The sequence below is a fragment of the Methanosarcina subterranea genome, from assembly GCF_055385895.1.
The window spans coordinates 4,152,156-4,382,841 of the sequence record NZ_AP042426.1; the positions used below are offsets into that span (position 1 = coordinate 4,152,156).

Sequence of the window (230,686 nt, forward strand, 5' to 3'; positions counted from 1 at the left end):
CAATTGTGAGAATTAAAGTAAATCATTCCATAAAAATTATGAGTATAAATTAAAAATCGCTACTAAGAAGGGGAAAAGTTTAGTAATATAAATTAATGGACCGCCTCAAACTCTTATAAAATAGAAAGAGAACTTAAGTAGGGAAGCCTGAACTAATAAAACTGAGCTAAGAACCAACCGGATTTCTCCACCTCAACCATTATTACATAAGAAAAATGAATTCATGGTCAATCTTCATCGCTTACTTAATCGGCATGCCAATACAAAACCACTGTACAATACTTAAGCCGCTGAATATTGCGGCAACATGCGATACCCTGTAAAAAACTGACATCTCTTTTGCACATCTCGCAGGGCAGGCAGATTCAATAAATTTGCGAATATATGTTTTTATTTATTTTTGAAGTTATTGAAGAGCCCTGTGTGAAACTAATCAAACCAGGGGATTTCACGCACAATCCCTGGGAAAGTAAAAACATTCATTATTTATTCAGGATAAGCTAAAAAATCCAAAATCATACTTCGATGGATTCAGAGAAAATTTACAGTGATCTCCTGAAACATAACGAAAAAAAATATTGACGTCTCTGCAGCTTTATCCCGAGGCTCTATATTAATAAATTATTTATGTTAGAACTAATACCTCCGGAAAATTTCAGCTGGCTCAATAATTCTCGTGTATTTTCAATTTTTATCCGATTACTTTATTTCTCACCGGATTTGTGACGGAAAATCAGGAGAAACGCTATGGCCGGAAATTTTAGAGAAAACCTCATTTCAGGTTTTACAGGACTATAAGCTGATTATAGTCGATATTTCAAAAATAGAAATGTGTAGCCTGAAAAGGCTACGCATATTGCTAGTTAGAATACACTGCTTATACAGTTTCTTCTTCTTCTTCTTCTTCGACTACTTCTTCAGTTTCGTTGTCGACTACTTCTTCTTCTTCGTCTTCGACTACTTCTTCAGTTTCGTTGTCGACAGCTTCTTCTTCATCTTCGACAACTTCCTCTTCTTCCAAGTCTATTTCTTCAAGAGCTGCGTCGTCGTCAGCTTCTACATCAGCGACTTCTTCGACGTTCTCAGTTTCTTCGTCAGCTATTGGGGTTTCTTCGATCGCTTCTTCAGTAGCTCCTTCATCTGCATCTTCTGCACAGCCGGCTGCAAAGACGACAGTAGTAATTACGAGGAGCATTGCAATAATCTTTAACATTTTTTTCATTAATTTTACCTCTAAAAGTTCTCTTCCTTTTTTACACCCATCTCATATAGAATCATGAGACTTTATATGAGATATTTATGCATGACCAGCCAATTAGATTAAAACCTTTCGATTTGGTAAAAAAATAAGAGGACGAAGGGCTCCGAATTTCCCCAACATATAGCCATTTTTATCATTATGTAATTATAGACTTGTATTTGCATTCTAGTGAGTATATTTTGTGGAATCTTGGTCTTTAAATGACCGGAATAGGAAATACAGACGCAAGGCTTGAGAAGCGGCGAGTCAGAGGGCAGCATAAAATTGCTCAAAGATATTATAGTGTTCTCCTGGCGCGCGACTGTAAAACTTTAAAGCCTCAAGTATAAAAATAATTAACAAAGAAATGATGAGGGTAAAACACTGAATAATTATAAAACCCTGAAAAGCTCTGGCATAGCTCAAAAAGAATTCAAAAATTCCATATTTATAGGATATGCCAGGCATGTAAAAAATGAAGCCGAAACAAAAGCTTTCATCAAAGAAATAAAAGAGCTGCACAAAGACGCAGATCATAATGTCTCAGCCTATTTTGTAAAAGAAGGGAGTTCATTTGCCCTCAGATACGACGATGACGGAGAACCTGCGGGCAGTTCCGGAAAACCAGTTTTTAAGGTTCTCGAATCAAAGGGGCTCTATAACTCGGCTGTGGTTGTAACCCGATACTTTGGGGGAATAAAGCTAGGTTTTGGAGGGTTGTCCAGGGCTTACAGGGAAACAGCAATTTCAGCCGTCGAAAATGCAGGCATTATCGAAGTCTTTGAAGAGGTAAGGTTCACGGTACGCTTCGGATACTCAGAGATTCAGAAGATAAAGAGTCTCATAGAGAAATACGGAAAAGTCGAGCAGGAAAGGTACTCGGATGCCGTTGAATTTGCTTTCTTCATAAAAAAGGAATTTGAAGAGGAGTTTCGTGAAAAACTGGCAAAACTGACAGGGAATAAAGTTGAGCTTGAAAATGCTTAATTTAGAGCAGTTTGGCCTGGTCTTGCATTAACTTCCGCGAAAGTTTTCCCTCAAAAAAGAAAACGCTAAAATTGTAGGAAACCGCTAAAAACTATGGAAGATATACATTATTTAGAGGTTACCTAGCTATTGGAAATATTCTATGCTGCAAATACTTTAACGGAAAAAAATCGGTAGGTTAAACCGAAATTTAATCTGAAGTTGAAAGAATCTATACTCAAAAAATCTACACTAAAGCTCCAGAGGGAATATTGGAAGTGTAATATTGAGGCACAACAAATTTTCAATTATACTTATTTCAGTTGTTTTACTCATTGTACTGGGCGCATGTGCAGGTTCGGCTGCCAGCGAAGCTTTGAAAGGAACTGAGCAGGAGATTAATTCTGCTTTTAGTAACCAGATCAGCCCTGTAATTTCAGGGGACTACATTGTCTGGCAGGACGAACGGGACGGAAATTGGGATATTTATATGTACGATATGTCTGTCGGAAGGACCGAATCTGCCCTGTTCAAGGACTCAAAAGATGAAGTGGAGCCCGCAATCTCAGGCAGCCGTGTGGTTGTCGCAGACAACAGAAGAGGCAACTATGATATTTATATGCACGATATTGCCTCTGGGGCAAAAACTCAGATCACTTCGGATAGGGCAGACCAGAAAGAGCCCGCAATCTCAGGAGACATAATTGTCTGGACGGACCGCAGAAACCAGAACACGGACATTTACATGTATGACATTACCTCGAAACAGGAAATACGAATAACAACCGATAAAGCCGATCAGAGCCAACCTGCGATCTGGGGGAATATCATAGTCTGGAAAGATATGCGCAACGGGAATGAAGATGTTTACATGTATAACATCAACACAGGGAAAGAAAGTCCCGTAGTTACGGACTCTGCAGGGCAGACAAACCCTGTTGTGGAAGGCGACTATATTGTCTGGGAAGACAGGCGCGCCGGAAACCTTGATATTTATATGTACGAAATTTCCAGCGGGAAAGAAATACCTGTTTGCATTGACCCATCCCCACAAAAAACCCCTGCAATCTCGGACGGAAGAATAGTCTGGGCTGACGGGAGAATTAAAGGAACAAATATATTTATATACGACATCACCACAGGGCAGGAAAAGACCGTTTCTACATCATCTGAATATGAAAGCAACCCTGCAATCGAAGGTAATCGGATAGTATGGCAGGACAAACGCAAAGGCACAATGGACGTTTTTGTGTTCACGGAAGACATTTCCGAGACCGGTGTAGCTGCCGGGGAAGAGATGGGAGCTGAAGCCGGAGACGGGGCAAAAGAATCACCCTTTGGAGTGTATCCTGTATTAGCAGCGGTTATAGCGGCTTATCTTATAATAACTTCAGGGAAAAACGGAAGAAGGAAAATTTAATTCTGTGCCTCTGACATCAGGCAAAAAACAGGTCAAACAAATATACTTAAGAAATAAATAGAAAGTTAGAATATTTACTGTCATGGATAAGGACTCGGAACAAATTAAAAACCTGAAAATCCGAAGAATGAAACGGGAAGAAGTCGAATTTGCAATTGAGATGGCAGCTGCCGAAGGCTGGAATCCCGGTATCCATGACGGAGAACTTTTTTACGAAGCTGACCAAGAAGGCTTTTTTATTGCAGAACTTGAAGGAGAGCCTGTAGGCTGTGCCTCTGCTGTTGCATATGATAGTGATTTCGGTTTTCTCGGGCTCTTTGTGGTCAAACCCGAACTCCAGAAAAAAGGCATAGGAATGAAACTGACCGAAAAATGCCTGGAACACCTGAGGAACAGAAATATCGGGCTTGATGGCGTTGTGGAAAACGAAAAGAAATACCAGAAAGTTATGAAATTCAGATCCTCTTATAGTAACCTGCGTTTTGAAGGTAAGGGCGGAGGAGAAATTCCGGATGGACTAGTAAAAATCTCGAAAGTTCCTTTTGAAAAACTGCTTGAGTATGACAGGAGGATGTTTCCTGCCCCAAGACCTGGTTTTTTGAAGAAATGGGTTGATCAGCCTGACTCTTATTCTTTTGCAACCCTTGAAGACGGGAATCTCAAAGGATATGGAGTGATAAGGAAGTGCAGGATAGGTTATAAGATAGGCCCTCTTTTTGCGGATAACCAGGATACTGCAGAGAAAATTTTCAGAGCTCTTAGGGCTTCAGTTCCTGAGGAAACCATTTATTTTGATGTCCCCGAACCCAATGAAAAAGCAATGGAAATAGTAAAAAAATATCACATGAATGTGATGTTCAGGACTATACGCATGTACAACCGAAAAGAACCTGATATAGAGCTTGATAAGGTTTATGGGGTTACGAGTTTCGAACTTGGATAAGCAAAGAAGACAAACAGGCGGGAAAAAACAGCGCAGGACAAGGGTCACAGTTCAATGTCCCGTATATGCCGCTCATATTTTTCTTCCCAGGCAGGAGCTGTTATGCAAATCTGTTTGAGGTTTCCGCGGAACCAGAATCTCTTTCCCGCAGGCACCACTACCACATCCCCTGCCCTGACTTCAAATTCTCTGTCCTCAACTATCCATATGCCGGATCCTTCAAGAATATAATAAAAAAAGTCACTTTTTTCGTGGACAAACTCTTCTGCATGACCTGCTTCTGTTTCCTGGTACAGGACAGCGGCACTCTTGCATTCGTCTTTCGTGGTATAGATCCTCATCCAGACTCTGTGTTTCTCAATTAATTCTGCATTTTCACGCCTGAAAACTATACGAGGAAGCTCTTCAGAATCAGCAGGAAACTCAGGAGAAAGGCATTTTTCATCATGTGCGTTAAGCAGGAGCATGTTCTTTTCAAACCCTCCTTTTTCCAGTTTTTTCTGCAGTCTCAACACCTCAAGACTCTCTTTTGAAGCCCCCCGAAGTTCGGCGATCCTGTAAATTACTTCAAGGAGGTCGGCAAGTTCCTCAAGCTCTTTACTCTGAAGGTACTCAGCCAGTTCTTCTCCAAGTTTGTTTTCCAGCTCAAAGAGAAATCCGGGATCTGAAAGTTCTTTAGTTGCACATCCTCTGCCTGAATTCCGGATAATTTCCGGAATTTTATCCCTGACCGCTTTGCGACCGTTTTCTGTGGAAGATTTCATGAATTTGCCACCCTTGCCCGGTATTAGCTGCTGCCGAATTTCTTTAAACAGGTATGTCCAATAAATATATAAGTGCTATTAGTATATCCATGCAGAATGTTTCTAGAGAGCAAAAAGGCACATCTGGCAGTTATTATCGGCTGCGTATTTTACAGCATGAACGGGCTTTTTATTTCCCGTATCCATGATATGGCTGTTTCTCCAGTAGTCTTTTACAGGTTGTTTTTCGGAATTCTGTTTCTTTTTATATATATAGCTGCAAGAGGAAAAACCTCAGATCTCAGGTTAAAGAAAAAAAAAGGAAGCCTGCTCCTGCAGGGAGTGCTCGTGGTGGCGTGCATGCTGCTCTATTTTACCTGCCTGAAGATTACCTGCGTATCCATAGCAATTTTACTTCAGTATACAGCCCCGATTTATGTAATGCTGGCTTCCCCTTTTCTCCTGAAAGAGAGGATAGGAAAGGAAAGTATAGCTGCCCTTTTCATTGCGATTACAGGAGTATTTCTCATAGTCAGACCAGAGGGTGGGCTTTCTGGAATTGAGTTTACCGGCACTTATATGCTGGGCATGGTAGCAGGACTGCTTTCTGGAGTTGTCTTTGCGGCTTTGATCCTGAACGTAAAAGTTTTAAAAGGAGAGTATCCGGAACTCGCAATTGTCTTCTGGCCCATGGGGATAGCTCTTTCGCTGCTGAGTCCCTTTGCATTTGAAGTATCTCGAACTGTCCTGTACAGTAACCTGAAAGTGCTCGCTGCTTTCGGGATAGTATCTATAGGCTTTGGGGAAATTTTTACAATTATCGGGTTTGCCAACCTTAAAGCCCAGACAGGAAGCCTCCTTGCCCTGATAGAACCTGTCAGCGGAGTTTTTTTTGATATAGCTGTGCTCGGGATTGCGCTGTCTTTAGAGACTCTTGCAGGTTGCGCCTTAATTATGGGCTCTGCACTGATTATAAGTCTTAAAGATTCCGAAAAGCTTCCAGAAAAAATAGGCGAAGGAGGTTCCGGGCATTTTCTAAAAAAATTCCCCCCTCAGGTTCCTCCTCCAACCCCTCCGAGAGATTCACGGTGAGCAGTACTCATCCCTTGCCCTGAAAAGTGCTTTTATGTTCTCGAGCGAGGTATGGGGAGCTAGCCCGCAGCCCGGAGCAAGGATATCAATCCCATCTTCAAGGCATGCCCTGGCTTCAATGATAACCTCTTCAGGTCCTTTTGCCAGCAGGGTATCGGAGGGAGATACATTTCCTATCAGACGTACCCGATTGCCCACAATTCCTTTTGCAAAACTGACACCTACCTTTTCTTCAATGCTGATCCCTTCAAATCCGACGTCTGCCAGGGAGTCAAGCACAGCTGTGGCGTCTCCACACATATGGAGGATTTTTAGTCCTTTAACCTCCCTGCAGAATTTCCTGTGGAATGGAAGAACAGATGTTTCAAACATCTGGGGGGCAATAATATCAGGCCCGGCTTCGGAGTCTATAAGGGTTACGACATCTGCTCCTCTTTCCAGTAAACCATTCGCGTATTCTATACAGGCTTCTGTAAGAACTCCCATCAGTTCCTCAACAACTTCAGGATTTGTTACAAACCACATAAGATAATTTTTCATACCCACAAGCATGGAGGCAAGTCCAGCAGGACCCACAAGCCCTGCAACAACAGGCACATCTTCCCCTACGTGTCCTTTGAGAATTTCAACTGCGTCCAGAACTACTGATGTCCGCCTGCTTTCAAGCAGAGAATCCGGGACTGTGATATCCTTAACATCTTTCTTTTTCTTGCAGGGGAAATCGATAACATAAGGCTGTATATCAACACTGCCTTCTGCTACCGTACAGCCCAGAGTTTCGGCAAGTACTGTAGTGCAGAAAGGACAGCGCACGTTCTCAAATCCTGCGATCTCGTATCCTCCCAGGGCAAGTGCCGCCATTTTGCTGGCATCATAATTAGCCTGAGGCCAGTAAGCTCCTGTCATTTCCATAAGTTCTACAATGCCTGTCTGGGTTACGGAACAAACAGGAACCATATCAAGGGATTCGCCTTTCAGCGCTTTTTCAAATCTCTTATTCAGGGTAAATCCACTCATTTTTTCACCAGATATAATTAGAGATGATAAGTAGAGATATTATGGTTGTTGAGAATCAACCGTCAACTCAAAGCCTCTAAGGAATTTGTTATTTATCATATACTAAGAAGCGCATATAAAAAAATATAAATTAAAAAACCTCACAGAAGTTAGGTAGAAATTGACGGGTGAGAAAAAATGGGAAAACCGGATGAACACAAACAAGAGAAACAGTGGATGGCACTTGCCTTTGCAATAGGTGCCGCCCTTGGAAGCCTTTATGGAGCTTTCATTCTCGGGCCTGCACTGGATAGTATTATGGAAGGGACAGCTATAGGCCTTGCAATAGGAATTGGAGCTGGAGTAAGTTTAGGAGCTTTCCTTGAAGTTAGGGCAAGACCCGAAAAAATGAACAGAAAGGAAAGTAAGCTGCTAATCGCTGTTGTGGCTACAACTTTGATTCTGGTCCTGTCAACTGTATTTATGGCCTATTCAGGTACTGCTTAAGTTTGCGACATTTATCCTTCTAAATATTTACATTTGAAGCAAAACTTTTTTTGATTTAGGCTCAGGCTGAAAAGCTCTTATATAAGGTTTATAACGTTATTGAGAAGAGGCTTTGCGCCAGTTTCCCGGTGGTACGCTAATTTCAAACCTTGCACCTTCCCCTTCGATTCCCGTTTCAGTAATTTCCATGCCTGTAATGGAAAGTATGCCTCTGACCAGGAAAAGACCAAGCCCGGTATTTCGACCTACGGATTTTTCAAAAATAAGTGCTTTCATAAAAGAAGAGACTCCTATACCGTTGTCCTTTACTTTGATTACAACGCTTTCCCCGGCTATATGAGAGCTCACATCAATTTCGCTAACGTGATCTCCGTGAGCTCTTGCATTGTCAAACAGGTTGTAGAAAGCTTTTTTGAGCAGAGGATCTGCATATACTTCAAGTCCGTTATCCTCTATGGAGAACTTCAATCCCTGCCCAGAAAAGGCAAAAGCGACCTCTTTTGCAATGCTGCTTATAGACTGCCAGGTAGGAGAAACAACCCCGAGTTCCTGGTAATCCTTTGTGAAAATAATCTGGCTATGGATTGTTTCAATTCCTTTGTTAAGATTTCGGAGATATTTTGAGATTCTGAGATCTCCTTTTACGTCAGGAGGAAGCATTTCTGAGATCAGCTCGGTATACCCTGAAAGTACATTCACCTGATTGAGAATATCGTGCCGGGTAATATTGCTCATTAGGTTTATTTTTTTGTTTGCCTGTTTTAAAGCTTCCTGATACCGATATATCTCAGTGATATCGTGGAGCATTACCAGCCTGCCCTCTGTATCATCCCTTGTCATCAGGGGACTGACACTGACAGTGAAGAATTTTGTTTCCAGGCCGCTCTTGAGTGAAATTTCCCTGGCGAAATCACCCCCCGACGGATCACCCAAAACTTCCACGTCTTCTCCGAAAAGATCATTTATGTTTTTCCCTATGACCTCTTTTCTTCCTTTTCCGGCGAGTTCAAGTGCTGCTTTATTAATGTCCACTACAGAGTTTGTAATATCCACAACAATATATCCGTCATTCATGGATTCTATCACATTCTCTCTGGCAACTGGAATAATGTTAAGGAACTCATGCTCGATTGTGCCCCAGAAGAGAATCAGGCCGGTTATTGCAAAGGAAAAGGGGGTCGGATCAAAAAATTCAAAGGGCCCTATATTTGCGATATGAAGTAAATTTCCAAGTACTGGAACACAGGCTGCAGTAAGTGCGATGGCTGCCTGTGTTCCGTAAGGTGCTGTAAGGCGGACAAACTGCTTGAAAAAGAAAAAGATCCCTAAGAAGATCAAAACAAAAGAATAGGTATAAAAACTCCAAAAAAATGGACCATGTTTAAGTACAAGGAGAGGAAAACCTCCAGAGACATCAAGATAGAAACCTTCAAAATACAGTCCATGGATTCGGTTTGTGAGCATTAACAAAATTGTAAGGCAGGGAAAAAGAAAAAGTAGTTTTTCATACTTTCGTGCAAACTGCCTGCATACTCCGGAGTATTCGGCTGCAAATAAAAACCACGCTACAGGGGCAAAGGCAATCCCCAGGTACTGGAGATGGGCAAATACATACTTATACTCAATATCTATGAACCCTATTTCAAAAGCGTAATTCACTGACCAGAGAGCCATGCAGAGCATGATTAATATAAAATTCTTTGCAAAAGGCAAACTGCGGTAATTAAAGGCTTTGTATGCTCTAATTGCAAGCAAAGTGGATATAAGCCCTGAAAAAATTAATGCCCCCATATAGGGAAACGCAGCGGTGTGGATTTGCAGGCTGATAAGATGACCTTCCTTTTTTCAATTACTTTAGACGAATTGGGAGAGTCAGGAAATAGAAGTAAAAAGACACCAGACGTTTTAATAGTTACACAAAGACTATCTATATAAATTTATGTATCAAGCACGAGAAGCAGATGATCTTCCGATATAGTATTCAAGGAATATGCCCGGAGAATGAGTGATAAAGACCTGTAAGATACTCTCTGTAAAAAGCAAATAATATTTTTGCTCAGCTGGTATTCGCATAAAATGGTGAGTTTTCAGACCATTTATTCGGATTAGTCAGTCAGCTCATCCGGATGCATTCAAACTATTTGTTAGCGGAAAGGTCAATTGAATATTGAAGACCCTTTGAGTTTTCCAGAATTGCCTTACTTTCTATTACCCTCGGGCATTGATTATAATTAATTCTTCATTTCTTAAATATTATATGATTCATTCTCTATACTTTATAACCTTTATTCTTATTATATTATGCGTCTTCAAGGGAATTGACCTGATAATTATTGATGTAAAAGCAGAGAAAAATGGGACAAATAGTGACAGGGATGTTTCTGCTGAAAGTGAATTTAAAAAAATAGGGCAGGAATTGCCCAATTTATATTATGTGGAATTCCAAAAGCCATCTGCAAAGCAGGAAGCTCGCCAAATCTGAAGATTTAACGGCAATTGGTGTGCTTACCAGACACCATTATTTTTAAGGGTTGCAAGGATATTGGTAAATTCACTGTTGAACCTGCACTTTCCAAAGTCTGGCGTATCCAGAATTTTCTGCTTTACAACCTGCAGCTCATTCATAAAACATCCTGAACTTTCAAAACCGGAAAATGAAGAGCTTTCATGCCCATATTCTCCGAAAGGCACAACATTTTCCTCCAGAATCTCCAGGAACCTGGGGTCAAGATCTTTCGTGAAATAAGTGTCCAGCACAAGGAGATTTACAATTCTCTCATAAAACTTTAGAAGCTCATAGTTTTCGCTTCCGGAAATATCAGAAGAAACACTGCAGTAAATCTGGCCGTGAATATAAGTCAAATAGCTGGAGAGGGTATTTATCAGAGATTCAAGGTTTTTTTCTTCGGGAAAGACAATAGGAAAACGCTTTAAAATTCCTGGAGTCAGGCTTCCATTGTAAAGCCCGCTACTCTGGCAGATCTGGGAAAAGACTCTTGAAATAGAACTGTTAAGTGCGGCAAGTACATAAAAAGATCTGGAGGAATCTTGAAGTACAACTCCACAGCCTTTTTCAAAAACATGGTTTCCTGCTGTATCAAAAGAAGCCTGAAAGCTGTAATGATCGGAAACGACAATTTTCGGGGTACTGATATACTGCAGCAGCTTGCATCCCCCAATACTGTAATCCGCAGAAGAAAGAGGCGTTGAGTCATGCTTAAAATTACTTTTGAACTGCGTAATCCTGGAATATGCCAGGGGGTACCTTACCTTCAATTCTTCAGGTTCAAGGAGGCGATATCCTTTTCTCAGGCCATCTGTTTTAATCTCGTAAGGCAGCATGAAACAGTAAGGAGAGGGGTGGACTGAATATTCGTTAGAAAAGGTACTGTCTATAAACGGATATACAAGTTCTTTTTCAAGGTTTATCTCTTTATTCATGCCCATGCATTTATAAGAAGTTTCAGGGGATCCGTCTTTCGGGAGGATCAACTTGTGCAGGTATTCGCTGTCATTATTAATCCCACAAAAAATATCTGCTGAAATATCATCCAGCGTATTCGAAATCTTACTTATTTTTTCGATAATACTGTTTTTGCTCCAGAACATGATTGGTTTCACTTCTTTATAAGCTTGAAATTATTGTAGACTTGACTTTAATTCTATAAGCTGATCTATTCATTACAGCCAGTTTAACTCATTCAGAGCTGATTCCAGAAACCAAAAGGAAAAAGGAAATTCAGTTTCCGTAGAAAAAATCTGGAAAGATTTGGACCTTACGTGCTAACTTCTAGTAAGCAAATCCTTTAATCCGACCCTGTGAAGGCTAAAAATTCTCTCAGGGCTGTCGTTTTTAGTTAAGACTTTAGAGATTAAGGAGGTGAATAATCTGCAGGATTGATCCATGCTCCAGCAGCATAGGAGCCAGGGGATTAATCTTTCTGCACAGCAAAAATCTGAACCTTTAAAGGTCTCAGTAATTTCGACTGGAAAACTTGGCACTCTGCCCTGAGAGCACTTTTACCCCGTGCGTTAGAAAAGGTCAATATATATAAATGTTTCATAAAAATCTAAATTTGATGGGTCCAGAGATGATTTCGTAGATTAAAAATCAGAGAGCTAAATCCAGTACAGTAGCATGCGATGTAAAAAGTTAAGCGTTAAGGTAATTGCGATTCTTTCATGATACTACGAAATGATCTATTAAACGAAGAAAATTCGAAGTTGAAGTAAAATAAAGGGTTATCTGTCTGCGAGATACAACCATATGCGACATACAACCGTGTAAGATAAACAAATGTAACAAAAAAATTAAAAAAAGTAAATGAGTTTGGAATAAAACATAATAGTACGTTTTAAAAAACAAACACCCATTGGTATTTCTTTTTAGTGAAAGTGATCACTATTCCGTGCCCTCCGGATAGATGTTGTAAGTGTGGTTATTTTCAACCTGGAATGTGATTGATCCGTCCTCTTCGACCCTGTAACCTAGAGATTCACCCGAGGTATTGTCGTAAACCTGCGTATTGTTCCCGGCAATTAAATTTACATTTATGAGTGCACTGGCACCATTTGTGTTTGCCTTGAACGTGAAATAATCTTCCCCATACTCCAGGGAATCGAAAAATGCATCATATGTGTTGCTATTCACCATATAATATTCGTAAAACGACACTATGGATACATCATTTGAATCGTAGTTGTCAGCCCATGTCTGGAATTTGGAGTAACTTATAGAGTACTTTATAGAGGGATCTTTATCGGTCTGGTGGGTAAAAACCGGATATGTCATCCCGGCCGATGATGCTGTTTCCCACCATCCCCAGGTATCATCATCCAGGTTTCCGACACTTTGTTCCGCATGAACCCCCGAGTTTCCATTTCTCCAGACCATTCCCAAGTTCTCGTATGCATAAATTGCATGTGTGATATTATCGCTATTTCTCAAAGAGCACCAGTTTGTCGGCTTTTCCCCTATTGTCTCATAAACGTACGAATACTCCTCATCCATCAATCCGTATGCTTCTTCAAGGGAAAGGAGGGTCAATTCTTTCGAATAATGTATGCCTGTATCCCAGGAATCATTTTCCACCAGGCTACGCAGGTACTCAAGTTCCGTTTCATTGCATTTCTTGAGAAGTCCTACATCGAACCATATCGTGCCTTTATCCCCTTTATTTATAAGATAATTAATACCCTGTTCCGTTGTATTCATGGGATGCGGCCCGTCAAGTCCGAAGGCAAGCATTCTGTTGTTTCCAATTGCTGTTATAAACTTTCTGTCCGCGTACTGGTCTATACTATATATGTTCACATCAATGTACGTTCCTCTTCTGATGACAAAACTCGTGAACTTGATATACCCGTTTGAAAAATCCACATAAGGCAGTTGCTGCCTTTCAAGGTCATAAAACGGAGTTACTATGCATGTGCCATCATTTACGACAATAGTATTTGTTTTGTTATATCCATCAAACATTATTTCGAAATCATATTTTTCACCGGCATTTCCCAGGTATATAGTTTCACATTTAAGTTCACCGGAAGGACTTTTGTAATAGCTGTTCAGGACAGATTTGTTATCTATTTCTGAAATTATCAACCTTGAACCCGGACTATTGAGTTCAACGAAACTTTCAGGGTCGTCCGCGTTTATATCCATTGAAATTTGATATGTACATTTGGCCATCGGCGTAAAACCGCATATATAAAGTGGCCCCACCTGTTTCGATTGTTCAAGATAATGTAGCAGTGGAATGGAAGCGCATTTACAGAAACTGTATGTCTTTGAAGACCCCCTGAAATATCCTACATATTTATCTATTCCAAAATTCGTGATGGGATCCACAACCGGAAGTATGAAGTAAGAAACTGGAGAGCAGTCTCTTGTAGTTGTATATTTTAACCCTGCCGAAGAATTATCAAAAATAACTTTTGATTCATGGATCCCGTAAATTGTGGAGTATAGTATATCGGAAGTCCCATTATTCTGGAGCTTTGCGACAAAGGCATTTCCCGGAACACCGTTATCTTCTGAAAAATTACCCGCGAAAAGCAGAATATTACCCTGATTAATATTGTCAATCGTTTTTGAACTGCTTGTGTCCAGGGGAACTCCGAGTTCTCCGGCACATGAGTAGTTTAACGTCAACAATATGAAAAGAAATACTTTTATATGGTATGACCTCTTCATTTGCCCCCCTCTTCTGGATGATGTTTGAGATTTGTTTATGGGGTGTAAATATACACAGACTATTATTTCATAATATATATTGTCGTTATTATTTATTTTTAATAATTTCCATATTTGTCAAACCCCGATTTAATATAGCAAATGGCATCTATAAAAACTTTTGTTTTACGGAAAAAGAAATAATTGAAAAAGAGTTGCAAATATAACAATAGTTCTCCTGTTTCCTTTTGCAGTTACTACACAGCCGCTGTCATGGATCAGTTTAAACCAGGATCTGAAAACAGAATATGAACAGAATATGAAAACAGAGTTTTAAAATAGTCGTCTTCGAAGTTTCTTCTGGATTAAATAATTAAAAAAATATCTTCAGTTGGAAGCAAATCCGTTAGAGCTCATCCCAAAATCAATTTTATCCTCAAATTGATAAGAGTTTCAGAACTATTTTCTCCATGATCAGAAAATCGATTGAATATTCCGAATTCGAGGTTCTGGAACGCAGTTTTGAGTTCTGGGATAGGTTCTTAGAAAGCTTTATGCCATTCTTTACTCTTTTCTACTTTTTAGTGGTAATCCATTTGATCTCCTCAGCATTAAGTTTATAATTAAGTTTAATAAAAGAGAATGATTCCAGCTAACATGATTAATACGAAATACTTTTGAGATTGAATAACAAAAGTCTAAATCAAACATATGGAGAATCAAATATGCGAAGAATCAAATATGCGAAGAATCAAATATGCGAAGAATCCAACATGTGAAGAACTGTAATTAAACTCAAAATATTAAACTAAAAGATGAAAACTTAAAAAATAACAGTCAAATCTTAAAAATGAGCAGGTAAAATATTATAAATACTTATAGAAGAAAAATTAAAAATTCTGAATAAACTCAGATAAAGAGTTATTCGGATCTTCTTGCTTTTTAAAGGAAACTGAGAATTCCAGAGAATTCTGTTTCAAAAGCATACTTTTTAAAGTTAGAGCTTTCCAGAATCCTCTGCTTGATATAATAGAGCACACTCAAAAGGCTCTCATCACTTTCAGATTCCATATCTCCTGCATAAGGGTGAATGTTTTCCTCAAGGGCATCCAGAAGCTTGGGATCAATACCAGTAGCAAAGTAAGCATCCATAATCAGAAGGTCTGAAATCTGCTCATAAAAGCCTGCAAGCTCATCAAGCCAGCCCGAAACACTATTCCCAGATGCATATTTTTGCTTATTGAGGAACATTAGGTAGCCGGAAATATTGGTGACCAGGTCTTCAGTCAGCCGTTCTTCAGGAAACACAATTGGGAATCGCTTCATTACTGAAGGGGTTATAGAGCTTGAGTACATCATCTCAGACTCGCAAACTGATGGAAAAAGCCTGGCAATCTGGCTGTTAAGGACTGCAGTTACATAAGGATATTTATCCGGTTCCTTGAGGACAATACCGCAGCCGTTTTCAAAGACATGATTCCCGATAGCGTCATAGGCTGCCTGCAAGCGGTAACCTTCGGTAGCAATGATTTTTGGAGTGTTAAGGTACTCCATCAATTTCTTGCCCCTCACACTATAATAGTCCGCAGAGTCAAGAGGAGAATTATCGTGGCTGAACTGATTTTTGAATTCCAGGATTCTCCCGTATGCCATAGGGAACCTGACTTTAAGTTCTTCGGGAGGGATTATTCTGAACTCCTTTCTGTTACCTTTGTCTGACAGATCATACGCCAGCATAAAACGGTAAGGTGAAGAGTTGAATGCGAATTTTTCGGAAAATGAGCCTGAGACATAGGGATAAATAAGTTCAGACTCTAAAATCACGGGTTTACAGAGGCCCTCACAAAGATAAATCGAATCAGAATCACTTCCTTCGGGAACAGCAAGCCTGTGCAGTAAACCATTTTTTGTACTAATGCCTCCGAAAATGCTTTCAGAGATATCTCCAAGTGTAGTCGGAAGTTCACACATCTTTTCTATAATTCTGTTTTCATTCAGGAACATCTATTTTTCACTTCTGTAGAAGTATATTGAGAAAATTTCTTTTCTTCTGTTTTCACTCTCAGGGATGGATCTTACCTGGGTTGTTAAAAAATAATTTTACTTCGGCATTCCGGATTCTGGTGCCCCATTAAAATCATCAGAATTCGGCCTGAAATACAGGATAGGGTTTGAATAATTACCTGTAGGAAATAGTAGAATAACATAAGTATATAAATATATTCTCACTGAAAATTAATTATAAATATAAATCATGATAAATAGGCAAAGTAAATAGAGACTGATACAAAAAACGTGAAGCATCGATCCGTATAATTTAAAGGAATACTATTAAGAGTAGATATAACTATAATAAAAAGTAAAGAAGTGAAGAAATAGATCTCTGTTTGTTGTAAAGTTTCAGGCATATAAATTTTAAAAGTTCAGTACCACAGTTTCACTGAGCAGCCTATCTTCCAGGTCTTGCTTCTAAGATTTAAATACTCTATATTCAAAGACTCGGTTCTCAGATCCAGTCCTCAAATCCAGTTCTTAGATCCAGTTCTCAGATCCAGTCCTCAAATCCAGTTCTTAGATCCAGTTCTTAAATTCAGTTCTTAGATTCAATTCTTAGATTTAATTCTCAAAGACTTAACTCTCAAATGCTCAATTTTCAAATCTCAGCTCTGATTCTGATACTTAAGAAAAAGAGAGACTGATTAAAAAAATTTAAATATTAATTTCCAGACTAATTATATATGCAAGGAAGCAAAAATTCTGAAAATTATATAATAAGAGAAGCCAAAAATCAAGACATCTTCGGAATGCTTGGGGTCTTTAACTATTACATTGAGAGCAGTTTTGCGGCCTATATCGAAACTCCGGTAGGACCCGAGTTTTTTCAAGCTATTCCGAGCGGAAAAGAGCAGAGTGAAAATGAACATTTTCCTTTTTACGTGATCGAAGAAAAAGGTAAAATAATAGGAATCGGAGCCCTCAGGCCATATTTCCCTTTCCCGAATTTCCGGCATACAGGTGTGGTTTCTTACTTTATCCTGCCAGGACACACAAGAAAGGGTCTTGGCTCCAGGATGCTGGAAAAACTCTGTACGGAAGCCAGGGAAAAAAAGATGAAAAGTCTCCTATCAAATTTATCCTCAAAAAATGAAGCCAGCCTGAACTTTCATATTAAACACGGTTTTATTGAATGCGGGAGGTTCAGAGAAGTAGGAACAAAGTTTGAAAACTATTTTGATATTATATGGCTGCAAAAGTTCCTTGAGCAGGACTATAAGTAAAAAAGAGATTTCTTGGATAGGATCAGAAATAAAAAAAGAGAATTGGATAAAGTGCATTAGAAAGGACCTGCAAGAGGCAGGTAGTCAATGTTTCCTTTACCCATATCATAAGCTGTCTCGCATATGCCATCATCATCGATGTCTGAATGTGTCTGGCTGAAACCGTTCCCTTTAGGTGAAGCCCAGAAATTCCCACCCAGGAAGAAACCCCCGATAATGTTGGTGCCCGGGCTTTTGTCCACACTCCAGACATTACCTGAACTTTTGCCTTCGGAATACATATTTTTCGCGTTATTCAGATAGTTATTATAGATTGTATTATTATTTGAGTTCAGAATGTAAATGCCGTATCCGGAGTTTGAATCCACTATATTGCCGTTAAACATGTTATTGCTGGAAGAATTGAGACAGATACCGTGCACTGTATTCAAATTTGCACTGTTACCTTCCAGAACATTTTTGCTGGAGGCTTTCAGGTATATGCCAATTCTATTGTTTGGTGCCCTGCTGTCACTCAGTATATTGTCATTGCTGAAAGAATCGAGAAATAAACCATAACTGCTGTTAGATGCCGTATTGCTGGCAAGCGTATTCATGCTGGCATTATGCAGAAGGATAGAGACATCACTGTAAGAAGCTGCGTTGCTGTCCAGTTCGTTTGCAGTAGAGTTCCACAGACTGATACCATACTTACTGTTGTTTAGTGCTGTATTGTTGTCCAGTACGTTTTCGTTTGAAGCTTTCAGGTAAATGCCCACTTTGTTATATAATGCACTGTTCTCACTCAGATTATTGCTATTGCTTGAAGAGTCCAGCCAGATTCCATAGTTGCTGTAGGATACCGTATTATTGCTGAGATTGTTTCCGCTGGAACTATGCAGAATAATACAGACATTACTGCTGTTTGAGGCCATATTACTGTATAACATGTTTTCGTTGGAATTCCAGAGATTGATGCAGGACCAGGAATTATTGAACGCCTTACTGCCAGTAACTGTATTTCCGCTTGAAGTTTTTAGATATACTCCGATCTTATCATCTGATGCAGCATTGTTGTCCAGTACATTGTCAATGGAAGAATCCACCCAGATGCCATAATTGCTGTTAGAAACACTGTTATTAAAAAGCATATTTTCGTTTGAGTTACGCAGAAGGATGCAGACATTGCTAAATGATACTATGTTGTTGCTAAGAGTATTGTTACCTGAGAAATCAAGACGGATGCCGAATCCAGGGTTTAAGTTAGGCACGTTTTCGGCAGTCGGAGTATAATCATCCGAAGAATTTTGGACAGTATCATGAGAGTTAAATAGTTCATTGTTTTCAATGCGGCAGTCTTCAACCCCGTAAAGGTGAATTCCGGAATTTGAGGAGCTTATACTTCCTGTAATACAGAAGCCGTTAATACCCACTCCATCTGCTGTGACCGAGAAAATATCCTCCGAGCCGCTGGCTGCCTGAACCGTGGTATCTGAAGGGCTGTCGGATGCCGAAACAATAACCAGGTCTTCCACATCTATTACTATGTTTTCCACATAAACACCCGGATAAACAAGAATTGTATCTCCCGGGTATGCATTATTTACCGCAGCCTGGATGGAGGTGAAATCTGCAGCTTTGTCCGCATCATTGCTTACGGTAATCGTCATAGACTTCGATTCTTTGAGTGGCAGATAATCAATGAAGCCGCTGCCTTCAATATTATACATAGAATCAAAGATGCCATCAAGGTCAGTATCCCTGACACCCCTCGGATAGACAGTCCCATCAGGTTTTCCCCAGAAATTGCCGCCAAGGTAAGAGCCCCCTATAATATTAGTGCTTTCGGATTTTGTTGTGTTCCAGACATTATTCCCTGCAACCAGCTCGGATTCCACGTTTGCAGTGTTATTGAAATAGTTATTATAAATCAGGTTGCCGGAAGTTTCGTAAATGTGCAGGCCCACTTTTTTATTGGATTTTATGATATTACTGACCAGGAGGTTGCCATTTGACTCACCTGTGAGAGAAATACCCCCATTATTTTCCAAAATGGTATTATTTTCCAGTGTATTGTTAGGAGAATCAAAAAATGAAACTCCACTGTTACAGTAAGAAATCGAATTGTTTCTCAGGGTATTGTTCAGGCTGTCACCAAGGCTGATTCCGGTCAAGCTGTCTGACACATCATTATCAGCCAGTGTGTTACCTGAGCTGAACATATAAAGATCGACACCACAGCTATTATTCGAGAGCATATTGTGCTCAATGCGGCAGCCGGTAACTCCAAAAAAGTGAATTCCGGCAGCTGAATCCGAGCCTCTTATGCTAAAACCCCTAATGTTTACTTCATTTGCCCATATGCCGAAAACGTCTTTAGAACTGTCAGCTGCCTGAATTATGGTATCTGAAGAGTTGCCGGATTCGGAAAAAATGGTCAGAGGTTTGGTAATCTCAACATTTTCCTCATAAATACCTGGTTTGACAAGTATTTCGTCGCCCGGATTTGCAGCATTTACCGCAGCCTGAACGGACGTAAAATCCGCAGCCTGGCCTGTACTGTTATTTACTGTAATTGCAATAGCTGCTGCATTTCCTGCAATCGCGAAAATGAACGCGAGAACCGCTATGAAAGCGATTATGCCTTTTCTTTTTGTTTGATGCATGGTAAACTCCGTAACAAAATTTATAAATTCTGTAACGAGACCTGTTTTTATGATAATTATTTGATTAACGACCGGATACACAGAAATTCTGGTGAGAAAATTTATCTGAAGCGTACAGAAGATGTCGAAACTGCTGGAAAAACAGTCCAGTCAGGATTGTGAAGTTGATCCACCTGTGAACTTCAGACTTTGAAAGAGTCTTGTGATAAGGATCTGAAAGAAAACCAAATACTCACTGAAAATTCCCCGATTATACTGTTATCCGATTAATTAATAAGGCTGCCTCGCTGCTCTCAAGAATATAAGAACAACGTCTTAAGCTTGGACACCTAAGGTTTGAAATTTAATTAATATGTAAAAAAATGTAACAGTTATATAAAATTAACTCAGATGTGGGAAAGTTGCTCTTTGAATACACCTTTTTCTCATCAATGAGAAATGGTTTTGTGTTAATTTTGCACATTAGTTCCTTCTTTTAAATGGTCTAATTTAACTAAAAAATGTGATAAGTATAAAGTTTTTTTTACGCTCTTTTAGAAAAATAGGGAAAATTAAAATAGAATAATCCAAATATAAATGAATGGTGGGGAGTTGATTTGAAGGGGAGAGCTTTGCTGCCATTGGTATTCATTGTATTTATTGCGCTTCCATCTGCAAACACAGATTGGATAAAGTATGCAGGAAATTCCGATTCTACAGCTGGAGATTTATTAACTAACCCGATAGAAGGAGAGATAAACAGAAATTATGACGGGAAATACAGGGATGGGGTAGTTGATAATTTTGATTATTTCACAAACCCGGGATATCCAGTAGATTGCACCCGCGCTGCTGTAAATACAGGGAGTGGATAAATATGCTCTGCGAAATGACCTTGAGAAGATGCATCAAAAATAAAATAAAGCAGTTGTGCTGCGAGGACGAGTTCCAAGGTTACGGAAAAATTGAGATACCGAAACCCCGTGCTTCGACGCAGGTACTCGCAGTAAAGCAGATGAAGAGAGATGCAGACAACTGGATAGAATGAAAAGATACAACGAATACAGTACACAGGAGAAAAATTTGATATTCAGGTGAAAATATGAAAGCAGTAAGGATTCATGAGTTTGGCAGACCGGAAGTTCTGAAGTACGAAGATGTCCCCGAGCCCCAGCCAGGTCCAGGTGAAATTCGGATCCGGATCATTGCAGCTGGAGTCAATCCAATGGATTGGAAGATACGTAAAGGCCTGGTGGGGGAACTACCTTTGCCAATGATTATGGGACTGGATGTTGCAGGCGTTGTGGACGCTCTGGGACAGGGAGGAGTCTTCTTCCAGCCCGAAGAAGAAGTCTTTGCTAAAGTCTCGATAGGTGAAGGCGGCTATGCCGAGTACACAGTTGTCAACTCTACACAGGCGGCAAGAAAACCTAGAAGTATAGGGTTCGTTGAAAGTGCAGCCATCCCAACAGCCGGACTGGCTGCCTGGCAGTGTCTTTTTGATATTGCCGGACTCGAAAAGGGACAGTCAGTACTCATTCACGGCGCTGCAGGCGGAGTCGGGACTTTTGCAGTCCAGTTCGCCAAATGGAAAGGAGCGTTTGTTGTAGCCACAGCTTCAGGTACCAATATAGAGTTCTTAAAAAGCATAGGCGCAGATGTAGTAATAAACTATACAAACCAGAACTTTGAGGATATTGCCTGTAATATGGACGTCGTATTGGATACAGTCGGAGGAGATACTTTCGATAAATCCTGGGGAGTTCTAAAGCCCGGCGGGTTTCTGGTAAGCACCGTAGCCAGCATTCCCGAAGGAGCCGCAGAAGAACACGGTGTGCGTGCACAAACCCTCATGACAAAATCTGATGGAAAAGAGCTTGCCCAGATAGCAGAGGTCATTGATGAGATGCGAGTCAAACCAATTGTAACGACCATACTTCCTCTTTCAGATGCACAAAAAGCACATGAGATGAGCGAAAGCCGCCATACGCGCGGGAAGATTGTTTTGCTCGTAGGAGAAGACCCTATGTAAATCTGGGTTCGTCTGATAGAAGGAAAAACGGCAAATTCAGATCGATAAAATTCTAAAGCGGAGCAACCTCATTAGCCGTGCTTTGACCGGTTATTTTCCTGTGCTTCAGCATAGTTTTCCCGATGAAAAGCTGGAAGGAGAGATAGGAAGACCTGCTATTTGCCGACCTTCCGTAAAACTGTCCAGAAAAATAAATATCCCACATCAGTAAATAACGATAAACATGAGAAACCCGGATAGATCGCATACTTATCGGGAAAGAAATTGATAGAAAGAAGATATAAAAAATAAAAAAGAGAGAAGCTAACGACCATTGAAAATTAAAAAGGATTTAGAACTTCTGGATAAAAAATGGCAAATAAAAAATAACCATTTTCATATATTCCCCATCAAATCCGGAAAAATTAAGGATAAAAAGGAAACCTGAATGGTTAAAAAATTAAAAAGACCGTTTTTCAACGAATTCTGAACACCGCTGGATTTATGCCATCGTCCTACGGATACTTTTACTGCGGTTGAGCGGGAACAAAAGGCTCAGGCTCAACAGGCATCCCTGCTACGTATTCCAGAAATCCGTCTGCGGTATATGAAATGGGTTTTCCGTCTATTACCCCGTTGACCTGATAGGTCCCGATCATTTCCCAGATTATCCTGTATTTAGTTCCACTTCCAGATTCACTTCCAGATTCATTTCCAGATTCATTTCCAGATTCATTTCCAGATTCATTTCTATCCGGAATAATTATTGGAAGTGGGACAGGGCGCTGAGTGGTGAACTCTATATTAAGAGAATCAGAACCCGAGGAGGCGTTCAGAAGGGTACTTTGAGGGAAGGGGAAAGAACCCTGGGGTAGAATATATTCCGGAAACATTTCTGCCGGGGGGATTCCAATATCTGTTGTACTCAGATTAGAATGTTCAATTTGTATTTCTTCCCTGCTAAAATTGGCAATGATTTCTCCATCCTTCCAAACATTAAGAACTGAATTTACTGATTGTGAATGGTTGGCATTGGTGATATTTCCAAAACTGAGTGAATATTCCCCAGTTGTCTCGTTTGAGTAATTTCCTGCCTGGGAGACCTGGCCCCAGTCCCACCCAAGATCATCTCCCCATGACCAGTACCCCCAATTGTGGTCGTGGTAAGCTCTTGAGTTATTCAGGGAATAAGTTTCTCCAGCAACAGAGAGGTTTCCGAAAACCTCCATTCTTGGTGAAGCTACCAGCCAGTTGATAGTCGTCCCCGGAATAGATAAATTAGATGCATTAAAGACAGGAGCAGGTTTGGTTTGCGGTTTGAACAGGGCATCAAAAACTCCTGAACCATCCCCGGATTCGATATACACACGATACCCTTCGTCGGTTAAGGTTACCGTATTGTTGGCTATCCTGACATCAGGAGATTGAGAAGAATAATTTACAACCTCCGGAGTGAGAGGATATGCCTCATAAAAAGAAGCCGAAGTATCATTTACGTAATAGCCCAGAAGAACCTCCGAGGAATTAGTATCCCCGTTTAATTTGAAAGTGCATATCACTGACAGGTTCTGTTCTTCATCGATCATATTAAAGTAGTGCCATTCGTTGTACAGATTTCCGGGATCCCCTTCCCCAGGCGGATGGAAAGCATCACTTACCAGTAGTTCGTCAATATAATTGCTGCTCTCATTTGCAAGAGCTGCATTCGATGTTGCTAAAAGCACGAAGATTACTGCAAGTATCGGTTTAATTACCAGTTTAATTTGCATTCATTACCCCCCTAATTAGGAACAAAATTAGTTTTTATTTCAATATATTGCGTGAGAATTGAAAATCTCCTGTTCCCCGGTTAAATAGTATGGATTGAAGATTATAAAAGCATGTTTATAATTAAAATGCTCTGTAATTTTCTTCTAAAGGTATTGATTCCCTGAATAGTACGTTTCTTCTCCGCTTCAACAGCTTCCCCTGCTCTCCTGAAAATCAAGACTGCACGTTTGCCTCTAAACTCAAAGCAACTGTATTATCTGTCTTTACGGATTTTTTCCCGCGCAGCGGCTCGACTTTTCCATAATGGGTTTGAAGAAAAAAGAAGATATTATTTAGCTCTCGATATGAAAAACATAACTTTAGTATTATATTTCCGTCCTGCCCCCTCAAATCTTCTGATTACGCCAATCGCTTTAAATATTCATTAAATTTTGAAAAGTATGGCACTGAAATTCTCATTATCAGCACAGTTGCAGTCCTCACATAAGTTGTTTGCACTTATAGGCTCACATCTATATCTCACATCTATATCTCACATCTATATTCATGAAAGGCGTGAGAAACATCTTATTGAAAAAAGGATTCGCTTGTCTACCTTGAGATTATATATATTCAGTTGCTTCCGGGAATGCTCTTATCTATCATTTTCCAGTAAGTCCCTATCCCGTTGGAAGTTAAGTAAGCACCTGCAGGCACCTGGATCATTATAAGGATCAAGCCTAGCATGTCAACGCCAGAACTCATAGCGTTTAATAATATCAGGATCTTTGCTAACGGATTTAATAGATCCAGAGCCCCCAGAATTCCAGGCAGTATTATTGAGAGCAAGATAAAAGGTGCCAGTGTAATAAGAGTATACCTTGATTTAGAGATTACTTCTTCCGAATAAACAAATCCGCCAAAATAAGTAATTCCTAAAAATGTTTTATCCGACATTAAAAAACCTGGAATAAAGACAAGGTGAATAAGTTCATGGATAAAAACCAGCCCGATCAGGTATGCAAGGTCTTGTAAGTGTATAGTTAGCGTTATTGTTTGTGAAGGATTAATGCCGACATCTGCTAAAGAGAAAGGCGAAAATATACCAAGAACCGTTATAGAAAGCAGAGTGTTCAGGATCATTAATGGGATTGCTGCAAGTATAGCGGACACGAAATTGTTAGGCTCACGTAGCTGTATCCAGGTTCTTATGATCAGTTCTGAGTGCCTTTCAGAATTTACTTGAGGAAATTTACATCTAAGACGGATAATACCTTCCCCTTTTTACAGTAATGAAAGTCCATTTTACTTTTAAATCTTATTAAGAGTACGTAAAAGTTGCCAGATATAGAGATTATCCTGTTTACCTCGAAAGTGGGCAAGTAGAGCGTGTCACAGGACTAATGCTTATTTGTCAAGGTGTTTTTTCATCAAAAAATTAGTTAAAGTTTGACCTTTACGCTTAATGCTTTGCATCTCTATTACTCGATAACCTCGCTTTTCAAAAAACGGTCTTGCTGTGATTGACGCTTCAGCAGTAACAACCGTAATACCGTTTTGTTTCGCGTATTTTTCTAATTCATTTGCGATTATGGTTGCTACTCCCTGTCCTTGAAAATCTTTATGCACAAAAAGCCGGTTAAAATATCCGGTATCATCCAGATCACCAAAGCCAATAATAAGACCATTAGTTTCAACTACAACCGTATAGTTATTAGAAATTGATTTATCCCACATATCCATGTCGATTTCTTCTGGTGCCCAAACGTCAAGTTGTGCTGAATTATAATCCTTCAAATTAACCGCATGGATAGTATCATAAAACAACTTAACTATCACTTTGCAGTCTTCGGATTTGTATAGTCTTACTGTTTTCTCCATTATAGTAACCTCCTGACAGTCAATGGAAAAGAGATTATTGAGACAGAAATTCTTGATACAACCCTTTTAGAATAGTAGAGTCGGATATCTCGCCAAGGCCTGCAATCATTTTTTACTTATCCTATTAATTATTCGACAATATTCAGTAATCCCGCAGTAGTCTGTTCCAGGAATCCCTCAAACAAGACCTGAAAAAATATTAATTTTAAGTATAATTCCTTTTTGATGATTACTAAAGTGGAGGTCCCGTAAAGGTTCAGTCAGGTTAAACTGAGTAACCTTCAAACCAACTTCAATAAACTTAATATACCTATTACCACAATTTTTATTTGCAATAGATTATTTTAGTGGTCCTTTAATATTCACGAAAACAGGAAGAAACGCTTAATTTAAAATTTATTTTACAATAATTAGTGAAGTAGTATTTGTAAGAGCCAAAATAATATTGAATATTTGAGAAAGCCATTAATTGCCTCAATTGATCCGAAGAAGAGGAAGAAATATTCAATTTATAGTTAGTTTAAGAGACCCTGCATACAATCCAATTTAAGATTGGAGGATTATTATGGATAAAATCAATAATTTCAGAAGGAAAAAAGTTGGATCAAATATTGACCAATTTGATGTCAATTCAAATCAAACTTCTGATACCAGCACGTTTTCTCCTGAAGAAGCAACAGGCGCTCACCAACGCCGAACAGATCTTAGAAAAATTTGGGATTATTTAGGGTTATTGTTTTCTATGCTGGCAGATTCCTTCAATAAGAGATACCCGGTTCCGAAGAAAACGGTATTAGTGATAACAGTTGCTCTCCTGTATCTCATAAGTCCGGTTGACTTCCTCCCAGACATTATTCCTTTACTCGGATTTGCAGATGATGTTGCTGTGCTTGCTTTTGCATCTAGCCTTATTAAAGATGACCTGGAAAACTATAGAGCCTGGAAAATGAGTAATTGATAGCGATTTGTTCGCCTGTGGTCTTAATTTGCCCAATTATCCATATTTGATTGTCCTATCCGGAATAAAGTTACTGGATAGAAAATCATCATTCTCCATACTCATCTTTCTCTATACTTTCGGCATAGTCAATAACAAATAAAAAAATGGTAATAATGTATAAACAAAGGGCTAGAGCCCTATAAATAAATCATTTTGCTCTGCCATTCTGACAGAAGTACTGAGATGGTGTTGCTTCTTCAAGAACGTACTCATTCCAGACATCACAGGTGTTACAGATACACTGCTGATCAGGATTAAGGTCCTGGCAGGCCGCTTTGCCTGTCGAGCAATATATTCCCGGAACGTCTTCGGAACTGGGAACTTCTCCTTCAGGCATTTCCTCCATTGCCTTTTTCGAATTATCAAGTTTGTCTTTTACACATTTACTATCAGCCTGAACCGGACATTGTGGGCATCTGCACCTATTGATATTTTCTCGTGAATAAGGAACTACAAAATTTGTTTCTCTTTGAAAAGATACATTTCTGTCTCTAGGTGTTGTTTGGTTTTCCTTTTCAGCTGATGTATTTTTACCATTGCTCATATTTTCCCCCCAATTTGGTATTCCATTAGTATTCGATACCAAGCTTTGGTTTTAGGAGATAAAAGTCTTTTCAGTTATAGAATAAATATATAATAGTACCTTTAGAAAATACATACTAAAATCAAGCAATTTTAGCCAGTGTATTATAAAAAAATTAGGAAGATCGCAAAAATGATATCTTTAAAAATTAATGCATGATCAGGAAAAAGAGAGAGTTTGACAGGACTTGCAGTGTCTAGATAAATTAGCGCTGGAAGTAGAGGATACATTTGATAGAGGGAAGAATTCTCAGTGTGTATTTTCTACGCAGAAGTGAGGCTTTTACAGGTTACACGGAAAAAAAGGTTCTGTAACCTCATAACCCATGCAAGGAACGAAAGAAAACATAGATATCAGAGAAAGATATCTGCAAATAAGATTCGTATTAACCATTTTTATTATTGCAGAAGATGACATAAGAGAGCATATGGTAGACATAGACTGCATACTTACTGATGAAGAGAGAAAGCTCGTAGATGAAAGTCATGAGAGCCAGAAAAAAGGAACTTTGATATCCCTTTCAGAGATAAAGAAAGAAATGGGACTCTAATATTAAAAGTACTTTTCACGTTATTCAGCCTCGAGACAGACCTGTATCGCTTCTCTTATGCGCCCCATAGCTTGCTCAACTGTTTTTCCCTGAGTATAACAACCCGGCGTCAGGAACTTTTGCAATGATGTCCCGTCTTCGTCCTGATCGATCAGGACAGTATAATTAAAGCTCTTACCTTCCATCTTTGCCAGAATAACATTTAATCTGTGAATGTTTAAAGTTGTTACCGCCAAATTTAAGGTAAAAGTTAACTTAAAACCGTAAAAATCCGGAGCAATATCACTTTTGTATTATATTTCCACCCCAGCCCCCCTCAAATCCTTCAAGGGGGAATTTTCCGATTGCGTCACCTATGAGAGGAATAATTATTAAATATCACGGCGATTGATGTTTATTTTTAGTTATAATCATTGAAAGGCAGACTTATTTTTCCGATTTGTACGAATTCGTGAGAATATATAAGAAACATGTTAATTCGTATTTTAAAAATATTAACGACTCTTAGACAGCTCTCGTTATCAGAAACAAATTGAAAAAGCTCACATAAAAAATTAAAACTTATTACAAAAAATCGGCAGATATATATAAAGTAATATAAGTTTTTAAAAATGTCGCATTTTCCACAGATACTTGAATGGACTATAATTAAAATCTTGTTTAGATGATAATCATAGACTATGTTCTTTGGATGTTATTTCAAAAAAATTCACTCTAAAACTGTTTGAATAATATTTACGCATATGTAAGAAGCACATAATTACTTTCTGGAGAAAAAAATCGTGGTTTCACCAACAGTCTCGCCAATAGATAGTAGAGATTTGTCAGATCCAGGAGATGAGGTGCTGCGGAAGTTCCGTTATCAACATGCCTATGGAGTTGTCCTTTCAGCTGGCATGGTAACAGGTAAATTTGACTACATTGCGATCTGGTGTGAACAACACGAGGACTTCTTAGCAGAAACTGCAGGAGGACTTTATGACGCTTACCAGATCAAAACTAAAAAGTCAGAACTTGGTGAGTGGAAATTAAACGATGAAGCTTTTTGGAAGAGTATCGCTCGTTTCGTTAAACTGGATCTTAAATATCCTGGAAAAATTCGTTCTTTTCTGTTTGTTTCCAATACACATTTCTCTGAATCTGCCAAGAAAGGTTACGAATACCTAAGCCCACGTAAGCTCCTCACTGGAATTAAATCGGCAACCCGAAGTGAGGACTTAATTGATGAAATAAAAAAAGGCTTCAACTGGCTCAAGAACAAACTTAAGGTTGAGGCAGTAAGCCTCTTCTCAGTGCTTCATCGCTTGGATATTATCCTTAGTCTGACAGATCGCGCATTCGAGGAAGAGCTTGCTCTACGGCACATCGCTAATTTAGATGAATGTAAATCTATAAGCGCGTCATCTTTGTCACGAGTATGCGACGCGCTGATCGTAATGATTGCTAAAGCTTCTTCGCTTGTATCAAATGACCCCAGTCGTGATTGGATAGGACTTACCTGCAAATTAGACAAAGACCCATATCTCTTGGCAAAGCGAATTACCTGTGAAGATATCGTACTTACAATTCGTAATGCTCGTGACCCTACATTCTGTTTTTTGCCTGATCTTGCCTCACTCCAATTAGGGAACACTGGAAGCGAGTTAGATAATAAATTGAGGAAAAAGATGTCTCGTGGAGGCTTGGCTACTCACTACGAAACGATGCGCCGCAGATCCTTAACAGCCGAGCAAAAATTACTCGATCTGGCAACGCGCCCAAGCGAGGGAAAACAGATAATCTCACAAATCGAGAACGTAGTGCTTGTGGAATGTGATGACGCAAACCTCCGGGCAAGCCAAAAAGGAGAACTTTATGGACCAACGATGCTGATTGATGTTCAAGATAGGCTGAAGCGTATCTCTGAGACGGAATCTATACGGGTGCATCGGCAACCTTATGATCTTCTTGTAGGGGTCGCAGGTTTGCTCACATCTGAGTGTAAGGTCTGGTGGAGTGAAACATTTGATGTAGAGGAGGATCCATGAGCCTGAAAATTGTTCATCTTGCTGCAGAGATTGAGAGTTCTGATGATTTTCACATTGCTCGCTTAATTTTACTGCTTAATGCTGCAGCGGGACGCAGTGATAAACCCGTGAAAGGTATCATGAAACTGGCTAAAATGGATTTCCTGCTTCGCTATCCAAACTGTCTCTGTCGGGTACTTAAAGCGATTGGCAAAGAAGATATTGCACAAAATATCCCGGAAGACGAGCTGAACACTATTGAAGCAAGAATGATACGTTTCCGCTATGGACCTTGGGATAAACGCTATCGTCGCTGGATAGGGTTGCTTATGGCTAAAGGGCTGGCTTGCACCTATTTAGAGGGCCGGACTGTAAACGTTAAGCTAACTCCTGCAGGCAAAAAGGTGGCTGAGCAATTGTCTGCTTTAGGAGAATTCCATCCAATTGCAAATAGAAGCAAGATTGTAGTGTCTGCTGTCGGTAGTTACCCTCCAACGAAACTAAAGGATTTTATCTATGAAGTGTTCCCCGAAATAGTAGATATGCAGTGGGGAAGGTGTATTGAATTATGAATATTCAACTCATTGATCTAGTAATCGTTTTCAAAAAAGCTCACGAAAAAATAGATTTCAAGGATTTCAACTATTTCTACGGTCAGATGGGAGCAGGAAAGTCCACCATTGCCCGACTCATTGATTTCTGCTTGGGTGGTGACTTGGGTGAGACCGAAATGACACCTGCACTTCAGACTGAGTTCATATCCGCAAGTCTTTCACTAAAAGTTGCAGAATTACCGCTTGTATTAGAACGTGATACGCATTCCACTAAGGTCAAAGCTCGATGGTCTGTTGCCGAGCAACAATTCGAAATTTTAATTCCTGCTCGTACCGCCGCTGGAGAAGTTCTACCCGATACCGGAGTAGAAGTACTATCTGACCTGATTTTTTATCTGTCAGGAAGAATACCTCCTAAAGTCCGGCGAAGCAAAATCAAGGAAGACTCAGAGTTGGAGCGGTTAAGTATCCGGGATCTGTTGTGGTATTGCTACCTAGATCAAGATTCAATGGATAGTAGCTTTTTTCACTTAGAGAGCGAAGCCAATTTGTGGAAACGACTAAAAAGCAGGGATGTTCTCAGGTTTTTAGTCGGATTTCATCAAGAGTATGTGGCAGACTTGGAAGCTCAACTTGAACTCGTCAGAGCGGAACGACTGAAATGTGAAGCCGGAGAGACTGCAATTTATACTGCACTTAGTTCCGCTGAGATAGCAACAGAAGGAGAACTTGCTACAATAAGACGCGAAATTGAGTTAAACATCCAGAAAGCTGAGGCTGATATTGCAAATGCCCGAGATAATACCCGAACTTTGCGTTCACATGCGATAGAGGGTCTTCAAGATCGAGCAAGAGGTTTTGCACAACAAATAGAGGAGTTAAAGAACGCATTCAGCGAGATCCGAGACATCATTGTAAGAGACAAAACCCACAAGAATGAGCTTCTTTCGCTCGCTACGCGTTTTCGACGTTCTAAATCTGCACGAGAAGTTTTAAATGGAGTCGATTTTGAGAATTGCCCACGCTGTGGCAATTCGCTACAGCCCCGAGAACCGGGGATTTGTTTAGTTTGCAGTCAGCCATACTCTGACATACCAAGTGAAGCATTGGACGAGCAGGCTGCGGAGCAGGACTTAGACTCAAGGGTACACGAATTAACAGAACTAATCTCCTTTCACGAAGCTCAACTCCATAAAAATGAAAGACAATTGAGAGAAATGATCGACGAAAAGGCTATAGTCGATAGTGAACTGACCCGTATCTCAAAAGACTACGATTCTGCGTATCTCTCTACAGTGCTTGAAACTGAGAAACGCCTTTCTGCGCTTCAGCAGCAACTGCTCGACCTTAACAAGCTTGAAGTGCTCGTACGACGAATAGCTATATTGTCTCAGAGGGTTCAAACTCTTACCAGCGAAGAGCAACAAATTAGACTCAAACTCAAAGATGCTAGGGTACATGCTGAGAGAGACACTCAGAACCTTGATCGATTGAAAAAGTTATTTCTCGGTTGCCTTTTACGTGCAAAGATTCCTGGCTTCTTTCCAAACGACTTTGTTGAGATGAGATCTCCTAACTTTCTTCCAGAGGTTGCCTCTGCAGACAGTGGTGACCTAGCCGTTACATCCTTTACAAATCTTGGCAGCGGAGGCAAGAAGACATTGTTCAAGTGCTGTTTTGCTATAGCTGTGCATCGTCTAGCTGCAGAGATTGGCGCAATGCTACCAACGCTTCTGATAATTGATTCCCCTATGAAAAATATCAGCGAAAGGGAGAATAGAGCACAATTTGAAGGCTTTTTTGAGATGCTTTATGATCTATGTAATTCCGAGCTAAATGGAACTCAGTTTATTCTAATTGACAAGGAGCTTTGCCCTCCACCAAAGGACTTTCAACCGAGTTTCTATGAACGCCATATGACTCCTGATGACGACAATAATCCGCCTCTTATTCGCTATTATAGAGGAAAATAAATGATTTAGGACAGAATTATGGAAAGGATATGTCAAAAAAACAAAAAATTCCATATATATTAAACTTCAAAAAATTTATTATATCCAACTTTCATTCCCAGAACTTCTTCGTCTTCACATAATTCCTTTCCGCAATCAGAATATCCCTGTAAAAAGCCTCTTCGTCCACCCTCATCTTTTCAATCACCCTTGACGCTGTCTCAGGCCCTATCCCTCTGCTGGCAAGCGCAATAACTGCCTTCTTCCCCTGCGAGCGGACTATGCTTGCATTTCTGTAAACCCTCTGTATCCGCTTCTTTTCTTCGGGAGAAACTTTGACATTTCTACCCTGCTTTTTGACAAGGTTGATTTCCTCTTCTTCCCAGGGCTTGAGAGCTGCGATCATCTGGGACTCACATACAGGGCAGACGATTTCTTCGGGGACACTTTTGACCTGGCGGTGGGAAGTCCATTTCTTGCAGTTCGTACAGAACAGGATGATTTTGTCGTTCATTATGCGTTCCTTAAGGGCAAGGACAATTGAACGGTCGGCTTTTTCCGGGGCTATAAGGTCTCTTTTCATGGCAAAGCCGGCTGAGCCGATCGGGGTCGGGCCTGAGACCTCGACTGTAATTTCGCCGGCTGCGAGTTTTGTCAGGACTTCTTTTGCCCTCGGGACATCCAGCATGTCGTGGAAGATCTCGCGGACCACCTCATCGTACATGGAAGAGCCCTCATAGATTTCAAGGAGCTTTTTCATGCTGATCCTGTCGTAGTCGATATCCCGGGAGAGGGCTCCGAACTTGCGGGCTACGTGGACCATTTTCCATTTCATGAGAGTTGTATTTTTCAGGGTCATTTCGATGATTGGCTCAACGTGTTCCGGGCGGAGAGAGAGGAGCATGTCCCGGATCTGGACAGGTCCTACCCTGCGCGGGAGAGTCAGCCTGATCCTGTACGGGTCCACTTCCTGGGCTACGCTGCCTCCAAAACGGGCTGAAAGGAGGGAGGTAAGGACTCTGGCAAGGGTTCCGTTGGTGTTGTGGCCAAAACAGGCGTTCAGGGTTACAGCGTCTCCCTCGTCTTCGATTACGATTGTGTCTGCGTCCGGAAGCGGGAAATTTCCTTCTACATGGTCCCGGAGGAGGCGGATGACTTCAAGTACGGCTGCCCTTGTCACAGGATATTTGCGCTGCAGCTTTTCCGCAACTGCCTCATCATCAAGCCCTTCGCGGATTAGGGCTGCGGTTTCATATCTGAGCTTTCCCACAGCCTGGGCTACCTCAAAGGGTACGGGGATTTCTTCTCCGGACCAGCTCGGGACTTCGCCCATGCCTTCGACCGGCTCGACCTTGATCCTGTCCCGGCCAGGTTCCCGTTCGCGGTCAGGCATCTCAATAACGCGCCACATGTCCCCTTTTGTTATAAAAACGGCTCCAGGCTCGGCAAAGTTTACTACAAAGGCTTCGTCCAGAACTCCGATAGATTTTCCGCTCACGATGTCATAGATCTCGTACTTCTTTTCGTCCGGGATCATGGAGAGGTTGTCGTAATAGTATTCCCGGCTTTTCTTGCGCCTCTTCAGCAGGTTTGAGTCTTTATCGCGCCAGACCAGTTTGTAGTCCCCTATCTGGTCAACGACCCTCTGCAACTCTTCAATCCGCAGTTCCTTGAAGGTATAGGTCCTTCTGAGAATCCTGAAAATCCTGTCTATCCCGATCTCCCCGAAGTCCATGACCATGCCTGCAATCTGGTTTGCCACAACGTCAAGGGAATTCCTGTGCGGGGAAATCTCTTCGACCCTGCCTTCGAGTGCAGCTTTTGTAATTGCCATGCTCTCTGCGGTATCATCCGCTTCCATGGAAATGATTGTACCTCGTGAGACCTCGTGCAACCTGTGCCCTGCTCTTCCTACCCTCTGAAGCAGCCTTGAGACCTGGCGAGGAGAGCCATACTGGACTACCCGATCAACATTTCCGATATCGATCCCTAGCTCCATTGATGAGGTGCATATAAGGCCCCTGAGCGCTCCGGACTTAAACTCTTCTTCGGCTTCAACACGGGCTTCGAAGGATAGGGAACCGTGATGCACTCCAATGGAGGCTCCAAGCTTACGGAAACCTGCTGCAAGAGCCTCTGCACTCTGCCGCGTGTTCACAAAAATAAGGGTGGACTGGCTTTCTTCAACTATTTTCCTGATGCAGAGAAGGTGAGAGGCGAACTCAGGATCACAACCGACTGTTCTTGCAATTTCCAGGATTTCCTTTTCTCTGGCTGCATATCCGGTTGTATCTCCAATAATATCCCCTACGTTATCCTCTACGTTATCCTCTACGTTATCTCCAACTTTATTCCCTACTTTATTCCCTACTTTATTCTCTACTTTATTCCCTAATCTATCTCTGGATTCATCTTCGGCTGCACCTCCGACTGTATTTCCACTGTGGCTCTCTCCAGAGAGGTGAGGGCTGACCACATCGAACTCCAGCAATTTCAGCAGTGCAACTTCAATAACCGTAAAATCCCGGTTTGTTCCTGCCAGAAACTTTGCAATCTCCCAGGGGTTCCCGACTGTTGCAGAAAGCCCTATTCTCTGGAACTCCCCTGAGATTTCCACAAGCCGCTCAAGCCCGACAGTTAACTGAGCTCCGCGTTTTGAGCCTGCAAGCTCATGGATTTCATCGACCACGACATGGGTTACGGTTTCAAGGTTCTGCCGCAGACGGGAGCCCGTAAACATTGCCTGCAGGGTCTCAGGGGTCGTGATCAGCACGTCAGGCGGGTTTCTCGACTGGCGCTGCCTTTCACTCTGAGGAGTGTCCCCATGCCTGACCTGAACTTTAACGTCAAGCATTTGCCCGAGGACTTCAATTCGGGAAAGCATGTCCCGGTTAAGCGCGCGCAGGGGAGTAATATAAAGGGCGGAAATGCCTCTTCGCGCTTCAGGTTTCTTTTTCAGGATGCTGTGAAAAACGGGAAGCACTGCAGATTCGGTCTTTCCCGACCCTGTCGGAGCTATCAGAAGGGTGTGCTTTCCGTCCATTATATGAGGAAATGCCCTTTCCTGTGGTTCTGTAGGTCTTTTAAACCCCAGAGTGTCCAGGGCTCCCTGAATTTTCGGGTGGAAAGAGTTAAAGATATTATTGAATGTCATTTTCCCTGTAATTAATTTCAATAATGGATAACCTAATATTTTGTTAATACGCACGAGTATAAATATCAGTATGTAAAATCCGAGCCACCCCGCGCAGTTAATGTTAATATTTTTTTCCGGTACTGATGAAGGCGGACACGGGCGGCGTGCGGTGCTGCAAATAAAGAACAAGCGGAAGGTTCCTTTCAGGCTTGTCTGGAATAAAAAAGAAGGGGATTTTCTCCCCGGCTGGCCTGTCCGCTTAGCAGTATAAACTCGGACCTGCGGAACAGAATTAGTCTGAATTGATCAATCAATCAATCAATCAATCAATCAATCAATCAACCAATCAATCAGTCTTCCCTTTTCATCTGCGGGAAAAGGATTACTTCTTTGATGGATTCGAGGCCTGCAAGGATCATGGTAAGGCGGTCAATTCCGAGCCCCATGCCTCCGGTTGGGGGCAGTCCGTACCCGAGAGCGTTTATGAAATCGTAATCGACTGTTTGGGCTTCAAGGTCTCCAAGCTTTCTTTTCTTATCCTGGTCTTCGAACCTCTTTTCCTGTTCAAGCGGGTCGTTTAATTCGGAATACCCGTTTGCCAGTTCCCAGCCATTAAGGAAAAGCTCGAAGCGCTCGACAAAACCTGCTTTTTCCCTGTGGTTTTTAGCGAGGGGGGAGTTTTCTACAGGGAAATCGTATATGAAAGTCGGGTTTATGAGTTTGTCCTCTACCAGACCCTCAAAAAGCAAGGCAAGAAACTCACCGTGGCTTTTTGCCTTTTCGTAGTCTTCAATCCTGTTCTCGATGGCGATTTTCTTCAGCTCTTCAATAGAATGAGCAAAGACATCAAGCTCAGCATATTCTTTTAAGGCATCTTCCATGGAAATCCTCTTCCACGGAGAGCGGAGGTTGATAGTTTTTTCTCCCATCTGCACTTCATAGCCGCCTGTCAACTTGAATACGAGTTCAGAGATCAGACTTTCGGTTAAGTCCATCATATCATTATAGTCTCTGTAAGCCTCGTAGACCTCAATCATTGTGAATTCAGGGTTGTGGGTTGTGTCAATGTCTTCATTCCTGAAGTTTTTGGCAATCTCAAAGACCTTCTCGTATCCGCCAACAACAAGCCTTTTGAGGTAAAGTTCGGGGGCAATCCTGAGGAACAGGTTCTGGCCGAGGCAGTTGTGGAAAGTTGTAAAGGGTCTTGCATTTGCGCCTCCGTATACGGTCTGGAGCACAGGGGTCTCAAACTCGAGAAATTCCCTTTCAGCAAGGAATCTTCTGATTTCGGAGATCATTTTGCTCCTCATAACGAAAATTTCTCTCTTTTCGGCATTGACTATAAGGTCAAGGTACCTTTTTCTGTACCTGGTCTCGACGTCTTTTAAGCCGTGGAATTTTTCGGGGAGGGCACACAGGGACTTGGAAAGCAGGACAAATTCAGACACACTAATGGAATCTTCTCCTCTCTTTGTTCTGAAAATCTCGCCCTGAACCCCTATGATATCTCCGGAGTCCACAAGGTTCTTTACAGTCTCGAACTCTTCATCCGGGAGGTTTCCTTTCCTTACAAGCACCTGAATCCTGCCGGTCTGGTCACCAAGGTCGGCAAATATCATTTTACCGTGCTTTCTGATATTATAGAGCCTTCCTGCGGTCCTGACAGATAAGCCATCATTTTTTTCAAAGTCTTCGAATTTTTTAAGGATATCGCAGATATCCCCGTTCTTTTCGAACTTATAGGGATATGGGTTGAGTCCCTGGCTTATTATACCGTTTAATTTTGCAAGTTTTGAGTCGTCAAAAGCTCCGGAACCCGATAAACTGGTATAATCAGGCAGGGGCATTTTTTCAGAGATGTCCGTGTTGTTAATTTCCATGGTCATTTAATCAGTACATCCTCTTCAGGTTAATGTGAATAAATTAGTAAATTGGTTAATAGTCAATTAGCAGACCGATCAACAATCAATCAGTAACCTGCTTAAAGAAACTATAAATGTATCAATAATCAATAAATCAGCCCAACTCAACGCAGAAGAGGGTTTTAAAGGATCTGCCAGGAGCCTGTGAATTACTGGGAATTATACATCCACTTCGTGGCTGAATACTGAAGGTCTGAATTATAAGAATAACAACTGTCTATTATAATAACTGTCTATTAGCCTGATTCCTGACATTTATTTTTTTCCATACATCCATGCATTTTATATAAAAATATTGAGAAAAGAATCTACAGATTAATGAAAAATACTATTTTTCTCTGAGAAGCTTCTTCACACAGACTTTGCTGCAGAAATTCACACTGCATATTATTCTGTGAATTAATTCACAGGATTTATAATCTTTCCTCGGCCTTAAATGAAATTATGAACTCTGTCCCTGGTCCCTTTTTAAGCTCAATATTACCGGCCAGCTGGTCAATAAGTATATTTACTAACTGCAATCCAAGCGATTCAATACTCCCCAGTTCTATATTTTTAGGGATTCCTTTTCCGTTATCTGAAATTGTCAGGCTGAAAAGAGATTCGTGTATTTTATCATTGTTTTCTTCCCTGCAAAGCTGGATGCGAATTTCCCCTTCTTCACCTTCAGTAAATGCATGTTTAAGAGAATTCGAAACGAGTTCATTGACGATTATTCCTAGCGGAATAGCAGTATCCATATTAAAGAACGCGTTTTCTTCCAGATCCATTAATAGATGCAGATTTTTACTTCTAAGGCTATAAGTCTGGAAGAGATTTTTAGCTAGTTTTCGAAGATACTCTGAGAAGTTCAGAGTATCGGTTCCTTCCCCTTGATATAATTCTTCATGAATAAGGGACATTGAAAGTACCCTATTCTGGCTTTCCCTGAAAGCTTTAAGTACATCTTTATCCCGGAACTTTTCAGCCTGCAGATCGAGAAGGGAAGAGATAACCTGCAGGTTATTTTTGATCCTGTGATGAATTTCTTTTTTGCGGGCAGTCTCAAGATTTGCCAGAGCTTTTTCAGCCTTTTTACGTTCAGTGATATCCTGAACTATTCCTTTTATTCGAACAGGGACAGTTACATTATACGAAACAAATTCCGATTTCAGGTGGACTATACGCTCTTCCCCGTTAGCCAGGACAATCCTGTAATCAATACCAGATGATTTTCCTTTTACAGCTTTTTTAATGGCATTACAATAGTGGTCTCGATCATCTGGATGGATGTAACATAAATATTCATTGTAAGATGGTGCTGCTTTTTTGGGATCTCGTCCGAAAATACGATACATTTCCTCAGACCAGTACGCTTTATCCGATGCAATATCCCATTCCCAGTTCCCGATATGAGCCATTTTTTGAGCTTCAGCAAGGCCTTTCTCGTTCTCTTTCAATGATTTATAAGCGCCTTCAAGCTGGGCTGTTCGTTCTTCAATTATTCCTTCTAAATCGTCGTATGCCTTTTTTAGAGCTACTTCTGCTTTTTTGCGTTCGGTAATATCCTTGGCGATCTCGAACCGTACATCCCGGCCGTCCGGCCACTTGATGATCCGGTCCATGATCATGAAATGCCGGTCCACTGTGGGGTTGTAATACTCCCAATGGTAGAGCTTGTCCCTCTCCTTTAAAATAATAGGACTGCTGCAGAAATCACAGGGAGAGTCTCTCTGCTGGAACTCCCGATAGCAAATCCCTCCCACTAGTTCACCGCCGAACTTCTCCTTCATCGCCTTATTCGCGTACAGCACCTCATAGGTATGCGGATCAGTCACATACACCACATCGTCGATACCATCGAAAATGGACAGGAGCTGGGATCGCTCGAAAGCCAATGTCTCCTCGACCCGTTTGCGCTCGGTGATATCTATGAATGCAGAAATTGATCCATGTGGGTTGCCCTGTTCATCGCGCAAGGGTTTAGCGTTACCCAGTAAGTGTCGCATCGTGCCGTCAGGATAGACAAAGTTAAATTCGTAGTCGAGTAGCTCTGTGCCTGCAGCCGAAATATGAAGCGGCATCTCTGCAGGCAACAGCTCTACTCCATCCTTGAATACCCTGAAGGTTTCCGGTATCTCTCCTTCAGTAGCGGATTTGGAAGCATTTGAGCCTTCAGGAATCCGGAGCCATTCATAATAGAGCCGGTTGCCAGTTATATGAAGTGCCTGGGGGTCGTGGGCTACCCATACTGCAGTGGGCACTGCATCCAGTAATACTGCGAGTTCATCCGAGCGAGCTCTCTCACGCTTCTCACTCTCCCGCAATGCATTAACAACGGCATCACGTTCCGCCAGCGCCTGGAACATCGTGATATTGCTGTAGCTTAACTGTGAGAGCATGTGAGCAAGTTTCGTTAAGAAGGTCATGCCTGTATCTACAGTCTCCCTGCTCAACCGCGGAACTTTTTCAAGCGCTGCCATGTATTCTTCTTCATTGAAACCGTATTTTCTGGCATGGGATCGGAAGATCTCATAGTCCGGAAACTCATCCTCAAAAAAGAACTGACCTGAGAAAATATTGCCGACGTGTTGACCGCCCACAATAATCGGGGTCACTATATCCCACATATTGTTCCTGCACCTGTACAGCTTAAACTCTCCAGGGAGAACGCCCGCGGATAGCTTTGTATCACTTTCTATACAGTGCTTGCAGGTTTCAGGGTGAGCCCTGTGGAATCCGGTGCAGATATCCTGCCATCCGATACTTACCAAAACGTTGCCTTTGAGGTCTACCAGGGCCATGGTTATGTGAGCAAACGTATAGAAATCATCCATGAGGGACTGGATTGCCTGGGCATCAATAATATCAGCAAGCTCCATATTCTCCATCCCCAGAACAGGCGAAAGAATGCTTTCCAATTTAGGCCTGATGCGTTCCTCAATCTGGCACTGTCTGCCTGTCAGTTTAGCTTCTTCCGCCCTCATGCCCCTGGTAATATCCTAAGTAATATAGAAACCATCAGGTAGTGTGCCATTGTTATCAAGTTCCAGATCCGCCTCTTCGCGCACCCGCCTGATATCACTATCTGCGGTGATGCGGGATTCAGGATCTTCCCGGTTATCCTGCTGCACTTCTTCAACCTTCTATTGTCTGTAAGTAAGCCTGACAAATTTAGTATTATATGAAAGTAATAAGGGAATATAAGTTACATGCTATTATTTCTGATACATTTGAATTGTTTTCTGTCTTTGGTTTTTCTCTCGAAATAATCTGAAAATTCATGTCGGTAATTATTTGAGTCAGTAATATATCTTTAATTTCATAAAGAAATTTGGAGATGTTGATAAATGTTTTGTTGAACGGGTTTTAAAAGAAAAATTAGACTAAAAAAATAAGAGGAGGTATTTTAGATAAGGAACTTAAAAGTCAGAAAAAGAACAGGGCTATTTTCGCCAGAAACTTGAAATCTTTTTCAAAAGATACAGCCGAAAGCTATTTTTATGTAACAAACCTGCTCCGACGCTTAAAGTTAAATCCTCTGGCTGTCTGACCATTGGCTCATACTGATTTTTCCGGGTTTTTGCGCCTCATACTCCCGATATTGCTTCTAACCTTTGTATGCTGCAGCTTGCGGATGTTTCGGATCTGCCCGAGCCTTGTCCCGTCAAGCAGGTACACCTCGGCATTTTCAAGTTCTATCCCGCCGGACGAGAAAACCGGACCCAGAAGATCTTCCTGCGTTGACTCGTTAAAGGGAACACCTCCGCAAAGTTCGTTAAAGGCAGGCATGATAAAAACTTCAGGGTCAGCCCAGTCGTACCCGTTTTCAAAATCAAGGTTTCCAAAGCGTTCTTTAAAAGCTTCGGCTTTGAACTTCGTCCTGATCCAGGCAGATTCAACTATAGAATACCCGAATGTATCGGTAAAACGGATTGTAGGGTGGTTATGGGCAACGATCACGTGGGACGCAGTCAACAGTTCAGGAGCAGGCCAGGTATGCCCATGGAAGTACCCTATCCCATCAAGGACAGCACCCCTTGCCGAATGGACTTTTATATCCTTTTGCCCGCTGAAGAGAAATTCGATTCCTCCATCATGGTTTCCCGGTAGAATATCCACATGCGCGTATTCTGCAAGCGTTTCAAGAAAGTGCGGAATCTCATCTTTTTCCTGCCAGGACACCTGAGGAACGTTGTGTTTTATATCTCCAAGGAGCACCACCCGGTCAGGAGAAACTGTCTGTATATACCCCAGAATCCGGTCCAGCCGATCCTTCATGCGGCTGGGCAGATTAATTCCGCTCCTGTAGAGATCCCATTCGATCCCCAGGTGGATATCGGCGATAACCAGGGCAGTTTCCGTGTTCGTGGCTGTAAGTGCGGGTTCTTCAAGAATAGGTATGATTTCAGGCGGCATAAAGAATCAGTAGAGAGGGTTTTTAAATGTGATAGTATGCTAGGATAAAAATTTCAGTAGAGAAGTTTTTGGTGGTTCTCAGGCAGGTCAGCGTTCAGGTACAGAATATGTACGTCATGATATATAAATAAAATAGATGTTATAAAATCGGATGAGATTAAAAACGCTCGATCAAGGCAAGAAAGAAACATCTAAAAAATTTAAATTGATGTGAAATAATCAAAAGGTATTTTTGTTAAATAAAATACCCGGGAAGGAAATAGGGCATCTAGAGAAATAATAGCCAGATAAGTAGAAACAATAGCGAAAGAAGTAGAAATAATATCCAAAGAAATAAAAATGGAAACAGCAAAACCTGAAGATATTAAGACGTTGAAACGGCTAATATATGAGACAATTGATGCGTGCTATTCCGACATTTATCCCTGCGAAGCTGTTGACTATTTTAAAGAGTACCATAATACAGAGAATATCCTTAATGACATACTCAAAGGATACTGCCTGATTCTTACCTGCGGGAAGGAAATAATAGGGACAGGCACCCTCCTGGACTCTAATGCCAGAAAGGTCTTCATAAAGACCTTATATCAGAAAGTGGGGTTCGGAAAGAGAATTATGCACGGATTTGAAGACAAAGCTGTAGAAGAGGGAGTCAGGATGCTGGATCTGGATGCTTCGCTTGTAGCTTATCCATTTTACAGGGCTCTTGGGTATCAAACAAAGTCTAAAGAGATAATTCCGGTAAGAAACGGGCAAAACTTAAGATACTACAAAATGGTGAAAAATCTGGAGATTAGTTAAAACCGATCCGGAAACAATGGTCTGGAATTCCCTTTTTTTATCCTTTATTACCTATTATTATCTTCTTTTACCTATTAGTATCTTTTTTTACCTATTATTATCTTCTTTTACCTATTATCTTCTTTTATCTGTTTTTATCTTATTTTACCTATTTTTACCTCTCTTTGCTTGCTTTTCCCTTTTTTCCGGTTTTCCGGTTTTCCCTTCTTTTCCCCTTCATTCCTTTTTTCCCTTTTTCCTTTTTGCCCTGCTTTAGAATTAGTCTTACTCCCAAATTTTAAGAGCCATCGTTAAGAACCTTTTGTTTTTTGCTCTGCAAGCTTTTCTATCTTCACCGATAGCTCCTCCATCATTTTCCGCATCTCTGCAAGCTCAGCCTGTACCTGAAGAATTTTATCATATGTCGGACTCCGGTTGTCCTTAACCGCCTGTTCCTCAGCGAAACGCTGCTTGCTCGGCAGGATATATACGTAAATGATCCACATGGCGGTTATTCCAACGAGTCCCATAGCTCCGAGAAAAAGCAGATAATGCGGGAAAACAGCCCGGATATATGAATCTCCGGAACTGTAATACTGCAAGCGGCTGATCATGAGGAAGTTCAAAATTGAAAAAAGGAACATGGTTTCACTCATGAGGACGAGGAAACCGCCCAGCCTTGTGGTCATCTTGCGCTGGCGAGGGATGAGTTGATCAAACATATCGATAACCTGTTTTTAATTAGGATGATGTTTCGCAAACATAATAAATTTTGGGCACAGTTAGTAAAAATTAAAAAGTCGATCTCAGGACCGAAGCAAAACTCAAATAAACTCAAGTCCCGATCTCAGTTTCATCACTCAGAGATAACACTTTGCCTTACATCCACCTCAGCACATCCTCAATCGTGTCTACATACTGGATATCAATGTCTACTTCTTCCTCAATGTATTCTTCAGCGTCTACAACTTCCGGAACCCTCTCAACAACAGTAAAACCGCCAACCTTTCTTTCCACGATGTTGTAAATAACAAGCTCACTGTTTTCTCTGGGCAGAAGGAAGAGAGTTTTCCCCCCTGCTTCTGCTGCAGTGGCTTTTTCGAAAACCCCGCCTATAGCGCCGATATTGCCTTCATCGTCAATGGTACCGGTAAGGGTTACACTGTCATTAAGTTCGGTTCCATTGATTGCGGAAATCGTAAGAAGAGTCATGAGAGCACCTGCACTCGAACCATCGACACCAGGGATTTCCTGGTCTGCAGTAATGCTGAAGATAACATCACTGCCTGAAAGAGAAATTCCGGTTTCCTGCTGTGCAACGAAAACTGCAGTATTTGCAGCATCCTGAAAGATCACGCCCATAAGAGGAGTAGTCTGGACAAGCACCCGACCCTTTCCGGCTCTGGTTTCAACCGAGATATTCAGTAGAGCTCCCTCTTCAGAGACTACCTCCCGGACAAAAGGACCTGATTTTTCCAATTCAACATTCTGAAAGACAGCAGGAGCCTGTAAAGTGGCAAAACCCTGCATGCCTGCAGGACAGGCTTGAAGGTTATTTTCGAGTTCGAAAACTCTTTCCCTGTAGAAATCCAGCTGAGAAGCATAAGACTGGAGAGACTGGTTATTTTGAGTTACTTGCGTTTCGAGTCTTTTATTTTCCCTTTCGAGGGAATTTATCTGTGCCTGCATTTCCTGGATCTGCTCTCCCTCAACCGGAGCCTGCTCGAACAGAAGAAGGTAAGCATTCGCAACAAGCGAAAGGACAAGAATAAAGGCAAGAAGCTTGGATTTCATATAACGAATCAATTTGTCCCGGCTGGTACTTATTTCTTCCTTCGGATAAAGGGAGACACTACAGAAAAGAGCAGAGTCGGAGCAGACAGCATAATGTATGGGACTGACTATCTTTTCAGCGAGTAAATTGAAATGTATCTCCCTTCAAGAAACCCGTATTTTTGAGCAGGTATATTCGCTGAACAAAGACTTATCAGCAAGATTATCCATAACCAGTTGTTGTCCATAACCTGTTTTTGGCTCTTATGGCTGGTCTTTCAGGAGTATAGCCCTCTTTTTACACTACTTTCATCTATATGTTGCTCTTTGGCTTGCTCTATAAGTTCTTCGCTGTCTTTTCCGTCGTGTCTCCACATCAATGTTACTTTCAGGTTTGTTTCTTTATCTGATTTGGTAATGACTGCCCTACCATCTGTAGTCAGGCGAAGGTTAAAGCTTAGCTGTACCTGAGAAGGCCTGCGTTCAAGAGGTATTTCCTCCACAGTATCTCCAACCTTTCTTGAAAGCTCCTTGATAAGAAGCATTGCATTATTAATCGAATCTACGGATTTCTCTTCCACAGCTTTCGGAGATACGAGCGTCATTTTTATTGTACCTGGAGCATGCCCCAGTTCGGCTAAAAGCGGCCCTATTTTTACAGGTTCCTTATTGGGCTTTTTATTTTCATTTTTATCTTCATCTTTATCTTCATTATTGGTCGAGCCTTTATTGATAATACCTTTAAAGTTCACGCATTGTTACCCCCATAGGCAATAAAGGGACGTATGATAGAAAGAAAGGATACGGCCCGGAAAGAGTGAATAAGATATATAAAATAGTATATAATTGAATAAATAATTGTTGACATATCAGATTTCGGATTTTAGATTTCAGCTACTATGGCTAAGAAAGTAGCACTAAAGTTGAAACTCGTAAAGAAATTAATTAAAGTTCAAGGAAAAAATAAGGTAAAAATAGCCAAAATACAAGGAAAGTAGGATAAATTGCAGGGAAAATAAATTTGAGGAAAAAAGATTGAAAGCATGGGAATTTTTTATACTCCCCAGACTTGGAACTTTTTACATTTTCTGGACATTATATTCTTGAATCTATATTTTCTGGAAAGAGCAGTGATTACCCTGCCTTTGCAGAGTTTTTACTGATGTAAACTTCGCCTGTCAGAGTGAGGAATAGTTGACACGATTTTCCTCATGCTTTTATTCCATTTCCTCGGATTCTCCTTCTGCAAGTTTTACTTTCTTATTGCAGATATTACAGGTCCCCTGTTCAGTAATGCAAGGCTGCCTCGGGGCCTCACCTCCACATATTCCGCACTTTACCATACCATTTCACCTCCTCTTACCCGGTATGGGCATCTGTTGCCCATTAGTAATCAATCTACTATTGATATATACATGATCGGAAGCAAAATATGCAAAATGCCTGCTGTGCTTTAAAAGGACTGATATATCAGAATGGCCTGATCAGTGGCTTTAGAGACAGGAACAGAGGTATTTTTGAGTAAAGCTAAAAAATGTAAAGAAAGGATTCGATAGAATTCTACAGGATTTCTTGAGTGAACTACACCTACCTAAAATCTTCGTAAACTCAGATTTTTGAGGAAGGTGCTTCCTGCTTCATACTAGGCGGTTGCCGTTTTTTCCTGGTCCACAGGCTCAAACCGTAGTCCCTACGGCGAATTTCTTTATATTGATAGCTGCATTAATGTCCCTATCATGCAAAACATTACAGGAAGGACAAAGCCACTCTCTAATATCTTCTGTCAAATTTGGATGCTTATAACCACAAACGTTACAAGTTTTTGAAGATGATTCCCATTGACCTATCTTCAAAACTGTTTTACCAGACCATTCAGCTTTGTATGTTAATTTTTGCACGAAAGAATACCATGCTGAATCACTAATAGCCTGTGCTAATTTGTGGTTCTTTTTCATTCCTTTAATATTTAAAGTTTCAACTGCTACTGCTTGGTTTTCGCTGATTAGCTTTTTTGAAACTTTATGTTGAAAGTCATGTCTCTGATTAGCAATTTTCTCATGCAACTTAGCAAGTTTGTATGCTGCCTTTCTACGGTTTTTTGAACCTATGACTTTCCTGGAAACTCTTCTTTGCAAGAATTTCAATCTTTCAAGAGAAGTTTTCAGGAATTTAGGATTATCTATTTTTTCTCCTGTAGAAAGAGTAGCAAAAGTCAAAAGTCCAACATCAACTCCAATCATTGTAGCATGGGAAAATGATTCAGGTTCAGGACATTTCTCTCCATCATCAGTTAAGATACTGATATAGTATTTTTCTGTAGGGGTTCTCGATACCGTTATTGTTTTTAGAAATTCAGAATTAGAATTACTTTTAATAATATTTCCTTCTAATTCCATTTCCTTAAAAAGTTGCTTATGTATCTTAACTTTTATCCAACCGATTTTTGGTAAATTAATTTTAGAGGTAGCAAAATTAATAATATAATGTTGTGGAATTTGGAAAGAGAAATAATTATCTCTTTTTCTTTTCTTTTGTGGATATTTAAACCCATCCTTAAAGAAATGGTTGAATGCAGAATTAAGATTTTTGCTAGTTTGTTGCAGAGATTGAGAATTTACTTCTTTCAAGAAAGGATAAGCTTCTTTAAGAACTTGAATATGGTTATTAAGTTCAAATTCAGATATACTTATTCTGAATTTTTTATACATCAATGATTTTATTTCAAGAAGTTTATTGTAGACAAATCGAGTACTGCCGAAGTGTTTTTCCATAAGGGCTTTTTGTTCCTTATTAGGGTAAATTCTGTATCGGATTCCTCTCTTCATCGGCATTATATACGTTTGGAAACTATATCAATATTAACAGGATAACTACCGGTATGATGTTGGGAAGTTGACGGCTCTCATCCCCTCCCTGTACCATTCGGGCGAAAGTCCGATGTGCTGAGGAAGGGGGCTTCCCGCCTTATGAGATAAAATCCTGCAATATTACAGGAATTACGAGAAGATGTTGTGATTTCCAGGGAAAAAAAGGTTAAAAGTCCTGGTGAGACTGAATGAAGAGACTGAATGAGTATACTCTTCATCTTACTTTTTCTATCCATGCTGCATAGAAAGAGCTGGGATAGAGAAAGAAAAGTGGATCTAACTCTTTAACCCGAGCTTACTCGAAGAATACTTTACCTTTTAACTTTCTTCGGCTTTTTTGACTTTCGGTCCCTCTTTTGTGTCCTGAACGATATAACCAAGAGATTTTATATTCTCCCGGATCACATCGGAATTTGCCCAGTCTTTCTTTTTCCGGGCTGCCTCACGTTCTTCCACCAGGCTGGCAACTTCCTCCGGGATTTCCTCTTTGCCTACCTGTGCGAAGATGCCAAAAGCATCTGAAAATTGCTTATAAAGGGAGTGGATTTGCTCCAGAACCTGCCTGTTTCTTCCGGCTTCAAGGTATACGTTAGATGTGCGCGAAAGCTCCCTGAAAACTGTTATGGCTTTAGGAGTATTAAAATCGTCTTCTAATGCTTCTCTGAATTGAGTTTCAAGTTCAGGAAGGGATTTAAGGGTTTCCAGGTCTCCGGGATTTGATTCATCTTCTACATTCTTCAGAGCAAATTCAAGGTTATCAAGGGTCTCTTTGAGCTTCAGATAATTATTTTTTGCATTTTCTGCAAAGGCTCCGGAATAATCCAGCTTTTTTCGATAGTGTACTGAAAGGAACATGAAGCGTACAACCTCCCCCCCGTATTTCTCAACAATTTCGGGCAGGGTGAAAACGTTTCCTCTGGACTTGCTCATCTTCTCCCCTTCAACTATAAGGTGCTCTCCATGAACCCAGTTACATACGAAGGGTTCTCCTGTTGCGCCTTCTGACTGGGCAATCTCATTTTCATGGTGAGGAAAAATAAGGTCTACGCCTCCGATGTGCATATCCAGAGTCGGACCAAAACTGTTCATTGCCATTACCGAACATTCGATGTGCCATCCAGGGCGGATTTTCCCCCAGGGACTTTCATAATAGATCCCCCTTTCAATCTCTTCAGGAGTTGAGGCTTTCAGAAGAGCAAAGTCCCTCGGATTGTCTTTATCGTATTCATCCACATCTACGGATGCGCCAATTATGATATTATCAAAATCGAGCTTTGAAAGCTTGCCGTAATCCGGAAACCCTGAAATCCTGTAATAGACAGACCCGCCTTTTTCGTAGGCCAGCCCTTTTTCGATCAGCTTCCGTGCAAGTTCGATCATCCCGTCAACATTTTCCGTAGCTCTTGGATATGCTGAAGCCCGCTTTATGTTCAGCATATCAAGGCCTTTAAAGAATTCTGCAGTGTATTTATCCGTAAAGTCCTTAAGAGACATTCCGGCTTCTTTTGAGTCCCTGATAGTTTTGTCATCGATATCCGTAATATTCATCACGAGTTTTACCTTATACCCCAGATACTCAAGGGTTCTAACGATATTGTCAGTCATTAGAAAAGTTCGGTAGTTTCCTATATGGGGCATATTGTAGACCGTGGGCCCACACGCATAAATCGAAACCTCGCCTTCCTTTACAGGTTTGAATATTTCCTTTGTTCTTGTCAGGGTATTGTAGACTTGCAGCATTCGGAACGCCTCTGATTATTGGAAAATGCCTGAAAGCATATAGAAGAAAGCAAAAAATACAGTTCAACGCATTTGTTCTCTGTTAATTAGCCAGATTAATTGTTTCAATTTCTGGCCTGTTAATCAGCTAAACTGCTCTATATTTCAGCTAATTAAGCATAGCTGCCCTGTTACTTTTAATTTAGTCACAACTGCTTTATTACTCCCAATTGCTTTATTACTTTTGTAGCTCCTGTAAACTCCTTAATAAAAGAGCCTGAAACCGGGAACCTGGGGTAAAGGTCAGGAGAAATCTTCTTCAAATACTGATACTCCAAGCCTTTCCAGGATTTTTCCAAGCCGAAAAAGAGGGAGCCCAACTGCATTAAAGAAATCTCCTTCTATCCTTTCTACCATGACTGCGCCTTTTCCCTGAGCTGCAAAAGCCCCGGCTTTGTCAAGAGGTTCCCCTGTCCTGACATATGCTGAGATCTGTTCTTTGCTCATTTTAGCTATCCAGACATTTGTTGATTCGTATTCGCTAATTTCCTGCTCACTGTCAAGGTCCAGAACCGTGAGTCCGGTTATAACCTGAATCTCTCTCCCACTTAATTTTTCGAGCATCTTCTCAGCTTTATCAGGCAGGTGCGGCTTTCCCAGAATTTCCCCCTCGAAGATGACCGACGTATCAGCAGAAATGAGAATTCCTGAGTTAAAGTGTTTTGCCACATCCCTGGCTTTCTCTACGGAATGCCTAATAAGGAGCTCCTCAGGGTCCAGTCCTGGTTGAGGCGGTTCTTCATAAGAACTCGGATAAACAAGAAAATGATCTCCAATCAGCTGTCTAAGCAGTTCTTTTCTCCTTGGGGAGGCAGACGCGAGAATTATCCTGCGCATGGGAAAAAGTCCGGATGGATAGGATATATTTGTATGCATAAAAAGTAAATAAGTGGTAAATTTTTGCTTATGCGCGGGCGCTTTCGAAGAACTTTCTGACATTGTACAGGTCCTCAGGTTTTCCCAGCAGGATACAGGCATCATTAGCCTGAAGAAGGAAATCCCCGGCTGGAGTGGAGAAAAAATTCGAGCGCCTGCGGACTGACAGTACGGTTACCCCATGCTCTTTCCTGAACTCCAGGTCTGCAAGGGTTTTTCCGTCAAAATCAGAGCCTCTGCCCACTTTGAGGATCTGAATATCGATTCCCGGAAGCCCGTCTTTTATGCTGAAACCACTGTCAATACCTGTATCAACGGTCAGTTTCCGCAGTCTCCTGTAACCGTGAGCTCGCACATCATTTACCATTTTTTCAATGTCTTCCCTCGGGACGAGATACTTTTCAAGCAGTCGGACAAAAATCTCTACTGAGGTTTCGTATTCTTCAGGGATTATTTCATCCGCGCCCAGGGCATTAAGCCGTTTCATTTCCTGCAGGTCATGTACCTTTGCAATAATGCAGATATTAGGGTTCAGTTCCTTTGCGGCCTTGACTATTTTCCTTGTGGCGGCAGCGTCGGACATCCCGGTTATAAGGACTCTTGCACTCTTAACTCCTGCATGTTCCAGAACAGCACCAAAGGTTGCGTCTCCATACTGTATTTTTTCCCCATTTGATTTCTCCTGTTGCACAATTTCAGGGTTCATTTCAATGATAGTATAGGGAATACCTGCGGCTTTTGCAGCCTTCGAGACTGTCTTTCCGGAAAAGCCAAATCCTACCAATATAAGGTGGTCTTTCATCTGAGGCTCGGTTTTTTCTTCATAATCAAGGGGCTCCGAATAAATGCCCTGTACCAGTTTCATACCAAAAGCCGTGCTTGAAACCTTCCTAACAATGAAATCAGCAGGCCTGTAAGAAGCATTGATCACAAAAGGCGTAACCCCCATAGTTATGATAGAGACTGCCAGAAAAGCCTGATAGGTTTCCTCTGTGAGGAGAGAATATTCCAGCCCCAGCCTGGAAAGGACAAAAGAAAATTCCCCTACCTGAGATAGAGCAAGCCCTGTCAGTATAGTTGTACGGAGAGGAGACCCGAGAAGGAAAGTTACACCCACTCCGGCTATTAATTTTATGACAATGAGAATCACCGTTGCAAGAATAAGAAGAGGAAGGTTATCAAGCAGATAACTGACATCCAGAAGCATGCCTACGGACACGAAAAAAAAGCTCATAAACATGTCTTTCAAAGGCAGGATATTACTCATTGCCTGATGGCTGTATTGAGATCCCGATATAACAATCCCCGCTAAAAAGGCTCCAAGAGCTAGAGATAGCCCTATGCTGGAGGTAAAAATAGCTGCTGAGAGACAGATGAAAACAACACTGACGAAGAACAGTTGTTTGCTGCCTGTCTTACCTACGTGATAAAATATCCAGGGAAAAAGAAATTTGGCACTCAGGATAAAAACCAGAATGATCAGCGAGCCTTTGAAGAAAATATTAGGAAGTGCCCCCTCAAAACTCACAGAACTTCCTGCAAGCATAGGAGTGATCAAAATAAGGGGTACGATTGCGAGGTCTTGAAATATCAGAATTGCAAGCGAGGTTTTTCCATGTGGAGTATAGACTTCATTTCTGTCCTGAAGGACTTTGAGAACTATTGCAGTACTGCTAAGTGATATCAGGAACCCTATAAAAACAGATGTTGCAGGGCTAAAACCAATCCATGAACAGACAATAAGGGTAAGAGTTGTTGTAAAGAGGATCTGGAGAATTCCTCCTGCCATCACAGCCTTTTTCATCTTCCAAAGTTCTTTTAAAGAAAGGTCTACTCCGATCGTAAAGAGAAGGAAAACGATGCCGAGTTCGGCATTCAGCTCCATATTCTGCCCGCTATCCAGGATCCCAAGCCCATGAGGCCCTATCAGCATTCCGGTAACAAGAAAACCAAGTACCGGAGGGACTTCAAATTTATAGAATATTGTAAGGATAAGAATAGCAAAGCCGAGAATTACATCAACATGTGCCAGTACAGAGAATTCCATTTCGTTTTACGCCTCTGGGAATCAGAACAAAGTATTTAAAATTTCCAGTAAGTGAAGTTTCTTGAATTTCTAGGAGATATAGTAAATCTGAGTACAGGAAACACAATAGGACGGAGTGTATATCGAACATTTATGCTCTCCCGCCCATCAAAAATTATCTACTGTAAGTGAACAAATATTTATTAAGAGATATAGTATTTTCGGTAGGAAAAAATGTGGAGAGGAAAAAACATGGAGTAAAGCGGGGGTATGTACAGTTATCAGGTTTATTTCCGTGTTCTCCGTGATTTACGCCTTTGACTTAGATTGTGAAAGAACTCTGGTGCCCGGATACTGATTACCATACCTTTGGGATCAGTCTGTCTGTTCTCTTTGTATACTCCCTGTACCCTTTCACTTCCCTGATTAAGGTCTCTTCTTCCAGTTTCAACCTGTATAAGAACAGGAAAATCAGCACTACCGAAATGCTGAGGGAATAAAACGCATTGAGTATAAGCGGAATGCCGACAGCTTGTAATAGATTTCCTGCATAGGCCGGATGCCTTATGAACCTGTAAGGACCATTTTCGACCAGCTCGTGGTTATCCTTGATCTCTATATGGACAGAGAAATATTCTCCCAGTGTCCATATGCCCCAGGCCCTGAGGACTGTTCCAGACACTACCAGCACTGCTCCTATGGCTGTAACGGCAAAAGAATACCTTGAAAAAAGACTGTATTCAAGTGCCGGAACAATTAAAAGCAGCCACCAGAAGAATAAAAGCAGATGGCGAGTCCATTTATTTGATTGTATTCCTGTAATGTCCGAGCCTTTACATGCGAATTTTTCTGCCCGCAGGTAGAATACGAGGACTCCTGTATAAACATAAACTGGCAGATGGTTTAAAGAGCTCCATGTATCACCCATAATCATCCAGGCTGCAGCTGCCAGCAAAAGCATGAAGATACCTATACTCCAGCTGATCCAATCTTCGGTTCTATTTTCGAATTTAACCATTTACTATTTTAATTAAAGTAATTGTTTTTCTACTTTTCCGGCCTCAATAAACTCATATGAAACACAAAAGGTAAGTCAAGCTTTAAAGTTTAGACACATTTCCGGAAGTCGTGAAAAAACCGTCAAAAATATCATTGTTGACAGCTTCATTCAGCGGTATGAAAGAAGCCCTTCTTCTTATTGATATCCAGAGCGATTATTTTCCAGGCGGCAGGATGGAACTTGCAGGCATGGAAGATGCGGCAAAAAAGGTAGTTTCCCTCATTAAAGCATTCCGTATTACGGGCAAGCCTATTTTCTTTATTAAGCACCTGTCTGTCAGACCTGGAGCCACTTTTTTCATACCCGGGACTCTCGGGGCAGACATCCATGCCAGCATCCAGCCCCTTCCTGAGGAGACGGTCATTGAAAAACATTTCCCGAATAGCTTTTTCCAGACCGAACTCCTCTCGCGGCTGAAAGAAGCGGATGTGACAAATCTGGTAGTTTGCGGGGCGATGAGCCACATGTGTATAGACACAACCGTCAGAGCTGCAAAAGAACTTGGTTTTACTTCTACCCTGATTGCCGATGCCTGTGTCACCCGTGATCTTAAATTAGAAAATAAGCTTCTGCCTGCCTGTACTGTTCATGCTGTCTTCATGGCTGCACTGGACGGCATGTTTGCAACTGTTATGACTGCAGAGGAGTACCTTTCCTGAAAGTTCCCTTTTTAAAATTTCTTGCCGAAATTTTTTATATACAAATATTCCTTTTTCTGAGGCTCAAGTTTGTGATTTTCTGATTTTTCGTGATTTTGTTCTGATTTTTCAGGGGAAAGCTTCCTATAGAGTTTTGCGAAGGGAGTTTCAGTTATTCCGTGAAGTACAATTGACATGCAAACTATGAGGCTGACAACAGGCCATATTTCCATTATTCCGGTTTGTCTCATTGAGACCTGGGAATAGTAGAAAGCTCCTATCCCGACAGGGCCGAACCAGCCAGCAATAAGCCCTCCCACCCGAGTTTTGCCCACTCCTGCCAGGGTAAAACAAGGCCCAGAAGGGTAAATATAGGGACCATAAAAAAGCGGTCTACACCTTCAACAACATGCTCCTCTTCATGCCTTTCTTTTTCGGTTGAGACCATACTGAAAATAGTCCCTGCAACAAAAACAGCAAGTATTCCCTCACCCTCAAGGAGTTTTACTCCCCCGAGTACCAGGAGCGTAAGAGCCAGGCAATATGAGTAATAAGAGGATGCGTCAATGGTGCCCTTACTTTCGGCGATTCTCAGCATGCGGCCGGATATATAGCCTGCTACAGATCCAAGGACTATGGAAAAGCCCATTTCCCAGAGGAGGGTGTGTACTGTCCAGCGGTTTAAAGCCTCAGCAGGCCTGAGAGCCATCAATAGAATAAGGAAGAACTACAAAAAGGTAAGCCAGACCTTCGTTGGAACCTGCTTCTGTCAAAAGAAAGTGCCTTAATCTTCCAGGGAGGTTTTTTTCTGCCAGCTTCCCGCTTACTACGGATAAAGTAAGTATGGGGTCGCTTGGAGTTACAATAGCTCCTATAAGCAGGGATATGGTAAACCCAAAGCCTGTAATCCAGTACGTGAGCAAACTGCTGGCAATCCATCTGAAAGGCATTGTAACTACATGCATCATTACTACGGACCGCCAGTGTTCTTTAGTATACGAGGAAGGGACTCGAAGCGCCACTCCCATTACACCAACAGCAACCGCTAGCCTGGCAACCTCTTCGAGCAACCTGTGGTTCCAGATATCCAGATCAAAAATCCCAGAGACCGCCGGACTCAATAAAACCCCCAGGACCAGGGCTGCAATAGGCTCTGAGAAATTTAACCTTTTAATGACTTCGGAAATAAGCCCCAGAAAGAAGACCAGCCCGCCTATGATAACAAGGACTATGTTAATCGTCTCTTCCATTCCCCATTAACCCCAAAAAGCTATTATTTCCAAAAAGCTACTGTCCTCGCAAAAACCGGTATTACCAAAAAACTACTATTCTTCAAATTCATTCTTTTAAGATATATGGTTAGAAAGGTATTTAGAATTATAATCAAATTTCTATTTTCTAAATTGCAAGTCAGAGATGCATTTTTGAATCATATTTACAGACTGTGCGTAAGATTAAACTATTTAAATATATAAATGAACTCAATTCAAAAAAGATCTAAATCATAAATGGTTTACGATATAAGCAGTTTCAATTTAAGAACGTAAATCCAATAAAACAAAAAGGCTGAATAAAGAGACTAAAGCCAACAGGAAACAGTTTGATCTTTAAAAAATAGACAGCAGAAAGAGATGATAGGAAATATTGACGAGATGGCAGTCCTTACATGAAAAACAGAGGTACCGCCACCCTGCAGAAAGTAGTAAGAAATCAGGTTGCTTTGCCGTTCTGGCAGAAGTATTGAGACGGGCTACTTCCTCCGAGATCGTACTCTTTCCAGACATCACAGGTATTACAGATGCATTGCTGGTCAGGGTTAAGGTCCTGACAGGTGGCTTTGCCGGTCGAGCAGTATATTCCCGGAACATCCTCGGGGTTCGGGACTTTTTCTCCAGACATGTTCTCCATTGCTTTTTTTGAACTTCCAAGTTTATCCTGTGCACATTTGCTGTCGGCCTGGACCGGACACTGTGGGCATCTGCATTTGTTAATGTTTTCCCGTGCATAAGGGACTTCAAAGTCCGTGCCCCTTTCCCCGGGTGTTATAGAGCTTGTACCTTCAGATGAAGAATTTCTGCTTTTATTCATATTTATCCCCCGGATTAGAACTCAACTTAGTATTCCATTTCTGGTTTTAGTTTAAGGGCATAAAAGTCTTTTCAGCTACATAATAAATATACAATAGTCATTATGGAAGACTTTATGAACATGAAATTAAGCAGTTTTATCGAGGAAAAATCAAAGAAATACCTGGAAAAAAGCTGCGAAATAGAAGTTTTATATTTATAAAAATTGACATTACATTATGAGAAGAGAGGATAAGGTACGAGTGGGGATATACCTGTCATATTTTGTTTTTATAGTCGTTATAGGAACAGCCTCGTATTTTGTGAGCAATGTGCTGGATTTTGCATTATCTTTACTGGCTCTACTTCTGATGTTCTCTCCAGCACTCATACGGAAAGATTTCAGGGCAGATTTTCCAAGCCTCATTGACACTCTTATACTGGTTTACCTTTTCCTTGGGACTTACCTTGGGAGCTTTAAATCGTTCTTTGAGGAAATCTGGTGGTGGGACATATTACTGCACTTATTGATGGGAATCAACATAGCTTTAATCAGTTTTTCGATTATTTTCCGCTTGAAGGAAGCAAAAGCCCATGTTCAACTAAGCCCATTCATGATTGCATCTTTCTCATTTGCCATTTCAATGGCTGCCGGGGGAATCTGGGAAATTATTGAATATATCCTTGATACATTTTTCGGATTTGAATTGCAACAACCACACCCGGATACAATGATAGATTTGATTTTCGTATTTATAGGGGGACTTGTCGTTTCCGCAGGAGGCTACCTTTACGTAAAATATCCGAGAGCAAATATGATCGAATTAATGTTCTCAAAAGAGGAAATAGAAATCCTGAAAGAGGATCATCCAGAATTTAAAAAAGAAAAGGGACGGATGGAGCTGTGAGAATAGAACCTAAAGCTCGAAAGGATGAAGAAAAGGTATGATCAGCTATGGTTAGGTATGGTTAGGAAGGATTAGGAAGGATTAGGTATATTCCCGTACCATAGGCTTCCGACATTATAGGCTCTAAACTTCCTGATCTTCCGAACTTAGAACCGGATACCCTGCACCTATCCAGGCATTAATGCCCCCTTCCATATTATATACCTGCGAATATCCGGAGTTTACAAGGATTGTACTTGCTGAAGTGCTTCTGTGCCCTGACCTACAGTAGACAAGCACTTTTTTATTTTTGGGAACTTCATTTATCCGCGCTTCAAGCAGACTTTCCGGACTCAAATTCGATCCTGAAGCATTAGCCACTGGAATCAGGGTTGCACCTTCGATATGCGATGAATTAAACTCGGAAGGCGTACGGACATCGAGCACAAATACATCTCCTCTTTCTACCATTCTCTTTGCTTCTTCAACACTTATGTTTTCAACCTCTGCAGGGACGTTTTCAGTCCGCGGCATAAAGTTCAGTATTACTATAAAAAATACGAGAAAAAAAGCAACATATACTAATTTTTGTTTGTTCACTCGGGCACCTCCGGACTGAATTAATATAGAGCTAAGAGATCCTGGGGAAGGCTAGGAACTCTTAAACTGTCGCCAGAGAATACAAGCTTATTTGAATATAAAACAATTCCGAGTATCACAAAGTTTCCTGAAGTATTCTAAAATCTTAGCCCTGTTCTATCATCTTTAACTTTAACAACATACTTATTTGCGGGTATTTGTAAACCCGTTTTAATATATCCTTAGTAAATACTTTTTCACATGAACTAAAACACTCAAAATAGATCTGAAGCTTTCAGCAAGCCCACACGAAAAGTGAGCCTTATAATGTAAAAAAGAACATAAGAGACTCGCTTCCATTTTGGGGGTATAAAAGGCAGATTAAAACATTACTGAGGATGCAGCAAGTGAATAAATTGAGCCTGGACGAAAAAGTAGACTCTCTGATAGGGAGTGGAATCCGAATCCTGAATAAAGCGTATGCACTGGAGAAAAAACCTGTGGATATAGGACACGGTGTACTTCTCTACCCCTCGGAATTCCATGTAATTGAAATTGTTGGAAAGAACCCGACAGAAAACCTGACTTCTATAGCTTTCCACCTTGGAGTGACAAAAGGGGCAATCTCCCAGATGGTCAAAAAACTCGAGAAAAAGGGACTTGTAAAAAAGGTCCACACTCCTGCAAATAAAAAAGACATTATGCTTGAACTGACAGATTTCGGCAGGGAAGCTTTCGATTGGCATAGATCCCTTCATGAGTCAATGGAGAAAGGAATCAGGAAAGAGCTTGAGCGGATGAACGATGCTGAGATAGAGGCATTTCTTAGAGTCTACGGGCATATTGAGGGGATGTTTGACCGGTGTATGGAGAGATACGAATAAGTGGAGTTCAGGGCCAAAAACAGGAAAAAAGAACAAATTCAGCCTCATAGATGAAATTTGAAACTTCAGCCTGAAAGAAAATGTTTTGTTTAGCAGCTAAATTAAAATAGTAAGTCTATGGATAAATAGTATACATGCTATACCATATGGAATTAATAAAAGAACTTAAAAAAGTATAGTAAGGAAACAAAAAGAACTTCTAAAAAGGCAAATAAGGCCTTTGAAGCAGGGAAAACAGGTGAGTAAAATGGAATTTGAATTTGCTCCTATCTCTCCCGAAGACCGGGAGGGTGTAATTGATACTTTTAATTACTATATTGAGCATAGTTTTGCCGCTTATCCCGAAAATAAAGTGCCGTATGAATTCTTCGGCTTCTTCCTCCAGGCTATTTCAGGGTATCCAAATGCTGTTGTAAAAGACGAAAATAAAACATTACTGGGTTTTTGTATGCTCCGTCCCCATTCGCCAATGCCCACTTTTTCCGGAACAGCAGAAATCTCGTACTTTATCAGTCCCGAGTATACGGGAAAAGGAATAGGCTCCATGATGATGGAATATCTCCTTTCAGGCGCCAGGGAAAAAGGACTGCACTGTATCCTGGCAAACATTTCTTCCCTCAATGAAGGAAGCATCCGTTTCCATAGCCAGCACGGGTTCTCAGAATGCGGTAGATTCAGGGAAGCAGGGAAAAAGAATGGGAAATTCTTTGATACTGTCTGGATGCAAAAATTGCTGTAATTACCAAACTAATACTCATAAAAAATATAAAAAAAGGATAATTCGTAGATCAACTTTAACGGTTGGCGGTCAGCATCATATAGGACTTATACAGTTGAACCGAAAAACCAGCAGTATGGAATTCCAAACTGTCTACTTATAATACTCATAACAGATTGCCCCTACTCGATTTCGCTCATCAAATGTGTAAGTCCTACCAGGAGAAGGCTCAGTTTATTTACTGGAGATTAGATCCTTACTGCTCCTGTAATGATGCAGGTTCATACGAACGGGTCGTCGTTAGCTTTGTATCCAGTTATTTTGGACTTTTCATTTAATTTTTACATTCGGTTAGTATTTAGAAAAGCATTTTCCATCATCAAAGATATCCCCGAAAAGCATCCACAGGATATCAAAGGAAAAACAGTCATCAAACTTGTAACCTTTAAAGTCATATTTGTCTTTAAAGTCGCACTTGTCCTTATAGTCGCACTTGTCTTTGAAGTCGTACTTGTCCTTATAGTCACATTTGTCTTTGAAGTCGTACTGGTCCTTATAGTCGCACTTGTCCTTATAGTCGCACTTGTCCTTATAGTCACATTTATCTTTGCTATCACACGCACTTACTGACGCAGCTGTCGATGCCATTACAAAAAAGACTGCCAGCAAAATGGTCAGTGTCTTTTTTATTCTTAGCTTTACCATTTGTTTACACTCCCAGAATTTTATTCTCTTGTACAATTTAGGGTCGCTGGTTTTTCGGCCTACTTCCAGTCGGTAAATGCACTGTGTATAATACGATTTTACCAATTAGTCTTTGAAGAGTAAATCTGGTGATTAATTGGTAAATCCTGTCCTCGCCTTATGTACCAATGAAAGTAATTCCAAATTACGCCAACGAATTGTACCAACAAGAGATTATTACCAGGAAGATATAATATATGTAGAAATATAAATTAGGAATCTATATTATTTTAAGATATATAATATGTGATATACTTTTTATAAACAGGCTCTCAAAAAGTTATTTTTTTTACAATATTTTTTAATCTAAGGTGCAGTTTTGATTACAAAACTTACTTAAATTTGATAAAAATAATCCTGCAAAAGTGATATAAACACTTGCTTAAGAATAGCTTAAGAACATAGATATGAAAAGAATATTTTAACTGAATTTAATTTTGAGCCGATCCCAAAACTCATAACTACTGTCGCGACAATTTAATTATTAAACATAACATTTTGATAGTTTGTTATCGATATAAAGGGATTCATAGCTTATTAGGTGATTAATAATTAAATTTCCATGACACTACTCTTCTAAATTGCAAATTTTGAATAATTAATCGTGTTTTTGATCACGGAAAACAGTTCTGAGATCCTTTTGATTTTAGAGTAAACCTGGTTTTGGGATGAGCTCTTTATGTGATTAAAGTAATTAACATGTACAATCATATGGGGCAATTTTCGCCAAAATTAAGAGTATTATAAGGAGCTTATAATAAATTTCTGGTGAAAATTACTCTATGTGGAATGGCTATCAGGATAAGATGATTAGCTAATTAATTAATTAATTAATTAAAGGGGGACAAGTTTGGGTAGAAATGACACAGGAAAAAGTATGCGTAATCATAGTTCAGGCAGAGAAACTTCAGGTAAAAAGGCGCCGAATAAACAATTTTACTTAATTTATGCTATTATTCTGGTTATAGTTATTTTTATAGCGTACATCCTTCTACAGAAACCTGGAGAACCTCTAAGGATGGTAGCCCGATTTACAGCAACATTCGGTTATCTGACAATTTTCATTGCAATACTTAGTTCTGAATACATGGCTAAAATGAGAAAAATATTAGGGTTGCCCTTTTTGAAAGCTCACCATAATCTGGCGAGGATAGGGATTCTATTAATCCTCATTCATCCGCTAACTCTTGCCATTGAAGCGCAGGACTTCAGGATTTTTTTGCCTGTACTTTATCCGGTGGAGGTATTTCTTGCGTTAGGAGGCAGGACAGCGCTGTATCTCTTCCTGCTGGCTGCCGGCATTGCCATATACAGGAAAAAATATAGAAACTGGAAGAAGGTGCATTATCTCCATTACCTGGCTTTTTTACTTGTCACAGCACACGCCCTGCTGATAGGCAGTGACTTCAGATTAGATATTATGAGAATGCTTGCACTTGTGATGGCAGCTGCTGTAATAGGTGTATTCATACATAAGAGGTCAGGTACGAAGACGAAACCTCGGAAGAATAAAGATAATATTTAAGTTTCCAATACAAAACGTGTATTTTACTGAACTATGTGCGGAAAAAAGATATATTAGTAAAATATATTTTTCGCCCATGGTTGAATTTTCAGTTACAGTAGGCTCAACAGGAGTACTCCTGTTGCTACTGGCATTTCTTCTTAATCTCTTCAAGATCTTGATGCAGGATACAAAGACCTATGCAATACTAAACATAGTCGGTGCAGGGCTATCGTGCTATGCTTCGGTACTTATTGACTACGTGCCTTTCGTGGTTCTTGAAGGGACATGGGCGCTCGTAGCCTTTATCGGGCTTGTCAGGCTGTTTAAAGTCTCGGATGAAAATTAAAAAGGAGTAAAGTGAGAAGAAACAGCTAGTGTCATGACAACATAATTATGGGGCATTAACATTTAGATTACCCCTCATACGTAGTCTTTTTTACTAATTATGATAGCTCATAAATAAATTTCCTAGACACCAGGATTTACAGAGAATTTTACTTAAAATTATTTTTTTCCCTTTCTGAAAGCCTGCTAATTTCACTGGAAAGTCGCTGTACTTCCTGACGCAACTCCGTGATCTCTTTTGAGGATGTTTCCTTTTCTTTTCCGACAAGAAGACTGGCAAGAGCTGCAGTTATGTATCCAAAGATTGCAAAAGCGTAAACAGATAATAAAAAAGTTAATGCTCTTCCTTCAACAGTTTTTGGCCAGTAATCGCTCCCTATTGTTGTCATAATCATGGCTGTCCACCAGAAAGCATCCCCGTAAGAACTAAGCCCAGGACGCTCAAAACTATACATGCCTGCTGCCCCGATAGAAGTTATTAAAGCAGTAAGCAGAAGGACATACTCCAGGCCTCTCTGTTTCATTGCAGTCCTGACAGTCCTTATACTTCTGTTAAATGAAGAGAGAACCCGGACAAGATTAAAAGATCGGATAAAACTTGTAGCTTTAATTACTCTGAACCCACGGAATAAACTGAAAATCCTTAATGCAGGCACAAATAGAGACAGAGCAATAAGCCAGTTTCCTTTTAAATAAACCTTTTTATCAGGAGCAATATACAGCTCAATGAAAAAATCAGCTATAAATATACCCCATATAACATTACTTGCTGTTTGCAAAAGTGGTGAAAGCCCGTAGACAAAATCGAGAATAATAAGGATCAACCATAGGATTGACAATAGAATCAAAGGAAAATCAAAAAGTGAATTAATCTGGCTAAGTAACTCTACTCTTTCTTCATTCAATCGACCTTTATCCATATATTTACTCTCATCAATATGATAATCGTATTAGAGTGAGTATACTCCTATGAGTAAGAAGAATTGGTAAATATAATAAGTCTTCTCAAAGCATTTATAGGTCCTTTAATAAAGCTATTTCAGTAAAAAAGTGTCTATTTAGGAACAAAAAAGCTTTGTATACTGACTTATTTAATTTCGAAAAAATGAAGAAATTTGGAAATAATAGACTGTAAGTATTACAAGTTTACAGCTTATATATCTCCTGAGCAAACTTCTAATCAATTATCGTACTGTTTCACATATTGTTATTATCACCGGTGTTATCATCCTCCCCGTTATCACCGACGGTACCGAGATCTTCGCCTTCATCGACGGTACCAACATCTTCATCGTCACCGGCAGTATCATCATCTTCGTCGTCACCGACCATGTCATCGGTCATATTTCCAGTCATGTTATCGGTCATATTTCCAGTCATGTTATCGGTCACATTTCCGGTCATGTTGTCCATCATGTCCTCGGTTACGTTCATGAAATTGAGGATTTCAAGACCTTCTAGCTGAGGTTCGTCAAACGCTACATGAATGAAAGGCTGTTCCTCACCGTCTGGAAGAGTGTAATTGGTAGGTACTGGCTCTTCAACCATTGTCCCGTTGTCAGCCATGATCTTCTCAGGCATCACGAGATGTACCTGTATGCCCTGGTGAGGTAATTCGTTATCAAAGAGCAGCCTGTAACCTTCTTCATCCGAGCTTCTGACACGTTCGGTTGCCATAGCGTGTATGACCCTGTCATCGCTGACAAGAGTGCCGTTTATGTAAAGTTCTCCTACACCCCAGACAGCTCCGTATGCATAAGAGGTTGGCTCCAGGCGTGTATCTATTGATGACCTTCCGTGAGCGATTCCGTCAATTACCACACCACCAAGAACCGGGTGGAACTGCCCAACGTTAGTGACATTTGTCAGGACTACGCGGTATTCGATTTCACCCGAAGGATCAGTAAAGTTGAATTCAGCTTCAGCTGTATCCTCGGATTCATTGACATCCACAGGAGTCCGATCTGTCAAATCCATAGTGAAGGAACCGTTGATACTCGAGAAATTATCGGAATAAGGTGTATCTTCTATTGTTGAATTAAACTCGGTCTCATCATCATTTACTGACCTGTTTTCGATAGGGACACCAATTTCTTCTTCAAAGCCCAGTGGCATTTCCGGAGTTCCAAAGATTACCGGATCGAGCCTCCGCGGACCTGGTAAAATCCATTTGACATCCCCACCGGATTCCTGTCTTACATTAACTTCTTTATTTGTAAGCGTACTAACGTTTCCGTCCGTGCTCAAATCTCCCTCTTCAGATACATTGTTCTCTTCAGTTTGGGCCTGTGTTGATCCAAGAGAAAAAGCCAGGCACATAACCAGCAGAGAAACTATCAATTTCATTTTCATTCTATACCCCCCGTATGCAAAAATTCGGCCACTTGTGCCGACTGCATTATATAATACCCAATTAAATAAAATTTATTTTAATATAAAACAATTTAATAATAAATAGGGAATTTATAAATACTTAATCTCTATTTAACTATGCTGAGGGTTAATCATCTTTTCAGAATCAGTAGGCACTTTGAAAATAATATTTGTTATAATTTATTAAGTTCATACAGGAATGACTCATAGCTTGCCCAGAAACTTCTTAAAACAATATATTTCAAGAAAATTGTTCAAATCGGAGATTTACATTTAACTTTCAGTATTTAACTTTCAGTATTACAGTAATAGTAGAATCAAGCTGGATTAAAAAACTGACTTTAGATATTAAGAAAACATTAGTAAGAGAAGAAGATGCAAGAATAGTTAAAAAAGAGTAAAGAACAGCAAACTGTAAAACTACAAGCTTGCAGTCTCTACTTTTAAACTGACTCAGTAATCAACATTTTGATTACTTATCCCTTTGTTTCTACTTTATTACGCGAACATTTTACCGATCAATGATCACACTATATCTTCGGTCATATTATCCGCATCTTCGGTCATATCATCCGTATCTTCGGTCATATCATCCGTATCTTCGGTCATATCATCCGTATCTTCGGTCATATCATCCGTATCTTCTGTTATTGTATCCATATCTTCTGTCATGTTACCCATTTCTTCGATTATAGTCGTGCTTTGAGTTATATCACAGGTAACGTTCTTGGTCACGATTCTAATCATATCATCTATGCTTCTGACTATGACTATTTTTCCGGTTACGTTATCCATGCCTTCATCCATGTCTTCATCCGTTCCGGTTATGTTATCCATGGTCCCGATAATAGCCGTATTTCCGTCCATCGCGATCAGATCATCTATGTCTTCATCTTCCATTTCGGCCATATCATCCATATTTCTGATTACAACCATCTTTCCGGTAAGATCGCATGTCATGGGTTCAGTCATATTATCCGTATCTTCGTCCATTTCGGTCATATTGGACAGTGCTTCAGCAACTTCGTCAATGTCACCCATATTTCTGATTACAACCATTTTTCGGGTCATATCGCCTGTTACGGTTCCGGTCATATTTCCGGTCATGAGCACAGTCATATTATCCATGTCTTCAGTCATGTTATTCATGCCGGTGGCATTATCCATGTCTTCGACCGTGTTGAATGTGATCGTTCCGGTCATATTTCCAGTCTTGAGTATGATCATATTTTCGATGACATTATTCATGTCTTCGGTAACGTTCATATCTTCGGTTATGTTATTCGTTCTTCCGAAAATAACCACGTTTCCGGGGATATCATCCGCACTTCCGATCATAACCGCTTTTTCGGTCATATTGCCCAGGTCTCTGATTAAAATTATTTTCCCGGTCACATCAGACGTCATGTCCTCGGTAACGTTATTCATGCCATCAGTAACGTTATTCGTATCATCGGTGACATTATTCATATCATCGGTGGCGTTATCCGTTTCTTCGACTATAACTGCATTTCCGGTTATATTACATGTGATATTTTCAGTAATATTTCCTTTCATGATCACATCTATGTCTTCCATATTTCCGAGCATATTAGTTTGTGCTTGCACGGATACGATAGACAAGGTCAGGCACAGTGCTAGCAGAGAAACTATCAATTTCACTTTCATACATTACCCCCGTATACGAGTTCGACCTTCAGGCCGACTATATTTATAAAACCCAATTAAATAAAAGTTGGTTTAATATTAACCAGTTAAATAATAAAGGCGGAATTTATAAATACTTAATCTCTTTTTAAGTATACCGAGGGTTAATTCAGTTTCAAGAGCTATGAAATGTTCTGAAAGCTTCATTGACTATTAAACAATGGCACTATTCACGACATAAGTTTTACATAAGGAGCTTAATAAGAAATTAGATAAACCAACCTTCTTACAAATAGAAATCCAAAAGAGACATAGAGAACTTAAAAAGAAAAATAGAGAATTTATATTAAGTAATCTTTAATCCAGCTCTTTACTTCCTTATAGACTTCATCCGAGACTTCACTTAAACTGTGCCCTGCCCCTTCGTATATTGTAAGCTTCTTTGGTTCATGTGCCAGAGAATATGCATATACCGAGCTTCCTGAAGGCAGTGTTTTATCCTCATCTCCGTGGATCAGGAGTACTGAAACCCCTTCTGCAAGATTAGAGATCGGGCTAACTCCTAAACTCTGAGTGGAAAGGGTAACTATTGTTTTCACCGCATTTTCATTATGTGCAGCCTGAACAACGACAGCCCCTCCAAATGAGTGTCCTATCAGGCCAAGTTCAGTAACGCCTTCGTCTTTTATGAAATCAATTCCTACCAGCACATCCATTGTGGCTTCTGCCAGATCAGTAGGATACCTGAAACTGACTCTTAGCGAACTTATTCCGGACTCCAGCAAATCCATACATAAACGAGGATACAGGTCGTCCGCAGGAGTATCAAAGCCCCCTCCAATTCCTCCAACCATAATTACTGCCTTATTCGTATCCTCAGCAGTGTAATAACGGCATTCAACCCTTCCACGGCTTGTTTCGATTGTGACGAGTTCAAATCCATCTCCGGGCTCTTTATTTATACCAAGAATACTGGCTTCCAGTACTTCATCCCCGAATTCTGTTCTCTTTTTCCCATCCATAAACCTATCTAAAACTCCGGCTTATTAGGCATTTACGGATAGCACTAAATTATTCATTAACAGATTGTGGAACAGGCTTTAAAAAACAAAATAAGAAAGCGATTTCTAAAGCCATATATTGATAATCAAATTAAAAAGGAGATTTAAAAAGGAGATTTAAAAAGGAGATTTAAAAAGGAGATTTAAAAAGGAGATTTAAAAAGGAATTTGAAAGAGATATAAAGATAACTGAAAGAAAAAGTGGAGCCTTCTTTCAAACGGAAAAGAAAAGAAAAGGAAAATATTCCTGAATGCAGCCTTCAAGGAATAACTTTAATTAAAAATATGGCAAATGGAAAGTGATTTTACTGACAATTACCGGAGTAATTTTATGGAAGATCTCAAAAATTTTTTTAAAAAAGATAAATTCGCTGCACATACAGGAATAGAATTGCTGGAAGTTTCCCCAGGATATGCAAAAGCCATGATGGAGATAGAAGAAAAACACCTGAACGCGTTAAAAGCAGTGCAGGGTGGGGCATTATTTACTCTTGCAGACCTTGCTTTTGCAGCAGCATCAAATGCATACGGGATTGCTGCAGTTGGGATCAATTCAAATATTTCTTTTGTAAAAGCTGCAACAAAAGGGACTTTAACAGCCGAAGCAAAGGAAACTTCAATAAACCCTAAAATCGCCACATATACTGTGAATATCACTGACGACGAAGGAGATCTCGTGGCAATATTTCAGGGAATGGTCTATAGAAAAAAGTTTACGCTTGACTTTTCGGATGTTTAAGTTTCAGAAATCAGAAATTCTGTTGTAAGCAACAAAAAAATACTACTAAAATAAAAATGTCAATTAAAGTTAAAATTGTTATTTTTTATACAGTAAAAGTTTTAAAAACTCAGGATGCGACTGCCGGGATTCGAACCCGGGTTCTAAGCTTGGGAAGCTCAGGTCATAGCCACTAAACCACAGTCGCAGACTGTCTTAAAGAACTGCTGTGTACTCTTCTCATGCATCTTTTAGATATTAAATGTTTCGGTAAAAGGAGAGAGATGCCGAAGAGTACTGGTTTATCCTTTACTGGAAATGAATATCTATTTCTTAAACTTGAGGGTGCAAAGCGATAAAGACCGGGGCAGGGAATAGTTATTGTAGAAATTTCAAACCGCTTATTCGGAGAGGGGTCAATGGCGCGGTTTAAAGAGCTTGCAGAGCTTTTTGAGGAGCTTGAAAAGATCACGTCCCATAAGGAAATCGTAAGGAAACTTGCTGGTTTTTTTGAGGGGCTCAAAGGAGATGAGGTAAGGGATAGTGCGTATCTGTTTCTTGGGAGCATAGGACCTGCCTTTGAGAACACAACATTAGGAATTAAGGACAGGCTTGCCATAAGAGCCATCGCAGGGGCTTATGGAGTTCCCGAAGAAGAGGTCATAAGAAAGTATGCAAGGGAAGGAGACCTTGGAGATGTGGCTTTTGTGCTCAGCGCAAAAAGAGAAGCATCCCTGACTATTGAAGATGTTTTTGAAAGGCTGAGACAGATAAAAGAAGCCTCAGGGAAAGGAAGCCAGGAGGAAAAGACCGGGCTTCTTTCCGATATCTTGCAGAAAGCCACGCCTGAAGAAGGGAAATATATTGTGAGGCTCGTACTGGGGAGGCTCAGGCTCGGATTTGGAGACCAATTTTTGCTCGAAGCTTTCTCCATCGCCTTCACAGGAGATAAAAAACACGCAGGAAAAATAAAAGAAAGCTACAGTGTCTGTACGGATATAGGGGAACTGGCAAAAACCCTTGCAGAGCACGGAGCCAGGACTCCAGGGAATTTTTCCATAAAGCCGGGAAGGCCTGTAAAATCAATGCTTTCCCAGCGTGTTGAAAACTTTGAAGAGCTTGAAAAAAGGGTTCAGGGCAAAAAAGCAGCCGAAGAGAAATATGACGGAGAAAGGATACAGGTCCACAAAGATGGAGACTGGATTAAAGCGTTTTCCCGGAGGCTTGAGGACATCACTGCCCAGTATCCGGATATTATCGAAGCAGTTAAAAAAAGTGTCACTGTGGATAAAATTGTGCTTGATGGGGAAATAGTTGCATACGCTGAACTGGAGAAAGACGGTAATCGGATAGAAAAATTTTATCCGTTTCAAAGGCTTATGCAGAGGCGCAGAAAATACGAGATTGAAAAGTACAGGGAAAAATGTCCTGTTGCGGTTTTCTTTTTTGATATCCTTTACCTCAACGGAGAGTCCCTTCTAAAGAAACCCTATCCTGAAAGAAGAGCTTTGCTTGAGATGCATGTTGCTGTTCAGGGAATAGTTCATCTGGCCAGGAGAACCATTACAGAAAACATTGAGGAAATTGAAGACTTTTTTAACGAAACCGTCGAGAAAGGACTTGAAGGGATCGTAGTCAAATCCATGAGTAGCAACTCTGTTTACGAAGCCGGAAAAAGGAGCTGGTTCTGGTTCAAATGGAAACAGGAATACTCAGAAGGAATGAGAGAGACCTTTGATCTCGTGGTTGTAGGGAGCTATTACGGAAGGGGGAGGAGAAGAGGGTCCTTTGGGGCGCTTCTCTGTGCGGTCCTGAATAAAGAGGAACAGCGGTTCGAAACTTTAACAAAAGTAGGTACTGGTTTTACTGAAGCGGATGCAGAAGAAATCAATAGTTTGCTTTCAGCCCATATTGCGAGTGAAGCTCCAAAGAATGTCTCCATAAAAAAAGGGATGCTTCCTGACATTTTCATAGAACCGACAATTGTTATTGAAGTCCTTGGCTCGGAGATCACAAACAGTCCCGGGCATACGGCAGGGGAAGGAAAAGAAGAAACAGGACTCGCGCTACGTTTTCCCCGTTTTTTGCGCATAAGGTATGACAGAGGCCCCTATGATGCCACGACGGTTAAGGAAATAAGGGACTTGAAGGACGGAACTTGAAAGCTGGCAGGATAATAGAAAGAAAAGTTGGTAATAAAACCGGCTGAGAAAGGAGGAGAAAAGGAAATCTGTTAACAGGACAGGTTGAGAAAGAGGAGAAAAAGAAAAATGAAGTACAAGAAAAGAGAAAAAAGTATAAGCAAAAAATCTTGACGAGAGGGAAGGAAAAAACACTGAAAAGGGAGTTGGGGGGCCGTTGCGAAACCGTGAGATTGCCGAATTGTTATATGAAACTGCTGATATTATGGAGTTCCAGCAGATTGAATGGAAACCGCGAGCCTACAGGCGGGCAGCTCAGAATATAGAAAACTTTGGTGAGGATATTGAGAAGGTCTATGAGAGAGAAGGGAAAGAGGGGCTGACAGGGATTCCGGGAGTAGGCGAATCTATTGCTGACCATATAGCCGAATACCTGGAAACCGGAAAGGTGGAAAAATTTGAAAAACTGAAAGTGAAAGCTCCTTCAGGCACTGCCGAGCTGATGGAGATCAGAGGGCTTGGAGCAAAAAAGATGAAAAGGCTTGCTGATGCGCTTGAGATAAAAACCATGTCAGACCTGAAAAATGCAGTTAATGCGCACAGGATCAGGAAGCTTGAAGGCTTCGGGGAAAAAAGCGAAGAAAATATCGCACGAGCAATTGAAAATTACGAAAAAAGCCACTCCAGAATAGCACTTGGAAAGGCACTCCCACTTGCCGAAGAAATCATATCTGCCCTGAGAACCGAACTCCAGACTAGAACTCCTAATATTGACCTTTCGAAGATAATCTATACAGGCTCTCTGCGCAGGCTGAAAGAGACTATAGGAGATATTGATATCCTCGCAGAAGCGGAAGATGAAGAGGCAGGGAAGATAATGAACGCTTTTGTTTCTCTTCCTGCAACAGGACAGGTTGTCTCAAAAGGGAGGACTAGAAGCAGCGTGATTCTTAAAGAAGGCCTTGGCATTGACCTGAGAGTAGTCCCTCCTGAAAGTTATGGGGCAGCTCTACAGTATTTCACGGGCTCAAAGGAACACAACATACAACTCAGGAATATCGCCCTCAAAGAAGGTTACAAGCTTTCCGAATACGGGCTATATTCAAAAGGTTCGGGAGAACAGGTTGCAGGCAAAAGTGAAGAAGAAATCTACAGGAAGATTGGGCTTGAGTACATTGCGCCTGAGCTCCGGGAAAACAGAGGGGAAATTAAAGCTGCGGCAAAAAATGCCCTTCCCAAACTTGTGGATGCGGGAGATCTCAGAGGAGATTTCCATATGCATACAAACTACAGTGAAGGGAGGGAAAGCCTTGAGGTTATGATAGAAAAAGCCGAAGCTATGGGGTACGAGTATATTGCTGTCACAGACCATTCACGCTCCCAGAGAATTGCAAACGGGATGGAAATCGAAACTCTGAAAACACAGTGGAAAGAAATAAAAGAATTGTCAAAGCGCTTCAGAATAAAAATCCTCAGAGGCTCAGAGGTTGAGATCCTTAAAGACGGAAGCCTTGACTATCCTGATGAAATCCTTAAGGAGCTTGATATCGTAGTCGGAGCTGTACACTCAGGTTTTTCCGCTTCAGAAAGAGAAATGACAGGAAGAATTGTAGCTTCCCTGGAAAATAAGCACCTTGACATACTTGCCCACCCATCAGGCAGGCTACTTGGGAAAAGGGCGGCTTATGCTGTTAATTTCGGAAAGGTTTTTGAGGCGGCAATGGCAGGCGGGAAAGTTATGGAGATTAACTGCCAACCCCCAAGGTTGGACCTTAACGATGAGCTTATCCTGAGGGCAAAAGACCATGGCCTGAAATTCTGTATTTCGACGGACAGCCATTCCATACCGGATCTTTCTTCCACGCGCTACGGGCTCGGGCAGGCAAGAAGGGGCTGGCTTGAAAAAGAAGACGTTGTGAATACCTACCCATACTCGAGGCTTAAAGAAGTTTTCAAAAAGCTCAGGGATTGAAAAAATCCTGTATTGATAGGGATAATCCAAAAATAGCTGGCTTATCTGAAACTGGCGTTAAATAACAGAGATTTGATATCTTTTAAAACAAAGCTCTATTTCTGTAATCAATATTTTTTATCCCAGGCCTCGGATAGTGGAAAAACTAATAAAGGAATAGAAGTTCAAATTGATATAAAATCGATTAAACAAAAGGCAAAAGGTTACGATAATGGTTTCAAAGGACCTCCCCTTCACCAGAGAAGATATCCAAAAAATAATGGAGAAATACTCCACCCCATTTCATATTTACGATGAGAAAGCCATTAGGGAAAACGCCAGAAGAATGAAATCCGCCTTTAAAGATGTTCCCGGCTTCAAGGAGTTTTTTGCCGTAAAAGCTCTTCCTAACCCTTTTATCCTTAAGATCCTCAAAGAGGAAGGTTTCGGGGCAGACTGCAGTTCCCTGCCGGAACTGATCCTTGCTGAAAAAGCAGGAATGGCCGGCGATGATATTATGTTTAGTTCCAATGATACGCCGACTGAGGAATTTGTAAAAGCAAAGGAACTTGGCGGCTTTATCAACCTTGATGACATTACCCATATCTCTTACCTGGAAAAACATGCAGGGCTCCCGGAAATCGTTTGCTTCAGGTATAATCCTGGCCCCCTGAAAGAAGGAAATGCTATAATAGGAAAACCCGAAGAGGCAAAGTACGGTTTCACCAGAGAGCAGCTTTTTGAAGGGTACAGAGTCCTCAGAGATAAGGGGGTCAAGCGCTTCGGGTTGCACACAATGGTAGCCTCAAACGAACTCAACCCGGATTATTTCGTTGAAACTGCAAAGATCCTTTTCGAACTAATCGTGGAAATCTCAAAGGAACTCGGTGTCCGGTTCGAGTTCGTAAACCTCGGCGGAGGAATAGGCATCCCCTACAGACCCGAGCAGGAGCCAGTCTCCTTAGATGCCGTGGCAAAAGGCGTAAAAGAAGCCTACGATGTCACCATCACAGCTAACGGGCTTGCTCCTATCAAGGTTTATCTTGAATGCGGCAGGGTTATCACAGGCCCCTATGGCTATCTCGTCTCACAGGTCAGGCACCTCAAAAGTACATACAAAGACTACGTGGGTCTGGACTCTTGCATGGCAAACCTCATGCGTCCCGGGATATACGGAGCCTATCATCACATAACCGTACTCGGAAAAGAAACGGAAGCCCCTGTCCGCAAATATGATGTTACTGGTTCTCTCTGCGAAAATAATGATAAATTTGCAATTGATAGGATGCTCCCTGAAGTAGAAATAGAAGATATCCTGGCAATTCACGATGCAGGCGCGCACGGGCATGCGATGGGTTTCAATTATAATGGAAAACTTCGCTCTGCCGAACTCCTGCTGAGAGAAGATGGAAGCGTCATACAGATCCGAAGGGCAGAGACGATTGAAGACTACTTTGCAACCCTGGATTTCGAGCGGTTGAAAAGTTTCGGGTGAATGACCCATCAGCAAATAATAAGTAAAAATAAAGAGAAGTAAAAAATAGCAAGATGCGGAAGTAATCTCGATTTTTCAAAATCCGCCTTTTTCTTTATTTCATTTTACTTAATAGAATACTTCGGAATCCCAATTTCCTGGAATTTCAATTTTTACTCAAGGTTTTTTGTAGATTCCCGATCTAATGTTCAAACATCTCATTGCAGCTATCAAAACCGCAGGCTCCACAATCCAGACTCTTCAAGAATAGAACTTTGGACTCCGGAGTGAAAGAACTGATGATGGTAGAATTGAGATAGCCCTGTAATGCGAACATTGCCTCCGGATCCATATTCCGATAGCTGTAGAACTGAGAACAAAATGTGAAAAATTCTGGGAATTATCTACGTTAGATATTGATGCCTAACTGCCTTGCTTTAGCTTGTGGGTCTGGAATGATTCACTAGAAAAGATCTCACTCTTACTCATGAAATTTATACCTCGGACCTATTTGCAGGCTTTTTAGTAGCAGTATGCATCCCTGTTCCTGGTCTTCTTTCTAAAATTTAAGAAAATTACGTCTGAAGAAGCCACTGAATCCTTCTACACTAAAGCTGAATTGAATTTGGTTTAAAGAAGAATTTTATATATAAGCATAACGATATGTTTTTATATTATAAAGGAATAAAATAGAGAGACAAGCCTATAATAAGGATTGCTCCAGAAATCTCAGTTTGGTAAAATTAAAAAACTCCGGGTTTTGAAACTGCTCCATACTCGGAATTTTACTTCTGCATAAGTACATACTCCCTGGTGACTTCAATGAAACTTGTACTGGACGAAGAAGAGATTTGGACCCTCGAATGCATAAAAGAAGCTCATGTAGACCGGGGGTTCCACATTCGTGATGTTATCAAAAAGGCGAAATCAGGGTATGGGATATCCAGATCAACAGTTTACGAAATAGTGGGCTACCTTGAGTTCCATGGCCTGATAAAAACGAATAAATCCGGTAGTAGAGAACTGGATCAAAATGTCCCCTATTTTATAATATGTCCTGGATGCGGGAAAGAAATTCTGGGAAACGAATTAGTCAAAGAAAACGGCCAAGCAATATGTGAAGATTGTTATCTGGAAGAACATCAAAAAATTAAGTTTGCAGACCCCATGGCTGTGCGATCAATGAAACTCTTCAGAAAGCAGCGTGGGCTTGTAGGGAAAGAAGGACTTACACAATTGCAAAAAGAAATCTGTGATTTCATCCTGGAAGAAGGCGGGGTTACACCTGAAAAAATATCAAAGCTTTTTGGACTTACCATGCAGGAAACGATGAATCAGCTTGCAATACTAAGACATTGTGAGCTGGTGAAGGGACGGAAACTTGGGGATGAAACATACATTGTATCGTTTGATTCTTAACTTTTCATTAAGCAAGTTAGTGATTGAATAAATCGATATGTTTAAAGAGTATTCTGGCCAGGCAAATGCCGGGAATAATGAATGCTCCTGGAAAAGTGACAGAATATGGACTCAAATGAAAATGAAAGAAGAAAAAAAGACTGGCTCGAGAAACTGGAACGTGAAGGTAAGCTGACTAAAAATCCGACCGAAAGTCACAAATTCGGGCTTAAGGTACTTCAGAATACTGTGAGAAGAGAAATCCTAGTTTCCCTTGGGAATGAAAGAAAATCCTTTGAGGAAATAAAAGAGAAATTCAACCTGAATGACCACATGGCAAATTTTCACCTCAATATGCTGGAAGATGCCCTTTATATCGAAAAAAAGGAAGAGGAAGGAAAAATGTTCTATTTCCCAACCCTGCTAGGAGAAGGCTATCTGGAAAATGTAGAAATGAAAAAATAAAGCTCCAACTCACTTTCTGCAGATGTACATAGAGATGTAATCTATTAGCTCAATATGGCCGTGGCTCAAAAAATCTCATTCTACTTTTAATGTGTGATAATAGACAAATTTTGAAAAAAGAGATGAAGGTGAATTATGAAAGTAATAGCAATAAACGGAAGTCCCAGAAGGAAGTGGAATACTGCAACTATGCTTGAAAAAGCTCTTGAAGGTGCAGCCTCAGAGGGTGCAGAGACAGAAATAATCCATCTTTATGATCTCAATTTTAAGGGTTGTACAAGTTGTTTTGCCTGTAAGGTAGTAGATGGAAAAAGTTATGGAAAATGTGCGATGAATGATGAGCTAACATCTGTGCTGGAGGAGCTGAAAGATGCTGATGCAGTAATACTTGGATCACCTATCTATTTTAGTAATTGTACAGGCGAAATGAGGTCATTCATGGAGCGTTATATGTTTCCGTTTATGGCCTACTCTCCCGATCCAAAATCGTTATATCCGAAGAACATTCCTGTCGGTCACATTTATACTATGAATATCAAGGAGGAACATTCCGAAGTTTTTGGCATTAATAAGCTCATTGAATTGAACGACATGCTTGCATCAAGAATCTGTGGATATTCTGAATCACTTTGCAGTACTGATACCTATCAGTTCGATGATTACTCTAAGTATGTCGCTGATAATTATTACGCTGAAGAGAAGGCAAAAAGGCGAGAAGAAGTTTTTCCTCAAGACTGTGAGAGAGCCTTTGAGATGGGAATCAGGTTCGTAAGGAGACAGAAATCTCTAGAAGGGCAGAAATAAAACCATATTGAGATTTACGCGGTTGTCTGCATTTCAGGCAACTTTTGAATTTTGGAATTTTTTTATGCTAAGGCATACATCGGGTTTCTTATATACTGATTAACAGCATTCCTGTAATACTCCACTTTGTTTCAAACCAAGTAATTCAAGTTCTTACTCTTTGCATTTCAAACCTTAAAAAATGTTATTATTGCCACCATAAGTACGTAACCAACCACGAGAATACCCACAGTCTGTTGATATCGACTTTGAAAGTACTCTCTTTAATTCAGAAAGCTATTCTACTGCTTAAAAAGGCTTTACTCCTCGACCGCGTTTGCATTTAGGGCTGAACGGACTTTCTTTTTCAACTCTTTTCATCCAACGATGAACCGTTAACCAGCGAACTGAAATATTTTCTGCAACTTTAGCTGGGCTCAAGCCATTTTTAACCAATAATAACGCTTGAAGTCTCATCTGCCTATTTTTTTGCAGGAACGACTGATAGCATGGCAATATCATAAGTGATAAACATATCCAAGCTTATAATTAAACTAATATAGTTATCTCAAATATAATAATGCCGCATTATATGAAGAAGTGATTATTATAAATGGTATTCTTCTCACTACCTTTGCCCTATCCGATTTCAATAATATCCTGGCCTTTGAGGATTTGTTGGCATTAGTGGCTTTCCTTCTATGTTCAGTACAAACACTTGTAATTTTTCCCGTTGTCAAGGTTATGCGCATTCCGATTGTGGAGTCAATTCAGAAATCCGGCTTCCCCTCGACTTTATATGAGACAGTTTTGAATGCACCGCACAGTTCCTACCTCTCAGAACTGTTTAACAATGCACCTTAAAGCTTACAACTGGGATGGCATCGTAAGGTAACTATGTATTTGTTTCTATTGTTAACAGATTTTGCTTAACTCCAACCTGTAGTCTGGTAAACTAGGGCTCCGAAAAGCCCATGAGTCTTCAACTTGTGGTAGTTTACTTCTGGACTTTTCTTGTGGATTCTCTGTCAAAAAAGATATTTTTCCCTTTAATGCTAAGTGGAATTCCCATTGCTACGTCTGCATCGATCATCTCAAAATAACAGGCAGCTGCCCCGGCAGAATACATAATCCTGTTGTCAACGCAGAGGTCCTTTGCCTTTGCAGCAGCCGAGCCAACAGCAATCCCGAGGTCCAGGTATTTGATCATGCACTGGGGACCGAGGAACTCTTTCCGCACTTTTTCGTGTTCAAGCATCTTTTTACAGGTTTCAAAACCGCATGCTCCGCAGTCAAGGTTGCCTACACCTGAGGCTTTCAGACCTATAAGGACAATTGCGTCCGCGTCCCTTACATTTTTTGCGTCCCTGATTAGAAACTTAAGGTCTTTGATTTCACTCAGCTCTTCCATCCTGCTGGCAAGTTCTGATTTTTCTTCAGGGGAAAGGAGGCAGGTCACAATATCGTCAATACCTTTGCCCTTCGGAGCTGTCCGGGCCGCGGTGAGCATTATTTTTGCAAGCATTTCAATGGATTCGAGTTCAGGGTTTAGTTTCATGCGGAGAAATTGGAAACTATTCTATAAATAGGTGAATCCGGGATGAGTCTATCCCACAAACTTATTTACATATTCAAGTCGATATATTAAAGACTACCATGACTCCCGAAGAAGCTGCAAAAAGAAAAAAAGAATGGGTCGCAAAGATGAAGCAGGAAGGCAAAATGAAAGAGAACATGAGCGAAGACCATAAGACCGTCCTGAATGCGCTCCAGAACCCTGCCCGGAGAAAAATCCTTAAAGCCCTTGAAGGGCGCAGGATGTCCCTTGAAGAAATCAAAGCAGAGTTCAAGCTCACTGATTACCAGGCACGCTACAACCTGAATATGCTTGAAAGCACCCTCTGTATCGAAAAGGAGGACAGCGAGGAACCTGCATATTATGTCCTGACCCCACGGGGAGAAGGGTATGTGGAAAATGTGGAGTTGAAGAAGTAAAACAGACTGATGCCCGAAAAGGGACTCCGTTTTTAGCTCCATAAGCAATAAAAACAAAATACATAGACCCAAAACCTTTTTTTGTAAGCATTTTTCTAGCCATGACAATAGCAGAAAACTCAAGATCCGAATTTTTCTTGAAAATCAGAAGCGAAAATAAGGGTTCAGCCAGTGAAAAAATCATTCAAACGACTTATCACTCAGTATGAGACATTTTTCAGAGGAACCCGTCATTCATAATGGGAATCTAATTCCGGTTTCAAAAGATAGATTCAAAAAAAGTATTCATAATGCCCGGGGTAAGGAACTGTCAGATTCTTCCCGGACGTCAAAAAGATCTAATTTTAGCGGACTTTAAACGCTCTCGTACTTCTTCAGGATATCTTCAAAAGCATCCGCAACAGTGCCGAGTTTTTCTTTTCCGAGCCCGAAGGTACTGAGCTTGAAAAATTTTGTAAGCCCGGACTTGATGCCGTGTATATTGCGTTCTTTGAGTTCCCTGTACAAGAAGTACCTTCCGTTCTTGACTTTCTGGGAGATTTCATAGAAACCCGGGGCTTCGAAGAACATAAGGTCATGAGAATGGGGCTTCTGCCCGCGCTGGATAAAACCCATGCCCTCAAGCCTTGAAGAGAACCAGCGGGCGTTTTCAACTTCCTGGTCCCAGTTCCGGACGCGCTTTACCACCTCAGGGAAAGAAGCCATCAAGGTCATAACCGTAGCTCCCCTTGCAGTGCATCCCAAAAGTTCGACTTCCTTTACTTTACTGTGTACGGATTTCCTGAACACGACCGGAGCATATTCCTCGCTTACCCCGAGCACTCCGACCGGGCCTGATGCTGCCATTGACTTATGTCCGCTACCCACTACAAAGTCAACCCCGATTTCTTTTGCAGATACCGGCATTCTTCCTACGGAGTACGCTCCGTTCAGAAGAAGGGGCACGTTATATTCGTGGCAGACGGATGCAATTCTTCTGGCATCTGGAACGTTTCCGTAACTTCCGTCAGGATAAGTAACAAGTGCCAGAGCTGGAGGTTTTCCGCTTTCTTTTGTGACCTCTTCAATTGCGGTTCCATATCCTTCAGGGTCAAGGAAATATTCCGGGCTGCCTGCATGCGGCACTACTTTGATATTCAGACCGGCTCTCTCGGCTGCAACATAAGAGGAATAATGGGCAAGCCCATCAAGCACGATCCAATCCCCGGGCTTTCCTACTGAATGCATAATTGCAAATTTTGATTCTCTTGCCCCATTTGTAACTCTTGCTTCATCACAACCCAGAAATTCAGGCAGTGTCTGATGTACAAAATCATGGATAGGGGGTTTTTTAATCTGGTCCAGGACCCCACCACAGAAGTCGCAGACAGAGTAACCGTCTCCCCATTCAACAAGAGTCTGTCTGGCAGCCTCGGTCAAAAGCCCGCCGGTCTGGAGAGGATCGATATTTATGCTGCCAAGAGTTTCTCGTTTTATGAAACCAAACTTCTGTAAGGATGAATCGTCAAGTGTCATATTCTTTATACCTCAGCGAAATTGTAAAATTATTTCAAGGTGTGAATCTATAAGTTAAAACGTAAATTCAGGATTTCTGGTTAAACTTACGGTTCTGTCTAGATTATAAGACTTCCTGTTAGCTGGTAAATAGACTTATTGCTAATTACAAGATTTATGAATCCGAGGGTACGTTTCTGGTTTACTGTTTATAACGTTATGGAAACATTTACTGTAGATTGAGTTTAATGTTTCTTACATAACTTAACCTGCAAGCTCTATGTATCAGTGATATGCCAAGAATTCATAAAAAAGTATGCCGGAAATAACCTGTAAAAAGAGCACTAAAATGCTGCAGAGTAGAGACTGCCATAGAAGAGAGAGCTGAATTTCATTTACCTGAAGGCATAAAATGGGAAGAAAAGCACTATCCAGAAGCTTTTACTTGAAGAGGCCTTTAACTAAAGTACAAAGCAGAAGAAAGCCCCTGATAGAAGAAAGATGGAGCAAAACGCCTTAAAAAGACGTCCTGCAGTCATCGGCTTCAGGCATTTACTGCCTTGCTGAAGACATCGATAAACTCGTCACACTGAGCAACAATGATTGCTGCCGTTTCCTTTAAAACCAGAATCGGGTCTGATCCATCGGTTTTGAGGTAAAGGATAGGGTCGCTGATGCTCACATGTTTCATGTCGTAAAAAGCTGCTTCAACCCTTTCATCTTTAATCAGGAGGTCCTTAAGAAGATTGAGAAGGGTATGAGTTTCGCCTCTGAGCTCAACTTCGAGCTCGTTATTTGTTTTGGTAATGATGTTCAGTTCCATTGGTGACCACCTGTAAATGGTGAATAAAATAATCGGCTATAACAGCTACCATAAAGGCATAATCCGCCATAAAATACCGAAACCTGCATAAAGTAAGATGGGAAAGAGAAATTTACTGGATTCCTTTCCCGTACTCGGTTGAGATTTTACGGGTTTCAGTCATATTGCATACAGGGCATTTAAGCTTTTTCCCTTCCAGCACAAGTTCTCCTCTGCAGTTTGAGCAGTAAGCTTTTACAACTCCAAGAGAATCTTCGGCTGTAGTGAGGCGCAATCTATCAACATCAATGACTCGGGCTTTTATGATATCAGACGGTCTGAACTCATCTGACAGTCTCTTGACATAGGAGTCCCTTACATTTGAAACGTGGATATCCCCGGACCTTGTGTTGACAATTTCCCTGTTTTCTTTTCCTTCAATTCCTGCAACTTCCACCATTGCCCCGGACTCGCGGACGTCAGTGATCCTGCCGTAAATTATGTCCCCTACTCTCAGTATATTTGGAGTAAGGGTATTCGGCTTAACCGAGACTACTCTGGCTTTTCTGTCAATGAGTACATTGCCAGTAGCAGTAGAATAAATGTCTCCAGCAATTGTTGCTGTTCCAGGGCCTGGTTTGAATTCTTCTGTAGTTCCGACAAGTTCCCCCGGAAGAACAAAACCTCCTTTTTCAAGGTCTTCTTCCGATTTCACAGCTTCCCCGGCAGGCGGCCTGGAACCCGGCATTTCCTTCCGATCTCTGGGACCTTTCTTGGGGTATGGAAATCTCCTCTTTTTGTTAGGGTCGCCTTTGAACTGGTCCTTTGACTGGTCTCTTGAGTGTCCCCTGAACTGGTCTCTGGGCTGATCTCGAGATTGATCTCTGGGTTGATCTCGAGATTGATCTCTGGGCTGATCTCGAGATTGATCTCTGGGCTGATCTCGAGATTGATCTCTGGGCTGATCTCGAGATTGATCTCTGGGCTGATCTCGAGATTGATCTCTGGGCTGGTCTCGGGGTTGACGACTTTTAAACTGGTCCCTGGACTGGCCCTTAAATTGATCTCTGGGCTGATCTCGAGACTGGTCTCTTGGCTGGCTTTTAAACTGATCTCGGGATTGGTCCCTTTGCTGGCCTTTAAACTGATCCTTGTTTTCTGCAGTTGCTGGAACCGGCTTTTCGGCAACGGATTTTCCTTCACCAGGGCTTGTTAATTTTTTCCTGGTAGTCTTATTTTTTCTAATTCTAATCATGATCCCTCATTCTAATTATCGCTATTAGTGAATATATATAGTCGTTATAAATAGCCACGGTCTTATTTTTTTCAGTAATCGTTATAGAGCTTTTGGCGGAAATTGAACCCATTTGATTGCCCATTTAAGGAATAGGAACCATCTATTCCCATATTTTCATAGATTTATTATTCCCTTCTGGCAGTGTGTACAGTTCAGTGCATACAGAAGGAATTATCGTAAGTATCCATCGTAAGTATCCATTCAAAGTATTTATCCAAGGTTATGTATCTCGATGTGATTATTTACGCTATGTATTTATTCTCTACGTTACGGATTTATTCGCTATGTTATAACCTGTTCTCTATTCAATGAGTTATGGATTCCGCCTTTTAAATAGGAACCTGAAGGTGAAAGCTGTAAAACATGACGCCTAAATGACTCGTGAACCCGGGCCTTATTCATGAACAGCAATTCTGTAAATCTCTACTTCAATAATCTCTCTTTCTTTTTGATGAAAGTCGAAAGTCCTTTTTATAGGGAATTTCGCAACATAAGAGTGTGTAATGACCGCAGGCTTAATGAACTTTTGGATAAAAGCAAGGCTTCCGCGGTTGTGGATGGAATATATTACCTCACTTGTTCTTAATGCTGACGAAAGAAAGGGTCTGTCTCTGCCTTTAACTCTTGCCCCGAACGGAGGGTTCATAAGAGTGGTTTTTACGCGTTCTGAGACTTCCGTAATATCGGAGCAAACGAACTCAACCTCCACTCCGAACTTCTCGGCATTTTTTTTTGCAACCTTAAGCGCCTTTGGGTCCGCATCATATCCCAGAACCTTCCTGGCCCCCAGAATTTTTGCCCCTATTGCAAGAATGCCTGTACCGCAGCCCAGGTCCTGGACTGATTCGTCAAGGTCTCCCTGCATGTAAGCGAAATGGAGTATTTCCGCAGCAAGAAGGGAAGGAGTCTGGTATTGCTCCAGCTCAAGTTCGGGATTGGAAAAACCTTCTATTTCTTCAAGCAGTATTTCAAGTTTTCTCTGTTTCATATCTTTTGAATTTTCTATGTTCAATCTTTTGAGCTTTTATGCTTCACAACTTTTGCGCTTTTTATGCTTCACATCTTTTGCGCTTTCTCTGTTTTATACCTGGTAAAAGGTTATACAGGTTCTTCAGTAATTTCGTCCAGCACAAGTTTTTCCCATTCGCGTTCTCCAAGCACGATCTCAAATTCTTGTGGCGTCAGCATAGGGGAAGGAAAACGCCCCACTTCGTCCACAGCAAGCCTGGGACAGGCAGTGTTTACGAAAGCATCCACCTTGAACTGAAGTAGCTGGTCCGGGGTTACGAGATCGATAAGGATCAGGGGTGCTTCTTTTCCATGCTTTTTTGCGAGTTCTTTCAGGGAAGAGGCAAGTCCCATCCTCTTCTGCCCGTTTTTGCTTGAGACAATGATCCCGAAAACCTGTGCATCCAGAGATTTTGCAATTACCGCACTGCGCTGGCGGAGAACCCTTGAAGGGTCAACCTCACGAACCTCTCCGGAAAACGGGTCAGCTGCAAGGACACGCCTTTTTGTGGAAAGAGCTACCCCAAGGGGATGGAAGTCACCGCTTCCGATATAAAGGTACTCATCACAATCTTCATCCCTCGCTGCCGAAAAATTGCAGCCGAGCACCTGTCCTGCATAGGCAATCCTTGAGTCCCCACGCCCGATAATGCAGATCTTTCCCCGTTTCTCGAGTACACTGCATGCATCAGGAAGCTTATGGGCATGCTGGACAGTGGTTATCAGGCCTATTCTCTCTCCTTTAAGTTCCGGGACAGCCTTTTCAACAACAGGCCGGACATCAATAGATGATCGTGTTTCAATAAAGTACACTTTATCCGAAAGCTTAACGTCTTCAAGTTCCGCATGCCCGAAGTGGAAAAGAATGTCAACATGATCAAGAAGAGTCCTGTCCAGGTCACACGCCCCAAAGCATGGGTCTCCTGAGATGATAATTTCAGCTCCGGTAGCCTCCTCAACGGTTTTCGCAAGTCCAGGGCCTTTGCGCTTCAGCCCTTCGGGGAACTGAAAGCCCACAAGCTTTGCTTTCGTATCCTTTATTACGCTGATTATATAGTCAGGCCTTAAATCGAATGCTTCACTGATTCCCAAAGACATTCTTAATCTCCACACCCTTCTCGCTCACATCAATTGTGACGAGAATCTTGGGTTCAACCCCTAGTTCCTTCAGCTTAAGATAGCCGTCTCCGCGTCCTATAACGGAAATTACATCCGTTACCTCAACGCCCATAATTTTTAGCGCCCTTACGAGTGCAAGAAGCGTCCCACCTGTACTGATAACGTCATCAACGATAATTATTCGGTCTCCCTTTTTGAGCCCGTTTATATAGAGGACGCCCTTAGAATATCCTGTGCTCTGGGAAAGTTCCACCTCTCCTTCAAGGAAGTAGGGCCTTTTCCGAACAATAGTAAGAGAGATTCCGGTTTTCAGGGAGAGGGCATTTGCAACCGGAATTCCCATAGCTTCGACAGTCAGGATAGTGTCAACATTCATGTCTGCTATCTTTGTTATGTAATCGGAAATCTCTTCTACCATATGGGGATCTATGGAAGGTACACCATCAGAAATAGGATGGATAAAATAATTGTATTCACCCCGCTTGATCACAGGGGAATTAATCAGTGACTCTCTAAGTCTTTCAAGCATGGTTTTAACCTTTTTTTGGCTATTCAATATTCCGAGAAGTAAAAACCCTTAAATTATATCCTGCAACCCCAAGTATACTGCCTCCCGGAGAAGATACGGATATACAGACATTCTACCGGGAAAGATAAATCGATTTCAGGAAACATTGAAGTACTTGATATAGCTTTGGTTTTTCAAGTTCTAGTTCGTTTATATTCGAGATACAGGAAATTTATAATAAATAGTTATCTCAGTGTTAATAAATTTAAGGACAATATAGGTAAAAAACATATGTAAAAAACCGCTAAAAATAAAAAAGAACCCAGAGTAAAAAAGAAAATGGGTGAAAAAAACCCGTCAAATGCCTTCAATCGCCAGTACCGGGCATTCTGCCCTGTTTTAGACTTATTCATCCAGTTATCGACTCCGGGGAGTCCTTATTCTGGGTGCTGACATTTCTCTCCTGATTAAGCAGTCCAAGGACTACATAGGGATTTGCATCTGCCTGTTTCATTTCGCTAAGGGTATCCCCATCAATGTCGATGACTGCGACTTCCGTAACAAGGCCTTCCCAGTTTTCCTGATCCATAAGCCAGAGGTCCTTCTGATATTTTGAAACCCATGAAGGGTCATCTTCTTTTGCCCCGCAATTCGCACTCACTACATCAGAGTTATATCCCAGTACAACTGCTTTCAGAGTTCCTGCATTTTTATCCCTGACAACGAAAATTCCAGCAAGGTTACTATCAATTGCTTCCAGTTCTTCGTCTGTAAGTTCAGAGACAAAAATCCCTCCTTTTCCAGGGCTGGCATCCCAACGCTTTAAGAAAACATCATCCTTACACCAGTGAGGGGTGGAGAAAACAGTATAACTTACCCCCTCTTCAAGAGGATAGTTTTCTTCCAGCCAGTTTGCAAGCACAAAGCCGCTGGAAACTCCTGGACAGAAATGGTTGTGTATTTCCAGGCACTGCATGAGTTCATAATCAAGATTTCCGGTAGCCCAGGCATTGGAAATTGTAAGGATGGCAAATTCGCGCCCGTTAAAAACCGTAGAATTCACTTTTTCATTCCAGGCTGCTATAGACTCCTGACTTCTGGAAAGTGTATCAAAGTCTATATTTTCTGTTACCTGATAGCTGATCTCATCCTCGTCTCCGTATGAAACCTCAATATAAGTACAGTTCCCGCTTGATTTGTCAAAGAAAGCAAACCAGAGAGGAGCATTTCTTGAGTTCTGGACTACAAGCAGGTTCTGTGTATACTGCAGCTCCTTTCCATAAAACTCTGAATAGAAATCATTCAAAAAGAAATCGGACTCTGCAGGAGAGCCGATATCAGTCATTATAAAAGTGTCTTCAGGCCCGAGAACTCCCAGCTCTTCTTCGGCTGCGGAAAAGACCTGATCCATCAGTTCCTTATCATCAACTGGCGGATTAACATTTCCTGTTGAGTTGAGAAGCCCGAGAACTTCATAGGGATTGACCCCTGCCCGTTTCATTTCGTTCAGGGTATCCTTATCGATGTCAATGACTGCGATTTTCGTAACAAGTCCTTCTTCATCCCAGTTATCCGGCCCCATAAGCCAGAGATCCATCAGGTATTTCGACACCCATGCAGGATCATCCTTTTTTGCCCCGCAATTCGCACTCACAACATCGAAGTCAAACCCAAGCACCACTGCCTGTATGGTTCCGGCATTCTTATCCGTAACCACAAAGATTCCGGCAGGAGAGTTCCCGATTGCTTCTATTTCCTCGTCTGTGAGCGTAGAGACAAAGATTCCTCCTTTTCCGGGAGTTGCATCCCAGCGCTTAACGAAGACATCTTCTTTGCACCAGTTGGGGCAGGAGAAAACAGTGTAACTTACCCCTTCCTCAAGCGGGTAATTATCTTCCAGCCAGTTTGCAAGCACAAAGCCGCTGGAAACCCCCGGACAGAAATGGTTGTGTATTTCCAGACACTGCATGAGTTCATAATCGAGATTTCCTGTAGCCCAGGCATTGGAAATTGTAAGGATAGCAAACTCACGCCCATCAAAAATCGTAGAATTCACTTTTTCATTCCAGGCTTCTATGGACTTCTTATTTTTTGAAAGTTCATCAAAGTCTATATTTTCAGCCACCTGGTAGCTGATCTCATTCTCGTCTCCGTATGAAACTTCGATAAAAGTGCAGTTCCCGCTGGATTTGTTAAAGAAAGCAAACCAGAGAGGGGCGTTCCTTGCGTTCTGGACTACAAGCAGGTTCTGTGTATACAGTAACTCCCGTCCATAAAACTCCGAATAGAAATCGTCCAGAAAAACATAAGACTCTGCAGGAGAACCGACGTCGGTGATTATAAGAGTATTTTCAGGTCCGATAACCCCCAGATCTGCTTCGGCCGCAGCAAAGGCCTGAGCCATTAGCCCCTGGTTATCAACTTCAGCTGCCATCCCTGGAATAGAGCCGAGGGAAAAAATAAGTATTGTCAGAAAGACAAAATCCGTGATTTTTGTCTTGATTTTCTTGTTAGTCATTACACTTTCTCCGATCATGCTTTTTCCTCTACTGTCCACAAATCATTTATTTAATCTGACAAAATATAGTATTAGTCAGAAAGCGGTAGTAATATTTAAGATAAAATTTCAATTTTATGTTTTTTAGTGTTACAAAAGATAAAAAAAATAATACATAAAACTTTCGAATTTTGTTAATGTTGAAGATCTTATCAGTAAAAACGAGAACGATAAGGAAATTTATAGGAAAGAAAAAGGAAAAAGGAAAGAGAAAAAAACAAGAAAGAAGAGAGAAAAAAACAAGAAAAAGAGAAAGAGAAGGGAGAAAGAGAAGATTAAAAAACAAGAAAGAAAAGAGAAAAAAACAAGAAAGAGAGAAAGAGAAGAGAGAAAAAAAAGTTAAAAAGGAAAAAGGTAAAGAAAAAAAGGAAGATAAGGGAAAAATAAAAAAAGGAAATTAAGGACAGACAATAGTATCGAAAAGCCCTACTACGATTTCTGCCAGTTCTTTGCTCTTCTCGGTAGAGGTCATGAGGGTATCGGCGCGGGTAGCGCGGCATCCAAGTCTCTCAAACGCGAATTCATCTGCCAGGTCTCTTTCATCGAAAACAAAGACATCAAGGAAGTCCTGATAATATTCCGCAACTCCCATAGAAGAGACCTCGAGCCCGCATGCCTGCATCAGTTTTCCGGCAGGCCCGCTGACAGGAGCGTTTCCTATAATCGGGCTGACTGCAACAACTTTTTTCTGCATCAGCAGTTCCCTCATTCCAGGAAGGGAAATAATAGGGCCTATGCTGGTTATTGGGTTGCTCGGACCTATGAGGACTCTATCTTCCTTCTCAAGGGCTTCCAGAACCTTTTTAGCAATTGAAGCTTCGGAAACTCCTCTTATGTCAACTCCAAGCACATCGGGCTCTCCATGATTTCCGATCCAGAAATCCTGAAAATGCATAACCCCTTTCAGGGTCTCTATATAGGTGGAAACCGGATCATCGGACATGGGTAGAATGTTTGCATCGATCCCGAAAAGAGATGCAAGTTTCACTGTTGCATCCGTAAGGGATGCCCCTCCCCTGATAAGGTTCGAGCGGATAATATGGGTTGCCCTATCCCTGTCCCCGAGCTTCATACTTTCTTCGACCCCGAGTTCCTGCATGCGCTCATAGGTCCTGAAGGTATCGTTTTCTATGCCCCACCACTTCTTCCGGTCAATCTGGTCTGAGAAGAGATAGAGAACTGTGTCAAGGTCTGGAGTGATCAGGTTCCCAGAAACCCACATGTCTTCGGCAGTGTTTACAACAACAGTCAGTTCCTCCGGTGGGAGGATTTCCTTGAGCCCGTCAAGGAGTTTGGGAGTTCCGGTGCCGCCTGAGAATACAATCATGATAATACCTTTTCCCGGATTTTGTTCAGCCTTCGGGTAGCAGCTGCTCTGCAATTAGTATTAAATTAATAGCATCAAAGTAATAGATACAGCAATATATAATGAAATCTGTCTAAAGAATAATGAAAGTGGTCCTTGATCCCGTACACGGTTACATCGAAATGGATGAAATCGTCCAGGAACTTCTGGCTACCCCCCAGATGCAGCGCCTCAGAAGAGTCAGGCAGCTTGGCTTTTCAAACCTAGTATATCCGGGAGCGAACCATACCCGTTTTGAACACTCCCTCGGAGCTATGCACCTTGCCTCCATGCTGATGAAAAACCTCGACTCAATTGAAGAGGATAAAAAAAAGGAAATAAGAGCTGCCTCACTTTTGCATGATGTAGGACATGGGCCTTTTTCTCACGTAACCGAAAACGTTATCGATAAATATACCCGGCGCAGGCATGATGATGTAAAGGAAATTGTAGGGAAAGGGGAAATAAAAGAAGTACTGAAAAAGCACGGGATTTCCCCCGGAGACCTTGCAAAACATGTCAAAGGCGAGACTTCTTTGGGACAGATCCTCAGCAGTGAGATCGATGTGGACAGGATGGATTACCTTGTGCGGGACGCTCATTACACAGGTGTTGCGTTTGGGGTTGTGGACTATAACCGCCTGATCAACCAGATGCGTTTTCATGAAGACAGACTCGTTGTCGACTACGGGGGATTGAAAGCTGCCGAATCTCTTCTGGTCTCCAGATTCTGGATGAATACCTCGGTTTACTATCATCACGTGACCAGGATCTCGGAAGCAATGTGCTCAAAAGCCGTAGAGTATATGATTGAAAACGGGGAACTTGATCCGTCCAGGCTCAGACAGATGGATGACACAGACCTGATAGCAGCCATGCGAAACGCAAGCGGATATGCTGGAGAACTTGCCAGGAGACTGGATGCGCGCAGACTCTATAAGCGGGCGCTCTATACAGGGCTTGAGGATGCAGGAAAAGGTGTGCTCAAGTACCGTGATAAAATTGAGAGGGCAGAGAAGGAGATTGCAGAACTGGCAGGAGTTGACCCACAATGCATACTTGTGGATATTCCAAAGACTCCCGAAATGCTTGAAATGAAAGCAATGATAAAAACAAATCACAGGATGATCCCGCTTAACGAAGCCTCGCATTTCGTGTCCATCCTGCAGGAAGCCCACATGGATAACTGGAGGATGGGAGTCTACTGCCCGAAGGAACACTGCGAAGCCGTGGAAAAAGCTGCAAAGGAATATTTTAACGTAAAAAAAGCCACAAAACAATTTAAGCTGAGCGATCTGGAAAAAACTAAAATGCAGGGGTAAGGGAAACTAAAGCACAGGAATAAGGAGTAAATATTTTGTTTAAAATCACAAGGAAAGTCAGCAGAGTCGAAATCACACTCGAAGTTAAAAAGCTCGGGGAAGACTACCTGCTGACCCTTACCGGCGGGAAAGAGCATGCAGGTGCAATTTCGGTCGGGCTTTTTGATGAAAACAGCAGGAGAGCCAGTTCTTCCGTGCTCACGCTGCCAGGACATAGGGAAGAACAGCTTGCCCTGGACAGTGCAAGACGAGTGAGTAAGGCAACAGGAAAAACATCGGTAGTTGTTGTCGGAATCCATGTAGATAATATTAATCCCGAAGGGATAAGGGAAATAGTCTCAGCCGCAGAGGAAATGGTTGGAAACTTCATTGCCTCCTGTGAAAAAAATGATATGACAGCAAGGAGAAGCTAATAATGGAAATAACTGTAGGTATCAGCGGAGCTTCAGGGGTACAGTATGGGATCCGCCTTCTTGAAGTGCTGGCGCAAAAAGGAATTAAGACCCATCTTGTGTTGACCGAAGCTGCAAAACAGATAATCGAGATCGAAACTGATTACTTACCCATTGAAGTGGAAAGACTTGCAACCTGGAATTATTCCCAGAAAGACTTTTCAGCACCCATAGCCAGCGGCTCTTACAAAACTGCAGGAATGGTCATTGCTCCATGCAGTATGAAGACTCTCGGGGCAGTTGCAAACGGGATATCTGACACCCTGATAACACGGGCTGCAGACGTCTGCCTGAAAGAAGAGAGAAAACTTATCCTTATGACAAGGGAAACCCCCCTGAACCTTATCCATCTTGAGAACATGCTGAAGGCTAAACGGGCAGGCGCAAGCATCCTCCCGGCATGTCCGGGCTTCTATTCCCGACCGAAAACCCTGGACGAACTCATAGACACCATGGCTGGCAGGGCGCTTGACCTTTTAGGAATTGAAAACGACATTTATCAGCGCTGGGAGTGAGAAAGGGGCTGAGGATCAGGGGGAAATCCCGGCACAAACCCGGGAAGTTAAGTAAGTAAATCAAGAATCGAAGTAGGTAAAGCTGGAAGTTTTAATCCGTAAATTAAGATTACAGGCGCATGTTCTAACGAAAGCTATATAAAGGATAATCTCCTTTGAGAGGAGGTACCCCTTGGGATAGTAGGGTAGCTTGGTCCATCCTCGAGCGTTTGGGACGCTTGGACCGCGGTTCAAATCCGCGCTATCCCATTTCTTTATCATCTTTTTTGTAAATCCTGCACCGGAAATTACTGAATAATACTTTTTACTATTGTTTAATAGTTTTTATGGTTTAGTTAACGGTTTTTACGGTTGCTTAACAGTTTTTTATTACTTTGATTTACAGAATAAAAGATATTAATTCAAATAATTACAATTAAAAAATAATAATTATTGTGTAATATCTTTATAAATGAAGGATAATTTTAATACAGAAAACACGCTATCTTATTTTAAGCGTGAGTGAATAACTCCGCATAACTGACTGATTTAGAATCATTTTAATACAGAAACTGATTACTTATTTTAGGTGTGAATAAGTACTCCCTGGAACTCACCATTTAAAATTATACTATGTGAGCCATTTTATGTAGGGGTAAAATATCATGAAACAGACTCTTGAAACATTAAAAGAAAAGATAGCTGAAAATACCCTGACATCCGACGACATCTTTGCATTTACGGATAGGCTGAAAGAAAGTATGCGGGAAGGAGCCCCGATTGTCAGGAACGTCTCGCCTGCAAACATCACCCTGCTCGAGATATACGCTTTTGCCCTGCGGAAGATGGAGATGACAGAAGAGGATAAGGGAAGCGAACTGAGGGCTGGAGACTGGAGAGACAGTATCGATGACTTCAGCCAGCTCAAATATTTTGTAGATGAACTGCAGCAAAGCGAGCTCGTCAACCATGTTGCCTGGAACGTTCATGCAAATGTGATTTATGATATCCCTGATCCCGGTGCATATAAGAGATATGTATACTGGAAGATGAAGTCGGTCCTCGATAACATGCAACTTTTTGAGCAGCTTTGAGCTGAAAAAACGAAGGGACGAAATCCAATAAAAGAATAAAAAGAAGGAAGAATAAGCACAAAAGAAGAGGCATATGCCTGCGCTTTATCAGACAGGCATGTGCTAAGAAATTTTTCCTTAAAAAACAGAATCCGGATCACGATTCGGATCGGGTCTCGTGCTTGTTTCACTATTTCAGTTTTTATTTCAGTTTTTATTTCTATTTTTATTTCTTATTCATTATTTTCTTTACTTATTCTCCTGCTTTTTGTTTCATATTTTTTAGCGGTGCCTTACAACGCAATTTGAAAGCCCGAGAATCTCTACAATATCACTGTTATCAGGACTGTGGATTATCATCTGCCCTTTCTTAAGGTAGGGAATCCTGCGTTCGTACTCTTTAGGGACTTTTAAAGATGAGATTGCAGTATCATTGTTGAGGTTAAGGATCAGTTTTGTATTCACCTGTTTGAAAACAGTGTCATCGATATCCTGAGGGTCCTGCGTGATCAAAAATAGTCCTAACGCTTCTTTTCTTCCCTGACGGGCTGCATCTGCGAAACGTGAGATAATAAGGCGGGCATGTTCCCCGTTTGCACTGGAAAGATAGCGATGGGCCTCATCAAGCGCCAAGATGATCGGAGTTTCTTTGATGGCATCAATACCTGTGGTATTGAGTTTATTGTCAACAATCAGGCTCATAATTGTGAGCACTATGAGATCCCTGATTCTGGGAGAACTTATGTACTCGGTCGGGAAAACCGAAATCTGCCCAGGCTTGAAGATTTTGTCTACGATGTCGGTGATTGGAGTCGCGTCCTGGTCAAAGACCTTCGGGAAAAACCGACTACTTACTCTCCTCACAATTCCATCATAAGAAGATTCATGCAGTTTTCCGCTGTCAACATAGTAGGAACGTGTACCTTCATTTTCAATATGGTTAATGAAGTTCAGGTAGGTATGTGGAACGCTTGATTTGAAAAAATCCCCCAGAAGCACTTCAAGTCCTATGTACTGAAGTTCTGACATCCCGGCTGCCGATATCAACCAGGAGTTGTGCTTCACAAGGGAAAAAGGAATTGTGAATTCGATCTGTTCTGCCCTTGACTTATCTCCGGGATATTTCTGCCCTTCAACCTTTGCAACAAAAGCCTTTGTTGACTGAACCCTGCCGTAAGTGACATTTTCGGACTCAAACCTGAATTTGTCCTCTTCTGCAAGGGTTTCGTTGTCCTCGAAAATCTGGGAATACTCATCCTGAGGGTCCATAATTACCAGGCATGGATTTTTTCTGGCTTTATCAGGAGAGTTCCGCAGCCTGTACCTGTTGCTTTCAGTCATGAACTGGCGAAGGATGTTTTTCGAGAGGAAAGTTTTTCCAGTTCCGGTGCTCCCGCAGATCAGCATGTGCCTGAAAATAAGGGGATCTCCCATAGAATAATCATTTCTGAGGTAATAAGCGACTGTTTCGGGCTCTGAGTGAGTCTTTACAAGTTCGCCTCCAACGCTGAGGTGCCCAAGGAAAACTCCTTCTTCCGGAATGTTCAGCCCTGTCTGGACTTCAAGCCTATCCGTAACAGGCAGGATAGGAGTGTTCGGGCGGGGAATTCTGTCTGCCATCCTGCGTGTGAGTGCACTGTCTGCTTTTTTCCGGTACAGGATACAGAGGGGGTCAAGGCAGGCAAGGAACTTGTAGTCTGCTTCGTTTATAGGGCTTGCCCGGGCGTTCAACATGCGCCTTGAGTGGATTTCAGTTGCATCGTCCACTGCAAACTCCTGCCTGTACTGAAGTTTTCCTACCCTTGCAAAGAGCTTTTCTCCGCCCTCGTAAGGCACGACAACATATGTCCCGAGTCTTATCTCGCTCCTGCGGGCAGACGCGATATATCCTGTAATCGTAGCTCCTGAATGGGTTATCTCCAGAGGCTCTATGCCTGTTGTGACAATTCCGAAGGCTTCATCCAGAGCTGGAGTAACTCTGGAGGCTCCGAGATCATATTCATCAAATGCCTCAAAAGGAAGTTCGTCTTCTCCGGAAATCCTGGAAACGGAAGAGCTATCAGGGAAAAAAGAGGAGACTGGTTCCGGAGCAACCCTAGAAATACTGGAAAGAGCCTGAGAGACTGTATTTGAGATAATATTTAGAGAGTTATGGGAATTATCTTCCATAAGGGCTTCAGATGAAAGAGCATCCGTGAGAGCTTCAGCTGGAAGAGTATTCTTGAGAGCTTCAGATGAAGAAACAGGGAATTCTTCAAAAGCTGGCAGCAAGTCCGGACCGGAGGCTTCCGTAAGCAGATCCTTTTCCAGGTTTTTCTTTTCCAGATCCTTCGCCTTATTCCCGGAACTTTCATTTGGGCCTGCATTTTCGTTTGATCCGGTATCCTTTTCAGGAGCATAAGTAAGTTTTGGCTTATTGGAAATAAAAGCCAGAATATCGGCATCTTCATATTTCATTGATTTTACCCCACCGGGTGTCATTATAAGAGGTATCAGGACTCATATTTTCAAAGAATTTATCGATCTCTTCTCTCTCCACTTTCCTGATTTTTGCGAGGTGGTCTGCCTTTGTGAGAGTAAGGGGAAAACCATGCAAAGAAAGGTCAAAGAGCACTTTTTTGGTAATCTGCATGCGCAGGAAATCATCCTTAATAAGCCCATAAGGAGCTTCAACCTTAAAAACCACATCCGTGGAAGGCACGTAAAGCATGAAGAAACAGAGGGCATAATCCTCAGGCAAAAACTTGTGCCTGAGCTTTTGCTGGAACGTGTCCGCGGCCGCAAGTGGGGAAGTCCCGTTAAGCATCTTTTCGTAAAACCTGTTGGGTTGCAAAAACCAGCTGGTGTAAGTGATGTAAGTATTTCTGGAACCGTTATATTTGCCGTCTTTCCCGTTAATTTTCGAATTCCTTCCATCATGCCCCTGCTCTGGTGTGCTATCAACTTTGTAAGGGGAGAGAAGGTTTCGGAAAAACTGGGCGTCAAGCATCCAGGGCAGGTCAAAGCCTTCCCTTTTCTTTCGGACACCATCCATAATCTGCCTGTCAGTCGGATTTTTTACAAAACCTATCACAGGACTCCTCTTTTCCAGAAAATGATCCATAATATCAATGTAATTCTGGAGGATTTTTCGGGCATTATCGTTCTGCCGGATTTGCACTTCCTCGTCATCCAGCACCATCCAGTACATAAGCTGTTTAGGATAAATAGGCCCGTCTATTATGAAAAAACTCTTCGTTTCTAACAGGTCCTTCATGAAAAGCATGTGCTCGGATTCTGCCAGATACATGGCAAAGCTGTGCACCATGTCGGGAGCCTTTCTTTTCAGCTCATCCGGAGCAATTGTGACCAGTTTTGCCCTTCCAAGCCCTTCATCAAAGGTCTCCCAGCCTGATGTTGCCCGCATTGCTATCCTCTGCGAAGAAGAATAAGCAGCACAAACAATAGTCCTGCACCTCTGGATATCAAGATCTGTAGGCGTTGCAGCCAGCCCGCAGTGGCAAAAATCCACAAAAAGCCCGCTGTCATAAGTCTTCGGGTTCGTGCTCCCGCTGTCACAGGCATAAGTAACGGGATAGGGGTCATCTCCCTGTGCCATCAGCTCAGTCCTGACCATCCCCCGAAAGAGCCTGTCCACAGCCTTAAGGATTACCTTCCCGTCAATCTTTAATTCCTCAAGCAAAGAATAGATGTCAGCCGCCGTTTTCGACTCATCAAGCTCAAATGAACGGTCAATCCTCTCTGCAAGCTCCGAGATCTTATGCATATGCACGGGCTCAAGGGTCATAAACAGAAGATACTTTAAGGAGTGATATATAATTGTTGAGTGGAGAAAAATAAAAAGCAGCCGCTTTCCTGGAAAAAACAGGTGTAGTGTGCCGATTTTTCTGTAAAAGTACGAATCTCAAGAAGTTCACGGGTAGAAAAATCCATATCCGAAGAACTTACTTACACTCGATACATAAAAATTTGAATCAGAATTTACAGCAAATTCGCGGCGTTGCCGTTAAGTGTTATCCTCTTTTATTTTGTGTCTCAGTTTGCTGAACAGGAAAATCTTTTCATGGTTCTCTTAACTGCAGTATTGATATCCAGAATTTCAATAGCTGTTGCCAAGGGTCTGGTTTCAATACATAAGTATAAATAACTAATTTTAGTGTGTACTTTTATTTTTTTATTAATGATCCTTTATTATTCTATTATTTTTTATCTTACTTTTTTCTCAAGTAGCTTCGCTCTCTTAAACGAACTAATGTAAAAACAGCCTCATAAAGCTATATTTTCAATTAAAATACGAATTTATAGTATTAATTTTTAGTAAAATCGTAATATAACTTATGTTATATTTTGATGATTTGGGTATAAAAGCTTAATAAGATTAATTTCAATTGTTCCATATCACATTGCAAAAATGTGAGGAGGGATTCAAACTAAATTTCCAGAGTCGGCTTGAACCCCTGAACGCCCGAAGGCAAGGTTATGGTTAGCTTTGATAATGCTTATGGTTTGCGTAATCTTGCCTCTGGAGTAAATTGGATGAGGTAAAGAAAGAATGAAGAATAAACTGAAATCAATTACATTATTATTAATTGCAATATGTTTGGTTTCAAATGCAAGCGCTGGAACTGGAGACGACAGTGATTCGTCAAGTCCAGAGGTTGGCATTGAATGGGTTACAGATTATAGTTGGCCATATAGTGATCTTCCTAACAGTGACAATTCAGCAGAAGACTTTTACAACACTTTGGGAAATGCCGGATGGACTAAGAAATTTAATATGGGTAATAGTTATGCAAGTGACGCCCATTTTGAACATAGTGGAGTAAATGGAGTAGATTCCAGCTATGTTGATGGTGCAGATATTGTATTTTATCAGGGACATGGAGAAGATGATTCCCTTCATCTTGCTACTTACACCAAACGTGTCATCTATGAAAACGAAATCAAATGGGGAGATTATGATCTAGAATGGATTGCTTTGCACTCATGCAGTTCTACAGCAGAGCCGTCGAACTTTATACAGGGTAATGGACCAGAGTATGGATTCAACGGTGTTCATCTGGTCTGTGGTTTCTACACAACCGCATTGAATTATGCCGAAGACGGAGGAAATTTTGCAGACAGACTCCTTAATGGAGAAACGGTAAAAGATGCATGGTTCCATGCGATTGATGAAACGCATGGCAGTGGTCGTAGTCTTCGTGTGATTGGTGAAAGTAGTAACTGTCGGTATGACCACATTTGGGGAGAAGGTTCTGTTATATCAGATCCCACAGTTGATGGAACAACTTACTACTGGGATTTTGATTGTACTTAAGTAGGTGGTACAAATGAAAAGAAATCAATTACTCATGTTAGGCATTACAATCATATTGATGGCATCCGCTTCAAGCGTGGCAATGTATATAAATCAAGATACTGAAAGTCTTTTACCTCGTGAAGAGGGAACAAATGGGGCCAAATTCATACTTAACACCGAACTCCCAAAAATTGAAAATTCATATGCAATATATACAGTCGTTACACCAGATATCACAATGGACTACGTAACAGAAATTGCAGAAATTTTTGGGGTATCTGGAACCCCAGAAACTGTTAGTGAATCAACTGGAGAAATTAGGGTAACAGATAATACAAAAAATTTAAGGGAACAGGTTTCAGTCTATAAGTATTCTAATTCAATCGTTTATGAAATACCTGAAAAAAAATATGGGGGCGTTATAGAATCGCAGCCTGATTTACCCTCTGAAGATGAAGCAAAAAAGATCGCAAACGAATATCTTTTAAGTAGAGATTTGCTTCCTGATCATGTAAAAGTTGAAAGTGTGAAATCTTGTGTAAGATTTGGGGTAATACAAGCAGGTGTAAAAGAACCTGTTGAATCATATGATGTTACACTTGGAGTCACGTACTCCCGAGATATTGATGGGATTCCAGTATATGGAGATGAATTCACAGTATACTTAGGAGATAAAGGAGAAGTTGTTGGTGTTACAAAAACACTAAGAGAAATTATTAAAACTGGGAATACAAGTATCAAATCACCAACTGAAGCATATAATGATTTAGTTGCAGGAAATACCGACCTTCCAGCACTTGAGATGCAAATAGACGAAATTACCATAGATAACATATCAATTGGATACTTGATGCAGCCTCGCATTTATGAACAGAAATCTGTGATTCCAGTTTATGTTTTTGAAGGTATTGCGAAAGGCAACGGCAAGGAAGTCCCATACAAAGAATTTGTTTCAGCAGTTTAATATAGAGTATTAATGAAGTGAGGTTCAAACGAACCATCACACTTCTTACTTTTTTGCAAAACAATCAGTTTTTAAGATTAAAGTGTTTAAAACCTGGCTTTGGTAGTTATATAGAAATAAGTGCTCTCTATTTTTGTGTTATTCGATCCAATGAACATCACAAAACAGAAGCATTCCCTACAATTCCTAACAAGAATATACGTGTTCCTATCGGATCGATCCTTGCCGTTCAACTCTTTTATGAAACTTAATAACCGCACAAACAATTGTCCTGCACCTCTGGACATCAAGATCGGTAGGAGTTGCAGCCAGCCCGCAGTGGCAAAAATCCACAAAAAGCCCGCTGTCAGGCTGTCTCAAAACTCGACTCATTTCTACAATTGGATAATTGGCATTGTTGGGTTTAAATGAAGATCGGAAATTATTCTGAAATTCAGGTATATATTTACCTTAAAGTCTAATTTTTTAACCCATTTGTAGAATCAAATGTAGTTTTGAGACAACCTGCTGTCATAAGTCTTCGGGTTCGTGCTCCCGCTGTCACAGGCATAAGTAACAGGATACGGGTCCTCGCCCTGTGCCATCAGCTCGGGCCTGACCATCCCCCGAAAGAGACTGTCCACAGCCTTCAGGATTACCTTCCCGTCAATCTTCAACTCCTCAAGCAGAAAATAAATATCAGCCGCCGTTTTTGACTCATCAAGCTCAAATGAACGGTCAATCCTCTCTGCAAGCTCCGAGATCTTATGCATATGCACGGGCTCAAGGGTCATGGATAAAAGATACTTTAAGGAGTGATATATATTTGTTGAGTGGAAGCCGGAATTGGCGGCAGATTTCCTGGAAAACAGGTGCTGGAAATAAGAAATACAACTGTTTTTTAGGAAGAATCCTCTCAAATGATAGAGAAAGAAGATAGAAAACAGAAATCACAAGCTAACTACAATTAGAGGGTTATTTTAGTACGCAGTCCCCCCAAAAAGAAATACTTTTAAAAGATTCCCAGCTTTAATTCTCAATCGTCACTGAAAAAGAAAAAAACTCTATCAGTAATTGTCGGACGGCCTGTTTAGGGTGAGGTGGCCGCCCGCAATTTAATTTTTTGGTTTTATCTATATTTCCTCAGTACAGCAAGCCCGATCAGGAGGGTTCCTGAAAAACCTATCAGGAAGGAGGGGATTTTTGGAGGATTTCTTACGACTTCTACTGATGCTCTTGCCTGAATGTAGGGTTTGATATCTTTGGATATGAATACGTCTGGAGTTTCGAGATGGGGGTTAATTCCCAGCAAGGAAGAGACGGTGTATTTTCTTGGAGAGATATTGCCGAATATCTGATTTCCTGAGCTGGATTTCAAGCCTGACCCGTATGAGTTTTCGGCGGAGATTCTCAGTTTTTTCTGGGCTATACCTGCAAGGCCCTCGTCATTTTCATAGGCACCTGCAAGGAGGAGGTAGTCTCCGGGAGGAAGTTCGAAGCTTTTTAGGGAAAGGGTGCTCTGGTTTTTTTCGCCTATACTTATCATGCCGTTGCCTTTTCCGATAAGGGCCTGGATATTGCTCTCAAGTTCTCCTTTTCCGGTTTCGGACTCAGATTCTATCAAGCTGGTTTCTAAACTTCTGATAATATCGATCCCGTTCACGATAGGCCTGATTCCGGTATTCATCGAGCCTGGATTTGTGCCTTCATATGTTGTATAGGCATCTTCCCTTATCAGTACAGCCCAGTAAGTATAATTCTTCTGAGCAGGTGCATTCTTCAGGTTCAGATTGACTTCAAAACTTTCGCCTTCTTCGAGGGTATACGGAACTCCGGCTTCCAGTTCGTATTTGAGAACTTCGAAATAGTTCGCTAAAAGAATATCTTTTTCCGATTCGGGCTTTTCGGTTTCGTTTCCTGCGAGGGTTATAAGGACCCAGTAACTGCCAGCAGGAAGAGGACCAACAGTTAGGGGAGATAAGTCTCCGTATTTGTTCAAAGTCGCAGGTATCTGGATGTAAGATTCTGTATTATTATTGAAGACATCTTCAAGAGTAATCGTGCTTTCATTTATGCCGTTTGAAATGCCATTTTCAGGAAGAAACGGGCTTTTTTCCTTAACAAGATATATGTCAATGCTCTGCTGTCCGAGAGTTTCAGGCCCTCTATAGATTATCTTCACGCTCTCGTTTACAGTATAAAATGAACGAAAAGAATAGGGATATGATTGTATGAATTTCAGATTGTTCCAGCTACTGCCCTCTGCTTTTATCTCAGGTATTACCGACTCGTTTCCTGCGCTGTATGTCCAGTTGTATACTTTTATTTCAGGGCTCACTTCCCCACTTTCCAGAGATTTTGTGCCGTTGTATGCTTCGGTTTTTGATTCAGTTTTCGCTCCGGTACTTTTTTCATTACATGCATCTGTTTTTTGTTCAGAGTTAACTTTGGAGCTTTCCTTACAATCTACTCCGGTACTGGCATCTGTTTTTTGTTTCTGGCCATCTACTACATTACTTGCATCTGTGTTTTGTTCCGGATCATCTACTACATTACTTTCATCTGTTTTTTGTTCCTGATCATCTACTACGTCACTTGAATTTGTTTTTTGTTCGGGGACATCTACTACATTACTTTCATCTGTTTTTTGTTCCTGATCATCTACTACGTCACTTGAATTTGTTTTTTGTTCGGGGACATCTACTACGTTACTTGAATTTGTTTTTTGTTCCTGATCATCTACTACGTCACTTGAATTTGTGTTTTGTTCGGGGACATCTACTACGTTACTTGAATTTGTGTTTTGGTTCGGGTCATCTACTACGTCACTTGAATTTGTGTTTTGTTCGGGGACATCTACTACGTTACTTGAATTTGTGTTTTGGTTCGGGTCATCTACTACGTCACTTGAATTTGTTTTTTGTTCCGGATCATCTACTACGTCACTTGAATTTGTTTTTTGTTCCGGATCATCTACTACGTCACTTGAATTTGTGTTTTGGTTCGGGTCATCTGCTCCGGTACTTGAATTTGTTTTTTGTTCCGGATCATCTACTACGTCACTTGAATTTGTTTTTTGTTCCGGATCATCTACTACGTCACTTGAATTTGTGTTTTGGTTCGGGTCATCTGCTCCGGCACTTGAATTTGTGTTTTGGTAGGTTACATCAACTACGTTACTTGCATTTGTGTTTTGTTCGGAGATATCTACTACATCACTTGTATGGCTTTTTGTGCTGTTATCTGCTCCTGTAGCTGATACCGAAATTATTGAAAAAACAAGAATTAATAAAATCCAGGTTACTCTCCATTTTCTACCAGATATTCCTCTACATATCCCTGATTTTTTCTTCAATCACTACACCCCTTAATTCTCTCTTTTCGACGTAAGTTTGGGTTTTACGTTCATTTTCAAAGTTTCATCTTGATTGAAATCCAGTTTGTTTAGAATTTGATTATTTAGAATCTTTGTACCCACTTGTCGTATAATAATGGAAATCGGCTAAGAGCCTATCCGAAAAGTGTTGTGACCTACCGTAACTTTCACAATATGCAATATTCACAAACGGGAAGGATACTCGGATATTATAGATGTACTGTAACTTTTGAACATGCATTACTGACTTTTCGGATAGGCTCTAAGGTTTTTTGATAATCGTCCGTAACTTGGTTACAGTTGGTTACGGGTTCTTATAAAAATATATCTTTTTGTTACAGTTACAGTAAAAACAAACCAGTCCTTTGGTCGTCCACTGATACAGGATTGGTGTTTTCAGAATAGAATACCAAACGCGACTTTTGATTGCGTTTTGATGCCTTTGCAACACGATGGCTCTACAAAAGCCAAACTCACGGAAAAAAATAAAGATAGATGTTATTACGATGACTGTGAAATAATAACAAAGGAATACAAATAGACGACCTACGTTTTGTTTTTTTGGCTTACTCCCACATAATTTTTGGAACAGTAATGCATAAATCAATAGCAGTGGAAAACAATATCAATCGGGTCTTTTTCAAATGTGCGGGTTTTCTCTAAGAATAAAAAGTTGTTAAGTAGTACACTTTTTTGCGAGAACTAACTTATTCCTATATGATCTGGAGGCAGTGTGCTTAATTTTCTGTAAAATTTACTCTCTACCCCTTACTCTTCTTTTTTGATTACTGTTCCATTACTATATACTTGTTTCCTGTGATCCAGTCTTCATTTATATCAATTAGTATTGAGACTACCAGTCTCAATACTGAGTCTTGGTTAGGAAATGCTCCAACTACCTTGCTTCTTCTTTTGAGTTCCTTGTTGGTCCTCTCCATCATATTTGTTGTCCTTATTTTTTTCCAGTGTTTTTCTGGAAACTGCATATAGTTCATTACATCATACTGAAAACTTTCAAGGGTATCAGCTGCGCCTTCATACCCCATACTATCCAGTTCCATAATCAGGTCATTCAACTTCTGACGGTCTACTAATGCTTCTTTTATCTTCTCAGCCACTTCTTTCTGCTTCTTTTTTGGCACTTTCTTGAGAACTTGTCTTGCCAGATGTACATGGCACATCTGCCAACTTGATCCAATAAAGGATTCTCTTACTGCTTTCTGTATTCCTTTATGGCCATCAGAAATAATTAACTTGACACCTCTTAACCCTCTTTTTTTCAGATCATCGAATAGATCTTCCCAGAACATAGAGGCTTCACTGTCTGCTAATCTTGTTCCAAGAATTTCACGGTAACCGTCATCCCTGATCCCAGCAACTACAAAGAGAGCTTTGTTTTCGTAATGAAGCCCATCTCTTACCTTGAAATAAGTCGCATCGATAAGCAAGTAAGGGATTTCATGTTCTATTGGCTTTGAGAGAAATTCTTCAACCTTCTCATCCAGTTCTTTTGTAATCCTGGAAACAGAAGAGGCTGAAATTTCTCCTACTCCTAATGCAGTCATGACCTTTTTCACCCTTCGGGTGGAAACTCCTTGAAGGTAAGATTCAGCTACAGCGGTTAAGATGGCCTTTTCAACTCTTGAATATTTCTCAAAAACCTGAGTTTCAAAGGGAAACTCACGGAATTGAGGCTTTAATAATTCGAGTTTCCCATGCTTGGTCAGGAGAGTTCGGGGTTTGTAGCCATTTCTACTAGCTTTACGTGAATCTGTCCTCTCATAACGTTGTGCACCAGCTTGGAGGAGGGCTTCCTCCTCCATTACAAGGTTTAAAAACCAGGTAATTAGCTGGCGAATTCCATCTTCCTGATCGACAAGATAATCTTTTATGAGTGGGAATAAATTAACCATTGACTCTGCATCCTCTTTTTTTTGTGGTGAAAGGAAAAGGATACAGAGTCAATCATATTTTACAGAACTTTCGGTACACTGCCGATCTGGACTAACTTAGTTCACAAACACACACTTTAAGCACCCTGTAAAATTGAGAAAGTAAACCGATTGGTAACTTTATGATTTTTTTGAATCATCATGGATATAAATAATATAATCGCTATAGTGATTATTATGTCAGAAACTACAACCATACAGATATCAAAAGATACCCGGGACGAGTTAAAAACCATTGGAAAAATGGGTGATGACTACAATACAGTTATACGAAAATTGATCCACGAACACAACTGCAATAAACTTATAGACGAAGGCGATAGGCTCATAAAAGAACATCGTGACGAGTTCGTGAGCATCGATGACCTTTAAAGTTCTGATCCACCCCAAGGTCTTCGAAAAGGTTCCTGTAGATCATAGGGATCAAATAAAAGAGGCCCTTCGAGAACTAAAAGACCCCTTGCCAGGGGGAAACAAAAAAGAAGTAAAAGGAAGTCACAAAACGGTCTATCGGCTTCGTGCAGGTGATTTTCGCATTTTATACGAAATTGATTTTGAACGAAGCGAGGTTCTTGTTTTTAATATAATAACGGCTGAACAGGCGCATAAGAAGTACAACCGTTTTAAATAACCCTCAAAACTTTTTTCTCACTTACCCTTTCTTAGTTTTCCTATAAAACGCGCTCTCAATATATTCAGCTAATATATCTGTAAAAGTATATTCCGTTGAATTAAAGAGGATCAAACAACAATGAAACTGCTCACATGGAATATCAATCATCGTACATTCAATAGAAAGACTCCATATCACATGGCTAAGGCGATTGCCTCACTGGCACCTGATGTCATTGTGCTTACAGAATATGTCCCTGGCTCGTCACATCAAAGATTCATTGAACAACTTTACTCATATGGATTCACACATCATGTTATGTCGAAGCGAGTACTCAAAGAAAATCAAGTTTTCATCGCTGCGAATACAACACTTGAATGCGGAAAAATCTTAGCGCCGACGAATATTGAAAAATCAGTTCCTTCCAATGCATTGCATATTCTTCTACCTTGGAGGGTTTCGACATTCTTGGCATGCGTGTGCCCGATTTCAGTAATCAACCCATAATCACCCCCACATTCAAACGCCAATGCTGGGACTGGATTTTGAAGATCGCAGCAGATAATAGGGATCACCCGTTCGTGATCATGGGGGATTTCAATACTGACCCTGGCGACTCGCGAGCAAAGTGTGGTGATCGGCTAAGCAAACTAGTGGACGAAGGCTGGCAACATGCAATGCCAAAATTAGGTGCCAGTTACTGGGCCATTAAAAATGGTAGTGAAAGGCGACTCGACCATGCTTTCATCAGCAGGCATTTTGACGTTCTTGATGCAAAGTACATCATAGAGTCAGGTAGCTATGTATTCGCAGGAAAGAAATCTGAAGCAATGTCAGATCACGCAATCCTGTTAATAGAAATTAATATTAAGCCGGGGGATCAACTGTAAGAATCTCCTGGATCAAGCTCTGAATATGGACAACTTGTTTGTGTATTCAGATAGTATGTATTCGCAACTTTTCTCTCAACTGTTCAATTGAAAGTTTGGCTTTATGCAACATCGAATGACAATTGGGGCATACGGGTCTTAAATCATTGATAGGATCCACTCGATATTCTTCATTAATTTCATTTAAAGGTTTTAAATGATGTACATGAATATATTCGGTTCCTATTTCCCCATATACTTCTTCAAAATCGAACCCGCAAACACTACATTTAAATCCATAGTTATTAAGACATTCTTTTCTGGCAGTTGGATTTCGTTCATAAGCATTCACTATGACTTGTTTTTTTGCTCCTTCAAATAAATTAGCACTTTCTTTTTGGGGAATCTCCTCTGCCATTTCTAATTCTGTATTACTATAATTTGGAACAGGAATACTTTGTAATCCAAGTTCGTATTTTATATAATACAACAATTTATCTGAATGTGTTGATTGACTTTTATAATTTAACCACTTATATTTATTTGCTACTTTCTCAATATATCTAAAATGAATTTCTCTTATTAAAGGCCAAATCTCTTTATCCTCATTTGAAGGTATGTAATATCCATTATGTGATGGAACCGCTTTATACTCAGAATAATCTCCAGTTTCCCATTTCCATAGACTACTATCTTCTAATATCTGAGCATCCTTTATCTCATTTAATGACTGTTTATCAAGAGCCATCCATATACCGTTTTTATGAATTGTGAGAACAATAAGATTGCCAACAAGGAGACGAACACCTTCATTATAGTAATATGCGCCCCACTTGTTATTACCATATGAATTGGCTTTGTTGAGTGATTCGAGAAATAAGCGCAAGCAAATTTTTCTATATTCATCGTTGGGAAAAAGTGATATAATTGCTTCCTTAAGTTTATCAATATTAAGATCAGTCATAATTCCTCCAAAATAGTCAATCCATTTTGGCATACATGTCAATACATCAGCTCAAGCATATCTGAACCTTACCAAATTTTCCACCAAGGTTTATTTATTTTCGTATTTTCAGGTAATAGCTTCATATTCAATTTACTGTTTTCCTGAATTAAGCTCTGAATATGTACTGCCTGTTTTTGTGTAACTTCGTTTAGCTGGCTTATATAGCATCTTTCCGGCTTAATTGGTCGCTCATTCATTCTCAGGTATTCTATTCGTTCCCTTAATCCCTGTGATACAAGTAAATCATTATCGAGGGGCTTGACCCACTCTGTTTACGGACTGGCTTGTGTGCCGTTGTATCCTTAGTTCCCACATTTTAAGCGCATATAATCATTATTACAAATATATGATCTCAATTGATGCCGATTTTGAAATCCAGTCAGAAAAATCATGCGCTTATTTTTTAAGTGCATAATCCAACATCGGATGACCTTTATGCACCTAAAAATGCGGAACGTAGGTTGTATGTATCTGCATCATTGCTTCCAATTTGAGTGAAATACGCGGAAACCTATTTTATCACTTTCTCAAAAAATTTATATCAGATGGTTTTCATACAGGAAAGTATGGGAATTGAAATCAGCATAAAGGCAGGCGCAGACGCAGCAACTTCGAGTGTCAGCGCTTCGGGAAGTGTACAGCACATCATCACAGACAAAGAGAGAAAGACATTCGGCATTGAAGACGCAGGTCTCAAGAATGCAGTTGGAAAATATTTCGGAAAGAACCCGAATGATGCATATCTTCACAGCCCCACCCCCTGGGATGACCTTTACAAAACATATGGATGGGCTGAGGTTCAGACAATACTGGACGTCAAGAGTTCAATAGTAACCGGGATTACCTCAGAACCAGTTATAGTGGCAACCAAGAAATTCGTCAACAGCAGCACAAAGGTAGCCATTTTCGATGCCAGCATTTCAGACCAGGTCAACGATACCACGGAGAGTAACTGGTCTGAGACGGACACAATCGAAGTAGGGCAGACGATTACTTATGAAGTCAGCTTCCTGGGAGCCGGAGGAGGGGGAGAAACATCAATGTCTTACAGCCATTCCTGGGGGCAGGGAGGTTCTGAGAGCAAAAGCATTACAGTCGGTTCAAGTTCGGGAGTTACTGTTCAGTTAAATCCAGGAGAGTCGGTTGAAGCTGTACTGACAGCAAGCAGAGGTGTAATGAAAGTAAGGATTGTTTACCTGGCACATCTGACAGGTAGTTCTGCTGTCAATTATAACCCAACTTACAAAGACCACCATTTCTGGTCTCTTCCCATTACCGGTGTTATGGGCGCTGCCAGTCTTTCGACTACAAGAGAATTCACGGAAGATATCGAGATCGGCTACTACTCAGATGCAAAAATAGAACTCAGAGACACGGCAGGACAGTTAAAAGCAACATTTTTGGCAGCAAACAGACCCGCGGTTGAAAAAATAGCAATTAAAGCAGTGTAAAGCATATAAAGCGTAGACCATGCAGTGTATTAATAGACCGATTGATATATTAATAGATCAGATAGTACATAAATTAAGGGTCAGATAAAGAGGGCAAGCAGGAGGCAGGCAAACAGAGGGCTTTAGTCTTTTGCCGGAAGTTTATTCACCGGTTGGTTATACGCCAGTTGATTATGCATCGGTCTTCACCCCCAATTGCCCCTTATTACGGCATTAACCCTCGATGCTCAGTTTAATATTTAACCCACGTTAGTCGGTTTACTTTCATTTATTTCATCTCTTATCTCTGCTACTTTACCGCGAACATAACTATATTCATTTTTCAGTTTCTCGATGTCCACCGGGACAGTCTTCATCCTTGACTCTACCAGTTCTTTCATCTGTTCGTTTTCTATCTCATCAGATAACTTACAGCTTAAATCTTCCTTAACAACCTCTATCTCTTCGATATATTCATTGAATTTGTCGACAAAGTCCTCCATCTTTAACTCTCTAGCCACAGTTTGCAGACTCTCTAATTCATCTATCAGAGCATTTGCGTTATTATCCAGATTGTTCATTTTCTGTTCTAACTTAGTTAATCTAGACAGTATATTCTGTTCATCTAATTCAGACAATGAATTCCCCCTTAAATTGTCAAATATTGCCGCATAAATGGCATATAAAATAAAATCGAAATGCTTTGCCCTTTCCTCAGCAGGCAATTAACCTCATTCGAAAAAGCAGTCCTCGAGTTCTAGATCTGTATTCTACAGTCCCTGATAGAAAATGAATTGTAAGTCAAGTTTACTTCTTCAGTTAATGATTGATGGATTTAATTATCATGCTCTTCCCCCAAAAAGAGCCATTTATTAATATTGAATTTCCCGGTATTATAATTTAAGGAGAAATAAATTCTCGTTCCCATCCATTCTTCCTTCTATTATTTTGCATTCATCATCGCGAAGTAATTTGAAGAGTTTAAAGAACTGTTTTTTGGTCTTTCGGGAAACCTTAATTTAAAAAAAGGATTATACTATAATAGGAGAAATATAAAACTGAATTAAAATAATCAGGGAAAAATTAAAATCTCAGGATTCTACGCCTATGGGGGGAAGGCACAGGAATTACGAGGAAAAGCTGATAGCACCGGAACGGGCAGCTGAGCTTATGGAAGAAGACTGGAAACGGGCAGACCTGCACGTGCACACAACCTGTTCTTTTGACGTGCTTCCGGCAGATGATTTGAATCCCGAGAGTCTCTACAAAAAGTCTCTTGAGATGGGCATGGATTTTGTGACATTTACTGACCACGATACAATGGAGGCATATGAAATTCTCGGATGGGACCGTGAAAAGCTTGTCCCTGGAGTTGAGATGACCATATATGACCCGGAACTTGCAGGACATACTTTGCATGTCAATGTTTTCGAGCTTGACCGGGAGGAATTTTCAGAACTCAGAGAAATAGCAATAATAGAACACAACCTCAAAAGTTTTATAGGATACCTCAAGCGGCACAAACTTCCTTTTGTTTATAATCACCCTTTCTGGTTTGAGTTCCACCGGCAACCAAACCCTTCTGCAGTGCCGAAACTGGCAAAGCTCTTTCCTGTACTTGAATATAATATGCATGAGCTCAAGCAGAAAAACGAACTTACGATAGCTCTTGCAGAGAGGTTTGGTAAAAGCATTGTTGCGACAACGGACACTCATTCCGGAAAACTGGGGCAGGTATATACCCTTGCAAAAGGAGACAGCTTCAGGGAATATTTCAGGAATATAGAAAAGGGAAGAAATTACATCGTTCCCGAAGACCTTACAAGAAAGCTCCTGATCGAAGAGATGAATACCTGGATAGATCTGATATTCGAAAAAAGCCAGAAGAACCGGGATATAAAAAGTTACCTTACAGGAATAAAGTCCCTGGATGCAATGGTAAAAATTTCGAGGAGCGCTCTTTTAAACTATTCTCCAAAACTTAACCGGACAGCTATGAACCTGTTCTATATGATCTCAAACACAGGGCTTCCGGCTTCATTCTATATTCATTCGGAAAAGAGTTTTGCAAAAGAAATCGAAAAAAAAATTGAGATCAAAAATCGAAATTGAAGCACATTTTTTTCTCTTCCAGTTTTTTCTTTTTCCGGCTCGATTGAGATCCGGCACCTGAAAAACCGTCCACATATGAATCTGTTTTTTAAAAAAATATAAAAAAATCAAAAGGTTTATATCGCGAATTGTTTAGTTTATTTAACATAAAAAACAACGATTTAGTATGATTTTTAATTATCTGGATCATTAATGTTGTTAAAAAATGCAAACAAAGCTAAAGAGAAAAGCACATTAAGGTTGTCACTATCTTTCTTACTCATAATTCACGCATAGTACCGCCCGCAGCCTTTGTGGTTTAGAGGAGAACAGGATAACAATAAGCGGGAGAACAATGATTTTTTCAAAATAACCGGAACCTTTGGCGCTATTCATTAAATCAAGAAGAAAAAACTTGGGACAAGACGAGGCAGCAGGATGAAACAGGGGAAAGATTTCACGGAGTCAGGATTAAACAAAGGGTTGAAACAATGGCTGATTTTTGTAGTACTGATGATTCTTTTTTGCTCAAACATATATCCAGCAGGAGCAGCAGAACCTGAGGATTCTGGAGAAAATCTTACGCCCTCAAACGGCGGGATATTTGACAGGATTATAACGTATATAAAAGGCCTGCTGGGAGAAGAAGAAAAACTACAGGGCCCTGAAGCAATTTCCGAAGCAGCAGTCACGGGTATGCAGCAGTCAGCAGATTCTGAAGTATCAATCCTGAAAATTGCAACTCCAAGCATAGTAAAATCTGCATCATTTCTCGGAGACTCAAATCTGGGAGTTTTTGCTCATCTTTCAAACCCGCCCCTCATGAAAATGGACTCCGATGGGCACCTTGAAGGTCAGCTTGCCAAAAGCTATGAGGTCTCGGAAAATAACACCTGCTGGACCTTTTACCTTAGAGACAACCTCTACTGGAGCGATGGAGAACCTGTGACTCCGGAAGATGTCGAGTTTTCAATTCGCTATTACGGGAAAGAAACACCCTCCGCCAGATGGATAAATGATACTCTAGAAAGTTCGGCTGTTTCGGACACAAACAATTCCGTGACCTTCAAATTTAACAAGCCTTACACCCGTATTGACCTGGAATTTGCGACCTATAATATCCTCCCTGCCCATATCTGGGAAACAATTGAAAACCCGGTGGAGTACACAAATAACGGTCCTTATGTTGGCTGCGGTTCTTACTATCTAAAGCTAATAGACTTTAACGCCGGAAAGCTTGTTTTTGAGAAAAACCCTTATTGGAAAGGTAAAGCTCCGGAATCTGAAACTGTAGAGGTCCATTTTTACTCAAGTGCGGATGTTGCCACCCTTGCCCTTAAAAACGGAGATGTTGATACTTATTACAAATATGCCGGATCATACCCTTATTCCGGCATTGAGCAGCTCGAGAAAACCGGAGATTTTGACTTTCTGGAAAAAACAGATATCGGGCTTGTCTTCCTCGCCCCGAACCTGAAGATAGCTCCTTTTTCAGACCCGGAATTCAGAGAAGCCCTTGCCTATACCATAAATTATGAAGAGATCGCGAGGCTTGAGACTCTTGGGTACGGGGAAGTTCCGAATCGCGGCTTTGTGCCGCCTTCCATGGAAGCTTTCAAGGAAACCGAAAAGCTTGAGTACAACCCCGAAAAAGCCAGAGAAATTCTGAAAAAAGCAGGATATTCGGACAACAATGGAAATGGAATTCTGGAAGGAAAAGACGGAAAAGACGTTAAGCTTGAAATCCTTATTCGGCCAGAGTATGCCCGCACAGGTGAACTTATTGAAGAATATCTGGAAGAGGTGGGCCTTGCCGCAGACCTGAGAACTGCAGATGCGGACACCTGGGTTGCTCTCAAGGACAATTACAAATACGATCTTACAGTAACCCGCTCTACCCCCTGGGGCATGCTCATGCACGCAAGCTGGGGGAGCGGCTATTTTGATTCCAGACGGACAGGCCAAGGGGTTCTGCATAACCTGAATGACCCCGAGTTCCTGAGTCTCTGCGATGATATTCTCGCAACCACGGACCCTCAAGAAATTCAGGATTACGCATACGAGCTTCAGGACTACTATGCACAGAACCTGCCTGCAATTCCCCTCTACTGGAGCAGCGTGGTTACCCCGTATAATATGCACTTCGAAGGATGGTACACTGACCCTCTGTACGGGATCTATAATCAGGACAACTTTGTAAATGTTAGGAAAATAGAGGCATAGAAGACAGGAAAAAAATCGGAAAAGAAACAGTAAAAAAGGAAAATTGAAAAGAGAAATAGTAAAAAATAGAAACCGGAAAAATAAGAGCAATGTCAGAGATAACAAGAAAAGCAACCAGATATCTTGCCTCACTGGTACTTATAACCGTCATCAATTTCACCCTCCCAAGGTTCATGCCTGGAGACCCTGTAAAAAACCTTATAGGAGAAGATGTTTATGTGTCTGAAAGCGTTATGAAAGAGCTGAGAGTAGAACTCGGGCTTGACATGCCCCTTTATGAGCAGTTTGTGTCCTTCCTTTCGGACCTTTTGCACCTTGACCTTGGGTATTCTTATCACCTCCATGCTCCTGTTGCAGAAATCCTGCTGGACAGGATGAGCTGGACCCTGCTTTTTGTAGGAGTATCAGTGATTGTTGGAGCCCTGCTAGGGAGCCTGCTAGGGGCTCTTGCCGGATGGAAGCCGGAAAGAAGAATGAGCCGTTTTGCAGGTTTTGCTTTTGTTGTACTTTCCTGCACACCACCTTATTTCCTTGCCCTCCTTTCCCTCTATCTCTTTTCTTTCAAGCTAGGGCTCTTTCCCTCAAAGGGATTTTATGATTCCCCGGAAATAGGGAATATGCTGCATCACCTCTTTTTGCCTGTCTGTGTAATGTCTATCTTTTCAGCATCCAGGAATTTTCTGGTTATGCGCGGAAGCGTAATCCAGGAAAAGGAACAGCTTTACGTGCTATATGCAAAGGCAAAAGGCCTGCACGATACCGGCATACTCTTCAGGCACATCATAAAAAATGCCTCACTTCCGGCCATAACCCTGCTTGCCATGGACTTTGGGTTTCTTTTCAGCGGGGCACTATTTATAGAAATAATATTCTCCTTAAACGGCATGGGCACCCTTATTTATGGAGCAATAATGGGAAAGGATTATCCACTTCTCCAGGGGGCTTTTCTGGTAATTGCCCTTACGGCCCTGTTTGCGAATATGCTTGCTGACCTGCTCTATGTTTTAATCGATCCCAGAGTAAGGAGGCCGGCATGAGTCTGGAAGCTGCCCGTATTGAAGAGACCTGCATAACAGAAACCTGTACTGAAGGGCATCCTGAAAAACAGCTGGAAACTCCCAGCTTCAGTTTTCCTGGAAGAATATCATTCAGGAGTTTCCGGAGACAGAAAGATTTTCCGGGAAAATTCAATTGGGGAGGCATTCTCCTCTTTGCCGTTTTCCTGTGCATGGCGCTGTTCCCTGCTCTCTTTGCCCCCTATGCCCCAAACGAGCGTTTCATGCCTTATGGAGCTCCTTCGGAAGGACATCTTCTCGGGACAAACGATATAGGAAACGACATCCTCTCCGAACTTGTGTACGGGGCAAGAATTTCAATGACCTTAGGCTTTGCAGCGGCCCTTCTCTCAACCATATTAGGGACTATTCTCGGGCTCTGTGCGGGTTATTTCAGGGGAGCCACTGATGAGCTTCTGATGGGATTTACCGATGTTGTCCTTATTATTCCGAAAATTCCCCTTATCATAGTCCTGGGAGCATTCTTGAAACCTAGTATCTGGATCTTGATCCCTGTGCTTGGCCTCCTGTCCTGGGAATCTACCGCCAGAGTTACCCGTTCAAAGACTCTGCAGCTCAGAGAAGCAGGCTACGTTAAAAGCGCCAGATGTATGGGCTTTTCCGCCTGGCATATTATGGTCTCGGACATTTTCCCCAATATCGTACATGTCCTGTTACCTAAATTCATGCTGGCAACAGCTTCAGCAATGATCTCGGAAGCCTCACTTTCTTTCCTGGGACTCAGCGATATAAGTATGAGGAGCTGGGGAAGTATGCTTTCTTTTGCCTTTTTCCGAGGAGGTTTTATCAGGGATATGTGGTGGTGGTACATGCCTCCCGGGATCTGCATTACCCTCTGCGTGATGTCTATCGCAATGGTAGGGTTCGGGCTTGAGACAAAAGGGGAGAAATACACAGGCGGGGGTGCGAGTACGTTATGAAAGCCCACTTCACGAAAACATTGCTTGAAGTAAGGGATCTCGAAGTCTCTTTTAAGGGAATAAAAACCATAACCGCTCTTTCAGGCATTTCATTTTCGATTGGAGAAAGCGAAACTCTGGCTCTCGTGGGAGAAACAGGCTGTGGAAAATCCGTGGTCGCACACGCAATTGTACGCCTTCTGCCCCCTGAGTCCAGAGTAAAAGGGATTGTGGAATTAGTGGGAAAATCCCTGCTAGAACTAAGTGAAAAAGAGATTGCAAAGACAAGGGGAAAAGAAATTGGGATCATTTTCCAGAACCCGTCCCTTGCCCTTAACCCTGTGTATTCCATAGGGCACCAGCTTGCAGAACCCCTGCGTGTGCACCGGAAGGAAAAGAAAAAAGAAGCGATTTCCAAAGCCGCAACCGTCCTGAAAAATATGGGTTTTGTAAACGTCGCTGAGTGGATTAGCTATTACCCCTCATGGTGCTCAGGAGGGATGAACCAGCGCTTTTTGATCGCGGCTTCAACTATGCTTGACCCGATCCTCCTTATAGCAGATGAGCCCGGCAAAGGGCTTGACAGAAAATGCATCACTGAGCTGGAAATCGAGCTTAAGAAATTGAAAGGGGAAAAAAAGACTGCTATGCTTCTTATAAGCCATGACCTTGGCTTCGTGCAGAGGCTTGCAGACCGGGTCGCCGTAATGTACGCCGGAGAGGTTGTTGAACTTGCTGAATCTTCAATCTTTTTTGAGAGACCCTTACATCCTTACTCAAAGGGACTCCTGAACAGCCTGCCCGAAAATGGCTTTGTTCCCATACCCGGTTTTTCCCCTCCACTCAGCGACCCTCCTTCAGGCTGCAAATTTCACCCAAGATGTTCACTCAGGAAAAAAAGCTGCACTGATAGACACCCGGAGCTTAAAGAGATTGACGAAAGATCTGTGAGGTGTTTTTTATATCCCTGAGAGCAGACAGCCTATCTAAAATTTACGGAGCTGGCTTGCTGAGTCCTGGAAAGTACGTTTTCAGAGAGATCTCACTGGAAATAAGGCCAGGCAAGACCTTCGGGCTTATGGGACCATCCGGAGAAGGGAAAAGCACACTCGGAAGAGTTATTGCCGGGCTTGAGAAGCCCATGGCAGGCTTCGTATATTATAACGATCTCCCGCTTTCCGGGATGAAAAAAACCGAACATGCCGCCTTCCGCCGCAGAGTCCAGATAATGTTTCAGGACCCCACGGATGCTTTTAATCCGAGGAAAAAGATCGAACATTCGGTTTCTGAGGTACTGGCACTCCTCAAGGTCCCCAAAGTCAAATATGCCTCAAAAACAGAAGAGATGCTCATTACCGCAGGCCTCCCGGAAGAAGTGCTTTCACGCTATCCTTCCCAGCTCTCAGGCGGCCAGCTACAGCGCCTTGCCCTGGGCCGGATTCTCCTGCTCGACCCGGAATACATTATCCTTGACGAGCCAACTTCTGCCCTTGACGTCTCAGTGCAGGCCCAGATCCTCCACATGCTTAAAAAGGTGCAGGCAGAGCGGGATACAGGTTACCTCCTCATTTCCCATGATGAATCTGTGGTCCGTTTTATGTCTGACAGCTGCGGAGTGCTTGAAAATGGGCAGCTGAAGCTCATTGATTAACGGCTCTAGAGAGCCTTGATTTTCGGTTGCCCGGGTTTCGCATCGGGATTACAGGAAACCGGAGACTTTTCGGGGAGTTGCACTGCAAGTGCGATAGCAAGAGGCCCTTTTCGGCAGAAAAAAGGAAAAAGGAAAGAAAAATGAGCTGAAAACCTGAAATTTAAAAAAGCTCCAGAATGGCTTCAGGGCTTTCAAGTACAGTGATTCCCTGCAGCCCTTTTACAATATCAACATTACGCTTATCTACGTCCCGAACCAGTACATCTACAGGTCCGCCCTTGATGGCATTATAAGGACACAGCTCCTTGCAGATCCCGCAGCCTTTGCATTTCAGGAGTTCTATCTGGTCTGTGACATCATTTTTCTCGGTGATTGCTTCGTGGGGGCAGTTTTCTCTAGGAGAACATTCTTCGCAGTGCCTGCACTGTTTTCTGTCAATGTTGTAGGGCATTTCCGATACAATAGAGCCTTCAATGTCCACGGGCACGATATATACCGGGACTCTTCCCTTTACTGCCTGGGCAACGGCATTGGTTACAAGGGAATCGGCAATACCATAGGCAATCTTCGAAACAGTGTTTGAGGTTGCTGGTGTGATGAAGAGGGCATCATATCTATCAAGGAGAAAGCGCCCGACTTTAGGGGAACTTGAACCCTGCTCGCTTTCCCGGAAAATCTCCTCAAGGTAATCTCCTCCGGAGATTTTTACAAGCTTCTGCTCAAGCCCGTACATCCTGAGCACTTCTTCGGCTGCCCTTGAGACGTACGTATTTACGGAAAGTCCGGGGTCTCTGAGTTTGAGTTCTTTAAAGACCTGGTAACTGCGGTTCAGGAAATGCCCTGCTCCTGTAATACCCCATGCAATTCTCTGAAAACTCATGGAAAGAAGTCATGCCTGAGGGAGATAATATAATTTTCTAAAAAAGACATTCTGGATGCAAAAGAGAATTCAAATCCCGAGCACTTCATAAAGTAGTTTCATGGCTTTCTTTTCACTGTTGCCTCCGCATTTGGAAGCAAGGGTTTCATAATATCGGATCCATTCAAGGTATTTTTCATCTTCTGACAGCTGGTAGCGGGTCGCATGGACGGTAGCCTCAAGCACGGCATTAAATCCCCTGTTGGGTACGGGGAGTTCTTTTCTATTAAGTTCATTGAAGCCCGCCTCCACAGGAACAAGATCGGCAATAAGAGCCTGGTCCGTATTTTTAACATTAATGCATTCGAAAACAACCCAGGAGACGGCTTCTTTAAGGACCGGGAACTTAAGCCCGCCTGCAAATACATATCCAAACTCGGAAGGTTCAAGGTCGAAAAAGGTGGAACGCACAAAAAGAAGGGGGTCGTAAACCACATTTGAAGTGAGATAACCCTCTTTAAGGACATTTGCCCACGTGTGGCTGCCTTTGAAAAGGCGAACGAAAGGCCTCCCGCCCTTTGTGATGATACCTATAGGAGCGGCATTGGGGTGCTCAAATCCGGTGCTTACTACTACTTCAGAGATTCCCTGCCGGATCCCGAACTGAGGAAGGTCGATAGTATGACACGGTTTTTCAAACTCCCTGCAATCAGAAGAGAACTCGGTCAAAATCTCAAGCCTCCGAGAAGGGCAATAAAAAGCCCTGCAATAATAATATCTGCAGTAGAGCCGGGATTAATCCTTTTTTCCAGAAGCTCGGAGTCAAACTCCTGTACTGCAGGAAGAATGGATGCAAAGCCACTGGCTGTTTTCCCTGAAGTTTCCCAGCCTGAAAGAATCTCGCCTGCTCTGTAAGATACGTAATCTGCAGTTTCGGTATCAAACTTGGTCTGGATAAAAGTATCTCTATGCTTTGAAAGCAGTTTCAGGAATGTATACACTATAGCATCGTTTATTCCCGTGCCTGAACAGCTGGAAACAGAACCTCCGGTCAAAGCTTCTGCTCTGCAGTTTCGTGCTTGCATGAAATCAAGAATGTTTTTTGCCCCCTCAAGGCAGCGCCCGAAACCTGAGGTCCACTCATTTGCTATGAGGTCATACCCTTTGGCAATCTCCATAAGAGCGTAAAGGGTGATATTCTGTTTCCTTAGATCGGCAGTTGCTTCAGGATCTTCGAGGTCAAATTCGTTCACACTGTTTACCCTGACTCCTGCATGCCCGAAAGCCCTGTAGAACTCAACAGCATCTTCACAGTCCGTTGCGCGGACGAAAGTGTGTGCACAGGCAGCAAGGTGCTCAAATTGCCCGCTATCAAGCCGGAAACCTGTTTTTCCGCAGTGAGGTTGTTCTCTTGAAATTTCGCCTGCAGCCATTACCAGAGGGATCAGGAGTAAGAAGGCGCCAAAATGAGTATTTCCTCCCTGCTGCCAGGCAGAGCTTTCGTAAACTGCACTTCTGAGAAGGGCTCCTATCCTTCCTTTGCTCCTTGCAGCAAGCTCAAGGACAGGATAGACAGCAACCGAAGAAGCGACAAAATGCTCAAAACAGGTATCAGGGTAATTATGTTCCCTATCAACGTTCCCTGGCTTTGGAGAAGCTGAGACCTCAAGCAGCATAGCAAGCTGTGCATAGCGTGCAATCAGACTCGGGGCCGGAGACTCATCCACCCATTCAGGGATGTGACAGGAGAAAGCAGTATTAGTGGGATTCATTTACTGGAATCCTGGCGTGGTCAAGGATATATTTTGCCAGCTGCTCCTTAAGCTTCATGTACTCCGCGTCAGAAAGGTCGAGCGTGTTCAGAACACCATCCCTGATCCAGCAGGGCTTTGTAATCTTGCAGCACCAGACAAGGCTGCCGAAACATGTATCCTCTCCGAACTCGAGCATCGTGCCCCTGGCAAATTCCATTTTTGTCCGGGCGAACTCTTCTGCGGTGTATCCCAGCTTTCGGGATTTCTCATGCACAGGGCAGGGCTTTACCGGGAGACAGCAAAAAGCCAGAGCCCTGAAGTCCCCTTCACTGCAAACGTGCTTGGGGGCATTGTACCAGCCTATCGACTGCTGATAAGAACTTACACTTTCTACAAGTTCCTTTATCAGTTCAGGATTTTCCATGGCCCCCCTTGCAACAGAAACCATATCAGCCCCCCGGGAAAACATGTCCTTTGCAGCGGCAAAGTCAGTAACCGAGTTGTTGCCTATGAGGAAGAGCCTTGTAGCATCCCTGTAACTTGTAATGGAATCGAGATCCGCTCCGAAACCTTCGAGCATGGCATCTACATGGATAATGTCAGCCCCAGCCTTATCAATAAGCCTGGCAAGTTCGACATCATTCACCACATTTGCCCGTACCTTTACGGAAAGTACGACCCCTGTTTCCTTTATTGCCTTTATCCAGGCAGAAAGCTTTGGAAGGTCACGCAGAAGGGCTTCTCCTATCCCTGCCTCGAGCATTTCAGGCTGCTTACAGTGAGCATTTAATTCAAGGATCGCCCCTTCTTCCTTTACAACTTTTGCAGCTTCAATTAAAGGCTCAAGAGTAGTGCTTCTCACGTTTACCGCAACAGCACTACCGGAGGTTACAGCCCGGATTTCCTTTTTTATAAGCTCCATAGGTTCATTGGAAATGAACTCTTTTCTACCCCTGGCTACAAGGTCTGATGCAACTGCAATCGACCCTTCATCCAGATTGAAGGCTCCAAGCACTACGAGCCCGGCATCACCTGCATACTGGTTGGCAAAAGCACTGTCGACAATTCCTGCCATTGGCGCCAGCGCGATAGGATTTCTGAAACGGACATATCCAATATGCAAATCAAATAGATAATCACTCATGTTTTACCTCTAAAAAATAAGCCTGAAAACTGAACACAAAAATGATAGTTATAGTCACATATTAAACTAACGAATCTCGTTAAATCTAAGGGGATCTTTTTCCAGATAATTTATGAAAATGGAAAATCCATCTTATTTTCACGATTACAATACATATATATTAATATTTGGGCATATCCTCAACACACAAAAGTTATATAGAGTACACGGAAGGAATCCCCCTGTTTATTTAGAGCCGTGAAAAAACTTAAATCTGCCAGAAGATTGTTGAAGATAAATTTGTTGAAGATAAATTAGGATAAGAAACCTCTTTTAGCTGGTTTCCTTTTGCAGAAATATCAGCCCATAAATATATATACGATCAAAAAATATATAGAGCCAGTCAATCAACAACATGCGAGAGAGGATGGACGGCTGCCGGACCTTCTGGTCTGAGGAAAGTCTCCCCACCGCTCCGGACACACGAACATCTGTAAAGGATGTCGGGCGAGAGCCCGGGCCCTGGCACAGAAACGAGAACCATACCCTGCAAATGCGATGATGCCATAAGCTGAGGTCGCAGGGAAGGTGGATGAAACGGCGAATCCTCGTGGGTGCAAGTTGGAAATCGGGAAGAACGAGCAGTCCGGAATCGTCCCGATTGGTTTTGGTAACGCTTAGCCGAATGCCGTCGCTGCAAGAGTCTCAGGACCATTTCTTACACTGATAAGTGGCGGAAATCTTTGCAGGAACAGAAGGGAGCTTACACGCCTCACTCGCATCTAATAATTCAATTTATACTTCTGGCTCTAATTATTCTTTTTACACTACTGATTCTTCCCTGTCATGGACTTTATTTTAAGTGCAGGTTCAGCCAGACTGAAATTAAGAAGTAACCACCTGACATAGTCTTTGTGGCTTCTGTTTATCACAACTTCATCCAGATATTTATCCAATATTTCATTTCTGCTGAGAGCAAGCTTGAAAGAGATCTCAGGGAAACGGTACATAACTTTTTCCAGTTTAAGGGAACTGACAAGGAAGTTTCCGAAATCCTGCCTGCACCTGGATTCATACTCTTTAAGATCGCTCAATTTCCGATCATAAAGCACAAGGTCAGCCACCTTCTCCGCTGCAAGCTGTCCTGACCGGATCGCATACGCGATACCTTCCCCTATGAAGGCGTCCACGAAACCTGCGGCGTCTCCACTAAGAAGGACCCTTGAACTTACAGTTCTTCGCTTTATTCCCCCCTGAGGAATAATGTGGGCGTGGAACTGAAATTCCCCTGAAAAGCCGTTTGCCCGCAAAAAATCCTGCATTACCTTCCTCGGGTGTTTTAGATGTTCGGCTGTTCCCACTACTCCCACTGAATAATACCCTGCATGAGGGAAAATCCAGCCGTACCCCCCGGGGGCAGTCCCGAAATGAATATCTATAACATCGGGAAACCTATTCATTATCACCTCGTCATTTTCAGGGATTTCCGAAACAAGGGCAAGATCATATTCTGTTCTCCGGGTTCTCTGAGGACTGACAGCATATTTAAGCATGCCTTCTGAGCCTTCCGCAATAAGGACAAACTTTGCCAGGTAAGTATTCTGTGAAGTCTTAATCTCAACGCATTCTCCTCTTTCCTTACAATCCAGAACCTTTTCCCCGAAATGAACTTCAATTCCTGTCTCCCTGGCTTTATCAAGCAGGAAATTGTCAAAAACATTTCTGGAGATCAGCAAAGCTAACCTGTAATTAACCTGCTTTTCAATACAGCTATCTCTGAAATGGATCCTTACTTTGGAAATATCCCTTTCTATTAAAGACTCAGGGAGCTTGAAATCCAGGCACGATAGAGCATACGGGGATAAAGCCCCTCCACAGGGCTTATACCTCGGGAAATTTTCTTTTTCAAGCAGGAGGGTTGAGATTCCTGCTTTTCCAGCTACCCTTCCGGCAGAGGCTCCCGAAGGCCCTCCACCCACTATAATCAGATCATACATACTCAAGACCCCTGCTAATGGATGAGGCATGGCGTGAACAGACAGCCTCAAATGAATTGTTTACCCCATAAAGTAGATTGATTCTGGAACAATAAAAAGATAGAGGAAAAAGAGAGTTGGGAGAGGATCTTTGATAAACCAGGAATACCTTTGAAAAACTCCTTATTATTAATTGAATTTAAAATTCAGAAATTACCTGAGTTTAACGTTCAGAAGGGACCAACGAAGATAATCCTTATAATTAATGCTGAAATCCACAACTTCAAGGTATTTATCAATCATTTCATCACTTGATGTGAAGATTTTAAATGTCTTCTCAGGGAAGCGATGCATTATTCTGGAAAACATAAGGGAATACTTAAGATGTGTTCCAAACTCCGCCTGACAGAGAGACTCATACCTATTCAGGTCTTTTGTTTTACCATTATGCAGGCAAATTTCGGCAATTACTTCAGCAGCAAATTGCCCGGAACTGATAGCATAAGCCAGCCCTTCCCCAGAGAAAGAATCAACGAAACCTGCAGCATCCCCACTCAGGAGGACTCTCGAACCGGAAACTTTTCGCTTAATTCCGCCCCAGGGGATCTTGTGACCGTGCAGTTTGTAATCGCCTCTGAAGCCGTTTACCCTCAGGAACTCAAGCATTGCTTCCTTTGGATGGGAAAGGTCTTTTACAACTCCGCCAATTCCGACAGAATAATAGGTTTTGTGGGGAAAGATCCAGCCGTACCCTCCTCCGACAACACCGAAATGCAGTTCAATTGCCCTTCCTAGTCTTTCTTCAATTTCTTTTTCCTCTGCAGGGACTTCGGCGACCATACAGATCCCATACTCCTCTTTAGTATCCGCAGGCCTTACACACGTTTTGACGAGTCCCTGTGCCCCCTCGGAAACGATTGCAAATTTTGCCCTATATGTGCCCCTGTTAGACTCGACTTCGACATATTCGGGCATTTCCCTGCAACAAAGCGCCTTTTCCCCTGTATGGACTTCAATTCCGGTTTCCTTTGCCTTTTCAAGAAGGAAATTATCAAACATGTCCCGAGAGACAAGAACAGACAACCGGTAATCTTTATGTGCCTCGATTAACTGGTCTTTGTAAAAGATCCTTGCCCCTGTAATTTCCCACTCAATAACATCCTCAGGGAGCTCGAAATCAAGGTAAGAAATCGCATGTTTCGAGAGCCCTCCTCCACAGGGTTTGTACCTGGGGAATTCTTCCTTTTCAAGTAGCAGCGTATTGAGACCAAGTTTTCCCGCCCTTCTCCCGGCCGAGGCTCCGGAAGGGCCACCACCTACGATGATTATATCATACATGAAAGTAACATCCTCTAAAGTATCCTGAAATTATATGAGTTTCAATCTATTCAACCAAGACCTAATTTAAAGTGTTGATATAATTCAAGATTGCGATTGAGTTATGAAAAAGAGAAAAATAGGAAACGCGCAAAAAAGAGAAAATCAGAAGAAATACGACACTTTTTGCACTCTTTTAAATTAACTTTTAAGATCTTCAAAAACTCCAAGCACCTTCTGGTAATCCACTTTTGTCCCGAAACAACCATCGTTTTCCATAGTAATTCCGTAGGTGATTACTTTTTTGCCTTTAAGAGCACGCATGACCTTGTTAATCTCATAGTCACAGGCAATAAGAAGAACACCTTCTGCTGCTTCCATTTTAAGGATATTTTTTACAAACGAAGAACCTGTCACGATGAAAACCTTATACCCGTATTTTTCAGCGTCTTTCTTTAACTGGGTAAAAACACACTTTCCACATAACTTGCACTGGATTCCTGTCTGTGTAGAGTGGGCAGGACAGTCAAGGCTGCGCATGCAGTGAGGAGCGAGAATTACCCTCTTTTTCGTTTTTGCAAAGGCAGAAGCATGGGCTCTATTTTTCAGAGATGACATCCATTTGTCCAAGACACGGGTGTCTGAAAATTTAAGGAAAATTTGTCTTAAAGGCAAATAAAAGAAGTCAAGTACATCTGCATAAAAGCCTGCCAGAAAAACACTGCGTGTAAGGCTCCTCCGGCTGACCAGCAGAGCCACGCCTGACAGGGTAAAGGATATCAGGACGGAGATAAAAAGAGCCTGCCCGATAATGTTATACATGGCACATCTCCATTTTTTGAATTATTTCTTCAACATTTGCTTCGGTATTGAAGCAGCCGTCCTTAAGAAGAAGAACACCCTGAACAGGGACAAAAGAAACAGCCTGCATGTTCTCGGATAGCTCATTATAACAGGCAACCCCGAGACAGGATTCGGGCCTGTACTCTTTGAATATTTTTTTAACAAAACTGCCCCCTGGGACGACGAAAACCCGAAAATCACACCTATCAGCAGCGTCACAGAGCTTTGATATATCACAGAGCCCGCACCGCCTGCACTCATAACCATAGACAGGATCGCACCTTGCTTTACAGCTGGGGTGGCGCAAACACTGCGGAAGAAGCAGAATTTTCCTCCCTTTGTTATTAATGAAACCATCGTACATAACAGCGTTCCTGACATCAATAAGGATATCGTCAACAAGAGTATCCCTTATCCGGAAAACTCTGCAGATCCATTTTGCAGGAGAATAAAAGAGATACAGCGTAAATAATACGAACCCCGGAAAAATGATCCTGTGCTTTTTAAACGAATACGCCCCTATAAGCAGGGCAAGCCCGGTGCCTGCAAGAGCAAGAAGCATCAGGTATATGAATACTCTTCCTAGAAATTCGTAAGGAATATACATATTCAAGGGGAGGGAAGTGTCGGTATTTAAGTTTTACTATAAGCAGTAAGACACGGGATCAAAAAAATAGAAATAAAGAAAGCTGGGAAAAAACCAGCCTTCAAGCTTTTTTGGGTTCTGCTTTTTTGGGTTCTTCTACACTGAGACCAAGGGCCTGTGCAACCAGGACAATGACATCCTCGACTTCGAGGTCAGCTTTGAGAGAGTCACGACCGTCCATAAGATTCCTCTTACAGAAGGGGCATGCACTGGAGAGGATATCTGCATTGGTTTCAAGGGCATCCTTGACTCTGGACTCTGCAACACCGACTGCAAGGTCCGGAATACCTGCCTTTACACCACCGCCAGCTCCACAGCAGCGCTGGAATTCTTTTATTCTGTCCATCTCAACGAACTTGACGCCCGGAATATGGGAAAGCACATACCTCGGAGCATCAAAGACACCCACGTGGCGGCCCAGGTGACAGGGATCGTGATAGGTAACGGTTTTGTCCAGAGATTTCTCCCATTTGATTTTGTCTTTCTTGATCAGGTCTTCGAGGAACTCTGTGATATGGACAACCTCAAAAGGAAGCTCTTCGCCGATAAGCCTCGGCCAGTCAACCTTTGCTGCACGGAAACAGCCTGCACATGCAAAGAGAACCTTTGTGGCACCCTTCGCCTTAATGGCTTCAACATTGTGTCTTGCGGTTTCACGGGGCACATCATTGACATGGACCTGACCTGTTCTGATAAGGGCAGAACCGCAGCACCATTCCTCTTCTCCGAGCATGGCAAATTCGATGCCCAGCTTGTTAAGCACACGGGAGGTTGCAAGGGCGAGGGCAAGCTGCTTGTATCCTGCGGTACAGCCTGTAAAGTAGACAATATTTGCTTTGTCTGCAATCTTCACATCGGGGGGCACCCAGGCAAGCCTGTCTTTCTGGTCAAGCAGGTAAGGGTTGTGGTACTGTCCTATGAGCTTGGGGAACATATTCTGCTTTCCGTAAGGACCGATTCCTTTCTTAACAAGGTTTGTCCTCAGGGATTCCCAGAGTTCCACGGTGTTGATGCCTGATTCACATACAGTTGCACAGATACCACAGGTGGTACAGCCGTGCACATCGTCTTTGAATTCTTCAAGCTCGGACTGGGGGATTTCTGTCGGGCCGAAGAGTCTTGCTTTGATCCCGTAGGATTTGTTCATGAACTGCCTCCAGCGCAAGATTTTATCCCTGGGTGCTAACCCGGGCTTCTGGCCGGAAGCTGCATAAGTTGGACACCATTTTACACATTCACCGCAGCGGGTGCAGGAGTCGAGCTCCATGAGCTGGACTGCTGTAAGGTTTTTGGTGTCAATTGATGGAGTTTTTTTTGACATTTTTATTCTCCTCCCTTATTTGCAAGGATTGCAAGGGGGGTGGCGATTACATGAATATACTTGCTGTATGGGATATATGCTATACAGAATAGCAGAGAAATCACGGAGTGGAAGAGAGCTGCAGGGGGTGCAGTTGCAGGGTCAAGCCCGAAGCCCCAGATAAACTGGGTCCTGATACCATCGGCAATAAAACCGGAGATAGTGACTATGAAAACTCCTCCGAGAAGGATCCAGTCATACATGATGGTAGCTTGCCTTACATCCGAGACAACGATTCTCCTGACTATTGCGATAAGGACTCCGATAAGGAGGACATAGCCGAAGATATAGTTCGGGAGAGAGAGGAATTCTCTAAACTCTGCGGGGGTGAACGGGAGCTCGATTCCGAACTTTTCAATCATCTCGACTGCAAACATGAGCCCTGACAGGGCAAACAGAGTCATCCAGCCTGCAAAAATCGTAAAGTGCATGAACCAGCGAAGAGGGCTTCTTTTGAGAATTCTTCTCTGGAAGAGAATATCAAGGATAAGAACCTCAAGGATGGGTTTTCCATGTCCGTGATGAGACTCTTCTATGACCTGTTCCCACCAGGTTTTTAAGAATCTGATTGCACTTCCTTTCTTTCCTTCCTGAGGCTCAAGCGCGTAACCTGTCACTCCTGCTCCCCACTTCTGAAAGTTAAGAATCATTCCGTATAAGAAAATCACAATGGCGATTGTGCTGAGTATCATTATCTGGACAAACGTAATTCTGAGTGCATCCGTGAGCCCAGAGAAGTAAAGCATTTCCTCACTAATAATTTATTCCTCCTATATATGGGTCAAAAACTGAGAACTGATACTGCTTTTAGAAATATCATTGATGTTACAGAATATCAATAACAGTAAAAACAGAGCAGGAACCGTAGCGACTGTCTGTATAAGGTTTGAATAGTCTGTTAGTCTTTGCATCTATTATATTTAAACATTATCTTTAACACACAATACATCGAAAAGCTCACAAGAGCCGCGAAAACAGGGTAGCATTAAAGCCATCTAAAAGGAAAAGAAAAAGAAAACTTGAAAAATAGTGGTAAAATTATAATATAGAAATTATAAATTACTTTATTGAAATTATTCTTGACAGAAAATGAAAACATCCGACTGCGGAGAGATCAAAAAAATTACGGAAAAAGAATAGGGCGCGCTCACAAAAGTCAAAATAAAAGGCTAGAAAAAGCTGGAAAAAAAGGAGATCCAGATTAAACCCGTGCCAGATACTTAAAAGCACGGTTTTTCTCTGAAATCAAACTATCCAGCTTTCCTTCTGAAATTACTTTTGAAACCAGCTTATTGAATTTAGCTCACTTGAAACCAGCTCATCTTAACGTGGTTCAACTAAATTGGCTCATATTTCAAAAGAGCTGCTTAGAGTCCGACTCCTTCTTTGAATTTCTCAATCCCCATCTCGTCCAGTACTTCTCCGATCCTTCTTGGCTTTCCATATCCCTTATAAAAGTTAATTATCCTGTCAACAAGATCCAGAACCTGTTCTTCGGAAAGGTCTTTTGCCACCACACTTCCGAGCCTTGGACGGGGCCCCGCGCTTCCCCCGACACTCATGGTAAAACCTTTTGCTGTGCCCATGATTCCTATATCTTTTATGCTCGGTTCGGAGCAGGAATTCTGACAGCCGGAAACAGCCATTTTGAATTTAGAAGGAAGCTGCATACCATGGTATTTCTCATCAAGTTTCAGGCCAAGCCCGACAGCATCCTGTTTGCCTCTCTTACAGAATGTAGTTCCAGGGCAGATTTTGACGCTCCTGACACAGAGTCCGATGGCTGCTCCGGGTTTCATACCCAGTTCAGCCCATGCTGCATCCAGGTCTTCCTCCTTGAGCCCTACAACCGCAATTCTCTGGGCTGAAGTAATTTTCAGAGCTGCAGCTCCATATTTCTCTGCGATGTCTGCTATCTTTCTGAGGGTTTCCGGATATACGATCCCTCCGGGAATGTGCGGAGCAATTGCATAAGTTTCCCCATCTCTTTGCAGGATTGCAGCTTTTTCAGGAAGGTCTCCCTTAACATACTCTTTGCTTACCATATTCTACACTCTCCTAGTTTAATAGTTTCAAGTTTGTTTCAGGATCTAACCAATTAACCTGAACAATCACTTAGCCCAAGCGATCATTTAGCCCAAGCGATCATTTAGCCCAAGCGATCAATTAACCTAAGCAATCAGTTAGTTTAAGCCCGATGTTCAGACACCAAAGCAAAAACTGAGTTGATGAACAGGTTGAGGTTTCAGAAATTTTTTTGATCTATAGATAAACGAATCTGGAAACCTGTTTTAGCCCCAGGAAATTAGACCCCTTACAAAACTACAGAACCTCGATAACCCGGCACCCTCCGGATTAGAGGAATTAAACTTCTGGACCCGTAAAAGAGAGTACCAGATCAGAGAATATATTGCTTGAAACAATATAAAATTGTATGTGTACACAAAAAACGGTTTGTATCATGAATTAAAATCCGGATCAAATACATGAAATGACACAGTCTTTACGTAAATTCACTATCAAAGACGGAAATACATATAAAAGAATAAGGTGAATAATAAAATCAATTAAGGTTTCAAGACAATGGGAAAAAACGGACCAGGAAATCCGTTTGTAGTTTTTACTGCTGTTTTTTATTCCATAAAGCCCTGGATCCTGCTTTATGACCAGTTTGTACATACTCCCTCAATTGACCTTTTTATAGTTAATTTTCAGAGCTTAATCCAATATATAAAGGGAATAAATAAGACCTCTGCATACCTTAAAGGATAAAAGATTACAGTAGAAAGGGTAAAAGATTACAGTAGATAAAAATAAGAATAAAAAATAGATTAAAGCGGATGGAAAACAGTCAATATGAAAATTTATATTGATGAAGAGAAATGTACAGGATGCGGGGCATGTAAGGCTGCCTGCCCTAAAGGCCCGAGGGTTTATTCCATAGAAGAAAAAAACGGTAAAAAGGTCTGTGTCCTGAAGGACCCCTCTTACTGTCTGGGGTGCAGAATGTGTGTGACTGTCTGTATGGCAGATGCAATTACCCTCGATAACTGATTTTAAAAAACGCAGTAAGGATTGAGAAATTTGTCACTTGAGATTCGGGTAGTGCTTGTTGAACCCATGTACCAGGGAAACGTTGGATCTGTTGCAAGAGCGATGAAAAACTTTGGGTATTCTGATCTTGTTCTGGTAAATCCCTGTGAGCTCGAGGGGCAGGCAAGAGCAATGTCTTCTCACGCAAGGGATGTGCTGGAAGGGGCAAGAGTTACCTCAACCCTTGAAGAAGCCGTAAAAGGCGCAGATCTGCTCGTAGGGACCACAGGGACCTCAAGCCTGAAGACAGGAGAGCATATCCGCCTTCCCCTTTATACTGCCAGGGAATTCAAAGAAAAAATTAAAGAATATAGCGGCACCATTGCAGTCCTTTTCGGGCGTGAAGACAGTGGCTTCAGAAATGACGAACTGAAAGGCTTTGATATGCTTATCACGGTTCCGACTTCAGAGATTTATCCGATAATGAACCTTTCTCATGCGGTTGCAATCGTTCTTTACGAGCTTTCAGAACTCGAAGGGGGGAACAATCCGCTTGCCGAAGGCTTTGACCTGAGGCTTCTTTACGGGCATCTGGATGAACTGCTTGAGGAAATAGATTACCCGGCCCACAAAAAAGATAAAACCTCACTCATGCTCAGGAGAATATTCGGAAGAGCCGGGCTAACCCCGAGAGAAGTCCAGACTCTGAGGGGTATAATAAAGAAAACAGAGAGAAAAATGGGGCTTGCGGCAGAAACCGAAGACCTGCATAAAACGGAAAATTCGGAAAGCATAGAAAAGTTCATATGATAATAAACCTGTTTTACATCAGAATCTATTGTACGTTTTTTAACTTTTTTTAGGATCATTTTTAAGAAGAGATAACCTGATCAAAAATAGAAATTTTAGATAAAAGCCAAGTATTTTTGAGAATGCCATGACAGATATAGAAAGCAAGTGGGACGAGAAATTAAAAAGATTCTTTAAAGACTACTACTGGAATGAAATCCTTCAGCTTGCAAACGAGTATCCAGACCAGCGAAGCCTTGGAGTGGATTTTACAGATATCGAGAAGTTTGACAGGGAGCTTTCTAAAGAGTTTCTTGAGCATCCCGGAGAACTTGTATGTGCAGCTGAAGCTGCCCTGAAAGAAATTGACCTTCCTGTAGAAAAGAATCTTGAGCAGGCTCATGTAAGGATAATAAAAATCCCGAACCGGATTTCTATCAGGGAACTGAGAAGTAAACACCTCTCACGCTTCATTGCAATCGAAGGCATGATAAGGAAGGCCACAGAAGTAAGGCCAAGGATTACTAAAGCCGCCTTCCAGTGCATGAGATGCGGGCACCTTACGATTGTTGAACAGAATAGCTTTAAGTTTGAAGAGCCCTTTTCAGGCTGCGAAAATGAAACCTGCGGAAAGAAAGGGCCTTTCAAGATTGCAATTGAAGATTCTACATTTATTGATGCCCAGAAAGTCCAGATCCAGGAATCTCCAGAAAACCTCAGAGGAGGTTCACAGCCACAGAGCCTTGAGGTGGACGCTGAAGACGACCTCACAGGAAATGTTACCCCCGGAGACCGCGTCATCATTAACGGAGTCCTGAAATCAAGACAGCGCACCCTCAAAGATGGAAAATCCACCTTCTACGACCTGGTACTGGAAGCAAATTCCATCGAACGCCTGGATAAGGATTATGACGAACTGGACATAACTGCTGAAGACGAAGAAGAGATCCTTGAACTTTCCCGTGACCCTGTAATCTACGACAAAATTATTAGCTCTATTGCGCCCTCAATTTATGGATATGAAGACATAAAGGAAGCCCTTGCCCTCCAGCTTTTTTCAGGCGTTGTGAAAAACCTTCCTGACGGTTCCAGAATAAGGGGCGATATCCATATCATGCTCGTAGGAGATCCTGGAATTGCAAAAAGCCAGCTGCTGCGCTATGTGGTTAAACTCTCGCCAAGGGGCGTTTTTACATCAGGGAGAAGTGCATCTGCAAGCGGTTTGACTGCTGCTGCCGTAAAAGATGATATGAATGACGGCAGATGGACAATAGAAGGTGGAGCCCTTGTCATGGCTGATATGGGGATTGCTGCAGTTGACGAAATGGACAAGATGAAGACAGAGGACAAGAGTGCTCTGCATGAGGCAATGGAACAACAGACCATAAGTATAGCTAAGGCAGGGATTATTGCAACCTTGAAATCTCGCTGTGCCCTTCTTGGAGCTGCAAACCCGAAATACGGCCGCTTTGACAGGTATGAAGGACTTGCAGAGCAGATAAGCATGCCTCCAGCCCTTCTTTCCCGTTTTGACCTTATCTTCGTTTTGCTCGATACCCCAAACCACGCCCTTGACAGCAGGATTGCAAACCATATCCTTCAATCGCATTACGCGGGAGAACTTTTTGAACAGCGGCAGAAGCTTCCAGGGTCTCATATTACAGAAGATTTTGTTGATGCAGAAATGGAAGTAATCGAGCCTGTGATCGAAGCAGAAATTATGCGGAAGTACGTTGCATACGCAAGAAAAAACGTGTACCCGGTAATGGAAGAAGACGCACGGAAACACCTTATTAACTTCTATACTGACCTCAGGAAGAGTGGAGAAGGCAAGAATACGCCCGTACCCGTGACAGCAAGGCAACTTGAGGCGCTTGTTCGCCTCTCCGAAGCCAGTGCAAGAATACGCCTGAGTAATATAGTCACTCTGGAAGATGCAAAACGGACTATAAGAATCACCATGAATTGCCTTAAAAACGTGGGTGTTGATCCGGAAACGGGAGCTCTCGATGCAGACATACTTGCTTCTGGCACAAGCATGAGCCAGAGAAATAAAATAAAACTCCTTAAAGATATAATAAAAAAGGTCTGTGAGAGACATCCCGGTGGCAAAGCCCCTCTGGAAGAAGTTTACGCAGAGGCTGAAAACGAACACGGGATAGACAGAGGGCATGCAGAGGAATATATCAAGAAAATGAAGCAGAGAGGCGATATCCTTTCTCCTGATCAGACCCATATCAGGCTCATTAATTAAATCAAAAAGCAGTAATGTCTTATAACCCGAAAAAAAGTTGCTGCACATCAGAAGTGCCCGCAGGCAGGAGCGGTCTACCCATAAACAAAATAATAATGGTTAAGCTGTAAATACTAAAAGGGCGAAATATTACTTAAAAAGGGAAAATATGTATCTAAAGATTTATAAAAATGGAGGGCACATGCTTGTTGCAGCCTGTGATAAGGAAGTGCTCGGAAAAACCCTGAAACACGGTAATGCCGTAGTAGAGATAAGCAAAGCTTTCTATGGAGGAGAGCCTGTCTCTGAGGAAGAACTTCAGAAAGCTCTGGAAGGAGCTACTACTGCAAATCTCTTCGGGGAAAAAACAATTAAATGTGCCATAAAGTGCGGATTTATCGATCCTGACTCCGTAATCATGATCGATTGCGTACCACATGCTCAGGTATTCAGAGTTTGAAAAAACCATTACATTTCACACTGTTGTGTAACTGGTTAAAAGTGGTATATGGCAATTACCGGTTCAACTTTCCGGGCTGGCTCTATAGAGCCAGATAAAAATGAAACCTATAAAAATAAATTACAGAATCGTGATACTGTGAGCGGAAATATCGAAGGAGCCGGGATCAGAATGCTGACTGAAGGAGAACTGATTTCCGGGGTTGTGGAAAAACACAAAAGGCTTCTGGAAGAATACCAAAAAGAGTTTGAAGAACTGGACAGCAGGCTGAACCAGTTTGAAGAAGACACAAAAAATGCTAGAATTTCCAGAGCCCGGATGGCGGAGCGAAAAGAAGTCCTGAAGGAAAAGAGACAGCAGTATTACCATCAGGCAGAAGGACTGCTCGAAAAGGAGCTCTTCCCGAAACTGGATCCTTTAACTGCTGATAAAATAAAGGAAGATATTAAAAAACTTAAAGGACAGATCGAACCCGAAGAGGAACAGGGACTTAAAGACTCTTTTATGGAAAACCTGCACGAACTCGCCAGGGAAAAAGGAGTTGGAGAAAGCCTTCTACTACAAACCAGAGCCAGAATGGAGGAAGCTAGAAACTCAAACCTGGAATTAAAGGAAATAAAAGAGTCTGAAAAACAACTTGAAGAGGATGATGGAAGCAAAAACATTGAAATATCCAAAGATAAACCCCAGCACAAATGGCTCAGCAGCAAAATAAAAGACCATCAAGAAGCCCTGAGTTACTGGGAAAAACAAAAAGTATAACAGTTTTCGGAAAACACGTGGGTGTAAGACATGAACAACGACGTTTCAACAGCAGAAACTGCAACGGCCGACCTTTCAAACCTTAACGAACGGGAGCTCAAGGGCAGAGTGAACGAGCTCAGGAGCAGGATAGAGAAAAGCGAAAGGCAATTGGCTTCGATTTTTAAGGAACTGAAAATAAACAGGACCGATATCGACGAATTGAAAGAAAAGAGAGACTCTCTAAACCATCAGGTTAAGGAAAGGGTTGCAAAAGCACAGTCACTAAGAGACCGACGTGACGAGATTAATAAGCAAATTGGCGAGTATAAGGGGAGAAGGAGCGACGTAAATTCCAAAACTCAGGAACTTTTTTCGGGAATTGCGGGCCTCAAGGAACAGCGTGATGAGTGTAATAAACTATCTCACGGAAGCGTAGAATCTCTCTCAAGAGCGTATGAGGCTGAACTGGACGCTCTTTTAAATAAAGAACTTCCCCTTGCAGTGGAAGTAAAGATAGTCCAGAAATTAAGTGATCTGGGCACACGCCTTGGAGCTGCAAAGAAGGCAAACGAATTACATGCACAGATCCAGGAGAGTTATAAAGAATCCAAGGGAATTCATAAAGAAGGGGATGAATTTCACGAGAAAATTCAGGCACTTTCGGATGAATCTCAGGCGTGCCACCTGGAAATGCTCGAAAACTTCAAGGCAGCAGATGAAATCCGAAAAGAAGCAAATATGTATCATGCCCAGCTTACGGATAAAATCGCAAACATAAATTCTATCAAAGAAAAAATCGACCCTCTCAAGAATGGCATCGCAGGCAGCCGAAAAGATCTCTCATTATACCTTGACAGGCTAAAGGACCTTCAGCTAACGAAAGATGAGCATAAAGTAAGCCAGAAGCACAGTGACGCCCGCGAAAAACTGCAGAAGAATGCTCGCCTCAGCCTGGAAGACCTTAAGCTCCTTATAGAGAAAGGAGATGTAAAGTTCTCTACAAACGACTGAGAAAGCAAAAAAGAGCAAAAGCAAAAAGAGCAAAAGCAAAAAAGAGCAAAAAATAAACAGAATCAACGGTAGAAAGCCGATACTTAAGAAGTCTGTGTTAGGTATTTCAGACTTATCTATTTCATGGGGAACTCTCGTTTAAAAACTTAGTTCCCACCTTGGAAAAAATGTTTCCTTTTTAAAGATATAGTTTGGTTTTCAGATCTGCCCTCACTTTTAGGTCTGATCCTTATTTTTAAAAAAGGCATAAAAACAGCTCAACAAACTACTATTTCTAAAGCATTTATTTTAATTCGTTTAATTTTATTCAGTTATTTCTAACCCTAATTTGACAGAAGTATAAATATTAAAATGAATAAATGAGTTTCATGCCCCTGTTTCCTTCATAAAATTGAAGTTTCTATGAAGTGTTCTCTGATTTTTGCTATTTTCACATTCCCGAAAAATTATATGTCGATACGACACGTTTTTTGTAAGGAGATACTTTATCAATTAGTGAATTCTGTCAAATTCGGGTTCTAAAGCATTTATTTAATCCAGTTATTTTAATTCAGTTATTTTAATTCAATTATTTCAAATTATTTGTTGTGAACTACCCCCACCTGCAAATCTGATGATTTGCGAGGAAGGGGCTTCTTGCTTCATTCCTCGAACTACTGTTCACAAGTCCACAAGCCCATCCTCTACGTTCCGTAGGTGTCAGATAACTATTAGATTTTGATCTTGAAGAGAGAATTTTTTGATATTGATAGCGGCGTTTATATCCCTGTCATGTTTTGTTTTACAATCAGGACATTCCCATTCTCTTACTTCTAAAATTAATTCTTTATTATAATAACCGCAAACATTACATATCTTACTAGATGGTTCAAACGTCCCTATCCTCAAAACTATTTTTCCGTACCACTCAGCTTTATACATTAGTTTTGTAATAAAGCTTGACCATCCAGCATCAGATATTGATTGAGCTAGACAGTGGTTCTTTTCATTCCTTTTACATTCAGAGTTTCCAACGCTATAGCTTGGTTCTCGCTTATTAATCTAAAAGAGAGTTGATGTTGGAAATTAGTTCTCTGGCTAGTAATAATCTCATGAATTTTGGCAAGATGATGTCTTGCTTTATTTCTATTTTTAGAGCCTTTCTGTTTTCTTGACACTCTTTTTTGAAGAACTTTAAGCCTTTGAAATGAGTTTTTCAGGTATTTCGGATTCTCTATTTTTTCTCCATTGGAAAGAACTGCAAAATCCTTAATACCTACATCAATTCCTATGGTACTTGATTCTGATATTTCTTGTTTTTCAGGGGGTTCTTCTCCGTCATCTACAAGAATAGATATGAAGAACTTTCCAGTATTTGATCTTGAAATAGTTGCAGTTTTCATTTCCCCTTCAAATCTTCTATGAAGAACTGCTTCAACTTCACCCAATTTAGGGAGCTTGATTACATTTCTATCAAAATCTACTGTATAATGTTGTGGTATTTGATAAGACTGTACTGGATTTTTCTTAGATTTGAAATTGGGAAATCCAGATTTTTCTCTAAAGAATTTTGTAAATGCTGATTCTACATTTACCAAAGAGACAAGTAGAGCCTGAGAATTAGCTTTTTTCAACCATTCATTAGAAGGTTTGACTTCATGAACTAAAATCCTTTGTAAGTCAAACCTTGATATTGATTTATTATTTTGTTGATAAGTTTTAATTTTCTGTTCTAAAGCCCAATTATAGACAAATCTACATGCACCAAAATGAAGAGTTATTAGTTCTTCTTGATTTTTATTTGGGTAGATTCGGTATTTATAGGCTTTTAACATACTATATTATATGGTTTAAAGAGATATATAAATTCCGTTAAACCTATTATAATGAAGTTGACGGCTTTTATCCCCCACCTGTCGGGCTACGCCCTCCGAGGAAGGGGACTTCCCGCCTTAGAGTTAAATCACTTATTTAAAATCATTTTTTCCTGTGTCTTCCCGCAAAAAATCCAGTTACCAGAAGAACAGATCCAAGCCCCAGAAGAAAAAGGGGCAGATCAAAACCTTCTGCCTGATTTTCAAATACAGGAGGGATAGAAGAGTTATTGTCAGAGCTACTGGAAGGAGGAATTACCGGGGTCTGAGGCATAGGAAGTTTTGGATTAAGGTGCTGATATACTGGAGAGAACTTTACCAGCACTCCATTGGCCCCACCATATATAGTGTCCACTGTAAGGTTCAGAATCTCTGTGGAGTTATTAGAATATACAAAAGTGTCGCCCTCGCCGACAATAGAGTCTTCAAGAAAAACATCGTTTCTGCGCAGTTCGATCCATACCCTGCTACCTTCAGAATTGGCACCTTTTACGTAAATCTGATAATCCTGCAAGAAGGTGTAATAGTTGCCTGACCGCACGTAAACCTCATCTCCATCAATTAAAATAATAGAGAGCTTCTCATTATTTGCACCTGCGACAGGAAAAACTACATAAGAGATAATAATTGAAAAGAAAAAAAAGATCGTGGCAGAGAAAAAAAGTGCAGGGAGAAAATTCATTCCTTCCCTGTCTTTTTTTCCGTGTTTATTTGGGGCGCGCATAAATGCATCTACCTGCAATAATTTCTTCCTTAGTATCATCTGCCTTGCGGATTATAAGTGCTCCGTCCGGGGTTACTCCAACAGCTTTGCCCTCTATAATCCTGGAGGGTGTGGTGACCTTTACTTCCCTACCAATTGTATCCGAGAGTGCAAGCCAGTCATTGAGGATCTGGGAAAATGGCTGGGTCTTGAAATTTATGTATTGCTGTTCAAGCTCAAAGAGAAAGTCCTGCAGGAACGAAACTCTTCTTATATGTTTTCCAAGCTCAACTTTCAGAGTGGTTGAGCCTGCACGAAAAGACTCAGGGATATCCTTTAAATCCATATTTACATTGATCCCTATTCCGAGAACAACGTAATCCACCCTGTCCACTTCAGCCTTTGCTTCGGTAAGGATCCCGCATACTTTCTTTCCATTTATACGGACATCATTTGGCCATTTGATGCGGGCGTCAAGCCCGAGGTCGCGGATTACATTTGCAACTGCAAGCCCGGTAACAAGGGTTAGCCTTGAGGCGTGCCTGAGAGGAATACCGGGCTTCAGGATCACAGACATCCATATTCCGCCGTGGGGTGAGACCCATTCCCTGCCCATGCGGCCCCTGCCTCCCTTCTGTATCTCAGCAATAACAAGAGCTCCTTCTTCTTCGGAAGCTGCAATTTCTTTAGCAACACTGTTGGTGGAGCTAACTTCCTCGAAGTAATGGATCTTCTGCCCCAGAAGAGTCGTTTTGAGACCCATCTGGATCTCATCAGGGTACAGCAGTTGAGGCACAGATTTCAGGACATAGCCCCTCTTCGGGGAAGATTCGATTTCATATCCATCGGCCTGGAGGGATTTGATATATTTCCATACCATAGTCCTGGAAATCCCAAGCTTGAGACCCAGTTCTTCCCCAGAAACAGGGGTTTTCTGTGCATCTTTAAGTGCTTTAATAATTCGAGATCGTTTATCTCCCATCCGTGCACCCCATACAAATGTATACGTTCCACCGTATATATTCTCTTAGTCCAAACATATTATTCATATCAAACAGGCCGGAATCTCTCTTTCCGGTTTTCCGGAGAGTGAACGGGATCACCGCTGTGTTTTCTGGGCCATGTTAACATAGGCATGTACAGCAGCTGTGATCGCTGCAACCTTCTTGTCTTTTGCCTCGAGAGCAGAAGCCAGAGTAGCTCCTTTTTCACTATCAGCCTTAACGACCTCTTCCACAGCCTCAAGGATATTCTGCTCTTCAATGAAACCGGTTGTCAGGTCACCCCTGCGAAACGCGGGGTTCCGCATAACAGCTTTATGGAAAGGAATGTTGGTTTTTACTCCTACGACCACATATTCATAAAGCGCTCTTTCCATCCTGGCAATAGCGTCTTCTCTTTTTCTTGACCAGACGCAGAGTTTGGAAATCATGGAGTCGTAATAGGGAGAGATTGTATAACCTGTATGCACACCGCTGTCCACTCTTACTCCGGGTCCTCCGGCAGAACGGTATCTCCGAATCTTTCCCGGGGAAGGGGCAAAATCGTTTAAGGGGTCCTCAGCATTTATCCTGCATTCGATTGCGTGCCCATCGATAACTATATCTTCCTGCTCAAACTCGAGTTTTTCACCCCAGGCAACCCTGAGTTGCTCTCTTACGATATCAATACCCGTAACCATTTCAGTGATCCCATGTTCCACCTGCAGGCGGGTATTGACTTCAAGGAAATAGAAATTTCCTTTAGAGTAAAGGAATTCAACGGTCCCTGCGTTTACATAACCGATTGCTTTTGCGACCTTTACAGCAGCGTCCCCCATTTGCTTCCGGAGTTCGGGAGTCATTATAGGGGAAGGAGCCTCTTCAATTAACTTCTGGTGTCTCCTCTGGATAGAGCATTCCCTGTCCGAGAGGTAAACCGTATTACCATAAGAGTCGGCAAGTATCTGGATCTCTATGTGCCTTGGCTCTTCCACATACTTTTCAATAAACACGGAAGAGTCCCCGAAAGCCGAACCTGCCATCTGCCGCGTGGAACTCAGGGATGTAGCAAATTCTTCCCTGCAATGAACAACTTTCATTCCTATTCCACCGCCTCCTGCAGATGCCTTGATAAGGACCGGATAACCGATCTTTTCAGCAACTTCCAGAGCTTCACCCACATCCTCAACTGCGTCCTTTGTTCCGGGCACGACAGGCACTCCGGCTTTCATCATCAGGTGCCTAGCTCGGATTTTGCTTCCCATTTCGGCAATTACGTGGCTTGGAGGACCTATGAAAATGATACCCTCTTCCTCACAGCGTTTTGCAAAGACAGGGTTTTCGGAAAGAAATCCGTAGCCAGGATGGATTGCATCGGCTCCGGTATCCTTTGCAACTGCGATGATGGCTTCCATGTTCAGATAACTCTGGCTGGAAGGTGCAGGGCCTATCAGGTAGGCTTCATCTGCATACTTGGCAAAAAGGGCATTTTTGTCAGCCTCCGAACAGACAGCTACAGTGGAAATTCCAAGCTCCCGACAGGCACGCATGACTCTGATTGCTATTTCACCACGGTTTGAAACGAGTACTTTTTTGAACATAATACCTTCCACCTTGCTCAATTCATTCGATTGACAGTATTATGTCACCAGGAGCGACAGTATCCCCTTCGGAAACAAAAATTTCCTTAATGATTCCTGAATGTGGAGCATGAACCGCGTTTTCCATTTTCATGGCTTCGATAACAGCAACCGTGTCCCCTTCTTTGACGGTATCTTCTACCTTGACCTTAAGGGAAAGTATCATGCCCTGCATTGAACAGGTGACTCCTCCTTTGATGGATTCGGGGCCTGGCTTTTTAGGGGATGCCTCGGAGATGGAAACTCCGCCGAGAGGCTCGATCTTGACTTCGTAAACCTCGTCGTCCACCTCAACCCTGAAATGAGTCGGGATAGCATAATCCTGAGGAGTTGCAGGGGCAGGGGCAATAACTGCCAGGGATTCTTCTTCCATTTCTCCTTTCAGGAACTTAGGAGCAATTGCCGGGTAAAGGATGTATGTAAGGATATCTTCTTCGGATTTTGCAATGCCCATTTCCTCTGCTTCTTTTCTTCTCTTTTCGTATTCAGGCTTGAGAAGGTCGGCAGGGCGGCAGTGAATCGGCTCTTCATCACCTATGATCTTTCCGATGATCTCAGGGCTAATCGGCGCAGGAGAGCGCCCGTAGAGCCCGCGTACATAGTCTTTTACCTCTTTAGGAATGACCTTATAGCGTTCTCCCATGAGCACGTTAAGTACAGCCTGTGTGCCTACAATCTGACTTGTAGGAGTAACAAGAGGCGGATACCCGAGCTCTTTTCGGACTTTTGGCATCTCATCAAGCACAGCTGCATACTTGTCAAGGGCATTCTGCTCTTTTAGCTGGGAAACAAGATTGGAGAGCATGCCTCCGGGTATCTGGTAGATAAGGACATTGGTGTCTATCTGTTCGGAAATAGGGTCAAGAATTCCGCGGTACTTGTCCTTCAGGTCTTTAAAATACCTGACAGCTTCTTCAAAAGCTCCAAGGTCAAGCCCGGTATCATATGGTGTTCCCTTAAGGGCTGCAACAACGGTCTCGGTAGGAGGCTGGGAGGTCCCCCATGCCAGAGGAGAGAGAGCTGTGTCCAGAACATCTACCCCAACACTACAGGCTGCCATATAGCTCATCGGAGCCATGCCCGAGGTGCAGTGGCAATGAAGAGAAATGGGGATGGAGATCTCTTTTTTCATGGCACTGATTATCTTCGTAGCCTCATTGGGAGAGAGAAGCCCTGCCATATCCTTTATGCAGAGAGAGTCACATTCCAGCTCTTCGAGCTGCTTTGCAAGTTCTACGTATTTTTCTACCGTATGTACCGGACTTATGGTGTAGCAGACCGTGCCCTGTACATGAGCTCCCAGTCCTTTTGCCACTTTAATAGATAGTTCCATGTTCCGGATGTCATTGACCGCATCAAAAACCCGGAAGATGTCAATGCCGTTTTCATAGGCTTTGGTGACGAACTTTTCAACCACATCGTCCGAATAGTGCCTGTACCCTACAAGGTTCTGGCCACGGAGAAGCATCTGAGCATCTGTATTCTTCATCTTTTTCTTGAGATCCCTGAGGCGCTGCCAGGGGTCTTCGTTAAGGTAGCGAATACAGGAGTCAAAGGTGGCACCTCCCCACATTTCCAGGGAAAAATACCCAATCTGGTCCAGTTGTTCAACCACTTCGAGCATGTCCCTTGTCCGCATCCTGGTTGCCAGGAGGGACTGGTGTGCATCCCGGAGGACGGTTTCAGTAATTTTTACGCGCATGGATGAGCCTCTTAAATCGAACCAAAAACAGAATTCATTGAAAATACTCATCTGTGCCTTCTCTAGAGAGATTATTCCAGAGTTTCCTGAGTATCGGGGGCTTGTCTTCTGATCTGGTTCTGTCAAAGCATAGAAATCTCCTGATGGCGGTTGATTGCAGCAATCTGCAATTTACCTGGAGAGGAGATTAATCCGATTAAGCATAACCGAATCTCCAGCACCGCATAATCTGGCAGGAGAAATTAATATTACAGATACAGCCGCAAAACTCAATTTGTCTTGCGTCGATACGAATATTTTTTAATAATACCATTGTTAACAGCTAAATACCTTTCGCATCGTTAACATAAGAAGATATTCTTTTCAAAAAGTTCCGGATAAAAAATGATCAGGATACAGTAAAAAGTATGAGCTTGATAAAGAAGCGGGATACCTGATAGAGAAAGTAGGATTGATGGAGAAAGTAAAATAATACAGTCGAGATAAAAGTGAAAACAAAAAAGAAATAAAAGAATAAAAAAGAAGTTTACTTTCCGGAAAATACACTTTTTTACTTTCGCCCGACAAAGAGCCACTGGTCATAAGTACCTTCAGAATCCGTATTGTCCACAATCTCTCCCTCGACTCCGACCTTAAGGAGAGTATCGGCAAGGATTTCAATCTCAGGCTTACTGCTTACGGTAAAGAGCAGGACAGCCCCGTCAGCTGCAACCGAGACAGCTTCTCTCATTATGCCGGTCCAGAGCTCTTTGTTAAATTCATATACAAGCCCCAGCATAAAGCCCATTACTGCATCAAAACTACCGGGCTCGAAATATCTTGAAATGGCTGTTGCATCCATAACCACAGACCTTTGCGGGTTCAGGACCTGCTGCTCTAGACCCTGACAGACAGTACACTTATTGATTTCTATGGCAAGGGGATCCAGCCCGAGCCTGTAGAGTGCGAGCGTTGACATCCCGTTCCCACAGCAGACCTCAAGGAGCCTACCTTCAGGGTAACAGCCTTTTTTTCGGAGAAGTTCAAAAATTTCTGTGACCCTCTTTACGCGATTTTCTGAAAAAACACTTTTGTAGGACTCAGGTTTGACAGAGCAGCCCGGACAAAGGTTCCGGCTAACAAGCATAAGGGAATAATATTCATTTATTGCGTTCCGCCAGGTTTCGGAAGAAAGCTCAATATCCTTCTCAGGAGGGATGAAGGGAAGAAAGGAGTCTGCAAGGGCCTCAAATCTGGTTTTCATGGGCATTGATGCAAGGGCTCCGGTGAACACTGACCAGAAATTTACAGGAACATTTTCATCTGCAGGATTGAAAAACAGCAATCCCAGTGTATGCCCTGCCTCCCTGACCCTTATAAGCCGAATATCCCCTGCACCCGGGAAGTTTCGGACTCTGTTAAGATATTGGAGCGTACGCTCAGGAGTCCTCTGGGAGGTGTAACTTTCTTCTACAAGGTAGATCTCTTCATTTATGCCAAGGAGTTCCTGTAAGAGCATGTTTGACTAGATTCGAATAATGTGATATCAAGATTTCGAAAAAAAGATCCAAAAGAGATCCAAAAGAGATCCGAAAGAGATTCAAAACGAAGCGATAAAAATTGACAATGTCCATCAAATAAAAGGTTTAAAAGATTTACAGGATTTATGAAGGGTCTGATGCATAATAGAGGCAAAAAAAGTATTCTCCTGTACTTTCAAGAACTGAAAGTAATTGAAAAAATCAGGGCAAGAGTTTACAGGTATTAGAGAATCTTTATAAAAATAATTAAAATCCGAAAGAGAGGTAAATAGGCTTTACAAAGTAAATAAAGGGGAAAAAGAGCATTAAAAGCTGAATAAGAAGTGAAGAAAACTCCGATATAAGCAAAGGTATTTATAGAATCTGATTACAAAATCAGAGATTAGAAGGAATTTATAATAACGAAAAAGAAGCTTGGAGGATTAATATGGCAGCAAAAGTTATACCGTTTGCACCAATCGAGCGTTTAATAAGGACAGCAGGTGCCCACAGAGTAAGCGAGAGCGCAGGAATGGCTCTTACGGAAATCCTGGAAGAATACGGGCTTCAGATTTCAAAAGAAGCTATAAAACTCGCAGAACACGCCGGGAGAAAAACCGTAAAGGCTGAGGATATAAAACTGGCAAAAGAAATGCTGTAAATTAAAAGATATATCTCAGGCAAGCAACCTCAGATTTTGATAGTGTAAGCATACAGCGTCAACACTTTTAGCATCAACTTAAATGAGCATATTACAAAAAGTATTAAAGAAACTGGACCGGAAGAAACTGGACCGGAAGAAACTGGACTGCCAGCTCTTTGAAATACCGGCACAATCGTACAAATGCCGCTGTAATGGATAAAAAGAACTGAAAAATGTGTTTGGACTAAAAAGAAAGAAATGCTGAAAAACAGCATTTTTCCTATTTTTACATATCCTTATTATGCAGTTGCGGATTCAACCTCAACTATAGTGAGAGATTCCACAGGGCAAATCTTTGAGCAGGCTCCGCAGCGGATGCAGATTTCATCACTGATGATTGCAATCCCGTCAATGATCCGGATTGCAAGTTCAGCAGTTTCAGGATCAAAATCATCATTTTTCATTATTTTTGCGTTCACAGGGCAAACGGAATAACAGATGCCGCACCCAATACACTTTTCGGACTGAACTATTTTTTTGTTTTTCTTATCTGCCTTTGCCATTAAACATCACCTCAAAAAACTACAGAGAATTGCCAGACAACGGAGAATATACAGTGTGAGAAGCTGTAAAAGCAGGACTGGCTGCAAATATAAAGAGAAATTTATATTTGTTCTGTCTATGATATATTTGATATTTTTAAGGTATATGAAGATTTCGAAGAGCCTGACCCCTGGTCAAACTCCGAAAATAAGGTCAGCCAGGCCCATACCTGTCATAGTAACAGCAGTTACGATGATTCCTGCTATCATTACTCCTGCAGCGATTGCCGGAAACGAGTGCTTGAACTTTATTCCGAATACAAAAGCCGCTGCACAGCCTGTCCATGCCCCTGTAACCGGCAGAGGTACTGCAACGAAAAGGGTCAGGGCAAGGAGTCCATATTTCTCAAAGTTCTTACTGTGGTTTTTACGGGTCCGTGAAAAGAGCCACGTAAAAAAGACATCGAAGATATGGTAACGCCTCAGGTATCCGGAGACTGGCTCGAGGAAAAGCAAAAGGGGAACTACAGGAATAAGATTTCCAAATACAGAAAGGAAATAAGCCTCAAGCGGTCCCATTCCATAAATTCCCATGGCAACGGGAATTGCTCCTCTCAGTTCAGAGATCGGAAGAGCCCCTATAACCATTACTGCAAACCAGTGGGGCACAGCCCCAAGCATTTCTACCAGTAAATTTTCAACAGACATAATGATCAGGAGTGATAACTAGAATCTTTTGAAAGAAAAAGGCTCGCTTCAGACATTCCTTTTTCACCTGTTTTTCATAGATCTGGAAATAGAGACTGCGGTATCTGGATATAAAACTGCTTGTAAAACCTGCTTGTCAGAGCTCTGAAGCTTCGGCTTCTCTTGAAAGAGCAAAATGTGCAAGTAAAGCTTCCAGCTGGATTTTCTCGCTGGCTCCTTCGGTTAGCCTGAAGTCGGTCTCCCCGATAATATCCACAAGTCCAACAATATCCCGTTCCGAAAGCCCGAGGTCAAGAATCATCAGGTTATCCATTTCGGAAACTACCCTGTAGATCTGCCCCACAATATCCTCTCCGGAAAGCCCTTCTTCATAGAGCAGCCTGTTAAGCTCTTTTCTGGCAGCTCTGAAATTTCCACGCAGAGCAGTCTCGATCAGATCCTTTATTTCATCAGGATTTGCGGTTGCTGTAGTCCTGTAAATTGTTTCCCTGGAGATAGGCTTTTCTATATCAATGAAAGCAGCAGCCTGAAGGGAATTTACAGCTTTCCTCATATCTCCCTGAGCCACATAAACCAGAGCTTCATACCCGCCTTCGGTAATGGACAGGCCCTGGTCTTTAGCAATGTATTCAAGGCGTTCTCTGATCGCTTTATCGGAAAGCCGCCTGAACCTGTAGACTGCACATCTGGACTGGATAGGCTCGATGATCTTGGAAGAGTAATTACAGGAAAGGATAAAACGGCAGTTGCTGCTGAATCTTTCCATAGTCCTGCGGAGTGCAGACTGCGCATCCGAGGTAAGGGCATCGGCTTCATCAAGAAAAATGATCTTGAAAGGAGCTCCACCCATAGGGGCAGTTTTTGCAAAGTTTTTAATCTTATTTCTAACTACATCAATGCCTCTTTCATCGGAAGCATTGAGTTCTGTAAAATTTTCTCGCCATAAATCTTCCCCGAAGATCTCTCTTGCAATTGAGACTGCAGAAGCTGTTTTCCCGACACCAGGAGGCCCGGAAAAGAGGAGGTGAGGAAGGTTTTTAGTTGCCACATAAGACATCAGGCGCTCGATTGTGTCCTCCTGTCCTGCTACCTGATTCAGCCTGACAGGCCTGTATTTTTCAATCCAGATCTCTTCTTTAATCTTAGAATCCTCCATTAGTGCTTGCACCTTAATTAGAGAAGATAATATTTAAACTTTCGAATGTTTACGATTTTTGCTATATACCGACTGATTTTCAAAGAACAGGTGTCCTGAAGAAGTAACAGCCAACAGACGAACATTTAGAAAGCAAGGCATAAAACAATAGCATAGGTCAAATAACGATACCGGTCTTAAAGGCCGGCAAATAACGAAAACTGTTATTCCACTCGCTCGACACCTTAAATGTGCCTATTTAATTATTAATTTTATGGTTATTTTTGGTGCATCTTTGTTATTATTTTATACTTTTTTTGACCCTTTGCTTCCAAATTTAGAAAAACTTTACGAAATTAATGTACAAAAGGTCACCCTACTATACTTTCGGCGAACTGGTACATTTGAATGCCGATCTAACATATAGCAGATACCTTACATAAACACTTTGAAATCTAATATACCTGTCAAATCTGCTTGGGGAATCTAAAATGAACGAACTGACCGAATCTCTCAAAGAGATGGCTCTGACCCTTGGAGCCTTCAAAGTGGGAATAGCAACAACTGAAACGCTTGCAGGAGGACCTCCTTCTGCCGACCTGACCTATGTGCTGCCTGAAGCAAAATCGGCAATCTGTTTTGCCCTGGCTTTTGACCAGAGTCTTATCGACCCATACTTTAAAAAAGAGAACCATGAATCTCTTGAAACTAATAAAGTCCGGACCACCACCCTTGCCAACGGGATCGCCCTTGAAATGGCAGGATTCCTGCAGCAGTACGGATATAAAGCTGTCCCTCAGGCTGCAAATTTCGTTTACCGGCAGGATACGGAAAACTGGCTGCAGGAAATGCACCCCCCTATTTCCCACAGGTATCTGGCTGTCCGCTCCGGGATAGGGTATTTAGGATACTCAGGAAATATTATCACAAAAGAATACGGATCAGCAATTGTCCTGGCATCGGTCGTTACGGACGCGGAGCTAGTCCCTACAGACCCTCTGCCAGAGAAAGAAAACTACTGTGACGAATGCAAACTCTGCCTTTCAGTCTGTTCCTCCGGATACGTGGACCCGGTTGAGAAGGTCACTGTAACCCTTGGAGGAAAGGAGTTTAGCTACGGAAAACGGAGAAGTAATAGCCGCTGCTTCCTTGTCTGCGGAGGACTCACAGGCCTCAAATCCTCAGGAAAGTGGTCTACCTGGTCTCCTGCGCGCTTTAAAATCCCTGAAAAGGATGAAGAGTTCATTGCTGCTCTGCCCGGTACCATAGAAGCTTACCTCGAAAGGCCGAAGATAAAGGGTGGGTTTTTTATTTGCCTGATTCCAGGAAATAGAATGGAATATACCTGTTCCAACTGCCACTTCGTCTGCCATCCTGACAAAGAAGTCCGAAAGGCCAGATACAGGACGCTTATAGAAAGCGGCGTGGTCATACAGGAGCCCGACGGTACCCGCAGAGCTGTATCTCCGGAAGAGGCTAAAAAGTATCTCAAAGCCATGCCCCAGGAAAGAAGAAAATTGTACGAGTCAGTTCCAGATGAGTAATTTTCCAGGGATAATTTACCAAAAAGAATCCTGAACTCCATTCAACTATTCAGCCTACTCGGAATCAGCTGATTGCGATTGATTTTGGTGCAAAAGAGAAGTTATGATTATTAATTAACTAAAGAGGGCAGGAAAAAATAACAAAAACAAATAACAAAAGTAAAGTTTAGATAAAGATTCAATAAAAAAAGGTTGAATTGCCCTTTTTCAGGACAATTCGGTTTTTCAAGTTAAATACGTTTATTCTCCATAGGCAAAGTTATAGGCAATCTGTCCTATGATGGGGATTTTGAACTTTGAGCCCCTGAAAGCCATGTACATAGGAATAAGGATAAGCAGCATCGCTGTCATCCCTGCACCGTCTGCAATGAACCAGCCAAGTACAGGAATCCACGCCACAAGGAAAATAAAGAGAGCGAGCGGCATGAAGAGCAGGACCGACTGCATGGCATGGAAGCGGACAAACTTGTTCTTGCGCTCAAGGAGCAAGAAGAACAGGCCTGAGAGCCAGCCCACAGGGTAGCAAAGAGCAGCCACTATATTTTCAGGCAAGCCAAGGAAAGTTTTGTACGGCATATTTTTCACCTCTTTTTTAGTTTAAGGTCAGAAAAAAACGAGCCCGGATTACCGGAGCTCGATTGCTTTCTGCGGACAAACTCCAGCGCAGGCTCCGCAGCCTGTACATTTTTCCTGGTCGATTTCAGCCAGGAATTCCGTGACCTTGATAGCTCCTGCAGGACATTCTTTTTCACATTTCTTACAGCCGATACATCCGACCTCACAGACAGCTTTGACATCCTTACCTTTATCGTGGGAGCGACAGAGCACGTGCACTTTCTCGGAGTCCCTGGCAAAGGTGAGCACGCCATTCGGACAGGATGCAATACAGTTTCCACAACTTGTACAGAGAGCTTTGTTCACAACCGGGAACCCGTTTTCTCCCATCGAGAGAGCATCGAACTGACAGGCTTTAACACATGTTCCCAGACCAAGGCAACCGTAGGTACAGCCTTTCCTTGAGTCGCATAGCATCAGGGCAGTTTTACAGTTTTCTACTCCATGATAGTCGTAAAGGGTTGTACAGTTCACATTGCCGCCCTGGCAACGGACAAACGGAAAGGCCTTCTCGGACTCTGTAACTTCCTGTCCCATGACTGCCCCGATCAGTTTTGCAACGTCATATCCTCCGACAGGGCAGCTGTTGATAGCTGCACCCTGTAAGACGATAGCTTCGGCACAGGCAGCGCATCCGGCAAATCCGCACCCACCGCAGTTAGCTCCCGGAAGAAGGGAGGCAACCTCATCGACCAGAGGATTGGTTTCTACTTTAAAGACCTTGGATGCGATTACCAGCATGGCGCCTACCGCTATACAAAGCCCTACAAGCACCGAAACGGTGTTTATGATTACGGGCATAACGTCTGCTGCAACGATCATAGCGGAATCACCTTGAAGTAATTAGCAAACGACATTGACATGATCAGTGCAACGAAGAAAGCATATGTGACACCTCTTCCGACTGCTTTTGGGACGGACACGACACTGCTCCATTCACGTATGGAAGACATGATGAGCATTGCAACAGTATACCCAAGCCCTGCAGCGATCCCGAAAGTAAGACTCTGGATGAAGGTGTACTCATTCATCACATTAAGCAGTACGGCTCCGAGCACTGCGCAGTTTGTGGAGATCAGAGGCAGGTAAATACCAAGCGACCTGTACAGAGGGGGCATAAACTTCCGGACAACAAACTCTACCAGCTGCACAAGCGCTGCGATCACTATGATGAATGCGATCGTAGTAAGGTAGTCCAGCCTCAAAGGTACAAGAATGTACGTATACAGGAAGTATGATACTGAAGCAGCCATCGTAATAACGAAGATGACCGCCCCTGACATTCCTGATGCGCTTTTTACATCCTTTGTAACACCCACGAAGGAGCAAAGCCCGAGGAACTGGACTATAAGGAAGTTCTTCAGGAACACTCCATCCATAAATATAGAAAATAGAGATGCATCTGCCATTTTAAGCACCTCTCATAGCCTTTAAGATTCTCTTGTAATTGACAATGGTCATCAGAACCGCAATGGTCAGGAAAGCTCCAGGAGATAAAGTCATAACACCTATCGGGTTGAATCCGAGCGTGGAGACAAGGTCAATTAACTGCATTCCAAAGAGATTGATTCCACCTGTTCCCAAAAGTTCCCTTATTCCTCCTAATAGCATAAGCATTAGCAGGAAACCTGTACCTACACCTAACCCATCGATCAGCGAGTAGAATACTCCATTTTTCAGGGCATATGCTTCGGCACGGCCGATCACGATACAGTTCACGACAATAAGAGGGATATACACACCTAAAGATGCATACATCTCAGGCGTGAAAGCTTCCATAACCATATCCACAATCGACACGAAAGTGGCTATGACAATAAGTTCTATAGGGATCCTTACAGTATCCGGAATTTCATTTCGTAATACAGAAACCAGCAGGTTTGAACCGACCAGGACAAAAATAGTGCCTGCAGCCATACCAATCCCGTTTGCAACGGAAGTGGTGACAGCTAGAGTCGGGCAGAGCCCGAGAACGAGGCCAAATATAGGGTTGTCCTTGGTAATTCCTCGCATAAATTCGCTTGCTACACTCCTATCAGCCATATTAATCACCCTTCCATAGCTCTTACATTATCAATTCCAGAGTGCAGAGCGTTCACTACCGTGACAGTAGAGATGGTTGCACCGGAAATGGCATCAACTTTTCCACCGTTCTTGGTCAGGCTCAGATCTGCAACAGGGAGATCTAAGAACTGAGATTTAAACCCGGGCTCAATAATTTTTGCTCCAAGACCTGGAGTTTCAGAGTGGGACATGACTTCCATTCCTGTTATGGTACTGAGATCCGAGCTTACTCCACCGAGAACTTCTACAAGGCCCTGTGCACCTGGCTGAGTATTCCTGAAGGCATACCCTACAATATTCCCGGAAGAGTCAACTCCGCGGAAATACAGAACAACAGGTTCACCGTCTGCATCCAGCTGGTCTCCGGTTACGGGCTCGAAATCTGCAGCTTGAGGCAGAACTGCCTTTAACGCCTGTTTCTCTTGCTCATCCTGCAGTATTTTTAATTGCGCTTGAGTAGGAACGAAGGTTACTGCAAGCAGTACAGCTGCAAGAGCTGAGAGCACAACCATTTTAAGAACAATGTTTACTGGTGTATTTTTCATTCTTCTTCACCTCCAACGACTTTGGGAGCGGCGGAGTGTGTGATCACCGGGGCTGCAAAAGGTTTTGGAATAGTGGAGCGCTCAATCAGCGGGAAGATAGCGTTTGACAGAAGCAGACCATAGAGTGTCCCTGAAATATAGTCCCCGGTAAAATACCCGTAAACCACTGTCAGGAACCCGCAAGCCACCCCATAAACAAACCTTCCGTTTCTGGTTATAGGGGATGTAGATGTTTCCGTTGCTATGAAGAAAACTCCAAGTAAGAAAGTCCCTGTGATGATGTAAGAAAGCGGGTCTCCAAGCAAAACTACCAGTATGACAGTTGTCAGGAGATAAGCTAGAGGGATTTTCCAGTCAACGTACTTTTTGGCAATCAAAAACAGCACACCAATCATGGCAATAGGTGAAGCATCTGCCAGGAACCCTGCTCCTGTTTCAAGGACCAGGTCCGAGAGTGAGCCAAGCTGAGGAATTGAGGCAGGAACCATCAGAGTAGGCCATGAAAGGCTCAAAAAGACCCAGGTAGCCAGAGCGGGGTGGAACATATAAGAGCCAAGCCCCCCAAAAGCATGCTTTACAACCCCTACCCCGAAGACTGCCCCTATAAAAGGCAGCCAGATAGGGGCCGAGGGTGGAACTATCAGTGCAATAATCAAGCCCATATATGCTGCGTTTCCGTCACCAATTGTTACTTTCTGATGAAATGTTTTCTGGATTGCCAGTTCGATAAAAACTGCACCCAGCACCCCGGAGATAAGAGTTCCGAGAGCCGAGAATCCAAATAAGTAAATCGAAGCTAAACATAACGGGAGAAGAACAATAAATCTTCCCCACATTAATGCCTTAACCGATACACCCTCCTTTATATGAGGAGGTGGAGATACCGTAAATGCCATTTATTTAGTCGCCTCCTCTTGCTTCAGCACACATGTTCTGGATCTGAAGTTTTGAGTATCTTATCAACTGTACAAGATGTCTCTTTGAGGGACACACCATAGCGCATGAGCCACATTCGATACAGTTCATAGCGTACAGATGATCACATTCATCGTATTTTCCAAGGTCAGAATATGATGCGATCCGGGTTGGAAGCAGGTTTACAGGGCAGATATCCACGCAGCGAGCGCAGTGAATGCAGACGGATGTCTCATCCCGCAGAACCTGTTCTTTGGTCTGGACCACTATTCCAGTAGTGCTTTTGACTATCGGAGCCTCATCCGTGTATACAGCTATCCCGCCCATGGACCCGTTTACAATGATTTTCCCGGGTTCGCCTTTGTAGCCTCCGCAGGCTTCGATAACATCTTTTAGCGGAGTTCCGAACCTGACTATTATACTCTTCGGGTTGTTGACAGCCCCTTTGACTGTCACCACGTTCTCCAGGTAAGGTTTGCCCTCGCATATAGCGTCGTATACCGCTTTGGCAGACTTTACTCCACATACTACTGTATGCGCATCTGCAGGCTCACCTCCGAGAGGAAGCTTTCTACCCATTACATTGGCTGAAAGCAGGTTCATCATTGTTGGGGTATAGGTAATTCTGCCTGCAGCAACAACGAGTATCTGGTCTTCTACGTCCTCAAGGTAATAGTCAGCATGCCTCTTACCGATGATAGGAGCAACAGTAAGCGGTTTACCATCAAGCTTTGCACTCTTGAAGGCTTTAATGGATTCCTTATCATCTGCCCTTACAACAATTACCCCTCTTGGAATCCCACTTGCTTCAAGCATAAGCCTGAACCCTTCAAGGACTTTGTCAAGAGAGTTCAGATAAGCGTGGGTAATAAGGGGGAAGGTTGCATTCATAAGCAGGGTATCGACCCTCTTTCCAGGCTTCAGGGCAAGGTATGTGGGCTTTTCATAATACTCAACAATTCCCGCTTCCTTGATTATCTGGATTAACCTTGAAGGAGGTGCGTTCTTCTCAGGCACGAAATCAACCGATTGTGCACACTCAGAAGGAGTGAGCACAACACTGAGGATTCTTTTTCCACTGGGATTCGGCATCAGTTCTATTGAGTCTACAGTCCCGCAGAAGGGGGAGTGGACAAAGGCGAGGTCACTTCCCTCGCATTCCCCCAGCTTCTGGCCGACAATAACTGCTTCGCCTTTCTTGACCAGAGGAGCACATGCAATTCCATCGTGCTGCCTCATGGGTATAATCGCCTTTTCAGGCAGTTTGTCAAGTCTAACAACGTCACTCAGGTTTGTCACCTCCTTAGAATGCAGGTTCCCTTTCAACCTCTACAGGTCTTGGCCTGGTATAGCTGATATCAATACTCTTTACTGCTGACGACTCCCCTCCAGGGTCTTCCACGTAACCGAGAGACTCCCAGTCGATTACTGCCTGGCTTCCGTGACAGTCCTTACAGGTAAGAGGAGAGGCGATTCCAACGTCACTGCTCACGATGTTGTGAGAGACCTGATAATAGAGATCCACAGTTCTCAATACCGCATTCGGATAGTCAGCCTGTCCGTCTCCGTCGGCATCATAAGCCTGCATTTCTCCCACTGTGACCTCACCGTCTCCATCGGCATCTGCTGCCTTTACATACTTTACCGGGATCGGGTCTCCTGTAGAGATGCTTGTGTTCGGGTTTGCGAGCACTTCAGAATCAGTGCCTGCATCCCACCATGTTCCGGTAATATTGTTGAAAGGAGTCACCTTTACATCGGTGTCATTCCTTGTGTCCACGGCAGGCAGAACATCTCCGAAGTTTCCGTTGTACCAGGCAAGAGCAGGCTGGAAATCTTCCTCCCAATAAGTATCTTCACGTTCTCCATTCTGCCAGCTGAAAGTCTTGAGAGGCTTACCACCGGGCAGTTCTCCTCCAGGAAGCATTGGGATATGACAGGCTTCACAGGCAAGGAATTCCATGTGAGAATCTGCAAAGGCCCCATGAGAGATACCTGCATGGCAGGCTGCATCGTCACAGCTGCGCATCGTATCATCAAAGTGATTCTCAGGAAGGTCTGGAGTATCAGAAGCATTTCCGCGCCCGATCTGATGGTCTGAGGTTATGATGAAACCTTCAGTGTGATGACATTCAGCACATTCAACACCTTCTTTTGCATGGGCATCGAACTCTGCATAGGTTTCCTCACTGCCCCAGGTTACAGCTCTCTTTTCCACGTCCTGGATGTGACACTTTTCAGCACAGGAGGTATGTGAAGGAGCTCCATTTACATCATCATGGAAAACGATCAGCAGGGGGTAGGGGGTAAGCAGGTTAGCATTATAGACAAAAAACTGTACAGAATTAGTCCTTGCAGCAAGGCTGGAATTTACCATGGCTGCCCTGTTTGCATCATCGTACTCTCCCTTTTCGATCTTCTCGGCACGGGCTTCGAAATCGTAAAGACCATACTGTTCATGGCACATCATACAGTCAACGCCAATGCCGTATTCTGCAAGCGGACCTCCACCAGGATGGTATTTCCCGAATTCTTTGACCCATTCCTCTTCTCCGGATGTTTCAAGATCAAAATTTGTGAGGGGGGACCACCGATCCATATCTACCTGTACATGATAAGAATGATTGACATTTTCGTAGACATCGAAGTGACAGCCTCCACAGACCGTATCGGACCATTCTCCCTTGGTCATGTAGTGGGATGCAATTTGATCATTCCCTGCATATCCAAGAGAAGAATAGGCACCAGCAGCCACGAGAAGCAGCACAGCGACTCCCGACACCAACAGATTTAACCTATTCATAACGACCACATTCTCTTTTTTTGTTCACGTTGTTATGTTCATGCTCGGAAAGAAACAAAGTTCAAAGTTCAACAACTTGAAACTTATATTGAGTAATGAATGAGATTGAAGGATATTTACGGCTGGATCGAGTACACGGCCAGAGGGTGTACACTGCCATTCCTTCCAGACCTCCAGTGGCATCAACCAGAGACCGAAAGGAAACCAATTAAACGGAAAACTGAAGCGAGAAGGAACTGGCATGAACGGCTAGCCTAGCTCTTTTTGGCATCATTGGTTTTCCTGAAGGATTTTTTGATCACCGGCTTTTTCCTTTCCTTGCTTTAGATAGCCATTTTACTCCGAAAAACAAAGCTAAATTCCTCTTCAACGAAAAATGTTTGCGTGAGGTAATACTTATTTCTTTCGAAATAAGTTTGAGGGAATTGTATAGACTTTTATAAAGTAATAAAAATATATACTTTATATATAGTACATGACGTATATTAATCAAATATATAAAATATCTGAAATATAAGTTAAAAATTACACTTTTTTAATATATATAGTTTTCTAAAGAAAATATACATGATTATACATTAAAATCAGGAGGGGTATATACACAAATGACCTGGGATAAAGAACCAGAGATTAAACCTCCGAACACAGGAAAAACCCCATAACGATATAATAACATAAGATTTATATAAAATTTGTTAAATTTTTAAGTAATCAATAATTGATAAGTTGTTAATCATTAATCATGAGCTAACCAGTAAATAAAAAAGAATAATTACAGAACGTTCGCATATAAAATAGGACAGATACGACAAACAAAAGAGACAACTAAAGAGTCTGGAAGAGCTTGAAAGAGCCCGAGAGAGCCCGAAAGAGCCCGAAAGAGTCTGAAAAGACATAATAGATCTCATATAAATAAAAATATATAGCACAGAAAAAACAAAGAGATAGAATAGGAAGAAAGAATTAAAAGGTAAAGGAAAAACACCGTAAATAAAAAGACGATCAAATAGAGAACGAAACCGGAATCTCCTTCCAATTTTATTTTTACCTCTTTACCGGTGAAAAGAAATCTGGATCGGATATTAAAAATAACCCAAGCTTAAAAAACAAGCAGGCAAAATTGATAAAGCATGGATTCAAAATACAAAATACTATTTGCGTTTTTACTGGTATTATCCATTCTAGTATCAGGCTGTTTGCAGTCTGAGCCTGAAGAGAGTGGAGAACTTCAGGAGTTTCAACAGACGAGAAGCATCATGGATACTACAGTTACGGTAGCCATATATGCTTCAAATGAAAGCGAGGCTTCGAAGGCAATAGATGATGCCTTTAATGAGATATATAGAGTTGACGCTCTTATGAGCCCCTCAAAAGAAGATAGCCAACTTAATATCTTGAACACCCGAGGAGAAGTTGAAAATGCTGATCCTGCTTTTACTTACGTAATAGAGCAGTCAAAGTATTATTCGGAGAAAAGCGGAGGAGCCTTTGATATCACCATCCAGCCAGTACTTGACCTCTGGAAAAGTAAATTCCTTCCAGGAGGATCGCAGGAACCCCCAACTTCAGATGAACTGAACGAAACTCTAAGACTCGTAAATTACTCGGAAATAAGTACCGAGAATGGGAACGTAAGCCTGAAACCGGGGATGAAAGTAGCCCTGGGAGGAATCGCAAAGGGCTATGCGGTAGATAAAGCAATCGAGTCCTTAAAGAAAAACGGGATTGAAAACGCTTTCGTTAATGCAGGGGGAGACGGGAAATACATAGGTCAGAAGCCTGACGGTACGCCCTGGATGGTAGGTCTTCAGAACCCGGACAGAAACGAACAATATGTTACGGCTATCGAAGCTCGTGATATTGCAGTAGCAACAAGCGGAAATTACGAACGTTACTTTAATGAGTCAGTAAGAGTATCGCACATCTCGGACCCGAGAACAGGGTACCCTTCACAAGGCATTATTAGCAGCACGGTAATTGCCAGAAACGCTATTGACGCCGACGCTTTTGCAACCGCGACCTTTGTGATGGGAGAAGAAGAAGGGCTTGAGATGATAGAAAATCTCGAAAGTGTTGAATGCCTCATAATAACAGAAGACCGCAGACTTGTATATTCGGGTGGATTTAGGGAATATGAAGCCGAAGGGTACAGCTGAAATTAAATCTATTTGAAGTGTTGTCTTGTTGTCTTAAGGATACACAAAAGAAACTGATCAGGGTTGTGGAGGACTGATGCAGTCCAGCGCAAGAAGACCTGTCAGTCCAGGTATACCGTGTGCAGGGTCTCATAAATAGGACCGTACGGAGTTAGAGTGCTTTTCTTCAGAAGCACTTTATTTACCTGCATGCTGCCCAGTCTGGTATCTTTTAATTCATTCAGAATATCTGCAAAAGCACTTTTTTGGTCTTTACTCAGGGTTTTTACCCTGGCAAGAGTAGCATGGGCAGTAAATGCCCTGTCATCCTCTTTGAACTTAAAGGGCTTCAGTACTGTTTCCACATCAGCATGGAGAGTTTCGAAGTTTCCTGTTGCTCCCAACCACAGGACTTTAGGGTTTGAAGGTTTTGGAAAAACACCGAGACCCTCAATTCTTGCTTCGAAAGGCTCACACATAAGGGAATCAAGGGCCTCTTCCAGAGGTTTAACTATTGATTCTTCAATATCACCGAGAAACTTCAAAGTTATGTGAACGATTTCAGGGTTAACAAACTTCAGGTCAAAATCGGAAAATCGTTCCTGAATCTGGCGAATTTTTTCACCAAAACTCGGGTCCAGTTCCACTGCTATGAATGTCCTGATCAAAGCTTTCACCAGTATAAATAAGAAGGGAAAAACAGAAAAATGTTTCTGTCAGCCTGCATATCAGGAAAAAACGGATTCATGACACTGTTTCCAGAAAAAATTGTAAACCCGTATTAATCAGGACTGCATTTAAAAAAATAAAAGGGAATAAGTAGAATGAGCTGAGAAAAAATGATAAGAAAAAGAGAGAAATAGGGTCAACCACAGAGCAATTATTATATCAGATATTGCTACACAACAAACAGGCTTGTTAACAGTATTATTATATGTATAATTACCATTAATGTTAACTCTGAGAAATAATGTTAACCTATGAAAATAACATTAGCCCAAAGAAATAATAATTAACTTCAAAATCAAACAGCAGAATATAAAAGAACTAAGAGTGAAACAGCAGGACTGCAACATGGTTGAATAAAATAAAAAGAGGTGGACGACATGGACAGAACACGTATAATTGCAGAAGCGGCGGCCCGCATTTCCCAGGAACTTGGTGCTGCCGCAATTATGGTCTCCGGAGATATGAGCTTTGAGGGGATCGAGACCGGAGGAGTTCCGGTATATTACATTTCCATGCGTCCGAAAAGCATAATAGACCACCTTGTAGCAACCAGCAAAGAAGGAAAAAGCCCTGCAAAAGAACTCAGCGATCAACTCAACCGGGAAGCTTCGGGAAATGTTGATCACCTGCAGCATGCCGCAGCCATAGAGTACGCACTTGGGAGCCCCAGAAGCGGGATTGTTGTAGGTGTTGTCGAAACTCGCGGTTCCAGCTCTATTATAGTCCACAACCTCGATGAAAACCCCCTTGTAAAAGCAATGAAAGAATGTGAAGAGAGAGTCAGGCCGGAAGTCATGAGTGCAGTCCTGAAAATTGCTTTTGATATCGCCCTCACAGGCAGGGAAGGAAAAAAAATAGGAGCTGCTTTTATCGTAGGAGATTCCGAAGAAGTCCTGAAACGTTCTCACCAGATAATTCTTAACCCGTATGCAGGTCATGAGGAAATTCACAGGAACATCCTTGACAAGAAAAACTGGGAGTCCATAAAGGAATTTGCCCAGCTTGACGGAGTTTTTGTGATAGATGAAATGGGCCTTATCCGTGCAGCAGGACGATATCTTGATGTTGACGGAAAAAATATTGATATTGAAAAAGGACTGGGAGGGCGCCATGTCTCAGCCGCCGCCATAAGCAGGGATACGGTAGCAATCTCAATAACAGTGTCAGAGTCGGGCGGAGTCCTCAGAGTATACAAAGATGCAAAAGAAACAATCTGTATGGAATCCTTACAGCCTGCAACCAGATATATCTGAACCTGGCACGCAGGAAAATATTTTAACTGCCTGTTTTTAACATCCTGCTTTTAACTCCCTTCTTTTAACTGCCTATTTTTTAGAGTCTTCCGGTGCAGATATGGAAATTCGAGTGAAAACGGATACTCATTAATAAAGAGAATGTACATACCTCTTAATATGCAGAAAGCCGGAGAAAAGAGGATGGTTCGATGAGTAGACAGATTTTCTACATGCCTTTTAGCCTTAGATTTCTTTTCTTGTTAATTCTCATAATGGTCTTCGGGCTTGGGTCTCTGTTTCTGGGAGTTATTGTTTCTGCCTTCATGAAAATAGGATTCTCAGCAGAAGATGCACTCTTAATCCTGCTCCTGTCTCTCCTTGGAAGCGGGATCAATATCCCACTGACAACTCTGAAGTCTGACATTCCGGTTGTCAAAGAAAATTATATAAAGGTCTTCGGGATTTCCTACAGAATTCCTATCCGACAGATGGTCAAAAACGAAACGGTACTTGCTATCAATGTTGGAGGAGCAGTTATTCCTGTCCTTATTTCCATTTACCTTCTTACACAATTCCCTTCTTCTTTACTTCTTGCAGGAGCCGGTGTGGTAATTGTTGCAGCTATAACCTATTCTGTAGCAAGGCCAATTAGAGGAGTAGGCATTGCTACTCCGGCTCTGATCCCACCCCTGACTGCTGTTCTTACTGCAGTCCTTCTTACTTCGGTTGTCCATATCCCTGATTGTCCTGCTGAATCATGCCGTGTTATCATTGCTTATACAGGAGGAGTGCTTGGGACCCTCATAGGAGCTGACATTTTTAATCTGGGGAAAATTAAGAACCTGGGAGCCCCTGTTGCAAGCATTGGAGGGGCAGGAACCTTTGATGGAATTTTTTTAAGCGGGTTTATTGCCCTTCTCCTTATCTGAAAAAAGGCAGTCTCTGATTAATATTTTGATTTATTACGGAGCCAGGAAAAAACTTCTCTAGTTTTATCCCTTCGCGTAATGAGCTTGGGCCCACCTGTAAGCCAGATAAAAAAACCTGTAATCAGCACCGCAATTAAGAGATAATCACTGAAAAAAAATTCTTCGGGCCTGAGAGATTACTTTCCTTAACTCCGGATGTTTTTCAATTCAGGTAAATACAAAAGCCTTCTTCAGCTTTCCCGGAAGGCCTTCAAAAAAGAAAGAAGCAGAAAGAAGCTTCAAAAACAGAAAAAGCAAGAAAAACAGGCGTAAATTGCTATTTGCCTGATATCTTCTTTTTATCTTTATGGATGAAGATTGCTCTCCTGCATCGAACGTGACAAAATTCTGGCAAATCCTAATTCGAGTTATCAACAATGTAACGATTGATGACCTGAAAAAAGAAGAGATAAAAAAGAAGCACGAGAGATGATTCCCTACGAAGATAAACCTCTTAGAGAACAAAACTCTATTATATGCCTCACCTGAGAATAACGGATTGACTCTTTCTTTTAAGAGCTCTGCAGACTGTAATCCCTATAATCCCGGAAATTATCCCGAAGCCCGGAAGTTTTACCGGAGATTTTTCTCCTGTTTTTTCTTCAGGATGATTATTGTTATCTTCAGAATCCGCGAAAGCTATTTCGGAAGGAGATGCTCCCCTGTAATCAAGAGAGATGTTTTCGGATTCATTTGAACCCGATACCTTATCTGTCACGTTGTTCTCTCCTGTAAAAGTGTTATTATCTGCCGGGTCAGTGGCATTTTTGTCTTCAATAAAAACATCCGTTGCAGGGTAAATAATATATCCGCTCGAAGAGGTACTGCCTTTTCCCTCATCTGAGGTCTGGAAATACCAGGAGTCAGTAAAGTAGTTCTTTATATCCTTATCCAGATTCAGAATGATTGACTTTGAATTTTCCAGGACAATGCCATCTTTAGAAGTTTCCTTTACTTCAAAACCCTGGTATTCATCCCCATTACTAATAATCAGAGTGTCATCCCTGTCGATTAACCAGGTATACTTGAACACTGCAAAAGAGTCAAAAGCACCCGCAAAAACAGAATCTACATAGGTAACGAAGTAGAGCTGGTCTTTTCCATCTCCAAAATTTGCAGTTGCGGTGAAGGTCTGATTTTCAACAGTTCCGTCGGCATCCACAATCGCTGACTCGAGTTCTTCCCCATTTTTAGAGAGGGAGAACCAGACTTTATTGCCCTCTGCGTCAACCTGATTTACGGTTAACGAATAGCCTTTACCGAGCTCCCAGTCCTCACCGGCTTTAAGCTCCTTTTTATCATTGCCGCTCTGGCTGACAACAAGATTTGCAAGCTGTCTTGTATCGTTTTCAATCGTAACGTATTGTTTACCGAACCATGCAAGTTTGTAGAAGAACATTCCACCAAGTTTTGCAGGAGTTGTCTCCGAATTGAGCTCGAGGTCGGAAACAAGTTCGTATTTGTTGGAAAACCGCCTTGTAGAATACACGAGTTCTTCTTCACCTATAACGTGGTTTCCGGGGCTACTTTTTCCAAGCTCGTCCTGACCATCTATTTCTACGTACTGCAAGCGTTCACCCCACCAGTTTTCGGACGCTACAAAATCCTTGTGCTTGTTTATGGGATAGACAAAGCCGCCAAACGTAGTCGCATTCCAGCAAAAACTATCGGATGAAGTCTCATTTGTGTCAAGAGGTAGACCTCTCAGAGTATAATTTCCAGGACTGCTCAGTTCTTTTGCAGGAAAAATAATATATCCAGCAGGAGATGTACTGCCCTTTCCCTTATCCGAGGTCTGGAAATACCAGGAGTCGGTAAAGTAAGTTTTTTTGTCCTTATCCAGATTAAGGGAGATTGACTTTGAGTTTTTGAGAACGAGCCCGTCTTCTGAAGCTTCTTTTACCTCAAAACCCTGATACTCATCTCCTGTTTTAATTACCGTGATATCTTCTTTATCAATAAGCCAGGTATACTTGAAGACGGCAAAAGAATAAAATGAACTTACGAAAACAGAGTCCACATAAGTAATGAAGTAGAGCTGATCCTTTCCGTCTCCGAAGTCCGTAGTTGCGGTAAAGGTTTGATTTTCTACGGTCCCGTCAGCTTCCACGATTCCGGACTCAAGTTCTTCCCCATTTTTAGATAAAGAGAACCAGACCTTATTGCCCTCTACATCAACCTGGTTTACGGTTAACGAATAGCCTTTTCCGAGCTCCCATGTCTCCCCGGCTTTAAGCATTTTTTTGTCACTGCTGCCCTGGCTGATTACAATATTTGCAAGCTGCCTTGCATCATTTTCAACGGTGACATACGGTTTTCCAAACAATGGAATTTTGTAGTAAAACATTCCACCAAGTTTTGCAGGAGTTGTCTCCGAATTGAGCTCGAGGTCGGAAACAAGTTCGTATTTGTTGGAAAACGGCTTTGTAGAATACACAAGTTCTTCTTCACCTATAACATTGTTTCCGGGATTGTCTTTTCCAAGTTCGTCCTGCCCATTTTTCTCAATGTACTGAAGGCGCTCTCCCCACCAGTTCTCAGAAGCAACGAAATCTTTGTGTTTGTTCACAGGATAATTAAAGCCGCCAAAAGTGGTTGCATCCCAGCAAAACCCATCTGATGAGGTTGCATTGGTGTCAAAAGGAGCTCCGAATATGGCAGGAGCTGCGAGGCCAAGAGGCGGGAGTACCAAACAGATTGTAAATGCAATAAAAAGTGAAGATAAAGTTTTTTGGATACTGTAATTCATAATATCACCGCTCATTTCTATTGAAACTTATTAATTAAAGCGTACACAGAGGGAAACAAGAAACAAATGTTGTTATAAATAAGACAAATTGTAACAACAAATAGAGACAATTAGTTAATAAATCTTACTAGTTTTAACTGAAAGAAAAGAAAAATAATCTCAAACAGAATATAAAAAACAGAAAAATAAAACAAATAGTTTCAGCTTTTCAGAAAACAGAATACTGAAGGTGTTAATAAATAGGAAATAACAGCAACAAACAAAAGTAAAAACAAATAGATAGATGTTGGTAAAAAGAGAGATATGAGGTAAAAGGATAGAGAGATATAAGATTAAAGAACTGAAATTACAGATTCACTACGCCTGTCTCAGCCCCTTACTTTGAAGCGGAGCAGAGCTGCGATTCCTCCAAGTTTGTGAAGCTTTTCCCCGGGCTCAAAAGATGTGCTGAACACAACAACCTTTCCCTGAGCCTGTTCAACCTCCATAAGGAGTTTGTCAATATTTTCCCCTTTTTCCCGCCCCTCCCTCAGAGTTTCGTCAGCAACAAGCAGGGTTTCGACAGCCCCGTAACCAAGAGCATTTTTTACATCCGCAAAACCATAAGCGGCTTTACCGTCCATTGAGATTTCCCGTATGAGGTCTTCCATAAGAGAGGATTCCCGGGCTATTCGGGACTCCTGCATAATTCGGTCCACAGCTCCTCTGCGGAGAACTTCCTGAAATCCAGACATCCCGATCATGGACGTGTCTTCAGTCAATGCCTTTGAAGCCATATCAGGCTCGACATCATGGAAATATTTCAGGAAATCTTCTTTGGTAAAACCGGGGCCCGCAATCACTATAGAGGCATCTTCGGGAACCGCATGCCTGAGTTGTTCAACGATTTCCCTGAAAAACTCATTTCTGAGCCCTGTCTCTCGCTTCCCGGATGACTGCCGGATATGAGAATATACCTCAATTCCGTAGTGGCGCACAAAACCAATATCCGCATCGCCCTCTTCGACTGCTACAAGAACAACTTTAGGGCGTTTTCCGGCTTCTTCGGCATCCTGGATGCGCTGGAACTGGTCATTTTTCCAGTGTTCTTTGACGATAGAAATGTTAGTCCCAATTTCAACGTTGAGAGTGTGATAGGACCCGGTGTCCATCCCCTGCTCTATTGGCCCGTGTATTCGCAGCCTGTTGGCGAATTTATGGAACTCCAGCTCCTCGACCCTGATCCCCAACCTTACCTTTACTTTCTCGGCTTTTTCAGGACGAAGTTTATCGCTTGCTGTATCGGCTTTCCTTTTGGTCAGGGCAAAGACCAGGTCTCCTTTTTCAATTACGTATTTCAGGTGCCAGAGGTCGTCAAGAGTCTCGGCTGTCACGGCAATTTCCCCTTCCCTGCCTTTCAGAGAACGGTTTGTGACCCTCATGCTTTTTTCACTCCACGTACTTCAATTTCCTCTACATTCCCCTCTCTGGCTTCGTTTTCAATTTCCACTTCAATATTTTCTCCAGGTTCCTCTCTAATTTCGTCTCCGAATTCCCCCTCATCTTCTTCCTCGTTGCTTTCAGATTCAGCCTCCAGTTCGTAAGTCCCGTACTCTTCTCCTTCAGGCCCTGTTCCCTGACCTTTTCGTTCCGGTTTCTGGTTCCTGATATCTGATTCTCCTGCAGGGATCATCATAGCTACCAGATCAGGGGATGCGATCTGCTTTACAAAGCGAGGATCGTTCAGTTCATCTGCGTAAATCCGATAGATTTTTTTCGAAATATCATTCTGGTTAAATTTGCCCGGAGTAATTTCAAGGATATAGTCCGCATGCTTCCGGACTGCAGCAACAGGTCCCCCTATGACTCTTGTCTCGCCTTTCAGTTCAAGCCCGACAGCAACTCCAAGAGGTACGTCTTTGAAGTAATTGCGCTCTCCGCGAATAACAAATGACCCTTTTTTCACGTACTCTCCTGATTCCGGAGTCTTTGTTACCTGTTCGGCTTTGACCCAGTAGCAGTCGCCGCTTGACTGTCCGGCTTTCCAGAGGCTCGAATAAGAAACTGCAAACTGCGCAGCCTCCTGTAAGGTAGATTCCGGAACCTCCTTTCCCCCGGTTTTAACAACTGTCAAAGGGGCACCAGGGGTCTGAGTATGGAAGACAATGTCTCTCTTTTCCATGTATTTTTTGAAAACTTCCTCGTTAGTATCGACATCCCTTCCTCCTACAACCATGAAGCCGTCTGAAGACACAAACCACCTGAAACGGTCGTACCAGTGTTTTTTCCGGGAAGCTTGTAGTTTTCTCCCTGCCTTTGCAGCCTTTGCAGCAGCCTTTTTCTCCATAGCTTTCTTGGTGTCCTGAATAGCCCTGATAGCCCCATCCCTTTTTTTAGTAAACTTTTTGACCTTCTCGTAGTATTCCTGGGCATTTTGAGGCACAGTCTTCCGGATGTCAAGGTTTACGCTCTTCCCGTCAAGATCTACAGTTACAGTCCCGGTTTTCTGGTCAATATTTGTAATCATCTTGGCAGCAGGCACGGACTTTTTTGCCTGTTTCAGAATAGAACGGATTTCATCCCAGGAATAACCCTTTGCCCTTGCGCCGTTGAGTACGGAAAAAAGCTCGTCGATGATCTGGTAATTAGCATATACTATTTCTGCAATAATGTTATTTTTCTCGATTTCTTTTTCGAACTTTGCAAGGCTCTCTTCCTGCTGGAGAAGCCGCCTTTCGTAAACGCCAAGGTTTTTCTCTTTTTTCTCGGCTTCCTTTACCTCTGCGACCTGTTCCAGCGCTTTTCTCCCGAAAAACTCGTCAAGCGCCGTGTTAAATGAATCAAAATATTCTTTTTCGTATTCGGAATAGCGAGTGAGGTCAAAAGGCACCACATCGAAAGTTTCGACCTTCCCGTTAATTTCCTTCTTTATATGCTGAGGTATGAGTCCCGGAATCTGGACTTCGCTTCCCGCCTGAGCTTCAACTTCTGCTTCAACTTCTATTTCATTGCCGGATTCGATTTCAATATCTGATTCATTTTCAACTCCAGTTTCGACTTCAGTTTCAGCACCGATTTCAGGCTCAGCCTTTATCTCGTCTTTACCTGCAACCCTGCCCCTGAACAACGGAGAAAAGAGATCCTGCAGCGCATCGCGGAGCTTCTCAGCATCTTCTACAGTTGCTTCTTTTGCAAGTTTAGACTTCTCAATTCCTGCGCGTGAACAGGCTTCTTCTGCCAGGACACCCCCGAGATTGAATCTTGTAGCAATAGTACGGACGATATCAGCCGTTGATTTCGAAAACGAATCCATAAGGTCCGAAACCTTAGCCTCCACAGGGCTCAGCTGTGCCTCCGGAAGCTCGTAAATCTCCCCACTCCTCAGCCTGCGGTCCTTTAGAGTAACAGGGTTCATTGGCAGGATAATCTTGTTTTCGGAATCCACAATCAGGATGTTTCCCCGAGCAAACAGCTCCACAATGAGAGTATTTCTGATCCCTCCTCTCTCAATCCCGATCTTCACGATCCTGTCAAAATCGTGCTGCTCTACAGATACGATCCTGCCCCCCGCAAGATACTTTCGAAGGAGCATGGGGAAAGCCTGAGGAAGCGTGGGGCTTGCCCTGAAGTGCTTACTTAAATGGATACGCTTCCCAGCCTCAATAACCAGGTTGTCCCTGCCCTGATGAAAAACGTAAAGGTTGATGCGGATCTCCTCACCTGATGTCTGGTAGATCTTCCCGATCTTCGCATCAATAATAGATTTCGGACCCGCTGACAGTTCGGCAACAACTGCAGCAACGTCGGCACTTGACATATCCTGTTTCATGAAGTGGATATAAGAGAGGATTCATGTATAAGTGTTACTGTAGAATTCTTTTTACAGTATAGTTGCACCACCCTAGTTGTGCCTCCAGAATTGACTTGCCCGAATTGCGACTCGCCCGAATTGCGACTCGGGAGTACGCATCCTTTTCGCTTCGCTCAAGAGGACTAATTTATGAGTTTTAGCAGTGAGCTTCGCTCAAAAGGACTTACTGATGGCGGGCAGTTATTGGAGAAATTTTGAAAGGGACTCGGGTAAGAAAAAGGGATTTAAGGTAAAGAAACCGGAAATTCTGTCTTGAGCCTGTCTTGTCCACCACATCTAGTGTAGCTCTTTAGCAAGGAAGAAAAGAGAGATGAACTTACAGTTCCCTCAAAAGGCGAAATCCAAGATTGGCGAAATGACTCTCAGGCTCACGGCTGATGCGGGCAACCGAACTGCAGGACCCGGAGTTGCAGTACCAGCTGCACCCACGAGAGACACGATAGAAGTTATCTCCATCTTCCCATGCGCATCCATCTGAAGGAGCCAAGTTATAGTCATCATGCCATTTGTCCTGGACCCATTCCCATACATTCCCGTACATATCAGAAAGTCCCCAGGGATTCGGATCCTTCTGGCCAACCGGGTGAGTTTTACGTCCTGAGTTCTCAACGCACCATGCATACTCATTAAGCTTTGACTCATTGTCGCCAAAAAAATACCTTGTTTGTGTACCGGCTCTGCAAGCATACTCCCATTCGGCTTCCGAAGGTAAACGGTATTTATCAGTATTTTCTATTGCATTCAGTTTTTGAACAAATTCCTGGACTTCTTCCCAGGAAATCATCTCAACAGGTCGGGTTTCACCCTTGAAGTGTGAAGGGCTGGTTCCCATTATGTTCTTCCATTGTTTTTGTGTAACCGAAGATTTGCCCATATAAAAAGAGTTTTTAATTGTTACTTTATGGGCTTGGGATTCATAATCTGATCTGTCTTTATCTTTAGAAACGGTGTTCATGTGAAATTCACCGGCTGGGATCAATACAAATTCCATACCTGTAGACGAGCTGGTAAAGACATCAGTAATCTCTGAGCTTCCGAATTTTGTTATAACACATGAGTCTTCAATTTCTTTCTTTTTCAGATAGCTTCGGACTGTGTTAATATGATTTATAATACTAATTTTGCTTCTCACGAATTTGCCCCTAAAAATTCTTATTTCTTACCAATTCTACAGTTGCTCTGGTTTTCATACTCATTGACAAGAACAAATATAAAGGGGTCATATATTAATGGAATTCGGTTACAGTCTTTTTATCCAGTTTATTTTTATTGCACGTGAACTCTTTTTGTTTGTCTCTTTCTGTATAAACCTCCTCCTTTTAACTTATAACTAATCTTTCAACTACAACCTTGTCTGTGAACTACCTCTACCTGTCGGGCTGATACCTTGTGAGGAAAGGGACTTCCGCTGTGACTTCGCCCTTCCAGAGTTAAAACCTCGATCTTTCTTTTTAGGAATGATGCCCAAGAGCGATGTTTTTGCTTTGGCCCTTCACTGGCAGTTTTCCATCATCTTTGAAGTCTCTCACTTAGATCCGGATTGAAGGTAAAATTGTTTTAAGAAAACTCATATAAACAAAAGTAAAATATGAGAATAATCTATCATAGAAATTCCCTAATTAAAACCCTGAAATAATCTTTAACCTTGAACCCTAACTAAACCCTAACTAAACCCTAACTAAACCCTAACTAAACCTTAACTAAACCCAAAAATAACATTAAATTTAAAGATCCAAAAACCCTAAAACCATGGACAATCGAACGACCCGTTATTTGAAATCCTGTTTTCAGAACTATTATAAAACCGCTGAGATAGGCCTACCGGACCACCTCCCTAGCCGGGAGTGGGCTTTTATCTTCTATGATGATATGCCGGAAAAAATGATGCACAGGCACAGATCTTTCGGCTCGCCGGGAGAAGCTCTTGATTACCTTTATGGCATGGCTCCAGCCCATGTTTACAATTCCACGGCTTATTACGAATACCCTGATGCGCGGAAAATGAATGAGAAAAACTGGCTTGGGGCAGAGCTTATTTTTGACCTTGATGCAGATCACCTTCCAAATGCCCCGAAGAATTATGCTGATATGCTTGAGCTTGTGAAGAAAGAGTCTCTTAAGCTCATGGATTTTCTTACAGACGATTTTGGATTTTCAGAGCAAGAGCTGGAACTGGTGTTTTCAGGAGGGAGAGGATATCATTTCCATGTCATAAGCCCGAAAGTCATGAAGCTCGGGAGTTCCGAGAGAAGGGAGATCGTGAACTACGTGAGTGGTAGGGATGTTGATTTCAAGTACTTTTTCAAAGAAGTTTCAATGGATGGAGATTTCGGGACAGGCTCAAAGGCATTTAAAGGGATTAAGAATGTGCCTGTGAAGTGCACGCTTGCGGGGTATGATTCGGGGTGGGGAAAGAGAGTTGCGCTTTATCTTACGGACTATATGAAGACAGAGTGTGGAAAGAAATACAAAAAGGATATGTTTCCCGAGCTTCGCAGGCATGAGAAGGTAGGGGATACCACAATAAAAAAGCTGATTAATATTACGAATAGTGAAAACGGCTTAAAAGATATTCTGGAGAGAGGAAGACTGGACTTCGACGTAAGGAATTTTAAGGAGATTGCTGCATACTTTATGCAGGAATCAGTTGAGGATTTCCTGCACAGGTTCGGAGCCAGTGTTGACGAACCTGTAACTGCCGACATCAAAAGGCTTATTCGTGTGCCTGGGTCCCTGCACGGAGGGTCCGGGATGCTGGTTAAAAGACTTGCTTTATCCGAGCTTGAAGGGTTTGATCCGCTTAACGACGCAGTTGTTTTTAACGAGAAACCGACAAAAATAACCGTTTCAAAACCATTCTCAGTACAACTAAAGGGCAAGGATTTAAGAATAGAGGAAGGCAAACAGGAAGTTCCGGAGTATGCAGCCGTATATCTGATTTGTAGAGGTGTTGCGGAGTATGGACATAGAAGAAATCAGCCAAACGCTGTATAAAGAAAAAAACCAGACATTGAAAACAATTCCGGCTGATTTTTACCTGGAAGCTGAAAAATACATTCGGGAGCTTGAGAAAGAGATTGGGAAGACTAATAATCCTCGTTCTCCGGAATCAAAGATGCTCAACGACGAGCATGAAAGGGCACTTTCTGACCTTGAGACTATCTTTATGAAAAGGATAGGAAAGGTAATTACCAGGGCAACGATTCAATCTCACGCTGATAAACCTATTTCAAAGGATATCGAAAAATTGCTTCCTGTGGAAAAATTGCTATATGACCTCGTGCTTCAGGGCATAGAAGCTGCAAAAGTAGAGCTTTTAGGTCCCATTTTATACCCTGATTCCGGGAAGGTCCCAATCTGGCCCGGAATAGGGGAGTCAAGGCATGCATCTACCGCGATTCTTGTAGAAGCAAAAACAGGCAGGGAAATAACTGTGACCGCAGACGGAAAGGAAACAGGAACGGTATCGGGCAAAAATAATATAAACGAAGAATATGTTATTGTCCGAATACTGAAGGACCTGCCTACCTTCACAGGTGCAGACGGCCGAAACTATACGGTCAATGCCGAAGAAGTTGTTGTTTTGCCGCAACTGAATGCAACAGGGTTGATAAAGAGAAAAGCAGCAAAACTAATTACTGCCGGAGAAAAAGGCTCCGGAGAAAAGGATTCCGCCAAGAACTGACTCCCTGAAACATTCAGCTAATTTTAGCCAGAAAAACAGTTATGTACAGGCGTGTCAGAGACCCTGTAAGCAGCAGGTTCATTACTTATGAAGGAGAAGCACTTCAGGCAATAGTATTAGTATTTATATGTGTAGCTATATCTGTGTAGCTTAACCTTGTTAGCATGCTCTAACCTCGTTGTCGATACAGGATTGCCAATCGTGATATCGAGACAAAAAGAGGTTTGAAAAATTTCAAGTTCATCTAATCAAAGGCTTCCCAAATAAGAGCTTCCCAGGAATAAAACGTCGTACGTAAACGCCATACGTACATTCAAACTATATAACAACGCCTTTCCGCAAAAGCCGGAGAAGGCGAACTACAATACCAATAATCATCAAAAAAGGTGTAAAGAATGAAAATTCCAAAGCGGTTCAGAACTTACTGCCCGTTCTGCAAGACCCACAGCGAACACGTAGCAGAAAGGGTCAAAAAGGGCCAGGCTTCTTCCATGACCCATATTGCAAGGCAGAAGAAAAGACAGCAAGGTATAGGAAACAGCGGAAAATTCTCCAAGGTGCCTGGTGGCGACAAGCCAACAAAGCGCATCTGGCTCAGATACCGCTGTACCGTATGTAAGAAAGCCCACCAGAGACCCTGTTTCAGGGCAAAGAAGTTCGAGTTCAAGGAGTAAGATAAAATGGTAGACTATACCCAGAGGCCAAAAAGCAGGTTCCTGCGCGTAAAGTGCAACGACTGCGAAAACGAACAGATTATATTCGGAAGCGCAAGCCGTAAAATTACCTGCGTTGTCTGTGGAAGGACCCTTGCCGAACCAACCGGTGGAAAATCAACAATTACAACTCACATTCTGGAAGTGCTTGAATAACCGGATCGGTAAAGGCACTTTACAGAATAAGAGTGAAAATTAATAAAAGACAAAATTTGAGAAGTGGTGCGAATGGGAAACGATAACTGGCCCGAAGTCGGAGAATTTGTTGTCTGTACTGTAAAGAATGTAACGGATTTCGGAGCCTACGTCGAGCTTGAGGAATTCGGAGGAAGGGAAGGTTTCATCCATATCTCCGAAATTAAAGCAGGCTGGGTCAAGTACGTAAGGGACTACGTAAGGGAAGGGCAAAAGATTGTCTGCAAGGTTCTGAACGTGGACCCTTCCCGCGGCCACATAGACCTTTCATTGAAAGATGTGAACGAGCACCAGCGGCGGGCCAAGATCCAGGAATGGAAGAATGAGCAGAAAGCCGCCAAGTGGCTCCAGTTCGTGGCCGAAGAGACCAAGACCGATGAAGGCGGCCTGCAGGATCTGCACGAGAAACTTGTAGAGGAGTTTGGAAGTGCCTATTCTGCCTTCGAAGAGGCAGCTATCGAAGGGGAAAAAGCCTTTAAAGGACTCAAAGTCAACAAGAAATACTTGAAGAGCATAGCCAAGATCGCAGGAGAAAATATCAAACTGCCTTTCGTGGATATCGCAGGGTATGTTGATTTGACCTGTAATCTTCCAAACGGCATAGAGGTCATAAAACAGTCTCTTAACGCTGCAAATTCCATCAGTGATGTTGATGGAAAAGATGTCAGGCTCGAAGTAAGTTACACAGGGGCTCCGAGATATAGAATCAAGGTAATAGCTCCTGACTATAAGAAAGCCGAATCAGTCCTTAAGAAATCCGCCCAGACGGCAGTAGATACTATTTCCAAACTTGGCGGACATGGGATCTTCAAACGGCATATCGAATCGACAAAGGCGTGATGCCCTTTGGGACAAAAAATCCGCAAATGCAAAAATTGCGGCAGGTACACTTTAAGGGAAATATGCCCGGTTTGCGGGGGAGAAACCTTGCCCGCGATCCCGGCTCGCTTTTCTCCTCAGGACCCTTACGGTAAGTACCGCAGACTTGCAAAGAAAGGATAAGGGATTTTTTATGCAGCAAAGTACACTTGTCCGCCTGAAAGAAAATCTTGAGCTCAAAAACCCTATACTGATAGTAGGACTTCCGGGAGTAGGGCTTGTAGGCAAACTGGTGGCAGAACATCTTGTAGACGAACTTGAGGCTGAAAAGATTATGGAAGTTTATTCTCCGCATTTTCCACCTCAGGTACTTGTTAATAAAGATTGCACGGTCCGTCCGGTAAGCAACACCATATACCACGGGAAAGCAAAGGAAAACGATCTCCTTTTTCTTGTAGGAGACCACCAGAGCACCACCTCACAGGGGCATTACGAACTCTGCTCTCTTTACCTGGATATTGCAGTGGAACTTAAAGTGCCCAGGATATACACCCTCGGGGGCTACCCGACAGGCAAACTTACCTATGAAGAGACAGTCCTTGGAGTTGCCAACAGCACGGAACTGATCGAAGAGATCAAGAAATATGGGGTAGAGTTCAGGGAATCAGAGCCAAGCGGAGGAATCGTAGGAGCATCCGGCCTGCTTGTGGCTTTCAGCGGGATGAGGGGCATAGATGCCGCCTGCCTTATGGGAATGACACCCGGATACTTGATGGATCCTAAAAGCGCTCAGTCTCTTTTGAAGGTACTGTGCAATATGTTCGGGATCGAGGTAAACACGGACTCTCTTAAGAAAAAAGCCGAGGAAATGGAGAATATCCTCGAAAAGTTGAAAGAAAAAGAAGAGCAGCAGAGCTACCCCGAAGTTAAACCGACGGAAGAAGACCTGCGTTATATAGGGTAAATACACTGATCGGGAAGTTCCGGGTAGAGAATACGCGGATCGGGAATCCGGATAGAGAAATTCACAGCTAAAGAACCTGAAAATAAAAATTCTGGCGATAGGTTCGGAAATGAAAGTCAATGCAGACCTCCATCTCCACTCGAAGTACTCGATGGCGTGTTCCGGGAAGATGGAACTACCCACAATTGCGAGTGAAGCCTCAAAAAAAGGGATGGAGCTTATCGGCACAGGGGACTGTACTCATCCTAAGTGGCTGGAAGATATTAGAAAAGCAGCCACTTCAGATGAAGAAATTCGGATAGGAAATATAGTTTTTATCCCCACTACCGAAATAGAGGATATCGACCGGGTGCATCACCTTCTTATTTTACCTTCGATTTCAAAAGCCGAAGAGCTGGCAGAAAGAATTGCCCCTTTCGGAAACCTTGAAGCAGACGGGCGCCCCACAGTTAAGCTGGATGGCTGTGAAATTGCAGAGATTGCAAAAGACCTTGGAGCTCTTATCGGGCCCTGCCACGCTTTTACTCCCTGGACCGCTCTCTACGCCTATCACGACAGCCTGGAGAGTTGCTACGGGAGTATGACGGATTATGTTTCTTTTATTGAGCTTGGCCTGAGTGCAGATAGCAATTATGCTGACAGGATTGAAGAACTGCACCGTCTGACCTTCCTTACAAACTCTGACGCCCATTCCCCTTCTACCAACAAACTGGCAAGAGAATTTACCCAGTTTAATATTCCTGACATTACCTTTGAGGGTCTTAAAAAAGCCATTCTCAGGGAACAGGGGTACGGGTCTACTCTGAATGTCGGTTTTTTTCCTGAAGAAGGAAAATACAACCGGTCTGCATGCATTAAATGCTTTACTCAATATCCTCTGCCGGAAGCCGAGGCCAGAAGATGGCGCTGTCCGAAATGCGGAGGCATTATTAAAAAAGGAGTAACTGACCGGATCAACGAACTTGCGGATTTTGAAGAGCCCAGGCACCCTGACCACCGCCCTCCTTACCTTCACCTTATCCCTCTTGCAGAAATAATACAGATGGCGCTTGGCCACGCAAGTGTCCAGACAAAAGGCGTAAAGACAGCATGGGAAACTCTTATAGAACACTTCGGAAACGAGGTTGAAGCCCTTATCTATGCAGAACCTGAAGCCCTGAAAATAGTGGATGACAGAGTCGTAAACGCAATTCTCGTCTTCAGGAAAGGCGATGTTATAATCCACCCTGGCGGAGGCGGACAGTACGGCTGGCTCGAATTGCCCGAACATCTGAAAGCAGAAAAGTCCGAATCCGCAGGAAGAGCTGGCGAGGAAAGAAAAGAGGGCCCAAAAATAGCAAAAACAGAGAAGGGAAAGACCAGAACTCAGGCTTCTTTTTCTGACCTGAAAAGGAAAAAGTCAATCGAAACAGCGGAAACAGTAGAGACTGATGAAGGAAAGACAGCAGTCGCAGGGAAAAAAAAACCAGAGGAAGAGAGTCCGGAAAAGCCTGCAGGTCAGAAGTCACTTTTTGATTTTTAAAATCCCGGAGCCTACTGAGAATAAAATATATAAGATAGAAAGTGTATTCACTTAACTCTGCACCAAAAACGCCGGGCACTGCCCGGAAACTTCCTCATCGCTTAAAGTCCATAAAATGTTTGAATTAATTAATAGTAACATCAATTAAAGTAATAACATCAAAACTAACTTAAAGTAATGTTCTTAAAAGCAAAATGCCCAGGTAGTCTAGCGGTAGGGCGACGGTCTCGAAAACCGTTTCTTCTTTGGGAGAGCGCAGGTTCGAATCCTGCCCTGGGCGTAAATTTCTAGTTAAAGGTTTATTAGGCCCTATTTTTTAGAAAAAAGAGTCAAAACTTAAATTATCTTTTCTATTGGCAAGGCATAAGTTGCTTAGAAACGTTCTCACCGGCTCATTTTCTGTGAGGGGATCAGTCACCCCGGCATTTCAACCGCGTACCTGCAAGCCTGCTCCTCTCCTTCAAAGTACAGATTCTCCAAAAAGTGCAGCCTCGTTCAGAGCATGCAGCCTTATAATTTTAAGGTCAGACATTTGGGTGGTAAAAATAATATATATGATCCGGTAAAATAGGGTGAAAAAAAGATTTCAAATTAAGGGGAGATATATATGAATTCCAAGGACAACCTTAAAGCTGCATTTACTGGCGAATCGATGGCAAACAGGACATACCTGGCCTTTGCGAAAAAAGCAGATGAAGAAGGGTATCATCAGATAGCCAAACTTTTCAGAGCCGCTGCTGCTGCGGAAACGGTCCATGCTTTCAACCACCTTCAGCGTATGGGCGGGATCGGAACTACAATGGACAACCTGAAAGATGCCATTGAAGGCGAAACATACGAGTTTATGACAATGTACCCCGAGTTTATAGAGGAAGCAAAGAAAGAAGGGGACAACAGGGCTCTCTGGAGCTTTGAGGTGGCAAATAAAGTAGAAAGAATTCATGCCGGACTTTATGAAAAAGCATTGAATGAAATTGGAAATAATAAAGAGGTTGATTACCATGTATGCAGTGTCTGCGGACATACTATAGAAGGCGAACCTGAGGGGAAATGTCCAATTTGTGGGGCACCTGCATCCAAATTCAACAAAATTGACTGAAGACCGCGATAAAACTACGATAAAAACAACAGCTTTTCTGACAGTCAGCGGAATACTGTGAGAGCTAAAAGATATGAAAAAAGCTCTCCAGTTACTTTTTTGCCACCATACACCCACTTTTTCGGCTTAAAAAAAGATTAAAGCCATTCCTGACCTTCTTTCGTTTTCACAGGGGTATCAAACAAATAGGAATTTGATCCTTATGTTTCTTTGATTCTTTGACTTTTATGTAATCGTACTTCCCGAAACCTTTGGAAATCATATAAATAACTTTATTTGTGAAATGCCAGATAATAGAAGAAAATTGGAAAGGGAGCCCTGAACTATTTGAAATTAGATAAAAAAATTATGAAATACTTTGACCGCCGGAGAACAGGCAAATGGACAGGCGAAGTAAGCACATATGACTTTGCAGTCCGCCTGCTTGGCTATATCTCCTTTGCAATACTTGTGATCGCAATCCTTGCAGGAGTAATCTATTTCCTGCTCATGTACTGAGGAAGAAATAGTAACCTTTTAGAAATCTTTTTTCGAAAACATTATTTCCTGCCGTTAACTATTTAAAAGAGAAAAGATATGTCAGTATCCTTGTTAATCCTCATTAAGGGGCTGTGGCCTAGCCCGGCATGGCGATGGGCTCCAGCGGATAAATGATGAACAACGGGTCTACCGAGTCTTTCCCGACGGGGCAGGACAATGAGGAACCGTTGGAGCACTGATAGATGCTCACCAGAACTAAAACTGTGAAAGCAGTTGTTCGGAGATACCCGTCGATCGTGAGTTCGAATCTCACCAGCCCCACATTTATTTCTTTTCTTTAATTTTGATTTCAGGAAGATTTTCTCAGTTTTTATGAGTACATTTAACTCTAAGGCGGGAAGTCCCCTTCCTCGACAGGTCGGATTTATCCGAGATGGCAGGTGGGGGATGAAAGCCGTCAACTTTCACATCTTCTATTGATATTGATTCCGTAAATTTTCTTATACTTTCAACTCCTATTGCATGTTATCCGTAGCTCTTCCTCGCCCTCGTGGTAACAAAGTAGGGAATAGCCGGAACTGTCAGGTACAAACTTTCTGAACTTAGACTATAAGGTTCTTCGAAGAAGTTTCGAAGGTAAAAGTTTGAACGGTGAACAGTAAAGCTTGACTGAGTATCTCGCAATTAAAGGTTGTGAAACCTATTGCAAAATGCTCTGTGGACGAGTTTTCGGTAGCTTGCTACTGGAAATCTAAGATAAACAGGCTTATTGAGGAATTAAGGATCTTTGAGATCCGAAGCCATATGAGATAATGTACTCGTAGGAAGCTTATCCTTCGAAACTGAGCCGGAAGGCGAAGAATTCAGGGAGGAGTAGTTCACTAGTATTCCCTAATTCCATCTTAAAGTCTCGATATTTACCTTTTTTAATGATATTCTCTTTTTATCTCCAGAGTTTATACTGTTACGGGCCTAACCCGTCACATATTTAGAGAAACCAGTAGTCTCGGAAGTAAACACTTTCATCCAGCTCCCCCAATGGTTAATACCTTCGAAGTATAATCTTCTTCTAAGATTCAATCTTCCATATTCGCTATATCTATTTAAACGACCGAGGTTCTCCTTTGAGACGAGAAAAAGAAAAAATTGCAATCCTTATCAGAGCTACCCCGGAGAAAAGCAAACGGGATGGGGACGGGCATGCTGTGGGAGTAACCGGCATCAACAAAGATGGAGAACTCCTCAGACTTTACCCTCTCAGGTTCAGGTACGGCGAAGGGCTGGTGGATTTCAGGAGGAATGACCTGCTTGAGGTTACGGTTACGAAGCCTGAGAATGACCCGAGGCTGGAAAGCAGGAAAGTCCTTGATTACGTTAACCTGAAACAGCCCGCAAAAGAGAGGGGAATAAAAGAGCTTATCCTGCCACTGGTAACCTCTTTAGAAAGGCTGAATATTGAAGGGGTAAGTCTGGGAGTGATAAAGCCGGAGCTTCTGAATATTGAGGTTAGAGTAAACAGCATCGAAACCTATGACCGGCAGCAGTACTTTAACATAATGGGAGATTTTCTGGAAAAAGGGGAAAAATCCAGAATGCCTGTAGAGGTTAAGTACACTTTCAGGTGCGAGGGGGAAGAAGCTTGCAGGGGGCATAAAATTGTCCTGCTCGACTGGGAACTCAATGAAACCGTACGGAATATTGTAAGACAAGAAAGGAAACCCGGAGCTGTGGAAAAGAAAATAAAAGAACAGCTCTTTGAACGTTTGAAAGAAAGAGAACTTTACTTTATAATGGGAACCCATTTCATATCTGGAACCTGGATGATTACAGGGATTTTCTGTCCTGAAAAAGAGGGAGGACAGAGCAGAATCTTTGATTTTAAGCAGGAGAAAACAGTTAATGAAATGGAAACAGAGCAACCTGCATTAAACAGATAAAAAAGAAAATTAAAAGGAAGTTTAAAAACTGAAAGGAAACTGAAAGGAAACTGAGAGAAATTAAAAGGTTCTGCTCAATTCTGCAAACGGGAGTGAGGAGTTATAAATACCAGTTGCTAGAAACAAAGACCCAACATTTAAAACGAAGGGATTCCCTATAAAAAGTAAACCTGATATTAAACCAGGACTTAAACAGAAAGACTTCAGAAAAGCCCCTATCTGCATAGTTTTTTCCTTACTGATACTTACCTTAGCTATCAGCCCCGTATTTGCGAATACATCAACTGCAGGTCCCGGACAGGACAATTCCGCAGGTATAGAGACTGAAAACCCAGCTGCAGAGGAGAAAAGGAGTTTCGGGAAAATCAAAATCATAACAATTCCAAACGGCTCTGAGATCTACATAAATGAAAAGGCTGTGGGAAAAACACCTGCCCTTATAGAAGGAGTACCGCCTGGTTTTTACGAGGTGGTGCTGAGGCAGGAGGGATATGATGATGTTTTTGCGCGGGTGTTTGTTAAAGCCGGGGAGACAACTTCAATCTCAAAAAAACTCCGTATAAACGAGAGAGTATACAGCATTTCTTCGAGCCCCTCCGGAGCAAGTGTCTACCTCGACGGGAAGTATAAAGGAGTGACTCCTGTCGTATTTCACGCAGCCGAAGGGCAGCATAAACTAACTATAAAGAAGACCGGATACAGCGTGGTTTCAAAAGAGGTCGATGCCTCCGGGGAGACAGCAATTGTGCTGGGGGAAAAACTTCATCTCAGTCTCTTTACCTACTTTGTTGCAAGCCTGGTTCTGCTGGCTTCAGGCATTGTTATAAAAAGAAACCCCGAAAAGCTAAAGTTTAAATCCCCGAGAAAAACTCCGGAAGGCGGCAGGAGACTGGAAAAATTTCAGAGGGGATCAGGGGAAAAAGATGAAAATTTGATGGTGAGGAGAGAAACCTCTTTTGCTGGCGAAAAAAAGAGTAAAACAGAAATCAGAAAAAAGAGAGCCGAAGATAAATTAGAAGAAACAATCAGTGAAACAGACATAAAAGTAGATAAAAAACCAGTTCGGGAAAATGATAAATTACATGGGAAATCGTCAGTACCTGATAACCTGGTAGAACTGAAAAGCTTTTCGGAATCAAGTTTAGAGTACACACTAAAAAAGAAAAAGAAAGACTAATTAAAAATAATTAGTGGGGAAGTTGATTAGAAACTTGCCAAAAAATTAGTTAGAAAAAATAATTGGAAAGATTGATAATCATAGGCTGCCTGATTTGTGGTTCAGGAAGCCCTCACCCATCAAGTTCTTTTACCAGAAAAGCTTCCAGGCGGTCCATGCCTTCTTCAATATTTTCCAGGCTGTTGGCATAGGAAAAACGCAGATAGCCTTCTGCTCCGTTTCCGAAGTCTATGCCAGGAGTTACCGCCACACCTGCCTCGTTGAGAATCCGGCGGCTCAGTTCAAGAGAATCGTTGCTGAACTTGCGGGCATCAGCAAGGACATAAAAAGCTCCCATTGGCTCTCTGCGAACGTCGAGCCCCATGCCAAGAAGCCTTTTAAGCATGTACTGGCGACGTATGTTGTAGGTCTGAACCATCTCGACAACGTGTTCCTGGGAACCTTTCAGGGCTGCAATACCTGCCTCCTGCACAAAAGAGTTAGCACAGATAAAGAAGTTCTGGTGAATCTTCTGGATCGCGCGTACACATTCAGGGGGACAGATAATATAGCCGAGCCTCCAGCCGGTCATTGCATATAGTTTGGAAAAGCCATTCAGAACAAAGGCATTTTTAGTATATTCCAGAATACTGTGTTCCTCTCCGCTATAGATTAAACCCTGGTAGATTTCGTCCGAAACAACAGGAATGCCTCTTTCATCCGCTATTGCGGCAAGACCCTGCAGACTTTCAGGAGACATAACATGTCCTCCGGGATTTGAAGGACTGTTAATAAGGATGGCTTTCGTATTCGGGCTCAGACACTGCCTTACTGTTTCCGGTTCAAGAGCAAAGCCGTTTGTCTCACTCGTATAGACAAAAACAGGGGTCCCGCCCAGATACTTTACGAAATTCGGATAGCAGGCATAGTGAGGGTTAGACATAATTACTTCGTCCCTCTTTTCAAGCAGAGCCATAAAAACCATCAGGAGACCAGGGCTTGTTCCGGAAGTGACAACAATCTGATTCGGATTCAGGTCAACTCCAAACTTCCGGTAATAAGACTCAACTATTGCTTCTCTTAGGGCAGGGAGTCCCTGGCTGTGAGTGTACTTTGTAAGCCCCTGGCCAATCGCAGCACAGGCAGCCTCACATATATGGGGGGCGGTAGGAAAATCAGGCTCTCCGACCTCGAGGTGGATTATATGCCTGCCCTGAGCTTCCAGGGCCTTGGCACTTTCCAGTACTTCCATCACATAGAAAGGAGGGATATCTTCTGATTTTTTTGATAGGATGCATTCGGAATTCATTGAAAACATAAAAGACCTTCTGAAAAGCGATTACTATAAAAACCACGGGTAGAAGCAAGTAATATCACTAAGTATGTACCTAAAACTGCGTATGCTTTCAATATTTAAATATTCTGTGGGAAAAATAAAGAGTCAGAACTGAGGAAATATAAAGAAAAAAATTCCGGAATGAGTTTACAAGAAAAAAGCTAACTCCCTCAACTGGATAGATCTATAGAAACTTAATCCTTCATAGCAACTTAATCTTCAGGCATTATTTTTTCAACTACCTCCACATCAGGCCCATCCCAGCCCTGATCTTCAAGTTTTTGTGCAAAATCACGCTGAAAGGCCTGGAATTTTTCAACGCTTTCAGGGACAATATTGAGGAAATCGTAGTCTCCATAAGCTCCTGTAAAGAAGGAGGCAACTGTTTCTTCAAATTTTTCCTCTATCCTCTGCGGGTACCAGAACCCGTATTGAGAAAGCAAAACAAAGTTAGGGTCAGGTACAGGAGCTTCTTCCGGATAGATATAGAAACCTATAAAGACTTCTTCTCCGGACTTTGCAAGGACCAGTTTCTTTTCGAACTCCGGTTTCTGAAGTTTGAGAAACCATTCTCCCTTTAAAAGTTCTTCAGGCGCGTTAATAACACCATGAGCTTTCAGAATTCTTTCAGCTATTTGCTGGATCTCCAGGATCATGCTCTTACGCTGTTCCTCAGGCATATTCAGGCAGGATGTACAGAATTCTTCTGAGAGAATTCCTGTGTATTGAGTACCAGTTTCTTTTTCCTGTCTCTTACCCTCGTCAGCCTCTTTTTCGTAAGCTTTTTCAGAATTTTTCGCATTCTTCTGTGTTTCAGCCCTGACAGGCAGTATCTCGGCATCAGGATATTCTACCATGATTAGCACCCCCGTTAATGTATATAGGACGGAGATGCCCATAAGCATTGGTATTCAGTTTCGGAGCATAATCCAGAGCAACTCCTGAACCAAACATGACTCAGGAACTGTACCACTTTAACCTTTAACTGAGCCCGCCTCCCTGCTTTCCCCATGACAGGGGACGTTATCTATGTTTTCAGAAGCAAGCCACCTGACTCCAAGATATACAAACGGAGTATCAAGAAGAGCGAAAGTTACCTTAAGAGCCCAGAGCGGTAAAACCATATAAAATACTGAAATTGCATTCATCTCAGGAGTGGAGTGATAGAAAGCAATAAAAATAAAAACGAGAGAGTCGAGCAGCTGAGAGACAATTGTAGAAAGGTTATTTCTGAGCCACAAATACCTGCCATTTGTTTTTTGCCTCCAGAAATTAAAAGCCCAGAGGTCGTGATACTGGCTTATAATAAAAGCGATCATACTTGCCAGGATAAGTCGCATGGAGTTTGAAAAAACACTATTATAAGCCTCACTGTGCAAGTATAGGGATGAAGGGGGCAGCCCTGTACTTACAAACACGAAAATTACCGCAATACAGAGTGAAAGGAAACCTGCATGTACGAAAACCTTTGTCACTTCTCTCCCCCTCACCTCTTCTACTATATCAGTAATAAGAAAGGTAGGCGGATATCCGAAAAGACCGACCGAGGTCACAATGCCGAAAATATCAATTAGCTTGCTCCCTAGAAGATTCCCAAGGAGCAGGGAGCTAACGAAAATTGTTAGCAAAAGCTGTATTTTATAATCTATGGGTTTCATGGATTCTCAGGGTTTTAAATTGAGTTTAAGGGCTGAATATAACATTATAAGTGGAATAACTTGATTTCCACAATGCCGACTACTTTAATTTCTACAATACCGTCGCCAAGTTCCGAAAAGATGGAAGTAAAGTATGGGCTGCGGGATGCAGGGGGCTGCGAGGCGCAGAAAATTATTTGAAACGTTCTGCTCTTCTGAAGAGGTTTTGAGGTGACCTGTCCACCTCATCACATATGACTTTATGGGGAATGGAAGAGGGCAGGATGGAGTATGCCTGGCTGTCCGTACCTCGAAGCCCCCATGTCTCGTCTGTGAGCAGGAAGTAGGAGTTTTCAAGCCTGACACCCTTTGATTTAAGGGAAGAAATGATCTCGGGGTTTGAGAGGTCTTTTCTAATTTCTTCCGCAGCTTTTACCTGAGTGCCAGGACCTCCCTTTTTTACTGGATAAGTACGGTCATCAGAAAGGGTTTTTTTCATTGTGCGGACTATCAGCCTGTAGCAGGTTTTTTTATTTGAAGACATTTCCGGAACTTTTTCCAGATAAAAAACGCTACTTTCATTATGGGCAATATCAGAGAGAATGTCTTCCCTTCTCGAGAAAGATTCTACATCACACGTAGATGTACTCGAGAAAAAAACCGGAAACTTTTTAGACAGGCTGTCTGCTGCTGCCTGGTTCATCTTCTCGCGGGGGATATACTCGAAGTTAACTCTGGACCCTGATAACTCCTCTTCGATTTCCTTAACCCTTCCCTGAAAGGCTTTTACGGCTTCAGTAGAATCATTATAAATAAATATTTCCTTATCGCCTTTGGAAAAAATCCTGACAAGTGAGATAGCAAAATTAAGGGCTGCAAGTTCGCAATCAAGATTATTTTGAGGATCGCCCGGGACTTTAGTTGTTGACTGGTGGACCTGCCTGCCGCTCCGGAGCACCACGCAGCCGATATAGGAATTTTCACCTTCATTATAAGACGAGTCACAGTAGACTTCAAGCATTTTTATTTTCACCTTTCTGATAGGAGGAATCTGCAGTAAAATAAAATAGGAGGATTATAACAGATAGACTATAGATTAACAGTTATAAATATCGATAATTACGCTCTTACAAAAATAATGTATTCATGAGAGAAAAAGGTTTTCAGCCTTTACCGGAGTGAAGAAAACATGAAAAAATAGGATGATAAAGAGAGAAGAGAAGAGAAGAGAAGAGAAGAGAAGAGAAGAGAAGAGAAGAGAAGAGAAGAGAAGAGAAGAGAAGAGAAGAGAAGAGAAGAGAAGAGAAGAGAAGAGAAGAGAAGAGAAGAGAAGAGAAGAGAAGAGAAGAGAAGAGAAGAGAAGAGAAGAGAAGAGAAGAGAAGAGAAGAGAAGAGAAGAGAAGAGAAGAGAAGAGAAGAGAAGAGAAGAGAAGAGAAGAGAAGAGAAGAGAAGAGAAGAGAAGAGAAGAGAAGAGAAGAGAAGAGAAGAGAAGAGAAGAGAAGAGAAGAGAAGAGAAGAGAAGAGAAGAGAAGAGAAGAGAAGAGAAGAGAAGAGAAGAGAAGAGAAGAGAAGAGAAGAGAAGAGAAGAGAAGAGAAGAGAAGAGAAGAGAAGAGAAGAGAAGAGAAGAGAAGAGAAGAGAAGAGAAGAGAAGAGAAGAGAAGAGAAGAGAAGAGAAGAGAAGAGAAGAGAAGAGAAGAGAAGAGAAGAGAAGAGAAGAGAAGAGAAGAGAAGAGAAGAGAAGAGAAGAGAAGAGAAGAGAAGAGAAGAGAAGAGAAGAGAAGAGAAGAGAAGAGAAGAGAAGAGAAGAGAAGAGAAGAGAAGAGAAGAGAAGAGAAGAGAAGAGAAGAGAAGAGAAGAGAAGAGAAGAGAAGAGAAGAGAAGAGAAGAGAAGAGAAGAGAAGAGAAGAGAAAAAATGAGAGTCTACGGTTCGATTGATGTTAATATTAATATAGAGTAGCCTGAATGAAGTATTTTTAGTTAACTTTACTCCGCATACTGGCGCCGCTTGAGCCGGCGGTTTTTGAGATAGTTAAAGTAAATCTCAGCAGTACCGTGAAATAGAGCATGAAAATACTGATCATTCAATAGTAGATAGCAAAAAGAAAAAAAGATGAGAAGAGGAAGAAAAAAGCTGCATTAGATTATGATTGCAGCTGTCCGGTCATCCTTTTCTTCATCGAAGTCTGTTACAAGTGCTTCTGTTGTGAGCATCATGCCTGCGATTGAGGCAGCGTTCTGAAGGCCGCTTCTTACCACTTTTGTCGGGTCGATTACACCTGCTTCGAAGAGATCTTCAAACACGTCTCTCTTTGCATTGTACCCGAAGAGTTCGCTGGATTCTGCCCTTATGGTTGCCACCACTTCAGCGCCTTCCCTGCCTGCATTTGTGGCGATCTGGCGGACAGGCTCTTCTATGGACCTCTGGACGATCTTTACACCTACCTGCCTGTCGCCATCAAGGTTCAAGGAATCCAGGGTTGCAGCTGCACGGAAGAGACTAATTCCTCCTCCTGTGACCACACCTTCTTCAACTGCGGCTTTTGTAGCATTCAGGGCATCGTCAATTCTCATCTTCTTTTCCTTAAGTTCGGTTTCGGTTGCAGCACCTACTTTAATTACCGCAACGCCACCTCCCAGTTTTGCCTGGCGCTTTTTAAGTTCGGTCTTTCTGTAGTCGGCTTCAGCAATATTGACCTGGGCTTCGATGATCCTGACCCTTTCGTCAATTTCTGCCTTGTCGCCCCTGCCTTCTACAATTATGGTCTTATGGTTGTCAACCGTAACTTTCCTGGCACTTCCGAGCATGTGGTCGCTGAATTCCTCAAGTTTCATGCCCTTTTCTTCGCTGATAACCTGCCCGCCGGTCAGGACGGCAATGTCTTCAAGCATCTCCTTTCTCTCGTTTCCAAAACCAGGAGACTTTACAGCGCAGACCCGCAGGGCTCCGCGGATAATATTCAGAATCAGGGCTGCCTGGGCATCCCCATCGACATCCTCAGCAATAATCAGGAGGGACCGGCCTTCAGAAGCAACTTTCTCAAGTACAGGCACTATCTGCTTCATGCTGTTGATTTTTTTGTCCGTAATCAATATATAGGGGTCTTCAAATTCACAGATCATTTTTTCAGTATCAAGTGCCATATAGGGAGAAACAAATCCACGGTCAAACTGCATACCCTCAACCACATCAAGACTGGTTTCCATGGTTTTTGAATCTTCGACAGTGATTACCCCATTGTAACCGACCCTTTCCATGGCATCGGCAATCAGGTTGCCTATTTCTTCGTCATTATTTGCGGAAATAGTAGCTACCTGTATGATTTTGTCCTTGCCCTTTACCTCGACACTCTTGCTCTTGAGGTACCCTACAACCTTTTCTGTAGCAATCTCAATCCCTTTTTTGACCTCTATGGGATTTGCCCCTGCACTAATGTTTTTTAAACCTTCCCGGATCATGCTCTGGGCAAGGAGGGTTGCGGTAGTTGTCCCGTCTCCTGTGTTGTCCTGAGTTCTGGAAGCTACTTCCTTGACGAGTTTGGCTCCCATATTTTCGAACTTATCATGGAGCTCTATTTCTTTTGCAATGGTGACACCGTCATTTGTGACTACGGGCTTTGTACTTTTATCCAGCACGACATAACGGCCCTTCGGTCCGAGGGTGATCTTAACAGTATTTGCGACTTTATCCACACCATTTAAAAGTGCTTTTCTAGCACTCTCATCAAACATTATCTGCTTTGAAGCCATCTGTATTCACCTGAATTAGGATCAAATATTCTTATTGAGTTAAGTCATGATTTATCTAAGCCATGATTTACCTGACATTGTCATATGCCTTATGTAATATATTCAGAAGAGGCCTCATTCAACTTATTCTTCAATAACTGTTGCCAGGATATCCTTGAAGTCGACAAAAATGTAATTCTCATTATCTATTTCAATTTCATCAGCCTGGTACCCCCCGTAAATTACATGGTCACCCTTTTTAAGAGGAAGTTCTTTCCCATCTTCAAAGGTCCCCACAGCTATAACGACTCCTTCTTTCTTCTCCTGCCGTGCAGAATCCGGGATATAAATCCCGCCTTTAGTTACTTCTTCTTTCTTCTGGTGCTTGAGTAATACTCGTTCGCCAATAGGTCTGATAATCACTCTTTATTCCTCCTTTATATGTAAGTGACCTCAATATTAGCTGAACATTCACTGGTTGCTAAAGGTCAGCATGGAATTAATGAATGTACTGAGCTGTAAAACGCTCAACTATCTGCATATAATGCGAAACTTATATTTAAAAATTACCAGCAAAACAGAAAGAATTTATTAGTAAAATAAGTATAATTGCAAAAAAATCGAAATGATGTCTACAAATTAAAATAAAATATATATACCTGAATCTCTAAAATAGTACACAGATGGTTCAGCAGATTATCCTCAGAAATTTAGAAAAACCCCGAATCAAGAGCCTTGAAGAAGACCTTTTATGGTTATGTGACAGCTTAGGCTTCTCTTCAGGAAGGGATACAGAAAATACAGCCAACAGGATAGTCTTCAGTCTACTTGAAAAACTCTCAAATGACGAGATAAGTTCATCGGAAGTTCTGGCTGAAGACCTTGATATGAAGATCTCAAGAATCAACCATCACCTCCGAAACCTCAATGACTCCGGGCTCCTTTACAGGAAAAAACGCCTGATCTATCTGAGAGGAGGCAGTCTGAAAGCTGCAGTGAAGGAGATGCGGAAGGACTCGGAAAGGATACTTGACGAGCTGGAAAGCATAGCTGAGGAAATTGATTCCACAATGGGGCTCAAGAACAGGTAAAAAATAGGCAGGAAAGTAGTTAAAAAATGTGAAATTACTTAAAAAGTATGGAAAACACATAAGAAAAATGGCAAACTGATAACAGGCTTACACAGCAAACTGAAACCGAAAAAGAATTCAATAACTACCTTCATTCTTTTTCAGCAATGAATAAAGTCTCCATAGTTCCCTGCTCTAATTATTCTGATACAAAAGAAGCAATAGCCAGGGCTCTTGACTTGCTGGGAGGCCTTGAGAGCATAATTAATCCGGGAGACCGCGTACTTCTCAAGCCTAACATCCTTTCAGCCAGCCCACCGGAAACTGCCACAACTACCCATCCTTCTGTGGTAGCAGCAATGTGTGAATTCGTGCTCAGTGCTGGAGGAAAGCCAATCGTTGGAGACGGAGCCGGGATCTCAAGACCTGGGGCTACAGCAACAGCCCTGAGGGCTTCAGGCATAGAAGAGGCTACCCGAAAAGCCGGAGCAAGAGTTGTGAACTTTGAAACTGCAGGCTTTACCCTGGTAGAAGTCCCTGAGCCCCTTCAGTTCCGAAAACTATACATTGCAAACCCTGTCCTTGAAGCCGATGTTATAATATCCCTTCCGAAACTGAAAACCCATGAGCTTACATATTATACAGGCGCGGTCAAGAACTTCTTTGGAGCCCTTCCTCTGAAGTGCCGAAAAGAGATACACCTTCTTGGAAAAAGAAACCTTTTTGGCGAAGCTGTTGCCGATGTATATTCTGTTGTCATGCCCGGTTTTGCGGTCATGGACGGAGTTGTGGGTATGGAAGGAAACGGGCCTTCCCACGGAAAACCTGTAAATTCAGGAGTAATTCTGGCAAGCCGGGACTGTGTTTCCCTGGATATTGTTGCGGCAGAACTGATAGGCTTTGATCCTTTGAAAATTCCCACGACAGCAGGCGCTCTCAAGAAAGGTTTCGGAAACCAGTGCCCTGTCGTGGTCGGAACGCCGTTAAAAGAGGTCAAAAAGAAATTCAAACCATCAAGTGGCGGAGTCAGCACAGCCCCACCTTTTCTTACACGCAGTCTTGGCAAGTATTACACAATATATCCCCGGGTCAATCAAAGAAAATGCACTCACTGCGGAGCTTGTTACAATAATTGTTCTCCGCAGGCTGTAGAACAGCTGGAAGACGGGAGTTTCAGGATCAACCAGGAGAAATGTATTTTATGCTACTGCTGCCGTGAACTCTGCCCAAGTAACGCAGTAGAAATTAAAAAATCGCTACTGGCAACTCTTCTGACAGCAAAAAAGTAATTTAGTTCGTAAAACGTGGCCAGTATATTTAAAAATTGAAAAAAGTTGAAAAAAGTTGAAAAAAGTTGAAAAAAGTTGAAAATAAATATTAAAAGGAAATTAAATAATTGAAAGTAAATTAAAAATTGAGAATAAGAACTTGAGTGCTTTCTTATCTGTTTGAAGCCGGCTTAAATAAGAACTTACACTGTTACCAGAAATACAATATAGTTAAGGGAGACAGAATAATGCCTCCCTGATGTGCTAAATAAAATTACTGGTATTTGTGTTCCCGCCTCTCTGCTACCATGCGCTCTCTTTCTAGCCGTTCCCGCTTCTCTTTATCTGTCTCCGTCCTCTCCATCCTTTCTATTCGTTCTTTATCCTGCTGAGCCATTTTCTCTTCCGCAGTTTTTAGCTGTTCATGTTTCTCTCTTTCTGTCCGGGCCATTCTTTCTGGTTCTGTCTCAGCCTGCACCCCTGTCGAAATTTCTGCCTGCTCCACGACTACTATCTGCCAGTAGGGCTGATATCCATAGTAAGTGTAGGTCCTGTAGAGTTCTTCACGGGTTAAAGGCCAGTTGCCCTTATCAAATCCTTCTGCGTTTTCCAGGACATCTTTGGGAGTATTAAGGACGAAAGCATGTTCGTGTACTCTCAATGAAAGGGACTGCCAGGGAATAGCAAACAGCTTATCGCTCATACCCAGGAATCCGCCAAAGGAAAGTACAGCATATGCTACTCTTCCATCATGAAGGTCAATCATTAATTCTTCAATCTTCCCAAGATCCTCTCCAGCTGTATTGATAACTTTGTCCCCTTTCATAGTGCCTGCTGACAAAAAGTCAGGACTTTCTCTGCTCGCCAGACCTTCTCTTCCGGATACTCTTTCTGATCCCATCTCTCCAGGCAATCCGGTTCTTTCGGTCACTTCTCTCTGCCAGTAAGGCTCGTATCCATAGTAAGTGTAGGTTCTGGAAAGCCACTCATGAGAAGTTACAGGCCAGTTATCTTTATCAAAGCCCTCTGCTTTTTCAAGAGTTTCTTTAGGAATATCAAGCACGAAGGCATGATCATGAAGTTTCAGTCTAAGAGACTGCCAGGGAATAGCAAATAGTTTGTCCCCTATACCCAGGAATCCGCCAAAAGACAGTACTGCATATGCTATTCTTCCATCACGGAGGTCAATCATTAATTCTTCAATCTTCCCAAGATCCTCTCCGGCTGTATTGATAACCTTGTCCCCTTTTATCGTGGTTGCTGACAGAAAATCTGGGTTTTCTCTGCTTGCCATACCTCCCATCCGGGCCATCCTTGCCGATTCCGTCTCTTGCCACTTTTCTGCTTCCATACGCTCTCTTTCCAGCCGGGAAAGCCTTTCTTGCTCGGTCTCTACTTTCCTCTCAGCTTCCATACGCTCTCTTTCCAGCCGGGAAAGCCTCTCCTGTTCAGTCTCTACCTTCCTCTCAGCTTCCATACGCTCTCTTCCAAGCCCGGCAAGCTTCTCTTTCTCGGATTCCTCCCGTTTTTCAGCTTCCATACGCTCTCTTTCAAGCCGGGAAAGTTTCTCTTTCTCGACATCTTCTTGCCTTCCTACTCTTTCCCGTTCACTTTCCAGCTGTGCCAGTCTCTCTCTCCGGGCCTCTTCCTGCATCTTTACTACATTCATCTCTTTTTCGAGCCTGGACACTTTTTCGGTCTCTTCTAGTCTGATGGCCTCCTGAAGCTCTTTCTCTAACCCTACCAGCCTCCTTCTTTCGATTTCTGCCTGCTTCTCTAATTCCATCTGCTCTCTTTCCAGCCGGGCCAATCTCTCCCTCTCGGTTTCGGTCTGCCTCTCTCTCTGAATCCGTTGTTCTTCTAGATGGGATACCTTTTCTTCCTGTGTTTCTCTTAGCCCTTCAAGCCTTTCTCTTTCCATCCGGGCCTTTCTCTCTTCTTCAGTTTCTACCATTCCTGATCTTTCTCTTTCCAGCCGGGCCATTCTTTCTGCTTCTGTCTCACCCATGATTCCTGTCGAAACTCCTGCCGCTGCCGCCGGTAGTGCCTGCCAGTAAGGCTCGTATCCATAGTAAGTGTAGGTTCTGGAGAGTTCCTCACGAGTTAAAGGCCAGTTGCCCTTATCAAAGCCTTCTGCCTTATCAAAAGTTTCTTTAGGAATATTAAGTACGAAGGCGTGATCATGCACTCTCAAAGTAAGAGCCTGCCAGGGAATAGCAAACAATTTGCTACCTATACCCAGTATCCCACCATGTGAAAGTACAGCATATGCTACTTTTCCGTTTTCGAGATCAATCATTAATTCGTCAATTTTCCCAACGTCATCTCCAGATGTATTGACAACTTTATCCCCTTTCATAGTGTCTGCTGACAAAAAGTCAGGATTTTCTCTGCTTGCCCGGGATACTCTTTTTGCTTCTGTCTCACCCCGTATTACAGTTTGTCCCGCCACTTCTGTCTGCCAGTAAGGCTGGTATCCATAATAAGTATAGTTTCTGGAAAGCCATTCACGGCTGGTTACAGGCCAGTTATCCTTATCAAAGCCTTCTGCATTTTCAAGAGTTTCTTTAGGAACATCAAGTAAGAAGGCATGATCATGCAGTTTCAGTCTGAAAGCCTGCCAGGGAATAGCAAATAGTTTGTCCCCCATACCCAGGAATCCGCCAAAAGACAGTACTGCATATGCTATTCTTCCGTCATCGACGTCAACCATTAATTCTTCAATCTTTCCAAGGTCCTCCCCAGCTGTATTGACGACCTTATCCCCTTTTATAGTGCTTGCTGATAAAAAATCTGGATTATTTTTATGTGCCATAGTTCCAACTCCCTAAAGTAAGAAGATATCTTAAAGTCCGTGTTCCCCAGGACACAACTTCAAAATTAACCTCCTGATTAAGTTTATTCCAACCCCCTACGTGCCAGTAAGGTTGACATCTGTATTTGCTTGCTCAGCTACAAAGGCTTAAATGTTACCTGGTCGGTTTTCCAGTACTTCTGTCTGCCAGTAGGGCTGATATCCATAGTAGCTGTACATAGAGGAAAGCCATTCACGGCTGGTTACAGGCCAGTTATCCTTATCAAAGCCTTCTGCTTTTTCGAGAGTTTCTTTAGGAATATCAAGTACGAAGGCGTGTTCGTGCACTCTTAACGAAAGGGCATTCCATGGAATAGCAAATAACTTGTTGCCTAAACCCAGGAATCCACCAAAAGAGAGTACTGCATATGCTACTCTTCCATCACGAAGGTCAATCATTAATTCTTCAATCTTCCCAAGATCTTCTCCAGCTGTATTGATGACTTTATCTCCTTTTATAGTGCTTGCTGACAAAAATTCCGGATTATCTCTATGTACCATAATTCCAACTCCCTGAGGTAAAGAAATATATTTTAAAGTCCGCGTCCCCCAAGACATAACTTTAAAATCTCTCCCCCAATGATTATTATTTTTTTGATGTTACTTAAAACTACCGGAATCATTAAAAATAATATTTTATGTTACTAAGAGATAAAGTTATGAATAAATTTTAGTAAGAAATCACAGAAAAGACTGATTTTTCTTTAAGAGTTTTCTTTGAGCTCCGGAAATATCTGGCTGGCAAGCGGCCTCATATAGGTTGGAAATAAGCTCCTTTGGTTTAATGTTTCCCTCAAACAAGCAAATTAAAAGGTTAAAGCCAGGGGCAAAATTATTAATCAAGCTTAAGGACTAAACTTTTACATATTTCTAAAACATTCTCAAGAACACTTTAGAAAGATACATAAAAAAGGATGATAAATATAAAAAAATCCGGCAATTACATTATAACACTTTCTTTTTTATCTTTTTGCAAGATCTTTTAATCCAGAACGCCTAGAATATGTATTAAAAGAATCTTTTGCTTGGGAAAATACCCCTGTGCTCGTACATGAAGAAGGTGATGGGATGCTTTATACCTATAAAGATACAGAGTATGCTCCGGAAAAATGTTCTCTTTGCAACGGAACCGGGCATGCTGAAGGTGGAATCTGTGAAGCCTGTGGAGGACAGGGGAACGTGCTCGTTGCCCAGCCTGCAATAACATGTCCACTTTGCAGCGGGTCCGGAAATCTGGAAAACGGAACCTGCAGAGCCTGTGGAGGGGGTGGCTGGGCTCTTCTCTAAGAAGGACTATACTTTCCGGGTCATATATTCATATAGTCAGAAAATGAAACTATGGCTCTTCAGTAACTATGGCTCTTCAGTAACTGATTTATCAAAAGATTGCTCTGAATTCCCCGGAAAATTCTCTTTTTCCTTTTGCCTTTCCAGAACTTCTTTCTTTTTTATATCGGGCAGACAGTCAAAGCAGGTCTCATATCTTGGAGGCTTATACTTTTTTCTGCATACAGGGCAGAGTTCCATGCCTTTCAAGCTTGCAAAATGACAGCGCTTGCAGAGCACAATTGCATGCTCCAGAGACGAATATTCTTCCTCTGCTTTTCTGGTTTCTTCTTCAATCAGCTCTTCAATCCCACTTTCTTCAAGCCATTCGTGATAAAATCTTTTGAAGTTTCCTTCTCCTGCGTCTTCAACAAGCTCCTCGATGCGCTGTTCTTCAAGGCCAGTATGGTCAGGCTCGATTTTATGTATTGTCGAGGCTTTGTGCCAGGCAGGATGGCTTTTATGGCGGTGTTTACCGGTCAGGAAGTACTCGAATTTCTGGTACTTCTGTCTGTATACTTCCCTGAACCTGGCATAAGCGAGACTGTAAATCCCGGAACGGATCTCTGCCGAGGAAAAGGCTCCGGGAGTGTGGATACACAGGCAGTCAGAAGAGCCGCACCAGGCACATGCCTTGCCTTCAATGAATTCAGCCCTTTTTTCTTTCCATTCCTTAGAGTTGCGTTTCATCAGGATACCTGTAGGACTTTTCACAATAAAAGATACTTAAAACCGGAGATCTCATCTTCCTAATTTAAGTTCTAATTTAAAGACATATTCGGATACACATATTCTGATTTTACTGCAGGTCATCGGAAGTTTTCTGACTATCAAAGCTGGTATACGGGTAATCCATTGAACATACATTCTCTGACCTTTTCATATAATATTTGAAGAGTTCTCTGCCCCATACCAGGGCGCGGGGTTCAAAACTAAGAAGATACTGCCCTTCAAACCTTCCTTTCTTATTAAAAAATCCTAACAATAACGCTTTTTCCGAAATAGCGATGAGTGCAGGAATTTCAAGCGGTGTTCCTGCATGCATAAAAATAGAGGAATTTTCCTTCGCCAGGATCTTTTCTCCCACATCACGAAAATCCATTGAAAACCTATCAAATGAATCTTTGCTAAGGATGAGCTGCACCTTAACACCTTTTTTTACGAGCTCAAGGGAAAAAGAAGGAATCTGAGGATGAAAATAAGAAAAAAGGAGCATAACCTGTGAGGATCCGGCAAGATGATTAATCAGCTCAGGAAACAGATCAAATCCATAAGAAAGCCCAGGTTCGGTAAGCTGACTTACTTTAAGGTCACCGATCCGTTTTAATAAATGAAAAGGAATACAATCCAGTTTCCTGTGGCTCCAGAAATAACCGTTGTCTTCAAATGTACTGGCCGCATCAAGTAATGGTCTGGCTTTTTTGACTAATATATTGCCTATTATAGAAAGATGATATACATTTTCTTTCTGAACAATTAGACCTTCTTCTTTTAATTTTTTGATCTGGGGAAGCATGGAAATTCTGGGGACCTGAAGAAGATCAAGAATTTCATCAATGTTTCTGGGCCCTTCTGACAGCACTAATAGTAAATTTTTCCTTTTGTCGGAAAATAAAAGAAGATTAACAAGCTGCAGTTTCATCTGGTTTGTGCCTTCTCACTTAAATCAGCATTTTTAGGAAATGCAATAATATGAAGATTTCAAATAATTATAGTACTGATATAATCATTAGTGTACAGATATAAATGTTATCTTGAATTTGGGGATCCAAAAAATTAAGAAATTAAACCAGAAAAGAGGATAAATTAATTACAAATTATCATTAATTAGCTCAAATCTTAACAAAAATACATATTTAAAAAAAATACAATATTAAAGGAAAGGTTTTATACTATAATTAAAGAAAAATTTTCAGTTAAAAATATATTTAAGTCAGTTAAAAAGTATCCTTAGGCAGAACTTTGAGGGAAAGTAAGGAGGAGATTTTGATTAACAAAACAATTTCTGTACTATTGATATTGTTATTAACTTTTGTAGCCGGATGTACTGAAAAACAAACAGAAGAAATCTCAGAAAATGCAACCATAACCCACATGACATACGGAGCCTTCACACTCCCGGAGATGCAGTTGCAAGAGTTAACCGTAAACAGCACAGCGGTTGTATTTACAACTTCGGATAATGAAGGAAGATTCATGAAAATACACGAAAAGCCTTTCAACGAAAGTGCTTTCAGAGATCTTATCAGCCTGTTTGAAGAAAACGAGTTTCTTCAGATGGAAGAGCAGTATGTTCCGCAGGAAGGACAGCCTCTTGTTACAGATGTGGGAACACTCGAAATTAGCCTGATCGAGGAAACCCAAGAAAAAACCGTAGCTGTGGACCCTTACTATTCAGAATATATGCCTGAAGGTCTCCAGGAAATCGATTCTGCACTGGTTGAACTGAGGGCTTATGCCCTGTCTACCTCTCCGGAAGAAGCTGAAAGGATAGCCAGGGCCTGGATAGAAACCGCACCCACATACGGTTTTGATGGCTTTGACCTCGAGCTGGAAAGTCACGAGGTGCTTGAGACGTTCCCGGAGCAGCATATTTTAAATTATACATTTACAAGCAGGCACGGAGGCTATGGAAACCGGACAGACCAGATCGTAACCCAAGCACTTACTCCTCACAGTATAGAAGTTACCGTTTTTGAGGGAGAAGTGAGGTCTGCTGTAATCGATGGAGAGTGGGACGAAGTCTCTCAACAGCCCGTTGAACAGGAGTCTGAGAATACTGACAATGAGCCTGAGAACAACGGCAATACCACAGGAGCAGAAGGAAATACTGTAGAAATGAAATACCGCATATCCGAAGATAAAACTCCCTGGGATCGGTGGTATGAAGAAGGGAACATCCAGTTTATTAAAGCCCCAACCCAGTCAGAGCTGATAACCGCTTATTATGGAACCGTGTACGGCATAGAGTTCTTCGACATAAGGAGTGACGAGTTTTTTCACACCGCTAAGGTAAAAGAAAGTGATTCTGCACAGATGAAAGACCTCGGATGGACATAAGTAGGTAGAGATTAAAGCCCTTAGGGAAGGAAATAAACCCTTAGCTTGAAGAAAATAGCGGAGAAGAAAATTCATAGAAAGAAATAAGAAAAAAGCACCTTTTATTTTTATTTAAGGTGCTTTTCATATCTGAGTTTTCATCCCAGCAGGATTGATGCCCCAGTTATCCCAAAATAAGAAATCACGTCTTCTGTTATCTATTGTTGCCTGTATTTATTAAACTGCTGTTATTTCCTGCTGTTAAACCGCTGCGGTTCCCGTTATCAGGGGAAGACACTTTAAGGAACCCATCAAGCTCTCGAACCGTTTCATTACTATCATCCCTGCCAAAAATCCATGCGAAGTTGAACACCTGCTGGCTGGGATATATAGGTTCAGGTTGAATGACCTGCAGGTAAGAACGTGCAACATCAGGCAGCTCGCCATCAGGTTCGGTCAGGATAAGGAAACCATGCTTTCCCATATGTGACAGCACTCCGCTTGGGACTACAACTCTCCAGTCTTCAGGGTTTGCCAGAAGAAGGTTGTAACAGGATTATTAAAAAGGGTAAGTAGGTTCAGTTATTTTCGGCCAAAATATAAAAGTCCCATTCCTACCCAGAAAAACATAGCAACAGTTGTCAGAATAAGCACGGGAATCGGGCCAAAATTGAATATTAGGGGGACTGACATAGCTGTAAACAGGCCCCCTCCTACAATGGGTTCAAACATGAGCTGTTTATATCCAAAGCTCTCAAGAGCAGGAGATTTGTTATCAGGGTCTGCAATTTTCATCAGCAGGAGTCCACTTGCAGTCATACCCATTGACTGCCCGAAATCTCCAATGCCTCTTTCAAACCAGTATGATGGGATCATTCTGGGCGCGAGCAAAAGAAAAGCTGTTACATTCCAGATAATACCGACAATACTCAGGATAATAAAGGGAGCGAGATTGCCGCCTATGGCATCAAGAGAAAGAGTTGCAATAGCGCTAACTATCAGGATATCCAGGGAAAGGCCCTGTATTCTCATCATCAGGTTTCTATCAAGCGTTTTATACTTATCATATCTATCAAGGAACAGCTCGAGAATAATTCCACCTATCATTGCAAGCGGAAAAAGAGGTATATGTTCAAGAAGATATACGCCTGTTATCCTGCCCCATGTAAGTTCCTCTATCAGCTGGAGGGCCTGAAGAATAATATAGCCTATTCCTATAGCAACTCCAACATAAGCAAAATGAAGGGAGAGAGGTTCGATAGATTCGGGTTTCGTTGTAATTTTGCCTGCTGACTCCCTTGCATCGAAATCAACAATTCCTGCCTGATCATTTTTTTTAAGAGAGATTTCGCCAGGATACTGTAAAACAGTGGTTTTCCCGGTTCTTACACCATAGTTTAAAAGTATAATTCCGAAAATTACACTGAAGAGCAGACCTATAGTGGCAAGGCCTAGTGACAGGTCTGTCCCTTCAGGGAATCCGACTTCTTGAAAGGTAGAAGCCAGACCTGCAGCAGTCCCGTGGCCTCCCTCAAATCCAATCTCAATAAGTGCACCTGCCATCGGATCAATGCCAAAGGAAGGAGTCAGTATAAGAATAGCTATCAATATTCCGAAAACATACTGGCCCCAGGCTACGGTCTGTCCAAAGGCTACCTGGGGCCCGGCTATGTTCCAGATCTCTCGAATCCCGGGGAGTTTTTTCCCGAGAAAAAGTGTGGCAAAAATAATGTTTATAAAAAGCCCGGGAAGAGCAGCCCATATGGTCAGTATATCTTCAGGAAATATCCCGCCGGCAAGCAGGGCAAGTTTAGTGTCCTCATATTCAGACCATTCAATCAGGTTGCCCAGGACCTGTGGCCCGAGAACGAGGCCCAGAAACCCGCCGATCAAAGAGCTGGGGATAAAGAGCTTCTGGAGACCGGGGGTAATTACCCTTATCCATTTTCCAAGGAGAAGGATTATCCCCAGGACCAGAAAACTCATTCCTACCATGGAAGGCGACATCTTAATCTCCATACCCTTGATAATGTATTAAACGCGTTCTATTATATGCATTCCCATTGCTATCTTTTTATTTTTCCAAATTATATAATCTTCATTCAATTGTAAACAGTAATCATTTTAATTAATTCAGGAGAACTTAAGAAAATTGTGGGCTTCGGAAGTCTTGTCCCCAGTACTCTGATCTATATCGGCTTTAATTTCCTGAGCTTTTCCAGTCTTACTTTCCTTCATTATTGAACTGGATAGTGAACTCGGTCCCCCGATCTCTGTTAAGTTCGATATAGCCATCTATCTGATCGACAAGAATTGTTATGAGCTGAAGCCCCAGAGAATCAGCGGTTCGGAAATCTATTTCTTCAGGAATTCCTTTTCCATTATCTGCAACGGTCAACATATAATGTGAATCATTATTCTCAAAGCATTCCCGGTCTGAATTCCGATCTGAATTCAGATCTGAACCGGAAATCTCATCTATGGAAGCGGATCTTTTTGCATTTCGCAGGCTTATGCGGATTTCCCCCTCGTTTTTACCTTTAAAAGCATGTTTCAGGGCATTTGAGACCAGTTCATTGACAATAATTCCGAGGGGAATTGCAGTATCCATGCCAAGCCAGACCTTTTCAAGATCAAGTTTAAGGTTTACGCCGTCTTTACCCACACGATATGAATTGAAAAGGTCTGCAGTCAGTTTATGCAGATAGTCTGCGAAATCAAGGGCATCCAGGCTTTCCCCTCCATGAAGCTCTTCATGGATCATAGCTATGGATGCGACACGGTTCTGGCTTTCCCTGAAAGCTTCAATGACTTCCCTATCTTCGAATTTTTCAGCCTGGAGACTAAGCAGGGATGAGATAACCTGGAGGTTATTTTTTATTCTGTGGTGGACCTCTTTTACTCGAATCCTGTCTATTTTTTCAAGGGCTTCTTCAGCCATTTTACGTTCAGTGATATCATAAACCAGACCCTGGAATTTTCCTGAGCCTTCAGACCCGCCCTGGATTCTCTGGGTAATCTCCCTGACCCATTTTGTCTCTCCGTTTTTTTTACGGATTCTAAATTCATCCTCAATTACAAGTTTAGGGTTTGATTTCAGTTTCTGACGATTTTCAAAAATTAAAGGTTGGTCTTCAGGTACAATTATTTCCAACAAGTCCACTTTTCCTGAAAGGATGTCTTCCTTTCTATAACCTGTCATTTCCTCAACAGGCCCCTGGATAGATACAGGTTTGAAGTCCCAGTCAAGCTGAAATCCTATCCCTGGAAAATGTTCTGAAAACGAACGGTAACCTTCCTGATCTTTATCTTCACTTTTGTATTTCTGCTCAAGACCCCTGTTTACTCCTATCATTCTGCATATGTGATTATACTCATCCCCGAGAAAAATTGCTTTTTGCCTGAAGCCTTCTTCCCTGTGTTTGAGTTCCCTGAAAAGAAGACTGCACGGCTCTTCAAATCCAACATCTACGACCGCCTGGTAAATAAGGTAAAAAGACAGCAGTTTAAAATAATGACCTATGAGGTTTGGGGATTCGTCTACGTGAGAGTACAGGGTAAAAGATAGCTCCCCAAGGGCTGTAAGAATTATTGAAGCTGCAAGCAGCTTGAAAACTTTGTTTTCGAATCTATCCCTTTTTGCATAAAGAGTTATCAGAGAGCAAAAAAGAACAAAAGAAATTATGTACTCGCTTAGAATTTTGAAAGGAGTGAGCCCTGAACCTTCAATATAAGCAACCGGAAAATTTCTGAAAAAAAAGATAGAGAGCAGGCAAGAGGTAGCAATTGCTGCATATACAAGGAAAACTTTCCAGGCAAACGTGGAATCATCAAGAGATTCTCTATATCTGCCCTCAATTTCTTTATTTTCATTCTCTCTGTTGTGTACCAAAAACAGCGGGGCAACCAGGAAGGAAAAGCTTTCCAGGTATCTTGCAACTATCCAGAGCTGGACAGTCAGGTTAGTTCCAAAACCCGGGAACATCCCCATTTCCTTGAATGTAAGGGTATGAAGTAAATCAACGCTTCCTATGAAAAAAAAAGCAACCCCTATCAGTATAAGATACCTGTTTTCCAGGCGAGCTCGTGACTTCCACACTATAAGAAATACTACGTATGCAACATAGACACTGAACAGTTCTACCACAGTATGGAAGAGAAGGTAATTACCAAGGCTGATTAAGTAGAGCAGGACCATTATCGCTATCCAGACCGCTGCCTCATAAAACCCTGGTTTAAATCTATTTCGCCGAATGTATGATATATGCAGTTGCCCCCCTAAAACTATACCATCTGGCCCTTAAAATATATATCTGGAAACGTTAATCAGCTTCTATAAATCTGCGTTGAATTATACCTGTTATTATACCTGTTAAGTACCAGAGGGCTTGAAGCCCCTGATTTTATGTATTGGACATAAAACAATGGAAAGAGAAAAGACAGTAAAAACAGAGAAAGAAGAAGCCCGGAGGCGCTACACCCCTTTTACTGGATTCCCCAATACAGCAGCCCCGAAGATATACTCCCCCAAGAATATTGGATCCGGAGCAGGATCAATGGCCTTCAGGCAGTTCTTTACTTATTTTTCATACCCACTAACTTCCTAACTCCACGAATATAACATTATATCATTAACTACTTTAAATTAATTACCTAAAAAATTCTTTTCAACTAAAAAATAATTTCATATGGAAAATTTCAAAGCGAGCATAAAATTAGACAAGGATTGTGGATTTAGTCCGATTGAAAAATGCCTGCAAACTCCTGTTAATTCAAATTTATTAGTTTAAACCTCATTAGTCTTCGGGATTATTAAACCAGATCGTGAATTCAGTCCCGTTGTCCCTTTTAAGTTCAATGCAGCCGTCTATCTGTTCAACAAGAATATTTACGAGCTGGAGTCCAAGAGATTCAGGGTTCCGGAAATCTATCTCATCAGGAAAGCCTGTTCCGTCATCTGCTACTGTAAGCATGTAATGGAAACCGTTTCTATTCTGGCAGCTGCAGTCTTTGCCTGAATCATCTGGTTTTGAAGTATAATCCTCCACTCTGCTCAGGCGGATTCGGATTTCACCTTCTCTGCCTGAAGGAAAAGCATGTTTTAGAGAATTTGAAACTAGCTCGTTGACAATAATTCCAAGAGGAATTGCAGTGTCCATACCAAGATGAACCTGCACAAGGTCCAGTTTGAGGCTGATTTTTTCGACTTCAACGAGATATGAACTGAACAGGTCAAGAGTTAATTTCCTGAGGTAAACCGCAAAATCGATTGTGTCCATGCCTTTACCTTCGTAAAGTTCCTCATGGATGAGAGCCATTGAGATAACCCGGTTCTGGCTTTCTCTGAAGGCTTCAAGCGTTTTTTCATCAGCAAATTTTTCAGCCTCAAGACTGAGAAGAGAAGAGATAACCTGTAAATTGTTTTTAATTCGATGGTGAATTTCCTTTATCCGGGCTTCCTGTATTTTTGTCAGAGTTTCTTCTGCAATCTTACGTTTGGTAATATCACGGACAAGACCCTGTATCTGTCCTGGCGCTCCAGAGCGCTCCGGAAGTTTCTGAAGAATTTCTCTGACCCATCTAGTTTCTCCATCTTTTCTGCGTATTTTATACTCCAACTCCCTTGAAAGATCCGGGGTAGAGATTGCTTTTTCCATATTATCAAAAAACAGAGGCAGGCATTCGGGCATAACCAGTTCAGTCCATTTGACTTTATGAGAAAGGAAATCTTCCTTACCGTACCCTGTAACCTCTTCAATAGACCCGTCCATGAGTACAGGTTCAAGATTCTCATAAAGCCGAACGCCGATAAGTCCTTCTATATTTTGCACAAATGAACGGTAGTTTCTCTCATCTATAGGGACCTTTTCCATACACAGCTTTTCCTCAAACTGGTTTTCCTTTAAACCGAGTAATCTGTAAAGATAACCCTGATCATCCTTGAGGAAAATTGTTTCCTGCCTCAAAGCCTCTTCTCTATACTTAAGTTCCCTGAAAAGAAGGCTGAAAGGGTCTTCAAATCCGGTCTCAACTATTGCTTTATAAATCAGGTAGAAAGAAAAAATCTTGAGATAATGTCCCGTCAGGTTAAAAAATCCATTTGCTCCCGCATAAATCGATAAACTCAGCTCTCCCAGGGCTGTCAGGATAATTGACGCTGCGAGTAACCTGAAGACGTGGTTCTCAAATCTATCCCTCTTTACATAAAGGGCTATCAGTGAACAAAGAAGAATAGAAGAGATTACATATTCACTTATTATTTTAAAAGGAGTGAAACCTGAGCCTTCAATATAGGAATCCGGGAAGTTCCTGAAAACGAAAATAGAGAGCAGGCAAATGATAGTAATTCCAGCGTACGCTAGAAAGGCTTCCCAGGCAAACCTGGATCTTTCAATATACCTGTCACTCTTTTTAAGGTACTCTGTACTGTAACCTGTTAAAAACAGAGGAGCCAGCAGAAGGGAGATACTCTCCATATACCTCGCAGCAATCCAGAACTGAGTATGCATATTTGGACCAAGTTCAGGGAATATACCCATTCCTTCGTAGGAAAGCGTGTATAATAGATCCAGACCGCCGATAAAAAAGTAAGCTACCCCTATAAACATAAGGTATCGGCTTTCCAGATGTTCTCTTGATTTCCACACTACGAGAAATATCACATATGCGACATACACGCTGAAGAGTTCTACCAGAGTATGGAAAAGCAGGAAGTTACTCAGGCTAATCACGTAGAGTACACTGATTATAGCTGCCCAGAGTATCACTTCATAGGGCTCGACTACTACCTTTTTTCCCTTAAAATCTGCTATTTGCCCCGCCCCTGTTACAGTTAGATCTAAAATGATGTATCAGATATAAAAAACAACATCAGCTTCATATAAAATTATATTCAATCATTTTTTAAAACAAACTTGATTTAAAGCCCAGTTCTTCATAGATAAAATAGCATACGAAATTAAAGGATACTCCAAACATTCTGCTTTCGTCAGCTATACTTTTACCAGTTATTTTTCTACCGGCATCTATTGTTTTTAAAGTAACAGTTATAAGAGGTTTAATTAAATTTATAATAATCTATACATTTAAGGATTTAAACATAGATACTATAAGCAATGTAACGCGTTTCAGGAATTAATCTGATTCAACTGGGGGTTGAAGGAAATGATGGCAATCTTTAAAGATAGAGTAGATGCAGGGAAAAGGCTGGCAAAAGAACTTTCAAAATATTCAAACCGTCCAGATGTGCTAATACTGGCTCTCCCGCGGGGTGGAGTCCCGGTAGCTTTTGAAGTTGCAAGAGAACTGAACGTAAAAATGGACGTTTTCATAGTACGGAAGCTGGGAGTTCCAGGCAATGAAGAACTGGCAATGGGAGCAATTGCGTCTGATGATATCCGTGTATTGAACGAAGACGTTGTAAGGTCTTATCAGATACCTGACAGAGTAATTGCTACGGTGGCTGCAAATGAATTTAGGGAACTGGAACGCCGGGAGCGCAAATATCGTGGAGACCATCCCAAGCCGGATATAAGTGGTATTACTGTAATCCTTATAGATGACGGGCTTGCAACCGGCGCAACAATGCATGCAGCAGTTGAAGCCATTAAAACTAAAAACCCGGCTAAACTGGTCGTTGCAGTCCCTACGGCTTCCCCGGACATGTGCAGGTTCTTTGAGGATAAAGTAGATGAAATAATCTGTGCTACCACGCCGGAGCCCTTTTATGCGGTAGGGGCCTGGTATGGGGACTTTAGCCAGACCACGGATGAAGAAGTATGTGAACTACTGAAACAAGCAAGGAATCTTCCATCAAGGAAAGCTCAAAGGTAAATCTGCTAAAAGGTAAATCTGCTTAAAGGCAAGTCTACTACTAACTCATAGTCAAATGGCAGGTAAATCTATTATTTATGTTAACTCAGAAGTAAGTTTGCTATTTACGCACCTTTATACCTGTAAATTCTAAAGCAAATCTTTTTGGGGGGCAGTATGAAAGAATCGTTGAGTATGGGGAAAAAGAGTATCGAAGTCCACATTCCAATTAACTCAATTCATCTTGAAGGAAATCTGGATATTCCTGAAGGAGCCAGGGGAATTGTTGTTTTTGTGCATGGAAGCGGAAGCAGCCGCCATAGCCCACGTAACCAGTACGTTGCAAAGGAAATGCAGAGAGACGGTCTTGGAACCCTTTTATTTGATCTCCTGACGGTCGAGGAAGAGAGAGTCGATATGATGACGCGCCATCTCCGTTTTGATATCGACCTGCTTTCAAAACGCCTTATCGATGTGACCAGATGGCTTTTAAATCGACCGGATACTAAAGACCTCAACATAGGCTACTTTGGAGCCAGTACAGGTGCTGCAGCCGCACTCATGGCTGCAAAAGAACATGCAGACACAGTAAAAGCCGTTGTTTCGAGAGGAGGGCGACCTGACCTCGCTGAAACTGCCCTGATGTATGTAAAAGCACCAACGCTGCTTATTGTAGGTGGAAGAGATACTCAGGTAATAGATATGAACCAGTGGGCTTTAGACAGGATAGTCATAACGGAAAAGGAACTTAAAATTGTTCCGGGTGCTACACATCTTTTTGAAGAACCGGGAACATTAGAAGAAGTTGCTCGTTTAGCCGGGGAATGGTTTAAAAGATATCTTTCAGAGTAAGTAAAAAAGCCCTGAAAGAACTTTTGAAACAGGGCAGCAGACACAAAAATCAAGACTCGGACCTGCGGTAATAGACTTGAAAAATCAAACCTGATAATCAAATCCGAGAATTAAACCTTAAAATGATCCTTAAAGAAAATTTTTGAGGAGGAATCATTCGGAAAAATAAGAAAAAAATATACTCAGGGTCATATGGTGAAAATTTGATAGAAAAACGGCATCTAATGGCGCGAATAAATTCAGAGCAGGCGAGAGAGAATATTTATATCTGTTGATCGCTTATCTATATGTTCCCGTTTAAGATATATACTACAGGTATGAATTTAAGACTTATTCAAATATATCTGGCTGTTCTGAGAAACCATGAAAGTAACTAATAGTGCAGATAGTGAAATTCTCTCTCGCTCTGAGAAGACTGAAAATACCCGGTATTCCCAGGCGATTTATGTAACAAAAGTTGCAATGGCTTCAAATGCTTTGCTGACAGGTTTTAAGTTTTTTGCAGGGATAATGGGCAACAGTTCAGCAATGATTGCTGATGCCGCTCATTCCACATCAGACTTCATGACCGACATCGCAGTAATAGCAGGTTTGAAAGTTGCCAGAAAACCCGGAGACAGCACACATAATTACGGGCACGGGAAAATCGAAACCCTATCTGCTGCGTTTATAGGACTGGTACTTATTGCAGTGGCTTTCGGGATTTTCTGGGGTGGTCTCCAGAAAGTTATTGCTTTTTTTCAGGGGGAAGTGCTGCCAGCTCCGGGCGGGATTGCTCTTGCTGCAGCAATCGTCTCAATAGCGCTAAAAGAGTGGCTATACCGCTACACCATCATATATGCCCGAAAACTTAAGAGTGATGCTCTTACTGCAAATGCCTGGCATCACCGTTCTGATGCTTTCTCTTCTGTAGGGACAATGATCGGGATTGGAGGCGCAATCCTGCTTGGCGGCAGGTGGGTAGTACTCGACCCCATAGCTGCCGTTATATTGAGTTTCTTCATCTTCAAGGTTGCATTCGAGATCTCATATAAAAACCTGAACGAACTGCTGGAAGCCTCACTGGATTCGGCAACCTATAGAAGTATTGAGGAGATTCTCATGTCTACAGATGGCGTGCTGGGTTTCCATGAATTAAAAACCCGGAAGATAGGAAATGCTATGGCTGCAGATGTCCATATTGAGGTAGACAGAAACCTCAACATCGTAGATGCACATGAAATTTCAACGCAGGTTGAAGACAGATTAAAAGAAATCTGCGGCAAAAACGGGTACTTCTCAATTCACGTAGAGCCCTGTTCCGACCCTAAAGATTATTCGGGATACGAAAGAACAAATAAAGGTCACAGGTCCTCTTGATTTCGTTAATATCCAGAACTGCTCCCTGATATGTATCGGGCTTTCCATCTGTACCCGGAATTTTCGGATATAGTTCATTTACCCATTTTATTTTTCCATCCTTATGTTTTTAGTCTGTACTAAAGTCTGGTTTACGAGCTAGGAGTTCAGAAGCACAGGCAATTAAGAACTTAAATAGAGAAACAAATATTAAATTGGGGAAATTTATGACAAACGAGATGAGAATCGGAGAAACAATCCAGGACTTCCGGTTAAGGGACCAGAAGAGAGAAGAATTACACCTGTATGACCTGAAAGGAAAAAAGGTACTCCTGTCCTTCCACCCGCTTGCCTGGACACAGGTCTGCGCAGCACAGATGAAATCACTTGAAGAAAACCATGAGCTTTTTGTCGAACTAAACACGGTACCCCTTGGTATAAGTGTAGATCCCATGCCTTCGAAGAAAGCCTGGGCAAGGGAACTAGGGGTTACTCATATCAAATTCCTTTCGGATTTCTGGCCGCATGGGGAAGTCGCCAGAACATACGGAATATTCAAGGAAAAGGAAGGCGTCTCTGAAAGGGCGAATATAATCATTGATGAAAATCAGAAAGTAATATTTTTCAAGAAATATCCGGGGCACGAGCTTCCTGATATAGAAGAGATCATGGAGGTCCTGAAAAAATAAAGATCAGCCCTCAGGCTAGCAGTGAAAAATATCCAGATTTATTACAAAAGAGAAGTTTAAAAAGAAGATTTCCATTTCCTCACAGTTCCAGAAAATGGGCTTTGAACCAAAAAAACCGATAGCCGCCGGAGGGACTTGAACCCTCGACCTGCTGATTACGAATCAGCCGCTATACCGCTAAGCCACGACGGCACATGGATTGGGATAAGCAGACTTAAAAGAGCGATTAAGAATTTAACTATTTCGCTCGTAAGGGCTGTTTCTTTCCTGCAAAGCGTGAGATAAAAGAAAAGGAAAGCATAAACTGCCAGTTAATTTCTTACTCTTCAGTTTTATTTAACTTATTATTTCTCTCTTTTCTTAAAGTATCTGAGGTAGAACCATATAAATATGAGAGCAATCAAAATTGAGAAGCCTATCATGAAATAGGTAAGTGTGGACATCTGAAACCAGCTCCTTGCAAAAGTATAACTAATAACCTGTAATTAAGCAGTTTTAAGCTTCTTTTAACCCCAATATTACAATTCCTACATCGTAAATTCAAGAGCATTACTTCAACCGTCAGCCCTTTACAGAAATTAACCTGCAAATGTTTAACCGGAGTTTATAAGATCTCATAAAAATCGTGGTGCAGCTATGGATATTATGTAGGTCTAACAAGAAATTAATTAAGTTCCAAACTTGTTTCGTTCAATTTTGGCGTCGCCACATATTGAACTAGCCCACCGATTGATACTTATATGATTTTCACCATATTATACTAAAGAAACCATAATAGGGCGTCTTGTTACAGAGATCCTGTGTTAGACCCCATATAGTGGGAAATTAACTATTTTTGTGCCACACCGATTTATTTAATTGGTTCTATATTTGTCGGTTTTATATTAAAATGCTTGGAATTGTTACCCAACATAATTAATTTTTTGTTAGACCCTATGTAGATCATGTCGCTTGATGTGGCTTTATACTATAAAGTATAAACTCCGGTTTAAACATTTTCTTTTACGCAGGTCTCTGATTTTTTGATCATATTATTCCCTCTCTTCGCCTGCAGAGGAGTTTTTTACTGGCACACCCTGGCTGCCGTATAGGTCAGCTGGCAGAGAGATTTCCATTTCCGAAACTTCACAGGAACTTGCGGCAGACAGAAGCCTCAAATTACCTTTGCCTCGATACATATGTTATATTGATGAGGAGCATATGAACGGACTACTCTTTTCTCCAGAATTTCGACTTGCTTTCCTGCCTTTTCCGCAGCTTTTCTGATAAGTTCGACAGAACTTTCGAAGAGGTCATCTTCGGGAGTCATTCCGTAGTAATGGATAATTCCGCCCGGTTTTGTGAGGAGGACAGCAGAGTCAAGGAATTCGTAGGCATTGTGAGGAAGGTTCATAATCACATGATCTGCAGTTCCTGCAAACCTTTTTGCCTCTTCCCTGGCATCGCCTTCGATTGCTTCGATGTTTTTTGCGGAATTAAGGGAAATGTTTTCTCTCAGGTAGTGCACTGCATCAGGATTTTTGTCGATTGCTATAACCCTTGAAGGTTTTTTGCTCTTTGCAAGCAGGATGCTGTAAGGACCGACACCGGCAAACATATCGACAACAGTATCGCCTTCCTTAACCCAGGAGAGAATTCTTGAGCGTTCCGTAGAAAGGCGGGGGGTAAAATAAGCTCTTGCAAGGTCAACTTTGTAGCGGCAGCCGTATTCTCTATGAATGGTTTCGGTTCTGGGTTCGCCTGCTATTATCTCGAATTCTCTTATCCTGAATTCTCCTATGACAGGAGTAAGAGGTTTGACCACGGATTTTATATTTGGCTGGGTCCGGAGGAGGGCGTCGGCGATCTTTAAGGCTGTTTGCGCATCCAGATTCTCGTCTTCCAGAAGGGCGATGTCTCCTATGACTTCGTATGCAGGGCTGAAACCTAGAAGGACTTCAGGAACAGGCTTTTTTTCTATGGGCTCGAAATCAAAATCCGTAAGTTCGGAGCCTTCCGGTAGGCTCTCGAACTCCTCAGGGACGAGCTCCCTGGTGAGGGGAAGATAAAGGAAAGTTTCATCCGAACCTATCTTCAAGGAATTATCAAGAATTTCAAGACCAAGGAGGACTCTTCTTGCAGGTTCTCCTTTCTTTTTAGATACTTTTATGCACTGCCTTTTCATAGAAAATCGACCTTTCGGAATCCTAAGGTTCTCCTTTTGTTATTAAGCTATCCCAATTTATCCAGTATTATTAACGAGCCCAAATTTTCCAGTCCACATGATTCTGGAAAAAGATTTCCAGCAGAGAAGATATTTCAGTAACTTTGTTTCCAAAGAGATCTTTAATTCTGAGCCTTATCTTCAATCAAAGATCATTAACTAAAACCAGAAAGCAACATGGTAAAAGGGGTGTTAAAATTGGGAATGGGCCCGCGTATTAAACATATTAGGAAAATCTCGCTTGGATTGCAGGTCTCAACTCTGCTGACTTATATAATCGGAATTATTGCACTGAAAAGAAGCTGCTCAAAAAAAGAGGGAATTCCAAAACATGGAAAGATAAATACTGCAGGATACATGCTGGGGTCCTTATCTTTACTGTATATGGCATACTCCGCATTCAAGCTCGTAATTGCTAGAAAGGCTCCTGCAGTCGTATATCTTCACAGCCCTTTCGGGCTTATCACTCTGGCTCTTAGTTCCCTGTTCGTAGCTAACAGGTGGAGCTGGAAAACCGTCAAAAATATGAGGATCCTTGTAGGTTTATTTTTGCTGACTTTCAGCGGAGGAGTCTACCTTTTCTCAACGCTGAATAAGCGAGCGATGGCTCTAAAGAATGTATATAAGTAAAGAATATTTATCAGGTAAATTTCAGGGAAATTATCAGAGAAACTATCAGAGAAATTATCAGAGAAACTATCAGAGAAACTATCAGGAAAATTATCAGAGAAACTATCAGGAAAAATACTTATCAGAACAGTTGAGCTGGGCTGTTATAGTTAAGCATGAAATAGAACCCGAAAATTATCAGAAATATCCCGCAAGCGTAGAGGATATACCTGTGCATTTTTTGAGAAAGCAGAGCTTTTCCCCGGCTGAAAGACCCGGATACTGCAGTGAACCAGCTAAGGTCTGCCGCCCAGTGACCCAGGATAAAGGCTACTGAGATAAGGATTCCCAGTTCATGTGCTTTAATCACAAGCGCACTACCCGCAGTTAGCCACCAGATCCAGAAGTAAGGATTGGAAACGGAGGTTATCAGGCCCAATGTCACAGGATTTGAAGTAAATTTCAAGCCTGAAGCGTCCCAAGAAGCTCTTGCAGAGGCAGCAGCTTTTGCATCTCTTACCGTAAGCAGTCCGAAGACCATAAGTGCAAGCCCGCCAATAACGGAGATAGCTGAGATTGTACCGCTGCCGACAAGTGAAGCAGCTCCAAAGGTAATTAGAATAGAGAGCATAAGCTCAACTAGAATATGTCCGATCACAACTTCAGGGCCTGCAAGCCAGCCTTTTCTGAGAGAAACCTCTATGGTTGCAAAAAGCATCGGTCCCGGGACCAGGGCACCTGTAAGCCCGACAGTGAAGCCCAGGAGAAGGGCTCTGAAGATCTCAATTGTCAGCATTATCGGTTGTCAGCAGTATCAGTTGTCAGCAGTATCAGTTGTCAGCATTTTATCTAGAAGTTTTTAGAAAAATTAGATAGATATTTTAGTAAATGTATACTTTTGAAAAGGAAACGATTTCGGAAAGCAGATGTGAGCACAGCTAAAAAGGACAGCTCTGAAGAAAAGGAAATGAAAAAAAGGGCACATTCGTACCCTCCACACACCTGGAAAAAACCTTCCCCGGAAAAATCTTTAATCAGGCTGGCTGAGTAAAAAAGAAGAGGAGTTTAGAGAATGATCTCGATATCCAGTTCTTCTGCAAGCTCCTTATACCTGTTCCTGATGGTAACTTCCGTAACCCCGGCAACGTCTGCAACTTCCCGCTGAGTCCTCCGCTCCCCGCAGAGAATGGATGCAATATAAATTGCAGCTGCAGCAACTCCTGTGGGGCCCCTTCCGCTTGTGAGTTCTTTTTCTGAGGCCTGCCTGAGGATCTCAACACTTTTTGACTGGACTTCTCCTTTCAGGTTAAGCCCGGAGCAGAACCTCGGGACATAGTCGATAGGGGAAGTTGGCATGAGCTTTAAGGCAAGTTCTCTGGAAATGAAACGGTAAGTCCTTCCGATTTCTTTCCTGCTTACCCTGGAAACCTCTTCGATCTCATCAAGTGTCCTCGGGACACTGCACTGGCGGCAGGCTGCATACAGGGCTGCTGCGGCTACGCCTTCAATGCTCCGGCCGCGGATAAGGTTCTTGTCCACAGCTTTTCTGTAGACGACTGCCGCTGTTTCCCTGACAGTCCTCGGGAGACCGAGAGCTGAAGCCATTCTATCCAGTTCGGAAAGAGCAAAAGCCAGGTTTCTTTCAGTTGCGTTGCTTACACGGATTCTACGCTGCCATTTTCTTAAACGGTAGAGCTGAGCACGGTTTTTGGAAGAGATAGACTTTCCGTAAGAATCACGGTTCCTCCAGTCAATCATTGTGGAAAGCCCTTTGTCGTGGATTGTATACGTCATTGGCGCACCCACACGGGAACGCTTCATGCGTTGATCGTGATCGAAAGCTCGCCATTCCGGTCCTTCATCCACAAAGTCGGCGTCAATGACAAGTCCGCAGTCCCCACACACGAGCTCTGCTCTCTCATAGTCGTGAACTAGGTTTCTGCTACCGCATTCTGGACACACGGCCTTTTCGTTCTCAAAACTTTGCTCCTTTTGTTTTTCTTTGCGAGCTTTAATCATGGCACGTATTTTTTCTCTTTCAAGAGTGTCCGAATAGCGAACCCTTTCGACTTCTACCATATTATATCACCTTACAAATTAATATGACCTATGTCTATTCCTGAATCTCAAACCTGCACCTTATAAATTACAGTATATATATAAAAGAAGGGAGAAGAAAACTTGCGGCTATAACTAGCAAAAAGATTATAAACCGGTTAAAGCTAAACCATAATAAAGGATTAAAACCTTCATCGAATGTCAGAGATCTCACCGAATATAGACTCTTTCATTGACGAGAGCCCGAGTTTCCGAACCAGGAATTTGCTTAAAGCCCTTCACTAAAAAATATGGATGGTTTACAGGTCCAAAGACACTGGCAATTGTACCAATCCGGTTCAGAGCCTTATCAACGACAACCGAATTCAGCTTTGGAACACTACCTGAGACGTTATCGGGTTTTACTTCATCCCCTCTAATTATCAGGTTTCTTAGACCTGACCTGTGCAGCACGGTACCGAGTCGTTTCATATCAGCCACGAATAGTTATTCCTCTATGCACAGGGCAGAAATACCCCGGCTTCGAGTGGATTAAACTGTCAGTCCCAAATAAGAATATATATTGTAGACTGAAAAGCATATGTAGTCTACGTTCATCATATATAAGTATATCGCAAGACCTATATTATACATTGATCCCAACTAAATTGAAAGAGTAAAGTATAAGATACAGGAGGGGAGAACCACAAGCTTATATATTAAATAGACATTGTTGGCAACAATCAGACCCTAAGTCTAGGAATATTCAGAACTTTAACTCCGAATAATGAAGACTATAGGTCTGGGAAATATCCAGACTCTAACTCCGATTAATGAAGACTATAAGTCTGGGAAATATCCAGACTCTAACTCCGATTAATGAAGATCATAGGTCTGGAAAATATCCAGACTCTAACTCCGATTAATGATCTCGTTCCAGGGAGGAGAATCATTGTCTAAGTTCGTATATTTTTTTGGAAAGGATGTAACTGATGGTAAGAGTAGTATGAAAGACCTGCTTGGAGGTAAGGGTGCAAACCTTGCCGAGATGGCAAATCTCGGAGTTCCCGTACCACCTGGCTTTACAATAACAACCGAAGTTTGTGTACTTTATCTTAAGGAAAATAAATATCCAGAAGAAGTACTCAGGCAGGAAAAAGAAGCAATCGATAAGCTGGAAGCCTTAAATGGCAAAAGGCTGGGAGATCCCGAAGATCCGTTGCTAGTCTCTGTAAGATCTGGAGCCAGAGTGTCCATGCCGGGGATGATGGACACAGTTCTGAATCTTGGACTTACGGACAAATCAGTTATAGGACTCGCAAAAAAAGTCAATGATGAAAGGTTCGCTTATGACTGCTACCGAAGATTTATCGCCATGTTTGGGGACGTGGTTCTTGGAATTGAATTCAGAAAATTCGATTCCTTAATCGAGGACAAGAAGAAAGAACTGGGGGTTAAGTCCGACACCGACCTTGATTCAAAAGCATTGAAAGAATTGGCAGAAAGATTTAAAGGAGTAATCAAACTCGAAAAAGGATTTGAGTTCCCTCAGGACCCTAAAGTTCAGCTTCAGATGGCAATTAACGCTGTTTTTGATTCATGGAATAACCAGAGGGCCATTACCTACAGGAAGCTCAACGGCATTGATGACAGCTGGGGCACAGCTGTTAATGTGCAGACCATGGTCTATGGGAACAGAGGAAACACTTCAGGTACAGGTGTTGCTTTTACAAGAAATCCTTCTACAGGCGAAAAAAAGTTCTTTGGGGAATACCTCATCAACGCACAGGGCGAAGATGTTGTTGCCGGGATAAGGACACCGGACTTTATTAATACACTCGGAGACAAAATCCCGGAAGCCTATGCCCAGCTTGTGGACATCTGCCAGAGACTTGAATCCCACTTTACAGACATGCAGGATATAGAGTTTACCATTCAGGAAGGGAAACTCTACATGCTGCAGACCAGGACCGGAAAGCGCACAGCTGCCGCAGCCGTGAAGATCGCAACCGATATGGTGGCAGAAGGGCTCATAGACAAAGAAACTGCAGTAAACAGAGTTAAAGCAGAACACATTGACCTGCTCCTGCACCCGAGGATTGACCCGGAAGCAAAGCTTGAAGTAATTGCAAAGGGGCTTCCGGCATCACCCGGAGCCGCTGTCGGAAAGGTGGTCTTTACTGCCGAAGCTGCTGAAGAGATGGCAGAGATAGGCGAAAAGACAATTCTTGTCCGTACCGAGACCTCACCTGAAGACATTGGAGGCATGGCAGCTGCACAGGGAGTCCTTACCGTGCGCGGAGGGATGACCTCTCATGCTGCAGTGGTTGGAAGAGGCATGGGCAAACCCTGTGTCGTTGGTTGCGGAGAAATCTCAATCGATATGAAGAACGCCCATTTTATGGTAAATGGCTTCACCATTAAAGAGCATGAATTTATCACGATTGATGGAAGCATCGGGAGCGTCATTATCGGGAAAGTAGACTTGATTGATGCAGAGATAAATTACGACCTGAGAAAGCTTCTCATCTGGGCTGACGAAATAAGGACTCTCGGAGTAAGGACAAACGCCGATAACCCGGCTGATGCAGCCCTTGCCCGCGAACTCGGTGCAGAAGGTATCGGGCTTTGCAGGACAGAGCACATGTTCTTCGGTGAAGACAGGATCCCCGCAGTAAGGGAAATGATCATGGCCGAAGATGAAAAGACAAGGAAGAAAGCCCTCAAAAGGTTGCTCCCCATGCAGAAAGAAGACTTCATCGGAATCTTCCGCAGCATGGAAGGCCTTCCTGTAACCATCAGGCTCCTCGACCCTCCTCTGCACGAGTTCCTTCCTGATAAAGAAGAGCTCGACGAAAAACTCAGGGAACTCGAAACCTCCGGGGACTGCGGGAAGATCGATGAGGTGAAAAAAGTCATCCAGCGCGTAGTTTCCCTTAAGGAACTCAACCCCATGCTCGGGCACAGGGGCTGCAGGCTCGGTATTACCTATCCTGAAATCTACAACATGCAGGTGCGGGCAATAATGGAAGCAGCCTGTGAGCTTACAGCTGAAGGAATGGAAATTGTCCCTGAAATCATGATCCCGCTTGTGGGCCTCGTAAAAGAACTCTCCCTTTCTAAAGAGGAAGTTTGTAAGACGGCAGAAACAGTAATGGCTGAAAAAGGCATGAAAATCGACTACAAAGTAGGAACAATGATCGAATTGCCCAGAGCCACAATTGTCGCAGACCAAATTGCAAAGGAAGCTGACTTTTTCTCCTTCGGGACAAACGACCTTACCCAGACAACCTTCGGGTTCAGCAGGGACGACGTATCCAAATTCGTGCCCATCTACCAGAAGGCAGGCATCCTTGAACATGATCCCTTCGCAGTCCTGGACCAGGAAGGCGTTGGCGAGCTGATGAAGATCGGAATCGGAAAAGGACGCTCCGTCAAACCCGAGCTCAAGATAGGAATCTGCGGAGAACATGGCGGCGAACCGAAATCCATCACCTTCGCGCATCAGATAGGCATCGATTATGTAAGTTGCTCCCCTTACAGAGTTCCTATCGCAAGGCTTGTAGCTGCGCAGAGCACAATGGAAATCAGAGACGCAAAAAATAAAAGAACCTGAAATTTGAATTCTGGCAGGACCACATCCTGCCTCCAACCTTCTTTTTTGAAAAATTACTCCCAAGAGCGTAGAAAATCTACCCGTTTCCAATCTTCCAAACCCGAAAAATGTTTTATTTTCACATAAAACAAACACGATATTCTAAGAATTACAGGAACAAAAATGAAAGTACTGATACTTTTTTACCATATGCTCATTAAAAGGTATTTGAATTAATCAAAAAGTATATGCACCGACAAAAGAAAAACAGGAAAAAACAAAACATCAGGAAAAAAAAACCAAAAAATCTGGAAATGGAAAGTTTGATGAGCCAGAATCAGCTCATCTTCAGTATTCCCTTGCGATCATATAGTCGGCAATCTGGAGAAGAAGGTCCTTTTCGGGACAGTCTTTGAGGACATCCAGTTTTGCCTTGCCTTCATTGATGTATGAGATTGCAAGGTTCCTTACGTAATCAAGGGACCCACATTCTGTAAGAGTTAGGACGGCAGCCTCAGTTTCTTTGAGAGTGGCTTCCCCTCTTCCGAAGATATCCAGTTTCACGCCTTTCCCGAAAGCGTCAATGACGATAAGGGTATGCTTCCCTTCCATGAGGTCGCTTCCCCTTACTTTTCCGAGCACTTCCTCGGGGGAGATCATGTCAAGGACGTCATCGTACATCTGGAAACCGATTCCTATAAGGCGTCCATACTCGGATAAAGCCTCGGCAGTCTCGTCAGATGCCCCTCCTAAAAGGGCTCCGATTTTGGCTGCGGCTGCATAAAGGACAGAGGTCTTTTTTTCCACCATCTCGATATACTCAAGTTCCGTAACTCTTTCTCTTGTTTCGAAGTCCATGTCAAGCCACTGGCCTTCACAAATTTCGGTACAGGTCTTTGAGAGGACATCCATACACTTTAAAATCCTGACAGGCTCATTTTCGACTTTTGACAGAATTTCGAAGGCTTTAGAATAAAGAGTGTCGCCGGCAAGAATTGCTCCGGCTTCACCCCATTTCACATGGACTGCAGGCATTCCTCTGCGGATATCATCTTTGTCCATTATGTCATCATGGATCAGGGTAAAATTATGTACAAGTTCCACGGCCACTGCTGCAGGCAAAACGGACTTGAGATCGGAGCCGACAGCTTCTGCTGCCAGAATGAGGACTGCCGGACGAAGGCGCTTTCCACCGGCGTCCACCAGATAACGAGAAGCTTTGTACAGCTCCTCCGGGCGGGTTACTGGAAGCAGTTCGTCAATTGCAGCATCAACATGGGAACTTCTTTTTTTGATCTCATCAATAAGCGTCATAAGCATCACGAGAATATGGGGTTTTTCATTATAGAGTTACTCTTCTATATATAACACTTCGCCGTTTCTCAGAAGGTGTACGGTGTCTCCGAGTACATACCCCGCATCTTCCGCCATCTCTATGTAATGTCCGTGCATTTCCATATTCCCATGGGCAGGAATTACATGCTCGGGATTTACCATGCGCAGAAGTTCCCAGTGATCTTCTCTGTACGCGTGCCCTGATACGTGGACATCGTCATAGATCCTCCCGCCCTTCATCCTGAGTTTGGTCTCAAGGGCATAGCGGTTTGCCTGAGTTAACGGGCTCGGGATCACATTTGCTGAGAAAATGATCTTGTCTCCGGGCTCAATTGCGTAAGGAGTTTCCCCATTTGCAATCCGCACGAGAATGGAACCTGGCTCTCCCTGGTGCCCTGTAACAATAGGCAGATATTTATTCTTGCCTTCCTGCATTATGCGCTTGAATGCCCTGTCGACATCTTTTCTCATGCCATAAATCTCCACATTGGAGGGCAGTTCAAGATAACCGACATCCCTGGCTGCAGTCACGTAACGTTCCATGGACCGCCCCAGAAGCACAGGAATTCTGCCCATTTCCTCGGCAGCCTCGATAATCGCTTTGAGCCTGGCAATGTGAGAGGCAAAAGTCGTAACGATCATGCCCACATCGGACTCTTCTGTCCCGAGCAATACATCCCTAACCATATCCTTTGCGATCTGTTCTGAAGGAGTCTTTCCTGAGCGCCCTGAATTCGTGCTTTCTGTAATCATTGCAATGACCCCTTCCTTTCCGAGGGATTTGAAGCGCTCAAAGTCAGGAGCCTCACCCATTGTCGGAGTCCTGTCCAGCTTGAAATCACAGGCATAGAGGACCGCTCCTGCAGGAGTGTGCACAGCTGCAAGTACACAATCAATGATACTGTGCTGAACCCTTATGAATTCTATAGAAATGTCTTCAGTAACCTGGTAGGTCCCGCCTGCCTGCAAAGGAATAACTCTGTTGCAGACCTCGAACTTGCGCTCGGACTCTATCTGCTGTTTGATGATAGCTGCGGTATAGGGAGTGGCAAGTATAGGAGCATTGTACCTGTGGGCGAGTTTTGGAATCGCACCAATGTGGTCAAGGTGTCCGTGAGTACAGACAATTGCCCTGACAGTCCCGTTGATTTCTTTCATAATAGTATCATCAGGAATTGCACCCATCTCGATCAGTTCAAGAGAATGCATCTTATCAATTTCAACATCTTCATGAATTTGAACCCGGTCAAGCCTGAGACCCATATCCAGAATAACAATATCTTCACCTATAATAACAGCAGTCATATTGCGGCCCATTTCGTTATATCCGCCGACTGCAACAATGCCTATTTCAGTCATATTTTTTAACCTCTTATTTAGTTTTTTACTTTTTTATCCTTGTGAAACCGAAACCTCAAAAAGAATCAGGTGACGGTCTTGAATCAATGACCATGAATGTGGAACTATAATAGAGAACTATAGGATCGTCTTTAGAAAAGCCACTTCTAAAAGCTAGTTCTTACACCCTGAAAGAAGTCCCCTCCTGGATGAAATGCACCAGGCTGCAGTTCCTGGAAGAAGAATACAACTTTAAATATATATTTGTTTCATTATACAAATATTTTGACCTGCCGAAATTTCCGGAAACTAACTCTAACCCTGTTTTCATATAATACAAATTTCCAAAGGGCTCTCCGACCTATCTAGAGAATTCCGGAACCGAGCTTGATCTACAGACACTTTCAGTATTCTTCCTTAGTCACAGCTATTTCTCAAAAAGCTTGTTTCCAAACAGACTTTAAATTCGGGTAAGCTTCTACTTTTAAATGACTTAACTAAACTCTTTCCTATATTTCAGTAAACTATTCTAACCTGTTTCCTATATATTTCAGTAAACTATTCTAACCTATTTCCTATTCCAATAACCTATTTTTCCATATTTTAATGATTTATCTTCATACTCCATGCCTTGACTTATTCCTTTATTCCAGTGTTTTCCGTTCTAGCTGATTCAGCATGGAACCTACCTTAATACTTACCGGAATAATTTATGATTGGTCCCTTATTCCAGTTGATCTTATGAACAATTCCTGATTTAATGAACCTGATCAGTAATTTTTAATTTAACAATTACATAAATGACTTAAATACCACATAAATAACTTAAATAAATGATTTAAAGAAACTGATCTTAAATAAAGATTTTAAATAACCAATCTCTGGGATTGTTCCCGAATTGAAGATTTTAAAGAGTGAATTCCAGGGGATACTAACTCCAATTAACGTATAGGTTGTCTTTATCCCAGGAAATTGATCTCTAAACTGATAATTTCATGAGTAATTCAAAGAATTGATTCCTGAATTAATGATCTTAAGTTGCTAATTTCTTCTATGATTATAAAGATAATTAGATATCGAGTTCTATTCTACTAAATCCTATTCTGGTAGTTATACTTATCTGAATTACCGGAAAAATTAACTCTCTATTTCACGGTGTTACAGTGAACTGATAACCAGCAAGATTGATAGCCAGCAGGCTGAGAGCCAGAAACTGATAGTTTCTCTGCCAATTTGTCACTTAAGATATTTGTTTTGTGAAAGCTGTTTTGTGAAGGTTGTCCTGTTAAAGGACATGTATTACGGCTCTGTAAACCCGGTTAAACTGCTTCCAGCGTTCCAGATCTACTCATAATAACTCTGGAATTCTATGCAGTTTATTAATAAACGGTATCTTTTACCCTTACAGTACACCTAAAGGGAAACATAGCTAATTACTTTTTCCCTGATTAAGAGTTCAGAGATACAACATTTTTCAGATTAGTATTAACTAACATTAACTATTTTCTTTTGAGACATTACTTCCGTTTTACGTATAAATATTGTCATGGAAAAAATTCGTAGTCTAATAGATCTGGAATCAAGTGAACTACCCCTCCCTAAAGCTCTGGCCTAATGGCTCAAGCTTTTGAGGAAGGTGCTTCCTGCTTCATTCTCCAGAGCAACCTCTGCGAGTCCACAGGCTCTACCTCTTGTCCCAGGAGTGCAAATTTTTTGATGTTAATAGCGGCATTAATGTCTCGATCGTGGTTAGTTCCGCAATCGGGACACTGCCACTCTCTTATTTCTTCAGTTAGATCTTGATATTTGTATCCACAAACATTACAGGTCTTTGATGAAGGTTCCCATTGCCCTATCTTCAATATAGTTTTTCCTAACCATTCTGCTTTATACTGTAATTTCAGGACAAAACTATACCAACCTGCATCTCCGGTTGATTGAGCACGATTGTGGTTTTTCATCATTCCCTTGATATTCAATGTCTCAATAGCTATCGCTTGGTTGTTGCTTATGAGCTTTTTTGAGACATTGTGTTGGAAGTCATGTCTTTGAGTTGAGATTAGTTCGTGCAGTTTAGCAAGCTTATATACTGCCTTTCTTCTGTTTTTAGAACCGATTACTTTTCCCGAAACTCTCCTCTGCAAACACTTCAGCCTTTCAAGAGAATTCTTCAGGAATTTAGGATTATCAATTTTCTCTCCTGTTGATAGTGCAGCAAATGTTTTGAGTCCTACGTCTACTCCGATGAGAGTAGCATGAGAAAAAGGTTCGGGTTCTGGTAGTTCTATTCCATCATCCGTTAAGACGCTTATATAGTATTTTCCAGTAGGAGTTCTCGATACTGTTAATGTTTTCATCTTTCCTTGAAAAATGTCTCTGTGCATCTTAACTTTTATCCAACCGAATTTAGGCAACTTAATTTCTAACTTTTCTACATTAAGATCATAATGTTGTGGAAGCTGGAAAGAAAAATGATGATCCTTTTTGCTTTTTCTTTGAGGATAACCGAATCCGAAATTGAAAAAGTTTGTGAAAGCTTTATTTAGATTTCGGCTTGCTTGCTGAAGTGCCCCGGCGTTAATCTCTTTTAGCCAGGGATATATTTCTTTTAGAACTAACAAGTGATTATTAAGATCAAATTCAGAAATACTTATTCTACACTTTCTATATAATGTAGATTTAATATTTAGAAGTTTGTTATAGACGAACCGAGTACTACCGAAGTGTTTTTCCATAAGAACTTTTTGTTCTTTGTTAGGGTAAATCCTGTATCGGTTTCCTCGTTTCATTGGCATTATATATGTTTTGAAACTATGTTAAGATTAACAGATTTACTATCGATATAATATCTGGAAGTTGACGGCTTCCATCCCCCACCTGTTCGATCCGGTAAACCGGATCTCCTGAGGAGGGGGTCTTCTCGCCTTACGAGATAAATCCGTAATCGCAACCTGTAATATGCTAGTCAGGCAGGTGAAGGATGGAAGGGAAGAATGGGAGAGTTACGACCCCTCTTCCTTAAATTAGAGTGCGTTTTTGGGTAAAGAATAGTCTTTTACATTAAAACCGCGCTGCCCAAGATATTCAAGTGTCCATCCGGTAACAACAACCTGCGCGTTATGCATAGCCTGGATGTTTGCACAGCCACAAAGAAACATTGCAGCTCTGAACTCATCAAGCATACGGGATAGAACACTGACAACTGATTCTTTTCCTTCAAGAGAGGGACCCACAAAAGGTAGGGCTGCACTTGCCACACTGGCTCCGATAGCAATGGATTTTGCAATATCAAGCCCGGTCCTTATTCCACCTGTTGCAATAAGAGGGAGAGAAACCCTTGACTCAATTAAGCTGGCAACAGTAGGGATTCCGAAGTCCCAGAAAAGCTCCCCGAGGCGTTCGGAGACTGAATCCCGGCTTTCTTTTGCCCTGTAGACCTCGACTCCTGCCCAACTTGTACCGCCCACACCCCCAACATCAATTGCAGAGACTCCGGCTTTTTGAAGAAGAAGAGCATCTTCCCTGGAGATGCCTGCCCCTGTTTCTTTCACAATCACGGGTGTTTTGACCGCAGAACAGATTTCAGAGATCATATCCAGGCAGCCGGTAGCATCCCTGTCCCCTTCGGGCTGGATGGCTTCCTGTAAGAAATTCAGATGGATGGCAAGGGCATCGGCACCAATCATTTCAATGAGTTTTTCTACCCCTTCAACCCCGTACTGGCGGATCTGGGCAGCACCGACATTTCCGTAAACAAAGGCATCCGGAGCCTCATCCCTGACAATCCTGAAAGAGTCTTCCTGAGCAGGGTCATCAATAGCAGCCCTCTGGCTGCCGACCCCGATTCCTACCCCCAGTTCTTCGGCTGCAGCTGCAAGTGCAGCATTGACAGGGATAGTGTCAGGGTGTCCTCCTGTAATAGACGCAATTAAAAATGGAGCTTGCATTCTTTTCCCAAGAAAGTCCACAGAAAGGTCGATCTCGTCCATGTTTAATTCAGGAAGCGCCCTGTGGATTAGGGTCACATCACCAAAACCCGCACTGACCCTTCTGGCTTCAACCGGGCTTTCAGCGCAGAGCTTGAGATGTTCTATCTTTCGCCTTGAGGTAGTATTGATCATGCTTCATACCCTTTATCCGGACTGATCCTGGTCCCTATGGATTCCCCATTCAAGAACCTGTAAATGTTATCCGCTTTTCCTGCATTGAATATATGTGAAGTGATACTAGAATTTGTGCTAAGTTCCAGAAGTTCCAGAACCTTCCCGAGCATTCCACCTGTAACGTCGGTACTTCCGGAGCCTCCGATAAAGTGCCGAAATTCCTCAAAGTTTTCAGGAGTAATCTCAGGTATCGGCTTTCCGTCCTTATCGAGCACTCCATCTTCAGCAGAGCCCAGACCGAGTCTGGTGATCCCGAGTTCTTTTGCCAGATAGGGAACGATCTGGTCTCCCGAGAGGATACAGGTCCCGAGTTCGATATCCATAGAAACGTCTCCGTGCAGTACAGGGACAAGACCTTTTTCGAGCATGAGCTTTATGCTGTCAAGGTACATGCTCTCTATCCTCCCGTTTCTGCAAACAGTACATCCCATAGGATGCACAGCAATAGCCCGGACTCCAAAACTGTTCAGGGCATCCACTACCTTTGAGGCAAGTTTCTTTACGGATTCATGGGTTACAATCGCCCCTTCAGGATCAAATGTTCTGTCAAGCCCGTATTTTTTAGCGTAGATATGCCCGAAAGAACCGGCTCCATGTACAATAATCATTTTTCCCCTGAAGCCCGAAACTTCCCGCGCAATCCTGAGAAGGTCAGCCTCTTTTACAATCCCTTCATATGCGCCTTTGTCAGTAATGGCGCTGCCTCCGAGTTTAAGGATAACAGGTTCGGTAGAAGTATTCATCGTATCACTTGACGCCTTATTAAATAACTTTCAATCGGTCTAAGGAATTATTTTGCGAAGATATTAACACCATTAATGGTTGTTAATCAGGAATGATAGCTAGTTAATGGTGGGTGGTGAGTAATTGTTGGTGAGTGGTTGTTGGTGAGTACTTGTTGGTGAGTAGTTATTAGCAATAAATAGTCATCATCAAATACTCTATCAGGTTTTCAGGCTCATTTTTTTGAAAAAATCCGTAAAAATTCAGGAACTTTTTGACTGTTTACAGTACAGGGATTTTGTTTGCAGAAAAGCAAACTTTCCGAAATCCTTTAAGGCTCAGTCAATTTTCAACCCCTGTTCCGTGGGTTTTGTAACTGTAACCTTGCCTCCTGCACTTGCAATGGCTTCAGCTACCTGAGTGCATTTTTGCGGCGCTGTGAGTGCAACCATACAGCCGCCACCTCCGGCTCCTGTAATCTTTGCCCCGAAAGCTCCTGCTGCCCTTGCGGAATAGATCAGCTGTGAAAGCTCAAGGATATTTACTCCGAGTGCATCAAGCAGACCCTGGTTTACGTTCATAAGCCTGCCAATCGAAGAATAATCTCCGGAGAGCACAAGGGTTTCCCCAATTCTGGAGATTTTGCCAATAGAAGCCATGAGGGGGTCAATCAGTTCAGGATAGCACTGACGAAGCTGCCTGACATTTGCTACAAGATCTTTTGTAGAAGAAAAAACTCCGGTATCCCCGATCACAATTCCACAGTCAGGAGTCTTCAGTTTTCTCCGCTCCGGGATAGTGACAACACCTCCGAAAGTAGAAACATATGTATCCGTAGGGCTTGCTGCGCCCTGTACCTTTATTTCAATATCGTGCCCCAGTTTTGCAATCTCTTCAAGGGAGAAACCGCATCCAAAAAGTTCGTTGAGAGCGCCTATGCTTGCAATCGTTACCGCAGCGGAAGACCCGAGCCCTGAGCCCACAGGGATATCGGAATCGACAGTCAAAAAGACGCCATTCAGGGGGACAAATTCCCTCATTTTCTCTATAACCGCAGAAACATAGGGATGTTTTTCAAAATCAAGCCCTGTCCTGCCAATCTGCGATTGGATAACTGTGGAGTCGTTTAACTCCACCCGCACCCGGGTCCTCAACTCTACTGCACATGCTATTGCAGTTTCTCCATAAACAACCGCGTGCTCTCCGAAAAGATAGATTTTCCCGGGCGCAGAACATGAAACCATATTATTCCTCAAAAGTTTTCCAATTTTTGTTGAATTTGAGCATGTAAAGTAATGAACTTTATCCTCGGAAGGATGGTTATGAGTAAAAGTAAAAATAGTATAAAAAAACCTATCCTTGCATGAACTCTATCCCGGATGTTTTCTGAACAATCATAAAGAAATTTATTCATTTTTCCGTAGACGTATTTTACTTTTACGTAAATTTGCTTTACTTTCCGTAAACTTATTTGTTGCTTCACAATATGTTATTCTACAATAATTGCAGCGTATCCGACAACAGCACTCACATCTCCGGAAACATCCCCACTATTTGCGTATTTGAGCAGAGTGGCTTTGGATCCTCCGATTTTTTGAGAAGCCGAAAGCATTGCAGCAATGGGACCGTATCCGCAAACTGAAGCATTTCTTTGATAGAGCCGACCGTACATGTCTGAAATATTGAAGTTCAGAATAGCATCTATGACTTCGGAATCTATTTCCTGTGCGTGTTCTGCAGTTTCATAGTGAGTAAAATCACTGGATGCTATGATTACCGCACGTTTTCCACTTTCGGAAATAAGGTTAGCAACAAGGTTTCCCACCTCAACTGCAGTTTCTTCATCCTGCATACCCATGCATATAGGAAGAATTTTAAAACCCTGTCCGAAGCGGTACTGAAGGAAAGGAAGCTGGACTTCAATAGAGTGCTCGTATTTATGCCCGAGTTCGTCTGCATCAACGATGCTCCCGAGAAATCCGTCGGCAAGTTCAAGATCAACATCAATATTTCCCAGGGGAGTTTTCCATGTTTCCCTGGATACTGATACTGGCGAACCATAGCCTGTATGGTTGGGACCGAAAAGGACATAGGTATCGGCTTCAGGGAGGGTTGCATAAGCTTGTGCAGCCACTTTCCCGGAATATATATACCCGGCATGCGGGCAAACAGCCCCCCGGACTTCTCGTTCCCTGATCTCCAGGCCTTCGAAACATCGTTTAAGTTCTTTCTCCAGATTTTCACAACGCAGGGGATAGAACTGCCCTGCAACTGCTGGCTGTCTCATTTCCAATCACCCATAATATAAGATATGGGCAATTTTTATAAACCCTTGCAGTATGCAGGACGGATATTTCGAAATCAGAGGGGAGTTTCGAAATCGGGCAACTCGTAATTGAAGGGGGTATCATTGAGTCTGGATACTTCCCTTGCAAGCAGCCAGTAAACAAGAGAAAGGGCTTTCCTACCCTTGTTGTTGGTTGGGATTACGAGGTCCACATTTGAGGTAAGGTTGTTAGTGTCACAAAGTGCTACAACAGGCACTCCAATGCTTGAAGCTTCCTTAAGAACCTGGGCATCTCCAGCCGGATCAGTTACAATTATAACATCCGGTTCGAAGAAACCATGTATCTGCGGGTTTGTAAGGGAACCAGGAATAAACCTTCCGAGCATTGCCCTTGTGCCGAGTGCCCTTGAGAACATTCTTGCAGGGTGCTGCCCGTACTGCCTGGAAGATACTACAAGAATTCTGGCAGGATCATAGTGAGATAACAGTTTTGATGAAACTCTGATCCTTTCGTCTGTTGACTGGATATCAAGTACGTATAACCCGTCAGTTCTGACTCTGTATACGAAACGCATCATATCCTGAGTCTTCTGCTGGGTCCCTATGTGAACACCTGCTGCCAGGTATTCGTCTATGGACACAAGGGATGTGGATCCCTCTTTAGGAGAAGCTGCTTCTTCCTCCGATTCTACAGGTACAGATTCGGTCTTTACTGCGGCTTCCTTTTCAGGTGCAGGTTTTGCTTCAGCCACGATATTTTCTTCAGGCAAAGGCTGTGCTCCGGTTTCCTCCTGCCCTGTCTGCTCAATTTCCTCCATAAAGTCACCTCATAAAATATAGAATCAACAATAAAACGCATTCAGCATCTGAAATGTATCCCATTACGTTTTCAGCTTTTCTTACGTTTGACCGTTATAGGAATAACTCCGGCCTTCAACTCTTCAATGGCTACACCCAGGGGGTCCAGCCGCCCGTCATCTTCAACCAGGACAGGAGCCCCCATTGCTATCTGCAATGCTCTTGCACCTATAATTCGTGCACGCTCGAACCGGGTATACTTTTCCTTGACCAACAGATCACCCTGAAACTTAAAAACGCTCCGATGAATTCCGATAATCGAGAAGCATGATAAATTTGATATATTTAGTACATACACCTGACAACCAGTACCCTTGAAAAAGGGAAATGGGACCGCTGAGATTCGAACTCAGGTTCCGGCGTCCCGAACGCCGAAGGATGGACCAAGCTACCCTACGGTCCCTTACTGGTACGGTGAGAGCACGTCAACAAGTTCGACATGACTGAGGAACATTCTGCGGCAGCAGTAACGGGTGATCCCGAGATCATCCAGTACTGCAGCAGAGTCTTCGCCGTCATTGACGCGTCTTTTGTACTCATCCCAATAGTTAGAGATTACTTTTCCACATGAGAAACATCGGACTGGGATCATAACTGTCCTTACCTGTAAGATTTCTGATATTTTGCCCTTGCTCCAGGCCCACCAAAGTTTTTGGATTCTTTCTGCCTGGAATCGCTTACAAGTAAACTGCGGTCGTAGGTTGCAAAGTTGTCTCTGATGGCTGTGTCATTTGTCCATTCCACAATACCACGGGCAACTGCAGTCCTTACTGCGTTAGCCTGTCCAACGATTCCGCCGCCCCGAACATCAACATTGATGTCGAGCCCGGAAACAACATCGTTTCCTGCAATCATCAGAGGCTCGGAGATTTTCATCATTGCAAGCTCAGGAGTATAGAGCTCGAGCGGAATTTTGTTGATCCTGACCTTACCGGTACCTTTCATGACTGTTGCGCGTGCAGTTGCAGTCTTGTGCTTTCCAGATGAATTAATTACTTTGACCATGAGGACTCACCCATTAGAACTTTGAACCCATTTTCTGGCTCACTTCACCAAGCTCCATGTACTTGTTGGAACTCAGAAGCCTCTTGTCGGCATCTGTGATAGTGATTGTTTCAGCGCCCTTAAGTTCGTAGGGGACACCTACATAGACTTTGAGCCTGGACATTGCGTCCCTACCTCTTGCTCTTTTATAAGGCAGCATGCCACGAATAGTCCTCTTCAGGATGCGTTCCGGACGCTTCGGGAAGTAAGGCCCGAATTCCGTTGCACCCCTTTCCCGGGTCTCCCGGTACTCTCTAAGGGTGGCTGCCTTTGAGCCAGAAATGATGGCTTTTTCGGCATTTATAATATAAACCTTTTCGTCTCCTGAAAGCAACTGTTTTGCAACTGAACTTGCAAGACGCCCCAGAATAAGCCCTTTTGCATCGATAACCGTCATCTTGTCACCTCAGCGGAAAATCCGGATACCGGACCCTTTTGGATTTGCTTCCATGATCTCTTCGAGACTCAGACACTTGCCGCCAGCTTCAGTGATTCTTTCAACTGCGGATTCGCTGAATGTTACAGCCGCAACAGTAACAGGATGATCAAGGAGACCTGCACCCAGTACTTTTCCGGGGATAAGCAGGACATCATCTTCAGCAGTATGCCTGTTGATCTTGCTTATATTCACAGCCGCATAGTTTCTGGACGGCGCCTCAAGACGTTTCGCAATATCCTTCCAGATGGGGGCAGAATCTACATTTGCCCTATCTTTCAGGGTAAGAATCAGGGAAACGATTCTTGGATTCGTTTTTCTTGTTAGTTTTACCAGTGATTTTTTACCCAATGTATGTTCCTCCGCAAGATTGTTATGGAAATCTCACTCACGCGGAAAAAATTCCCTATCGCGTTCGAACATCGCCATAGCTGCCTTAGCTCAGTAGCCCGAGGCAGCAAATTAAAGATCAAGCGATTAGTCGGATTGGTATGATGTGAATAACATTTCTAGTACATAAAGATTATGTGCGTTGATAGTTCCTAAAAATGTTTATTCATTCTCGATTAACTTGTACATCTCAGAGGCTACATGAATCAAAATTGCACTGGCACATCTGATTATAGGGGCGGCATACGGCATACCGGATAAAGCTGACTTTTGAAACCAATTTGAGAAAGCCGAGAATGTATTAAAGGAAAGAGGAATCCTGTTTTTATAATTAAAGGAATAATAATAATAATAATAATAATAATAATAATAATAATAATAATAATAATAATACTCGGGGAACTATCAATATTCGGGAAATTATCAATATCAAGTCGAGTTAGTATTCGATCTGTGAGCAGGCGCCAAACGGATATTAGATTTCTTTGGAAATGCCAAAATGGAAGCTGAAGGTTAGTGGGGGCACAAAGCAAAGAAGGCCGCGCGATGCCTGGGCTGCTCATCCTGGAGTGTAGCAATCACTTTTAGGGGCCCAATGACATAGGCTCGTTTGCTGCAAACGTTTCTGAATGCAGATATCAAAAATTCGTATTGATACGCACAATAATCACATTTTTGTGGATTGATGGATACTGGGCATGGCCCAAAAAAATGAAACAATCAAACTGAACTTGGTGGTATTATCATGCCTGAGACAGTTATTCAATATCTTCTAAACCGATTAAAGCAGCTGGGCATCAGGGATATTTTCGGCGTGCCAGGAGACTATGCATTTCCTATCAATAATGCCATTTGTGATGATAAGGAGCTGCGCTGGATCGGCTGTTGCAATGAGTTGAACGCCTCTTATGCTGCCGATGGTTATGCTCGTATCAATGGCATGTCAGCGCTGTCTACTACCTTTGGGGTAGGTGAGCTATCCGCGCTATCCGGCATCGCAGGCTCTTACGGGGAACACAATCTGGTATTCCACATTGTAGGAATGCCGGATATGCCGATTCAGGAGAGACATGCCATAGTACATCATACGCTTGGAAACGGAGAGTTCGACCCATTCATGACAATGGCTACACCAGTCGTATGTGCGAAAACAATGCTTACCCCGGAAAACTGCATTCACGAGGTCGAGCGTGTTATCGCGGCAGCCCTGGAGTATCGCCGTCCTGTGTACATCGCCATACCTCACAACTATGTGCATGAAAATATCTCACCCTCCCCGGCGCCAGTAAACGCGCCCGTCAAAAGCGATCCTGAGGTACTGGAAGAGGTGATCTCGACAATTATAAACAAGTTATCTAATGCAAAGAAAGCCTGTATTATGCCAGGTATCTTTGTTGACCGTTTTGGACTCAAGGACTTGACCACTGCCGTTGTTAATGCTTCGGGCTTACCTTATGTGACCATGGCGATGGATAAGTCAGTGCTCGACGAGACTAACCCCTCCTACCTGGGATTATATATCGGACAGCTTGCAAATCCTGAAATTCGGGAATTCGTGGAATCCTGCGACTGCATACTTGCCATAGGCACTATCCTGTTTGATGTTAATATGGGTTTGTTCACGGCAAAGCTTGACAAATCCCGGATCATCAATATCACACCTTCTGATGTCCATATAGGGTATGCCGATTACACCAATCTAAAAATGTTCGATGTACTGGAGGAACTCGCTAAAAGACTTCATAAGCGTACTGATGTAAAGGGACCTGTGGCTAAATCTCCTACATCGCCAGAGGTAGGCGCTGGCAACCCGATAATGGCTGATTATTTATACGCGAGCTACGCGAAATTTTTTAAGCCCGACGATATCATCTTAGTGGATTCAGGCACATCCTTTTACGGCTTACTGCCAATATTCTTACCTGAAGGAGCTAGGTTCCATAACCAGACACTCTGGGGTGCGATAGGCTGGGCTACTCCGGCTTCCTTTGGTGCCGCACTGGCTGCCCCGGACCGGCGCGTAATTCTTATAACGGGAGAAGGGGCGCATCAGATGACCGCTCAGGAGGTCACCCAGTTTCACCGCTATGGCCTAAAACCTATTATTTTCGTGCTGAACAATCAAGGCTACCTGATAGAAAGAATGCTATCCAAGAAGTTAGATTATCATTACAACGACCTGGTACAATGGCAATATCATAAATTACCGGAGGTACTTGGCTGTAATGGCTGGATAATGAGGAGGGCCATCACCTGCGGCGACCTGGATAAGATTATGACAGAACTGAATAATACTAAAACAGGCGCATATGTAGAGATAGTTTCTCCAGAGTTATCGGCGCCCCCGATTATGGAGGCGATTCATAACAATTTGTGAAACCTGTCAAACAAAGTGTCCTGCGGAAAGTGTCCTGCGGACATACTTTTATCTAAACCGCTTCGGAAAGGGTTATAAAGCCGGATATAATCCGGATCATCACTTGCGATCCCATTCATCACTTGCGGTCTCATAAAGATGCGTCACATCCGATTCAACCTCAAACGCAACTATTATTTCCATCCCACTTGAAAAGCTGCGTAATTCCGTTAATAAGAGAAGCCAAGCACAGCCCTGGAAACCTTCCCAAGTACCCCTTCTATATTGCATCCGAACTTCTTTGCCACAATAAGTGCCACTATCCGGATGTCCACAAGATAAGAAAGCCGGTCCTGCATGGAATTGACTTCGGAAACAAGCCTCTGCCTGTTCATTCCCGTATCCGCGGAAACGAAGTCAAGGATCTGTTCAAAGGATATTTCTTCCTTGTGGCGACCTGTGTTCCCTGATTTTCCGGGTTTCTCTTTGAATTCGAGAAAATCCTCTGGCGGCTTATAAGCGTGGGGAAGCCGGACACTTTCAACATCAAAACCAAGTACAAGTGCGCCATCTTTCAGGGAAAGTACGCCTGCTTCAAGGGCGCGGCCCTTTACCTCAGAAGCAATCTTCGGGGAAAACCATTTCAGGTCAAAGGCAAGGGAAAACTCAAAGTCCTTTTCCGGAAGAGAAGCTGTAAGATTTTTCTTAAAAGGAGCTGAAACAACACGTTTAAGTTCTTCCATTCACAAACCTCGAAAAATAACTGCAATGGGAAAGACAGTATAGCATATAATCCATACAGGCGTGAAGCTTCCTTCACGGGTGCAGTTTCACATTTCAAGAAATCCCTGGAAAAAGTAAATATCTCCGGCACAGAATCAGATTAAGCTGTACCGAAGTGAAATATTTTTGGAATATCTTTTACTGCAATTTACTGGAAATGAATTCAGAGGGTAACAAGCTTTGCATTGATGATTCCGGGAACTTGCCTGACCTCTTCAAGGATTGCATCAGAGACGTCGGTATCCACATTAAGAATCATCATGGTCACACCTCCGACTTCTGACCTTCCGACCTGCATGCCTGAAATGTTGATATTGTTTTTACCAAGAACCATGCAACATGGCCCGATAACGTTCGGTTTGTTAATGTGCTTGGCAAAGATCATACGGCCTGCAGGAAAGATATCTACCCAATCATCATCAACGGAAACAATCTTAGGCTCGTCTCCAACAACAGTTCCGGCAACCAGCTTAGCCATTTCTCCGCTGGTTAGCCTGATACTGACAGTTGAAGAATACTCTTCTGCGGATTCGGACTTGCTTTCCACTACTGCGATCTTTCTGGACTTTGCAAGGATAGGAGCATTGACGTAATTTACTCCGGAGCCGACAGCCATCTCAAGCAGCCCTTTGAGAGCAGAGACAGTAAGAGGCCTTGTATCTTTCCCGGAAATTTCCCCGTTGTAAGCGATCTCTACCTTTTCGTAGTTGCCGTCTACAAGCTGACCTGCAATTTTGCCCATGATTTCAGAGAGCCTGATGTAAGGGGCAAGGACTGCCATAGCTTCGGGCTTTACGGATGGGATATTGATTGCGTTCTTTGCAAGCCCGCCAGTAAGGACCGAAACAACTTCTTTGGCAATATCAATTGCAACATTAACCTGAGCTTCCTGCGTGGAGGCACCGAGGTGAGGAGTTACGATAACATTGTCAAAGTTAAGAAGAGGGCTGCCAAAAGGAGGTTCTTCAACAAAAACGTCCAGAGCTGCCCCTCCTACCTTACCGCTTTCAAGGGCTCTTATCAGGGCTTCTTCACTGATAATGCCGCCGCGTGCGCAGTTAAGAATCTTGACTCCAGGTTTCATGAGGGCAAACTGCTCATCATCAAGGATATTTCTGGTCTCCTTGATAAGAGGGGTGTGCACTGTGATGTAGTCGGCCTCTTTTGCTATTTCGTTAACCGTCGCCAGCTTGACTCCGAGTTCCATAGCCCGCTTCTCGGAGATGAAAGGATCATAGCCCATAAGGTTCATTTCAAGCCCTGAGGCTCTCTTTGCGACTTCAGACCCTATTCTTCCAAGTCCTATAACTCCCAGGATCTTGCCTTTGACCTCGATACCCATGAACTTGTTGCGCTTCCATTCCCTGGCTTTCAGGGAAGCGTTGGCCTGAGGGATATTCCTGGACATCGACATCATCATGGCAATTGTGTGCTCAGCTGCCGAAATCATATTTCCTTCAGGAGCGTTGGTCACAATGATTCCTTTCTTTGTGGCTGCATCCACATCGACATTGTCGACCCCGACCCCTGCCCTTCCAATTATTTTCAGGTTGTCGGCAGCCTCGATAACTCTCTGAGTAACCTGGGTGCCACTGCGTATTACAAGGGCATCGTATGCCCCGATCTTTTCCACCAGCTCGTTTTCTGAGAGGCCGGTGCAAACGTCAACATTAAAATGTTCTTTTAAAATCTCCAAACCTTCATTGGAGAGTGAGTCGCTGACCAATACTTTCATGTCAATTTCTCCAGATAAATACGATAAACGTGAGATGCTAAATTTTAACAAAGAATACCAATCAACTTAATCACACTTAAGCGTTATCACATGTTTTTAGAGGCGAATTCCCCCATTTTTGATCGTTAAAGCCCATTCCGCACGTTAACCTACAAGCCTTATAATCCCGATCCTAGGCTCGTAACACTGCCCTCCTGCGAGGAGAGAACGGACGACTTCTTCTACGACCTCTTCAGGAATACCTCTTGAGACTGCAGCATCTACAAAAGCAGCGTAATCAATTCCTTTGCCTCCACTCATTTCCCTGAGCAGTTCAAGTACGAATTCCTTCTGGTCAGCTTTGGCACCTGTAGTATCTTCGGCTTCAAAGTTAAGAGTTCTGAGCCCTTGCCTGATAGAGGCCCGGAGCTGTTTTGCAAATACCTGAGGAACGCGTTCCTTCTCAATGGCAATAGAAACTCCTTCGGCAAGCTCTTCGGAAACCCCCCTCTCAAGCAGGTATTCCCTGAGTGTTTCTCCACGGTACCCGCTTGCCAGGGCATCCGAAAAAGCCTCGAGCCTGTCGACGGTCTGTTCTGCAGTATCCACAACCCATCTGTTGCGGATTTCTTCATCTACAACGTTTGCTTCTTCCGCCCGGACAGAGATAAAAATCGAGCCTGGTTCGGGTTCGTAAATTCTAGCCTTTCCGGTAAGGGCTATGAAAGCAGGGACCTGGACCGTTGAAAAGAAAATAGAAGCATCAGGCTGGAATTGTCCTGCGTATACAGTAAAGGCTCCCGTAGGGTCAACTATCCGGGCTTTCCACATTTCATTTTGCGTACCTATGCTGTCGAGTTCGGTAAGCACGCCAACTATAAAGACACGGTTGAGAATAAGCCCCAGAGGGCTGATAAGAAGATTTGGGGATTTCGAATCAGCTGCTTCGGATGCAGACCTTGTAGATTTCTCAAGCTCTCTGCAGGCTTCAAATTCCTTTGCAAAAACCCTTTTTGCAACTTCCCTTTTAAGCAAGATTTATTCCTCCTCCAGAGACCTCTGAGACGTGATCCTCGTCATCCGGCCCGAGCCTGTGCAACAACTCGACAACTCTAACAGCAAGGTCATCTTCAGGCACCCAGGCACTTTCTGCAACAAAAGAAACCCCATATTCTCCTTTTGAAGAGTTCCCGCGTACTGCCAGGTAACGGCCGGTAAGGATCCTTCGCAGATCTTCATAGACAGCATCTTTAGAAATATCGGAAAACATGAGCTGTTCGGCTTCCTCAAGAGTTTTCCCATATATAGTCTCTGCAAGTTCCCTTGGAAACATGACTGACATTGCCCCTGTCCCGTCATCCAGTACGGCCTTAATCCGCATGTCTCTTACTCCTTCCACCTTGCCGTGCACCCTGCAGTTAGCTTTCTGAACC

General features: G+C 42.4%; 206 protein-coding genes, 6 tRNA genes, 1 other RNA gene and 3 pseudogenes (1 of these 216 running past the window's edge). 90 read left to right on the plus strand and 126 right to left on the minus strand.

All coding sequences use genetic code 11. From position 1 onward, the window contains the following. Nucleotides 1-877 precede the first annotated feature (877 nt). Complete coding sequence (locus ACZ5A8_RS18075; protein ID WP_464530717.1) at nucleotides 878-1,222, minus strand: hypothetical protein; 345 nt, start codon at nucleotides 1,220-1,222, stop codon at nucleotides 878-880. A gap of 462 nt (nucleotides 1,223-1,684) precedes the next feature. Here ACZ5A8_RS18075 and ACZ5A8_RS18080 point away from each other — a divergent pair, with 462 nt between their 5' ends. The 3 genes from ACZ5A8_RS18080 (at nucleotide 1,685) to ACZ5A8_RS18090 (ending at nucleotide 4,569) form a co-directional block, all read left to right on the plus strand. Further along, nucleotides 1,685-2,227 (plus strand): IMPACT family protein, encoded by a 543-nt coding sequence (locus ACZ5A8_RS18080; protein ID WP_464534198.1) that lies wholly within the window; start codon nucleotides 1,685-1,687, stop codon nucleotides 2,225-2,227. A 265-nt stretch (nucleotides 2,228-2,492) separates the two neighbouring features. After that, a complete protein-coding gene (locus ACZ5A8_RS18085) occupies nucleotides 2,493-3,626 on the plus strand; it encodes a hypothetical protein (protein ID WP_464530719.1) in 1,134 nt (377 codons plus the stop codon). 127 nt (nucleotides 3,627-3,753) lie between these two features. Then, nucleotides 3,754-4,569: a GNAT family N-acetyltransferase gene (locus tag ACZ5A8_RS18090; RefSeq protein WP_464530720.1), complete on the plus strand. Its 816-nt coding sequence runs from the start codon at nucleotides 3,754-3,756 to the stop codon at nucleotides 4,567-4,569. Nucleotides 4,570-4,613: 44 nt separating this feature from the next. Here the strand turns inward: ACZ5A8_RS18090 and ACZ5A8_RS18095 are convergent, their stop codons facing one another. After that, entirely contained in the window at nucleotides 4,614-5,333 is a 720-nt protein-coding gene (locus ACZ5A8_RS18095; protein ID WP_464530721.1) for a cupin domain-containing protein, read from the minus strand. A 96-nt stretch (nucleotides 5,334-5,429) separates the two neighbouring features. Here ACZ5A8_RS18095 and ACZ5A8_RS18100 point away from each other — a divergent pair, with 96 nt between their 5' ends. Further along, nucleotides 5,430-6,404 carry a DMT family transporter gene (locus ACZ5A8_RS18100; RefSeq protein ID WP_464530723.1) on the plus strand — a complete coding sequence of 325 codons (975 nt, stop codon included), beginning with the start codon at nucleotides 5,430-5,432 and terminating at the stop codon, nucleotides 6,402-6,404. Here ACZ5A8_RS18100 and mtaA read toward each other — a convergent pair. After that, nucleotides 6,396-7,421, minus strand: coding sequence for a methylcobamide:CoM methyltransferase MtaA (gene mtaA, locus ACZ5A8_RS18105; RefSeq protein WP_464530724.1), 1,026 nt, complete (start codon nucleotides 7,419-7,421; stop codon nucleotides 6,396-6,398). The two genes, ACZ5A8_RS18100 and mtaA, sit on opposite strands and share 9 nt — an antisense overlap. A gap of 177 nt (nucleotides 7,422-7,598) precedes the next feature. Here mtaA and ACZ5A8_RS18110 point away from each other — a divergent pair, with 177 nt between their 5' ends. Then, entirely contained in the window at nucleotides 7,599-7,907 is a 309-nt protein-coding gene (locus tag ACZ5A8_RS18110; RefSeq protein ID WP_464530725.1) for a hypothetical protein, read from the plus strand. A 96-nt stretch (nucleotides 7,908-8,003) separates the two neighbouring features. Here the strand turns inward: ACZ5A8_RS18110 and ACZ5A8_RS18115 are convergent, their stop codons facing one another. Then, entirely contained in the window at nucleotides 8,004-9,698 is a 1,695-nt protein-coding gene (locus ACZ5A8_RS18115) for a histidine kinase N-terminal 7TM domain-containing protein (protein WP_464530727.1), read from the minus strand. A gap of 466 nt (nucleotides 9,699-10,164) precedes the next feature. On the opposite strand from ACZ5A8_RS18115, the gene ACZ5A8_RS18120 reads away from it, so the two are divergent. Continuing rightward, complete coding sequence (locus ACZ5A8_RS18120) at nucleotides 10,165-10,389, plus strand: hypothetical protein (RefSeq protein WP_464530728.1); 225 nt, start codon at nucleotides 10,165-10,167, stop codon at nucleotides 10,387-10,389. Between the two features lie 23 nt (nucleotides 10,390-10,412). On the opposite strand, the gene ACZ5A8_RS18125 is transcribed toward ACZ5A8_RS18120, so the two are convergent. From ACZ5A8_RS18125 to ACZ5A8_RS18135, 3 genes are all read right to left on the minus strand, one after another. Next, the gene (locus ACZ5A8_RS18125) at nucleotides 10,413-11,516 is read right to left on the minus strand and encodes a hypothetical protein (RefSeq protein WP_464530729.1); all 1,104 of its coding nucleotides are present in this window, start codon (nucleotides 11,514-11,516) and stop codon (nucleotides 10,413-10,415) included. Nucleotides 11,517-12,309: 793 nt separating this feature from the next. Beyond that, a complete protein-coding gene (locus ACZ5A8_RS18130; protein WP_464530731.1) occupies nucleotides 12,310-14,100 on the minus strand; it encodes a hypothetical protein in 1,791 nt (596 codons plus the stop codon). Between the two features lie 921 nt (nucleotides 14,101-15,021). Continuing rightward, nucleotides 15,022-16,083, minus strand: a complete 1,062-nt coding sequence (locus ACZ5A8_RS18135) for a hypothetical protein (protein ID WP_464530732.1) — start codon at nucleotides 16,081-16,083, stop codon at nucleotides 15,022-15,024. Nucleotides 16,084-16,817: 734 nt separating this feature from the next. Here ACZ5A8_RS18135 and ACZ5A8_RS18140 point away from each other — a divergent pair. Then, a complete protein-coding gene (locus ACZ5A8_RS18140) occupies nucleotides 16,818-17,357 on the plus strand; it encodes an N-acetyltransferase family protein (protein ID WP_464530733.1) in 540 nt (179 codons plus the stop codon). 56 nt (nucleotides 17,358-17,413) lie between these two features. Here ACZ5A8_RS18140 and ACZ5A8_RS18145 read toward each other — a convergent pair whose 3' ends face one another. Then, on the minus strand, nucleotides 17,414-20,002 hold the full coding sequence (locus ACZ5A8_RS18145) for a NosD domain-containing protein (RefSeq protein ID WP_464530735.1): 2,589 nt from the start codon (nucleotides 20,000-20,002) through the stop codon (nucleotides 17,414-17,416). A 596-nt stretch (nucleotides 20,003-20,598) separates the two neighbouring features. On the opposite strand from ACZ5A8_RS18145, the gene ACZ5A8_RS18150 reads away from it, so the two are divergent. Genes ACZ5A8_RS18150 through ACZ5A8_RS18160 form a run of 3 tightly spaced genes read left to right on the plus strand, consistent with a single transcriptional unit; the run spans nucleotide 20,599 to nucleotide 22,013 of the window. Continuing rightward, the gene (locus ACZ5A8_RS18150) at nucleotides 20,599-20,856 is read left to right on the plus strand and encodes a hypothetical protein (protein WP_464530736.1); all 258 of its coding nucleotides are present in this window, start codon (nucleotides 20,599-20,601) and stop codon (nucleotides 20,854-20,856) included. 2 nt (nucleotides 20,857-20,858) lie between these two features. After that, nucleotides 20,859-21,029 carry a hypothetical protein gene (locus ACZ5A8_RS18155; RefSeq protein WP_464530737.1) on the plus strand — a complete coding sequence of 57 codons (171 nt, stop codon included), beginning with the start codon at nucleotides 20,859-20,861 and terminating at the stop codon, nucleotides 21,027-21,029. Between the two features lie 54 nt (nucleotides 21,030-21,083). Further along, nucleotides 21,084-22,013, plus strand: coding sequence for an NADP-dependent oxidoreductase (locus ACZ5A8_RS18160; RefSeq protein WP_464530739.1), 930 nt, complete (start codon nucleotides 21,084-21,086; stop codon nucleotides 22,011-22,013). A gap of 506 nt (nucleotides 22,014-22,519) precedes the next feature. Here the strand turns inward: ACZ5A8_RS18160 and ACZ5A8_RS18165 are convergent. The 3 genes from ACZ5A8_RS18165 to ACZ5A8_RS18175 all read right to left on the minus strand — a co-directional run bounded on the left by ACZ5A8_RS18165 (nucleotide 22,520) and on the right by ACZ5A8_RS18175 (nucleotide 25,622). After that, entirely contained in the window at nucleotides 22,520-23,761 is a 1,242-nt protein-coding gene (locus ACZ5A8_RS18165) for a hypothetical protein (RefSeq protein ID WP_464530741.1), read from the minus strand. A 613-nt stretch (nucleotides 23,762-24,374) separates the two neighbouring features. Next, entirely contained in the window at nucleotides 24,375-24,914 is a 540-nt protein-coding gene (locus tag ACZ5A8_RS18170; protein WP_464530742.1) for a DUF3267 domain-containing protein, read from the minus strand. A 234-nt stretch (nucleotides 24,915-25,148) separates the two neighbouring features. Next, nucleotides 25,149-25,622, minus strand: a complete 474-nt coding sequence (locus ACZ5A8_RS18175; protein WP_464530744.1) for a GNAT family N-acetyltransferase — start codon at nucleotides 25,620-25,622, stop codon at nucleotides 25,149-25,151. 565 nt (nucleotides 25,623-26,187) lie between these two features. On the opposite strand from ACZ5A8_RS18175, the gene ACZ5A8_RS18180 reads away from it, so the two are divergent. Then, nucleotides 26,188-26,580, plus strand: coding sequence for a YkvA family protein (locus ACZ5A8_RS18180; protein WP_229391083.1), 393 nt, complete (start codon nucleotides 26,188-26,190; stop codon nucleotides 26,578-26,580). A gap of 190 nt (nucleotides 26,581-26,770) precedes the next feature. Here the strand turns inward: ACZ5A8_RS18180 and ACZ5A8_RS18185 are convergent, their stop codons facing one another. After that, nucleotides 26,771-27,166: a DUF2769 domain-containing protein gene (locus ACZ5A8_RS18185; protein WP_464530745.1), complete on the minus strand. Its 396-nt coding sequence runs from the start codon at nucleotides 27,164-27,166 to the stop codon at nucleotides 26,771-26,773. Nucleotides 27,167-27,530: 364 nt separating this feature from the next. Here ACZ5A8_RS18185 and ACZ5A8_RS18190 point away from each other — a divergent pair, with 364 nt between their 5' ends. After that, nucleotides 27,531-27,755: a hypothetical protein gene (locus ACZ5A8_RS18190; protein WP_464530747.1), complete on the plus strand. Its 225-nt coding sequence runs from the start codon at nucleotides 27,531-27,533 to the stop codon at nucleotides 27,753-27,755. Nucleotides 27,756-27,775: 20 nt separating this feature from the next. Here ACZ5A8_RS18190 and ACZ5A8_RS18195 read toward each other — a convergent pair whose 3' ends face one another. Continuing rightward, nucleotides 27,776-27,940, minus strand: a complete 165-nt coding sequence (locus ACZ5A8_RS18195) for a type II toxin-antitoxin system HicB family antitoxin (RefSeq protein WP_464530748.1) — start codon at nucleotides 27,938-27,940, stop codon at nucleotides 27,776-27,778. A gap of 597 nt (nucleotides 27,941-28,537) precedes the next feature. On the opposite strand from ACZ5A8_RS18195, the gene ACZ5A8_RS18200 reads away from it, so the two are divergent. From ACZ5A8_RS18200 to ACZ5A8_RS18210, 3 genes are read left to right on the plus strand one after another with little or no spacing between them, the layout of a single operon-like run. Beyond that, nucleotides 28,538-29,782 carry a dsDNA nuclease domain-containing protein gene (locus ACZ5A8_RS18200; protein ID WP_464530750.1) on the plus strand — a complete coding sequence of 415 codons (1,245 nt, stop codon included), beginning with the start codon at nucleotides 28,538-28,540 and terminating at the stop codon, nucleotides 29,780-29,782. After that, the gene (locus ACZ5A8_RS18205; RefSeq protein ID WP_464530751.1) at nucleotides 29,779-30,333 is read left to right on the plus strand and encodes a hypothetical protein; all 555 of its coding nucleotides are present in this window, start codon (nucleotides 29,779-29,781) and stop codon (nucleotides 30,331-30,333) included. Before ACZ5A8_RS18200 ends, ACZ5A8_RS18205 begins: the two co-directional genes overlap by 4 nt. Next, nucleotides 30,330-32,288 (plus strand): hypothetical protein, encoded by a 1,959-nt coding sequence (locus tag ACZ5A8_RS18210; protein ID WP_464530753.1) that lies wholly within the window; start codon nucleotides 30,330-30,332, stop codon nucleotides 32,286-32,288. The genes ACZ5A8_RS18205 and ACZ5A8_RS18210 overlap by 4 nt, the downstream gene beginning before the upstream one ends. A gap of 91 nt (nucleotides 32,289-32,379) precedes the next feature. Here ACZ5A8_RS18210 and ACZ5A8_RS18215 read toward each other — a convergent pair whose 3' ends face one another. Then, nucleotides 32,380-35,421, minus strand: coding sequence for a DEAD/DEAH box helicase (locus ACZ5A8_RS18215; RefSeq protein ID WP_464530754.1), 3,042 nt, complete (start codon nucleotides 35,419-35,421; stop codon nucleotides 32,380-32,382). Nucleotides 35,422-35,521: 100 nt separating this feature from the next. On the opposite strand from ACZ5A8_RS18215, the gene ACZ5A8_RS18220 reads away from it, so the two are divergent. Then, nucleotides 35,522-35,674, plus strand: coding sequence for a hypothetical protein (locus tag ACZ5A8_RS18220; protein WP_322221476.1), 153 nt, complete (start codon nucleotides 35,522-35,524; stop codon nucleotides 35,672-35,674). A 79-nt stretch (nucleotides 35,675-35,753) separates the two neighbouring features. On the opposite strand, the gene lysS is transcribed toward ACZ5A8_RS18220, so the two are convergent. The 3 genes from lysS to ACZ5A8_RS18235 all read right to left on the minus strand — a co-directional run bounded on the left by lysS (nucleotide 35,754) and on the right by ACZ5A8_RS18235 (nucleotide 41,723). Next, on the minus strand, nucleotides 35,754-37,289 hold the full coding sequence (gene lysS / locus ACZ5A8_RS18225) for a lysine--tRNA ligase (protein ID WP_464530755.1): 1,536 nt from the start codon (nucleotides 37,287-37,289) through the stop codon (nucleotides 35,754-35,756). A 449-nt stretch (nucleotides 37,290-37,738) separates the two neighbouring features. After that, complete coding sequence (locus ACZ5A8_RS18230; protein ID WP_464530757.1) at nucleotides 37,739-40,291, minus strand: PocR ligand-binding domain-containing protein; 2,553 nt, start codon at nucleotides 40,289-40,291, stop codon at nucleotides 37,739-37,741. A 574-nt stretch (nucleotides 40,292-40,865) separates the two neighbouring features. Then, nucleotides 40,866-41,723 carry a metallophosphoesterase gene (locus ACZ5A8_RS18235; RefSeq protein WP_464530758.1) on the minus strand — a complete coding sequence of 286 codons (858 nt, stop codon included), beginning with the start codon at nucleotides 41,721-41,723 and terminating at the stop codon, nucleotides 40,866-40,868. Between the two features lie 339 nt (nucleotides 41,724-42,062). Between ACZ5A8_RS18235 and ACZ5A8_RS18240 the strand changes: the two genes are divergently transcribed. After that, a complete protein-coding gene (locus ACZ5A8_RS18240) occupies nucleotides 42,063-42,524 on the plus strand; it encodes a GNAT family N-acetyltransferase (RefSeq protein WP_464530759.1) in 462 nt (153 codons plus the stop codon). A 290-nt stretch (nucleotides 42,525-42,814) separates the two neighbouring features. Here the strand turns inward: ACZ5A8_RS18240 and ACZ5A8_RS18245 are convergent, their stop codons facing one another. From ACZ5A8_RS18245 to ACZ5A8_RS18285, 9 genes are all read right to left on the minus strand, one after another. Next, entirely contained in the window at nucleotides 42,815-43,225 is a 411-nt protein-coding gene (locus ACZ5A8_RS18245) for a hypothetical protein (protein ID WP_464530760.1), read from the minus strand. Nucleotides 43,226-43,382: 157 nt separating this feature from the next. Beyond that, on the minus strand, nucleotides 43,383-44,297 hold the full coding sequence (locus tag ACZ5A8_RS18250; protein WP_464530762.1) for a S16 family serine protease: 915 nt from the start codon (nucleotides 44,295-44,297) through the stop codon (nucleotides 43,383-43,385). A 257-nt stretch (nucleotides 44,298-44,554) separates the two neighbouring features. After that, nucleotides 44,555-45,028 carry a CU044_2847 family protein gene (locus ACZ5A8_RS18255; protein ID WP_464530763.1) on the minus strand — a complete coding sequence of 158 codons (474 nt, stop codon included), beginning with the start codon at nucleotides 45,026-45,028 and terminating at the stop codon, nucleotides 44,555-44,557. 465 nt (nucleotides 45,029-45,493) lie between these two features. Continuing rightward, the gene (locus ACZ5A8_RS18260; protein WP_464530765.1) at nucleotides 45,494-45,619 is read right to left on the minus strand and encodes a hypothetical protein; all 126 of its coding nucleotides are present in this window, start codon (nucleotides 45,617-45,619) and stop codon (nucleotides 45,494-45,496) included. A gap of 333 nt (nucleotides 45,620-45,952) precedes the next feature. Next, nucleotides 45,953-47,101: an RNA-guided endonuclease TnpB family protein gene (locus ACZ5A8_RS18265; RefSeq protein WP_464530766.1), complete on the minus strand. Its 1,149-nt coding sequence runs from the start codon at nucleotides 47,099-47,101 to the stop codon at nucleotides 45,953-45,955. Nucleotides 47,102-47,461: 360 nt separating this feature from the next. Then, entirely contained in the window at nucleotides 47,462-48,883 is a 1,422-nt protein-coding gene (gene cysS / locus ACZ5A8_RS18270) for a cysteine--tRNA ligase (RefSeq protein WP_464530767.1), read from the minus strand. Between the two features lie 282 nt (nucleotides 48,884-49,165). Beyond that, nucleotides 49,166-49,759, minus strand: coding sequence for a Maf family nucleotide pyrophosphatase (locus ACZ5A8_RS18275; protein WP_464534200.1), 594 nt, complete (start codon nucleotides 49,757-49,759; stop codon nucleotides 49,166-49,168). 67 nt (nucleotides 49,760-49,826) lie between these two features. Continuing rightward, a complete protein-coding gene (locus tag ACZ5A8_RS18280) occupies nucleotides 49,827-51,845 on the minus strand; it encodes a monovalent cation:proton antiporter family protein (RefSeq protein WP_464530769.1) in 2,019 nt (672 codons plus the stop codon). A gap of 337 nt (nucleotides 51,846-52,182) precedes the next feature. After that, on the minus strand, nucleotides 52,183-52,842 hold the full coding sequence (locus tag ACZ5A8_RS18285) for a methyltransferase family protein (protein ID WP_464530770.1): 660 nt from the start codon (nucleotides 52,840-52,842) through the stop codon (nucleotides 52,183-52,185). 137 nt (nucleotides 52,843-52,979) lie between these two features. On the opposite strand from ACZ5A8_RS18285, the gene ACZ5A8_RS18290 reads away from it, so the two are divergent. After that, the gene (locus ACZ5A8_RS18290) at nucleotides 52,980-53,543 is read left to right on the plus strand and encodes a cysteine hydrolase family protein (protein WP_464530771.1); all 564 of its coding nucleotides are present in this window, start codon (nucleotides 52,980-52,982) and stop codon (nucleotides 53,541-53,543) included. Nucleotides 53,544-53,554: 11 nt separating this feature from the next. Here ACZ5A8_RS18290 and ACZ5A8_RS18295 read toward each other — a convergent pair whose 3' ends face one another. The 4 genes from ACZ5A8_RS18295 to ACZ5A8_RS18310 all read right to left on the minus strand — a co-directional run bounded on the left by ACZ5A8_RS18295 (nucleotide 53,555) and on the right by ACZ5A8_RS18310 (nucleotide 55,610). Then, complete coding sequence (locus ACZ5A8_RS18295) at nucleotides 53,555-53,773, minus strand: hypothetical protein (RefSeq protein WP_464530773.1); 219 nt, start codon at nucleotides 53,771-53,773, stop codon at nucleotides 53,555-53,557. 26 nt (nucleotides 53,774-53,799) lie between these two features. Next, nucleotides 53,800-54,231, minus strand: a complete 432-nt coding sequence (locus ACZ5A8_RS18300) for a cation:proton antiporter domain-containing protein (RefSeq protein ID WP_464530774.1) — start codon at nucleotides 54,229-54,231, stop codon at nucleotides 53,800-53,802. Then, on the minus strand, nucleotides 54,212-54,772 hold the full coding sequence (locus ACZ5A8_RS18305) for a cation:proton antiporter domain-containing protein (protein WP_464530776.1): 561 nt from the start codon (nucleotides 54,770-54,772) through the stop codon (nucleotides 54,212-54,214). Before ACZ5A8_RS18305 ends, ACZ5A8_RS18300 begins: the two co-directional genes overlap by 20 nt. Before the next feature lie 460 nt (nucleotides 54,773-55,232). Continuing rightward, nucleotides 55,233-55,610 (minus strand): DUF2769 domain-containing protein, encoded by a 378-nt coding sequence (locus ACZ5A8_RS18310; protein WP_464530777.1) that lies wholly within the window; start codon nucleotides 55,608-55,610, stop codon nucleotides 55,233-55,235. 217 nt (nucleotides 55,611-55,827) lie between these two features. On the opposite strand from ACZ5A8_RS18310, the gene ACZ5A8_RS18315 reads away from it, so the two are divergent. Further along, a complete protein-coding gene (locus tag ACZ5A8_RS18315; protein WP_464530778.1) occupies nucleotides 55,828-56,496 on the plus strand; it encodes a DUF2238 domain-containing protein in 669 nt (222 codons plus the stop codon). Between the two features lie 123 nt (nucleotides 56,497-56,619). On the opposite strand, the gene ACZ5A8_RS18320 is transcribed toward ACZ5A8_RS18315, so the two are convergent. Beyond that, nucleotides 56,620-57,075, minus strand: coding sequence for a rhodanese-like domain-containing protein (locus tag ACZ5A8_RS18320; RefSeq protein WP_464530780.1), 456 nt, complete (start codon nucleotides 57,073-57,075; stop codon nucleotides 56,620-56,622). Nucleotides 57,076-57,461: 386 nt separating this feature from the next. Here ACZ5A8_RS18320 and ACZ5A8_RS18325 point away from each other — a divergent pair, with 386 nt between their 5' ends. Then, nucleotides 57,462-57,938 carry a MarR family winged helix-turn-helix transcriptional regulator gene (locus ACZ5A8_RS18325; RefSeq protein WP_464530781.1) on the plus strand — a complete coding sequence of 159 codons (477 nt, stop codon included), beginning with the start codon at nucleotides 57,462-57,464 and terminating at the stop codon, nucleotides 57,936-57,938. Nucleotides 57,939-58,185: 247 nt separating this feature from the next. Beyond that, the gene (locus ACZ5A8_RS18330; protein ID WP_464534202.1) at nucleotides 58,186-58,677 is read left to right on the plus strand and encodes an N-acetyltransferase family protein; all 492 of its coding nucleotides are present in this window, start codon (nucleotides 58,186-58,188) and stop codon (nucleotides 58,675-58,677) included. 330 nt (nucleotides 58,678-59,007) lie between these two features. Here the strand turns inward: ACZ5A8_RS18330 and ACZ5A8_RS18335 are convergent, their stop codons facing one another. After that, complete coding sequence (locus ACZ5A8_RS18335) at nucleotides 59,008-59,361, minus strand: hypothetical protein (protein WP_464530783.1); 354 nt, start codon at nucleotides 59,359-59,361, stop codon at nucleotides 59,008-59,010. A gap of 889 nt (nucleotides 59,362-60,250) precedes the next feature. Between ACZ5A8_RS18335 and ACZ5A8_RS18340 the strand changes: the two genes are divergently transcribed. Together ACZ5A8_RS18340 and ACZ5A8_RS18345 are read left to right on the plus strand one after the other, a co-directional pair. Further along, entirely contained in the window at nucleotides 60,251-60,925 is a 675-nt protein-coding gene (locus ACZ5A8_RS18340) for a ferric reductase-like transmembrane domain-containing protein (RefSeq protein ID WP_464530784.1), read from the plus strand. A gap of 76 nt (nucleotides 60,926-61,001) precedes the next feature. After that, entirely contained in the window at nucleotides 61,002-61,253 is a 252-nt protein-coding gene (locus ACZ5A8_RS18345) for a CBU_0592 family membrane protein (protein WP_464530785.1), read from the plus strand. Nucleotides 61,254-61,401: 148 nt separating this feature from the next. On the opposite strand, the gene ACZ5A8_RS18350 is transcribed toward ACZ5A8_RS18345, so the two are convergent. The 4 genes from ACZ5A8_RS18350 to ACZ5A8_RS18365 form a co-directional block, all read right to left on the minus strand. Then, on the minus strand, nucleotides 61,402-62,172 hold the full coding sequence (locus ACZ5A8_RS18350) for a potassium channel family protein (protein WP_464530787.1): 771 nt from the start codon (nucleotides 62,170-62,172) through the stop codon (nucleotides 61,402-61,404). Nucleotides 62,173-62,449: 277 nt separating this feature from the next. Further along, nucleotides 62,450-63,604, minus strand: coding sequence for a hypothetical protein (locus ACZ5A8_RS18355; protein ID WP_464530788.1), 1,155 nt, complete (start codon nucleotides 63,602-63,604; stop codon nucleotides 62,450-62,452). A 546-nt stretch (nucleotides 63,605-64,150) separates the two neighbouring features. Further along, nucleotides 64,151-65,293: a hypothetical protein gene (locus ACZ5A8_RS18360; RefSeq protein WP_464530790.1), complete on the minus strand. Its 1,143-nt coding sequence runs from the start codon at nucleotides 65,291-65,293 to the stop codon at nucleotides 64,151-64,153. A 320-nt stretch (nucleotides 65,294-65,613) separates the two neighbouring features. Further along, entirely contained in the window at nucleotides 65,614-66,294 is a 681-nt protein-coding gene (locus ACZ5A8_RS18365; RefSeq protein ID WP_464530792.1) for an alpha/beta hydrolase, read from the minus strand. A gap of 370 nt (nucleotides 66,295-66,664) precedes the next feature. Between ACZ5A8_RS18365 and ACZ5A8_RS18370 the strand changes: the two genes are divergently transcribed. Continuing rightward, entirely contained in the window at nucleotides 66,665-67,072 is a 408-nt protein-coding gene (locus ACZ5A8_RS18370; protein WP_464530793.1) for a PaaI family thioesterase, read from the plus strand. Nucleotides 67,073-67,187: 115 nt separating this feature from the next. On the opposite strand, the gene ACZ5A8_RS18375 is transcribed toward ACZ5A8_RS18370, so the two are convergent. After that, nucleotides 67,188-67,259: transfer RNA gene (locus tag ACZ5A8_RS18375), tRNA-Gly, on the minus strand. A gap of 211 nt (nucleotides 67,260-67,470) precedes the next feature. Between ACZ5A8_RS18375 and ACZ5A8_RS18380 the strand changes: the two genes are divergently transcribed. The 6 genes from ACZ5A8_RS18380 to ACZ5A8_RS18405 all read left to right on the plus strand — a co-directional run bounded on the left by ACZ5A8_RS18380 (nucleotide 67,471) and on the right by ACZ5A8_RS18405 (nucleotide 75,284). Then, nucleotides 67,471-69,213, plus strand: a complete 1,743-nt coding sequence (locus ACZ5A8_RS18380) for an ATP-dependent DNA ligase (RefSeq protein WP_464530794.1) — start codon at nucleotides 67,471-67,473, stop codon at nucleotides 69,211-69,213. Nucleotides 69,214-69,409: 196 nt separating this feature from the next. Further along, nucleotides 69,410-71,164 carry a DNA polymerase/3'-5' exonuclease PolX gene (polX, locus tag ACZ5A8_RS18385; protein ID WP_464530796.1) on the plus strand — a complete coding sequence of 585 codons (1,755 nt, stop codon included), beginning with the start codon at nucleotides 69,410-69,412 and terminating at the stop codon, nucleotides 71,162-71,164. Nucleotides 71,165-71,375: 211 nt separating this feature from the next. Continuing rightward, a complete protein-coding gene (locus ACZ5A8_RS18390) occupies nucleotides 71,376-72,638 on the plus strand; it encodes a diaminopimelate decarboxylase family protein (protein ID WP_464530797.1) in 1,263 nt (420 codons plus the stop codon). An 801-nt stretch (nucleotides 72,639-73,439) separates the two neighbouring features. Continuing rightward, a complete protein-coding gene (locus tag ACZ5A8_RS18395; protein WP_464530799.1) occupies nucleotides 73,440-74,036 on the plus strand; it encodes a hypothetical protein in 597 nt (198 codons plus the stop codon). A 105-nt stretch (nucleotides 74,037-74,141) separates the two neighbouring features. Beyond that, entirely contained in the window at nucleotides 74,142-74,480 is a 339-nt protein-coding gene (locus tag ACZ5A8_RS18400; protein ID WP_464530800.1) for a winged helix-turn-helix domain-containing protein, read from the plus strand. 135 nt (nucleotides 74,481-74,615) lie between these two features. Next, entirely contained in the window at nucleotides 74,616-75,284 is a 669-nt protein-coding gene (locus ACZ5A8_RS18405; protein ID WP_464530802.1) for a flavodoxin family protein, read from the plus strand. A 210-nt stretch (nucleotides 75,285-75,494) separates the two neighbouring features. Here the strand turns inward: ACZ5A8_RS18405 and ACZ5A8_RS18410 are convergent. Both ACZ5A8_RS18410 and ACZ5A8_RS18415 read right to left on the minus strand, forming a co-directional pair. After that, nucleotides 75,495-75,810: pseudogene (locus ACZ5A8_RS18410) on the minus strand (helix-turn-helix domain-containing protein); the annotation flags it as partial. 450 nt (nucleotides 75,811-76,260) lie between these two features. After that, nucleotides 76,261-76,821 (minus strand): ferredoxin domain-containing protein, encoded by a 561-nt coding sequence (locus ACZ5A8_RS18415; protein WP_464530803.1) that lies wholly within the window; start codon nucleotides 76,819-76,821, stop codon nucleotides 76,261-76,263. A gap of 98 nt (nucleotides 76,822-76,919) precedes the next feature. Here ACZ5A8_RS18415 and ACZ5A8_RS18420 point away from each other — a divergent pair, with 98 nt between their 5' ends. After that, nucleotides 76,920-77,258 carry a winged helix-turn-helix domain-containing protein gene (locus ACZ5A8_RS18420; protein ID WP_464530805.1) on the plus strand — a complete coding sequence of 113 codons (339 nt, stop codon included), beginning with the start codon at nucleotides 76,920-76,922 and terminating at the stop codon, nucleotides 77,256-77,258. Nucleotides 77,259-77,612: 354 nt separating this feature from the next. On the opposite strand, the gene pscS is transcribed toward ACZ5A8_RS18420, so the two are convergent. From pscS to ACZ5A8_RS18460, 8 genes are all read right to left on the minus strand, one after another. Then, a complete protein-coding gene (gene pscS / locus ACZ5A8_RS18425) occupies nucleotides 77,613-78,773 on the minus strand; it encodes an O-phospho-L-seryl-tRNA:Cys-tRNA synthase (RefSeq protein WP_464530806.1) in 1,161 nt (386 codons plus the stop codon). A gap of 523 nt (nucleotides 78,774-79,296) precedes the next feature. Continuing rightward, the gene (locus tag ACZ5A8_RS18430) at nucleotides 79,297-79,575 is read right to left on the minus strand and encodes a DNA-directed RNA polymerase subunit L (RefSeq protein ID WP_229390043.1); all 279 of its coding nucleotides are present in this window, start codon (nucleotides 79,573-79,575) and stop codon (nucleotides 79,297-79,299) included. Nucleotides 79,576-79,687: 112 nt separating this feature from the next. Beyond that, nucleotides 79,688-80,269, minus strand: coding sequence for an exosome complex RNA-binding protein Csl4 (locus ACZ5A8_RS18435; RefSeq protein WP_464530808.1), 582 nt, complete (start codon nucleotides 80,267-80,269; stop codon nucleotides 79,688-79,690). After that, the gene (locus ACZ5A8_RS18440; protein WP_464530809.1) at nucleotides 80,266-80,742 is read right to left on the minus strand and encodes a hypothetical protein; all 477 of its coding nucleotides are present in this window, start codon (nucleotides 80,740-80,742) and stop codon (nucleotides 80,266-80,268) included. Before ACZ5A8_RS18440 ends, ACZ5A8_RS18435 begins: the two co-directional genes overlap by 4 nt. Nucleotides 80,743-81,245: 503 nt before the next feature. Beyond that, nucleotides 81,246-81,839, minus strand: a complete 594-nt coding sequence (locus ACZ5A8_RS18445; protein ID WP_464530810.1) for an METTL5 family protein — start codon at nucleotides 81,837-81,839, stop codon at nucleotides 81,246-81,248. 110 nt (nucleotides 81,840-81,949) lie between these two features. Then, nucleotides 81,950-82,957 carry a diphthamide biosynthesis enzyme Dph2 gene (dph2, locus tag ACZ5A8_RS18450; RefSeq protein ID WP_464530811.1) on the minus strand — a complete coding sequence of 336 codons (1,008 nt, stop codon included), beginning with the start codon at nucleotides 82,955-82,957 and terminating at the stop codon, nucleotides 81,950-81,952. Beyond that, a complete protein-coding gene (gene hpt / locus ACZ5A8_RS18455; protein WP_229390047.1) occupies nucleotides 82,938-83,507 on the minus strand; it encodes a hypoxanthine/guanine phosphoribosyltransferase in 570 nt (189 codons plus the stop codon). The genes dph2 and hpt overlap by 20 nt, the downstream gene beginning before the upstream one ends. Before the next feature lie 388 nt (nucleotides 83,508-83,895). Further along, nucleotides 83,896-86,022 (minus strand): FmdE family protein, encoded by a 2,127-nt coding sequence (locus ACZ5A8_RS18460; RefSeq protein ID WP_464530813.1) that lies wholly within the window; start codon nucleotides 86,020-86,022, stop codon nucleotides 83,896-83,898. 158 nt (nucleotides 86,023-86,180) lie between these two features. Between ACZ5A8_RS18460 and ACZ5A8_RS18465 the strand changes: the two genes are divergently transcribed. Further along, nucleotides 86,181-86,444, plus strand: a complete 264-nt coding sequence (locus tag ACZ5A8_RS18465) for a hypothetical protein (RefSeq protein WP_464530814.1) — start codon at nucleotides 86,181-86,183, stop codon at nucleotides 86,442-86,444. On the opposite strand, the gene cofD is transcribed toward ACZ5A8_RS18465, so the two are convergent. Beyond that, on the minus strand, nucleotides 86,441-87,370 hold the full coding sequence (gene cofD / locus ACZ5A8_RS18470) for a 2-phospho-L-lactate transferase (protein WP_464530815.1): 930 nt from the start codon (nucleotides 87,368-87,370) through the stop codon (nucleotides 86,441-86,443). The two genes, ACZ5A8_RS18465 and cofD, sit on opposite strands and share 4 nt — an antisense overlap. Nucleotides 87,371-87,492: 122 nt before the next feature. On the opposite strand from cofD, the gene ACZ5A8_RS18475 reads away from it, so the two are divergent. From ACZ5A8_RS18475 to ACZ5A8_RS18495, 5 genes are all read left to right on the plus strand, one after another. Then, on the plus strand, nucleotides 87,493-88,710 hold the full coding sequence (locus tag ACZ5A8_RS18475) for an HD domain-containing protein (RefSeq protein ID WP_322225404.1): 1,218 nt from the start codon (nucleotides 87,493-87,495) through the stop codon (nucleotides 88,708-88,710). 35 nt (nucleotides 88,711-88,745) lie between these two features. Next, on the plus strand, nucleotides 88,746-89,123 hold the full coding sequence (lpdD, locus tag ACZ5A8_RS18480; protein WP_464530817.1) for a prenylated flavin chaperone LpdD: 378 nt from the start codon (nucleotides 88,746-88,748) through the stop codon (nucleotides 89,121-89,123). 2 nt (nucleotides 89,124-89,125) lie between these two features. Further along, nucleotides 89,126-89,677, plus strand: a complete 552-nt coding sequence (locus tag ACZ5A8_RS18485; RefSeq protein ID WP_322225402.1) for a UbiX family flavin prenyltransferase — start codon at nucleotides 89,126-89,128, stop codon at nucleotides 89,675-89,677. A 174-nt stretch (nucleotides 89,678-89,851) separates the two neighbouring features. Continuing rightward, a tRNA-Pro gene (locus ACZ5A8_RS18490) sits at nucleotides 89,852-89,926 on the plus strand. Between the two features lie 395 nt (nucleotides 89,927-90,321). Next, a complete protein-coding gene (locus ACZ5A8_RS18495; protein WP_229390053.1) occupies nucleotides 90,322-90,750 on the plus strand; it encodes a hypothetical protein in 429 nt (142 codons plus the stop codon). A 261-nt stretch (nucleotides 90,751-91,011) separates the two neighbouring features. Here ACZ5A8_RS18495 and ACZ5A8_RS18500 read toward each other — a convergent pair whose 3' ends face one another. Continuing rightward, nucleotides 91,012-93,186, minus strand: coding sequence for an ATP-binding protein (locus tag ACZ5A8_RS18500; RefSeq protein ID WP_464530818.1), 2,175 nt, complete (start codon nucleotides 93,184-93,186; stop codon nucleotides 91,012-91,014). Then, nucleotides 93,176-94,516, minus strand: a complete 1,341-nt coding sequence (locus tag ACZ5A8_RS18505; protein ID WP_464530820.1) for a DNA double-strand break repair nuclease NurA — start codon at nucleotides 94,514-94,516, stop codon at nucleotides 93,176-93,178. Before ACZ5A8_RS18505 ends, ACZ5A8_RS18500 begins: the two co-directional genes overlap by 11 nt. Nucleotides 94,517-95,281: 765 nt before the next feature. Here ACZ5A8_RS18505 and ACZ5A8_RS18510 point away from each other — a divergent pair. Together ACZ5A8_RS18510 and ACZ5A8_RS18515 are read left to right on the plus strand one after the other, a co-directional pair. Further along, the gene (locus ACZ5A8_RS18510) at nucleotides 95,282-96,046 is read left to right on the plus strand and encodes a DUF6345 domain-containing protein (protein ID WP_464530821.1); all 765 of its coding nucleotides are present in this window, start codon (nucleotides 95,282-95,284) and stop codon (nucleotides 96,044-96,046) included. 13 nt (nucleotides 96,047-96,059) lie between these two features. Beyond that, nucleotides 96,060-96,992, plus strand: coding sequence for a hypothetical protein (locus tag ACZ5A8_RS18515; RefSeq protein ID WP_464530823.1), 933 nt, complete (start codon nucleotides 96,060-96,062; stop codon nucleotides 96,990-96,992). A 207-nt stretch (nucleotides 96,993-97,199) separates the two neighbouring features. Here the strand turns inward: ACZ5A8_RS18515 and ACZ5A8_RS18520 are convergent, their stop codons facing one another. From ACZ5A8_RS18520 to ACZ5A8_RS18535, 4 genes and pseudogenes are all read right to left on the minus strand, one after another. Further along, nucleotides 97,200-97,352, minus strand: a complete 153-nt coding sequence (locus tag ACZ5A8_RS18520) for a hypothetical protein (protein WP_464534268.1) — start codon at nucleotides 97,350-97,352, stop codon at nucleotides 97,200-97,202. Between the two features lie 122 nt (nucleotides 97,353-97,474). After that, nucleotides 97,475-97,765, minus strand: a complete 291-nt coding sequence (locus ACZ5A8_RS18525) for a hypothetical protein (protein WP_464530824.1) — start codon at nucleotides 97,763-97,765, stop codon at nucleotides 97,475-97,477. A 335-nt stretch (nucleotides 97,766-98,100) separates the two neighbouring features. After that, nucleotides 98,101-100,326 carry a TIGR04279 domain-containing protein gene (locus tag ACZ5A8_RS18530; RefSeq protein ID WP_464530825.1) on the minus strand — a complete coding sequence of 742 codons (2,226 nt, stop codon included), beginning with the start codon at nucleotides 100,324-100,326 and terminating at the stop codon, nucleotides 98,101-98,103. A gap of 806 nt (nucleotides 100,327-101,132) precedes the next feature. Then, nucleotides 101,133-102,312: pseudogene (locus ACZ5A8_RS18535) on the minus strand (IS256 family transposase). Nucleotides 102,313-102,476: 164 nt separating this feature from the next. On the opposite strand from ACZ5A8_RS18535, the gene ACZ5A8_RS18540 reads away from it, so the two are divergent. The 3 genes from ACZ5A8_RS18540 to ACZ5A8_RS18550 all read left to right on the plus strand — a co-directional run bounded on the left by ACZ5A8_RS18540 (nucleotide 102,477) and on the right by ACZ5A8_RS18550 (nucleotide 103,802). Then, nucleotides 102,477-102,671, plus strand: a complete 195-nt coding sequence (locus ACZ5A8_RS18540) for a hypothetical protein (RefSeq protein WP_464530827.1) — start codon at nucleotides 102,477-102,479, stop codon at nucleotides 102,669-102,671. Beyond that, complete coding sequence (locus ACZ5A8_RS18545; protein ID WP_464530828.1) at nucleotides 102,661-102,930, plus strand: type II toxin-antitoxin system RelE family toxin; 270 nt, start codon at nucleotides 102,661-102,663, stop codon at nucleotides 102,928-102,930. Before ACZ5A8_RS18540 ends, ACZ5A8_RS18545 begins: the two co-directional genes overlap by 11 nt. Before the next feature lie 527 nt (nucleotides 102,931-103,457). Beyond that, on the plus strand, nucleotides 103,458-103,802 hold the full coding sequence (locus ACZ5A8_RS18550; RefSeq protein WP_464530829.1) for an endonuclease/exonuclease/phosphatase family protein: 345 nt from the start codon (nucleotides 103,458-103,460) through the stop codon (nucleotides 103,800-103,802). Between the two features lie 46 nt (nucleotides 103,803-103,848). On the opposite strand, the gene ACZ5A8_RS18555 is transcribed toward ACZ5A8_RS18550, so the two are convergent. Continuing rightward, entirely contained in the window at nucleotides 103,849-104,745 is an 897-nt protein-coding gene (locus ACZ5A8_RS18555; RefSeq protein WP_464530831.1) for an HNH endonuclease, read from the minus strand. A gap of 608 nt (nucleotides 104,746-105,353) precedes the next feature. Here ACZ5A8_RS18555 and ACZ5A8_RS18560 point away from each other — a divergent pair. After that, entirely contained in the window at nucleotides 105,354-106,238 is an 885-nt protein-coding gene (locus tag ACZ5A8_RS18560) for a follicular epithelium yolk protein subunit (RefSeq protein ID WP_464530832.1), read from the plus strand. Nucleotides 106,239-106,477: 239 nt separating this feature from the next. Here the strand turns inward: ACZ5A8_RS18560 and ACZ5A8_RS18565 are convergent, their stop codons facing one another. Further along, nucleotides 106,478-106,942, minus strand: coding sequence for a hypothetical protein (locus tag ACZ5A8_RS18565; RefSeq protein WP_464530834.1), 465 nt, complete (start codon nucleotides 106,940-106,942; stop codon nucleotides 106,478-106,480). Nucleotides 106,943-107,324: 382 nt separating this feature from the next. On the opposite strand from ACZ5A8_RS18565, the gene ACZ5A8_RS18570 reads away from it, so the two are divergent. The 6 genes from ACZ5A8_RS18570 to ACZ5A8_RS18595 all read left to right on the plus strand — a co-directional run bounded on the left by ACZ5A8_RS18570 (nucleotide 107,325) and on the right by ACZ5A8_RS18595 (nucleotide 114,157). After that, nucleotides 107,325-108,329, plus strand: a complete 1,005-nt coding sequence (locus ACZ5A8_RS18570; protein WP_464530835.1) for a PHP domain-containing protein — start codon at nucleotides 107,325-107,327, stop codon at nucleotides 108,327-108,329. Nucleotides 108,330-108,746: 417 nt separating this feature from the next. Beyond that, nucleotides 108,747-110,531 (plus strand): ABC transporter substrate-binding protein, encoded by a 1,785-nt coding sequence (locus ACZ5A8_RS18575; RefSeq protein ID WP_464530836.1) that lies wholly within the window; start codon nucleotides 108,747-108,749, stop codon nucleotides 110,529-110,531. Nucleotides 110,532-110,620: 89 nt separating this feature from the next. Continuing rightward, nucleotides 110,621-111,568, plus strand: a complete 948-nt coding sequence (locus ACZ5A8_RS18580; protein ID WP_464530838.1) for an ABC transporter permease — start codon at nucleotides 110,621-110,623, stop codon at nucleotides 111,566-111,568. Beyond that, nucleotides 111,565-112,527 (plus strand): ABC transporter permease, encoded by a 963-nt coding sequence (locus ACZ5A8_RS18585; RefSeq protein WP_464530839.1) that lies wholly within the window; start codon nucleotides 111,565-111,567, stop codon nucleotides 112,525-112,527. The genes ACZ5A8_RS18580 and ACZ5A8_RS18585 overlap by 4 nt, the downstream gene beginning before the upstream one ends. Then, a complete protein-coding gene (locus ACZ5A8_RS18590; RefSeq protein ID WP_464530841.1) occupies nucleotides 112,524-113,477 on the plus strand; it encodes an ABC transporter ATP-binding protein in 954 nt (317 codons plus the stop codon). The genes ACZ5A8_RS18585 and ACZ5A8_RS18590 overlap by 4 nt, the downstream gene beginning before the upstream one ends. Before the next feature lie 35 nt (nucleotides 113,478-113,512). Beyond that, nucleotides 113,513-114,157, plus strand: coding sequence for an ABC transporter ATP-binding protein (locus ACZ5A8_RS18595; RefSeq protein WP_464530842.1), 645 nt, complete (start codon nucleotides 113,513-113,515; stop codon nucleotides 114,155-114,157). Nucleotides 114,158-114,317: 160 nt separating this feature from the next. Here ACZ5A8_RS18595 and ACZ5A8_RS18600 read toward each other — a convergent pair whose 3' ends face one another. From ACZ5A8_RS18600 to ACZ5A8_RS18615, 4 genes are all read right to left on the minus strand, one after another. Continuing rightward, on the minus strand, nucleotides 114,318-115,037 hold the full coding sequence (locus tag ACZ5A8_RS18600) for a dihydromethanopterin reductase (acceptor) (protein WP_464530844.1): 720 nt from the start codon (nucleotides 115,035-115,037) through the stop codon (nucleotides 114,318-114,320). Between the two features lie 69 nt (nucleotides 115,038-115,106). Beyond that, nucleotides 115,107-115,745, minus strand: coding sequence for a DUF447 domain-containing protein (locus tag ACZ5A8_RS18605; protein ID WP_464530845.1), 639 nt, complete (start codon nucleotides 115,743-115,745; stop codon nucleotides 115,107-115,109). After that, nucleotides 115,742-116,788: a triphosphoribosyl-dephospho-CoA synthase gene (locus ACZ5A8_RS18610; protein WP_464530846.1), complete on the minus strand. Its 1,047-nt coding sequence runs from the start codon at nucleotides 116,786-116,788 to the stop codon at nucleotides 115,742-115,744. Before ACZ5A8_RS18610 ends, ACZ5A8_RS18605 begins: the two co-directional genes overlap by 4 nt. Further along, nucleotides 116,775-117,914, minus strand: a complete 1,140-nt coding sequence (locus ACZ5A8_RS18615) for a methanogenesis marker 9 domain-containing protein (RefSeq protein WP_464530848.1) — start codon at nucleotides 117,912-117,914, stop codon at nucleotides 116,775-116,777. Before ACZ5A8_RS18615 ends, ACZ5A8_RS18610 begins: the two co-directional genes overlap by 14 nt. Before the next feature lie 398 nt (nucleotides 117,915-118,312). On the opposite strand from ACZ5A8_RS18615, the gene rnpB reads away from it, so the two are divergent. Then, nucleotides 118,313-118,671, plus strand: an RNA gene (rnpB, locus tag ACZ5A8_RS18620) — RNase P RNA component. A gap of 49 nt (nucleotides 118,672-118,720) precedes the next feature. Here the strand turns inward: rnpB and ACZ5A8_RS18625 are convergent. The 7 genes from ACZ5A8_RS18625 to ACZ5A8_RS18655 form a co-directional block, all read right to left on the minus strand. Then, a complete protein-coding gene (locus tag ACZ5A8_RS18625) occupies nucleotides 118,721-119,890 on the minus strand; it encodes a geranylgeranyl reductase family protein (protein ID WP_464530849.1) in 1,170 nt (389 codons plus the stop codon). Between the two features lie 192 nt (nucleotides 119,891-120,082). Further along, entirely contained in the window at nucleotides 120,083-121,207 is a 1,125-nt protein-coding gene (locus ACZ5A8_RS18630; protein ID WP_464530850.1) for a geranylgeranyl reductase family protein, read from the minus strand. Nucleotides 121,208-121,387: 180 nt separating this feature from the next. Further along, entirely contained in the window at nucleotides 121,388-122,008 is a 621-nt protein-coding gene (locus ACZ5A8_RS18635; RefSeq protein WP_464530852.1) for a DUF116 domain-containing protein, read from the minus strand. Continuing rightward, complete coding sequence (locus ACZ5A8_RS18640; RefSeq protein WP_464530853.1) at nucleotides 122,001-122,636, minus strand: DUF116 domain-containing protein; 636 nt, start codon at nucleotides 122,634-122,636, stop codon at nucleotides 122,001-122,003. Before ACZ5A8_RS18640 ends, ACZ5A8_RS18635 begins: the two co-directional genes overlap by 8 nt. Nucleotides 122,637-122,736: 100 nt before the next feature. Then, on the minus strand, nucleotides 122,737-123,996 hold the full coding sequence (hdrD, locus tag ACZ5A8_RS18645; RefSeq protein ID WP_464530854.1) for a dihydromethanophenazine:CoB--CoM heterodisulfide reductase subunit HdrD: 1,260 nt from the start codon (nucleotides 123,994-123,996) through the stop codon (nucleotides 122,737-122,739). 2 nt (nucleotides 123,997-123,998) lie between these two features. Next, the gene (gene hdrE, locus ACZ5A8_RS18650; RefSeq protein WP_464530855.1) at nucleotides 123,999-124,781 is read right to left on the minus strand and encodes a dihydromethanophenazine:CoB--CoM heterodisulfide reductase subunit HdrE; all 783 of its coding nucleotides are present in this window, start codon (nucleotides 124,779-124,781) and stop codon (nucleotides 123,999-124,001) included. Nucleotides 124,782-125,402: 621 nt separating this feature from the next. Then, entirely contained in the window at nucleotides 125,403-126,080 is a 678-nt protein-coding gene (locus tag ACZ5A8_RS18655) for an NAD(P)/FAD-dependent oxidoreductase (RefSeq protein ID WP_464530857.1), read from the minus strand. Nucleotides 126,081-126,618: 538 nt separating this feature from the next. On the opposite strand from ACZ5A8_RS18655, the gene ACZ5A8_RS18660 reads away from it, so the two are divergent. The 7 genes from ACZ5A8_RS18660 to ACZ5A8_RS18690 all read left to right on the plus strand — a co-directional run bounded on the left by ACZ5A8_RS18660 (nucleotide 126,619) and on the right by ACZ5A8_RS18690 (nucleotide 132,305). Further along, entirely contained in the window at nucleotides 126,619-126,807 is a 189-nt protein-coding gene (locus tag ACZ5A8_RS18660; protein ID WP_464530858.1) for a hypothetical protein, read from the plus strand. Nucleotides 126,808-126,891: 84 nt separating this feature from the next. Further along, nucleotides 126,892-127,089, plus strand: coding sequence for a 4Fe-4S dicluster domain-containing protein (locus ACZ5A8_RS18665; RefSeq protein WP_229390079.1), 198 nt, complete (start codon nucleotides 126,892-126,894; stop codon nucleotides 127,087-127,089). Nucleotides 127,090-127,119: 30 nt separating this feature from the next. Continuing rightward, nucleotides 127,120-127,878 carry an RNA methyltransferase gene (locus tag ACZ5A8_RS18670; protein ID WP_464530860.1) on the plus strand — a complete coding sequence of 253 codons (759 nt, stop codon included), beginning with the start codon at nucleotides 127,120-127,122 and terminating at the stop codon, nucleotides 127,876-127,878. A gap of 127 nt (nucleotides 127,879-128,005) precedes the next feature. Beyond that, nucleotides 128,006-130,111 (plus strand): minichromosome maintenance protein MCM, encoded by a 2,106-nt coding sequence (locus ACZ5A8_RS18675; protein ID WP_229390081.1) that lies wholly within the window; start codon nucleotides 128,006-128,008, stop codon nucleotides 130,109-130,111. A 148-nt stretch (nucleotides 130,112-130,259) separates the two neighbouring features. Then, nucleotides 130,260-130,550 (plus strand): DUF424 domain-containing protein, encoded by a 291-nt coding sequence (locus ACZ5A8_RS18680; protein WP_464530861.1) that lies wholly within the window; start codon nucleotides 130,260-130,262, stop codon nucleotides 130,548-130,550. Between the two features lie 138 nt (nucleotides 130,551-130,688). Next, the gene (locus tag ACZ5A8_RS18685; RefSeq protein WP_464530863.1) at nucleotides 130,689-131,312 is read left to right on the plus strand and encodes a hypothetical protein; all 624 of its coding nucleotides are present in this window, start codon (nucleotides 130,689-130,691) and stop codon (nucleotides 131,310-131,312) included. A 30-nt stretch (nucleotides 131,313-131,342) separates the two neighbouring features. Further along, nucleotides 131,343-132,305, plus strand: a complete 963-nt coding sequence (locus tag ACZ5A8_RS18690; RefSeq protein ID WP_229390084.1) for a coiled-coil protein — start codon at nucleotides 131,343-131,345, stop codon at nucleotides 132,303-132,305. 699 nt (nucleotides 132,306-133,004) lie between these two features. On the opposite strand, the pseudogene tnpB reads toward ACZ5A8_RS18690, so the two are convergent. From tnpB to ACZ5A8_RS18720, 6 genes and pseudogenes are all read right to left on the minus strand, one after another. After that, nucleotides 133,005-134,119: pseudogene (gene tnpB, locus ACZ5A8_RS18695) on the minus strand (IS200/IS605 family element RNA-guided endonuclease TnpB). Nucleotides 134,120-134,261: 142 nt separating this feature from the next. Next, entirely contained in the window at nucleotides 134,262-134,882 is a 621-nt protein-coding gene (locus ACZ5A8_RS18700) for an S-layer protein domain-containing protein (RefSeq protein ID WP_464530864.1), read from the minus strand. Next, complete coding sequence (locus ACZ5A8_RS18705; protein ID WP_229390086.1) at nucleotides 134,866-135,843, minus strand: biotin--[acetyl-CoA-carboxylase] ligase; 978 nt, start codon at nucleotides 135,841-135,843, stop codon at nucleotides 134,866-134,868. Before ACZ5A8_RS18705 ends, ACZ5A8_RS18700 begins: the two co-directional genes overlap by 17 nt. A 117-nt stretch (nucleotides 135,844-135,960) precedes the next feature. Continuing rightward, the gene (locus ACZ5A8_RS18710; RefSeq protein WP_464530865.1) at nucleotides 135,961-137,442 is read right to left on the minus strand and encodes an acetyl-CoA carboxylase biotin carboxylase subunit; all 1,482 of its coding nucleotides are present in this window, start codon (nucleotides 137,440-137,442) and stop codon (nucleotides 135,961-135,963) included. A gap of 22 nt (nucleotides 137,443-137,464) precedes the next feature. Continuing rightward, nucleotides 137,465-139,183, minus strand: coding sequence for a sodium-extruding oxaloacetate decarboxylase subunit alpha (gene oadA / locus ACZ5A8_RS18715; protein ID WP_464530866.1), 1,719 nt, complete (start codon nucleotides 139,181-139,183; stop codon nucleotides 137,465-137,467). 550 nt (nucleotides 139,184-139,733) lie between these two features. Continuing rightward, the gene (locus ACZ5A8_RS18720; protein WP_464530868.1) at nucleotides 139,734-140,681 is read right to left on the minus strand and encodes a class I SAM-dependent methyltransferase; all 948 of its coding nucleotides are present in this window, start codon (nucleotides 140,679-140,681) and stop codon (nucleotides 139,734-139,736) included. A gap of 449 nt (nucleotides 140,682-141,130) precedes the next feature. On the opposite strand from ACZ5A8_RS18720, the gene ACZ5A8_RS18725 reads away from it, so the two are divergent. Next, the gene (locus ACZ5A8_RS18725) at nucleotides 141,131-141,343 is read left to right on the plus strand and encodes a histone family protein (RefSeq protein WP_011033762.1); all 213 of its coding nucleotides are present in this window, start codon (nucleotides 141,131-141,133) and stop codon (nucleotides 141,341-141,343) included. A 281-nt stretch (nucleotides 141,344-141,624) separates the two neighbouring features. Here the strand turns inward: ACZ5A8_RS18725 and ACZ5A8_RS18730 are convergent, their stop codons facing one another. From ACZ5A8_RS18730 to ACZ5A8_RS18740, 3 genes are all read right to left on the minus strand, one after another. Further along, the gene (locus tag ACZ5A8_RS18730; protein WP_229390089.1) at nucleotides 141,625-141,888 is read right to left on the minus strand and encodes a 4Fe-4S dicluster domain-containing protein; all 264 of its coding nucleotides are present in this window, start codon (nucleotides 141,886-141,888) and stop codon (nucleotides 141,625-141,627) included. 174 nt (nucleotides 141,889-142,062) lie between these two features. Next, entirely contained in the window at nucleotides 142,063-142,575 is a 513-nt protein-coding gene (locus ACZ5A8_RS18735) for a COG2426 family protein (protein ID WP_322222644.1), read from the minus strand. 136 nt (nucleotides 142,576-142,711) lie between these two features. Next, nucleotides 142,712-143,731 carry a replication factor C small subunit gene (locus tag ACZ5A8_RS18740; protein WP_464530870.1) on the minus strand — a complete coding sequence of 340 codons (1,020 nt, stop codon included), beginning with the start codon at nucleotides 143,729-143,731 and terminating at the stop codon, nucleotides 142,712-142,714. Between the two features lie 470 nt (nucleotides 143,732-144,201). On the opposite strand from ACZ5A8_RS18740, the gene ACZ5A8_RS18745 reads away from it, so the two are divergent. Further along, nucleotides 144,202-145,254 carry a 4Fe-4S binding protein gene (locus ACZ5A8_RS18745; protein WP_464530872.1) on the plus strand — a complete coding sequence of 351 codons (1,053 nt, stop codon included), beginning with the start codon at nucleotides 144,202-144,204 and terminating at the stop codon, nucleotides 145,252-145,254. A gap of 240 nt (nucleotides 145,255-145,494) precedes the next feature. Here ACZ5A8_RS18745 and ACZ5A8_RS18750 read toward each other — a convergent pair whose 3' ends face one another. The 8 genes from ACZ5A8_RS18750 to mmcA are packed head-to-tail and all read right to left on the minus strand — an operon-like array spanning nucleotide 145,495 to nucleotide 152,196. Continuing rightward, entirely contained in the window at nucleotides 145,495-145,830 is a 336-nt protein-coding gene (locus tag ACZ5A8_RS18750; protein WP_229390092.1) for a DUF4870 domain-containing protein, read from the minus strand. A gap of 48 nt (nucleotides 145,831-145,878) precedes the next feature. After that, nucleotides 145,879-146,691, minus strand: coding sequence for a Fe-S cluster domain-containing protein (locus ACZ5A8_RS18755; RefSeq protein WP_322223069.1), 813 nt, complete (start codon nucleotides 146,689-146,691; stop codon nucleotides 145,879-145,881). Next, a complete protein-coding gene (gene rnfA, locus ACZ5A8_RS18760; RefSeq protein ID WP_464530873.1) occupies nucleotides 146,688-147,278 on the minus strand; it encodes an Rnf electron transport complex subunit RnfA in 591 nt (196 codons plus the stop codon). Before rnfA ends, ACZ5A8_RS18755 begins: the two co-directional genes overlap by 4 nt. A 1-nt stretch (nucleotide 147,279) precedes the next feature. Beyond that, nucleotides 147,280-147,912, minus strand: coding sequence for an Rnf electron transport complex subunit RnfE (gene rnfE / locus ACZ5A8_RS18765; protein WP_464530875.1), 633 nt, complete (start codon nucleotides 147,910-147,912; stop codon nucleotides 147,280-147,282). Between the two features lie 5 nt (nucleotides 147,913-147,917). Further along, nucleotides 147,918-148,478 (minus strand): Rnf electron transport complex subunit RnfG, encoded by a 561-nt coding sequence (rnfG, locus tag ACZ5A8_RS18770; RefSeq protein WP_464530877.1) that lies wholly within the window; start codon nucleotides 148,476-148,478, stop codon nucleotides 147,918-147,920. Next, entirely contained in the window at nucleotides 148,475-149,374 is a 900-nt protein-coding gene (gene rnfD, locus ACZ5A8_RS18775; protein WP_464530879.1) for an Rnf electron transport complex subunit RnfD, read from the minus strand. Before rnfD ends, rnfG begins: the two co-directional genes overlap by 4 nt. 4 nt (nucleotides 149,375-149,378) lie before the next feature. Then, the gene (gene rnfC, locus ACZ5A8_RS18780; RefSeq protein ID WP_464530880.1) at nucleotides 149,379-150,692 is read right to left on the minus strand and encodes an Rnf electron transport complex subunit RnfC; all 1,314 of its coding nucleotides are present in this window, start codon (nucleotides 150,690-150,692) and stop codon (nucleotides 149,379-149,381) included. 4 nt (nucleotides 150,693-150,696) lie between these two features. Next, complete coding sequence (gene mmcA / locus ACZ5A8_RS18785; RefSeq protein WP_464530881.1) at nucleotides 150,697-152,196, minus strand: methanogenesis multiheme c-type cytochrome; 1,500 nt, start codon at nucleotides 152,194-152,196, stop codon at nucleotides 150,697-150,699. A 1,130-nt stretch (nucleotides 152,197-153,326) separates the two neighbouring features. Here mmcA and ACZ5A8_RS18790 point away from each other — a divergent pair. Beyond that, complete coding sequence (locus ACZ5A8_RS18790; RefSeq protein ID WP_464530883.1) at nucleotides 153,327-154,352, plus strand: FAD:protein FMN transferase; 1,026 nt, start codon at nucleotides 153,327-153,329, stop codon at nucleotides 154,350-154,352. Nucleotides 154,353-154,453: 101 nt separating this feature from the next. Here the strand turns inward: ACZ5A8_RS18790 and thpR are convergent, their stop codons facing one another. After that, nucleotides 154,454-154,999, minus strand: coding sequence for an RNA 2',3'-cyclic phosphodiesterase (thpR, locus tag ACZ5A8_RS18795; RefSeq protein ID WP_464534204.1), 546 nt, complete (start codon nucleotides 154,997-154,999; stop codon nucleotides 154,454-154,456). Nucleotides 155,000-155,437: 438 nt separating this feature from the next. Here thpR and ACZ5A8_RS18800 point away from each other — a divergent pair, with 438 nt between their 5' ends. Together ACZ5A8_RS18800 and ACZ5A8_RS18805 are read left to right on the plus strand one after the other, a co-directional pair. Further along, nucleotides 155,438-156,313, plus strand: a complete 876-nt coding sequence (locus ACZ5A8_RS18800) for a DNA integrity scanning protein DisA nucleotide-binding domain protein (protein ID WP_464530884.1) — start codon at nucleotides 155,438-155,440, stop codon at nucleotides 156,311-156,313. 191 nt (nucleotides 156,314-156,504) lie between these two features. Next, nucleotides 156,505-157,224 (plus strand): DUF1614 domain-containing protein, encoded by a 720-nt coding sequence (locus ACZ5A8_RS18805; protein WP_229390101.1) that lies wholly within the window; start codon nucleotides 156,505-156,507, stop codon nucleotides 157,222-157,224. 520 nt (nucleotides 157,225-157,744) lie between these two features. Here ACZ5A8_RS18805 and ACZ5A8_RS18810 read toward each other — a convergent pair. From ACZ5A8_RS18810 to ACZ5A8_RS18825, 4 genes are all read right to left on the minus strand, one after another. Continuing rightward, on the minus strand, nucleotides 157,745-159,955 hold the full coding sequence (locus ACZ5A8_RS18810; protein ID WP_464530886.1) for an S-layer protein domain-containing protein: 2,211 nt from the start codon (nucleotides 159,953-159,955) through the stop codon (nucleotides 157,745-157,747). A gap of 425 nt (nucleotides 159,956-160,380) precedes the next feature. After that, nucleotides 160,381-161,433: an mRNA surveillance protein pelota gene (locus tag ACZ5A8_RS18815; RefSeq protein WP_464530887.1), complete on the minus strand. Its 1,053-nt coding sequence runs from the start codon at nucleotides 161,431-161,433 to the stop codon at nucleotides 160,381-160,383. Further along, nucleotides 161,430-163,820, minus strand: a complete 2,391-nt coding sequence (gene rqcH / locus ACZ5A8_RS18820) for a ribosome rescue protein RqcH (protein ID WP_464530888.1) — start codon at nucleotides 163,818-163,820, stop codon at nucleotides 161,430-161,432. The genes ACZ5A8_RS18815 and rqcH overlap by 4 nt, the downstream gene beginning before the upstream one ends. Before the next feature lie 358 nt (nucleotides 163,821-164,178). After that, nucleotides 164,179-164,994: a formylglycine-generating enzyme family protein gene (locus ACZ5A8_RS18825; protein ID WP_464530890.1), complete on the minus strand. Its 816-nt coding sequence runs from the start codon at nucleotides 164,992-164,994 to the stop codon at nucleotides 164,179-164,181. A 617-nt stretch (nucleotides 164,995-165,611) separates the two neighbouring features. Here ACZ5A8_RS18825 and priS point away from each other — a divergent pair. The 14 genes from priS (at nucleotide 165,612) to ACZ5A8_RS18895 (ending at nucleotide 176,453) form a co-directional block, all read left to right on the plus strand. Next, nucleotides 165,612-166,856 carry a DNA primase catalytic subunit PriS gene (priS, locus tag ACZ5A8_RS18830; RefSeq protein ID WP_464530891.1) on the plus strand — a complete coding sequence of 415 codons (1,245 nt, stop codon included), beginning with the start codon at nucleotides 165,612-165,614 and terminating at the stop codon, nucleotides 166,854-166,856. Next, a complete protein-coding gene (locus ACZ5A8_RS18835) occupies nucleotides 166,822-167,547 on the plus strand; it encodes a hypothetical protein (protein WP_464530893.1) in 726 nt (241 codons plus the stop codon). Before priS ends, ACZ5A8_RS18835 begins: the two co-directional genes overlap by 35 nt. Before the next feature lie 395 nt (nucleotides 167,548-167,942). After that, a complete protein-coding gene (locus ACZ5A8_RS18840) occupies nucleotides 167,943-168,221 on the plus strand; it encodes a 50S ribosomal protein L44e (RefSeq protein WP_229390108.1) in 279 nt (92 codons plus the stop codon). A 6-nt stretch (nucleotides 168,222-168,227) separates the two neighbouring features. Then, nucleotides 168,228-168,416, plus strand: a complete 189-nt coding sequence (locus ACZ5A8_RS18845; RefSeq protein ID WP_011020692.1) for a 30S ribosomal protein S27e — start codon at nucleotides 168,228-168,230, stop codon at nucleotides 168,414-168,416. A gap of 72 nt (nucleotides 168,417-168,488) precedes the next feature. Next, on the plus strand, nucleotides 168,489-169,295 hold the full coding sequence (locus ACZ5A8_RS18850) for a translation initiation factor IF-2 subunit alpha (protein WP_229390109.1): 807 nt from the start codon (nucleotides 168,489-168,491) through the stop codon (nucleotides 169,293-169,295). 6 nt (nucleotides 169,296-169,301) lie between these two features. After that, nucleotides 169,302-169,457: an RNA-protein complex protein Nop10 gene (locus ACZ5A8_RS18855; RefSeq protein ID WP_229390110.1), complete on the plus strand. Its 156-nt coding sequence runs from the start codon at nucleotides 169,302-169,304 to the stop codon at nucleotides 169,455-169,457. 10 nt (nucleotides 169,458-169,467) lie between these two features. Next, nucleotides 169,468-170,238: a proteasome assembly chaperone family protein gene (locus tag ACZ5A8_RS18860; RefSeq protein WP_229390111.1), complete on the plus strand. Its 771-nt coding sequence runs from the start codon at nucleotides 169,468-169,470 to the stop codon at nucleotides 170,236-170,238. A 109-nt stretch (nucleotides 170,239-170,347) separates the two neighbouring features. Next, complete coding sequence (locus tag ACZ5A8_RS18865; protein WP_464530895.1) at nucleotides 170,348-171,760, plus strand: endonuclease Q family protein; 1,413 nt, start codon at nucleotides 170,348-170,350, stop codon at nucleotides 171,758-171,760. A 196-nt stretch (nucleotides 171,761-171,956) separates the two neighbouring features. Next, a tRNA-Ser gene (locus ACZ5A8_RS18870) sits at nucleotides 171,957-172,040 on the plus strand. A gap of 327 nt (nucleotides 172,041-172,367) precedes the next feature. Beyond that, a complete protein-coding gene (locus tag ACZ5A8_RS18875; RefSeq protein ID WP_229390113.1) occupies nucleotides 172,368-172,859 on the plus strand; it encodes a rubrerythrin family protein in 492 nt (163 codons plus the stop codon). A 348-nt stretch (nucleotides 172,860-173,207) separates the two neighbouring features. Then, the gene (locus ACZ5A8_RS18880) at nucleotides 173,208-173,357 is read left to right on the plus strand and encodes a hypothetical protein (RefSeq protein ID WP_229390114.1); all 150 of its coding nucleotides are present in this window, start codon (nucleotides 173,208-173,210) and stop codon (nucleotides 173,355-173,357) included. A gap of 107 nt (nucleotides 173,358-173,464) precedes the next feature. Continuing rightward, a tRNA-Trp gene (locus tag ACZ5A8_RS18885) sits at nucleotides 173,465-173,660 on the plus strand. An 803-nt stretch (nucleotides 173,661-174,463) separates the two neighbouring features. Continuing rightward, nucleotides 174,464-175,276: a hypothetical protein gene (locus tag ACZ5A8_RS18890; RefSeq protein ID WP_464530896.1), complete on the plus strand. Its 813-nt coding sequence runs from the start codon at nucleotides 174,464-174,466 to the stop codon at nucleotides 175,274-175,276. A gap of 370 nt (nucleotides 175,277-175,646) precedes the next feature. Beyond that, nucleotides 175,647-176,453 carry a PEGA domain-containing protein gene (locus tag ACZ5A8_RS18895; protein WP_464534206.1) on the plus strand — a complete coding sequence of 269 codons (807 nt, stop codon included), beginning with the start codon at nucleotides 175,647-175,649 and terminating at the stop codon, nucleotides 176,451-176,453. Between the two features lie 112 nt (nucleotides 176,454-176,565). Here the strand turns inward: ACZ5A8_RS18895 and ACZ5A8_RS18900 are convergent, their stop codons facing one another. The 4 genes from ACZ5A8_RS18900 to ACZ5A8_RS18915 all read right to left on the minus strand — a co-directional run bounded on the left by ACZ5A8_RS18900 (nucleotide 176,566) and on the right by ACZ5A8_RS18915 (nucleotide 180,426). Further along, nucleotides 176,566-177,750, minus strand: a complete 1,185-nt coding sequence (locus ACZ5A8_RS18900; RefSeq protein WP_464530898.1) for a pyridoxal phosphate-dependent aminotransferase — start codon at nucleotides 177,748-177,750, stop codon at nucleotides 176,566-176,568. Nucleotides 177,751-177,980: 230 nt separating this feature from the next. Beyond that, nucleotides 177,981-178,625 carry a hypothetical protein gene (locus tag ACZ5A8_RS18905; RefSeq protein WP_464530899.1) on the minus strand — a complete coding sequence of 215 codons (645 nt, stop codon included), beginning with the start codon at nucleotides 178,623-178,625 and terminating at the stop codon, nucleotides 177,981-177,983. Between the two features lie 117 nt (nucleotides 178,626-178,742). After that, on the minus strand, nucleotides 178,743-179,426 hold the full coding sequence (locus ACZ5A8_RS18910) for a queuosine precursor transporter (protein WP_464530900.1): 684 nt from the start codon (nucleotides 179,424-179,426) through the stop codon (nucleotides 178,743-178,745). A 172-nt stretch (nucleotides 179,427-179,598) separates the two neighbouring features. Further along, complete coding sequence (locus tag ACZ5A8_RS18915) at nucleotides 179,599-180,426, minus strand: ribonuclease H family protein (protein WP_464530901.1); 828 nt, start codon at nucleotides 180,424-180,426, stop codon at nucleotides 179,599-179,601. A 181-nt stretch (nucleotides 180,427-180,607) separates the two neighbouring features. Between ACZ5A8_RS18915 and ACZ5A8_RS18920 the strand changes: the two genes are divergently transcribed. After that, nucleotides 180,608-181,324, plus strand: coding sequence for a hypothetical protein (locus tag ACZ5A8_RS18920; RefSeq protein WP_464530902.1), 717 nt, complete (start codon nucleotides 180,608-180,610; stop codon nucleotides 181,322-181,324). A 220-nt stretch (nucleotides 181,325-181,544) separates the two neighbouring features. Here ACZ5A8_RS18920 and groL read toward each other — a convergent pair whose 3' ends face one another. Both groL and groES read right to left on the minus strand, forming a co-directional pair. After that, on the minus strand, nucleotides 181,545-183,155 hold the full coding sequence (gene groL, locus ACZ5A8_RS18925; protein ID WP_229390120.1) for a chaperonin GroEL: 1,611 nt from the start codon (nucleotides 183,153-183,155) through the stop codon (nucleotides 181,545-181,547). Between the two features lie 123 nt (nucleotides 183,156-183,278). Next, a complete protein-coding gene (gene groES, locus ACZ5A8_RS18930; RefSeq protein ID WP_464530904.1) occupies nucleotides 183,279-183,557 on the minus strand; it encodes a co-chaperone GroES in 279 nt (92 codons plus the stop codon). 260 nt (nucleotides 183,558-183,817) lie between these two features. On the opposite strand from groES, the gene ACZ5A8_RS18935 reads away from it, so the two are divergent. Both ACZ5A8_RS18935 and ACZ5A8_RS18940 read left to right on the plus strand, forming a co-directional pair. Continuing rightward, nucleotides 183,818-184,225, plus strand: coding sequence for an ArsR family transcriptional regulator (locus tag ACZ5A8_RS18935; RefSeq protein WP_464530905.1), 408 nt, complete (start codon nucleotides 183,818-183,820; stop codon nucleotides 184,223-184,225). Nucleotides 184,226-184,371: 146 nt separating this feature from the next. Continuing rightward, nucleotides 184,372-185,493, plus strand: coding sequence for a DUF362 domain-containing protein (locus ACZ5A8_RS18940; RefSeq protein WP_464530907.1), 1,122 nt, complete (start codon nucleotides 184,372-184,374; stop codon nucleotides 185,491-185,493). Between the two features lie 253 nt (nucleotides 185,494-185,746). Here ACZ5A8_RS18940 and ACZ5A8_RS18945 read toward each other — a convergent pair whose 3' ends face one another. Continuing rightward, complete coding sequence (locus ACZ5A8_RS18945; protein WP_464530908.1) at nucleotides 185,747-188,287, minus strand: PRC-barrel domain-containing protein; 2,541 nt, start codon at nucleotides 188,285-188,287, stop codon at nucleotides 185,747-185,749. A 147-nt stretch (nucleotides 188,288-188,434) separates the two neighbouring features. Continuing rightward, entirely contained in the window at nucleotides 188,435-188,827 is a 393-nt protein-coding gene (locus ACZ5A8_RS18950; protein WP_229390125.1) for a PRC-barrel domain-containing protein, read from the minus strand. A gap of 540 nt (nucleotides 188,828-189,367) precedes the next feature. Here ACZ5A8_RS18950 and ACZ5A8_RS18955 point away from each other — a divergent pair. Next, nucleotides 189,368-189,613, plus strand: a complete 246-nt coding sequence (locus tag ACZ5A8_RS18955) for a transcriptional regulator (protein ID WP_229390126.1) — start codon at nucleotides 189,368-189,370, stop codon at nucleotides 189,611-189,613. A gap of 66 nt (nucleotides 189,614-189,679) precedes the next feature. Here ACZ5A8_RS18955 and ACZ5A8_RS18960 read toward each other — a convergent pair whose 3' ends face one another. Both ACZ5A8_RS18960 and ACZ5A8_RS18965 read right to left on the minus strand, forming a co-directional pair. Further along, nucleotides 189,680-190,366: a hypothetical protein gene (locus tag ACZ5A8_RS18960; protein WP_464530910.1), complete on the minus strand. Its 687-nt coding sequence runs from the start codon at nucleotides 190,364-190,366 to the stop codon at nucleotides 189,680-189,682. Between the two features lie 85 nt (nucleotides 190,367-190,451). Further along, nucleotides 190,452-191,294 carry a helix-turn-helix transcriptional regulator gene (locus ACZ5A8_RS18965; protein WP_464530911.1) on the minus strand — a complete coding sequence of 281 codons (843 nt, stop codon included), beginning with the start codon at nucleotides 191,292-191,294 and terminating at the stop codon, nucleotides 190,452-190,454. Nucleotides 191,295-191,638: 344 nt separating this feature from the next. On the opposite strand from ACZ5A8_RS18965, the gene ACZ5A8_RS18970 reads away from it, so the two are divergent. After that, nucleotides 191,639-192,712 carry a hypothetical protein gene (locus ACZ5A8_RS18970; protein ID WP_464530912.1) on the plus strand — a complete coding sequence of 358 codons (1,074 nt, stop codon included), beginning with the start codon at nucleotides 191,639-191,641 and terminating at the stop codon, nucleotides 192,710-192,712. Nucleotides 192,713-192,905: 193 nt separating this feature from the next. Here the strand turns inward: ACZ5A8_RS18970 and ACZ5A8_RS18975 are convergent, their stop codons facing one another. From ACZ5A8_RS18975 to ACZ5A8_RS18985, 3 genes are all read right to left on the minus strand, one after another. Next, on the minus strand, nucleotides 192,906-193,175 hold the full coding sequence (locus ACZ5A8_RS18975) for a hypothetical protein (protein WP_464530914.1): 270 nt from the start codon (nucleotides 193,173-193,175) through the stop codon (nucleotides 192,906-192,908). Nucleotides 193,176-193,273: 98 nt separating this feature from the next. After that, entirely contained in the window at nucleotides 193,274-194,710 is a 1,437-nt protein-coding gene (locus ACZ5A8_RS18980) for a sodium/glutamate symporter (RefSeq protein ID WP_464530915.1), read from the minus strand. Between the two features lie 205 nt (nucleotides 194,711-194,915). After that, nucleotides 194,916-196,889: an MASE3 domain-containing protein gene (locus ACZ5A8_RS18985; protein WP_464530916.1), complete on the minus strand. Its 1,974-nt coding sequence runs from the start codon at nucleotides 196,887-196,889 to the stop codon at nucleotides 194,916-194,918. A gap of 226 nt (nucleotides 196,890-197,115) precedes the next feature. Between ACZ5A8_RS18985 and ACZ5A8_RS18990 the strand changes: the two genes are divergently transcribed. Then, a complete protein-coding gene (locus ACZ5A8_RS18990; RefSeq protein WP_464530918.1) occupies nucleotides 197,116-197,298 on the plus strand; it encodes a hypothetical protein in 183 nt (60 codons plus the stop codon). Between the two features lie 189 nt (nucleotides 197,299-197,487). Here the strand turns inward: ACZ5A8_RS18990 and ACZ5A8_RS18995 are convergent, their stop codons facing one another. Further along, nucleotides 197,488-199,458, minus strand: coding sequence for an MASE3 domain-containing protein (locus tag ACZ5A8_RS18995; protein ID WP_464530919.1), 1,971 nt, complete (start codon nucleotides 199,456-199,458; stop codon nucleotides 197,488-197,490). Between the two features lie 397 nt (nucleotides 199,459-199,855). Here ACZ5A8_RS18995 and ACZ5A8_RS19000 point away from each other — a divergent pair, with 397 nt between their 5' ends. From ACZ5A8_RS19000 to ACZ5A8_RS19015, 4 genes are all read left to right on the plus strand, one after another. Next, entirely contained in the window at nucleotides 199,856-200,524 is a 669-nt protein-coding gene (locus tag ACZ5A8_RS19000) for a phosphoribosyltransferase (RefSeq protein WP_464530920.1), read from the plus strand. Between the two features lie 156 nt (nucleotides 200,525-200,680). Then, the gene (locus ACZ5A8_RS19005; protein WP_464530922.1) at nucleotides 200,681-201,355 is read left to right on the plus strand and encodes a dienelactone hydrolase family protein; all 675 of its coding nucleotides are present in this window, start codon (nucleotides 200,681-200,683) and stop codon (nucleotides 201,353-201,355) included. A gap of 363 nt (nucleotides 201,356-201,718) precedes the next feature. Then, nucleotides 201,719-202,714, plus strand: a complete 996-nt coding sequence (locus tag ACZ5A8_RS19010) for a cation diffusion facilitator family transporter (RefSeq protein ID WP_464530923.1) — start codon at nucleotides 201,719-201,721, stop codon at nucleotides 202,712-202,714. A 206-nt stretch (nucleotides 202,715-202,920) separates the two neighbouring features. Then, nucleotides 202,921-203,382, plus strand: a complete 462-nt coding sequence (locus ACZ5A8_RS19015; protein WP_464530924.1) for a peroxiredoxin — start codon at nucleotides 202,921-202,923, stop codon at nucleotides 203,380-203,382. A gap of 120 nt (nucleotides 203,383-203,502) precedes the next feature. Here ACZ5A8_RS19015 and ACZ5A8_RS19020 read toward each other — a convergent pair. Both ACZ5A8_RS19020 and ACZ5A8_RS19025 read right to left on the minus strand, forming a co-directional pair. Next, a tRNA-Thr gene (locus ACZ5A8_RS19020) sits at nucleotides 203,503-203,574 on the minus strand. Nucleotides 203,575-204,535: 961 nt separating this feature from the next. Then, nucleotides 204,536-205,546 carry a class I SAM-dependent methyltransferase gene (locus ACZ5A8_RS19025; protein ID WP_464530926.1) on the minus strand — a complete coding sequence of 337 codons (1,011 nt, stop codon included), beginning with the start codon at nucleotides 205,544-205,546 and terminating at the stop codon, nucleotides 204,536-204,538. A gap of 216 nt (nucleotides 205,547-205,762) precedes the next feature. Between ACZ5A8_RS19025 and ACZ5A8_RS19030 the strand changes: the two genes are divergently transcribed. Continuing rightward, nucleotides 205,763-206,215, plus strand: a complete 453-nt coding sequence (locus ACZ5A8_RS19030) for a hypothetical protein (protein ID WP_464530927.1) — start codon at nucleotides 205,763-205,765, stop codon at nucleotides 206,213-206,215. Nucleotides 206,216-206,336: 121 nt separating this feature from the next. Here the strand turns inward: ACZ5A8_RS19030 and ACZ5A8_RS19035 are convergent, their stop codons facing one another. Beyond that, a complete protein-coding gene (locus ACZ5A8_RS19035; RefSeq protein ID WP_464530929.1) occupies nucleotides 206,337-206,990 on the minus strand; it encodes a LysE family transporter in 654 nt (217 codons plus the stop codon). 102 nt (nucleotides 206,991-207,092) lie between these two features. Between ACZ5A8_RS19035 and ACZ5A8_RS19040 the strand changes: the two genes are divergently transcribed. Continuing rightward, complete coding sequence (locus ACZ5A8_RS19040) at nucleotides 207,093-207,245, plus strand: hypothetical protein (protein WP_464530930.1); 153 nt, start codon at nucleotides 207,093-207,095, stop codon at nucleotides 207,243-207,245. 14 nt (nucleotides 207,246-207,259) lie between these two features. Here the strand turns inward: ACZ5A8_RS19040 and ACZ5A8_RS19045 are convergent, their stop codons facing one another. Then, complete coding sequence (locus ACZ5A8_RS19045; RefSeq protein ID WP_011020659.1) at nucleotides 207,260-208,273, minus strand: transcription initiation factor IIB; 1,014 nt, start codon at nucleotides 208,271-208,273, stop codon at nucleotides 207,260-207,262. Nucleotides 208,274-208,462: 189 nt separating this feature from the next. Continuing rightward, nucleotides 208,463-208,723, minus strand: coding sequence for an H/ACA ribonucleoprotein complex subunit GAR1 (locus tag ACZ5A8_RS19050; RefSeq protein WP_229390140.1), 261 nt, complete (start codon nucleotides 208,721-208,723; stop codon nucleotides 208,463-208,465). Nucleotides 208,724-209,183: 460 nt separating this feature from the next. Here ACZ5A8_RS19050 and ppdK point away from each other — a divergent pair, with 460 nt between their 5' ends. Next, nucleotides 209,184-211,847, plus strand: a complete 2,664-nt coding sequence (gene ppdK, locus ACZ5A8_RS19055) for a pyruvate, phosphate dikinase (RefSeq protein WP_464530932.1) — start codon at nucleotides 209,184-209,186, stop codon at nucleotides 211,845-211,847. A 327-nt stretch (nucleotides 211,848-212,174) separates the two neighbouring features. On the opposite strand, the gene ACZ5A8_RS19060 is transcribed toward ppdK, so the two are convergent. The 14 genes from ACZ5A8_RS19060 to ACZ5A8_RS19125 all read right to left on the minus strand — a co-directional run bounded on the left by ACZ5A8_RS19060 (nucleotide 212,175) and on the right by ACZ5A8_RS19125 (nucleotide 224,361). Further along, nucleotides 212,175-213,140: a polyprenyl synthetase family protein gene (locus ACZ5A8_RS19060; protein WP_322225035.1), complete on the minus strand. Its 966-nt coding sequence runs from the start codon at nucleotides 213,138-213,140 to the stop codon at nucleotides 212,175-212,177. A 36-nt stretch (nucleotides 213,141-213,176) separates the two neighbouring features. After that, nucleotides 213,177-214,520 (minus strand): RNase J family beta-CASP ribonuclease, encoded by a 1,344-nt coding sequence (locus ACZ5A8_RS19065; protein ID WP_229390142.1) that lies wholly within the window; start codon nucleotides 214,518-214,520, stop codon nucleotides 213,177-213,179. Nucleotides 214,521-216,118: 1,598 nt separating this feature from the next. Beyond that, a complete protein-coding gene (locus ACZ5A8_RS19070) occupies nucleotides 216,119-217,234 on the minus strand; it encodes an RNA-guided endonuclease TnpB family protein (RefSeq protein ID WP_464530933.1) in 1,116 nt (371 codons plus the stop codon). A 288-nt stretch (nucleotides 217,235-217,522) separates the two neighbouring features. After that, nucleotides 217,523-218,620, minus strand: coding sequence for a type 2 isopentenyl-diphosphate Delta-isomerase (fni, locus tag ACZ5A8_RS19075; protein ID WP_464530935.1), 1,098 nt, complete (start codon nucleotides 218,618-218,620; stop codon nucleotides 217,523-217,525). Next, nucleotides 218,617-219,405 (minus strand): isopentenyl phosphate kinase, encoded by a 789-nt coding sequence (locus tag ACZ5A8_RS19080; RefSeq protein WP_464530936.1) that lies wholly within the window; start codon nucleotides 219,403-219,405, stop codon nucleotides 218,617-218,619. The genes fni and ACZ5A8_RS19080 overlap by 4 nt, the downstream gene beginning before the upstream one ends. A gap of 318 nt (nucleotides 219,406-219,723) precedes the next feature. Beyond that, nucleotides 219,724-220,629, minus strand: coding sequence for a mevalonate kinase (locus ACZ5A8_RS19085; RefSeq protein WP_464530938.1), 906 nt, complete (start codon nucleotides 220,627-220,629; stop codon nucleotides 219,724-219,726). A gap of 245 nt (nucleotides 220,630-220,874) precedes the next feature. After that, a complete protein-coding gene (locus ACZ5A8_RS19090) occupies nucleotides 220,875-221,678 on the minus strand; it encodes an MEMO1 family protein (protein WP_464530939.1) in 804 nt (267 codons plus the stop codon). A gap of 68 nt (nucleotides 221,679-221,746) precedes the next feature. Beyond that, on the minus strand, nucleotides 221,747-222,490 hold the full coding sequence (gene rpsB, locus ACZ5A8_RS19095; RefSeq protein ID WP_229392450.1) for a 30S ribosomal protein S2: 744 nt from the start codon (nucleotides 222,488-222,490) through the stop codon (nucleotides 221,747-221,749). Between the two features lie 71 nt (nucleotides 222,491-222,561). Continuing rightward, a complete protein-coding gene (locus ACZ5A8_RS19100) occupies nucleotides 222,562-222,744 on the minus strand; it encodes a DNA-directed RNA polymerase subunit K (RefSeq protein ID WP_229392449.1) in 183 nt (60 codons plus the stop codon). 114 nt (nucleotides 222,745-222,858) lie between these two features. Beyond that, nucleotides 222,859-222,933: transfer RNA gene (locus ACZ5A8_RS19105), tRNA-Pro, on the minus strand. Next, nucleotides 222,934-223,122, minus strand: a complete 189-nt coding sequence (locus tag ACZ5A8_RS19110) for a DNA-directed RNA polymerase subunit N (protein WP_048142146.1) — start codon at nucleotides 223,120-223,122, stop codon at nucleotides 222,934-222,936. Nucleotides 223,123-223,130: 8 nt separating this feature from the next. Then, complete coding sequence (locus tag ACZ5A8_RS19115) at nucleotides 223,131-223,535, minus strand: 30S ribosomal protein S9 (RefSeq protein WP_322224999.1); 405 nt, start codon at nucleotides 223,533-223,535, stop codon at nucleotides 223,131-223,133. 13 nt (nucleotides 223,536-223,548) lie between these two features. After that, nucleotides 223,549-223,971 carry a 50S ribosomal protein L13 gene (locus ACZ5A8_RS19120; RefSeq protein ID WP_229392447.1) on the minus strand — a complete coding sequence of 141 codons (423 nt, stop codon included), beginning with the start codon at nucleotides 223,969-223,971 and terminating at the stop codon, nucleotides 223,549-223,551. Nucleotides 223,972-223,980: 9 nt separating this feature from the next. Next, nucleotides 223,981-224,361, minus strand: a complete 381-nt coding sequence (locus tag ACZ5A8_RS19125; RefSeq protein WP_229392446.1) for a 50S ribosomal protein L18e — start codon at nucleotides 224,359-224,361, stop codon at nucleotides 223,981-223,983. A gap of 784 nt (nucleotides 224,362-225,145) precedes the next feature. On the opposite strand from ACZ5A8_RS19125, the gene ACZ5A8_RS19130 reads away from it, so the two are divergent. Further along, nucleotides 225,146-226,777 (plus strand): alpha-keto acid decarboxylase family protein, encoded by a 1,632-nt coding sequence (locus tag ACZ5A8_RS19130; protein ID WP_464530941.1) that lies wholly within the window; start codon nucleotides 225,146-225,148, stop codon nucleotides 226,775-226,777. A 209-nt stretch (nucleotides 226,778-226,986) separates the two neighbouring features. Here the strand turns inward: ACZ5A8_RS19130 and ACZ5A8_RS19135 are convergent, their stop codons facing one another. The 4 genes from ACZ5A8_RS19135 to ACZ5A8_RS19150 form a co-directional block, all read right to left on the minus strand. Continuing rightward, on the minus strand, nucleotides 226,987-227,499 hold the full coding sequence (locus tag ACZ5A8_RS19135) for a DUF2240 family protein (RefSeq protein WP_464530943.1): 513 nt from the start codon (nucleotides 227,497-227,499) through the stop codon (nucleotides 226,987-226,989). A 203-nt stretch (nucleotides 227,500-227,702) separates the two neighbouring features. Further along, nucleotides 227,703-229,274 carry a phosphoglycerate dehydrogenase gene (gene serA / locus ACZ5A8_RS19140; RefSeq protein ID WP_464530945.1) on the minus strand — a complete coding sequence of 524 codons (1,572 nt, stop codon included), beginning with the start codon at nucleotides 229,272-229,274 and terminating at the stop codon, nucleotides 227,703-227,705. A gap of 144 nt (nucleotides 229,275-229,418) precedes the next feature. After that, the gene (locus tag ACZ5A8_RS19145) at nucleotides 229,419-230,288 is read right to left on the minus strand and encodes an RPA family protein (protein WP_464530946.1); all 870 of its coding nucleotides are present in this window, start codon (nucleotides 230,286-230,288) and stop codon (nucleotides 229,419-229,421) included. Then, nucleotides 230,281-230,686, minus strand: the end of a protein-coding gene (locus tag ACZ5A8_RS19150) for a Single-stranded DNA binding protein (RefSeq protein ID WP_464530948.1). Its footprint extends 956 nt past the window's final position; 406 of the gene's 1,362 nt are visible here — the last part of the coding sequence; its start codon lies beyond the right edge, outside the window; its stop codon occupies nucleotides 230,281-230,283. Before ACZ5A8_RS19150 ends, ACZ5A8_RS19145 begins: the two co-directional genes overlap by 8 nt.

Bases quoted from the DNA above. Each gene is read 5' to 3' on its own strand.
- ACZ5A8_RS18075 (WP_464530717.1), bottom strand. From the start codon at position 1,222: ATGAAAAAAATGTTAAAGATTATTGCAATGCTCCTCGTAATTACTACT.
- ACZ5A8_RS18090 (WP_464530720.1), top strand. From the start codon at position 3,754: ATGAAACGGGAAGAAGTCGAATTTGCAATTGAGATGGCAGCTGCCGAA.
- ACZ5A8_RS18095 (WP_464530721.1), bottom strand. From the start codon at position 5,333: ATGAAATCTTCCACAGAAAACGGTCGCAAAGCGGTCAGGGATAAAATT.
- ACZ5A8_RS18100 (WP_464530723.1), top strand. From the start codon at position 5,430: ATGTTTCTAGAGAGCAAAAAGGCACATCTGGCAGTTATTATCGGCTGC.
- mtaA (WP_464530724.1), bottom strand. From the start codon at position 7,421: ATGAGTGGATTTACCCTGAATAAGAGATTTGAAAAAGCGCTGAAAGGC.
- ACZ5A8_RS18110 (WP_464530725.1), top strand. From the start codon at position 7,599: ATGGGAAAACCGGATGAACACAAACAAGAGAAACAGTGGATGGCACTT.
- ACZ5A8_RS18115 (WP_464530727.1), bottom strand. From the start codon at position 9,698: ATGGGGGCATTAATTTTTTCAGGGCTTATATCCACTTTGCTTGCAATT.
- ACZ5A8_RS18120 (WP_464530728.1), top strand. From the start codon at position 10,165: ATGATTCATTCTCTATACTTTATAACCTTTATTCTTATTATATTATGC.
- ACZ5A8_RS18125 (WP_464530729.1), bottom strand. From the start codon at position 11,516: ATGTTCTGGAGCAAAAACAGTATTATCGAAAAAATAAGTAAGATTTCG.
- ACZ5A8_RS18130 (WP_464530731.1), bottom strand. From the start codon at position 14,100: ATGAAGAGGTCATACCATATAAAAGTATTTCTTTTCATATTGTTGACG.
- ACZ5A8_RS18135 (WP_464530732.1), bottom strand. From the start codon at position 16,083: ATGTTCCTGAATGAAAACAGAATTATAGAAAAGATGTGTGAACTTCCG.
- ACZ5A8_RS18140 (WP_464530733.1), top strand. From the start codon at position 16,818: ATGCAAGGAAGCAAAAATTCTGAAAATTATATAATAAGAGAAGCCAAA.
- ACZ5A8_RS18145 (WP_464530735.1), bottom strand. From the start codon at position 20,002: ATGCATCAAACAAAAAGAAAAGGCATAATCGCTTTCATAGCGGTTCTC.
- ACZ5A8_RS18155 (WP_464530737.1), top strand. From the start codon at position 20,859: ATGCTCTGCGAAATGACCTTGAGAAGATGCATCAAAAATAAAATAAAG.
- ACZ5A8_RS18160 (WP_464530739.1), top strand. From the start codon at position 21,084: ATGAAAGCAGTAAGGATTCATGAGTTTGGCAGACCGGAAGTTCTGAAG.
- ACZ5A8_RS18165 (WP_464530741.1), bottom strand. From the start codon at position 23,761: ATGCAAATTAAACTGGTAATTAAACCGATACTTGCAGTAATCTTCGTG.
- ACZ5A8_RS18175 (WP_464530744.1), bottom strand. From the start codon at position 25,622: ATGGAGAAAACAGTAAGACTATACAAATCCGAAGACTGCAAAGTGATA.
- ACZ5A8_RS18180 (WP_229391083.1), top strand. From the start codon at position 26,188: ATGGATAAAATCAATAATTTCAGAAGGAAAAAAGTTGGATCAAATATT.
- ACZ5A8_RS18185 (WP_464530745.1), bottom strand. From the start codon at position 27,166: ATGAGCAATGGTAAAAATACATCAGCTGAAAAGGAAAACCAAACAACA.
- ACZ5A8_RS18190 (WP_464530747.1), top strand. From the start codon at position 27,531: ATGCAAGGAACGAAAGAAAACATAGATATCAGAGAAAGATATCTGCAA.
- ACZ5A8_RS18195 (WP_464530748.1), bottom strand. From the start codon at position 27,940: ATGGAAGGTAAGAGCTTTAATTATACTGTCCTGATCGATCAGGACGAA.
- ACZ5A8_RS18205 (WP_464530751.1), top strand. From the start codon at position 29,779: ATGAGCCTGAAAATTGTTCATCTTGCTGCAGAGATTGAGAGTTCTGAT.
- ACZ5A8_RS18210 (WP_464530753.1), top strand. From the start codon at position 30,330: ATGAATATTCAACTCATTGATCTAGTAATCGTTTTCAAAAAAGCTCAC.
- ACZ5A8_RS18215 (WP_464530754.1), bottom strand. From the start codon at position 35,421: ATGACATTCAATAATATCTTTAACTCTTTCCACCCGAAAATTCAGGGA.
- ACZ5A8_RS18220 (WP_322221476.1), top strand. From the start codon at position 35,522: ATGTTAATATTTTTTTCCGGTACTGATGAAGGCGGACACGGGCGGCGT.
- lysS (WP_464530755.1), bottom strand. From the start codon at position 37,289: ATGACCATGGAAATTAACAACACGGACATCTCTGAAAAAATGCCCCTG.
- ACZ5A8_RS18230 (WP_464530757.1), bottom strand. From the start codon at position 40,291: ATGAGGGCGGAAGAAGCTAAACTGACAGGCAGACAGTGCCAGATTGAG.
- ACZ5A8_RS18235 (WP_464530758.1), bottom strand. From the start codon at position 41,723: ATGCCGCCTGAAATCATACCTATTCTTGAAGAACCCGCACTTACAGCC.
- ACZ5A8_RS18240 (WP_464530759.1), top strand. From the start codon at position 42,063: ATGGAAACAGCAAAACCTGAAGATATTAAGACGTTGAAACGGCTAATA.
- ACZ5A8_RS18245 (WP_464530760.1), bottom strand. From the start codon at position 43,225: ATGTTTGATCAACTCATCCCTCGCCAGCGCAAGATGACCACAAGGCTG.
- ACZ5A8_RS18250 (WP_464530762.1), bottom strand. From the start codon at position 44,297: ATGAAATCCAAGCTTCTTGCCTTTATTCTTGTCCTTTCGCTTGTTGCG.
- ACZ5A8_RS18260 (WP_464530765.1), bottom strand. From the start codon at position 45,619: ATGGTAAAGTGCGGAATATGTGGAGGTGAGGCCCCGAGGCAGCCTTGC.
- ACZ5A8_RS18265 (WP_464530766.1), bottom strand. From the start codon at position 47,101: ATGAAGAGAGGAATCCGATACAGAATTTACCCTAATAAGGAACAAAAA.
- cysS (WP_464530767.1), bottom strand. From the start codon at position 48,883: ATGCTGCAAGTCTACAATACCCTGACAAGAACAAAGGAAATATTCAAA.
- ACZ5A8_RS18275 (WP_464534200.1), bottom strand. From the start codon at position 49,759: ATGCGCAGGATAATTCTCGCGTCTGCCTCCCCAAGGAGAAAAGAACTG.
- ACZ5A8_RS18280 (WP_464530769.1), bottom strand. From the start codon at position 51,845: ATGGAATTCTCTGTACTGGCACATGTTGATGTAATTCTCGGCTTTGCT.
- ACZ5A8_RS18285 (WP_464530770.1), bottom strand. From the start codon at position 52,842: ATGGTTAAATTCGAAAATAGAACCGAAGATTGGATCAGCTGGAGTATA.
- ACZ5A8_RS18295 (WP_464530773.1), bottom strand. From the start codon at position 53,773: ATGAGACAAACCGGAATAATGGAAATATGGCCTGTTGTCAGCCTCATA.
- ACZ5A8_RS18300 (WP_464530774.1), bottom strand. From the start codon at position 54,231: ATGGCTCTCAGGCCTGCTGAGGCTTTAAACCGCTGGACAGTACACACC.
- ACZ5A8_RS18305 (WP_464530776.1), bottom strand. From the start codon at position 54,772: ATGGAAGAGACGATTAACATAGTCCTTGTTATCATAGGCGGGCTGGTC.
- ACZ5A8_RS18310 (WP_464530777.1), bottom strand. From the start codon at position 55,610: ATGAATAAAAGCAGAAATTCTTCATCTGAAGGTACAAGCTCTATAACA.
- ACZ5A8_RS18315 (WP_464530778.1), top strand. From the start codon at position 55,828: ATGAGAAGAGAGGATAAGGTACGAGTGGGGATATACCTGTCATATTTT.
- ACZ5A8_RS18330 (WP_464534202.1), top strand. From the start codon at position 58,186: ATGGAATTTGAATTTGCTCCTATCTCTCCCGAAGACCGGGAGGGTGTA.
- ACZ5A8_RS18335 (WP_464530783.1), bottom strand. From the start codon at position 59,361: ATGGTAAAGCTAAGAATAAAAAAGACACTGACCATTTTGCTGGCAGTC.
- ACZ5A8_RS18345 (WP_464530785.1), top strand. From the start codon at position 61,002: ATGGTTGAATTTTCAGTTACAGTAGGCTCAACAGGAGTACTCCTGTTG.
- ACZ5A8_RS18350 (WP_464530787.1), bottom strand. From the start codon at position 62,172: ATGGATAAAGGTCGATTGAATGAAGAAAGAGTAGAGTTACTTAGCCAG.
- ACZ5A8_RS18355 (WP_464530788.1), bottom strand. From the start codon at position 63,604: ATGAAAATGAAATTGATAGTTTCTCTGCTGGTTATGTGCCTGGCTTTT.
- ACZ5A8_RS18360 (WP_464530790.1), bottom strand. From the start codon at position 65,293: ATGAAAGTGAAATTGATAGTTTCTCTGCTAGCACTGTGCCTGACCTTG.
- ACZ5A8_RS18365 (WP_464530792.1), bottom strand. From the start codon at position 66,294: ATGGATGGGAAAAAGAGAACAGAATTCGGGGATGAAGTACTGGAAGCC.
- ACZ5A8_RS18370 (WP_464530793.1), top strand. From the start codon at position 66,665: ATGGAAGATCTCAAAAATTTTTTTAAAAAAGATAAATTCGCTGCACAT.
- ACZ5A8_RS18380 (WP_464530794.1), top strand. From the start codon at position 67,471: ATGGCGCGGTTTAAAGAGCTTGCAGAGCTTTTTGAGGAGCTTGAAAAG.
- ACZ5A8_RS18390 (WP_464530797.1), top strand. From the start codon at position 71,376: ATGGTTTCAAAGGACCTCCCCTTCACCAGAGAAGATATCCAAAAAATA.
- ACZ5A8_RS18395 (WP_464530799.1), top strand. From the start codon at position 73,440: ATGAAACTTGTACTGGACGAAGAAGAGATTTGGACCCTCGAATGCATA.
- ACZ5A8_RS18400 (WP_464530800.1), top strand. From the start codon at position 74,142: ATGGACTCAAATGAAAATGAAAGAAGAAAAAAAGACTGGCTCGAGAAA.
- ACZ5A8_RS18405 (WP_464530802.1), top strand. From the start codon at position 74,616: ATGAAAGTAATAGCAATAAACGGAAGTCCCAGAAGGAAGTGGAATACT.
- ACZ5A8_RS18415 (WP_464530803.1), bottom strand. From the start codon at position 76,821: ATGAAACTAAACCCTGAACTCGAATCCATTGAAATGCTTGCAAAAATA.
- ACZ5A8_RS18420 (WP_464530805.1), top strand. From the start codon at position 76,920: ATGACTCCCGAAGAAGCTGCAAAAAGAAAAAAAGAATGGGTCGCAAAG.
- pscS (WP_464530806.1), bottom strand. From the start codon at position 78,773: ATGACACTTGACGATTCATCCTTACAGAAGTTTGGTTTCATAAAACGA.
- ACZ5A8_RS18430 (WP_229390043.1), bottom strand. From the start codon at position 79,575: ATGGAACTGAACATCATTACCAAAACAAATAACGAGCTCGAAGTTGAG.
- ACZ5A8_RS18445 (WP_464530810.1), bottom strand. From the start codon at position 81,839: ATGAAACAGAGAAAACTTGAAATACTGCTTGAAGAAATAGAAGGTTTT.
- dph2 (WP_464530811.1), bottom strand. From the start codon at position 82,957: ATGTCTTTGGGAATCAGTGAAGCATTCGATTTAAGGCCTGACTATATA.
- hpt (WP_229390047.1), bottom strand. From the start codon at position 83,507: ATGCTTGAAAGACTTAGAGAGTCACTGATTAATTCCCCTGTGATCAAG.
- ACZ5A8_RS18460 (WP_464530813.1), bottom strand. From the start codon at position 86,022: ATGATCGGAGAAAGTGTAATGACTAACAAGAAAATCAAGACAAAAATC.
- ACZ5A8_RS18465 (WP_464530814.1), top strand. From the start codon at position 86,181: ATGTTGAAGATCTTATCAGTAAAAACGAGAACGATAAGGAAATTTATA.
- cofD (WP_464530815.1), bottom strand. From the start codon at position 87,370: ATGATTGTATTCTCAGGCGGCACCGGAACTCCCAAACTCCTTGACGGG.
- ACZ5A8_RS18475 (WP_322225404.1), top strand. From the start codon at position 87,493: ATGAAAGTGGTCCTTGATCCCGTACACGGTTACATCGAAATGGATGAA.
- ACZ5A8_RS18485 (WP_322225402.1), top strand. From the start codon at position 89,126: ATGGAAATAACTGTAGGTATCAGCGGAGCTTCAGGGGTACAGTATGGG.
- ACZ5A8_RS18495 (WP_229390053.1), top strand. From the start codon at position 90,322: ATGAAACAGACTCTTGAAACATTAAAAGAAAAGATAGCTGAAAATACC.
- ACZ5A8_RS18500 (WP_464530818.1), bottom strand. From the start codon at position 93,186: ATGAAATATGAAGATGCCGATATTCTGGCTTTTATTTCCAATAAGCCA.
- ACZ5A8_RS18505 (WP_464530820.1), bottom strand. From the start codon at position 94,516: ATGACCCTTGAGCCCGTGCATATGCATAAGATCTCGGAGCTTGCAGAG.
- ACZ5A8_RS18510 (WP_464530821.1), top strand. From the start codon at position 95,282: ATGAAGAATAAACTGAAATCAATTACATTATTATTAATTGCAATATGT.
- ACZ5A8_RS18515 (WP_464530823.1), top strand. From the start codon at position 96,060: ATGAAAAGAAATCAATTACTCATGTTAGGCATTACAATCATATTGATG.
- ACZ5A8_RS18525 (WP_464530824.1), bottom strand. From the start codon at position 97,765: ATGACCCTTGAGCCCGTGCATATGCATAAGATCTCGGAGCTTGCAGAG.
- ACZ5A8_RS18540 (WP_464530827.1), top strand. From the start codon at position 102,477: ATGTCAGAAACTACAACCATACAGATATCAAAAGATACCCGGGACGAG.
- ACZ5A8_RS18545 (WP_464530828.1), top strand. From the start codon at position 102,661: ATGACCTTTAAAGTTCTGATCCACCCCAAGGTCTTCGAAAAGGTTCCT.
- ACZ5A8_RS18555 (WP_464530831.1), bottom strand. From the start codon at position 104,745: ATGACTGATCTTAATATTGATAAACTTAAGGAAGCAATTATATCACTT.
- ACZ5A8_RS18560 (WP_464530832.1), top strand. From the start codon at position 105,354: ATGGGAATTGAAATCAGCATAAAGGCAGGCGCAGACGCAGCAACTTCG.
- ACZ5A8_RS18570 (WP_464530835.1), top strand. From the start codon at position 107,325: ATGGGGGGAAGGCACAGGAATTACGAGGAAAAGCTGATAGCACCGGAA.
- ACZ5A8_RS18575 (WP_464530836.1), top strand. From the start codon at position 108,747: ATGAAACAGGGGAAAGATTTCACGGAGTCAGGATTAAACAAAGGGTTG.
- ACZ5A8_RS18580 (WP_464530838.1), top strand. From the start codon at position 110,621: ATGTCAGAGATAACAAGAAAAGCAACCAGATATCTTGCCTCACTGGTA.
- ACZ5A8_RS18585 (WP_464530839.1), top strand. From the start codon at position 111,565: ATGAGTCTGGAAGCTGCCCGTATTGAAGAGACCTGCATAACAGAAACC.
- ACZ5A8_RS18590 (WP_464530841.1), top strand. From the start codon at position 112,524: ATGAAAGCCCACTTCACGAAAACATTGCTTGAAGTAAGGGATCTCGAA.
- ACZ5A8_RS18600 (WP_464530844.1), bottom strand. From the start codon at position 115,037: ATGAGTTTTCAGAGAATTGCATGGGGTATTACAGGAGCAGGGCATTTC.
- ACZ5A8_RS18610 (WP_464530846.1), bottom strand. From the start codon at position 116,788: ATGAATCCCACTAATACTGCTTTCTCCTGTCACATCCCTGAATGGGTG.
- ACZ5A8_RS18615 (WP_464530848.1), bottom strand. From the start codon at position 117,914: ATGAGTGATTATCTATTTGATTTGCATATTGGATATGTCCGTTTCAGA.
- ACZ5A8_RS18625 (WP_464530849.1), bottom strand. From the start codon at position 119,890: ATGTATGATCTGATTATAGTGGGTGGAGGGCCTTCGGGAGCCTCTGCC.
- ACZ5A8_RS18630 (WP_464530850.1), bottom strand. From the start codon at position 121,207: ATGTATGATATAATCATCGTAGGTGGTGGCCCTTCCGGAGCCTCGGCC.
- ACZ5A8_RS18635 (WP_464530852.1), bottom strand. From the start codon at position 122,008: ATGTATAACATTATCGGGCAGGCTCTTTTTATCTCCGTCCTGATATCC.
- ACZ5A8_RS18640 (WP_464530853.1), bottom strand. From the start codon at position 122,636: ATGTATATTCCTTACGAATTTCTAGGAAGAGTATTCATATACCTGATG.
- hdrD (WP_464530854.1), bottom strand. From the start codon at position 123,996: ATGTCAAAAAAAACTCCATCAATTGACACCAAAAACCTTACAGCAGTC.
- hdrE (WP_464530855.1), bottom strand. From the start codon at position 124,781: ATGCTTTACTTCTCTGGGCTCACGGATGCACTCAGAATTACGTTTGTC.
- ACZ5A8_RS18655 (WP_464530857.1), bottom strand. From the start codon at position 126,080: ATGGTAAGCAAAGAGTATGTTAAGGGAGACCTTCCTGAAAAAGCTGCA.
- ACZ5A8_RS18660 (WP_464530858.1), top strand. From the start codon at position 126,619: ATGGGAAAAAACGGACCAGGAAATCCGTTTGTAGTTTTTACTGCTGTT.
- ACZ5A8_RS18665 (WP_229390079.1), top strand. From the start codon at position 126,892: ATGAAAATTTATATTGATGAAGAGAAATGTACAGGATGCGGGGCATGT.
- ACZ5A8_RS18675 (WP_229390081.1), top strand. From the start codon at position 128,006: ATGACAGATATAGAAAGCAAGTGGGACGAGAAATTAAAAAGATTCTTT.
- ACZ5A8_RS18680 (WP_464530861.1), top strand. From the start codon at position 130,260: ATGTATCTAAAGATTTATAAAAATGGAGGGCACATGCTTGTTGCAGCC.
- ACZ5A8_RS18690 (WP_229390084.1), top strand. From the start codon at position 131,343: ATGAACAACGACGTTTCAACAGCAGAAACTGCAACGGCCGACCTTTCA.
- ACZ5A8_RS18700 (WP_464530864.1), bottom strand. From the start codon at position 134,882: ATGCGCGCCCCAAATAAACACGGAAAAAAAGACAGGGAAGGAATGAAT.
- ACZ5A8_RS18705 (WP_229390086.1), bottom strand. From the start codon at position 135,843: ATGGGAGATAAACGATCTCGAATTATTAAAGCACTTAAAGATGCACAG.
- ACZ5A8_RS18710 (WP_464530865.1), bottom strand. From the start codon at position 137,442: ATGTTCAAAAAAGTACTCGTTTCAAACCGTGGTGAAATAGCAATCAGA.
- oadA (WP_464530866.1), bottom strand. From the start codon at position 139,183: ATGCGCGTAAAAATTACTGAAACCGTCCTCCGGGATGCACACCAGTCC.
- ACZ5A8_RS18720 (WP_464530868.1), bottom strand. From the start codon at position 140,681: ATGCTCTTACAGGAACTCCTTGGCATAAATGAAGAGATCTACCTTGTA.
- ACZ5A8_RS18725 (WP_011033762.1), top strand. From the start codon at position 141,131: ATGGCAGCAAAAGTTATACCGTTTGCACCAATCGAGCGTTTAATAAGG.
- ACZ5A8_RS18730 (WP_229390089.1), bottom strand. From the start codon at position 141,888: ATGGCAAAGGCAGATAAGAAAAACAAAAAAATAGTTCAGTCCGAAAAG.
- ACZ5A8_RS18735 (WP_322222644.1), bottom strand. From the start codon at position 142,575: ATGTCTGTTGAAAATTTACTGGTAGAAATGCTTGGGGCTGTGCCCCAC.
- ACZ5A8_RS18740 (WP_464530870.1), bottom strand. From the start codon at position 143,731: ATGGAGGATTCTAAGATTAAAGAAGAGATCTGGATTGAAAAATACAGG.
- ACZ5A8_RS18745 (WP_464530872.1), top strand. From the start codon at position 144,202: ATGAACGAACTGACCGAATCTCTCAAAGAGATGGCTCTGACCCTTGGA.
- ACZ5A8_RS18750 (WP_229390092.1), bottom strand. From the start codon at position 145,830: ATGCCGTACAAAACTTTCCTTGGCTTGCCTGAAAATATAGTGGCTGCT.
- ACZ5A8_RS18755 (WP_322223069.1), bottom strand. From the start codon at position 146,691: ATGATCGTTGCAGCAGACGTTATGCCCGTAATCATAAACACCGTTTCG.
- rnfA (WP_464530873.1), bottom strand. From the start codon at position 147,278: ATGGCAGATGCATCTCTATTTTCTATATTTATGGATGGAGTGTTCCTG.
- rnfE (WP_464530875.1), bottom strand. From the start codon at position 147,912: ATGGCTGATAGGAGTGTAGCAAGCGAATTTATGCGAGGAATTACCAAG.
- rnfG (WP_464530877.1), bottom strand. From the start codon at position 148,478: ATGAAAAATACACCAGTAAACATTGTTCTTAAAATGGTTGTGCTCTCA.
- rnfD (WP_464530879.1), bottom strand. From the start codon at position 149,374: ATGGCATTTACGGTATCTCCACCTCCTCATATAAAGGAGGGTGTATCG.
- mmcA (WP_464530881.1), bottom strand. From the start codon at position 152,196: ATGAATAGGTTAAATCTGTTGGTGTCGGGAGTCGCTGTGCTGCTTCTC.
- ACZ5A8_RS18790 (WP_464530883.1), top strand. From the start codon at position 153,327: ATGGATTCAAAATACAAAATACTATTTGCGTTTTTACTGGTATTATCC.
- ACZ5A8_RS18800 (WP_464530884.1), top strand. From the start codon at position 155,438: ATGGACAGAACACGTATAATTGCAGAAGCGGCGGCCCGCATTTCCCAG.
- ACZ5A8_RS18805 (WP_229390101.1), top strand. From the start codon at position 156,505: ATGAGTAGACAGATTTTCTACATGCCTTTTAGCCTTAGATTTCTTTTC.
- ACZ5A8_RS18815 (WP_464530887.1), bottom strand. From the start codon at position 161,433: ATGAGGGTCACAAACCGTTCTCTGAAAGGCAGGGAAGGGGAAATTGCC.
- rqcH (WP_464530888.1), bottom strand. From the start codon at position 163,820: ATGAAACAGGATATGTCAAGTGCCGACGTTGCTGCAGTTGTTGCCGAA.
- priS (WP_464530891.1), top strand. From the start codon at position 165,612: ATGGACAATCGAACGACCCGTTATTTGAAATCCTGTTTTCAGAACTAT.
- ACZ5A8_RS18835 (WP_464530893.1), top strand. From the start codon at position 166,822: ATGGACATAGAAGAAATCAGCCAAACGCTGTATAAAGAAAAAAACCAG.
- ACZ5A8_RS18840 (WP_229390108.1), top strand. From the start codon at position 167,943: ATGAAAATTCCAAAGCGGTTCAGAACTTACTGCCCGTTCTGCAAGACC.
- ACZ5A8_RS18845 (WP_011020692.1), top strand. From the start codon at position 168,228: ATGGTAGACTATACCCAGAGGCCAAAAAGCAGGTTCCTGCGCGTAAAG.
- ACZ5A8_RS18850 (WP_229390109.1), top strand. From the start codon at position 168,489: ATGGGAAACGATAACTGGCCCGAAGTCGGAGAATTTGTTGTCTGTACT.
- ACZ5A8_RS18860 (WP_229390111.1), top strand. From the start codon at position 169,468: ATGCAGCAAAGTACACTTGTCCGCCTGAAAGAAAATCTTGAGCTCAAA.
- ACZ5A8_RS18865 (WP_464530895.1), top strand. From the start codon at position 170,348: ATGAAAGTCAATGCAGACCTCCATCTCCACTCGAAGTACTCGATGGCG.
- ACZ5A8_RS18875 (WP_229390113.1), top strand. From the start codon at position 172,368: ATGAATTCCAAGGACAACCTTAAAGCTGCATTTACTGGCGAATCGATG.
- ACZ5A8_RS18880 (WP_229390114.1), top strand. From the start codon at position 173,208: ATGAAATACTTTGACCGCCGGAGAACAGGCAAATGGACAGGCGAAGTA.
- ACZ5A8_RS18900 (WP_464530898.1), bottom strand. From the start codon at position 177,750: ATGTTTTCAATGAATTCCGAATGCATCCTATCAAAAAAATCAGAAGAT.
- ACZ5A8_RS18905 (WP_464530899.1), bottom strand. From the start codon at position 178,625: ATGGTAGAATATCCTGATGCCGAGATACTGCCTGTCAGGGCTGAAACA.
- ACZ5A8_RS18910 (WP_464530900.1), bottom strand. From the start codon at position 179,426: ATGAAACCCATAGATTATAAAATACAGCTTTTGCTAACAATTTTCGTT.
- ACZ5A8_RS18915 (WP_464530901.1), bottom strand. From the start codon at position 180,426: ATGCTTGAAGTCTACTGTGACTCGTCTTATAATGAAGGTGAAAATTCC.
- ACZ5A8_RS18920 (WP_464530902.1), top strand. From the start codon at position 180,608: ATGATAAAGAGAGAAGAGAAGAGAAGAGAAGAGAAGAGAAGAGAAGAG.
- groL (WP_229390120.1), bottom strand. From the start codon at position 183,155: ATGGCTTCAAAGCAGATAATGTTTGATGAGAGTGCTAGAAAAGCACTT.
- ACZ5A8_RS18935 (WP_464530905.1), top strand. From the start codon at position 183,818: ATGGTTCAGCAGATTATCCTCAGAAATTTAGAAAAACCCCGAATCAAG.
- ACZ5A8_RS18940 (WP_464530907.1), top strand. From the start codon at position 184,372: ATGAATAAAGTCTCCATAGTTCCCTGCTCTAATTATTCTGATACAAAA.
- ACZ5A8_RS18945 (WP_464530908.1), bottom strand. From the start codon at position 188,287: ATGGCACATAAAAATAATCCAGATTTTTTATCAGCAAGCACTATAAAA.
- ACZ5A8_RS18950 (WP_229390125.1), bottom strand. From the start codon at position 188,827: ATGGTACATAGAGATAATCCGGAATTTTTGTCAGCAAGCACTATAAAA.
- ACZ5A8_RS18965 (WP_464530911.1), bottom strand. From the start codon at position 191,294: ATGAAACTGCAGCTTGTTAATCTTCTTTTATTTTCCGACAAAAGGAAA.
- ACZ5A8_RS18975 (WP_464530914.1), bottom strand. From the start codon at position 193,175: ATGGGAAAGCATGGTTTCCTTATCCTGACCGAACCTGATGGCGAGCTG.
- ACZ5A8_RS18980 (WP_464530915.1), bottom strand. From the start codon at position 194,710: ATGGAGATTAAGATGTCGCCTTCCATGGTAGGAATGAGTTTTCTGGTC.
- ACZ5A8_RS18985 (WP_464530916.1), bottom strand. From the start codon at position 196,889: ATGGTCCTGCTCTACTTAATCAGCCTTGGTAATTACCTTCTCTTCCAT.
- ACZ5A8_RS18990 (WP_464530918.1), top strand. From the start codon at position 197,116: ATGGAAAGAGAAAAGACAGTAAAAACAGAGAAAGAAGAAGCCCGGAGG.
- ACZ5A8_RS19000 (WP_464530920.1), top strand. From the start codon at position 199,856: ATGATGGCAATCTTTAAAGATAGAGTAGATGCAGGGAAAAGGCTGGCA.
- ACZ5A8_RS19005 (WP_464530922.1), top strand. From the start codon at position 200,681: ATGAAAGAATCGTTGAGTATGGGGAAAAAGAGTATCGAAGTCCACATT.
- ACZ5A8_RS19010 (WP_464530923.1), top strand. From the start codon at position 201,719: ATGAAAGTAACTAATAGTGCAGATAGTGAAATTCTCTCTCGCTCTGAG.
- ACZ5A8_RS19015 (WP_464530924.1), top strand. From the start codon at position 202,921: ATGACAAACGAGATGAGAATCGGAGAAACAATCCAGGACTTCCGGTTA.
- ACZ5A8_RS19025 (WP_464530926.1), bottom strand. From the start codon at position 205,546: ATGAAAAGGCAGTGCATAAAAGTATCTAAAAAGAAAGGAGAACCTGCA.
- ACZ5A8_RS19030 (WP_464530927.1), top strand. From the start codon at position 205,763: ATGGTAAAAGGGGTGTTAAAATTGGGAATGGGCCCGCGTATTAAACAT.
- ACZ5A8_RS19035 (WP_464530929.1), bottom strand. From the start codon at position 206,990: ATGCTGACAATTGAGATCTTCAGAGCCCTTCTCCTGGGCTTCACTGTC.
- ACZ5A8_RS19045 (WP_011020659.1), bottom strand. From the start codon at position 208,273: ATGGTAGAAGTCGAAAGGGTTCGCTATTCGGACACTCTTGAAAGAGAA.
- ACZ5A8_RS19050 (WP_229390140.1), bottom strand. From the start codon at position 208,723: ATGAAACGACTCGGTACCGTGCTGCACAGGTCAGGTCTAAGAAACCTG.
- ACZ5A8_RS19060 (WP_322225035.1), bottom strand. From the start codon at position 213,140: ATGACGCTTATTGATGAGATCAAAAAAAGAAGTTCCCATGTTGATGCT.
- ACZ5A8_RS19065 (WP_229390142.1), bottom strand. From the start codon at position 214,520: ATGACTGAAATAGGCATTGTTGCAGTCGGCGGATATAACGAAATGGGC.
- ACZ5A8_RS19070 (WP_464530933.1), bottom strand. From the start codon at position 217,234: ATGGAAAAACACTTCGGTAGTACTCGGTTCGTCTATAACAAACTTCTA.
- fni (WP_464530935.1), bottom strand. From the start codon at position 218,620: ATGATCAATACTACCTCAAGGCGAAAGATAGAACATCTCAAGCTCTGC.
- ACZ5A8_RS19080 (WP_464530936.1), bottom strand. From the start codon at position 219,405: ATGAATACTTCTACCGAACCTGTTATCCTTAAACTCGGAGGCAGCGCC.
- ACZ5A8_RS19085 (WP_464530938.1), bottom strand. From the start codon at position 220,629: ATGGTTTCATGTTCTGCGCCCGGGAAAATCTATCTTTTCGGAGAGCAC.
- rpsB (WP_229392450.1), bottom strand. From the start codon at position 222,490: ATGGAGGAAATTGAGCAGACAGGGCAGGAGGAAACCGGAGCACAGCCT.
- ACZ5A8_RS19110 (WP_048142146.1), bottom strand. From the start codon at position 223,122: ATGATCCCAGTCCGATGTTTCTCATGTGGAAAAGTAATCTCTAACTAT.
- ACZ5A8_RS19115 (WP_322224999.1), bottom strand. From the start codon at position 223,535: ATGGTCAAAGTAATTAATTCATCTGGAAAGCACAAGACTGCAACTGCA.
- ACZ5A8_RS19120 (WP_229392447.1), bottom strand. From the start codon at position 223,971: ATGACGGTTATCGATGCAAAAGGGCTTATTCTGGGGCGTCTTGCAAGT.
- ACZ5A8_RS19130 (WP_464530941.1), top strand. From the start codon at position 225,146: ATGCCTGAGACAGTTATTCAATATCTTCTAAACCGATTAAAGCAGCTG.
- ACZ5A8_RS19135 (WP_464530943.1), bottom strand. From the start codon at position 227,499: ATGGAAGAACTTAAACGTGTTGTTTCAGCTCCTTTTAAGAAAAATCTT.
- serA (WP_464530945.1), bottom strand. From the start codon at position 229,274: ATGAAAGTATTGGTCAGCGACTCACTCTCCAATGAAGGTTTGGAGATT.